Source organism: Vibrio sp. 397 (assembly GCF_033339395.1).
GTDB lineage: Bacteria > Pseudomonadota > Gammaproteobacteria > Enterobacterales > Vibrionaceae > Vibrio > Vibrio alginolyticus.
The window spans coordinates 1-175661 of record NZ_JAWOUN010000010.1 but is presented as its reverse complement, the minus strand read 5'-3'; the positions used below and the strand labels follow the sequence as shown (position 1 = coordinate 175661).

General features: G+C 45.0%; 171 protein-coding genes, 2 tRNA genes and 2 rRNA genes. 103 read left to right on the top strand and 72 right to left on the bottom strand.

Annotated features, from left to right (window positions below):
• The 5 genes from R7P36_RS17280 to R7P36_RS17260 form a co-directional block, all read left to right on the top strand.
• Positions 1 to 354, top strand: a 23S ribosomal RNA gene (locus R7P36_RS17280); the annotation flags it as partial.
• A 94-nt stretch (positions 355 to 448) separates the two neighbouring features.
• Positions 449 to 565, top strand: a 5S ribosomal RNA gene (gene rrf, locus R7P36_RS17275).
• A 101-nt stretch (positions 566 to 666) separates the two neighbouring features.
• A tRNA-Ser gene (locus R7P36_RS17270) sits at positions 667 to 757 on the top strand.
• Positions 758 to 1034: 277 nt separating this feature from the next.
• Complete coding sequence (locus R7P36_RS17265; protein ID WP_318122236.1) at positions 1035 to 1796, top strand: cytosolic protein; 762 nt, start codon at positions 1035 to 1037, stop codon at positions 1794 to 1796.
• 103 nt (positions 1797 to 1899) lie between these two features.
• Positions 1900 to 2931 (top strand): cytosolic protein, encoded by a 1032-nt coding sequence (locus R7P36_RS17260; protein ID WP_171342684.1) that lies wholly within the window; start codon positions 1900 to 1902, stop codon positions 2929 to 2931.
• Positions 2932 to 3094: 163 nt separating this feature from the next.
• Here R7P36_RS17260 and R7P36_RS17255 read toward each other — a convergent pair whose 3' ends face one another.
• Both R7P36_RS17255 and R7P36_RS17250 read right to left on the bottom strand, forming a co-directional pair.
• Positions 3095 to 3451, bottom strand: coding sequence for a YibL family ribosome-associated protein (locus R7P36_RS17255; RefSeq protein WP_005374274.1), 357 nt, complete (start codon positions 3449 to 3451; stop codon positions 3095 to 3097).
• Between the two features lie 85 nt (positions 3452 to 3536).
• Positions 3537 to 4532, bottom strand: coding sequence for a 2-hydroxyacid dehydrogenase (locus R7P36_RS17250; RefSeq protein ID WP_053350830.1), 996 nt, complete (start codon positions 4530 to 4532; stop codon positions 3537 to 3539).
• A gap of 241 nt (positions 4533 to 4773) precedes the next feature.
• On the opposite strand from R7P36_RS17250, the gene R7P36_RS17245 reads away from it, so the two are divergent.
• Positions 4774 to 5256 (top strand): L,D-transpeptidase family protein, encoded by a 483-nt coding sequence (locus tag R7P36_RS17245; protein WP_054574480.1) that lies wholly within the window; start codon positions 4774 to 4776, stop codon positions 5254 to 5256.
• A 35-nt stretch (positions 5257 to 5291) separates the two neighbouring features.
• On the opposite strand, the gene R7P36_RS17240 is transcribed toward R7P36_RS17245, so the two are convergent.
• Complete coding sequence (locus tag R7P36_RS17240) at positions 5292 to 6002, bottom strand: glycerophosphodiester phosphodiesterase family protein (protein ID WP_213899775.1); 711 nt, start codon at positions 6000 to 6002, stop codon at positions 5292 to 5294.
• Positions 6003 to 6233: 231 nt separating this feature from the next.
• On the opposite strand from R7P36_RS17240, the gene R7P36_RS17235 reads away from it, so the two are divergent.
• From R7P36_RS17235 to R7P36_RS17195, 9 genes are all read left to right on the top strand, one after another.
• The gene (locus R7P36_RS17235) at positions 6234 to 6899 is read left to right on the top strand and encodes a response regulator transcription factor (protein WP_318122235.1); all 666 of its coding nucleotides are present in this window, start codon (positions 6234 to 6236) and stop codon (positions 6897 to 6899) included.
• Positions 6899 to 8272 carry a sensor histidine kinase gene (locus tag R7P36_RS17230; RefSeq protein WP_213899774.1) on the top strand — a complete coding sequence of 458 codons (1374 nt, stop codon included), beginning with the start codon at positions 6899 to 6901 and terminating at the stop codon, positions 8270 to 8272. Before R7P36_RS17235 ends, R7P36_RS17230 begins: the two co-directional genes overlap by 1 nt.
• A 207-nt stretch (positions 8273 to 8479) precedes the next feature.
• Positions 8480 to 10573 (top strand): TonB-dependent siderophore receptor, encoded by a 2094-nt coding sequence (locus R7P36_RS17225; protein WP_213899773.1) that lies wholly within the window; start codon positions 8480 to 8482, stop codon positions 10571 to 10573.
• 74 nt (positions 10574 to 10647) lie between these two features.
• Positions 10648 to 11415, top strand: a complete 768-nt coding sequence (locus R7P36_RS17220) for a DUF3450 domain-containing protein (protein ID WP_005374260.1) — start codon at positions 10648 to 10650, stop codon at positions 11413 to 11415.
• On the top strand, positions 11416 to 12783 hold the full coding sequence (locus R7P36_RS17215; protein ID WP_213899772.1) for a MotA/TolQ/ExbB proton channel family protein: 1368 nt from the start codon (positions 11416 to 11418) through the stop codon (positions 12781 to 12783).
• Entirely contained in the window at positions 12783 to 13337 is a 555-nt protein-coding gene (locus R7P36_RS17210; protein ID WP_213899771.1) for a MotA/TolQ/ExbB proton channel family protein, read from the top strand. The genes R7P36_RS17215 and R7P36_RS17210 overlap by 1 nt, the downstream gene beginning before the upstream one ends.
• Entirely contained in the window at positions 13334 to 13738 is a 405-nt protein-coding gene (locus R7P36_RS17205) for an ExbD/TolR family protein (RefSeq protein WP_005374257.1), read from the top strand. The genes R7P36_RS17210 and R7P36_RS17205 overlap by 4 nt, the downstream gene beginning before the upstream one ends.
• Positions 13738 to 14358, top strand: coding sequence for an energy transducer TonB (locus R7P36_RS17200; RefSeq protein WP_005374256.1), 621 nt, complete (start codon positions 13738 to 13740; stop codon positions 14356 to 14358). The genes R7P36_RS17205 and R7P36_RS17200 overlap by 1 nt, the downstream gene beginning before the upstream one ends.
• Positions 14355 to 15527, top strand: a complete 1173-nt coding sequence (locus R7P36_RS17195) for a tetratricopeptide repeat protein (protein ID WP_213899770.1) — start codon at positions 14355 to 14357, stop codon at positions 15525 to 15527. Before R7P36_RS17200 ends, R7P36_RS17195 begins: the two co-directional genes overlap by 4 nt.
• Before the next feature lie 66 nt (positions 15528 to 15593).
• Here the strand turns inward: R7P36_RS17195 and R7P36_RS17190 are convergent, their stop codons facing one another.
• Positions 15594 to 16082, bottom strand: coding sequence for a hypothetical protein (locus tag R7P36_RS17190; protein WP_213899769.1), 489 nt, complete (start codon positions 16080 to 16082; stop codon positions 15594 to 15596).
• A gap of 379 nt (positions 16083 to 16461) precedes the next feature.
• Between R7P36_RS17190 and R7P36_RS17185 the strand changes: the two genes are divergently transcribed.
• The 10 genes from R7P36_RS17185 to R7P36_RS17140 all read left to right on the top strand — a co-directional run bounded on the left by R7P36_RS17185 (position 16462) and on the right by R7P36_RS17140 (position 24064).
• On the top strand, positions 16462 to 17091 hold the full coding sequence (locus R7P36_RS17185) for a PepSY-associated TM helix domain-containing protein (RefSeq protein ID WP_005374254.1): 630 nt from the start codon (positions 16462 to 16464) through the stop codon (positions 17089 to 17091).
• 21 nt (positions 17092 to 17112) lie between these two features.
• The gene (locus tag R7P36_RS17180) at positions 17113 to 17652 is read left to right on the top strand and encodes a DUF2271 domain-containing protein (RefSeq protein ID WP_213899768.1); all 540 of its coding nucleotides are present in this window, start codon (positions 17113 to 17115) and stop codon (positions 17650 to 17652) included.
• Between the two features lie 15 nt (positions 17653 to 17667).
• Complete coding sequence (locus tag R7P36_RS17175; RefSeq protein WP_025768070.1) at positions 17668 to 18498, top strand: DUF4198 domain-containing protein; 831 nt, start codon at positions 17668 to 17670, stop codon at positions 18496 to 18498.
• Positions 18499 to 18540: 42 nt separating this feature from the next.
• Positions 18541 to 18861: a hypothetical protein gene (locus R7P36_RS17170; RefSeq protein WP_005374251.1), complete on the top strand. Its 321-nt coding sequence runs from the start codon at positions 18541 to 18543 to the stop codon at positions 18859 to 18861.
• Positions 18858 to 19409: a DUF6162 family protein gene (locus R7P36_RS17165; protein WP_047102839.1), complete on the top strand. Its 552-nt coding sequence runs from the start codon at positions 18858 to 18860 to the stop codon at positions 19407 to 19409. Before R7P36_RS17170 ends, R7P36_RS17165 begins: the two co-directional genes overlap by 4 nt.
• 22 nt (positions 19410 to 19431) lie before the next feature.
• Entirely contained in the window at positions 19432 to 20358 is a 927-nt protein-coding gene (locus R7P36_RS17160) for a metal ABC transporter solute-binding protein, Zn/Mn family (RefSeq protein ID WP_171344285.1), read from the top strand.
• A complete protein-coding gene (locus R7P36_RS17155) occupies positions 20358 to 21086 on the top strand; it encodes a metal ABC transporter ATP-binding protein (RefSeq protein WP_017635536.1) in 729 nt (242 codons plus the stop codon). The genes R7P36_RS17160 and R7P36_RS17155 overlap by 1 nt, the downstream gene beginning before the upstream one ends.
• Positions 21086 to 21961, top strand: a complete 876-nt coding sequence (locus tag R7P36_RS17150; protein ID WP_005393560.1) for a metal ABC transporter permease — start codon at positions 21086 to 21088, stop codon at positions 21959 to 21961. Before R7P36_RS17155 ends, R7P36_RS17150 begins: the two co-directional genes overlap by 1 nt.
• 22 nt (positions 21962 to 21983) lie before the next feature.
• A complete protein-coding gene (locus R7P36_RS17145) occupies positions 21984 to 22853 on the top strand; it encodes a metal ABC transporter solute-binding protein, Zn/Mn family (RefSeq protein ID WP_213899767.1) in 870 nt (289 codons plus the stop codon).
• 215 nt (positions 22854 to 23068) lie between these two features.
• The gene (locus tag R7P36_RS17140) at positions 23069 to 24064 is read left to right on the top strand and encodes a porin (RefSeq protein ID WP_017635534.1); all 996 of its coding nucleotides are present in this window, start codon (positions 23069 to 23071) and stop codon (positions 24062 to 24064) included.
• A 215-nt stretch (positions 24065 to 24279) separates the two neighbouring features.
• Here R7P36_RS17140 and R7P36_RS17135 read toward each other — a convergent pair whose 3' ends face one another.
• From R7P36_RS17135 to speA, 4 genes are all read right to left on the bottom strand, one after another.
• The gene (locus R7P36_RS17135) at positions 24280 to 26445 is read right to left on the bottom strand and encodes a S9 family peptidase (protein ID WP_053349396.1); all 2166 of its coding nucleotides are present in this window, start codon (positions 26443 to 26445) and stop codon (positions 24280 to 24282) included.
• A 311-nt stretch (positions 26446 to 26756) separates the two neighbouring features.
• Positions 26757 to 27962: a multidrug efflux MFS transporter EmrD gene (emrD, locus tag R7P36_RS17130; RefSeq protein WP_005374234.1), complete on the bottom strand. Its 1206-nt coding sequence runs from the start codon at positions 27960 to 27962 to the stop codon at positions 26757 to 26759.
• Between the two features lie 409 nt (positions 27963 to 28371).
• The gene (speB, locus tag R7P36_RS17125; protein WP_005374233.1) at positions 28372 to 29292 is read right to left on the bottom strand and encodes an agmatinase; all 921 of its coding nucleotides are present in this window, start codon (positions 29290 to 29292) and stop codon (positions 28372 to 28374) included.
• Position 29293: 1 nt separating this feature from the next.
• The gene (gene speA, locus R7P36_RS17120) at positions 29294 to 31204 is read right to left on the bottom strand and encodes an arginine decarboxylase (protein ID WP_031778854.1); all 1911 of its coding nucleotides are present in this window, start codon (positions 31202 to 31204) and stop codon (positions 29294 to 29296) included.
• A 323-nt stretch (positions 31205 to 31527) separates the two neighbouring features.
• On the opposite strand from speA, the gene R7P36_RS17115 reads away from it, so the two are divergent.
• On the top strand, positions 31528 to 32253 hold the full coding sequence (locus R7P36_RS17115) for an MBL fold metallo-hydrolase (protein WP_005384195.1): 726 nt from the start codon (positions 31528 to 31530) through the stop codon (positions 32251 to 32253).
• Between the two features lie 66 nt (positions 32254 to 32319).
• Here R7P36_RS17115 and R7P36_RS17110 read toward each other — a convergent pair whose 3' ends face one another.
• The 3 genes from R7P36_RS17110 to R7P36_RS17100 form a co-directional block, all read right to left on the bottom strand.
• Complete coding sequence (locus R7P36_RS17110) at positions 32320 to 32748, bottom strand: ATP-dependent zinc protease (RefSeq protein ID WP_005384193.1); 429 nt, start codon at positions 32746 to 32748, stop codon at positions 32320 to 32322.
• Between the two features lie 65 nt (positions 32749 to 32813).
• Entirely contained in the window at positions 32814 to 33719 is a 906-nt protein-coding gene (gene rimK, locus R7P36_RS17105) for a 30S ribosomal protein S6--L-glutamate ligase (RefSeq protein ID WP_005374224.1), read from the bottom strand.
• A 329-nt stretch (positions 33720 to 34048) separates the two neighbouring features.
• Positions 34049 to 34663 carry a TetR/AcrR family transcriptional regulator gene (locus R7P36_RS17100; protein ID WP_025768062.1) on the bottom strand — a complete coding sequence of 205 codons (615 nt, stop codon included), beginning with the start codon at positions 34661 to 34663 and terminating at the stop codon, positions 34049 to 34051.
• Between the two features lie 155 nt (positions 34664 to 34818).
• Between R7P36_RS17100 and R7P36_RS17095 the strand changes: the two genes are divergently transcribed.
• Both R7P36_RS17095 and R7P36_RS17090 read left to right on the top strand, forming a co-directional pair.
• The gene (locus R7P36_RS17095) at positions 34819 to 35832 is read left to right on the top strand and encodes an MBL fold metallo-hydrolase (protein ID WP_031780877.1); all 1014 of its coding nucleotides are present in this window, start codon (positions 34819 to 34821) and stop codon (positions 35830 to 35832) included.
• A 95-nt stretch (positions 35833 to 35927) separates the two neighbouring features.
• The gene (locus R7P36_RS17090) at positions 35928 to 36272 is read left to right on the top strand and encodes a DUF5329 family protein (RefSeq protein ID WP_017635527.1); all 345 of its coding nucleotides are present in this window, start codon (positions 35928 to 35930) and stop codon (positions 36270 to 36272) included.
• Here R7P36_RS17090 and R7P36_RS17085 read toward each other — a convergent pair.
• Both R7P36_RS17085 and R7P36_RS17080 read right to left on the bottom strand, forming a co-directional pair.
• Positions 36240 to 37139 (bottom strand): LysR family transcriptional regulator, encoded by a 900-nt coding sequence (locus tag R7P36_RS17085; protein ID WP_065275099.1) that lies wholly within the window; start codon positions 37137 to 37139, stop codon positions 36240 to 36242. The two genes, R7P36_RS17090 and R7P36_RS17085, sit on opposite strands and share 33 nt — an antisense overlap.
• A 1336-nt stretch (positions 37140 to 38475) precedes the next feature.
• Positions 38476 to 38814, bottom strand: coding sequence for a YggL family protein (locus tag R7P36_RS17080; protein WP_005374208.1), 339 nt, complete (start codon positions 38812 to 38814; stop codon positions 38476 to 38478).
• A 266-nt stretch (positions 38815 to 39080) separates the two neighbouring features.
• Between R7P36_RS17080 and R7P36_RS17075 the strand changes: the two genes are divergently transcribed.
• Positions 39081 to 41117: a PhoX family protein gene (locus tag R7P36_RS17075; protein ID WP_213899766.1), complete on the top strand. Its 2037-nt coding sequence runs from the start codon at positions 39081 to 39083 to the stop codon at positions 41115 to 41117.
• A gap of 99 nt (positions 41118 to 41216) precedes the next feature.
• Here the strand turns inward: R7P36_RS17075 and R7P36_RS17070 are convergent, their stop codons facing one another.
• Both R7P36_RS17070 and R7P36_RS17065 read right to left on the bottom strand, forming a co-directional pair.
• Positions 41217 to 42608, bottom strand: a complete 1392-nt coding sequence (locus tag R7P36_RS17070; RefSeq protein WP_213899765.1) for a glycoside hydrolase family 1 protein — start codon at positions 42606 to 42608, stop codon at positions 41217 to 41219.
• A 147-nt stretch (positions 42609 to 42755) separates the two neighbouring features.
• Complete coding sequence (locus R7P36_RS17065; protein ID WP_213899764.1) at positions 42756 to 44816, bottom strand: sensor histidine kinase; 2061 nt, start codon at positions 44814 to 44816, stop codon at positions 42756 to 42758.
• 171 nt (positions 44817 to 44987) lie between these two features.
• Between R7P36_RS17065 and R7P36_RS17060 the strand changes: the two genes are divergently transcribed.
• Positions 44988 to 46337 (top strand): sigma-54-dependent transcriptional regulator, encoded by a 1350-nt coding sequence (locus R7P36_RS17060; protein ID WP_213899763.1) that lies wholly within the window; start codon positions 44988 to 44990, stop codon positions 46335 to 46337.
• A 43-nt stretch (positions 46338 to 46380) separates the two neighbouring features.
• Here the strand turns inward: R7P36_RS17060 and R7P36_RS17055 are convergent, their stop codons facing one another.
• Positions 46381 to 47589, bottom strand: a complete 1209-nt coding sequence (locus R7P36_RS17055) for a GGDEF domain-containing protein (RefSeq protein WP_154204156.1) — start codon at positions 47587 to 47589, stop codon at positions 46381 to 46383.
• A gap of 103 nt (positions 47590 to 47692) precedes the next feature.
• Positions 47693 to 49003, bottom strand: a complete 1311-nt coding sequence (gene brnQ, locus R7P36_RS17050; protein ID WP_213899762.1) for a branched-chain amino acid transport system II carrier protein — start codon at positions 49001 to 49003, stop codon at positions 47693 to 47695.
• An 836-nt stretch (positions 49004 to 49839) separates the two neighbouring features.
• On the opposite strand from brnQ, the gene R7P36_RS17045 reads away from it, so the two are divergent.
• From R7P36_RS17045 to lhgO, 3 genes are all read left to right on the top strand, one after another.
• Positions 49840 to 50850: a TAXI family TRAP transporter solute-binding subunit gene (locus R7P36_RS17045; protein WP_005374185.1), complete on the top strand. Its 1011-nt coding sequence runs from the start codon at positions 49840 to 49842 to the stop codon at positions 50848 to 50850.
• A gap of 88 nt (positions 50851 to 50938) precedes the next feature.
• A complete protein-coding gene (locus tag R7P36_RS17040; RefSeq protein ID WP_213899761.1) occupies positions 50939 to 53062 on the top strand; it encodes a TRAP transporter permease in 2124 nt (707 codons plus the stop codon).
• 8 nt (positions 53063 to 53070) lie between these two features.
• Positions 53071 to 54297, top strand: a complete 1227-nt coding sequence (lhgO, locus tag R7P36_RS17035; protein ID WP_104976314.1) for an L-2-hydroxyglutarate oxidase — start codon at positions 53071 to 53073, stop codon at positions 54295 to 54297.
• Positions 54298 to 54344: 47 nt separating this feature from the next.
• Here the strand turns inward: lhgO and R7P36_RS17030 are convergent, their stop codons facing one another.
• From R7P36_RS17030 to R7P36_RS17020, 3 genes are all read right to left on the bottom strand, one after another.
• Complete coding sequence (locus R7P36_RS17030; RefSeq protein ID WP_054574501.1) at positions 54345 to 54749, bottom strand: hypothetical protein; 405 nt, start codon at positions 54747 to 54749, stop codon at positions 54345 to 54347.
• Positions 54750 to 54923: 174 nt separating this feature from the next.
• The gene (cydB, locus tag R7P36_RS17025) at positions 54924 to 55922 is read right to left on the bottom strand and encodes a cytochrome d ubiquinol oxidase subunit II (protein WP_085569246.1); all 999 of its coding nucleotides are present in this window, start codon (positions 55920 to 55922) and stop codon (positions 54924 to 54926) included.
• A gap of 10 nt (positions 55923 to 55932) precedes the next feature.
• Positions 55933 to 57321 carry a cytochrome ubiquinol oxidase subunit I gene (locus tag R7P36_RS17020; RefSeq protein ID WP_017635517.1) on the bottom strand — a complete coding sequence of 463 codons (1389 nt, stop codon included), beginning with the start codon at positions 57319 to 57321 and terminating at the stop codon, positions 55933 to 55935.
• Positions 57322 to 57480: 159 nt separating this feature from the next.
• Here R7P36_RS17020 and R7P36_RS17015 point away from each other — a divergent pair, with 159 nt between their 5' ends.
• Together R7P36_RS17015 and R7P36_RS17010 are read left to right on the top strand one after the other, a co-directional pair.
• On the top strand, positions 57481 to 58725 hold the full coding sequence (locus tag R7P36_RS17015; protein WP_047102825.1) for an NADH:ubiquinone reductase (Na(+)-transporting) subunit B: 1245 nt from the start codon (positions 57481 to 57483) through the stop codon (positions 58723 to 58725).
• A 298-nt stretch (positions 58726 to 59023) separates the two neighbouring features.
• On the top strand, positions 59024 to 60424 hold the full coding sequence (locus R7P36_RS17010) for a tryptophanase (RefSeq protein WP_005384172.1): 1401 nt from the start codon (positions 59024 to 59026) through the stop codon (positions 60422 to 60424).
• A 78-nt stretch (positions 60425 to 60502) separates the two neighbouring features.
• Here R7P36_RS17010 and R7P36_RS17005 read toward each other — a convergent pair whose 3' ends face one another.
• The gene (locus R7P36_RS17005; protein WP_005384170.1) at positions 60503 to 61114 is read right to left on the bottom strand and encodes a DUF2913 family protein; all 612 of its coding nucleotides are present in this window, start codon (positions 61112 to 61114) and stop codon (positions 60503 to 60505) included.
• 32 nt (positions 61115 to 61146) lie between these two features.
• Positions 61147 to 61230, bottom strand: a tRNA-Leu gene (locus R7P36_RS17000).
• 559 nt (positions 61231 to 61789) lie between these two features.
• Here R7P36_RS17000 and R7P36_RS16995 point away from each other — a divergent pair.
• Positions 61790 to 62998, top strand: a complete 1209-nt coding sequence (locus tag R7P36_RS16995; RefSeq protein WP_017635515.1) for a NupC/NupG family nucleoside CNT transporter — start codon at positions 61790 to 61792, stop codon at positions 62996 to 62998.
• Positions 62999 to 63052: 54 nt separating this feature from the next.
• On the opposite strand, the gene R7P36_RS16990 is transcribed toward R7P36_RS16995, so the two are convergent.
• Both R7P36_RS16990 and R7P36_RS16985 read right to left on the bottom strand, forming a co-directional pair.
• A complete protein-coding gene (locus R7P36_RS16990) occupies positions 63053 to 64141 on the bottom strand; it encodes a DUF3541 domain-containing protein (protein ID WP_005384167.1) in 1089 nt (362 codons plus the stop codon).
• Between the two features lie 69 nt (positions 64142 to 64210).
• Positions 64211 to 64816 (bottom strand): alpha-ketoglutarate-dependent dioxygenase AlkB family protein, encoded by a 606-nt coding sequence (locus tag R7P36_RS16985; protein ID WP_182015931.1) that lies wholly within the window; start codon positions 64814 to 64816, stop codon positions 64211 to 64213.
• 132 nt (positions 64817 to 64948) lie between these two features.
• On the opposite strand from R7P36_RS16985, the gene R7P36_RS16980 reads away from it, so the two are divergent.
• The gene (locus tag R7P36_RS16980; RefSeq protein ID WP_021035911.1) at positions 64949 to 66304 is read left to right on the top strand and encodes a diguanylate cyclase; all 1356 of its coding nucleotides are present in this window, start codon (positions 64949 to 64951) and stop codon (positions 66302 to 66304) included.
• 387 nt (positions 66305 to 66691) lie between these two features.
• On the opposite strand, the gene R7P36_RS16975 is transcribed toward R7P36_RS16980, so the two are convergent.
• Entirely contained in the window at positions 66692 to 68248 is a 1557-nt protein-coding gene (locus R7P36_RS16975; protein WP_081048934.1) for a DUF3612 domain-containing protein, read from the bottom strand.
• Positions 68249 to 68421: 173 nt separating this feature from the next.
• Here R7P36_RS16975 and R7P36_RS16970 point away from each other — a divergent pair, with 173 nt between their 5' ends.
• The gene (locus R7P36_RS16970; protein ID WP_005374156.1) at positions 68422 to 69000 is read left to right on the top strand and encodes a malate synthase; all 579 of its coding nucleotides are present in this window, start codon (positions 68422 to 68424) and stop codon (positions 68998 to 69000) included.
• Positions 69001 to 69090: 90 nt separating this feature from the next.
• Here the strand turns inward: R7P36_RS16970 and R7P36_RS16965 are convergent, their stop codons facing one another.
• A complete protein-coding gene (locus tag R7P36_RS16965) occupies positions 69091 to 70104 on the bottom strand; it encodes a GGDEF domain-containing protein (protein WP_005374150.1) in 1014 nt (337 codons plus the stop codon).
• A gap of 349 nt (positions 70105 to 70453) precedes the next feature.
• On the opposite strand from R7P36_RS16965, the gene R7P36_RS16960 reads away from it, so the two are divergent.
• From R7P36_RS16960 to R7P36_RS16950, 3 genes are read left to right on the top strand one after another with little or no spacing between them, the layout of a single operon-like run.
• Positions 70454 to 71806, top strand: coding sequence for a DASH family cryptochrome (locus tag R7P36_RS16960; RefSeq protein ID WP_206958693.1), 1353 nt, complete (start codon positions 70454 to 70456; stop codon positions 71804 to 71806).
• Positions 71806 to 73350, top strand: coding sequence for a cryptochrome/photolyase family protein (locus tag R7P36_RS16955; protein ID WP_206958694.1), 1545 nt, complete (start codon positions 71806 to 71808; stop codon positions 73348 to 73350). The genes R7P36_RS16960 and R7P36_RS16955 overlap by 1 nt, the downstream gene beginning before the upstream one ends.
• Entirely contained in the window at positions 73350 to 74057 is a 708-nt protein-coding gene (locus R7P36_RS16950; RefSeq protein WP_064354492.1) for an SDR family oxidoreductase, read from the top strand. The genes R7P36_RS16955 and R7P36_RS16950 overlap by 1 nt, the downstream gene beginning before the upstream one ends.
• Positions 74058 to 74118: 61 nt before the next feature.
• On the opposite strand, the gene R7P36_RS16945 is transcribed toward R7P36_RS16950, so the two are convergent.
• On the bottom strand, positions 74119 to 74265 hold the full coding sequence (locus R7P36_RS16945; RefSeq protein ID WP_005374142.1) for a DUF2256 domain-containing protein: 147 nt from the start codon (positions 74263 to 74265) through the stop codon (positions 74119 to 74121).
• Positions 74266 to 74298: 33 nt separating this feature from the next.
• Positions 74299 to 75441, bottom strand: a complete 1143-nt coding sequence (gene msrB / locus R7P36_RS16940; protein ID WP_206958695.1) for a peptide-methionine (R)-S-oxide reductase MsrB — start codon at positions 75439 to 75441, stop codon at positions 74299 to 74301.
• A gap of 202 nt (positions 75442 to 75643) precedes the next feature.
• Here msrB and R7P36_RS16935 point away from each other — a divergent pair, with 202 nt between their 5' ends.
• Both R7P36_RS16935 and R7P36_RS16930 read left to right on the top strand, forming a co-directional pair.
• Positions 75644 to 76042 carry an OsmC family protein gene (locus tag R7P36_RS16935; protein WP_005374132.1) on the top strand — a complete coding sequence of 133 codons (399 nt, stop codon included), beginning with the start codon at positions 75644 to 75646 and terminating at the stop codon, positions 76040 to 76042.
• Between the two features lie 129 nt (positions 76043 to 76171).
• On the top strand, positions 76172 to 76726 hold the full coding sequence (locus R7P36_RS16930; protein WP_031780875.1) for a sugar O-acetyltransferase: 555 nt from the start codon (positions 76172 to 76174) through the stop codon (positions 76724 to 76726).
• An 87-nt stretch (positions 76727 to 76813) separates the two neighbouring features.
• On the opposite strand, the gene R7P36_RS16925 is transcribed toward R7P36_RS16930, so the two are convergent.
• The 6 genes from R7P36_RS16925 to R7P36_RS16900 all read right to left on the bottom strand — a co-directional run bounded on the left by R7P36_RS16925 (position 76814) and on the right by R7P36_RS16900 (position 80998).
• Positions 76814 to 77194 carry a hypothetical protein gene (locus R7P36_RS16925; protein ID WP_005374128.1) on the bottom strand — a complete coding sequence of 127 codons (381 nt, stop codon included), beginning with the start codon at positions 77192 to 77194 and terminating at the stop codon, positions 76814 to 76816.
• Positions 77182 to 77499 (bottom strand): hypothetical protein, encoded by a 318-nt coding sequence (locus R7P36_RS16920; RefSeq protein ID WP_235213034.1) that lies wholly within the window; start codon positions 77497 to 77499, stop codon positions 77182 to 77184. Before R7P36_RS16920 ends, R7P36_RS16925 begins: the two co-directional genes overlap by 13 nt.
• A 1064-nt stretch (positions 77500 to 78563) precedes the next feature.
• The gene (locus R7P36_RS16915) at positions 78564 to 78746 is read right to left on the bottom strand and encodes a hypothetical protein (RefSeq protein ID WP_021035913.1); all 183 of its coding nucleotides are present in this window, start codon (positions 78744 to 78746) and stop codon (positions 78564 to 78566) included.
• A gap of 164 nt (positions 78747 to 78910) precedes the next feature.
• A complete protein-coding gene (locus R7P36_RS16910; protein WP_005497912.1) occupies positions 78911 to 79597 on the bottom strand; it encodes a helix-turn-helix transcriptional regulator in 687 nt (228 codons plus the stop codon).
• A gap of 47 nt (positions 79598 to 79644) precedes the next feature.
• Positions 79645 to 79959 carry a hypothetical protein gene (locus tag R7P36_RS16905; RefSeq protein ID WP_213899758.1) on the bottom strand — a complete coding sequence of 105 codons (315 nt, stop codon included), beginning with the start codon at positions 79957 to 79959 and terminating at the stop codon, positions 79645 to 79647.
• A gap of 115 nt (positions 79960 to 80074) precedes the next feature.
• Positions 80075 to 80998 (bottom strand): LysR family transcriptional regulator, encoded by a 924-nt coding sequence (locus R7P36_RS16900; protein WP_005374110.1) that lies wholly within the window; start codon positions 80996 to 80998, stop codon positions 80075 to 80077.
• 138 nt (positions 80999 to 81136) lie between these two features.
• Here R7P36_RS16900 and yjjG point away from each other — a divergent pair, with 138 nt between their 5' ends.
• Both yjjG and R7P36_RS16890 read left to right on the top strand, forming a co-directional pair.
• Positions 81137 to 81811 carry a pyrimidine 5'-nucleotidase gene (gene yjjG / locus R7P36_RS16895; protein ID WP_182039681.1) on the top strand — a complete coding sequence of 225 codons (675 nt, stop codon included), beginning with the start codon at positions 81137 to 81139 and terminating at the stop codon, positions 81809 to 81811.
• 51 nt (positions 81812 to 81862) lie between these two features.
• A complete protein-coding gene (locus R7P36_RS16890; protein WP_203345276.1) occupies positions 81863 to 82402 on the top strand; it encodes an NUDIX domain-containing protein in 540 nt (179 codons plus the stop codon).
• 79 nt (positions 82403 to 82481) lie between these two features.
• Here the strand turns inward: R7P36_RS16890 and R7P36_RS16885 are convergent, their stop codons facing one another.
• The 4 genes from R7P36_RS16885 to R7P36_RS16870 form a co-directional block, all read right to left on the bottom strand.
• Positions 82482 to 82916: a hypothetical protein gene (locus tag R7P36_RS16885; protein WP_005374106.1), complete on the bottom strand. Its 435-nt coding sequence runs from the start codon at positions 82914 to 82916 to the stop codon at positions 82482 to 82484.
• 20 nt (positions 82917 to 82936) lie between these two features.
• The gene (locus R7P36_RS16880) at positions 82937 to 83488 is read right to left on the bottom strand and encodes a YtfJ family protein (RefSeq protein WP_213899757.1); all 552 of its coding nucleotides are present in this window, start codon (positions 83486 to 83488) and stop codon (positions 82937 to 82939) included.
• A gap of 79 nt (positions 83489 to 83567) precedes the next feature.
• Positions 83568 to 84287, bottom strand: a complete 720-nt coding sequence (locus R7P36_RS16875; RefSeq protein WP_193284590.1) for a carbonic anhydrase — start codon at positions 84285 to 84287, stop codon at positions 83568 to 83570.
• A 78-nt stretch (positions 84288 to 84365) separates the two neighbouring features.
• Complete coding sequence (locus R7P36_RS16870; RefSeq protein WP_213899756.1) at positions 84366 to 85709, bottom strand: OmpP1/FadL family transporter; 1344 nt, start codon at positions 85707 to 85709, stop codon at positions 84366 to 84368.
• A gap of 771 nt (positions 85710 to 86480) precedes the next feature.
• Between R7P36_RS16870 and R7P36_RS16865 the strand changes: the two genes are divergently transcribed.
• From R7P36_RS16865 to R7P36_RS16855, 3 genes are read left to right on the top strand one after another with little or no spacing between them, the layout of a single operon-like run.
• Positions 86481 to 87656, top strand: a complete 1176-nt coding sequence (locus R7P36_RS16865) for an efflux RND transporter periplasmic adaptor subunit (RefSeq protein ID WP_005384341.1) — start codon at positions 86481 to 86483, stop codon at positions 87654 to 87656.
• A gap of 1 nt (position 87657) precedes the next feature.
• Complete coding sequence (locus tag R7P36_RS16860; protein WP_318122233.1) at positions 87658 to 89622, top strand: MacB family efflux pump subunit; 1965 nt, start codon at positions 87658 to 87660, stop codon at positions 89620 to 89622.
• Between the two features lie 14 nt (positions 89623 to 89636).
• A complete protein-coding gene (locus tag R7P36_RS16855; protein WP_213899754.1) occupies positions 89637 to 91013 on the top strand; it encodes an efflux transporter outer membrane subunit in 1377 nt (458 codons plus the stop codon).
• 96 nt (positions 91014 to 91109) lie between these two features.
• Here R7P36_RS16855 and R7P36_RS16850 read toward each other — a convergent pair whose 3' ends face one another.
• Complete coding sequence (locus tag R7P36_RS16850; RefSeq protein ID WP_005374097.1) at positions 91110 to 91652, bottom strand: carboxymuconolactone decarboxylase family protein; 543 nt, start codon at positions 91650 to 91652, stop codon at positions 91110 to 91112.
• A 111-nt stretch (positions 91653 to 91763) separates the two neighbouring features.
• On the opposite strand from R7P36_RS16850, the gene R7P36_RS16845 reads away from it, so the two are divergent.
• Positions 91764 to 92366 carry a TetR/AcrR family transcriptional regulator gene (locus R7P36_RS16845; RefSeq protein WP_005384344.1) on the top strand — a complete coding sequence of 201 codons (603 nt, stop codon included), beginning with the start codon at positions 91764 to 91766 and terminating at the stop codon, positions 92364 to 92366.
• 151 nt (positions 92367 to 92517) lie between these two features.
• Here the strand turns inward: R7P36_RS16845 and R7P36_RS16840 are convergent, their stop codons facing one another.
• Entirely contained in the window at positions 92518 to 93774 is a 1257-nt protein-coding gene (locus tag R7P36_RS16840) for an SGNH/GDSL hydrolase family protein (protein ID WP_213899753.1), read from the bottom strand.
• 466 nt (positions 93775 to 94240) lie between these two features.
• Here R7P36_RS16840 and R7P36_RS16835 point away from each other — a divergent pair, with 466 nt between their 5' ends.
• Positions 94241 to 96271 (top strand): S8 family serine peptidase, encoded by a 2031-nt coding sequence (locus R7P36_RS16835; RefSeq protein ID WP_213899752.1) that lies wholly within the window; start codon positions 94241 to 94243, stop codon positions 96269 to 96271.
• A 9-nt stretch (positions 96272 to 96280) separates the two neighbouring features.
• Positions 96281 to 96643, top strand: coding sequence for an ATPase (locus R7P36_RS16830; protein WP_213899751.1), 363 nt, complete (start codon positions 96281 to 96283; stop codon positions 96641 to 96643).
• Positions 96644 to 96857: 214 nt separating this feature from the next.
• Here the strand turns inward: R7P36_RS16830 and R7P36_RS16825 are convergent, their stop codons facing one another.
• From R7P36_RS16825 to R7P36_RS16815, 3 genes are read right to left on the bottom strand one after another with little or no spacing between them, the layout of a single operon-like run.
• A complete protein-coding gene (locus R7P36_RS16825) occupies positions 96858 to 98114 on the bottom strand; it encodes a PTS ascorbate transporter subunit IIC (RefSeq protein ID WP_005384349.1) in 1257 nt (418 codons plus the stop codon).
• A gap of 9 nt (positions 98115 to 98123) precedes the next feature.
• Entirely contained in the window at positions 98124 to 98411 is a 288-nt protein-coding gene (locus R7P36_RS16820) for a PTS sugar transporter subunit IIB (protein ID WP_005374080.1), read from the bottom strand.
• A gap of 59 nt (positions 98412 to 98470) precedes the next feature.
• Positions 98471 to 98914, bottom strand: coding sequence for a PTS sugar transporter subunit IIA (locus R7P36_RS16815; RefSeq protein ID WP_213899750.1), 444 nt, complete (start codon positions 98912 to 98914; stop codon positions 98471 to 98473).
• 247 nt (positions 98915 to 99161) lie between these two features.
• Here R7P36_RS16815 and R7P36_RS16810 point away from each other — a divergent pair, with 247 nt between their 5' ends.
• Positions 99162 to 100190 (top strand): LacI family DNA-binding transcriptional regulator, encoded by a 1029-nt coding sequence (locus R7P36_RS16810; protein WP_213899749.1) that lies wholly within the window; start codon positions 99162 to 99164, stop codon positions 100188 to 100190.
• An 85-nt stretch (positions 100191 to 100275) separates the two neighbouring features.
• On the opposite strand, the gene phnX is transcribed toward R7P36_RS16810, so the two are convergent.
• The 3 genes from phnX to phnW all read right to left on the bottom strand — a co-directional run bounded on the left by phnX (position 100276) and on the right by phnW (position 103690).
• Complete coding sequence (phnX, locus tag R7P36_RS16805; RefSeq protein WP_213899748.1) at positions 100276 to 101091, bottom strand: phosphonoacetaldehyde hydrolase; 816 nt, start codon at positions 101089 to 101091, stop codon at positions 100276 to 100278.
• An 89-nt stretch (positions 101092 to 101180) separates the two neighbouring features.
• Positions 101181 to 102560, bottom strand: a complete 1380-nt coding sequence (locus tag R7P36_RS16800; RefSeq protein ID WP_213899747.1) for an aspartate aminotransferase family protein — start codon at positions 102558 to 102560, stop codon at positions 101181 to 101183.
• A gap of 26 nt (positions 102561 to 102586) precedes the next feature.
• Positions 102587 to 103690, bottom strand: a complete 1104-nt coding sequence (phnW, locus tag R7P36_RS16795) for a 2-aminoethylphosphonate--pyruvate transaminase (RefSeq protein ID WP_213899746.1) — start codon at positions 103688 to 103690, stop codon at positions 102587 to 102589.
• Between the two features lie 266 nt (positions 103691 to 103956).
• Between phnW and R7P36_RS16790 the strand changes: the two genes are divergently transcribed.
• The 5 genes from R7P36_RS16790 (at position 103957) to R7P36_RS16770 (ending at position 109999) form a co-directional block, all read left to right on the top strand.
• Entirely contained in the window at positions 103957 to 104967 is a 1011-nt protein-coding gene (locus tag R7P36_RS16790) for a putative 2-aminoethylphosphonate ABC transporter substrate-binding protein (protein WP_213899745.1), read from the top strand.
• 506 nt (positions 104968 to 105473) lie between these two features.
• Positions 105474 to 106580: a putative 2-aminoethylphosphonate ABC transporter ATP-binding protein gene (locus R7P36_RS16785; protein ID WP_005432488.1), complete on the top strand. Its 1107-nt coding sequence runs from the start codon at positions 105474 to 105476 to the stop codon at positions 106578 to 106580.
• An 8-nt stretch (positions 106581 to 106588) separates the two neighbouring features.
• Positions 106589 to 108313, top strand: a complete 1725-nt coding sequence (locus R7P36_RS16780) for a putative 2-aminoethylphosphonate ABC transporter permease subunit (RefSeq protein ID WP_171342662.1) — start codon at positions 106589 to 106591, stop codon at positions 108311 to 108313.
• 9 nt (positions 108314 to 108322) lie between these two features.
• Positions 108323 to 109027 (top strand): phosphonate utilization transcriptional regulator PhnR, encoded by a 705-nt coding sequence (gene phnR / locus R7P36_RS16775; RefSeq protein ID WP_005442366.1) that lies wholly within the window; start codon positions 108323 to 108325, stop codon positions 109025 to 109027.
• Between the two features lie 66 nt (positions 109028 to 109093).
• A complete protein-coding gene (locus R7P36_RS16770) occupies positions 109094 to 109999 on the top strand; it encodes an EamA family transporter (protein WP_149192178.1) in 906 nt (301 codons plus the stop codon).
• A 68-nt stretch (positions 110000 to 110067) separates the two neighbouring features.
• On the opposite strand, the gene R7P36_RS16765 is transcribed toward R7P36_RS16770, so the two are convergent.
• Positions 110068 to 110619: an outer membrane beta-barrel protein gene (locus R7P36_RS16765; RefSeq protein WP_005374044.1), complete on the bottom strand. Its 552-nt coding sequence runs from the start codon at positions 110617 to 110619 to the stop codon at positions 110068 to 110070.
• A gap of 12 nt (positions 110620 to 110631) precedes the next feature.
• Positions 110632 to 111558 carry a VirK/YbjX family protein gene (locus R7P36_RS16760; RefSeq protein WP_005384371.1) on the bottom strand — a complete coding sequence of 309 codons (927 nt, stop codon included), beginning with the start codon at positions 111556 to 111558 and terminating at the stop codon, positions 110632 to 110634.
• Between the two features lie 412 nt (positions 111559 to 111970).
• On the opposite strand from R7P36_RS16760, the gene R7P36_RS16755 reads away from it, so the two are divergent.
• From R7P36_RS16755 to R7P36_RS16735, 5 genes are all read left to right on the top strand, one after another.
• A complete protein-coding gene (locus R7P36_RS16755) occupies positions 111971 to 112330 on the top strand; it encodes a DUF3316 domain-containing protein (protein WP_017819758.1) in 360 nt (119 codons plus the stop codon).
• 219 nt (positions 112331 to 112549) lie between these two features.
• Positions 112550 to 113950: an FAD-dependent oxidoreductase gene (locus R7P36_RS16750; RefSeq protein ID WP_318122232.1), complete on the top strand. Its 1401-nt coding sequence runs from the start codon at positions 112550 to 112552 to the stop codon at positions 113948 to 113950.
• Positions 113951 to 114063: 113 nt separating this feature from the next.
• Positions 114064 to 115188: a carboxypeptidase family protein gene (locus R7P36_RS16745; protein WP_170893074.1), complete on the top strand. Its 1125-nt coding sequence runs from the start codon at positions 114064 to 114066 to the stop codon at positions 115186 to 115188.
• Between the two features lie 455 nt (positions 115189 to 115643).
• Positions 115644 to 116624, top strand: a complete 981-nt coding sequence (locus tag R7P36_RS16740; protein ID WP_171342660.1) for an OmpA family protein — start codon at positions 115644 to 115646, stop codon at positions 116622 to 116624.
• A 200-nt stretch (positions 116625 to 116824) separates the two neighbouring features.
• Positions 116825 to 117694, top strand: a complete 870-nt coding sequence (locus tag R7P36_RS16735; protein WP_318122230.1) for a LysR substrate-binding domain-containing protein — start codon at positions 116825 to 116827, stop codon at positions 117692 to 117694.
• Positions 117695 to 117762: 68 nt separating this feature from the next.
• Here R7P36_RS16735 and R7P36_RS16730 read toward each other — a convergent pair whose 3' ends face one another.
• The gene (locus tag R7P36_RS16730) at positions 117763 to 118638 is read right to left on the bottom strand and encodes a LysR family transcriptional regulator (protein WP_318122229.1); all 876 of its coding nucleotides are present in this window, start codon (positions 118636 to 118638) and stop codon (positions 117763 to 117765) included.
• Positions 118639 to 118886: 248 nt separating this feature from the next.
• Between R7P36_RS16730 and R7P36_RS16725 the strand changes: the two genes are divergently transcribed.
• A complete protein-coding gene (locus R7P36_RS16725) occupies positions 118887 to 119123 on the top strand; it encodes a hypothetical protein (RefSeq protein ID WP_171342659.1) in 237 nt (78 codons plus the stop codon).
• Between the two features lie 121 nt (positions 119124 to 119244).
• On the opposite strand, the gene R7P36_RS16720 is transcribed toward R7P36_RS16725, so the two are convergent.
• Positions 119245 to 120615, bottom strand: coding sequence for an L-serine ammonia-lyase (locus tag R7P36_RS16720; RefSeq protein WP_017819764.1), 1371 nt, complete (start codon positions 120613 to 120615; stop codon positions 119245 to 119247).
• Positions 120616 to 120746: 131 nt separating this feature from the next.
• Between R7P36_RS16720 and R7P36_RS16715 the strand changes: the two genes are divergently transcribed.
• Complete coding sequence (locus R7P36_RS16715; RefSeq protein ID WP_171342658.1) at positions 120747 to 121589, top strand: YdcF family protein; 843 nt, start codon at positions 120747 to 120749, stop codon at positions 121587 to 121589.
• Here the strand turns inward: R7P36_RS16715 and R7P36_RS16710 are convergent.
• Positions 121579 to 122235 (bottom strand): hypothetical protein, encoded by a 657-nt coding sequence (locus tag R7P36_RS16710; protein WP_005374025.1) that lies wholly within the window; start codon positions 122233 to 122235, stop codon positions 121579 to 121581. The genes R7P36_RS16715 and R7P36_RS16710 overlap by 11 nt on opposite strands.
• A 249-nt stretch (positions 122236 to 122484) precedes the next feature.
• Positions 122485 to 122751, bottom strand: coding sequence for a DUF333 domain-containing protein (locus R7P36_RS16705; RefSeq protein ID WP_005374023.1), 267 nt, complete (start codon positions 122749 to 122751; stop codon positions 122485 to 122487).
• Positions 122752 to 123028: 277 nt separating this feature from the next.
• On the opposite strand from R7P36_RS16705, the gene R7P36_RS16700 reads away from it, so the two are divergent.
• Complete coding sequence (locus R7P36_RS16700) at positions 123029 to 123547, top strand: NUDIX hydrolase (RefSeq protein WP_005374021.1); 519 nt, start codon at positions 123029 to 123031, stop codon at positions 123545 to 123547.
• 435 nt (positions 123548 to 123982) lie between these two features.
• Here R7P36_RS16700 and R7P36_RS16695 read toward each other — a convergent pair whose 3' ends face one another.
• From R7P36_RS16695 to flgA, 4 genes are all read right to left on the bottom strand, one after another.
• Positions 123983 to 124729, bottom strand: coding sequence for a lytic transglycosylase domain-containing protein (locus R7P36_RS16695; protein ID WP_042523341.1), 747 nt, complete (start codon positions 124727 to 124729; stop codon positions 123983 to 123985).
• On the bottom strand, positions 124710 to 125147 hold the full coding sequence (gene flgN, locus R7P36_RS16690) for a flagellar export chaperone FlgN (RefSeq protein ID WP_005374018.1): 438 nt from the start codon (positions 125145 to 125147) through the stop codon (positions 124710 to 124712). The genes R7P36_RS16695 and flgN overlap by 20 nt, the downstream gene beginning before the upstream one ends.
• A 20-nt stretch (positions 125148 to 125167) precedes the next feature.
• Entirely contained in the window at positions 125168 to 125449 is a 282-nt protein-coding gene (gene flgM / locus R7P36_RS16685) for a flagellar biosynthesis anti-sigma factor FlgM (RefSeq protein ID WP_005374016.1), read from the bottom strand.
• A 136-nt stretch (positions 125450 to 125585) separates the two neighbouring features.
• Positions 125586 to 126383 (bottom strand): flagellar basal body P-ring formation chaperone FlgA, encoded by a 798-nt coding sequence (gene flgA / locus R7P36_RS16680; RefSeq protein WP_031777223.1) that lies wholly within the window; start codon positions 126381 to 126383, stop codon positions 125586 to 125588.
• 77 nt (positions 126384 to 126460) lie between these two features.
• On the opposite strand from flgA, the gene flgB reads away from it, so the two are divergent.
• Genes flgB through R7P36_RS16620 form a run of 12 tightly spaced genes read left to right on the top strand, consistent with a single transcriptional unit; the run spans position 126461 to position 136451 of the window.
• Complete coding sequence (gene flgB / locus R7P36_RS16675; RefSeq protein WP_005374013.1) at positions 126461 to 126823, top strand: flagellar basal body rod protein FlgB; 363 nt, start codon at positions 126461 to 126463, stop codon at positions 126821 to 126823.
• 2 nt (positions 126824 to 126825) lie between these two features.
• A complete protein-coding gene (gene flgC, locus R7P36_RS16670; RefSeq protein WP_005374012.1) occupies positions 126826 to 127260 on the top strand; it encodes a flagellar basal body rod protein FlgC in 435 nt (144 codons plus the stop codon).
• A complete protein-coding gene (gene flgD, locus R7P36_RS16665; RefSeq protein WP_005384410.1) occupies positions 127260 to 127943 on the top strand; it encodes a flagellar hook assembly protein FlgD in 684 nt (227 codons plus the stop codon). Before flgC ends, flgD begins: the two co-directional genes overlap by 1 nt.
• A gap of 27 nt (positions 127944 to 127970) precedes the next feature.
• The gene (gene flgE / locus R7P36_RS16660; protein WP_017635110.1) at positions 127971 to 129167 is read left to right on the top strand and encodes a flagellar hook protein FlgE; all 1197 of its coding nucleotides are present in this window, start codon (positions 127971 to 127973) and stop codon (positions 129165 to 129167) included.
• Positions 129168 to 129179: 12 nt separating this feature from the next.
• Positions 129180 to 129911 carry a flagellar basal-body rod protein FlgF gene (gene flgF, locus R7P36_RS16655; protein WP_005374009.1) on the top strand — a complete coding sequence of 244 codons (732 nt, stop codon included), beginning with the start codon at positions 129180 to 129182 and terminating at the stop codon, positions 129909 to 129911.
• A gap of 24 nt (positions 129912 to 129935) precedes the next feature.
• Positions 129936 to 130721, top strand: coding sequence for a flagellar basal-body rod protein FlgG (gene flgG / locus R7P36_RS16650; protein ID WP_005374008.1), 786 nt, complete (start codon positions 129936 to 129938; stop codon positions 130719 to 130721).
• Positions 130722 to 130753: 32 nt separating this feature from the next.
• Entirely contained in the window at positions 130754 to 131425 is a 672-nt protein-coding gene (flgH, locus tag R7P36_RS16645; protein ID WP_017635111.1) for a flagellar basal body L-ring protein FlgH, read from the top strand.
• Positions 131410 to 132546 (top strand): flagellar basal body P-ring protein FlgI, encoded by a 1137-nt coding sequence (locus R7P36_RS16640; RefSeq protein WP_086026720.1) that lies wholly within the window; start codon positions 131410 to 131412, stop codon positions 132544 to 132546. The genes flgH and R7P36_RS16640 overlap by 16 nt, the downstream gene beginning before the upstream one ends.
• A 10-nt stretch (positions 132547 to 132556) precedes the next feature.
• Positions 132557 to 133105 (top strand): rod-binding protein, encoded by a 549-nt coding sequence (locus tag R7P36_RS16635; RefSeq protein ID WP_005384422.1) that lies wholly within the window; start codon positions 132557 to 132559, stop codon positions 133103 to 133105.
• Entirely contained in the window at positions 133106 to 134479 is a 1374-nt protein-coding gene (flgK, locus tag R7P36_RS16630) for a flagellar hook-associated protein FlgK (RefSeq protein WP_005374000.1), read from the top strand.
• 13 nt (positions 134480 to 134492) lie between these two features.
• The gene (gene flgL, locus R7P36_RS16625; RefSeq protein WP_005373998.1) at positions 134493 to 135392 is read left to right on the top strand and encodes a flagellar hook-associated protein FlgL; all 900 of its coding nucleotides are present in this window, start codon (positions 134493 to 134495) and stop codon (positions 135390 to 135392) included.
• An 18-nt stretch (positions 135393 to 135410) separates the two neighbouring features.
• Positions 135411 to 136451 carry a flagellin gene (locus R7P36_RS16620; protein ID WP_005373996.1) on the top strand — a complete coding sequence of 347 codons (1041 nt, stop codon included), beginning with the start codon at positions 135411 to 135413 and terminating at the stop codon, positions 136449 to 136451.
• A gap of 88 nt (positions 136452 to 136539) precedes the next feature.
• Here R7P36_RS16620 and R7P36_RS16615 read toward each other — a convergent pair whose 3' ends face one another.
• On the bottom strand, positions 136540 to 139203 hold the full coding sequence (locus R7P36_RS16615; protein ID WP_053307166.1) for a DUF2339 domain-containing protein: 2664 nt from the start codon (positions 139201 to 139203) through the stop codon (positions 136540 to 136542).
• Between the two features lie 440 nt (positions 139204 to 139643).
• On the opposite strand from R7P36_RS16615, the gene R7P36_RS16610 reads away from it, so the two are divergent.
• The 4 genes from R7P36_RS16610 (at position 139644) to R7P36_RS16595 (ending at position 143810) form a co-directional block, all read left to right on the top strand.
• Positions 139644 to 141443, top strand: a complete 1800-nt coding sequence (locus R7P36_RS16610; protein ID WP_005373994.1) for a cation:proton antiporter — start codon at positions 139644 to 139646, stop codon at positions 141441 to 141443.
• Positions 141444 to 141682: 239 nt separating this feature from the next.
• Positions 141683 to 142702: a type 2 isopentenyl-diphosphate Delta-isomerase gene (fni, locus tag R7P36_RS16605; RefSeq protein ID WP_005388695.1), complete on the top strand. Its 1020-nt coding sequence runs from the start codon at positions 141683 to 141685 to the stop codon at positions 142700 to 142702.
• 194 nt (positions 142703 to 142896) lie between these two features.
• Entirely contained in the window at positions 142897 to 143160 is a 264-nt protein-coding gene (locus R7P36_RS16600; protein WP_005373992.1) for a DUF3012 domain-containing protein, read from the top strand.
• A gap of 251 nt (positions 143161 to 143411) precedes the next feature.
• The gene (locus R7P36_RS16595) at positions 143412 to 143810 is read left to right on the top strand and encodes a GFA family protein (RefSeq protein WP_005373991.1); all 399 of its coding nucleotides are present in this window, start codon (positions 143412 to 143414) and stop codon (positions 143808 to 143810) included.
• 96 nt (positions 143811 to 143906) lie between these two features.
• On the opposite strand, the gene R7P36_RS16590 is transcribed toward R7P36_RS16595, so the two are convergent.
• Positions 143907 to 144257, bottom strand: a complete 351-nt coding sequence (locus tag R7P36_RS16590) for a rhodanese-like domain-containing protein (protein ID WP_025768015.1) — start codon at positions 144255 to 144257, stop codon at positions 143907 to 143909.
• A gap of 267 nt (positions 144258 to 144524) precedes the next feature.
• Between R7P36_RS16590 and R7P36_RS16585 the strand changes: the two genes are divergently transcribed.
• The 3 genes from R7P36_RS16585 (at position 144525) to R7P36_RS16575 (ending at position 146762) form a co-directional block, all read left to right on the top strand.
• Positions 144525 to 144815 (top strand): co-chaperone GroES, encoded by a 291-nt coding sequence (locus R7P36_RS16585; RefSeq protein WP_005373989.1) that lies wholly within the window; start codon positions 144525 to 144527, stop codon positions 144813 to 144815.
• A 33-nt stretch (positions 144816 to 144848) separates the two neighbouring features.
• A complete protein-coding gene (gene groL / locus R7P36_RS16580) occupies positions 144849 to 146447 on the top strand; it encodes a chaperonin GroEL (protein ID WP_047102791.1) in 1599 nt (532 codons plus the stop codon).
• Between the two features lie 105 nt (positions 146448 to 146552).
• Positions 146553 to 146762 (top strand): hypothetical protein, encoded by a 210-nt coding sequence (locus R7P36_RS16575; RefSeq protein ID WP_005373984.1) that lies wholly within the window; start codon positions 146553 to 146555, stop codon positions 146760 to 146762.
• Positions 146763 to 146892: 130 nt separating this feature from the next.
• Here R7P36_RS16575 and R7P36_RS16570 read toward each other — a convergent pair whose 3' ends face one another.
• Complete coding sequence (locus R7P36_RS16570) at positions 146893 to 147504, bottom strand: LysE family translocator (protein WP_213899743.1); 612 nt, start codon at positions 147502 to 147504, stop codon at positions 146893 to 146895.
• 109 nt (positions 147505 to 147613) lie between these two features.
• Here R7P36_RS16570 and R7P36_RS16565 point away from each other — a divergent pair, with 109 nt between their 5' ends.
• Both R7P36_RS16565 and R7P36_RS16560 read left to right on the top strand, forming a co-directional pair.
• The gene (locus R7P36_RS16565) at positions 147614 to 148504 is read left to right on the top strand and encodes a LysR family transcriptional regulator (protein ID WP_213899777.1); all 891 of its coding nucleotides are present in this window, start codon (positions 147614 to 147616) and stop codon (positions 148502 to 148504) included.
• Between the two features lie 59 nt (positions 148505 to 148563).
• Entirely contained in the window at positions 148564 to 148935 is a 372-nt protein-coding gene (locus R7P36_RS16560) for a VOC family protein (protein ID WP_053304622.1), read from the top strand.
• Positions 148936 to 149033: 98 nt separating this feature from the next.
• Here the strand turns inward: R7P36_RS16560 and R7P36_RS16555 are convergent, their stop codons facing one another.
• Complete coding sequence (locus R7P36_RS16555; protein WP_017635120.1) at positions 149034 to 149255, bottom strand: hypothetical protein; 222 nt, start codon at positions 149253 to 149255, stop codon at positions 149034 to 149036.
• A gap of 122 nt (positions 149256 to 149377) precedes the next feature.
• On the opposite strand from R7P36_RS16555, the gene R7P36_RS16550 reads away from it, so the two are divergent.
• Positions 149378 to 149905 (top strand): TetR/AcrR family transcriptional regulator, encoded by a 528-nt coding sequence (locus tag R7P36_RS16550; RefSeq protein ID WP_005373975.1) that lies wholly within the window; start codon positions 149378 to 149380, stop codon positions 149903 to 149905.
• Positions 149906 to 149949: 44 nt separating this feature from the next.
• Here the strand turns inward: R7P36_RS16550 and R7P36_RS16545 are convergent, their stop codons facing one another.
• Positions 149950 to 150900, bottom strand: coding sequence for a helix-turn-helix domain-containing protein (locus R7P36_RS16545; RefSeq protein WP_104976286.1), 951 nt, complete (start codon positions 150898 to 150900; stop codon positions 149950 to 149952).
• Between the two features lie 184 nt (positions 150901 to 151084).
• On the opposite strand from R7P36_RS16545, the gene R7P36_RS16540 reads away from it, so the two are divergent.
• The 4 genes from R7P36_RS16540 to R7P36_RS16525 all read left to right on the top strand — a co-directional run bounded on the left by R7P36_RS16540 (position 151085) and on the right by R7P36_RS16525 (position 156032).
• Positions 151085 to 152497: an ethanolamine ammonia-lyase subunit EutB gene (locus R7P36_RS16540; RefSeq protein ID WP_213889591.1), complete on the top strand. Its 1413-nt coding sequence runs from the start codon at positions 151085 to 151087 to the stop codon at positions 152495 to 152497.
• The gene (gene eutC, locus R7P36_RS16535) at positions 152490 to 153374 is read left to right on the top strand and encodes an ethanolamine ammonia-lyase subunit EutC (RefSeq protein WP_053307170.1); all 885 of its coding nucleotides are present in this window, start codon (positions 152490 to 152492) and stop codon (positions 153372 to 153374) included. The genes R7P36_RS16540 and eutC overlap by 8 nt, the downstream gene beginning before the upstream one ends.
• 11 nt (positions 153375 to 153385) lie before the next feature.
• Entirely contained in the window at positions 153386 to 154789 is a 1404-nt protein-coding gene (gene eat / locus R7P36_RS16530; protein WP_005373969.1) for an ethanolamine permease, read from the top strand.
• Positions 154790 to 154976: 187 nt separating this feature from the next.
• Positions 154977 to 156032 (top strand): NAD(P)H-dependent flavin oxidoreductase, encoded by a 1056-nt coding sequence (locus tag R7P36_RS16525; protein WP_213899742.1) that lies wholly within the window; start codon positions 154977 to 154979, stop codon positions 156030 to 156032.
• 38 nt (positions 156033 to 156070) lie between these two features.
• Here the strand turns inward: R7P36_RS16525 and R7P36_RS16520 are convergent, their stop codons facing one another.
• On the bottom strand, positions 156071 to 156550 hold the full coding sequence (locus tag R7P36_RS16520; protein ID WP_054701515.1) for a peptide-methionine (S)-S-oxide reductase: 480 nt from the start codon (positions 156548 to 156550) through the stop codon (positions 156071 to 156073).
• A gap of 217 nt (positions 156551 to 156767) precedes the next feature.
• Here R7P36_RS16520 and R7P36_RS16515 point away from each other — a divergent pair, with 217 nt between their 5' ends.
• The gene (locus tag R7P36_RS16515; protein WP_017635127.1) at positions 156768 to 157508 is read left to right on the top strand and encodes a DNA-binding transcriptional regulator YciT; all 741 of its coding nucleotides are present in this window, start codon (positions 156768 to 156770) and stop codon (positions 157506 to 157508) included.
• On the opposite strand, the gene R7P36_RS16510 is transcribed toward R7P36_RS16515, so the two are convergent.
• The 4 genes from R7P36_RS16510 to R7P36_RS16495 all read right to left on the bottom strand — a co-directional run bounded on the left by R7P36_RS16510 (position 157509) and on the right by R7P36_RS16495 (position 160354).
• Positions 157509 to 158402 (bottom strand): DMT family transporter, encoded by an 894-nt coding sequence (locus tag R7P36_RS16510; protein WP_005373960.1) that lies wholly within the window; start codon positions 158400 to 158402, stop codon positions 157509 to 157511.
• 154 nt (positions 158403 to 158556) lie between these two features.
• Positions 158557 to 158913 (bottom strand): VOC family protein, encoded by a 357-nt coding sequence (locus R7P36_RS16505; RefSeq protein ID WP_033906300.1) that lies wholly within the window; start codon positions 158911 to 158913, stop codon positions 158557 to 158559.
• Positions 158914 to 158942: 29 nt separating this feature from the next.
• On the bottom strand, positions 158943 to 159596 hold the full coding sequence (locus R7P36_RS16500) for an isochorismatase family protein (protein WP_213872736.1): 654 nt from the start codon (positions 159594 to 159596) through the stop codon (positions 158943 to 158945).
• A 32-nt stretch (positions 159597 to 159628) separates the two neighbouring features.
• Positions 159629 to 160354, bottom strand: a complete 726-nt coding sequence (locus R7P36_RS16495; protein ID WP_005373953.1) for an NUDIX domain-containing protein — start codon at positions 160352 to 160354, stop codon at positions 159629 to 159631.
• Positions 160355 to 160652: 298 nt separating this feature from the next.
• On the opposite strand from R7P36_RS16495, the gene pncB reads away from it, so the two are divergent.
• The 4 genes from pncB to R7P36_RS16475 all read left to right on the top strand — a co-directional run bounded on the left by pncB (position 160653) and on the right by R7P36_RS16475 (position 164326).
• Positions 160653 to 161963 carry a nicotinate phosphoribosyltransferase gene (gene pncB, locus R7P36_RS16490; protein ID WP_025998656.1) on the top strand — a complete coding sequence of 437 codons (1311 nt, stop codon included), beginning with the start codon at positions 160653 to 160655 and terminating at the stop codon, positions 161961 to 161963.
• Positions 161964 to 162283: 320 nt separating this feature from the next.
• The gene (locus R7P36_RS16485; protein WP_005373947.1) at positions 162284 to 162643 is read left to right on the top strand and encodes a hypothetical protein; all 360 of its coding nucleotides are present in this window, start codon (positions 162284 to 162286) and stop codon (positions 162641 to 162643) included.
• A 214-nt stretch (positions 162644 to 162857) separates the two neighbouring features.
• Positions 162858 to 163376 (top strand): glycine zipper 2TM domain-containing protein, encoded by a 519-nt coding sequence (locus R7P36_RS16480; RefSeq protein WP_005373945.1) that lies wholly within the window; start codon positions 162858 to 162860, stop codon positions 163374 to 163376.
• 170 nt (positions 163377 to 163546) lie between these two features.
• Positions 163547 to 164326: a methyltransferase domain-containing protein gene (locus R7P36_RS16475; RefSeq protein ID WP_213879730.1), complete on the top strand. Its 780-nt coding sequence runs from the start codon at positions 163547 to 163549 to the stop codon at positions 164324 to 164326.
• Between the two features lie 63 nt (positions 164327 to 164389).
• On the opposite strand, the gene R7P36_RS16470 is transcribed toward R7P36_RS16475, so the two are convergent.
• Positions 164390 to 165271, bottom strand: coding sequence for a DMT family transporter (locus R7P36_RS16470; protein WP_005373940.1), 882 nt, complete (start codon positions 165269 to 165271; stop codon positions 164390 to 164392).
• 93 nt (positions 165272 to 165364) lie between these two features.
• Here R7P36_RS16470 and R7P36_RS16465 point away from each other — a divergent pair, with 93 nt between their 5' ends.
• The 3 genes from R7P36_RS16465 to R7P36_RS16455 all read left to right on the top strand — a co-directional run bounded on the left by R7P36_RS16465 (position 165365) and on the right by R7P36_RS16455 (position 168872).
• Entirely contained in the window at positions 165365 to 166249 is an 885-nt protein-coding gene (locus R7P36_RS16465; RefSeq protein ID WP_005387224.1) for a LysR family transcriptional regulator, read from the top strand.
• A 180-nt stretch (positions 166250 to 166429) separates the two neighbouring features.
• On the top strand, positions 166430 to 167044 hold the full coding sequence (locus R7P36_RS16460) for an outer membrane beta-barrel protein (RefSeq protein WP_005373936.1): 615 nt from the start codon (positions 166430 to 166432) through the stop codon (positions 167042 to 167044).
• Between the two features lie 160 nt (positions 167045 to 167204).
• On the top strand, positions 167205 to 168872 hold the full coding sequence (locus R7P36_RS16455; protein ID WP_171342647.1) for an ABC transporter substrate-binding protein: 1668 nt from the start codon (positions 167205 to 167207) through the stop codon (positions 168870 to 168872).
• Between the two features lie 75 nt (positions 168873 to 168947).
• Here the strand turns inward: R7P36_RS16455 and ompV are convergent, their stop codons facing one another.
• The 4 genes from ompV to R7P36_RS16435 form a co-directional block, all read right to left on the bottom strand.
• The gene (gene ompV, locus R7P36_RS16450; RefSeq protein WP_017635134.1) at positions 168948 to 169724 is read right to left on the bottom strand and encodes an outer membrane protein OmpV; all 777 of its coding nucleotides are present in this window, start codon (positions 169722 to 169724) and stop codon (positions 168948 to 168950) included.
• A gap of 221 nt (positions 169725 to 169945) precedes the next feature.
• Positions 169946 to 170479, bottom strand: a complete 534-nt coding sequence (locus R7P36_RS16445; protein ID WP_005373930.1) for a copper resistance protein NlpE — start codon at positions 170477 to 170479, stop codon at positions 169946 to 169948.
• A 260-nt stretch (positions 170480 to 170739) separates the two neighbouring features.
• Positions 170740 to 171969: a quaternary amine ABC transporter ATP-binding protein gene (locus R7P36_RS16440; RefSeq protein ID WP_025768003.1), complete on the bottom strand. Its 1230-nt coding sequence runs from the start codon at positions 171967 to 171969 to the stop codon at positions 170740 to 170742.
• Complete coding sequence (locus R7P36_RS16435; protein WP_005373926.1) at positions 171962 to 172861, bottom strand: ABC transporter permease; 900 nt, start codon at positions 172859 to 172861, stop codon at positions 171962 to 171964. The genes R7P36_RS16440 and R7P36_RS16435 overlap by 8 nt, the downstream gene beginning before the upstream one ends.
• 500 nt (positions 172862 to 173361) lie before the next feature.
• Here R7P36_RS16435 and R7P36_RS16430 point away from each other — a divergent pair, with 500 nt between their 5' ends.
• The 3 genes from R7P36_RS16430 to nqrM are packed head-to-tail and all read left to right on the top strand — an operon-like array spanning position 173362 to position 174366.
• Entirely contained in the window at positions 173362 to 173652 is a 291-nt protein-coding gene (locus tag R7P36_RS16430; protein ID WP_005373924.1) for a DUF134 domain-containing protein, read from the top strand.
• Complete coding sequence (locus tag R7P36_RS16425; protein ID WP_005387209.1) at positions 173649 to 174155, top strand: NifB/NifX family molybdenum-iron cluster-binding protein; 507 nt, start codon at positions 173649 to 173651, stop codon at positions 174153 to 174155. Before R7P36_RS16430 ends, R7P36_RS16425 begins: the two co-directional genes overlap by 4 nt.
• Before the next feature lies 1 nt (position 174156).
• Positions 174157 to 174366, top strand: a complete 210-nt coding sequence (nqrM, locus tag R7P36_RS16420) for a (Na+)-NQR maturation NqrM (protein WP_017635136.1) — start codon at positions 174157 to 174159, stop codon at positions 174364 to 174366.
• On the opposite strand, the gene R7P36_RS16415 is transcribed toward nqrM, so the two are convergent.
• The gene (locus R7P36_RS16415) at positions 174344 to 175156 is read right to left on the bottom strand and encodes a phosphotransferase (RefSeq protein ID WP_213899741.1); all 813 of its coding nucleotides are present in this window, start codon (positions 175154 to 175156) and stop codon (positions 174344 to 174346) included. The two genes, nqrM and R7P36_RS16415, sit on opposite strands and share 23 nt — an antisense overlap.
• Before the next feature lie 187 nt (positions 175157 to 175343).
• On the opposite strand from R7P36_RS16415, the gene R7P36_RS16410 reads away from it, so the two are divergent.
• Positions 175344 to 175538 (top strand): hypothetical protein, encoded by a 195-nt coding sequence (locus R7P36_RS16410; protein WP_005373920.1) that lies wholly within the window; start codon positions 175344 to 175346, stop codon positions 175536 to 175538.
• Positions 175539 to 175661: the final 123 nt, after the last annotated feature.

Sequence of the window (175661 nt, the reverse complement as noted above, 5' to 3'; positions counted from 1 at the left end):
CTGTTCGCCATTTAAAGTGGTACGCGAGCTGGGTTTAGAACGTCGTGAGACAGTTCGGTCCCTATCTGCCGTGGGCGTTGGAGAATTGAAAGGGGCTGCTCCTAGTACGAGAGGACCGGAGTGGACGAACCTCTGGTGTTCGGGTTGTGTCGCCAGACGCATTGCCCGGTAGCTAAGTTCGGGATCGATAACCGCTGAAAGCATCTAAGCGGGAAGCGAGCCTTGAGATGAGTTCTCCCTGATACTTTAAGTATCCTAAAGGGTTGTCGTAGACTACGACGTTGATAGGCAGGGTGTGTAAGCGTTGTGAGGCGTTGAGCTAACCTGTACTAATTGCCCGTGAGGCTTAACCATACAACACCCAAGGGGTTTTGATGGACTCAATGAAAGAACATTGAATGTGTAAGAACGAGAATTAAAAAAACAGCTTTCCGAATTAAAGAATTTGCTTGGCGACCATAGCGTTTTGGACCCACCTGATTTCCATGCCGAACTCAGAAGTGAAACGAAATAGCGCCGATGGTAGTGTGGGGCTTCCCCATGTGAGAGTAGGACATCGCCAGGCTTTAAACATCGCTTTCAAGTTTCCTTTTCACTTGGTATAACTGAAGGCAAAACTAAAAATTAGCATCAATAGTATAAGACTAAGTTTTAGTAACAATTTGTGGAGAGATGGCTGAGTGGTTGAAAGCACCGGTCTTGAAAACCGGCATACGTTAATAGCGTATCTAGGGTTCAAATCCCTATCTCTCCGCCACTTTTAAAAAAACCGCTGTTCTTACAGCGGTTTTTTTGTATCTGCTGTTTTTTAACCGCTGTTATCGAAACTTCTAATTGGTTTTTCTCTAGCTCTTTCTCCAAGTTTTTGCGTACCTACATTGGGTTTAGTTTACGCAGTAATACCTTCAATCGAAGACATTTCCATACGTGTCATTTGGGCTTCAAATAGAGCTTTCTTAAGTCTCAACGTGGGATGCTTAAACGCATTTTGATATAGTTCCAGTCTAAATACTGCGGATGCACTTGGAGAAAAAATGAAGCTACTTTACTGGTTAGATGAATGGCAAGCTCTTACTCAACAAGAACAAGAGATGGCTTTACCTATCTCTGGCTACGATTTACTTGATGATGTGTTTGTGAAGTATGAACTCGTCGATCTTAACAAGCCATTGTTGTTTACATTTTCTCCTTCCGGTACTGATGTGCAGGTACAAGATTTAACTCCGGATTTTTCTCCTTGCGGCTACGAGCTCGGAATACAACAACAAGTAAACATTATTGCCTTTCAACATTTAGGACAAAGTAATTGGTTCCGTAGTCGGAATTTGATTTTCTTTCTAGAGCAGCTATCTGAGTTGCTTCATCCCTTCAAATGTCGTTTGGGTTATGGGCAAAGTCGAGGTGGCTTTGCAATTGGCGCGTTCGCTAACTTGCTGAAACTAGAACATCTTTTGTTGTTTTATCCTGTTAGCACTAAAAATAAAGCGTTAGTGCCTTGGGATGATCGGCCGAGTACTGAGCTTGCTCAGCAGTTTGCTTGGGAAAGCGGCTACCATGATCGAGATTTGGGCAATGCCAAAGGTTATATTATTTATGACCCATCCAATCGCATTGATCGTCTTCATGCTGAACGTTATCCAGAGCTTACCCATTTAAAAGTCGTCGGTATGGGACACGGCACTCAATCCACACAATTAGATAAATTAGAATTTTTTAATCTGGTGGCGCAGGAGTTTGTTCGCCATCAAACCTTAGATATTGACCAATTTAATAAGCAAATTCACGCTTTGTTTTAAAAGAGGACTGATATCAGAGTCCCCTGTAACCAGGGGGAGATGATCACACACTAAAAACTAGATTTTTAACACAATTGCTAGGCGCAATTTAGATGGAGGATTAATGAAGTTACTGTACTGGTTGGATGAATGGCTGGCTCTTTCTCGTGAAGAACAGCAAACCAGGCTACCGATGTCCGGGGAGGACTTACTTGATGATGTATTTGTTAAGTATGAGTTTGTCGACCGCAATAAACCGTTGTTGTTCACCTTTTCCCCTGCTGGTACGAATCTACAAGTACAGGACTTACACTCAGACTTTGCGCCTTGGGGTTATCGCTTAGCCCAGAAACAAAAAGTAAATATTATTTCATTTCAGCATCTTGGGAAAAGTAACTGGTTTCGCAGCCGTAATTTGATTTTCTTTCTAGAGCAACTGTCGACTTTACTTGAGCCCTTTGAATGTCGTTTAGGCTATGGACTTAGCCGCGGTGGTTTTGCTATTGGTGCCTTTTCTAATCTATTAAAGTTGGATCAAGTATTGATGTTTCACCCGGTCAGCACAAAAAACAAAGTTTTGGTGCCATGGGATGATAGGCCAAGTACTGAACTTGCCCAACAATTTGATTGGGAAGGAAAGTATCACGACCTCGACCTTGGCGATGCAAAAGGCTATATCATTTATGATCCAACTAATGAAATCGACCGCCTTCACGCCAAACGCTACCCAGAGCTCACTCACTTAAGAGTCTTCGGGATGGGACATGGTACCCACGCGACGTATTTGAATAAATTCGGTTTTTATAAGCAAGTGGCCGTAGACTTTATACGTTATCAGAAGATAGATATAGCGCAGTTTCGTCATCAGACCAAAACGCTGCGCTTAAAAGAAGATTACTATCAGTGCCTTAACAAGGCGAATGCGAGCTCACAGCATCGTTTAAACTTACTGAGTACCGCTCATAATGTACTAATTGAAGAAAAGAAAGAACATGTGAAGGAGCATCAAGCGCAAATCGATATTCAGCCACTTGTTGATATTGCACTTAAGCATGAGTATGACAACCCGCAAGATGCAGTACAGCTTTTGGAAGTCGCTCAGCAGCTGGTTCCGAATGATCCCGTTGTGGAGCGCAAGTTGCAGCAACTGTCGTAACGTGGAGATGTAATGCGGACGATATTGGTCGAAATAGGTCAGTGGCTTTTGTCGCTGGCCTTTTTAATAGCTTATGGATTGATATTTCGATGAAATCTAATGAAGCAGTACAAAATAAAAAGCCCAAGCAAATGCTTGGGCTCCATAAATGTTAATGCGAGTTTTAAAACTCTTTTGGCGCAAAGCCTGTCATCACATCAAGGCGAAGTTCTTTACCAACTTTTGTTAATGGGTGAACGATTACTAAGCCGCGTACGCGTTTTTTCAGTTTGCCGATGTCCGCTTGTTCTGCTTTGGTGATTTCACGAGAGAAAGGCATATCAAGTAAGCTTTTACGTTCTTTGTTCAGCTCATAGTTTTGCTTGTGCTTTAACTGGTTAAGCTTTTTGGTAAGCTGTTCTACTTCATCCGTGAACTTTGTAATCATTTCGTGATCACCACGAGAACGTGCCGCATCAAGTTTACGTTGGCATGTATCTAAACGGTTGTGCAGCTTTTGAATATCAGTTTTTATGCTCATGGTAATTTGACTCAAATTTTAAATAGTCGAGGAGTATAGCATAGCTGAGATCACACGCTCTACTATACTTCTCGATTGTCTGGCTTTAGTTAATCAGTTCATTGCCCGATACGTTACCAGAGAAAAAGGCTTCGACGTTATCAAGCGTCACAGAGGCAATATTATTAAGTGCTTCGTGAGTCAAGAATGCTTGGTGGCCAGTAAACAGCACGTTATGACAAGCCGATAAACGGCGGAAAACATCATCTACAATGACATCGTTAGATTTATCTTGGAAGAATAAGTCTTTTTCATTGTCATACACGTCTAGGCCAAGCGCACCAATCTTACCTTGTTTCAACGCTTCTATCGCCGCTAGTGAATCTAGCAACTCGCCTCGACTGGTGTTAATGATCATTACACCATCTTTCATTTGCGCGAAGGCTTTTTCGTTCAATAAGTGATAGTTTTCTTCACTCATTGGACAATGGAGAGAGATAACATCCGCATTAGCGTAGATTTCTTCAAGCGAACAGTAACGGGCTCCCATTTCTAGCGCTAATGGGTTTTCGTAGGGGTCGTAGCAAAGCAGCTCCATGCCAAGCCCTTTGAAGATACGCATCGTCGCGATACCAATCTTACCCGTACCAATAACACCAACAGTTTTTCCGTAAAAGTTAAAGCCAACAAGACCCTCTAGCGAGAAGTTGGCGTCACGTGTGCGTTGGTAGGCCTTGTGAAGACGGCGGTTTAGGCACATCATTAAACCAACCGTGTGCTCTGCCACTGCTTCTGGTGAGTAAGCAGGAACTCGAACCACTTGTAAACCTAGTTCTTTGGCTGCTTGTTGATCAACTTTATCAAATCCCGCGCAGCGCATAGCAATAAGTTTGGTCCCGCCCAGAGAAAGCTGTTTAAGGACAGGAGCTGAAAGATCATCATTAACGAACGCACATACAACATCACTGCCGTGCGCCATCTTGGCTGTTTTTTCGGTTAGTCGGAAGTCGTGATAGTGAAATTCAAAATCGCGGTTATTTTTAATTTTATTAAAAGAGGCTTCGTCGTAGGATTTTGCACTAAAAAAAGCAATGTTAATCATGGTTCCCTCTCAAAAAGTACGGACTTTATAAATAAATATGCTTATAAAGTAATGCAACTTAGCCGCAATGAATAGAGAAATCTTCTTTTTGACTTTGTTGTATCAAATAACGATAAGAAGTACGCCTTTCAGCGAGTGCTATCTTACGGTTCCGCATTAGATACTGTTTGCTTTACGAGCATTAACTGACTAGCATTATCGCTCTTTTCTTGTTCACTTTATTAGCTTAGGCGTTACGACAATGTCAGTAAAATGGTTCTCTATGTTCTTGTGTTGTGTGTTTGCTTCGGGCACTCACGCAGCTGTTGACCTCGTTAAAGTCGACAAGTCTAAGCGTCGAATGTATTTGATGGAACAAGGAGCAGTGCTAAAAGAATACCGAATTGCTTTAGGAGCGAACCCGCAAGGACATAAACAAGAAGAGGGAGACAATCGCACGCCGGAGGGCGAGTACACTCTAGATTATGTTATAGAGGACTCTGCTTTTTATCGTTCTGTGCATATCAGTTACCCTGATGCGATTGATACGTTGGAAGCGAGGCGCCGAGGTGTCTCCCCTGGAGGGAACATCAAAATTCATGGCTTAAAAAACGGTGAGAGTCAGTTGCCGATTTACATCCAAAGTTTTGATTGGACTAATGGGTGTATTGCGATTACCAACGAGGAAATGGACGAATTTATCCAGCTCGTCGAGATGGGGACACCAATTCAGATTGAGTGGTAATAAAAGGTCCCCTTTAATGTTCTGGCTCTTATAGGCTATGGCATAAAGCGCTGTGGATGATCACTAAAAATACCGTCTAACTGAGGCAGGTATTTCAGTTTATTTGGATTGTTCACCGTATAGCACATCACTTTGTAACCGGCTTGTTGGAGTTTGTTTATCTGGCGAGTGCGAACCCAGTTAATGTTTAGGTTGCAGCTATAGGCACTAACTTCTTCCAAAAGGCGTTTATCTTTTCTCGTAAAGAATTCACTTAACACACCCAATCGGCAGCCACTGCAGTATTTGTGCATCGCTCTAATGACGTCATGACTAAAGCTGGATAGGAGTACATTCTCTTGCGGCATTGGACTTTTTGCTAACGCATTGGCTAGAGTCTGCGCCACTTCTTCCGCTGGATGGTTGTCTACTTTAACTTCAATATTCAAGTTAAGCTTATTCTCAGTAGCTAAAGTGAGCAGTTCATCTAGTGTCAAGATCTTCTCGCCTGAAAAGTCTGTGCTAAACCAACTACCGAAATCTAATGCTTTTAACTCTTCCAGGGTGAGCTCATCAACACGCCCTTGTCCATTGCTGCATCGATTGACGGTATGATCATGGCAAACCACTAAAACATTATCTTTGGTAGGTTGTATATCCACTTCCACCCACTTTAATCCCAGGTCAATGGCTGCTTGAATGCTTATTTTTGTATTCTCAGGGTATGAACCTGCCACGCCACGGTGACCAATTAATAACGTTTCCATTCGCTTTATCTTTTGCTTTGCGGTTGCCAGATTGTACTCGTTTTTTCTATGAAGATATATCTAGGTGCATATTGTTAGGAACCTTTAGTACAAGTGAACATTAAACTCTAATTAGTACGTTGCTGCTTCTTGGACTGAGTCCTGTGGACTTAAAGCCTTAAAGTGTGTAGTTGTTTAATTGGTAAATGAGTAATAAAATGCGAACCATTTTTATTTGAATGGTGAGTGGTAATGTCACGAGTTTTGATAGTCGATGATGACGTTCCTTTGTGCGAGCTGTTAGAAGCGGTTTTGCAAGAGGAGGGCTACATCGTCTCTTCTGTACATTGCGGTGAAAGTGCGCTGCAATATATGGAAAAAACGCCTGTAGATCTTGTATTGCTTGATGTCATGTTACCAAACCTTAACGGTATGCAAGTTGCTCGTAGGATCTGTCAGCGCTTCGCGACACCTATCCTATTGCTTACCGCTCTCAACGATGAAAACTCGATGCTTGATGGTTACCAAGCGGGGGCCGATCAGTATATCGGAAAGCCCTTTAATGTCGCTGAGCTTCTAATGCGCATCAAAGCGATTCTTCGTCGTGTTGGCTTGGAACGTCAACGTCAGACGATGTGTAGTACCGTTCAAACGATCAGTGACCAGCTTAATAGCTTACCCCTCACAAGTACGGAAGCTGAACTATTGAGCTACTTGGTAAAAAACCAAGGAGTCGTGATTTCAAAAGCAGAGCTTCAAACTGAAGTGTTAAAGAAAGAGCTGAGTCCTTTTGATCGCAACCTTGATATGCACATCAGTAACATACGTCGCAAGTTAGTTGAAGCGGGGCTTTCCAAGCAACATATCAAAACCTTCCGTGGCAAAGGTTACAGTTATTTAGAGGCTGTAAACCGTTAATGAAGCTCCGGTGTCCACCTTTTATTGCAAAACGTAAAGATAGCTTAGCGTTCAAGTTATTTAGTTGCATGACCGCAATTGTCATTAGTATTTTGGTCGTGCAATCCTTAGCGGAACAAGCTCTGGTGAAAGCCATGTTGAAAGTGCCCGATAGTGTGCGAGAAGAAATGCTAGACCTTGCACATCAAGCCAATGTATTGATTGAGCACGGAGACATGGACGAACTTGCTGACTGGGCAAATGCGCAAAACTTTTATTTATTTGTGTTGAATGAACATCAGCAACCAGTTACGCACCGTCTGATGCATCCGCACTTCGAGTTCAAACTTCAATTTAAGAGGAGCATTGATGATCAACTTGAGGGGAAAGTGAATCGCCCCATCATCAATATTCCTTTAGTTCATGGCAATACTTTAGTGATTCAATTGCCACATCGACTGCACCCTGCAAATGACTTCATTCTGTATTTCTCTATTCTCAAAGTTGTGATTGCAGTGGTTATTTTGGCGCTCTTTTCGCTGCTAATGGCACGTAACTTACAGCAACCATTGGCTCGATTGAGAGAAGCAAGCAAAAAGCTATCTAATGGCGATTTTAATGTCAGTGTCGTGAAAGAGCTGAAGTCGAGCACGCGTGAGTTTAACGAGTTAGCGCAAGACTTCGATCACATGACGCAACAGATTCATTCTCTCGCTGAAAAGCAGCGACTGCTTATAAGAGATGTCTCTCACGAATTGAGAACGCCGTTAGCGAGGCAGAACTTGGTTCTACATCTTTTGCGAAAGCGTGTTGGAGAAAGTGAGCAAAGCCTAGTGACAAGGCTAGAAGATGAAGCAAAAGAGCTGAACCATTTGATCAGCGATATATTGGAGTTCAGTCGCTTGGAAAATGCGCGCTTCGACAAAGCCACGAAACGCTGTGATTTAGAAGTTTTGCTCTCCCCGCAAGTAGAACGTTGCAAAATAGATTTGAAGTCAGAACAGACGTTGTCTTTCCGCTCAGAAGCTGTATGTGCTAAAGCCATTTGTGAAGAAACGCTGGTCATTCGTTGTTTGAACAATCTTATTGGTAATGCCATTAAATATTCAGGACAAGCATCTCAGATAGAAGTTTCTCTGGAAAATTATGTCAAAGAAGGGCAGCAGTTCACCATCATGTCAGTATCTGATGATGGGCCTGGTATTCCAGATAACAAGCTGGTCGATATTTTTGATCCGTTTACACGCTTAGATGCTTCTAGAGATAAAAAGCTTGGTGGCTACGGTTTAGGTCTTGCGATTGTCAAAGAATCCATGCGTATTATGGGTGGAGCAGTTACGGCGAAAAACCGTGAGCAAGGTGGTCTGAGGGTTACTTTAGTGTTCAAGCAATAAGTATGATTAAGTCGTAATTTTTGTGATTAATATCACATTATCATGGCGCATCATCAGAGAGTACTTTACAAAAGTTTGCAAATGCAAAGAATGTAAATTTAATGCAAATGGTAATACTTATCACTTATATTCACCCGCGAAATAATTAAGAGGGAATCGCATTCAACAAGTATGTGACCCGAAAAATAATAATCGGAGTGAAAGGATATGTTTACTAAGAGCCATTTGGCGTTAGTGATCGGTGCAGTGTTAGCAACACCTGCAGTGGCGGAAGTTCAAACAGACGAACATGTAGTTGTAGAAGGTCGAGAGTTCGGCTACAAGGCAGATACAAACAGTACAGCAATGCGCATGGAAATGACGCAGCTGGAAACGCCGGGACAAGTAGCGGTTATCGATGAAACGGTAATTGATGAGCAGCGTGCAAGTACACTTGGTGAAGTGCTACGTAACGATGCAAGTGTTAGCGCGGGTGGTACAAGCCGTAACCGCGAACGTTTCTCTCTGCGTGGTTTTGAACTTAGCAGTTCAGACGGTTTTCTTCGTGATGGTCGTCAACATTGGTCACACTACCGTCAGCCAATTGAGCTTTTAGAGCGTGTTGAAGTGCTTAAAGGTCCATCAGGTCTGCTATACGGTAAATCTGAGCCGGGTGGTTTGGTAAACATGGTTTCGAAAAAACCAACAACTCAAACACAAGCAAGTTTGAGTCAAGATCTAGGTTCGAATGATCACTCACGCACTGTGCTTGATGTGAGTGGCGCGCTAAATGATGCAGAGACACTGCGAGCGCGCGCAATTTTTGCCAAAGAAAGCTACGGCTCTTGGCGCAGGTACGGTGATGGCACTGAGCCTAGAACAGATCGTACGGTAGCGGGCCTAGTGGTTGAGTACGACATCACCGACAACTTTATGGTGTCAGCGCATTACGATCGCACGAAAGACGATGGTAGCGTAGACTCTGGCGCATACATTGTTGATGGCAAAGCGGTTCGCGGTGATAAGTACATTTGGGATGCGCAGTGGTCTGAAATTGATAACGAAGTAGAAAACTACGGTGTCGATATTAATGCGCAAGTCACGGATAACGTGAACGTAAAAGCAGGTTACAACCGCCAAGACTTTAAGCGTTTTGATGTAGAGTCTTACCCTAAGTTTGATCAGTATGAAGAGTTAAATACGATTAAGCATCGAGGCAACGATCGCTCCGATAATTGGGTATTTGATACTGCATATATAGATGTGGCGACGGACTTTACTTTGTTCGGTACGGAAAACACGTTGTTAGTGGGCGCTAACTACTTAGACTACAGTTATGATCGCTTTATGGCATTTCATAATGAGGCGAGTATTGCGCCAGGAGAAACGGTGCCTAAGCCTAGCTATAGTAGTTCGAGGAAATCACCAACAGCTGAGTACGATACTTGGGGTATCTACGCGCAAAATATGATGACGATTAATGATTACTGGCAAGTGCTTGCAGGTGTTCGTTATGACGAAAAGCGTGATGATGAACTGACCGAAAACCAAGTTTCTCCAAAGTTAGGTGTGATATTCCACCCATCGACGAATGGCTCGGTTTACGTTCAGTATTCTGAAAGCTTCATGCCTCAAGGTGAAGTCAGCAACGGTAGTCGTACCTACATCAATGAAGGTGAGAAACTCGACGCTGAGCGTGGTATCTCTTATGAAATCGGTACGAAGTGGGAACTGTTTGATCAGCGTTTATTTGTATCTGGTGCTGTGTTTGATATCACGTTAGAGAACATCTCGCTGGATGTTGAAAGCGGCAAAGACGCGGGCGGCAATCTCCTACACAAGAAAACGCAAGGCGGTGAGCAAGTTCACAAAGGTGCTGAGCTAATGGCCCAAGGTTTTGTGACCCCAGAGTTGTCGCTAACCGCTTCTGCAATGTATTTGGATGCAGAGCTTAAGAAGGCAGAAAGATATGAAGGTAACCGCCCTGTAGACGTGCCAGAGTTCTCGGCAAGTCTATGGTCTAGCTACAAGGTTCAAGACAACACTAACTTAAACCTTGGTTTGATTTATGAAGGTGATCGCTACGGTGATGCAAAGAACACCTTCAAGAAAGATGGCTACGCTCGCGTTGATATGGGCGTGTCATACAAACATAAGTACGATGAAAACTTGGATATCATTGCTCGATTCAATGTCGAGAACTTATTCGATACCGACTACTTCGCAGGTGGTGGTAGCACGAATGGCGAGCAAAAAGGTGCGAGTGGGGTTGTGGTTGGAGAAAGCCGCAACTACATGGCAACAATCCAGTTCAAGTACTGATAACAATTTGATTATTAAAGGGGAAGGGTAGTCTTCCCCTTTGGTCGTTTTTGGAACACAGAAATATAACTCGTATGAATCTAATGAAATCAAGTATCGCTCTGTTGATATCATCGGTTTTGATTCCCGCTCACGCGGCGAACTTAAACGATGCACAAGCTGTGCAGAGTAAAACAAACCAGTCGTCGGCGGTAAGCCAAAAACGTATTGATGCAAGCGCAGAAAAATCACTTACTCTAGAAGCTGAAATTGAGCAGCTGCAAGAAGAAGTCGGTAACTTGAAGATTTATCGCGATCATCTTGCAAGCCTTGTTGAGAGCCAAAATCAAGAAGTTGATAGCTTGAACGAGCAAATTGAACAGATTGCTCAAACTCGTCAAGGTGTCGTGCCTTTAATGTATCACATGCTTGAGGGCTTAAAAGTGCTCGTCGCTAACGACAAGCCTATACGCAAAGCGCAACGTGAGGAGCGAATTGCAAAGCTGGATTCCATGATGACGCGTGCAGACGTTGCGGATGCAGAGAAGTTTCGTCGTATTTTAGAAGCGTACCAAATTGAAATGGATTACGGCACCAAGCTTGGCGTTTACCAAGGCAAGATTAACCTGGGTGACAATGAAGCTGTGGAGGCGGACATTCTCTATTTAGGCCGTTTGTCTTTGGTAGCGCGTAGCTTATCTGGTGACACATTTTGGAGCTGGTCACAGCAACAACAAGCATGGCAACAAGTGGGTTCTGAGCAAAAATCAGAGCTAGACAAAGCGTTCGCTATGGCGAATAAACAGATCGCGCCGAGTATGTTGACTCTGCCAGTGTCGTTAACCGCTGCGGAGGGCAAATAAATGATGAAAAAATGGTTATCGGTTGCATTAATCTCGACAGCCGCATTAATGCCTTATACAACTTTTGCTAGTGATGCGTTGTTACAAAAGGCGCAGCAAGAAAATCGTCAACAGCAATCGCACAATGTCGCGCGTGAATCAGGTTTTAAGCAAACAGAGCAAGACCTACAGGCTATAAAGAATAAATTGGTGGCAGAGCGTGCTGCTCTTCAAGCAGAGGCGGACTCATTAAGTGTTACCTTCGGTGAAAATGAAGCAGAACTGGCACAGCTAGAAGAAAAGTTGCGTCTAGAAACCGGGAGCCTAGGTGAGTTATTTGGCGTCGTTCGCCAGAACGCAAAAGAGCTAGAGTCTGAGCTAAAAAGCTCAGTAACCGGTGTAGATGCAAACTCATATCAGAAAGATATCGATGCTATTGTTGCGGCTAAATCACTGCCAACGTTGACCCAACTTCAGGCGATGTGGCGCAGCATGGAAGAACAAATCAAAGCAAGCGGTGAAATGGCAAACGTCTCTTTCACACTGCTAAATGGCGAGGGTCGTGAACAAACGGTTAGTGGTGTTCGTCTTGGTTCTATGGCGCTGCTGGATGACACTGGCTACGTTAAGTGGAATGGTCAACGCGGAGATGCGGTAAACTATCTTCGTCAGCCTGAAAGCGGTCCAACAGCGAATACTATTTCCTCTGGTGACATTGATGCGCTTGTCATAGATCCGTCACGTGGCATTCTTCTTGAGCAGCTCGCAAACTCACCGACTTTGGCTGATCGCCTAAATGCGGGTGGCGTTGTCGGCAAAATCATCCTTGGTTTATTGGCTATCGGCCTATTGATTGCGCTCGTACGTGGTGCATCTCTGATGATTTCGCGCCAGAAAATCATGAAGCAACTGAAAACCCCAGCGCAGCCAGGAAACAACCCTTTGGGTCGCGTGCTTGCGGTATACCAGAAAGACAAGCATCGCAGCGTAGAAGCGTTAGAACTACGTCTTTTGGAAGCCGTTGTTGATGAGCAAACCCACCTAGAAAAAGGGTTGTCGATGCTTAAGCTTCTTGCTGCTCTAGCTCCTATGCTTGGCCTACTAGGCACGGTAACGGGTATGATCGAAACCTTCCAAGTCATCACTCAATTTGGTAATGGTGATCCGAAAGTAATGGCGGGTGGCATTTCGATGGCACTTGTGACTACCGTACTTGGCCTTGTTTCAGCCATGCCTTTGCTATTAGCGCACAACGTATTGAGCTCTCAAGCAGAAAATATTCGCAGTATCTTAGAAAAACAAGGCATCGGTTTAGTTGCAGAACAAGCTGAGCGTGATATGCAGAATAACAAAAGTCACTCTAACACCTTAGCGGAGAACGCAGCGTAATGGAGCAGATCCTACTCAGCACATTGGGTTTGATCAGTGAGGATTGGGCCACAACCTTGATGAGCTTTATGCAGCAAGGTGGTCAAATCCTATGGTGGCTGGCCGCCGTCGTGGCGGTGTGCTGGCTGTTGGTTATGGAGCGAGTTATTTATCTCACAACGGTTTTCCCTGGGGTAAAAAAACAGCTTTGTGAGCAGTGGCACGCAAGAACAGAGCACCACTCTTGGTACGCGCATCAAATCCGTGAAGGATGGATTGCAAAAGCGCAAATCGAACTACGCCAAAACCTATCGACTATTAAGCTACTTGTGGCGGTTTGCCCAATGCTAGGGTTGTTAGGGACGGTGACAGGCATGATTACGGTGTTTGACGTAATGGCATCGCAAGGCAGCAGCAATCCGAAATTGATGGCTTCTGGTATCTCACTTGCTACGCTGCCAACCATGGCAGGTATGGTAGCAGCGCTTGCGGGCATGTTTATTCATGCTCGCCTTAGCAAAGTGTGTGAACGAAAAGCTATCCAGTTAGAACAATCTTTAAGGAGTCAAAAGTGAGACTCGGACGCAGACCTAACCAACAAGATGAAGCTCAAGTCGATTTAACCTCGATGCTTGATATCGTCTTCATCATGTTGATCTTCTTCATTGTGACCAGTTCGTTTGTACGTGAATCCGGTGTAGAAGTGAATCGCCCCCAGGCTTCTAATGTAGTAAGTCAAAAAGACGCGGGCATTTTTATCGCAGTAACGGCAGCGAATGATGTGTACATTGACAAACGAGTGGTTGATATTGAGCGTGTTGAGGCCTCTATTGAGCACCTGTTACTTGATCAACCTGATGCCTCGTTAGTTATCCAAGCTGACGAGCATGCTTACAATGGCACTGTCGTGAAAGTGATGGACGCTGCAAAGGCGGCGGGTGTGAAGAACATTGCATTGGCGGCGGAGAAACCTTAATGGGCAGGCTGTTACTTGCACTACCAGCATCACTGTTAATTTCTGTGAGCTTGTTTAGCTTTATGGCGTGGATGGTTGATAAAGGCAACCAGCGTGCACCAGAAGCTTCAGAAGCCGTTCGTTTTGATATGGTGATGGTAGAGAATGAAGCTGACGTGCAGCGTCGTCAACGTTCAGTGCCGGAGCAACCAGAACCACCTCAAGCGCCGGAGCCAATGGATCTGTCTCAAGCTGACACTCAAATGGAACCAATGAGTCAGATGACGCCAGTCAGTGCTTTAGGTTTAAACACAGCCCTTGAAGGCATCGCGATTAGCGCCCCAAACTTGAAGGGAACAATGGGCAACCAGCAAGCACTGCCGTTGTATCGTGTTGATCCTCGTTATCCAAGTAAGGCGCTGAAACGTAGAGTGGAAGGTTATGTCATTATGCGTTTCACGATCGATGCAACTGGACGACCAAAAGATATTGAAGTGATCGAGGCTGAGCCCGAGCGCATGTTTGAAAGGGAAGCAATCCGTGCGCTTAAAAAATGGAAGTATCAGCCAAAAGTTGAGGATGGTGTGTCAATTGAGCAGTTCGGACAAACCGCTAAAGTGGAGTTCAAGTTAGCCAAATGATGAAAAAATTCTTAATCGGTACGGTATTAAGCCTGAGTGCACTCTCAACCATTGCCAGTGAGTTAAGCCAATACACCGCAGCGAGAGTTCAACGAGCACACAACTTGGCTCAAGAGGAGAAACTAAAAGAAGCGATTTCATCTCTTGAAGCTATGGAGCTTTCTCGTGGATATGACCAAGCTTATGTCGCTCGAATGTTGGGTATTTTTTACTGGCAGAACGAGCAAACTCAAGCGGCGATTAAGCAACTTGAGTTTGCAGTCAATAGTGGTTTGCTACAAGATGAGCAAGCATGGCAAACCCGAAAAATGTTGGCTGATATACTGCTGAACGAGCAACGTTTTTCTAAGGCTTTACCTCATTACTATGCCTTGAGCAAAAACATTCCTAAAGGTCAAAAAGCGCATGAACTATGGCTGCGTATTTCCCAATCTCATTATCAACTGAGTCAGTGGCAAAAAGTGCTTTCAGCAATGGCTCGTTATGAGAAGTTTGGTCAGCCAGACAAGCTTGGCGCATTGTCGATAAAGCTTTCTGCTGAGCTAGAACTGAAAAAGTGGAAGCCGGCAATCTCGACCATCAAACGCTTAATAGTGATTGAACCTGAGCGAATTGAATGGTGGCGTCAGCTTGTTGCTCTATATCTACGGGTTGATGACAACAAACGTGCCCTAGACTCTTTGGCGTTGGCAAAACTGAAAGGGTTACAACTTAGCCAAGATGACTTAAAGCTGCTGGCACAATTGTACGCGAAACGAGGTATTCCTGAGAGAGCTGCATTGGTGATGAACGAGCTAGAGGATGTAAACTCGAATAGTAAGCTAAAAGCTCAGCAAGCAACGTATTGGCAAATGGCAAAAGAGTGGGAAGAGTCTATTGATAGCTGGCGTATTGCAGCTCAGCTAGATAGGCAGTATTACTGGAACTATTCTCAACTGCTGGTGCAAGAAGGCCATTATAAAGATGCCATTGCCGCGCTCGATAATGTCAGAGGTCGTAAAGCGGATGTTGCACTTATCAAAACTCGCGCTTACTACAAACTTAAGCGGTTTGACGATGCGCTCGCTAATGCCAAAAGAGCGAATGAGATTAAGCCATCGAATCAGGCAAAAAGTTGGGTTAAGTATCTATCTCAGCTACGCAAAGTAGAATCGACGCAGAACTCATAGCGAACATTTTTATTAAATACCCGAGCTCAGTCTCGGGTATTTTTTGTCTAAAGTCATAAAGGCTATTTACTGCATGAGTTTTTCATAAAAGGCTAACGCATCAAATGGTCGGGAGAAAAAGGGGCTTTTCTCTATATATTCTTGATGTACTTTGCTCAGTGTTTCAAACTTTTCTATAGATGTAGGTTCGATATGAAAAGTAAGGCTTTCAGTCGATTCTACAAGCTTTAATGTTGAGGTTCTTGAAGCGTTATTTTTTGCTATTAATAAGTAATATGCTAGTTCTTGTTTCTCTTTTAAGACACAAGCTTCAAAAGCTTTTTCGCTTAAAAAAGGTAGAACAGGAGTTAATGCTTCTATATGGTTCTTTGAATACTCTAGGGTTTGTTTGTCAGGTGTATTCTGGTCTGCCATAGATTCGCACAGCTTTATCTTAGCACCATAATTATCGATAGATTGGCTTACGTTGTTAAACAAACTGGCTTCAAACTTTTCACTTGCGAAAGTGACACTTGAGAAAAGTGATAAGAGAATTATTCCAACATTCTTGTTCATATTTTTCCTTCTGAACTACACCATAACGTTTGGCTAGCAGCAGAAAATCTTCTCTATCTAACCCTACACTAACTTCTTAGCTTACCTTTTTTATCTAGTTTATGGATAGCTTTTAAGCTTTTCATTAAATATACATAAAGGCGCATTTTGGTGGAGTCTATCCCACTTTTTAGTATTGGAAATATCATTAAATTTTGAGTCATTAAAATTGATAGGGTTATTATCTAGAGGGTAGGCAATCGGTAACTCGCATTGGCCCAAATAGCTAAAACATTTGCAAGCCAAGCTGAATTGAAAAAGTAAACAATGTAAATTAAATGCCAATACGAATGATTATCACCTAAATTATGCCCCACATTTATTGGTGATGATTGTTTCTATGTTGCTTAAAAGCAAAGGTGTTCAAACTTGGGCTCGCCGCCTACATATCTATATTTCGATGGCTCTTCTCTTAGTTACGCTGTTTTTTGCAGTAACTGGTATTACCCTCAATCGCCCCGAATTGTTTGAACGCAGTGAACCTATCATTCAACAACATACTCTGACGGTTCCGCACTCAGTTCTATTCTCACATTCAGATACCTTTCAACCTAATCGTGAAGGGCTGGTGGCTTTCTTGACTAAAGAAACCGAGCTTCGCGGCACTCCCTCCGCACTAGATGTGTATACCGAAGTTGAGCAAGGTGAGTTGTTACTCGGAGAGCTTTCTATGGATTTTAAAGGCCCGGGTTATAACGCTACGGTCTTTATTGATATGACTACTGGTGCAGCAGACGTCGAAACGACGCACTACGGTATTGTTGCGCTGCTGAACGATCTACATAAAGGACGCAACAGTGGTGGGATTTGGAAGTGGTTTATCGACGTCACTGCGCTTTTGATGGTGTTTTTTGTTCTTACAGGCGTGTGCTTATTACTGCCTAAGAAGAAGACGCTCAGAACGTCAATGCAATGGATGAGCTTTGGTACGTTACTGTCGCTCGTAATTTATTTTGTTGCTGTTCCATAACAGCTTTTTTAGAGAACACTTATGTTGAACACAGGAAGATTTTTCCGCCGTAATCACTTTTGTAAAGCCGCTTTGATCGCGGTTTTTGCTCCTTTCTCTCTTTCCGCGGCGCCTATACCAGATAACGCGAAGGTCGACTTCGAACTCGAACTTCCAAAGATAGATACCTCAATGTATGCACGCCCTTATGTGGCGGTTTGGGTTGAAAACGATCAGCGTAAACCGGTTAAAACCATTCAGTTATGGGTAGGGAAAGACGAATGGTTAAAAGATCTACGCAGCTGGTGGAGAAAAGCGGGTCGTTATGATCGTGAACTTGTTGATGCGGTGACTTCTGCAACACGTCCTGCAGGTCACTACCGCTTTGTCTGGGATGGAACCAATGACTCAGGGGAGCGTTTGGAACAAGGAAATTACACGTTGTACGTCGAAGTCGTTCGTGAACACGGTGGGCGAAACTACTTACGTCAAAAAATAACGCTAGCGGATAGTGACGTGCGCTATGAGCTTAAACCAACACAAGAGACGGGTGTCATCACCGTCAATTATCAAGTTAAGTGATTAAAGGACACAACAATGAAAACCAAAATGAAAGCAGTGGCATTGGCGAGTGTAATGGCAATGGGATTGGCTGTAACCACCACCGCACAAGCACATCCACGTTGGGTTCTGCCCTCTCACTTTACGGTTTCTAAAGAAGGCGGTGACTGGCTGACATTTGATGTTACTGCCTCTCACGGAACGTTTGTTTTTGATAAGCCTGCGGGTAGTGATCAGGCATTTGTGGTGATGCCGGATGGCCGCTCTGAGCGTCCTAACTTTGTTGTTCGTGGCAAGCGTCGCTCTATGTTTGATTTCTTTTTTACAGAAGAAGGCACGCACAAAGTTGCGATTAATAATCAGCCGAGCTACTACACACAATACAAAGCGGGCCGTCGTGATACGGTGAAATGGGCGCGAGCAAGCAAAGCTGAGCGTGGTGATGTGCTTCCCGAGCAAGCGCGTGATGTGGTTACTCAACTAAGTTACACCCGAGCAGAAAGCTACATTACGGTTGGTATGCCAACGGACAAAGCGTTGGAGATTGAAGGCAAAATGCTGGAGATGAAACCGATCACGCATCCATCGGACATCATTGAAGGTGAGCCTGTGACTTTCCAGTTTTTCTTTAACGGAGAGCCACAAGAGGGCGTTACTGCTGAGATTACACGTGAAGGTACCATGTACCGAAACCATCAAGAACAAATCGATGTGGTGAGCGATAAAGATGGCAAAGTGATCTTCACGCCAGAAGTCGCTGGGCGCTACTTAATGAAAGCGAACTACAAAGGTGAATTAAAAGATAATCCATTGGCGGATAAAGCGAGTGCCAATGTTCATCTTACGTTTGAAACTCAACTTAACTAATCGAATTAGGCTCAGCAATTGCTGGGCCATTTTGGAATTATCATGAATAACACTTCTCTTCTAAAAGCTGTTTTGCTTTTTTCTGGATTTGCGTCCTTTCACGCTGCTGCACATTTTCCTCTGATGAGCTGTCACTTGGCGCAAGATAAAGTGATTTGTGAAGCGGGCTACTCGGATGGATCGACAGCGGTCGACTACGATGTCGAAATGTACGATTACGACGACAATCTGATCGCCAAAGAAAAAACAGATAAGCGTTCCATCGCAGAATTTACTCACCCTGAAACAGATTTCTATTTGGTATTTGATGCCGGACATGAAAGCCCGGTGGAAGTGGATATCGTTGAGCTGAAAGAGAAATGAGTGTACAGAAAGTTCGCCCTGATGATGGTAACCGAGAAGGAAAGTGGGTCGCACTGACAATCGCAGCAATTCTCAGTTCAGCAGCCATACTTATGCCCTACCATCAGGTCGCGACTGAAAAGCCAGACATGCAGTCTCATCAAGTGTTAATCACGGATTTACATCAAAATGAGTTGGGGTTGATCGCTGAGCTTAAGCTCGCTCATGAAGAGATTCGTGATTTGCAGCTAGAAACTGGAACTTGGCCTGAGGTCTCTGACATGGAGGCGCTTTGGATTGCTCCATTCGTGAAAGACCAAAACTGGAAGCGTAAAGGTTCTCATCAGTGGCAACGAATTGATGACGGTGTCTACATTGGCGTGAAGACCAGTGCCCAAGGCTCTGCTTCCATGCTGTTGGATAGCCGCAGTTCTCAAGCTGATATTTGGTTTAATGATTCTAGCCGTTCGTTAAATGTGGAGGGACTAAGCGATCTAGCTAAACGCCACGATTTCGGCTGGAAACAAATCGTTCTGTCAGGCTCTTCTTCCCACTCTCACGCCCATTAAGACAACATAATTGATAAGTACTATGATCAAACGCTCTCTTTTACGTCGTATTCTTACAGCCACCGCGTTATTGGCGGTGTCTTCTACAGGCTTTGCTGCCGAAAAACTCAGTATTGGTATTACGCTACAACCTTATTACAGCTATGTTAAAGCCGTTGTGGGTGAGAAGGCGGACATCATTCCTTTGGTTGATGCTGGTTTTAATCCTCACAACTATTTACCACAACCTAATGATCTTAAACGCTTAAATGAAATGGACGTAATAGTGATCAATGGTATTGGTCATGACGATTTTGCACTGAAAGTGATCAAGGCTTCTCAGCGTGATGATCTCGTGGTTATCGAAGCGAACAAAGAAGTGCCTTTATTGCCCGCTATGGGGCAGTCTGTTGGTCAAGGAGCAGTGAACCCTCACACCTTTGTCGGTCTATCAACAACCATTCAAAAGGTTTACACCATCGCGAGTGAGCTAAGCCAATTGGACCCAGACAATGCTGCGTTCTATCGCCAAAATGCCCGTAAATACGCGAAAACATTTCGCCTGATGAAGCGTGATGCAATGTTGTCTCTTGGTGAGTTGGACACGGCTGGTATGAAGGTGGCGACAACCCACAATGCTTACGGATATATCCTTCAGGAGTTTGGTGTTGACGTTGCCGCTGTCATTGAGCCTGCTCATGGTGTAGAACCAAGTGCAAGTCAGCTACAGGAAACGATAGAGAAAATTCGTGAATCGGGCATTGATGTTCTGTTTTATGAGCTCAATATGCCGAATCGCTTTGTTGATACCATCGAAGAGGCGACTGGGGTGCAGCTTTATCGCTTTTCTCACATGACTCACGGTGAGTATGAGGCCGATAAAGTTGAGGTTGAGATGCGAGATAATGTGGAAACACTAATCGAAGCCATGAAATTTGTGGCGAGTAAGCGAGCAGGGGAAAAGGCGTAATGACTGGACCTTCCGTTTCCTTAAGTAACGTGGGCCTAAAATACGCCGACAATATCATTTTGCAGAATATCAGCGCCGAATTCGAGAACGCGAAATGTCACGTGATTATGGGACCGAATGGTGGTGGGAAAACTTCTTTGCTTCGTTCGGTACTTGGACTTACGCCGTTTTCGGGAAACATTGCACTCAATTGGCCAGAGCCATCAGCTGCATCGGGGAAGATAGGGTATGTGCCACAAAAAGCGATGTTTGAAGCAAGCCTCCCGTTAACCGTGATGGATTTTGTACTGCTTAACCAAACCCGTATCCCTCTATTTTGGCGACGTAAAACGAAACAAACTCAACATGCCCTGGCCCAGCTGGATCGCGTGGGTATGGCAACGCGTAGCGACCGTCGTATGGGGCAACTCTCTGGCGGTGAGCAACAGCGTGTTTTGTTTGCGCAAGCTTTACTGGATGAGCCCAATTTATTGGTTTTAGACGAACCTACAACTGGCATGGATGAGCAAGGTGTTCGATATCTTGAAGGCTTGATTCATGAAGTCGTTGGAGAAGGCAAAACGGTACTGGCAGTACACCATGACGTGACCGCAGTGCGCCGTTTAGATGCGCAGGTCCATGTTGTAAATCGTCAAATTGTGGCGTCAGGGCACCATTCAGATGTTCTAAGTCCTGATCGTATAGAAACATTATTCAAGCACTACACAGCAAAAGTGGAGGCTGCATAATGGATTGGTTGCGAGAGTTAGCGGTTAGCGGCGTTGAAGCTGGATGGTTAAGCGATAGCTTTTCTTATGCTTTCATGGTGAACGCAATTGTGGCAGCGCTGATATTAGGACCATTACTTGGTGGTCTTGGTACATTAGTCATCGCCAAGCGACTGGCTTTTTTCTCTGAAGCGGTTGGGCATGCTGCGCTTACCGGAATCGCGATTGGTGTGTTGCTCGGTGAGCCGCCAGAGAATCCGATCATCGGATTGTTTAGCTTTTGTATGATTTTTGCGCTGTTGCTTCACTTTGTTCGTAATCGTACGAATGTACCTTACGACACACTGGTTGGGGTTTTTCTTGCACTAGCGTTAGCGGTTGGTGCTGCGCTGTTAATGTACGTTGCTCGCAAGATCAACATTCACATGTTGGAGAACGTGTTGTTTGGCTCGATCTTGACTGTGACGGACAACGATATCCTTATTTTAGCGATCAGTTGTTTGATCATATTACTGCTTCTTATTCCAACGTTTAACCGCATTTTGCTGACTTGTATTAGCCCGGATATTGCACGTGTACGCGGCTTTAATACCAGCTTTTATGATTACTTATTTGTCATGATGATCACCTTGGTCACCATCGCCGCGGTAAAGATTATTGGCGCTGTATTGGTTGGTGCATTGCTACTGATTCCTGGTGCAACGGCTCGGTTATTGACTAAACGCATGGGCAGTTTTGTTCTCCTTTCTTCTTTATTGGCAACCATTGCGTGTTTAGTAGGAACCATACTGCCGATGGAGCTTGAGCTACCAGTGCCATCAGGCGCATCCATCATCATTGTTTCTGCGGCATTTTTCCTAACAGCAACGGTTTACCGAATTATCCAAAAAGCGTAACCCTTTTTATAAAGTAATGAACATGAAGATAAAAAAATTAGCGATAACTTTTGGTTTGGTTATAGCGACAACACTTCCATCGTTGGCAAGCGCCAAAGACATTTTAACCAGCACTCCCGTCACGTACATGTTGTCTGAGCAACTCATGAAAGGTACAGGGATAGAGACTCAGTATCTGCCTCCAAAGCGTTACGGCGTTGAGCGTCTTGAGAACTGGTTCGCAAATAAAGGTACAGAGCAAGTTAAGCAAGTGGGTCAAGCCGCGACGGTTGCTATTACTCTTGGTGCGATTTGGAAACAAGACCCGACTTATGTTTACGCTCGACAGGGCAACATTCACTTGATTGAAATCGATGCATCGCAGGCCATTTCTCCTAGAGCTCAAGGAGTTGCAGTACTGACATTGGAAAACGGGTCAACATCGAAGTACGCGTGGCTTAACCCTACAAACTTAATCCGAATGGCGGGTATTGTTGGAGAGGATCTACAACGTGTATATCCTGAACACCAAAAGACGATTCAAACGAATCAACAGGCTCTTATGCTCAATGTGCGTGAACTGATCAACCAACAACAGGCAGAGATCTTCGATAAAGGCATCGATTCAGTGGTACTGATGAGTGAGTCACTAGAGGACTTTGCCTCTGGCAACCAATTGTTTGTGGTTGGGCGCGAATTTAAGCCGGAATTTGAGTGGACAGAAGAAGACAAATTATCTTTAAAAGCTCAGTTTGAACAAGATAAAACGCTATGGTTAGTGACGGATAAACGACCGTCGAAAACCTTGACATCGCTTATTAAACCGAGCCGCATACTGCAAATTGATGTTATTGACCGCTGGGGCAGTAAGGGTATCAAAACTGAGAAGCCACTCGCACGTTGGGAGATGTGACACGTAAAAAGCCACAGATTTTATGATGGGGAATGAAAAGTTCCCTATTTTTTTGTGACTCAGCTCAAAATGTGAGCATTAATACCACTGGTTGCATAAGAAAGTGTTTGTTTCATTTCTATTTCATTACTACTTTGTTATTTGTTCGTTGCGATTGATTCGGATTTAATCTGTTTCTAAGCGAACCGGTACAAACAACTATACGGATGTTAACAATGAAAATGAAAACTCTAGCCGTTGCAGTGGCGGCACTAGCATGTGGTTCACAGGCCTTCGCAGCAGAAGTTTACAACAGCGATGGTACATCTTTATCGATCGGCGGTCACGTTTCAGTTGGCGTGGGTGAGTATTTCGAAGAAGATGTAAAAGTTCACCAAGTGTCTCCACGTATTAACGTTGCGGGTAAGAAAGACATTGGCAACGGTATTACTATCGACGCTAAAGGTGAATGGGCGCTTAACTACCTAAACGGTGGCGAGCAATCGTTCAAAACTCGTCTAGGTTACATCGGTGCTACTCATGAGCAGTTTGGCCGTTTAGTAGCAGGTACTCAATGGTCACCTTACTACGATGTCGCTGGCGTTGCGGATCTACCAATCGCGTTTGCGAACGACTTTTTGTACGACAACCACGGCAACCTAGGCTCAGCTCGTGCTGATAAAATGCTTAGCTACCGTAAAGGTTTTGAATTTGGTGAAGGTTTTGCTTTCAACCTAGGTCTAGGTTGGCAAGGTGAGCAAACTTCAGATGCAACAACATACGAGCAACGTGGTCAAGTTGCATTGAGCGGTTCTGTAGCTGGCTTTGGTCTAGGCTACGTATACAGCGGCGGTGATGTTAAAAACGCGACTCTAGGTACTAAGAACGCTGAATCACACCTATTCTCTGTAAACTACGGTCAATACGGTTCAGGCCTTTACGCAGCGGTAGTATACGGTATGAACGAGTACTTCTACCAAATGCGTAAAGACACTTCTCAACTTGAAGCTCTTTTGGCATACGGCGTAAACGATTGGACATTCAGCGTTAACTACGAAGGCGTAGAAGACGAAGAAGACAATAAGACAGTTTCAAGCGAAACTGCGCTACAAGCAGAGTACGCTGTAACTCCTGCTTTCGTAACGTTTGCAGCTTACCAGTTTGATCTAGGTAACGACTACAACAATGAAGAGAACGACTACTGGACTCTAGGTGCTCGTTACTACTTCTAATAAATAGGCCAGTTTCTACTGCCTAAACACATTTATTGTGTTAACGCCTACTCGTTGTGAGTAGGCGTTTTTCTTTCTGCTATCCTTTGGCTATAAGAGACGCTAGTCATTCTGTGCTTAGGTAACTCAACTCTTTGTTTAGAGAGTGCGTCTATAAAAATGCCCGCAACTTGCGGGCATTTTTTGTTGTTAGAGATACAGTTCTATTAATACGCTTATTTTTTATCGAGTAAATCGAGGAAGAAGGCATACTCTAGCGCATCTTCTTTTAAGCGCTTAAATCGACCAGATGCGCCGCCGTGTCCGGCTTCCATATCGGTTTTGAACAACAAGACGTTATCGTCTGTCTTCATTTCACGAAGTTTGGCGACCCACTTCATTGGTTCAAAGTACTGTACTTGAGAGTCGTGCAAGCCAGTCGTTACCAACATGTTCGGGTAGTTTTGCGCCTTGATGTTGTCGTAAGGCGAGTAACTCAACATATAGTCATAGTATGTTTTGTTATTTGGGTTACCCCATTCATCATACTCATTGGTGGTCAATGGAATTGATTCATCGAGCATAGTGGTTACCACGTCCACAAACGGAACATGTGCACCGATACCGCGGTACAGTTCTGGTGCTTGGTTGATGATAGCCCCCATTAAGAGACCTCCTGCAGAGCCACCAACAGCGAAGACTTTATCTTTAGCGCCATAGCCTTGTTCAACCAAACCTTTAGTGACATCAATAAAGTCGTTGAATGTGTTTTGCTTGGTTAGTTTTTTACCGTCTTCATACCAAGGGCGGCCAAGCATTTCAGAACCACGAATATGAGCAATGGCGTAAACAAAGCCGCGATCCAATAGACTCAAACGTGTCGAGCGGAAAGTTGGCTCAATGGTTGCGCCATAAGATCCATAACCATATTGGTAGAGTGGATTTGTACCATCTTTCTTAAATAAGTCTTTACGATACACCAAAGAAACGGGTACTTCTTTACCGTCACGGGCTGTGACCATGATGCGTTCTGATTGGTAATTGTCAGGATTAAAATCACCAAGTACAGGTGTTTGCTTCATGATTTCTGACCCGCCCGTTTTTAGATCGAAATCGTAGTAGGTTCCTGGAGTGGTTAAACTGCTGTAATAAATACGAACTTTCTCGTTATCCAGCTCTAGGTTACCTGTCAAATAGGCAGCAAACGCATCGTCATTAAATGTGAGGGGGAGTTCTTTTCCTGTTGAAAGCTGACGTACAGTGACGCTTGCTAGGCCGTTAGAGCGCTGCTCATAGACGATGTGATCATCGAATAACTCGAAGTCGACAAGTTGAGTGTTGTCGTCTGCGGCAATCACATCTTGCCATTTAGAGCGGTCATGCATGTCATTTTGATGAACTTTCATCAAACGGAAGTTGACGGCTTGATAGTTAGTATAAATGTAGTACCAATCGCCTAGCTTAGAAATACTGTATTCAATGCCATCTTCACGAGGATAGAACGGTTTCGCCTTTGCTTTAGGGTTGTTCGCATCGATGATGGAGACGCCGCTGGTTTCTGTACTGGAATGCCAGATATAAATATCTTCGCCATCTTTGCTTTTGCTTAGTGAGGTGTAATAGGCGCTGTCGGTTTCTTCAAAAATCAACTCATCACTGCTTTGTGGCGTGCTTAAAACATGACGATACACTTGGTAGCCCAGCAAGGTCTGTGGATCTTTTTTGATGTAGTAAAAGGCGTTGTTATCGTTCTGCCATGCAATCGCGCTTGAGGCCCCTTCGATTTCATCTTGTAGGTAATTGCCTGTTGTCAGGTCTTTGATCTTAAGGGTGTACACGCGGCGGCTTAATGTATCTTCGCCATACGCCAATAAGTTTTCATTCGGACTAACGTATAGGCCGCCGATACTGAAAAATTCATGTTCTTTTGCTAGTTCATTGACATCTAAAATGATTTGTTTGTCTTTGCCTGCAAAGTCTTTAGCTCGCAAATGGACTTCGTACTCGTTATCTCCGGTCACTTCACTGGAGTAGAAGTAGTTGCCTTTACGAACCGGTACTGAGTTGTCGTCTTTTGCGATGCGCCCTTTAATTTCTTCAAATAGCGTATCTTGAAGTGTTTCAGTGTGCTTTAGAACGGTTTCTGCGTACTGATTTTCTGTCTCTAGGTGCTGTAAAATTTCAGGGTCTTTACGTTCGTCGTCACGCATCCAGTAGTAGTTATCAACGCGGGTATCGCCATGAATAGTCATCGCGTGAGGGACTTTTTTCGCAACCGGAGCTTGAGTTTGTTGAGCAACGATCTGTGTTTGGGAGTATTGAGTCATGCTGGGGATTCCTTGATTGCTGCATCCGGCGACAAGCGCGACCGAGACGGCCAACGTAGTTAAAGTGAAACGCATCTGATTTTATCCTTATTGTACACCCAAGTGGCCTCATCCTGAGGGCTGGGCTTTCATTTTGTTAGTGGTTTTCAGTTGTCCATTCTTTGTTATGGGGTATACCGAAAAAGTGAGAATCCTCAATATTTCCGAGTTGGATACTCAATTTGAAGGGCGCTGAAAATACATTGTGTAAGCAGCTGTTATTTTTAACAAATATCAATTCGAAAGTTAAATCATTCTCATCGGGAAATCGATATAGTGTGATATGAAAAAAGGGACACACTTGTTGAGTGTGTCCCTTTTGGATTTTGAAAGTAAGCTGATAATGTTCAGATAACTTGCGGTACTTCGTTTGAGTGATTGTGTGCTCGATTCACCCACATTAACCCAAGCATTGCAATTACCGACATTGCCATCATCAAAATGCCCAAAGGCATCTGGTTATGCGCTGGAAATAGTGACGCGAGCAAAGTTGCGACACCTGCCCCCAAGTTTTGCATGCCACCTAATGTCGCGCCTGCTGTTCCTGCATGGTATGGGAATGGCGCAATCGCTCCAGTTGTTGCTGCTGGGAAGAGAATACCCGCACCCAAAAAGTACACGGTTGCGCCTCCAACCAGCGTTAACGCCGTGGTCAAACCAAACAAGCCTGGGATGAGCACAATAGCAGAGCCCACAAAAATAGAGACCAAGCCTACGTTTAAAGCACGACGCTCAGAGCGACGTCTTGCGATGTAGCTAGATAAGCCCGCACCCACCAAGTAACCTGGGATCGGCAATATAAACAGCAAACTTACCGTTGTTGCAGGTAATTCTAATACCCCACCTAACAACACCCCAGCCGCCGCTTCGAATACACCCACACCAGCGAATGTTGCAACCAGGCAAATCAAAAAGCCTTGAAAGCGACGGTCAGACAAAACGTGTTTGTAGCTTTTGGCTACTGGTTCGAATTTGCGTTTCTCTTTTGGTAGCGTCTCCATCATGCTTGTCATCATGGTGATCACAACCGCGATAGCAAATAGCGCTAAGAACAAGTAGCTCGACCGCCATCCGAAAGCTTCTGTTAGGTAGCCGCCTAATACTGGTGCCATTAATGGTGAGAAAATCACACACATGCTAATTAAGCTGTTTGCTCTGTGTAGATCAGAGCCTTCAAAGCAATCGCGAGTCAGAGTGCGTGACATCGCACCGCCGCAGCCAATACCTAAGCCTTGGATAAAGCTACCAATCAAGAACCATTCAAATTGATGTGCAAATAATGCTACCAGTGTACCCGCGATGTAGATAAGCAGCCCGACGATGATGATCGGTTTGCGTCCCAAGCGGTCCGATAGTGTGCCATACGCAAATTGCGACAAGCCATATGGGATTAGGTAACAAGCCATCACAGCTTGAAGTGATGACGCAGATACCAAAAACTCGCCCGCCATATGACCGATTGAAGGCACGTACATTGTCTGGGTCATTTGACCCACGGCAGTCAATATAGCGATTAAAAAGGTAAGTTTCGCTAATGGAAACGAAGCAGACATTTGCGTATCTCTCCAAAAAATTTAAGACGTAAAAACCCTTAGCGCTCTTTTACAGAGCGCCAACTGAATTCTTGTGTTGCGGGGGTATTTGCGCGAGATAATAGTGCTTGCTTGTATAATTAGCAATCGAAAAGTGTGAAGTTGAGCAAGATAAAAATCTATGATTTCAATTAGAAAAACTAATCCGATTTTGTTTTCAAAAAGCGGTGCATTTCTTTGTCTAATTACGTTAAATCTTTTACTTTTCGTGAATAGAATGAGCCTTATAGGTAACTGGTTTTAATGGTTAAAGTGCAAAAATAAAGCGTCTGCTCGGTTGAGCTGAGTTCAAGATGAAACGAGTGAATAAAAGGTAGAGGAAGGCATCAGAAAGAAAAGGGAGCCGAAGCTCCCTTAGAAATGATTATGTCTATTCGCGCTCAGATGCGTATGCGTAAAGCATTTCTAGTGCGATGGTTGCTCCCGCTAGTGCGGTAACATCACTGTGGTCGTATGGAGGCGATACTTCGACAACATCCATACCCACGATATTCATGCCGGCTAAACCACGAATAATTTTCAGCGCTTTGTCTGAGTTCAAGCCACCGCAAACTGGTGTACCAGTTCCCGGTGCGAAGGCCGGGTCTAAGCAGTCGATGTCAAAAGTGACATATACTGGCTTGTCTGCGACGGTGCGACGAATTTCTTCTAGGATCTCGTTCACCGACATGTCATTCGCTTGCATCGCATTAATCACATTGAAGCCGTGATCTTGCTGTTTGTACTCCGTACGAATGCCAATTTGTATTGAGTTCTTTGCTGAGATCAAACCTTCTTTCGGCGCATGGTAGAACATCGTACCGTGGTCGTATGAGCTGCCATTTGCATAGGTGTCCGTATGAGCATCAAAGTGAATCAAAGCCATTTGGCCATGATGCTTCGCATAGGCACGCAGGATAGGTAGCGTAATGAAGTGGTCACCGCCCAATCCCAACATGGTTTTACCACTTTTTAGAATTTCACTGGTTGCCGCTTCAAGGCGGTAAGTAAAATCTTCCGCATCACCGCAATCGAACACGAGATCACCTGCGTCGATCACTTTCAGTTTATCCAATACGTTGAAGCTCCAAGGGAACTTCTTACCTTCCCATGCCAAGTTGACTGAGGCACGGCGAATTGCATCTGGACCCATACGCGCACCTGGACGACCAGATGTTGCCATGTCCAGAGGGACTCCCAACACCACAACGTCTGCGTCTGCCGATACCGGGTTACGAATGTACGGCAGACGTAAAAACGACATAGAGTTGGAGTAAAGCGAATAATCAGTTTTAGTAAACAAATCATTCATATCAGAAGTCCTCTAAATAGGTGTATCCTGCTAGACCTTGTTCTAGTTCTGCTAGGATTTGTGCTTGTTCATTGGCTTCAACTCGCTGTGAAACCAATTGTTTATAATTGTCACGAATCGCATCCACGTCGATATGAACGTAGCGCATCATGTCTTCTACACTATCACCTTCGTTGATGTAACTGATCTCAAATTGACCGTGTTCATCAACATTGACTACAGCACTGTGGGTATCACCAAATAGGTTGTGCATGTCACCAAGGATTTCTTGGTATGCGCCTACTAGGAAAAAGCCCATTAAGTACGGTTTGTCTTTGCTCCAAGCTGGTACAGGTAGCGTGCTCTCGATGCCTTGACCATCAACGTAGTGATCGATCGCGCCATCAGAGTCACATGTGATGTCCAACATCACTGCACGACGCTCTTCCGCCTCGCCCAGACCAGAAAGTGGCAGAACAGGGAACACCTGATCAATACCCCAAGCATCTGGTAGAGATTGGAAGAGAGAGAAGTTCACGAAGAACTTATCCGCAAGACGTTCGCTCAACTCGTCCAGAATCGGACGGTGGAAGCGATTCTTAGTGCTCATCTTGCGGCTTAATTCGAAGTAAATGCGCAGTGACAATTGTTCTGCCCACGCACGTTGTTCCAAGTTAAGCACGCCTGTAGCAAATTGAGAGTGCACTTCTGCCAAATCACTTTGGGTATCATTGTAAATCTCAATTAACGCACGAGCGTCTGTACCATCTTGTAAGTTTTCCCAGTTTCGCCACATGTTTTGTAGCAACAGCGGAGCGTCCTCATCAAGCTCATGTACTTCTTCCGGTAGGTACGACTCGGTACCAATTACGTTAGAAATCAATACAGCGTGGTGCGCTGTTAGCGAGCGACCCGATTCCGAAATGATCACTGGCATTGGTTGTTCGTATTGCAGACACACATCGCCCACAGTGTTGACGATATTACGTGCGTATTCTGCAAGTCCGTAGTTCATCGAATTCGATGATTGGCTGCGTGTGCCGTCATAATCCACTGCCAAGCCGCCGCCCACATCGAAGTACTCGATGTTTGCACCGAGTGCGCGTAGTTCGCAGTAGAAACGTGCAGACTCGTTCACACCATTGCGTACATCACGGATGTTTGCCATCTGTGAACCAAGGTGGAAGTGAACCAGTTGCATCGCGTCTAGGTTGCCTTCGCGTTTAAGACGTTCAATAACGCTAAGCACTTGCGATGCTGATAAACCAAACTTCGATTTTTCACCGCCACTTGCTTGCCATTTCCCTGCGCCTTGAGAGGCGAGGCGAATGCGTAAACCAAGGCGCGGTTTTACGCCCAAACTTTTCGCTTCTTCTAGTACCAGATCCAGCTCAGAAAGCTTCTCTAATACGATGAATACCTTGTGACCCAGCTTTTCACCGATCAGTGCAAGACGCACATACTCACGGTCTTTGTAGCCATTACACACGATCACGGAGCTACCTTGTTGAGCCAATGCAAGTACCGCCAACAATTCTGGCTTGCTACCCGCTTCAAGACCAAGCTGCTTGGTTTCTAGTTGAGCTTGGCTCGCTAGAATTTCATCCACCACTTCACGTTGTTGGTTTACTTTAATTGGGTACACCAACAAGTATTTGTTTGGATATTGGTATTCTTCAATTGCTTGGTTGAATGCGTGGCAAATACCATGCACACGTTGGTGCACGATTTGCGGGAAGCGTACTAATACAGGCAGATTTAACTGCTTCGCTTCTAGCTCATTTACAATAGCGCTGAAAGGGATTTGATGTGCACGATCACTACGTGGTGATACATATACTTCGCCTTGGTCATCAATGCCGTAGAAACCTTGGCTCCAGTAGTGAACGTTGTAGTCCGCGCGGATGCGGTCTAATTTAGTTGCTTTTTCCAACTCGATTCTCACAAAAATGTACTTAACTCCTTAATTAATTAGAAGGAAAAGTACAAAAAAGCAAATCATGAGGTATTTACCTCATACCCTGACACGAACTCCGTGTGCGCGCATTAACGGATAAAAGGGCCCTTGAGTCTAATGATTAAAATCTATCATCTCGATTATGATTTGTTGTCGTCGCTACGTGTGAATATTTGTTTACCGAAGCGTCCATTCTGCTGTTATAGTTGGTCTGACCAGTAAGGATTCGGTCATGAAGCATCTCACTAAAATAAGGACATATTTTGCAGCTGCACAGAATTCAGGGGTACATTCAGACCATGTATCTCGCCGAATATCCCGATAAATTATTGTTGCTTGATGGTGCCAGTCGAGCAGACATTCCTCATCTTAAAGACTTTATTGAACATCAACTCCATCGTCCTTTTTCTGACCTAAAGTTGGTTGTTGTGACCCACATGCATCCAGACCATGCTGGTGGTGCGCACAAACTACGTGATTTAACAGGATGTAAGCTATTGGCCGCAAAGCGAGAGAGCCAGTGGTATAGCGGTGTAGACGGTTGGCTAATGCATTTGACCGATTTAATGTTAGCACGCTGGATGGCGAATCGGATGCGTAAACCAAAGCAAAACCTTTGGTATTCCCGCAAGTTAAATCCAGATATTGAGCTTATTGATGGAGAGTTTATTCCTGGATTTGATGATTGGCAGGTGCTAGAAACGCTTGGGCATACCGACCGAGATCTGTCGGTTTATCATTCTGAACAAGATGTGCTGTATGTGGCGGATTTAATGGTGCAGGTGAAAAAGCATCTGATTGCGCCGTTTCCCATATTTCATCCGAATCAATATCGGCAATCATTAAAGCGTGTGTTTGAGATGAATCCGCAATGTTTGCTTCTGGCACATGGGGGAGAGGTGACTTTGGATGAAAAAGCGTATCAGCACATTTTGAATACAGCGCCGACTAAGCCAATGACGCACTGGCGAGTGACAAAAGTTAAAGCGAAGGGATTGTTGTTTGCGTTATTTCGTAGGAAGTAGGCTAAGATAAAGCCAGACGAGTGATGCTCAACAAAAACGTTCGATCACTCATCTGAAGCTACGGGGTTAAGATGCCAATAAGTGAGATTGGCTAGGATCAACGAGCACTTTGTCTGCCATACCCTGACGACCTAACAACATCATGTAAGTCATTTTTTCACGGTTAGTCAACGTAATGTCGATTGGCCATTGTTGGTCGCCCATACGCAGCATCGTTGTGATCACGCAGCGGTGCTCAAAAGTACCGTTAGAAGATTTAACCTTACGGTTTGCTTTTAGTTTCGCTGTGCAGCGAACCACTTGTTCTAAATGGTATACATCTGGGTGCAAATCGAATGCAACATAAGACTGACCATCTTTTTCAAAGCAATCAATATTGTCTACATGTAATGAAGAGGTTTGAGCGCCTGTATCAATACGCGCTTCAAGGTGAGTAATCCCTAACTCTGGCAAGCAAATAGCTTCGGCATTCCCAATGATCATTTTCTGATTCATAGTGTCATCCTAGCGACGAGTAACAAGAGAGCCGGTTTTTGGCTCTCTTGTGCGTTAAACAAAAATCAACCTTTACCGCGAGTACGGTTTGAATTTGGCTTAGCGTTTTTCTCGATAAAATCGAAGATCATACCTGCAATGTTTTTACCAGTTGCTAGTTCGATGCCTTCTAGACCAGGGGAAGAGTTCACTTCCATTACCACTGGGCCATTTTTAGATTGAAGGATATCCACACCACAAAGGTTCAAGCCCATCACTTTCGCTGCATTTACAGCGGTCGCACGCTCTTCTTTGCTCAAACGCACGAGTTGTGCAGAGCCACCACGGTGAAGGTTAGAACGGAACTCGCCTTCTTTTGCTTGGCGCTTCATTGCGGCAATCACCTTATTACCGACAACAAAACAACGGATGTCCGCGCCTTTTGCTTCTTCGATAAATTCTTGCACCATGATGTTAGCTTTCAAACCCATGAAAGCTTCAATCACGCTTTCTGCCGCTTTATTTGTTTCAGCAAGTACAACACCAATGCCTTGAGTGCCTTCTAGCAATTTAATCACTAGAGGTGCGCCACCAACGTTTTTGATCACGTCCTGAATGTTGTCAGGATGGTGAGCAAAGCCAGTGCGTGGCAAACCGATGCCTTTACGTGATAGCAGTTGTAATGAGCGCAACTTGTCACGAGAGCGGCTGATCGCGACAGATTCGTTGACACAAAATGTACCCATCATTTCAAACTGACGTACAACAGCAGTGCCGTAAAACGTAATAGATGCCCCAATACGTGGAATAACAGCATCGTATTGCGGTAATTCTTCACCCTTGTAGCGGATCTTAGGGTTGTTGCTCGTAATGTCCATATAACAGTGAAGCGTGTCGATCACATCGATTTGATGCCCACGTTCTTCACCCGCCTGTTTTAGGCGCATGGTTGAATATAAATTCTCATTACGAGAGAGAATAGCAATACGCATGGCAATTCCTTAGTAAGTCAGTACCAAATTAAAATATAAGTATAGAGCATAGAATGCAGTAGGCAGGTGATCATGTTATGACATAACCTACTTACTTCAACGATTTAGAATTGTGGTTGAACAACCACGTCGTCAGAGGTGCGCACCTTAGGGCGTTTTTTTGTGAGATGAAAACGAAAAAGCATCGTCGACACGACAAAAATATTTTATCGAACGCTCACGCCTTGCGGTATGAGACTGTCAAGGGTGAGATAAATAAAATTGAGCAAAAATTTCATCGCTTTGTCACGAATTATCGCTTAAAAAAGCGGCCAATTTGACCGCTGTTTTTAGCTGTTTTGATAGTGACTTAAAAAAAGTTCCGCCGTTTGGGTAGCTAACAGCCTAGATTCTTCATTCGACAAAGAGGGGCGAATTCCCATTAACTGCGGCCAGAATGCACTGCCTTTAAGTAAGTTGTGCAATTGAGTGCTTGCTATATGCACATCATCAATTTGCAAAGCGCCACTGTTCGATTTCTCAGTAAGCCAGCGGTATAGGGCGGTTTCCTGTTTCGACATTTGTTCTGCTTGTTCTTTGAGATCTTCCGGCTTAAATAAGAAGTGCCCAAATGCCACTTTTGCCAGCTCAATATAGTTTGGTTCCGTTACCACAATGATCTCGCTGTAGAGTAATTCAATCAATTGATCTTTGAGTGGCAGAGTGGCCAAGCGTTTAATATCGCTTTCCATCATTGACGAACGCCAAAGCTCAGTCAGCAACTCCGTCACGATCGCTTCCTTAGAAGGGAAGTGATTATAGACCGTGCGCTTAGAGACTTGTGCGATTGCAGAGAGCTTATCCATGCTGGTGTTTTGCACCCCAAACTCTTGGAACGCTTGCCTTGCCGCGCACAAGATGGCTTCTCTTTTGGTTTCACTACGACTTTTTCTTTTTACATTCATAAGCTTGCTAAGTTAAGAAGATCGTTTCTTGATCTATTTTACACTAAGTAGTTTACTTTTGATAATTAGAATGTAAACTGCACCGTGTAGTTTACTTTTGTTCGGGTTAACTTTTTATGAAAAAAACTTTGCTAGCCACAGTAGGAGCGTTCGCGATGGGTACATCAATGATTTCTTGTTCTAATGTTGATACTGAAAAAGCGCCAACATACCCGGACAAATTTGCAAATACAGAGTTGGAATACAAAAGCGGTTTGGGCGACATGTTCGAAATCATGAAAGCGTATTTTACGACTGAGCGCCTTAACCCAACACCAACGATTGAAATTCCAGTGCATGCGATCACAGCGCGGCAACTGTTAGAAGAGCAAGATGACGTCATCTATCGTCTGGGTCACTCAAGCGTATTAATGAAGCTCGATGGAAAACTGGTGATGACCGACCCTGTATTCAGTGATCGCGCGTCTCCTGTACAATGGGCAGGGCCAAAACGCTTTCACCAAACCCCCATCACGATAGAAGATTTGCCAACTATCGATGTGGTGGTGATCAGTCATGACCATTACGATCACCTAGATAAAGCTTCTATTAAAGTGCTAGGCGACAAGGTGGGCACTTTCTTGGTGCCGTTAAAAGTTGGCCAATTACTGGTGAATTGGGGTGTACCCAAAGAGAAAGTGATCGAACTAGACTGGTGGGAGTCACACTCTGTTGACGGCATTGAATATACACTAACTCCGACTCAGCATTTCTCTGGTCGAGGTTTGACAGACCGCGATACGACGCTGTGGGGCAGTTGGGTTATCAATGCACAACAACACAAAGTGTTCTTCAGTGGTGACTCTGGTTACTTCAATGGCTTTAAAGAGATTGGCGAAAAGTACGGTCCGTTTGACTTCACCATGATTGAAACAGGTGCGTACAATGAACTCTGGTCAGACATTCACATGTTCCCAGAGCAAAGCGTTCAAGCACACATCGATGTGCAGGGCAAAGTGATGATGCCGATCCATAACAGCACGTTTGATTTATCAATGCACGATTGGAATGAGCCAATGCAACGCGCGTTAGACATCAGTGAAGAGCGCGGTGTAACGTTGGTGAGCCCTGAGATTGGTCAACGCTTGGCGATTGCGGAGCCTCAGCCTGCTAAGGCATGGTGGCAATAATTGCTGAGCTAAACAGCCAAACACCAGAATAGTTAAGTCACTTATCAGTAGTTACTATTAGTAGTTACGTGGTCAGGGATAAGGATAAAGGTGCGATGAAAGCAAAGTGGACGTTGTTACTTACATTAAGCATTCTGCCTACCTTTGCACTAGCAGGGGTAGAGCAAGATATCTCGACGTTGATAAAACGAGTTGAGCAATCCTCTTGCACCTTTATCCGCAACGGCAAGGCGTACACTAATCAAGAAGCGGCAGAACACATGCGCAATAAATGGGATTACGCCAAAGATGACGTTGATTCCGTGGATGTGTTTATAAAAGAAGTTGCGTCGAAAAGTTGGTTGTCTGGCAAACCATATTGGGTGGATTGCCAAGAGGAACGCATTACCAGCGAAGAGTGGCTAACATCATTGATGCGCACCACCGATCACATCCAATAACACTTCTTTGATGGTCTGATAGCGCAGAGGTAGAGCACGACTGCGCTTACGAACCAGAAATAGCTCTTCACATACAGTGTTTTTCAGTTGAGCAATGTATAACGTGTCTTTTAGTGGAAAATTGTCGACCGCACTTTGAGGCAGCACGGTGAAGCCAAGTCCTTTGCTGACAGGTAGCAAAATTTGGCTCAATTGATTTACGTAGCCGGATAATGGTAAATCGCTCATCTTAATTTCTTGGAGCTGTGGCTCTTCACATTGGTCAAAAAAAAGTGTCATGTAATGCTCGGCATCAGGGTGGCTAATGACACCACAGTCATGCAAGAGTTTTGGCGTTATCTGCTTATTTTGATATTGCTTTGGCAGAACCAAGCACAACCTCTCTTTACCAATTCGCTCACTGTGAAACAGACCTTTATTGGGAACATCAGTCACGATACCAATATCAATGTGCCCTTGCGTTATGGCGTTGAGAATAGATTGATTTGGCGCGGCTTCTAAATGTAACGATAAGCTCGGGTGCTGTTTTTGCTTCTCCAAAATGGGCCCATACAACATTAACGCCATTGCACCAGAACAAGCCAGTTTACAATGGCCTGAAAACGCATCATCAAAACTGAGCTCTTCGAGCAGCTTCTTTTCTCTATCTTCTAACTCGAGCGCATATGCGTAGACAATCCTGCCTTGCTCGGTTAATTCGAAGCTTTTGTTTTCGCGCTTGATCAAGGCATGCTGACAACTTTGCTCTAATTTTTTGATGTGTTGGCTGACGCCAGGCTGAGTCATAAAAAGTTTTTCTGCCGTTTGCGTAAAATGACCGACTTCAATCAATGTCTTAAATGTATGTAACCAAACAGGATTAAGCATAGTGTGTGATTTTCTGAGAGCTTTGTTGGGAGACGTAAAGAAAATGATAGCACGGTGTTTTATGAAAACAGAGAAGACTTAAACGATAAAGATGAATCGCTATCAATACATTACAGACAAAATAAAACCCCGCCTGGTTTCCCAGACGGGGCTTATTCTTTTTCGCAGCAATCCAGCTACTAATAGGTGCTCCCTGCATCTATCCTTGATTGTGGCTAAGTCCTTTAACCGAGTTCCTTGTTCATCGCCTTCCTAGCGGTGTCCATTCTTGCCTATCATCCTGACGGGCGAACTCTATCCTAGAGCTTAACTACATCCTTGCTGACAACTCATCCTAAGCTATCAAATCTTCATCCTGAAGATACCCAATCCTTTAGGCTTTTTTCCTGTTCCCGCCAACATCCTGTCGACAAATTGAGTATTGATGTTTTGCTGATTTGACTCAATTAACTTTTCTAAATTATTTTTACTTATTATTTTAAGTGAATTTAAATATTACTTTTAAATCATATGCTTAATGTTTTTTCTGGCATTGCTCTTAGAGGTGATTAATCTATTTGCTTACAACTCTTGTAAGAGATCTCGCACAGGTTTGGTGGTGAATGTATTAATGTGCGCTTTTTGTTCCGAGTTCTGTGGATTGAACTGGATCACAATGCGTTAAAAGGGAGGCGATAAAGATGAAAGTGAATTGATCTTGAGTAGAGATTTGTTTGAAAAGAAATAAAAAATCTTGCGGTTTTTATAAACAGTATGGTAAATCTGAAATGCCCACCTTGTTAATCCTTATTAAGATTCAATGACAGTATAAGTAGGGAACTTGATTGCCATTTTTCTGTCATATCTGGTGAGTAAGTTAACTGTGTCAGATAGATAATATGCTGTTTGCCAGTAAAAACAGGCTGCAAGAAATCGGTAATTATCATTATGTTGTGAAATTGGTCACGGTTAAATGATTGATTCCCTTATAGGTTGAAGGGGATACGACCTTAGACAATAAGCTCCATGAGGAGCGTTACTTATATAAGATGAGGGACTTTACTATGAAAAAGACTAGAAGAGCTCAGCTACATCGTGTGCGTATTCAATACTGGAAAGACACGAAAGACGCCCCAGCTAAAAAATCATAGTTAATTATACCTAAAGGCACGAGCTGGCTGTGGAACACAGTTTCCCGTTGATTGCCAGCTCAAAAACACCACAATCACATTCACTCCGCGCAACTTCCCAAACCCCTATTTTTACTATCGCATTCTTCAAAAAATAAAAAAGCCAGTCTTAAGACCAGCTTTCTCTACCATTTAGTGAGCTCTGCGTATTACAGGTTGCCCTTTAGTTACAGGTAGTTGGCGTCAACTAGTTCGCCCGCTTGCGCGCTTTTCACTTCTGGGCGTGCTTCTAACCATTTGATAACTTGCGCTTTCTGTTCTTCAGTCGCACTGCCGTAACGGTCAGTAGAACATAGGAAGCCTTCAAACAGTTCTAGACCACCGCCACCGAAGCAAAGACCAAGCTCGTCAATGTAGTCGATAAAGTCATCAACGAATGCATCGTAACGGTCGAAGTCGTTAATGTCTGTTTCACAGCTGATCTCGAAACCTAGGATTGCGAACTCACCTAAGAACAGCTTTTTACGGATACGACGGCTCTTGTTATCGATCTTGTCTAATTTCATGATTATCTCTCGTAGATGATTTGATTTCGTACACCTTATACCTTCTATCACACTTTAGCCCAAGTAAAATCAGAATGAAGCGATACAGTTGGTGATTATGTGACCAGAATTTAATTGCTTCGTTAGCTGTGTTGGTTGGTTTGCAGTATTGTTGAAACACAAGTTTCATATGTTTTAAGCACTTTTGTCATTTTTCTTATCCAAACTTCTTGCCGTTCAACTAATCACTTATTTATTAATTAAACTATAAGATCGGGAAAGTAAAAATGAGCAAGGAAACCTTTGACGCGACGCGTTATAACCAAAGTGAAAACAAACCATTTGAAGAAGTATTAGAAGCGAGCCTATCTCGACGCAGCATTCTGAAAGGTGGTTTAGGTATCAGTGCGATGACAGCGTTTGGTGCTTTCGGATTGGCTGGTTGTAACTCGTCTGACTCAGGGAGTACAGTAAGCAGTGGTTCGGGCGCATCTAAAGCCGTTCTTAACTTTGAATCTATCCCTGGCTCACTCACTGACGCAGTTTCAATTCCACAAGGCTACACCGCACAAGTACTAGTACCTTGGGGAACACCACTTAATGCACAAGGCAGCGCATGGCAAAATGATGGTACCAACACCAGTACCGATCAGTTAAATGCGCTAGGCATGCACCATGACGGCATGCATTTTTTCCCATTGAACGATAGCACTACAGATGGCTTGCTATGTATTAACCACGAGTACATCGACACATCAGCACTGCATCCAAACGGTCCGACGGTTGAAAATGGCGTACGTACCATTGTAGATGAAGTGCGCAAAGAGATTTACGCGCACGGTGTATCAGTGGTTCGCATTCAACTGGAAGACAACATGTGGAAGTTGGTTGATACCGACCCACTAAACCGTCGTTATACTGGTGCGACAGTCATGGATTTGTCTGGCCCGGTGGCCCACACATCTTTAACTGTCACTCGTTTCTCACCAGATGGCAGCCAAGCGCGTGGTACGTTAAACAACTGTGGCAACGGCTACACGCCGTGGGGCACGTACTTAACGTGTGAAGAGAACTGGCCTGGTTACTTTGTTAACGCCGGGACTCGTACAGAAGAGCAAGATCGCATTGGTGTTGATGACCAAAGCACACGTTACTTGTGGGAAACATTAGCAGGAAATGCAGAAGAGCGTCTTGATGAGTTCTCTCGCTTTAATGTGGCTCCAACAGGAGCAAGTGCGATGGATGATTACCGTAATGAAGCCAATGGTCACGGTTACATTGTCGAGATTGACCCTTACACGCAAAACTCACGTGCGAAGAAACGTACTGCGCTAGGTCGTTTCCGTCACGAGGGCTGTACTTTCGGTAAGCTTGAAGAAGGCAAACCAGTGGTATTTTATTCTGGCCACGATTCTCGCTTTGAATACCTATACAAATTTGAATCTGCGGCAGCGTGGGATCCAGCAGATGCTAACCCTGATAACCGCTTGGCGATGGGTGACAAGTACATGGACGAAGGCACACTGTATGTGGCGCGCTTCAATGAAGACAGCACAGGTACTTGGTTACCATTAACGCTTGATAGCGTAACAACCGCTGGTGGTACGTTAGCGGATCACTTTTATTCACTGGCTGAAATTATCATCAATACTGCGGGTGCGGCGGATTTAGTTGGGGCAACACCAATGGATCGACCAGAGTGGTGTACGGTTGATCCATTCACGGGTTCAGTATATTTAACATTGACGAACAATACGCGCCGTACAGATGAAACCAATCCTGCGAATCCACGTTTGAATAATAAGTTTGGTCATGTTATTCGTTGGGATGAAGGTGCTTCAGCAACTGACTTTACTTGGGATATCTTTGTGTTTGGTTCGCCAGCAAATGGTGATGCAGATACCAACCGTTCTGGCTTGAATGAGTTAAACCAGTTTGCGAGCCCAGACGGATTAGCGTTTGATGTCCGTGGTATTTTGTGGATTCAGACTGATAACGGCGCAGATGAAGTCACGTCTTACACCAATGATCAAATGTTGGCTGTTGTTCCATCTAAGCTAACAGATGAGAATGGTGATCAAGCTGTGATTGGTGCGGATAATCAAGCTGAATTGAAACGCTTCTTTGTCGGACCAAATGGTTGTGAAGTAACAGGCTTTACCATCAGCCCTGATTACAAATCATTGTTTGTGAATATTCAGCACCCAGGTAACTGGCCATACAGTGAAGATGCAGCCGAAGAAACGCCTGCTGGTGTTTCTGTGCGCCCACGAGCGGCGACAGTGGTTATTCGCCGTGAAGACGGTGGAGAGATTGCAGTTTAATCTCTAAATGAATAAACACCTTAAAATTCAAGCCCTGCAATTGCAGGGCTTGATGGTTTAGGCGAATGCCTAGTTGCACTTTATACCTAGACAACAGGCTTAGCTTTTCAATGAACCGCCTGAAGTACGAATCACGTCTTGATACCAGAAAAAGCTTTTCTTACGTTTACGTTCTAGCGTTCCTTGCCCATCATCATGACGATCGACATAGATAAAGCCGTAACGTTTGCTCATCTCAGCGGTTGAATTCGCGACCAAATCGATTGGCCCCCAGCTGGTAAAGCCCATCAACTCAACGCCATCCAGAATCGCTTCGTGTGCTTGCACAAGGTGGTCGTTCAAGTAAGCGATGCGGTAATCATCTTGAATCTCACCGTTTTCATCGATTTCATCACGTGCACCTAAGCCGTTTTCTACGACAAACAGTGGTTTTTGGTAGCGATCGTGAAGGAAGTTCAGCAGAATGCGCAGGCCTTTTGGATCGATCAACCAGCCCCATTGGCTCTTCTCAAGATATGGGTTTGGTACGCTATCGACAATGTTACCCACTTCTTTCTGTTTCGGATCCGCACTTGCACAGCCACTTGCGTAGTAGCTGAATGAGATGAAATCGACACTTGCCGATGCAATTTCTTCTAAGTCGCCTGCTTCCATCTGAATTTCGATACCGTTTTCACGGAAGTAACGCTTCATGTAGCCTGGGTACTGACCACGCGTTTGTACATCACCGAAGAACAACCACTTGTTGTTTTCATGCATTGCAGCAAGCACGTCATCAGGGTTACAGGTGTATGGGTAGTTGATTGCGCCAAGCAGCATGTTACCAATTTTGCCGTTTGATACGATTTGCTGACACAGTTTTACCGCTTTTGCGTTTGCGACTAGCTGGTGGTGAATCGCTTGGTAAATCTCTTGTTCATTGGCGTCTTCTTGCAAACCAACACCAGTAAATGGTGCGTGTAGAGACATGTTGATTTCGTTGAAGGTTAACCACAGCTTCACTTTGACTTTGTAGCGTTCCAGCACGGTGCGAGCATAACGTTCGAAGAATTCGATGACGCGACGATCGCCCCAACCGCCATAGTTTTCAACCAGTGCGTAAGGCATTTCGTAGTGAGATAAGGTCACGAAAGGTTGGATGTTGTGCTCGGCAAGTTCGTCAAAAATTTTATCGTAGAACGCCAAACCTTCTTCGTTAGGTTCTAGTTCGTCCCCGTTCGGGAAGATGCGGCTCCATGCCAAAGAGAGACGCAGACAGTTAAAGCCCATCTCTTTGAACAGCGCGATGTCTTCTGGGTAGCGATTGTAGAAGTCGATCGCCACGTCTTTGATACCCGGTGTACGCTCTTCACGGGTTTGATGCGGACTCAAAATACCGTTTGGCAGCATGTCTGATGTCGATAACCCTTTACCCCCAAGGTTGTACGCCCCTTCTACTTGGTTTGCAGCAATGGCACCGCCCCAAAGAAAATGTTCAGGAAACTTAATCATGTTTCTCACTCTTTATCGTTCGGAAGTTATTCGTCTTATTTGCTTGAGAATAGTGTAGGTCAAGGAGGGATTCTTGTATCGAGATCGTGTTTTTCTCAAACAGCGGGGATGCCTAGTTCTAATGATGATTTTGTAATCAATATCACCTTAGGCTGATTTGAACAATAAAGTGAAAGTCAGCCCATTTTGTTCATTCTTATGCACAGTAATTTGTCCGTTCATATCACGCATATTGTTGGCCGTAATCGCTAAACCCAGCCCCAATCCTTCACCAATTTTCTTTGAGGTTTGGAAGGGTTCGAACATGGATTCAAGCATCTCATCCGACACGCCGCAGCCATTATCACTGACGATCAGTTCGACCTGATTGCTGGTTGGGTTGACGATCAAGCTGAGCTGCGGGTTGGTGGTATTGTTCATTGCGTCTAGCGCATTCGAGACAAGATTACCGAGCACCTGAAGCAGTCGTTGTTCTTCACCCATGATATTAGGTAAATCATGAGGAACGCGCACACGCACATCCACCTTGTCTAATTGGGATTGATAAACGCGTAAGGTATCTTCGAGTGCGGAGGTAAGAGAAATTGCTTGTAGGCTTTCTGGTTTGTTATAGGCGAACGTCTTTAACTGGCTAGTCATGCTTGCCATGCGATCAATCAGCTTCTGGACCAATACATTGTTGGCTTTCATCATCTCGGTTTCGCCACGTTCTGCTAGCAGTTCGTTTGTTGTGAGCAGGGTACGCAAGCCCGTCAGTGGCTGATTGAGCTCATGAGTAATCGCGCTCGACATGCGACCCAAGGCGGCCATTTTGCTCGATTCAATCAACTGGCTTTGCGCTTCTTTTAGCGCTTGAGTACGCTCTTCTACTCGTTGTGCCAGTTCTTGGTTGACTTGTTGCAGCGATTGCTCGGCTTTTTTCCGCTTACTGATGTCGATGATTGTTGCAAGGAAATACTGCTCGCCATGCCAAGGGAAACTAGTCAGTGAGAACAAGACAGGGAAGACGCTTCCGTCACTGCGTCTGGCAATGGTTTCGACCGTGCTGATCTCTGCGAGCTCTTTATGTTTAGGTAAATCCTTAAGCAACTTGAGTGTGGTGGAGTTGGGATTGCCTGCGTCGAATAACTCCCAAGCAAAAGCATGTCGATTGACGCTTTCTGGTAAACAGAACAAACGCTTCGCCATTGGGTTGAGATCGAACAGTTGCCCTTGTTCATCAATCAATAGCAAACCAACGTGGGTTTTATTGATCATCTGTTTCAAGCGGCGTTGAGACTCTTCCAACAGGGCTTGAATTCGTTGTTGATTGATGTGCTTTTGTCGACGTTGTAGACCAATGATGACGAGTAATACAACCAACAAGAGCAGCGCCGCTACGCTCCAACCAATCACGTTGATGGTTTGTTGAATCGGCTTAGAAGGGGTGAGGTAGCTGACGTACCAATTCAAATCATCCAATTTAACGGTGTGCGCAAAATAGCGTTGCTGATTGAGCGTCCACACACTGATATTGGTGTTGTCGTATAAGCGCTGCGTTTCTAACTGAACGGTGTTGCTCGGTTCGTTAAACCAGTCTGCGTTATAAAGCGAGCTGCTTGATAGGAAAAAGCGTTGCTGGCGATTTTGCAACGTAATGATGTCTTGGCTAGTAATGGTCTGTTCGGTCAACAAGCTGAGGTTGATCTGCACCACCACAATGCCTGCGATATCCAGACCGTCGTAGATAGGAGCTGCAAGGTAATACAACGGGCTCGAACCTTTGGTTTTGTTCACCAAGGAAACACCGCCGCCTTGATTATGAATTTGTTCCACAATGGCTTTTCGGTCAGACAAGCTAAAGCGCTCTTCGATTAAACTCGAGACCAATACTTCGCCAGAGTTAGACAGGATTAGCCAACCTTCCGTATTGGCGGCTTTATCTAGTTGAGTCAGTTGGGTTTGCAACGGTTCGTAATAAGTCAGATTCCCTTTCACAAAAGCGATGGTTTCTGGGTTATTGGTGACGAGGTAAGGTAAGTGGTAGAAACGTTTGAGTGCACGGCGAACTTCACCGATATAGTCGAGCAGTTTTTGTTGAGCTTCGGTTTGAGTTTGTACGCTCAACCATTGACGAGCAACCTCTCTGCTGGCGCTATAACAAGACAACATCAGCACTGCTGCAATTACGACCACAAGCCACGTTTTGCCATTCCTTTTGCGCTGCATACTGACTCCGTTCAGCTAGTGCGTTCTCACCGAGAGTCATTAAAGAGTGCGCCTAACTGGTTGGATGTTAAAGACTTGTAAGCAAGAAGTGAGATCTAGCTCCTTTTCTCCTCAGTGGTTTTTGCTACCGTTAGCAAAGAGCGATTTCTATTCCACCTACGGTAGTAACTCATGGCTTTTGACGACACCCCTAAAATTGCACTTATCGAAGACGATGACATTGTTCGTCAGGCTACCAGTCAGTGGCTGCAACTGGCGGGGTTCGACGTGAGCGCATTCAGTTTAGGAGAAGAGGGGAAAGCGGCCATTCTTAGCCAAGAATTTGATGCGATTGTCAGTGATGTTCGCCTGCCGGACACCGATGGTTTGTCGATACTAGAAAGCCTGATTGCCAATCACATCCCAACGCCAGTTATCTTGATCACCGGACATGGTGACGTCGATATGGCAGTAGGGGCGTTACAAAACGGTGCGTTCGATTTTATTGAGAAACCTTTCCAACCTGAGCGTTTATCCCAACGAGTAACCGAAGCGGTCGAGAGCTATCGCGCACAAACGTCTACTCAAGATCGCCAAGAGTACCTATCTAGCGTTAGCGGCTTAGAAGAGGTGTTGATTGGGCGAAGCCGAGTGATGCAACAGCTTAGAGAACAAGTAGCCAAGTTAGCACGCATTGATACTAACGTGATCATTTACGGCGAAACAGGTTGTGGTAAAGAGCTGGTGGCGACCAGTTTGCATAATGAAAGCCAACGCAGATCCTATCATTTTGTGCCAATCAACTGTGGCGCTATTCCTGAGAACCTGTTTGAAAGTGAGCTGTTTGGGCATGAAGCAGGGGCATTTACCGGAGCGGGTAAAAAGCGCATTGGTAAGTTGGAATACGCGGATAAAGGCACTTTATTCTTTGATGAAATCGAGAGTATGCCGCTGTCCATGCAGGTGAAAGTGTTGCGTTCATTACAGGAACATACGGTAGAGCGCGTTGGGGGCAACCAACAGATCTCAGTTGATTTGAGAGTGATCGCCGCCGCGAAAGAAGATCTCAATGATCATGACGAGTTTCGTCAGGATTTGTACTATCGTCTTAATGTGGCGCAGATCTATTTGCCACCGCTACGTGAGCGAGAAGATGATGCGTTGATCTTGTTCGAACACTTTGCTCTGAAAAGTAACCCTGAGAGCCGCCCACTGAGTGAAGCCGATAGAAAGGCCATTCTTGCTTACTCTTGGCCTGGTAACGTACGTGAGCTTAGGAATGTAGCGATGCGTTTTGCATTGGATGAAACCGTCTCCGTAATGGAAATTCTCTCCAGTCGACCATCCTCAACAACCGAAGAGACGCATGCGGGCGTGCCGTTGGCGATTCAGCTACATAACTTTGAACGTAAGGTGCTACATGATTCTTTAGTCAGGCATCATGGACGCATCAATGAGGTGATGCAGGAGTTGGATTTACCACGTCGAACCCTTAACCAAAAGATGCAGAAGTTTGGTTTGAATCGCTCCGACTATACTTAGTACGATTTCTAGCTAATGTAAAATCATTGGCATAACAAACATGTTATGCGCTTTTGGCAGGAGCTGGGACAAACTTATAATTTAGGTCTTTACCTTCTCCAAACAAGGTAACGAGGTTCCTTCCAGTATGTTTAGAGCTATATAGCGCTTCGTCTGCTTCAGCAAGCGCCTCTTGAAGTGATTGCCCCTCAGATAACTGACTGATACCAAAGCTCATGGTTACTTCAGTTTTAAATGATTGCAAAGCGGTTTCAGTTTCGACCGCAAGGCGAATTTGCTCTGCGAAAATTTTGGCTTGCTGTGCTTTTTCGAGCAAAACAATCATGAACTCGTCACCACCAAATCGCACAATGCAGGCTGACTCAGGAAGATGCTTTTTAAAAATAGTGGAGATCGTTGCCATGACGGAGTCGCCAACCGTGTGACCATAGTGATCATTAATCGCTTTGAACTTGTCGACATCAGTCATAATAATGCTGATTGCTTGGCTTTTTTTATGTGCTTTACTAACCAAGTTTGGAACGATTTCTTCCATGGCTCGACGATTATATAGCCCTGTGAGTGCATCTAAATGAGAGAGATCATTTATGGATTGCACCAAGCGTCCGTTAATTAACCACAGCATACTAAAGCTCAAAGCAACGATCAGGCAGATGCTAAATAAGAAAGTCAGCTGATGGATAAGGCCTGCGACCATAAAACTTGGTAACTCACCTGAAAAAGTACTCCAAAGCGCCCTAAATCCCATAAAAAAACTAAATCCAAAGAAAGAGTAAGCCATTGCTTTAACAGGGAGCTTTAAGTCCTTTTGGGTACCTTTAAGCATGGCGACACCACTAAAGAAGGTGACGATACAAATATACATGCTCAGATAAATAATGCGGCTTTTGATAGAAGGGTCATGGAAGGTGAAATAGTAAAATGAACCACTGAAAACAGGTGTTAACAAGGTAAGACAGTGAGCCAATTTTAAAGGATATTGACGAAAAATGCTTACGCTATATAGCGTAAGCAAGAAGCCGACTAATATGAGAGTGTTGGCTATGACGATGGTCAGCCAGTCTGGCGCAGAGCCTCTAAAGCCAAGTAAAAAAGGGCCTAAACCAATAAACAGTAGTGATATCGAGAAGGTTTTTAAGCCTTTGACTCTACCCTGAGTGTATTGATAACAAAGCAGACTAATAGAGTAAATGCAAGAGAACAGAATAACGATAAAGTTCAGTGTTCTGATGTCTAGATACTGATTATCCATAGGCGACCCATATCAATCTTTCATTCAGGCAACTCCTTTGCCTGATATCAATAAGCGAGCTACATAGTAACGCACTTATTGAGCGATGTCTTATGTTAAACGGCTATTCATTCACCAGCTCGAATTGTTCGGTTTGGTTGGTTTTCGTCGTAAACAGCAGACCAACAATCATCATAAATACGCTAGGCACAATCCAGCTAGCAAAGTCATTGTACAGAGGCATGTAATTACCCATCCACTCATCAGTGGAACTTGGCATGTAACCTAGGATGTGCAGCGCATCAACACAACCAAACGTTAGAGCAGTGAATGCGGTTGCTACCACCATGATTTGCGACATCTTGTTGCGCACTGGTGCCATGATCATCAATGCAATCGCGACTGGATGAAGCGCCACAACCGCTGGCAATGTGATAGCCAATAGTTGCTCCAAACCTACGTTGGCGATCAAACCAGCCAATACCATGGTCGTGATCACACAGCCTTTGTAGTTCACTTTGCTGAAAGTGTTGTCGTAAAACTCACTGCCTGCTGTGGTTACGCCGATAGCAGTAGTCAGACACGCCAATACCATCACGGCACCTAGTAATAGTGAACCAAATGCGCCGAAGTGGCTGAAGGTGAATGCCGTTAAGATGTCGCCGCCATTACTGAACTCAGAACCCAAGTATGAGCTTGTCGAACCAATGTAAGCCAATGAGATGTAGACAAATGCCATGGCAACCGCGTACATCAAAGCTGCGATCAGCGTGTATTTTGCGGTGGCTTTCGGACAATCCACACCCATGCTGCGAATCGCGCGGAAGATAATCCAACCAAAACCGATAGAGCCTAGCGCATCCATGGTCATGTAGCCTTGGGTCAAGCCTTCAGCAAATGCGCCAGATACGTATGGTCCCGTTGCGGCAGTTAGCTCGCCTGCAGGAGAAACCAAAGCCGTCACAGACATGATGATCAAGATACCCATCAAGGCAGGCGTTAAGATCTTGCCTAGGTTGTCGACCAACTTACCCGGATATAGGGCAAATAGAATTGTGATAGCACAGAAGGCAATAGTGAAAGGCACCAAAGCGGCATCACCAAACATTGGCGCAAAGCTAAATTGGTAAGCCACGGTAATCGCACGTGGTATTACGAAAGCAGGGCCAATCACGATAAATACCATTACCCAAAAACTGGTCGCCAAAGGTTTAGGTAGGGCAGCGGTTAATTTGTCTGAACCGTTTACGATAGCCACCATCACCAGTGCCATCGCAGGCAGACCTACGCCCGTTAAGAGGAAGCCAGACATCCCGCTCAGAAAATTTTCACCTGCTTGGTAACCCAAAAATGGAGGGAAGATTAGGTTACCCGCGCCTAAGTACATGGCGAAAGTCATGAAGCCCAAAGCGGCGATATTGCGTGCGCTTAACATTGTTATTCCTCTTATGTTTCGCTTGGAAGAAACTGAAAGGAATGGGAGGAGTATGTGGTGTTCCCGTCAGCTTCTTCTCAAGCTGACAGAAAGTTTAGATATAGCCTGTCAGCTCTGAATCAGTTTCAGAGAGAGCAGGAGGATCGCAGCAGCAACGCCAGATGGGCGTTTTAAAGCGAATTGTAATTGCGCAGTTGCTGACATGGGTGATCCTTAATGACGAAAAAATACCAAGGAATACGTTTGCCTTGGCGTGTTGTTACCCTAACGAACATAGGGCTATTGGCACAACCCCGAAGTAGAAAATAAGTTGATACGGTCAATGTTTGTTTCTGAACTGGTGGATCGAACTGCTTTTTAAATTCAAAATTAGAATAAATGACTTTTCATTTCTGTAACATGGCTTGTTTTTCTGTATTTTTGTGCTATTTGTAGTCGTTTAGGCTATGAACCTCCGCTGATAAAGTGAGCAGTTTAGAATGATGCGCTTTTTCTTCTTATTGTTAAGATGCTCATTAGTTGCAGTTCAATCCAAAATTGCATCGGCAAAATATTGCTTATTAGTGAATCGTGCATTTATTTTGTCTTGATCACATTTTATTAACCTTTTGCGATCTAGGCGTGCAACCTTCTTCTCTTCAATGAGCAAGATCTTGCTCATTACTTTGCTATCAAATCAGCATGATTTTGCTCATTTTTAATGTATTTCAGCAGTTAGTTCAATAAATACAAAGGGTTAAAAGTTGGCATTTCAATTGCTCTAGGGAATGTGTTGTTAATAAAGATTTAACATGATGTAAATCCCCAATCGTGAAACGACTACACGGAGAGTAATAATGAAAATGAACAAGCTGGTAAAAGCTTTGGCTGTCGCTGTGACTTCTTTTGGTATTGCTGCTAACGCTGCGGCAGAAGATCGTAGCTACATTCTTGCAACGGCATCGACAGGTGGTACCTACTACCCTGTGGGCGTAGCGCTGGCGACGTTAAGCAAAGTGAAATTGGCACCAAAGCACCACTTCTCCCTTTCTGCAATCAGCTCTGCGGGCTCTGGTGAAAACGTCAAACTGCTTAACGAAAACGAAGCACAGTTCGCGATTCTACAAGGCCTTTATGGTGCTTGGGCTTGGTCTGGTGAAGGTCCTTATGAGAAGAGCGGTCGCCAAGAGCAGCTGCGTTCAGTCTCTATGTTGTGGCAAAACGTTGAGCACTTTATTGTTCGTTCTGACCTAGCAAAAACGGGCACAGTGACTGACCTGAACAACCTAGATGGCAAGAAGTTCTCCATCGGTAAGAAGAACTCAGGTACTGAGAACTCTGGTCGCCAAATCATGAAAGGTCTGAAGGTAGACCCTGATAAATTCAATCTTGCGTACATGGGCTATGGCGGCAGTGCGAGCGCACTTCAAAACGGCACCATTGACGGCATGAACACGCCTGCGGGTGTGCCTGTTGGTGCGGTCACTCAAGCTTTTGCTGCGCTGGGTAAAGACATTTCGATTCTTTCGTTTACTGACGAGCAAATCAAAGAGGCGAACGGCAACTACAACCTATGGACGAAGTACGAAATTCCTGCGAACACGTATCCAGGTCTAGATAAGCCGATCACTACCATTGCACAGCCAAACTTCTTGGCAGTTCGTGAAGATATCTCGGAAGAAGACGTTTACCAGCTAACCAAAGCCATCTACGAGAACCTGCCTTTCCTACAAGGCATCCACAAAGCAACAAAAGCAATGGCGATTGAGAAAGCGATTGCTGGCTTGCCAGTGCCTCTTCACCCAGGTGCGGCGCGTTACTACAAAGAAATGGGCATCGAAATCCCATCAGACTTAATGGCGAAATAACGCCAACTTCGCCCCGAGTTTTGGCTCGGGGCATTTTATCCCTACCGATTTCTAAGATGGAAAAAGCCGCCAGAGCTTGGAGTATGAGATGAGCGACTCAATAGAAAAGGAATTGCAGAAGTTTGAGCTGCCCACGCGCACTGATTTTCCGTGGGTAACCACCACAATTACAGTGTTTGGCGTGGTGTTGTCTGCTTTGCACATTTGGTTTAATACCTTATCGACGTTACCAGAGTTATGGATTTCCGCGACCCACTTTGCTGGCTTTGCGGTGATTTGTGCGCTTTGGTATCCGGCTCATATCTCTCTCAAGCAGAGTAAGCTTGCACTCGGCATCGATGTGTTAATTGCTATGGGCGCGGTCGCGTGTTTGCTCTACATTCCCTATGCCGAAGATGCGCTGTACGAACGTGGCGTGAAGTTCGTGACCAGCGATTGGGTCTTCGCCATCATGGCAATCCTGATTGTGATTGAGCTGATCCGACGCACCATGGGCTGGTTTATTCCTGTGCTGATTGTGGTGTGTCTGAGTTACGTTGTGCTTTGGGGTGAGTGGGCGACAGGTATTTTCCATTTCCCGGGTTTGAGCATGGAAACCTTGCTCTACCGTAGCTTCTATTCTTCTGAGGGCATGTTTGGTTCTATCTCGCGCATCAGTTGGACTTTCGTATTCATGTTCATTCTGTTTGGTGCGTTTCTTGTGCGCTCTGGTGTCGGTGATTACATCATCAATGTGGCACGTGCTGCGGCTGGTAAAATCATCGGTGGTCCCGGTTTTATCGCAGTGATTGGCTCGGGATTGATGGGCTCAGTATCTGGATCTAGTGTGGCAAATACGGTTTCAACTGGTGTTATCAGTATTCCTTTAATGCAAAAAGCAGGTTTCCCTTCGCGCTTTGCAGCGGGCGTTGAAGCTGCGGCGTCGACAGGTGGTCAGTTGATGCCACCAGTGATGGGCGCGGGTGCTTTCATCATGGCGTCTTACACGCAAATTCCTTATGTTGATATTATTGCCGTTTCTTTCATTCCTGCTCTTATCTATTTCTTGTCTGTGGCGTTCTTTGTGCGTATCGAAGCCAAACGCAGCGGCGTGCAAAAAATCACGACCAGTGATGAGTCTCTACTGAAAGTGTTGATCAGCGGTTGGCACAATCTTATCCCGCTGGCGGTGTTGGTTACTTTGTTGGTTCAAGGCTTTACGCCAACTTACGCTGCGGGCTTGTCGATCATTTCTGTGGTGGTGGCTTCTTGGTTCTCGAAAGATCATAAGATGGGACCAAAAGCGATCATCGAAGCGCTATCACAAGGTGCGAAAAATATGGCGACAACTGCGGTATTGCTGGTGGGTATTGGTTTGGTGATCAACGTGATCAGCACCACGGGCATCGGCAACACGTTCTCACTGATGATCGACGGTTGGGCGAATGGCGACCTGTTCATCATGATCATTCTGATTGCGCTCGCTTCTCTTGTTTTAGGTATGGGTTTACCCGTGACAGCGGCGTATATTGTATTGGGTACACTGTCTGCCCCTGCGCTTTACAAATTGATTGCGGAAAACCAATTGCTTGAATTGATGGTGTCGGGTCAATTGCCTGAACAAGCAAAAGCGATCTTCATGTTGGCGGCGCCAGAAAAGTTGGAACTGCTTAATGCACCAATGGCGTTGGAAACCGCGAAAGAAATGGTGGCGCTAGTACCTGCGGACTTTATGGAAACCCTACTAGAGCAAAGTTTGGGTATGGAAGCGGTAGGCTTGGCATTGCTGGCTGCTCACCTCATCATCTTCTGGTTATCGCAAGACAGTAACGTTACGCCTCCAGTGTGTTTGACCGCATTTGCTGCGGCAACCATCGCTAAAACACCGCCAATGCGTACCGGTTTGATGGCATGGAAAATCGCTAAAGGTTTGTATCTTGTACCGCTGCTGATTGCTTACACAGGCTTAGTAAGTTGGGATGTAACGTCGGTAATTACCGTGGGCTTCTTCGCCATCATCGGAACCTATGCATTGATTGGTGCGATTGAAGGCTACTTGGAAGGTCCTCTAAACATTCTGACTCGTCTCTTGTTGGTAGTGGTGGGTACATTGCTGGTTTGGCACGATATCCCAATGTTGGTTCGTGTGGCAAGCTGCGCGGTATTTGTCGCGGTGTTCATTTACAGTGGTCGCAAGTTCAAATTGCAACAATCTCAACTATCGGTTTTATAAGAGGTCGTATGAAATCAGTCTATGACTACATCATTGTTGGTGGCGGTATCGTTGGTGTGTCGACAGCATGGCAACTACAGCAACGTCATCCAGACAAATCCATTTTATTGGTTGAGAAAGAGTCCGGTTTTGCCCAGCACCAAACCGGACACAATAGCGGCGTGATTCATGCCGGGGTGTACTACGCACCGGGCAGCTTAAAAGCGGATTTTTGTAAGCGTGGGGTAGAGCGAACCATTTCGTTCTGCGCCGAGCACGATATTCCGGTGGAGAACTGTGGCAAGTTACTGGTTGCGACCAATGAGCAAGAAGTCGAACGCATGAATGCCCTCTATGAGCGCTGCCATGTCAACGGCATCGACGTAAAGCTACTCGATGAAGTTCAACTTAAACTGGCTGAACCAAACATCACGGGATTGGGCGCGATTTATGTCAAAACCACCAGTATTGTGGACTATCGTTTGGTCACTGAGCAGATGGCGGAAGAGTTCAAAAAGCTCGGCGGTCAAATCAGCTTGAGAACCAAAGTGGTGGCTGCCGAAGAGAAGGACGAAGAAGTTCAACTGACCTGTATTTCAGACGGTCAAACCATGCAGCTCAATGCTAAGTTCTTGGTTACCTGCAGCGGCTTGATGGCGGATCGCATGACGAAGATGATGTCTATTCCGACCGATTTCCAAATCATCCCTTATCGTGGTGAATACTACCGCTTAGATAGTAAACACGACCAAGTGGTGAATCATCTTATTTATCCAATTCCCGACCCTGATTTGCCATTCTTGGGCGTCCACCTGACTCGCATGATTGATGGCAGTGTGACCGTAGGTCCAAATGCGGTGCAAGGCTGGAAGCGAGAAGGGTACGACAAGGTTAACTTCAGCTTGCAAGATACCATGCAAATGCTGAGCTTCTCCGGTTTCTGGAAGGTGACACAAAAGCATCTAAAAACCGGATTGGATGAGTTTAAGAACTCGTGGTGGAAGCCGGGCTATCTTAAGTTGGTCAACAAATATTGCCCTAGTATCAAGGTAGACGATCTCAAACCATATCCTGCGGGTATTCGTGCGCAAGCGGTGTTATCCGATGGCTCTTTGGTTCATGACTTTTTGTTTGCCGAGAGCGCAAGAAGCCTACACGTTTGCAACGCGCCCTCTCCCGCAGCGACATCTGCAATGCCTATTGGAGAGTACATTTGCGATAAAGTGAATGAGAAGATAGAGGCGAAAACGGTATAAAACAAAGGCGACGTAACGGTCGCCTTTATTGTATTTGAATCTGGGATTTAGGAGTTGCCATCTTTAGGGCAGAGTTCGCCTTTCTTTGCGTGTCTTTCTATCATGTAATCGCCTCGGGCACTGTGCAATACAATTGCATTCCAGACTTGACCATCTTGCAACTCGAACTCAAAAGCATAATGGGTGCCGCCGACCATTTTCGTTCTCACCTCATGAATTGCTTTCAATTTATCATCGGCATTCATTTGATAAAGCACCATGTTAAGTGAACGTCTGGCGTCAGGAGTTGCCTCAGCAAGTTGCCAATGGCTCTGTTCGTTTGTTGCGGAGCAAATAGACCGCATTTTACTTTTCATGGCGGATGACATCTGCTTGTCTACGGCCAATGCATTTGGTGAAAACAGTGGAACCGTCAAAGGAATCAAAGTTACCAGAAACCGCTTTAAGGTCATAAAAACACTCCGTTGTTTTACTCTTGCTTGAGTATAGACCTCAATGGCTTCAGATGTGGTGCAGTAGACTCTGGGCCTACAATATCGCAGTTCGTATCAACGAACTGATGATAAACAAGGCGACCACGCTTGCCAGCCAAATGCCAATGAACCACAAAATGGGTTTTAGTTTCATCAGTGATATCCTTCTCCACGTTTCATCTTGCCGCGGAAAACCCAGTACGAATAAGCCGTGTAGGCTATGATCAGAGGAAGTAATACCACCGCACCGGTAAGTAAAAATGCCAAACTCTTATCTGGCGCGGCGACGTCTTGATAAGTGAGTGCGAATGGGACCAAGTAAGGGAATGTACTGACACCGAAACCCATCGCGGACACAAGAAACAGGCCGATCGCAAGAACGTAGGCTCGGACGGCTTTGTGGTCGAGTAAGGCTTTGAATAACTGCCAAATAAGTGCCGCTGCAATAATTGGTAAAATGAAAAACAGTAGCGAGTTTGGTAATGAGAACCAACGTTCAAATACGATATTTTGGCTCAATGGCAGCCACAAACTGGCGATGAATATACAGGTTACCATCGCTAGTCCCCATCGTCGCGCGACCACGTAATAGCGCCCCATCAGCTCTTCTGGAAGCTTGATTAATAACCAGCATGAACCGAGCAGAATATAAGCACAAACAAGCGCCAAGCCACAAAATACGCTAAATGGTGAAAGCCAATCAAACCATCCACCTGCGTATGCTCGTTCACTAACCTCTATACCTTGGAGCAGGGTTCCGAGCATAATGCCTTGCATCAATGCTGCGGTGAGTGAACCAATGAAAAAAGCGCTATCCCATAAAAACTTTCCGCGTTGTGTTCGGAAGCGATACTCAAAAGAAACCCCGCGCAGAATTAATCCGAGCAGCATTAAAATCAGAGGAGCATAGAGTGCTGGCATAATGACCGCGTAGGCGAGGGGGAACACGGCAAAAAGCCCACCACCGCCAAGAACTAGCCAAGTTTCATTCCCATCCCAAACAGGAGCGATGCTGTTCATCATCATGTCGCGCTCTTCATCGTCATTAGCGCTGAGGAATAGGATACCAATACCGAGATCAAAGCCATCTAACACGACATAAATCAGAACGGCGAGCCCAATCAAAGCGTACCAAATTAATGCGTAATCCATGAGTTAGCTCCTAGGTTAGATGGTTAGAATGTGTGATGGCATCAGTTTTCGTGCCATCAGGAAGTCGGCTATCTAGACCTTCTTCATATCGAGTTGGAGACTTGCGCATCAAACGTAGGAGATAGAAGAAGCCAGCTCCAAAAACCACAAAGTAAACCACGATGAACGCCGTCAGGGAGACGCTCACCGCGGCGGCATCAATAGGCGATGCCGAATTGGCTGTGGTTAAAAGACCGTATACGGTGTAAGGCTGTCGACCGACTTCGGTAGTTATCCAGCCTGCTAAAACTGCAATGAACCCCGCTGGGGCAAACAGCACACAAATACGTTGAAGTGCCCTCGAATCAAAAAGTTTGCGACGTTTTCTTAGCCAAAGGCTCCACAAACCAATAACAAGCATGCCAAAACCAAGCGCGACCATTACTCGGAAAGACCAGAAAACGATAGAGACAGGAGGGTGTTCCTCCTCTGGAAAAGCATCTAATCCCTTCACTTCACCGTTGAGGTCATGAGTTAAAATCAAACTACCGAGTTTGGGGATTTCCAGTGCGTATTCCATGCGTTTTTCTTCATCGTTAGGGATACCGAAGAGGATCAATGGCGCGCCTTGGTGAGACTCATAGTGCCCTTCCATCGCGGCAACTTTGGCGGGTTGATGTTCAAGGGTGTTTAATCCATGCATGTCTCCAGCAACGATTTGAATTGGTGTCACGATGGCAGCCATCCACATTGCCATCGAGAACATAATTCTGGCTAGAGGGTTATGGTTTGCTTTTAGTAAGTGATAAGCGGCAACGCCGGCTACAACAAAGGCAGTAGTAAGGTAAGCGGCGAGCAACATATGAACGAGCCGGTAAGGGAAGGAAGGGTTGAAGACAATCGCCCACCAGTCTTCTGGGATAAACTGTCCGGCTTCGTTGATACTATAGCCCGCTGGTGTTTGCATCCAACTATTAACCGAAAGTATCCAAAACGCAGACAAAAACGTCCCGAATGCAACAATACAAGTCGCGGCGAAGTGAAGCTTCTTACCTACCTTATCCATACCGAAAAGCATCACGCCTAAAAACCCAGCTTCGAGGAAAAACGCAGTAAAAACTTCATAACCCATTAGCGGGCCTAGGATTGGGCCTGTTTTGTCGGCAAACACGCTCCAGTTAGTACCGAATTGATAGCTCAACACGATGCCACTCACCACACCCATACCAAAACTGATGGCAAAGATTTTGAGCCAGTACTTATAGATTTGCATGTACTGTTTGTTGCCCGTTTTTAAGTACAAGCCCTCTAATACAGCGAGATAACTTGCCAAACCAATCGTAAACGCTGGAAAAATAATGTGGAAAGAGACAGTAAAGGCAAATTGGAATCTAGCTAGGTCAATGGCGAGTGTGTCCATGAGCGGTCCCTTTTTCGTTGGATAAACTGTTCGCCGGATTTAAAGAGGAGACAGAAGAGTGGCGAACAAGGTGAAATACGAAGAAGGAAGACGAAGAGATTAAAAAACGATCGCTTTTTACACATGTGCGTACCATCTTTTAGATAAAGGAGGAGCGTTATGAGCCTTAAACATTACTTTGAGAAAGCGACACCTAAGTTTGGTCCAGGTGGGAAGTATCACAAGTTCTACCCACTTTTCGAAGCTGTCGAAACCATTTTTTACACGCCTGGTAAGGTAAACCAGGGCATGACTCACGTTCGAGATAGCATCGATTTAAAACGTATTATGATCATGGTGTGGTTGGCGGTCTTCCCTGCCATGTTCTGGGGTATGTACAACATAGGCCAGCAAGCGAGTGATGCCTTGTTGTATGGAATGGATCAAGCCTCAGCTCAGCAAGCGCTTGTTTCTTCATGGCAACTGAGTTGGGTATGGGGCTCGTTAGATGCGGTTTCACAAGCGGGGTGGGGAAGTAAAATGTGGCTTGGTGCTACTTACTTTCTCCCGGTTTATGCGACGGTGTTTATCGTTGGTGGTTTCTGGGAAGTTCTGTTTGCTATTGTGCGAAAGCATGAGGTAAATGAAGGCTTTTTTGTCAGCTCTATACTCTTTGCGCTGATCCTTCCTCCGACAATTCCACTATGGCAAGCGGCTTTAGGTATCACTTTCGGTATTGTTGTGGCGAAGGAGATTTTCGGTGGTACTGGACGAAACTTCCTAAATCCAGCTTTAGCAGGGCGCGCGTTCTTATACTTTGCCTATCCTGCCAACATGTCCGGTGGTGCCGTGTGGGTCGCGGCTGATGGTTACTCTGGCGCTACTCCACTTAGCCAATGGTATGAAGGAGGGCAAAGTGCTTTGATAAATAATATGACGGGAGAGCCAATTTCATGGGGAGATGCTTTTGTTGGTAATTTACCAGGCTCGATGGGTGAAGTCTCCACGTTGTTGATCGCACTAACAGGCTTGGTTCTCATCTTTATGAAGATTGCATCGTGGAGAATTGTTGCGGGCGTGTTGGTCGGTTTAATCGGAGCTTCATTACTATTGAATGCGATCGGTTCAGACTCTAACCCCATGTTCTCCATGCCGTTCTACTGGCACTTCGTGATTGGTGGGGTTGCGTTTGGTACCTTCTTTATGGCGACAGACCCTGTCTCGGCAGCTTTTACCAATAACGGGAAATGGGCATACGGACTATTAATCGGCGTGATGACGATTTTTATCCGAGTGCTGAACCCGGCTTATCCAGAAGGCATCATGTTAGCGATTCTATTTGCTAACTTATTCGCGCCACTTTTCGATTACCTAGTCAAAGAAAGTAATATCAAACGCAGAATGAAAAGGGCGAGACCTTCTTAAAATGAGGGTGACCTCACTGAAAATTGATTGAAAACTGCACTATATTGAAAAGGTCAGAGACATGGGGTTTCTGACTTTTTATTTTTATCAGGAGGACGAAGACGATGAGAATAAAGGATATTCTCGATAGCCGTTTGGTGCTGTCGTTCTGGTATAACCTAGACTACTGCTTGTCTCTTCTTAGTAAAATCTCTTCTCGTTGATTTCCTCAATGCAATCGCATTGAAAAGCATTCTATCTATTTGTTTTTTAGTCTTACGTGAAACTGCGTAGGGCAATGCGTATAAGGAAATTAACAATGAAACGTATTCCAGAACCTTTCCGTATCAAAATGGTTGAGCCAATCAAAATGACGACTTTGGCAGACCGTGAAGTCGCGTTAAAAGAAGCGGGCTATAATCCATTTCTTCTTCGTAGTGATGATGTTTATATCGATTTGCTGACTGACTCAGGCACTGGTGCCATGAGTGATAATCAGTGGGCTGGTATCATGATGGGGGATGAATCCTATGCGGGGAGTCGAAATTACTACAACCTGTGTGATGCAGTGGAGCACTTCTTCGGTTATAAGCTCACCGTGCCTGCACACCAAGGGCGTGGTGCCGAGCAAATTTTGTTCCCAGCTTTGATTGAGCGTATGCGTCAGGTGCGTGGTGGCGAAACGCCAGTATTTATCTCGAACTACCATTTTGATACCACAGCGGGTCACATTGAACTCAATGGCGGTAAAGCGATTAACGTGGTAACGGAAGAAGCATTCGACACCACTACGCCTTATGATTGGAAGGGCAATTTTGATATCGATAAGCTGGTGGCAACAATTGAAGCGCACGGTTCGCATAACATTTGTGCAATTATCACCACGATTACTTGTAATAGCTCCGGTGGTCAGCCTGTGTCGATGGAAAACATGCGCAGTGTGTACGAGATTGCAACCAAGTACGATATTCCAGTGGTGATTGACTCGGCTCGTTACTGTGAGAACGCCTACTTTATCAAGCAGCGTGAAGCGGGTTACGAGAATAAATCGATTCTGGAAATCATCCGTGAGATGTACCAGTACGGTGATATGCTCACCATGTCAGCTAAGAAAGACCCGATGGTAAACATTGGTGGCATGTGTTGTATTCGTGATCATAAGGAGTTGTTCCAGGCGGTGCAGACGCGCTGCGTACCCATGGAAGGATTTGTGACATACGGCGGCATGGCTGGGCGTGATATGGAAGCGCTCGCTCGCGGTTTGTATGAAGCCGCGGATGAGGATTTTCTTCACTATAGAATTAGCCAAGTTCAATACTTAGGTGAGCGCTTACGTGAAGGCGGTATTCCGATTCAATACCCAACGGGTGGTCATGCGGTGTTTGTGGATGCCGCTAAGATTTTGCCACATATTCCAGCGGATCAGTTTCCTGCGCAGGTATTGTGTAATGCTTTGTACTTGGAAGCGGGTATTCGAGCAGTAGAGATAGGATCGTTGCTGCTTGGTCGAGATCCGGAAACGGGTAAACAAAAAGCGTCAGAGCTTGAGTTGATGCGTTTGACCATTCCACGTCGTGTCTACACAAACGATCATATGGATTACATTGCGGATGCGATTATCGAACTGAAAAATCGTGCACATGAGTTAAAAGGGCTCACTTTCGAGTACGAGCCACCAGTGCTGCGCCACTTTACTGCTCGATTTAAAGAGATCGATTAACTCAAGTTTAAATCTAGATAAGCAAAAGGCCGCGAGTTTCACGGCCTTTTTCGATTCGTTTATTTCTTAGCGTTACAGTTACGCTAACTCTAATGTGATGCGAACGAACTGGTCGTCTTGATACTGCACTTCATAATTGAAGGTACCACTGGCGTAAATGCTGCCAAGGAAAAGTGAGCGTTGACTCATTGGTCCGCGGAACAGCATCGAAATAGGAGCGATTAGGGCGTTATTATCATCGAAGTGCTGATTTAAGTTCTCAGAAAGCACACACAGCAAACAGCCGTGTTGGTCGTGAGATAAGTCGACGTCTTCCGGTCGCGATAATAACACGGTAGTCCCCAGTTTCTTCTCAATCTCGTTGATCAGCAGCAAGTAGCTATCTAGATCGGGTTGAGGATTTCTGGGTTTGTCTGCACCGACGCAGCGCTCGAGTAATTCTTCCAGATTTCCGTTCTCACCTTTTGCCTGCTGAGTCAAAGATTTTAACGGCTTTTTAATCAGCTTATAGCGATTACTCTTCAGTTTTGGTTTCAGCCATTTCTGAAGTAAGTCATTACGTTCTTTAAGGGAGAGGCCATGCGAGGACGCGTGAATTTTAAAGTGCAGGTGTAATAAAGCGTGAACCGCAAGCTCACTCAGAAGTTGGTTAGCATCTGTAGACTGTCTTGCCTGCTTAGAACTTTGCATTACACTCGAACAAAATTAGGGAAGAAGGATAATGGTGCCGAGAGAGGGACTCGAACCCTCACACCAAAGGCACTAGCACCTCATGCTAGCGTGTCTACCAATTTCACCATCTCGGCATCATGATGCTCTGAATACTCAGAGGCCTCGAAAGAAGCAACGCGAATTATAACCAAAATCCACCTGTTGGCGAGAGCAAAATGACGAATTTTGGCTCTTTCGAGTTTGATTGCATATTTATTGGTCACTTTTATGTTTTTTACCATCAACGCCTATCCTTATGCCCTTACTTTTATTAATGGTATGACGACAAAAGAGTACTTTTGCCTGAATTTTGAACGCTTGAACGTTTGCGTAAATAAATGTGATGAATATCTCTTTTTGTTGGCTATACTTGCGTCCCGTTTAAGCGGGAATTAGGGTTTAGTTGTTCAGGACCCTTACCCATACAAGCCGTCACATGGAGCAGGCCAAGCAACATGCTCGCCAGCAGTGAATGACCCCACGGACCGGACCAGCTACGTTCAATTGCTTGTATAAGGTAAAAATAAGATGTCGAACTATTCGTTCTGTCTACATTCTGGATCTAAAAGTGAGTTATCACTCGCTGCGTTGTCCCTTTCTTCTGCCAATTCCTTTGGCTCTTTTTTCTTTTTCAACGTTTAGTAGGTCCAGCTCATGAGTGTTCTATTTAGTCTATTTGGTATTGTTGCACTGCTAGGTTGTGCTTTCCTACTTTCTGAGGGTCGTTCTTCCATTAATTGGAAAACTGTATCTCGCGCCTTGATGCTACAAATGGGGTTTGCTGCTTTGGTGCTCTATTTCCCGTTGGGTCAAGCGGCGCTGGCGAGTTTAAGTAATGGTGTCGCGGGGCTACTCAGCTTTGCTGATGAAGGGATTAAATTCCTCTTTGGTGACCTCGCTTCTTCTGGCTTTATCTTCGCTATCCGTGTCCTTCCTATCATCATCTTCTTCAGTGCTCTTATCTCCGCCCTTTACTATTTGGGCATTATGCAAAAAGTGATTCAATTTATTGGCGGCGCTATCCAGAAGTTCTTGGGTACGAGTAAAGCAGAGTCTTTGGTTGCAACAGGGAACATTTTCTTATCTCAAGGCGAGTCACCACTTCTTATTCGTCCATTTCTTTCTAACATGACTCGCTCTGAACTGTTTGCCGTGATGGCTGGTGGTATGGCTTCAGTGGCGGGCAGTGTGCTTGGTGGTTATGCTGGTTTGGGTGTCGACCTCAAATACTTGATCGCGGCAAGCTTTATGGCAGCACCAGGTAGTTTGATGATGGCAAAAATCATCGTTCCTGAGCGTCAAACGCCAAGCGATTACAACAATATTGAGCTAGATAAATCAGAAGAAAGTAACGTTATTGATGCGCTAGCAAGCGGTGCCATGGGCGGTATGAAAGTTGCCGTTGCTGTTGGTACCATGCTTATCGCTTTCGTGAGTGTTATCGCGATGGTGAACACGGGGCTAGAAAACTTGGGCGAGATACTTGGTTTCTCTGGCGTAACGCTACAAGCGATTTTTGGTTATTTGTTTGCACCTCTCGCATGGTTGATTGGTGTGCCAAGCCACGAAATCCTAGCTGCGGGTTCATACATTGGTCAGAAAGTGGTGATGAATGAGTTTGTTGCGTTTATCGATTTTGTGCAGCACAAAGCGACACTGTCTGAGCATACTCAAATTATTATCACTTTTGCGTTGTGTGGTTTTGCGAACATTGGCTCAATTGCGATTCAGTTGGGCTCTATCGGCGTGATGGCACCTGAGCGCCGTAAAGATGTTGCAAGTCTAGGCCTAAAAGCGGTTGCTGCTGGTACACTCGCTAACCTGATGAGTGCGTGCTTAGCGGGCATTTTTATCTCTCTCTAATTTAGATTGAAGATACACACTAAAAACCCGCTTAAATGGCGGGTTTTGTTATTTCTAAGGCTTGGGCATTAAGCCGTAAGGTATCGATTTAAAAGCCTCTGGGTGCTCTTGATAAGTTGGCGCTTTATGTACCCCTTTCCAATCGAGCAGCATGATGGCTAGTACGTTACGGTGTTCGCCGTACTTGAGATCAAAGTTACCGTCGACCGACGGAATCATCCCTTTTTCTGCGTTGATTGCGTGACGAATGGCTTGGCGGGTTTTCTTTACGACCGGATCATGGTCCAAGCCTGCTAACAAAAACGAAATGCCGACTTCCGCAATCACGTCTTCTTTGGCGCGCAGTAGGATAGTGTCGATATTGTTGCGAAAGTAATCATAAATCCATTGGTGTTTCTTCTCGCTTACTCGCTCCTGATAATACTGTGAATCGGCAAAGATGATGTGCGTCATCCCGTAGAGTTTGTTCCAATACTGCTGAGCTGAAAGCATCTTATCTTTATCGTCGGGGTAGGTGTCACGGAAGGTTTGAGTGAATTCCTCGACCACATCTTGCTCTCCTAACTGACGAAGCCAGTAGACTTGGTTTGCAAGCTGAGCTGCCCATGCTTCTATCATCTCTTTGTCCGTAACGTAACGCGAGAAATCGTAGCGCCTAATAATTTTTCTCAGCGTTTTGTCTTGTTTATGCTTTAGGCCGTATTCGTTTGCTCTTGCCATTGCGCCAAGCAAATCCACACCAAGATAAAGGTACTCAGGATGGTGTTTAGTCACGGTATAGCGTCGCTGCCCTCGTTCGGTTTCTTTCTCTTGATACGTGGTCAGCCTTTGAGATGAATAGAGAATGATGTCTTCTGGTTCAACAACTTCATTAGCAAATTGGTTTAACCGGCTGGCTACTTGTGCCATGTCGGTCCAAATGGCAGCGTGATATTTCTCATCTAATGTTTGGCGGTACATGCGTAAGCCAAAATGGCCCTCTTTAAACGCCGGGAAAGTGAACAGTTCCTGTTCGTAGGTACTACGAATCAACTGCGCTGATTGAGTATTATCGAGAAGCGGTACCTCTTCCTGTGATGCCTGAGCTGCAAAGGTAAGTGAGCAAGAGAGTAAGACCGCTAAGCTAAGAGGTTTAATACGCATAAATCCATTCCCTATGAAGTCCTGAACCTAAACCTACCATCAATATTAATTGAGAATGTAAAAGCTGAGTCAATAGTTAAAAATTTGCCTAAAAGTCAGGTTGATACGTTCATCTTTGGTTTTCGCGGTTTTTGGTACGCAGTGCTTCCAGTGATGCTGTAGCTCGCCAGCCATAATCAGTAAGGAGCCGTGAGAAAGCTCGTATTCAATCTCAGTTTTACAATGTAAATTTCTAAGCAAAAATCGACGTGTTTCACCTAAGTTCAAAGATGCGATAACAGGGTTTCTACCTAACTCTGGTTCATTATCTTGGTGCCAGCCCATTGAGTCTTGGCCGTGTCGATATAAGTTAGCGAGAACAGAATTAAAAGTGACATCAGCAACTGATTCACAACGCACTTTGAGCTGAGTTAACTCAGGAGTCCAAGGGTGAGGCTGCATGGTTAAGCCTGAGTAAGTATATGCTGCATCACCGTGCCACGCTTGTAAGCGAGGTTGAAGTACTGACTTGCCGAACATAGTAATGTGTTCTTGGTGCCATGGCAGTGTCTTTCGAAGTTGGTCAAAGTAATTATCCGCCTCAAGATGGTTAAGAAAATGAGGATCATAATAAAGTTCTCCTCTTTCTACTTCTTGCCATAGATCGCCGCCAAATAAATCGCCTTGTTGATGCATCATCTCACACCTAAAACATAAAAGTTGTCAATCACTGTTACCTTTCTGATTATGATTGGTTATTCTTGTGATAATAAGAATTTTAACAATAAATAAAAAATCTCGTAGTTGTATACGAGTTGTGGGGAGAAAATGCGTTATTTACCCAGAAAGCGATGCTATTTTGCATTGTTCTTCCTCACCTTTTTCGCTTTGTGTATTGGGGTTATTGAGCTGTTAAATCGAAACCAGCAAGAGCTTCACAAAGAGCGAGTTCAAGTTGAGGCCAAAGAACAACTTTCCATTCTCCGTTCCAATTTGGAAGCGGTACTTATGGCGGATATCTACAAAGCCAGTACTTTAGCGACACTCATTACTTTACTTCCTAAAAACCAAGAAGAAGAATTGAGTATCGCCGCTCACCGAATCCTAAATAAAAGTAAACATATTACAATAATCGGTATCGCGAAAAATGATGTAATTAGTCACGTATTTCCACGCCAAGGTAATGAGCGCCTAATCGGCCTTGATTACCGCGCAGTGCCACAGCAGTGGGTACAGGTGCAAAAAGCCAAGGATGTACAAGAAATTTTCATCGCAGGGCCCGTTACATTGATCCAAGGTGGCCGAGGTTTGATCGTGCGTGTGCCTGTTTTTCTTGATCCTCCAATGAATCAGGACTACTGGGGAGTGATCAGTGCGGTGATTGATTTCGATGCTCTGATGAGAGAAACCGGCGTAATTGATTTCTCGTATCGTTACCCTTTAATGATCCGTGGTTACGATAGCGGTGGCTCATTTGGTGATGCTTTCTTTGGCGCGCAAAGTGTAAATAGCATGGTATATGCAAAAGAGATGGTTCATTTTCCTTATGGTGGGTGGAGTATGGTGGTTTTCTCTGGAGGCAAAGCTGATCGCCAAATCTCTTGGCATCAGTTGCATTTAGCTAGAGTAATCGGCTATCCCATTATATTCGCACTTAGCCTCGCGCTGTTCGCCATTTATCGACTGTATACCATTGCAGATGACAGAGCTTTACACGATGAACTCACGAATTTACCAAACCGTCGCTATTTTATGAAGTTTTACAAGCAGCAGTTCGAAATAGCGAAACGTTATAAAAAGCGTTATAGCTTCGCCTTAATTAATATTGACCTAGATAGGTTTAAACACATTAACGATACCTATGGTCACGACGCAGGTGACAAAGTTTTAATCGCTACGGCTGAAAGGGTAAAAAGCTCTCTGCGTAAATCAGACATCGTGGCCAGAATGGGCGGTGATGAGTTTTTAGTTGTAGTCCATCACCCTGGAACGGAAGAAAATGTTCAGTCCCTTCTACAAAAACTTCGATTAGCGCTATGCTCGACGCCCGTCATTTACGATGAAACGCTTATCTATTTGAAAGCCAGTATTGGGTACGCGATATTTGACCCGAAAATGTCATCTCCTGAGCAAATGATGAAAATAGCCGATGAGAGAATGTATCAACAAAAGCATGGCGGATGAGCCTGAACCCAGTTTCAATAAGGGGTTAGAAGAATGGTAAAGTTGGGAGCCCGAAATCTCATCATCATTGAGGTGCAAGAATATGTGACTTCATATGTTCACAGACACTTTGCTGAGAGAGTCGTTATTAGCAGTGCATTAAGTGGCATATTTGCATAATATTGCATTTTGCAAATGCAGTTTGCGAAATTAATGGTTAATAAAGCAACGATATGCATCTGGATCTACTAAAAAACGGCTTTTTAAAAGTTGGCACGCATCGTGCTTTACTTAGAGTGACCCTTATTAAGCCGAGGGTCACCTAGCCAACTGACGTTGTTAGTGAATACAAATTGTTCACAAGTATATACCGCCAATCACGTATATTGTGATTGGCGTTTTTTCTTTCTAAAGACCGATGATATTCACGTCGCTGCCCGTCTCATCAGCTTCTCCGCACTTGCTGTAACAACTAGGTTGTCTTGGACAAACCGCCCCTCTGGAGCAGATCAACCTTGCTTGGGTTTGAATCCCGCGCTCTATCCAGTTGATGTTTAATATCTTAGCGATAGTCGTTAAGTCTTTTTTGATGTGGGGAGGAATAACACTACTTCCGCCGGAAGCGACACAAAGGGACTTAAGTTCTTCCGCTATGGAAACGGCATCGCCACCTTGTGCAGAAATAGCAGGGTTAAGATCAATACCGGCACATAGCACGCGATTATTTCCCGCAGGGTCAAATACGTTGACCGATTCGCAGCAGTAGATACGTGGCTCGTCGCCAACATTTAAAATCGAAATTTGCGCTGAACTGGTATCCAAAGGCTGGGAAAGGCGTCGGAATACCGCCCAGTGCTGGCAAGGGTCGTTTACTTTGCGCATGTTGCCCCAAGGCAATGGAATACCATTTCCTCGATACACTGCTTTTAACTTGCCGGGGCCATAGGCATCAAAATAGTGCCAATGAGGGTAAGGCGAGACCACCGTCATGCGACGCATTGCAACGGAAGGAGAAACCCCCGCCTTTTTGTGAACATCAATTTCGTAACCGGAGCGGTCAAGCAACTGACGAAATGGTACTTTGGGGCAAAGCAAGGCACCAGCAAAAAAGCTGGACTCAAAATCACGCCAAGCTTGCAGGATATCTTGCGAATTGAGTTCAGAGTTCGACACAGGGCTGTCCATTTGCTCCCAATTGTTTTGATGCCCGATAGATAAAACGTTATTCATTGCATCGCTGCTATGGAGCACTCTATGACCAATATATACCGCCAAGTCATACTTCAATCGGGTTGGATAGTCACGCATTCGTTTATTGAGATAAATAGTCCCAGGTGGCTCCATAAAAGAAGTAATCAACTGTTTGGCGCTGACGCCCAGTTCATCAATCACATCTTGTGGCGCTCGATCAACCCAGCGGATATCCAATCCCATACTCTTTGCAATGTCTACGAGATCCTCTACAGATAGATTCAACCGCTTCAAGCCGACCTCTTCGGCGGCGCGCTCTAAATCAGGAAAATGGTTTTGATGGTTTTCTTGGTGTGCTCGAATCAAGAGATGAGCAAACTGACGCCCCGTGATACCTGTTTGGGAGAGCATTTCTGGTATCGCGATTTGAAGAATATCATTGGAGAACAGGAAGCTCGGCTCCAACGCCATGCCATTAATCCCGCCACGATTTCCTTTGTTGGGTGTGATGGCTTCTAATTCGGGTTCATCATCTAAAAACCACGCCGGATCTTTTTGAAAAACTTCCGCGATCACTTCGAGCATATCGATACTCGGTACGCGTTTTCCGCGCTCAATCATCGAAAGGTAAGAAACCGACGGAGCGTATTCAGGATTAATTCTTACACAACGGGCAGATAAATCTTCCATCGTTAAATGGTTGTTTTTTCTTAGGTTACGAATTTTCGTACCAAGAAAATGAGACTGACGAATAAGGCTTTTTGACACAGACATTTTGTAAAATTCACATTGTAAAATTTTTGTTGTGAAATTGTAGTCAATATTTCGCTAGTCTACATAATGAGCAGGCAAGGAAATTAACCATCCACTTCACAGAATTGCCTGAAACTTAAATAAAGGATTTAAGTTTTACTCTAGGACGAGTTTTTAAGTGCGAGGATATGACGATGAATATGCTGAACTTCGATAAAAAAGAGATGCAACAACAACAACGCCCATTTATCGCTGAAGCCGTATTTGCCGTCGAAGCGGTAAGTGCTGAGCAGCAGAGTGAGAAACAAGTAAAAGCGAAGCAACTACTAGACCGCATGTTTCCATTGGAGAACGGGTCGCACCAAGATGTATCAAGTTACGTGATTGATTACCGCCATGTTTTGGCTTATTTCAAAGACGGTACACACAGCGGCCTGAAAAGCCCAAAACACTTTGTGGCGTACACTGGTGAAAAGGAAGATCCAAAGTCTATTTTGTTCAAAGATGATTCGGGCAATCATGTAGAAGTGCTGTTTGGCTGTCATAAAGGCACTGGTTGCGTGGAATTAGTGGACATTGATGATATTCAATTGGAAACTCGCACGACGTTTCATCCTGAACTAACTGGCAATGCACCAACCGCGATGCGCCATTGGATAAGTCTAATCAAAGGCGACAAAAAAGGTAAGCCGATGGCATGCAGTGAAGATAAAGAATATACCGCAAAAAATGGTGACGACTACATTCTAAGTTACTGTTACAGCGTCGATTAAGATACTCATGATTGGATATAAAAACCCCGCACTTTACGTCGCGGGGTTTTCTTTTTCATCGTAAAAGTCGTTTTCGCTTAGTCAGTTTATTTAAATTGGCATCACGCGGTTACGACCGAGTTGTTTTGCTTCATAAAGCTGTTTATCGGCTTTATTGATTAAGGCTTCAGGCGTATCACCCGGCTCAAATTCTGCTACCCCAAAAGAAGCGGTAATGCTGTGAACTTGTGTGCCTGAGCGCTTATCTCTGATACGCAGTTTTTCTATCATCCGGCGTAGTGTGTCTGCATATTGGCGAGCAATTCGCAGAGATTTGTTAGGTACAATTAACGCGAATTCTTCACCACCAAAACGGTACGCACATATCCCATCTCGACAGCTTTGTTGTAGCCGGCGGGCAATGGCTTTTAACACTGTATCGCCAAAAAGGTGCCCGTAATTGTCGTTAAATGATTTGAAATGATCGATATCAAGCATGATCAAGGTCATTGCCTGATTTGATGCGATAAGTGAAGAGAGATCTTTGTCAAATGCTCGGCGGTTGTATAGGTTTGACAAACCATCGAACAACGCATCTTGCTGTACTTCAGCCAGTTGATTTTTGAGGCGAGAAATTTCTTCACTCGCGTTAGTCAATTGGCTATTCAAAAACTTTGTTGAGTGACGAATTTCGTGTGACTCTGCGACAAGTTGACGAATCACCACCATCACTTCTTCAATGCTTAGGCTATTGTCCTCAACTTTTTCCAGTTTATTAAAGCTTTTGTCTACCATCTCAGAAAAGGAGGAAGTATCTGAAATCGTATCGCTCATTGAACTGGATACTTCATGTAGCAGAACTTCTACATTGGTTCTAAGATCTTCAAGGCTGGTTTCTGCTTTGCTGGCCACATAGTTGTTGTAAAGCTGTTTATTGGTTGCTGGCGGGCAAATACCGTAGTTTTCTAACACCGTGTCTAACTCAAAGTTGAGTTCTGGAATGGTCTTGTCAACGTAGGTATACCAAAGCGCGTAGTTGGCTGGCGTGGCAGCAACATGGTTTTTGATCATCAGTGGGACCGCTTTTTTTAAATTAGCGGTTGATTTCTTAAACTCGTCGGTCATTTCTGCGATGGTACTAGCAAAATGGGATTGGGCTTAGATTAACGGATATTAACTAATGTCGCTTTAATTTTTATCACTTTTGCATGGTTTATATAGAAAATGAGTGATTAAGATCGTGATCAATACCGTTGGATTCAAATTTTATAAAATATCAGTATGAAACATGTACAGGCATTTGGTGGTATTGCGTGTTTTGAGATATCCAGCAAATGGATTCCGTGTGAACGTTAGTAACCTAATGATCGTCAAACTCTCGTTTTCGTATAAAAGCAAGTAAATCAAAAGGCTTAACGTCAGGGTCTCTGTGAAAAGAACTCGTAGACGAAGAATTAACATCTGAGGGTGCGAATTGAAAAAGAAAATAGGACTTTATTGGTTCACGAACGACTTGCGATTGCACGACAACCCACTGTTGAAAAGCGCCAGTGTAGAAATGGACGAGTTAATTTGCTTGTATTGCTACCCTTCAATGACGCCTTACTTGCATCACTTTGCGCAGGAAGCCTCTTTCGGGCGTGCGAAATTGCAGTTTCTCGACGCATCGCTTAGTGAACTCAATCAATCTTTGAATCATCTTGGTCAGCGATTATGGGCGGTTGAACTGACGCCCGATCAAGCAATCAAGTATGCTGTTAATCGCTTCGGCGTCACACATATATATGCTGACGCCTTTCCCGGTTCGGATGAGCAACAAGCGTTAGATCGCGCAGTTGAAGGCGCGTCTCATGTAAAAATAAAACAGCAAGCAATCCGGACCCTGTTAAGGGAAGAACAACTGCCATTTGACTTGAGCAATCTGCCTACGACTTTCACGCAGTTTAGAAAGCAAGTTGAAGGTTTAGACATCTCTCGGCCCCACGAGAGTATCCGTTCGTTACCTCCAATTCCTTTAGGTGTGAATCTTCCTTCCGTTACTGCATATTACTTTGACACAAAAGCTGCGTTTCATGGTGGAGAAAGCCGCGGGCTTGAACATTGTCGCCAGTATTTTGCTTCCACACTAGCCAGTGAATACAAACAAACACGCAACGGTTTAGATGGCATGGATTACTCTACCAAGTTCTCTCCTTGGTTAGCTAATGGGTGCCTTTCTCCGAGAACTGTTTATGCCATGTTGAAACGTTATGAAGCGGAGAATGGCGCAAATGATTCAACCTACTGGATTTACTTCGAACTGCTTTGGCGTGAATACTTTTATTGGTATGCCCGTCGATACAAGCGACAGCTCTTCCGATTCGGTGGCATCCAAAATCGAGCACCACTCACCAGCTTTTACGCGCACCGTTTCCAACAATGGAAGAAAGGTGAAACGCCATTTCCTATCGTCAATGCGTGTATGCACCAACTTAATGAAACCGGTTATATGTCGAATCGTGGCAGACAGTTAGTCGCCAGTTGTTTAGTGCATGAGCTTGGCCTCGATTGGCGTTATGGCGCGGCATACTTTGAGTCACAACTGGTTGATTACGATGTGGCATCGAACTGGGGAAACTGGCAATACTTAGCAGGCGTTGGTGCTGATCCGCGTGGTTCACGACAATTCAACCTCGAAAAGCAAACCGAAATGTACGATCCGCACATGGAGTTCATCGATAAGTGGCAAGGTCGTTGTGCTGGTGCACATTTGGATAGTGTAGACATGGTCGATTGGCCTATCGTAATGGGCAGCAGTGATAAAGCTTCGTCATCGGAGAAACCGTAATGCGATTTGAAACCGTACGATTGATCTTGGGCGATCAACTTAACAGTGAGCACTCTTGGTTTCAGCAACCGGATGAGCAAGTGCTTTACCTGATTGCAGAACTCAAGCAAGAGAATACTTACGTCACGCACCATATTCAGAAAGTGTGTGCGTTCTTTTCTGCAATGGAACAGTTTGCGAAAGAGCGTCAGAGCGAGGGTCACCAAGTTCTGCACCTCACGTTGGATGACACACAAACCTTCGACGATCTTGAGCAAGTCTTGCAACACTACGTGAGCGAAGTTGGTGCAAGTAAGTTTGAATATCAACGCCCGGATGAATACCGTTTACTAGAGCAGTTAGCCAAACTAAAGCTTGATAGGGTCGTGGCGCGTTGTGTCGATTCGGAACACTTTTTGTTGCCGTTTGAAGAGATAGAATCGCAGTTTCCTCAAGGCAAACACATCATGATGGAGCACTTTTACCGCCGTATGCGCAAGCGCTTCGACATCTTGATGCAAGACGGAAAACCCGTCGGCGGAAAATGGAATTACGATGCCAATAACCGTAACAAGCTCAAAGCCAAAGACATTGAACAACTGCCACAACCTTTGATGTTCAGTACCGACGTGCGCGATATTACTGAGCGGTTGGCACGACATGACATCAAAACTATCGGAAATCTCGAAGGAGACTTGTTGTGGCCGATCAATCGCGCGCAAAGCCTCTCTTTACTCGCGCATTTCTGCCAAGTCTGTCTGCCGTTATTTGGACGTTTTCAAGATGCCATGACAGGCCAGCACGATGCTAAGTGGAGCTTGTATCACAGCCGAATTTCATTCTCGCTTAACAGCAAATTGCTGCACCCGAGAGAAGTCATTGATGCTTCACTCAAGGCATTTAATTCCAACGCAGACATCGACATTTCTCAAGTCGAAGGGTTTATTCGCCAAATCTTAGGATGGCGAGAGTACATTCGAGGCGTCTATTGGGCGAACATGCCTAATTACCCGAAAAAGAGCGAGCTGGGCGCAGAAAGAAAGCTGCCAAACTTCTTTTGGAGTGGCGAAACCAAAATGGCCTGTATGCGCAATGCGATTGAGCAGTCCCTCGATTATGCCTACGCACACCACATCCAACGTTTGATGGTCACTGGTAACTTTTGCTTGCTAACCGAGATCGACCCAGATCAAGTGGATGAGTGGTATCTCGGTATCTATGTTGATGCGATTGAATGGGTCGAAATGCCGAACACACGTGGCATGGCATTGTTTGCGGATGGCGGCATTGTTGGCACCAAACCTTACGCGGCGAGTGGTTCTTACATCAACAAAATGAGCGACTACTGTAAGGGTTGCCATTACGACAATAAGGCGAGGAGTGGGGAAGGATCGTGTCCGTTTAACAGCCTTTATTGGCGCTTTATGAACAAGCACGACAAGCGCCTCGCAGCCAATCCACGAATCGGGATGATTTTCCGCTCTTGGGACAACATGGAAGAACAGCAACGCCAAGCGATTCTTGATACCGCAGAGCACTACATAGAAAACGTGGAGAACTTGTGATGGAAATACTCATCGTCGGTGGCAATGGTGGAATTGGTTTGGCAGTGGTGAGAGAAGCCGCAGCTCGGTTCCCTCAAGCGCGCGTGCATGCCACTTATCGTAAGCAGCAACCAGATTGGCAACACCCAAATGTCGTTTGGCATCAAGTGGATGTATCGCAAGACGAGCAGGTAAAAGCGTTCAGTGAGCAGATTGAACACGTCGATTGGTTGGTGAACTGTGTTGGTATGTTGCACACCCAAGAGAAAGGTCCTGAGAAGAATCTTAGCTCGCTCGACGCAGACTTCTTTCAGCAAACCATCACGGTCAATACTTTGCCAAGTTTACTGTTGGCAAAATACTTCACTCCCAAGCTAAAATGCAGTACTGCACCTAAGTTTGCGACCATTTCAGCCAAAGTTGGCAGCATTAGCGATAATCAGTTAGGTGGTTGGTACAGCTATCGAGCATCGAAAGCCGCATTAAACATGTTCCTCAAAACCATGTCGATCGAATGGCAAAGGATGGTCAAACATGGCACGGTGCTGTCACTTCACCCAGGTACTACAGACACCGCTTTGTCGGCACCTTTTCAAACCAATGTGCCAGAGGGAAAGCTGTTCACACCAGAGCGAGTCGCAAAGGATTTATTAGGCTTGTTAGAAAAAGCAACTCCGCAAGATAGCGGGGCGTTTTGGGCTTATGATGGGACGTTATTACCTTGGTAAGAGAACGCGTACAAACGTTAATACAAAGGGAATAACATACTCCAGAGAGGGTCGGAGTGACCTACGTTTTCGTTGATTTATTTCTTCGGCAACGCTCAGAACAATAAACGATTTCCTCCCAATTTCGCGCCCACTTCTTTCTCCAAGAAAATGGGCGCTGACAGACCGGACAGACTTTCATGGGAAGGTTGGATTTAAAACCTTTCATCGCGCTGAATGTTCACTCCTAATTTGGTTAAAACTACTTATCAAATAGGTACAGGTAATCGCCGTAGCCTAAACTCGCCATCTTGTTCACAGGTACAAATTTCATCGCAGCAGAGTTCATGCAATAGCGTAATCCCGTCGGCTTCGGACCATCTTTAAACACATGACCTAGGTGTGAATCACCAAACTTACTGCGGATCTCCGTTCTAGGGTAGAGTAGTTTATAATCGGTTTTCTCCACGATGTAACCCGGGTTAATTGGTCGAGTAAAGCTTGGCCAACCTGTCCCAGATTTGTATTTATCAGTAGAAGAAAATAGCGGTTCACCGGTCACAATATCCACATAAATTCCCGCTTCTTTGTTGTCCCAGTATTCATTATCAAACGGACGCTCCGTGCCTTCTTCTTGCGTCACGTAATACTGTAGCTCTGTTAAGTTTGATTTGATTTCAGACTGAGCAGGCTTACTGTACGCTTTCACTTTCGAAAGCAGCCTTTTTTCTTCAATCAACTGTCGAAGTGTTTTAGGGCTTTCTTTTCGATCTTCACCAAATACTTCGTCGAGATATTTATCGCGACCTGATGCGTAGCGGTAGTATTTGTACTTCAGGCTACTCTTCTTGTAGTAATCCTGATGATACGACTCCGCAGGGTAAAACTTTTCAAACTCGATCAGCTCTGTTTTCAACGGTTTTGGATAGATCATCGCCTTGTCGATTTCCATCATAAACTGCTTAGCAATCTGCTTTTGCTCCGCATTATGATAGAAGATCGCCGGACGGTATTGAGGACCACGGTCAACAAATGAACCTTTATCGTCGGTAGGGTCGATATGACGGAAGAAGTAATCCAGCACTTGTTCGTAGTTCACAACAGCAGGATCGTACTTCACCTCAATCACTTCAATATGACCAGATTTACCAGAAGAGACTTGGCGGTAAGTCGGGTTTTCAATATGACCACCTGAATAACCTGATACAACATCGATTACGCCGGGCAGTTGCTCTAAATCCGATTCTGTACACCAGAAACAACCGCCAGCTAGCGTTGCGATTCTTGTATTCTCTGAAGCCTTCAGCTTATCCATCGTATCGGCGGTACCTGTTTTACTCAATAGTAGAAACAAGACTGGAAGTGCGAAGGAGAAACCGGCCAATAACTTAGACATATTCTTCATAGCTACCTCATCGTTATTTTTGTAGAAAGTGTTACTTGAATAAAAAGTGTTACGTATAGAGAAAGGTAACCGAGCGAAAAAATTACAGTAATGTTGAAAATTCCGTTGCCCTTTTATGCGATAGAGCTAAAGTATCGACAAGAAACACACCGCTAGTAAGGGCAACGATGCCTTGAATGAGCGATGCTAAATGAGGTAAATCATGCAAGCTGAAGTTAAATGGATAGAAGATTTTAAATTTCTTGGGCAATCTCAGTCGGGCCACTCCGTAGTGATGGATGGCAATGGCGGTGCAACCGCACCAAGCCCAATGGAAATGGTACTAATGGCTGCTGGTGGCTGTAGCTCTGTCGATGTTGTTGATGGTTTGAAAACAGCAGGCCAAAAGGTTTCGTCAGTTAATGCCAAGCTAACCACAGAGCGTCGTGAAACCGCACCGCGTATCTTTACGCAAGTGAATATCCACTTTGAAGTGTCAGGTGACGAGCTTGACCCAGAAGTCGTAGCAAAAGTGGCGGCTGACTCGCTAGAAAAATACTGCTCGGTTTGCTTAATGCTAGGCGAAGGTGTTGAGATGACCCACAGTTGGGAAATTGTGTAAGTTGACAGACTCCACAAAATATAAAAACAGGAAAGAGAAAAGTCCGGGCTTTTCTCTTTTTTTATTTCGCAGTTCACGTACCTTGTGAAGAATCTGAAAGCAGTAATTGCAGGTTGTAGGAGTCTTCCAGTGACAGAACTAGAAAAAATGATGTCTGGCCAGGTCTTTGATGGCATGGACAAAGAAATTGACGCCATTAGAAGCCATGCTCTTCAAGCACTTAGAGCACTTAATAATAACACCGACGAAAGTCAGCGCGACGAATTGCAAAAGCAGCTATTTGGCAAGGTAGGCCGTTGTATTGTCCAGTCCCCTTTTCATTGTGAATTTGGTAAGACCATCGAAATAGGTGAAGAAACCTTTATCAACATGAACGTGGTCATGCTCGATGGTGCCAAAATTACCATCGGGAACCACGTGCTCATTGGACCGAGCGTGCAATTCTATACCGCTTCTCATTCTGTTGATTACCGAAGTCGTCGACGTTGGGAAACGTTTTGTAAACCTATCACGATTGAAGATGATGTGTGGATTGGCGGAAATTCCGTCATCAACCAAGGTGTAACAGTTGGCGCTCGCTCGGTGATTGCGGCGAACTCGGTCGTTAACCATGATGTGCCGCCAGATTGTCTATACGGAGGCACGCCAGCTAAGTTGATTCGTCGTCTCAACGAAGAAGAGTAGAGATCAGTATGCAATAACACTGGCGATTAGAGAGTTCTGACTGAGCTCTCTTCGTCGAGTACATCGTTATATTTTAATGTTAATTTCTCATTCAATTGCTAAAAGAACGGCACCAATTGATAAAGTCAGGGCAACGACAACAGAGTTAACAATGATAATACCCAGTAATAGAATCGACAAATAACGATACCATTTTGGTACTTCTCTAGAAATATTAGGTAATTTTCGCTTTTCACCTGAGCTAGGTTGAACGATTAAACGAACAAACATCAATGTTCGGAAAAATGCGTAAGGCCACCCTGTGAATAAAGAAAGCTCAAATTCATTAAAATATGGTTTTTTAAAATAGTTCCCAACAATCTCCTTCGGCATCAGAAAGTGCATGACACCGATAAAAATGGTTTGTAAGAAAATAATAATCACACCAGTCATTAAAGTGTAAAAAAGAAATGTGATTACTTGCTGCATATAGACTCTATTCCAGTACTAGCGACTAAGTTTGGCTTGCTTTCAATTGAATTATAAAAGCTTTTTGCCACTTTACCGGATGCATAACCTACAGCCGTTGAACCGGCAGCGAGTACAATGGCAGTCACCCAGCCAATAGGGTTTGATACTAAAAATAGACCGACTAACGCGCTGGTACCCATTCCTACAGCTGTGCTAGTTATTGACTCAACAAAAATTTCATTCTTCTCATGTTGGTCTTGTGTATTCGCAATCTGAATGCAGGAAGCCGTCAGACCAACACCGACTAAAACATGTCCGCCCACTTTAGATGCTTGAGCTATTTTATTCAGTTTTTCGGCTTGTTTAACTATATGAGCATTCGCAGGTAACCCTCAACTTCGAGCGATGCGGATAGACTCGTAAGCTTTTTATTATCAAGTGATAAATTTAGCCTTTCATATGGAGTACCATACATGTTTAATATAATTGATGATAAGTTATCATGAGTTTTTATTTTATACTCAAATAATCCCGACACAGAGCACCTCTAGCTAATAATTTGTTTGTGCAGATACTAACAAAAAACTATATTTAAAAAGGTTTATTTTTTGCCTTCTAGACTTTCATTTTAAAAAGTTACAAATTAGCTGATGTATTTATTATTTGTATGAAATTGTTAATGTGATTTTTTACATTTAAAGTGTGATATTAAACTTGGTTGGATAAGTGAAGGTCATACATGATTTGCTAGTGATAAAAAACCTGCGATAAAAAATACAAGTGCTAACATTGTAGAGTTTATGATAATTACCCATATTATTATGAAGGATAATAGACGGTACCACCTAGGCACCTCTTGGGATACATCGGGTAACTTTCGTTTTTTACCTGAGTTAGGTTGAACGATTAAACGAACAAACATCAATGTTCGGAAAAATGCGTAAGGCCAACCTGTAAATAGAGCTAGTTCGAAAGTGTTAAAATAAGGTTCTTTAAAGTAGCTATTGACAATGTCTTTTGGCATTAAAAGGTGCATGATACCTATAAAGAATGTTTGAAAAAAAATAACTAATACACCAGAGAACATTAAGTATCCAATAATGTTCCAGATCAATTGCATATTGCACCTATCCTTATAATAAACCGATGCTTTTTCAAAGGTTTTATCCTAATTTTTATCATGAAGAAATAAAGAGACTAACAGATAACCTATATCTTAGCTATGAATGTAAGGCCGTTTTGAAGGAGTGTCGAGAACGAAAATAAGAACTATTTTATTGATTTTTATGTAAATATAGTTGGTCGTGTATAAAATTGATAACGTGAAATGGCGAGATGTAAGCCTTGCACAACTAACAAAGGTTGGTTAAACAAGGCTAATAATCGGTTATGGATGAATAACGATTTGTTGCTCCTCTGTCATCACAAGTGTCGCTTTGCTTTGTTCGATAAGTTGGGCAGCATAAGAAGGGGTAACTGCCTGCATATCACCTTTAGATCGAAGAGTTAAAGACTCCCACGCTTGATCTCGATATTTCCCTGCTTGGGTGTATTGAATCAGTACTTTCATAGCTTCACGCTCCGGTGTGGTTGACGTGCTACTTAAGTTAACGATCTTAGGTTGGTTGCGCATCTGTTAAAAATGAAACATTAGTTTAACTAAATGTGCCTTTCCAAATATCTCGCATTGAGCAGAGCAATGTAGAATCCTTGTGATGGAAGGATGAAGAACACTCAATCTTTCGATTCATACTGCGCAATATAATGTTTGAGAGATTTGGTTTCCGCACTCTGAAACTCTTCATCGTGCATACGCAGTGCTTGGATACGGTCGAGGCGGAACTGGCGATAGTCATCGCGCAATTCGCACCAGGCGACCAGCGTCCAGACTTTGCCCCAAAAGAACTGGCCTAACGGTTGGATTTTTCTCTCGGTCACCTGTCCGCTTTCATCTTGGTAATCCAAACTGACCTTAAACTGATGATCAATCGCGTGGCGCAGAAGCTGCCCTCGTTTGGCAGTCTCGGATTGGGTGTGATAATCGGGCACAATCAGCGGACAATCTTCCACTTGTTGTTTGAGCTTATCTGGCAATACCGAAAGTATTTTGGTGGACGCAGAGTGAGACGCTTCGGCGAGTTCGGCGTCCGACCAGGCTCGAACCATCCGCATACCCAGTTCAAGCGCCATCATCTCCTTTTCTGAGAACATCAAAGGTGGCAGATGAGAGCCAGCTTGCAACAGGTAGCCGACACCTGCTTCACCTTGAATCGGAACACCAGAACTGAGCAACGACTGAATATCGCGATAAATCGTACGTTCGCTGACTTCCATTCTTTCTGCGAGCTCTTTCGCTGTCACTGCGTAACGCTTTGCGCGCAAAAGCGTCAGTAGCTCAAACAGTCGTTCTGATTTGCTCATGATGTTCCTTATCTAGACCTACTGGTTGTTAGTAGTAGTGTGGCTGATTACTTCTCTAGCTCACTGCACATTTTTAAGTTGTGATGTATAAGCTCGAAGCTTTCGCAGTCAATCATTGATAACAGAGGCTGAAATTCAACGGCTTGCTTAATCTGTTTTCCCGCCTGTTTTGCATCGTCCATTGAACGCCAGTAAATGATGTCTGTCCACAGATCGTCCGTCGCTTCGTGACTGAGTGAGCGATACAAAAAGCCCGGCAGATTCTTCACAAACGTTTGTGACTGTTTGGCAGCAGCGATCACGTCTTGCTCTGTTGTGCCTGCGGTTAGACGAAATTGCACAGTTTCGATAACGGTTTCCATATTGTGATTCCTTATTGGTTTTGGCGGATTGCCTGTTGAGTTCCAAATAAGGTTACGCGGATGGAATGTCAGAACATGTCAGTAGTGAAATCTCACTCACTTATCATCAATATGGTTATTTTTCTGGGCTATTGTAACGATCCCAGTAAGGTAAATCTGTGCCGAGCTTTTCGCTGATAAAATCGATAAAGGCTCTTACTTTCAACGGCATGTGCTTGCGCTCAGGGAACACCGCATAAATGGCGTGTTCTGGTAGAGAGTACTCTTCCATCACCGGTTTTAGATTTCCTGCGGCAAAGTCTCTTCCTGCAATAAATGTTGGCAGTTGCGCAATGCCCGAACCTCTTAACAGCAACTGGCGAATGGCTTCGCTGTTATTGACGATAAAGTTTCCTTTTGGAAGTACCTTGTATTCGCTGCCGTTGTTGATGAACATCCATTCGACGCCGCCACGGAAATAGGAGTAGCGCAGGCAGTTGTGACCGACTAAATCACTTGGTTTTTGTGGTGTTCCAAACTCCTCTAAGTAATCTGGTGAGGCACAAAGCACACTTTTACAAGGAGCGAGACGTTTTGCGATTAGATTGGAAGAGGTGAGTTCACCAATACGGATCCCCAAATCAAAACCATCTTTAACCAAATCGACCATTTTGTCTTCGAGGTTTAAATCCACTTCAATTTTCGGGTAACGAGCGAGAAACTCGCTGATCAAAGGCGCGATATGCAGCACACCGAAAGACATCGGCACGGTAATTTTGAGCCGACCTTGTGGAGAGCCTTGCAGCTCCGATACCGCGTCCACGCCTTGTTGGGCTAGGTTGAGCGCTTGAGAGGCGTACTCAAAATAGCGTTCTCCCGCTTCGGTCAGGCTCAGCTTACGCGTGGTTCGGTTAAGGAGACGAATGCCCAAATCGTCTTCTAGTTGGTTGATGCGTTTGCTGATCGCCGATTTCGTCAGATTCAGCTGTTTGGCCGCAAGGGAAAAGCTGCCGCATTCGACAACAGCAACAAAAACGGGCAGGGAGGCAATCGCGTTCACATCAATCTCCTACTATCGTGAAGCATTTATTGTTGAGCACAAGGATACAATTAATTTCCAATTATAGAGATTATCTTCAAGAAGAAAACAATCTAGACTATGCACCAGTATTACGACCTTGATTTTGGGAAGAAGAAAATGAAGTACGATTGGATCCTGTTTGACGCTGACGAAACCTTATTCCACTTTGATGCTTTCAAAGGTTTGCAGCTTATGTTTTCTCGCAAAGGCGTAGATTTTACTGAACAAGACTTTACTCATTACCAAACCGTAAACAAACCGCTTTGGGTGGATTACCAAGACGGCAAAGTAACGGCAGATGAGCTAAAACATAAGCGTTTTACCGAGTGGGCTGAGAAGTTGAATACCACAACAGCAGATCTCAATAGCGCATTTTTAGAAGCAATGGCCGATATTTGCAGCTTGTTGCCAGGTGCAAAAGAGCTGATGGAAGCGCTGCAAGGCAAAGCTAAAATGGGCATCATCACCAACGGTTTTACAGAGTTGCAAGCGATTCGCCTTGAGCGCACAGGGATGACTGAGTACTTCGATAAAGTAGTGATCTCTGAACAAGTGGGCGTAGCAAAACCGGACTTAGGTATTTTTGAATACGCGATGCAGCAAATGGGCAACCCATGCAAAACGCGCGTACTGATGGTGGGTGACAACCTGCATTCCGATATTCTGGGTGGTAATAATTTTGGTATTGAAACTTGCTGGTTAAATACCACAGGCGCAAGCGTTGATGAGCGTATCGCACCAAATTACACCGTTGAGTCTTTGAGTGAACTAAAGAACATTTTGGTGGCGTAACTGAATCGGGTATTATTCCGCAGTAACCCTCAGAAAAATCAAGGAATAACCATGTCAGACATCAAACAGCTAGACAGCAAAGTCGTTTACCAGAATAAGTGGATGACGGTGCGTGAGGACAAAATTTTACGTCCGAGCGGCGCAGAGGGCATCTATGGTGTGGTCGACAAACCTGATTGTGCTGCGATTCTGGCTATCGATAACGGGATGATTCACTTGGTTCAGCAGTACCGTTACACCGTAGGTCAACGTTGTTGGGAGATCCCACAAGGGGCGTGGGAATCAAACCCAAATGCGGATCATCTTGAGCTTGCCAAAGGCGAGCTGCGTGAAGAAACGGGCATGCAGGCGAGCGCCATGGCGTATGTCGGCGCGCAGTTTATCGCATACGGCTTTTTGAATCAGACATGTCACGTCTACTTCGCCACTGATTTAACGGACGTGGGCAATCAACTCGACAGTGAAGAAGAGGATTTGATCACTCGCGCTTTTTCTGTTGAGGAGTTCGAACAGATGATGATCGACGGCACGATCAAAGATTGTGTCACCATCGCCGCTTATGGTTTGGCGAAGCTGAAGAAATTCATTTAGTTATCCATGACGATTTTTTAATGAAAACAGCGGCCTAGTGCCGCTGTTTTTAGTTTGGGTGAGCTCGTTGAGCCATCGCTTACTCGTCGATTTTCTTACCTAAGATTTCCACTTGCGCTTTTTTAGTCACCCCCGCGACTTGCAGCGCAGTGCTGCCAACCGATTCATAGTTCAACTCGATTTTGTCTAACTTCGCGTTATCTTTTGTTGGTAGGCTTAAGCTTCTTGATGACATGCCTTTAGTCAGAACACCTAAACTGTCGAACGTCTTTTCCTGACCATCTTTCATGATTACTTTAACGCTTTTCAGATCGACCGTACCTTGCGTACATTTGATTTTGATGTGGCTGAAACGAGCGTTAGCAAATGGTGACAGTGGATTGACTGTGTCGGTTTCCGATTTAAAACTGACGGTTTTATCTGCAATCTTGTCCCAATCGTTGTCTCCAGCAATCGATTGGAAAGAGGCTACAGCCGCTAAAAGACAGAGCGCGATGGTGTTGAACAGTTTCATAACTTTTCCTTACCTTAGGTTTAGATATTCTGTTTAATCAGTTCGATGACGTGTGTGACTTCGTCTTGAGTTAAAGCCCCTTCTTTCACGAATAAAATTTCACCTTGTTTATTTTGTACGATAATCGCAGAACTTTCTTGCTGCAGATCCCAAGTTGTTGCTAATACGCCATTTTTGTCTAACACCATGGAAGACCAAGAGAATGTCTTTTTGCTGTCCTCTGCCGACGATTTTACAAATGTACCGGTTCCCCAGATGGCGTCTTCTTGGTTGATCACGGTTGTGGTCTGATACTGATCTTCAGGAAAGTGAGCGGCAGTGATTGCTGACATCAGCGGCGCGTTCATCTCTTTGGCTTTACTACGACCTGCAATGGCTTGTATCACACAGACTTTGCCTAACATCTGCTGAGTTGTCCAAGGTTGATAAGCCACATCGTCTCCTTGCAGCGTCATTTCGCCATAGGTATCAATGCTGACGGAAGGGGTGGTTTGACCGACAGAAAGGTTATGAGAGAAGGCGAGTGTCGGGGCGAGTGAGAGTAAGAGTGACAGAACAGATGGAGTTTTCATTGGGGGGGCCTGTAACGAAGTGAGGTTAGAGCGAATCAAAATAAGGGGCAAATACGATGCCCCTTATCGGATTTGGCGATTAGTTAGAAAGTACAACGCGCGCATTTAACGGTTGTAGCGGACGATTGTTTTGTCCCATGACTTCCATCAGTTTCGCGGCTTGATCTTTGGATAAGGTTTGAGTGTCTTTAAGCACAAACCAGCGCACACCTTCTGAACATGGTGGTGTGGTTAAAGAGCCGTTAAATCGATAGTAGTTTGCAGTTTTTGGCAGTAAGTCGTTAATCTCAAACGTATCTTTAAAGAACGTGGTTTGATTCTCTTGTGGGATTGCGTTGATCAGTTTAGACAGCGCTGCGTTTTGATCGCCAGCATTAAACATCACCGAAATTACCGCCAACTCGCCGTCTGCGTTGGCGTGTACAAAGTGCGCTTCAAGTGGATATTGGCGGCCTTTGATTTGGTTTTCTGAAGGTGTGTGGAAATGGAACTGTTGCAGCTCGAACGTCTCGCCATCGATGGTGAAGCTATTACGTCCGTTCACTTGCGCTTGCAGCGTATGACCATTGTTGGTTAAACCAATGACCTGACCAGTGTACGAAAGGTTCAGTGCTTCCAGTTTTGCATCGGCTGGGTTGTCGATGTTGATTGGGCTTTGGTTTTTCGTGGTTGCGCAGTCTTTGGCGATTTCTCCCCAGTGCTCTGGCCCGTGTTTGTCATTGCCATAGCCCCATTCTGAAGCCTGAGCCGCGCCTAGAGTGAGAAGTGAGAGTGAAAAAGCAAGTAGTGTTTTGTTCATAATAATGTCTCTGTTCGGTCGCTTCGATAAGCGTTGTTACAAGGCAATGACCTAGAGGTTTGATCACTGCCTGACAAATTAGAAACGGTGGCTGAGTTGGGCACCAATTAGGAACGCATTTGAATGGGTCACGCCCGTCACCATCGGTGCAGGAACACCTTCATACGCGTATTCTTCTACGTTGACATCTTCACCAATCAAGTACGTCATACCGATGTCAACCGTGGTATCTGATGACCATTGGTAAGAGGCACCCGCAGATAACCAGTGACGGTTCGAATCTGGGATAGAAAGCGAAGTCAGCTCATCGACAGGTGTTTTGTCGAACATGTAACCCGTGCGAAGTGTCCAACGTTCATTGGCGTACCAAGTCGCACCGATGGAGTAGTGCGCGGAGTCTTGCCACTGAAAATCTTTTAGCAACTGATCATCAGCTTTCAAGCTGTCAAATGCTGACCAACCAATCCACTGCACAGAATAGTGCAGGGCAAATTTAGGTAAGACGCGGTGATAACCGGAAAACTCCGCAATATCCGGTAGCGGCATAGCAAGTGAGTCGTACGATTCGCCGGCAAAGTGGATGTCACCCTTGGCATCGATGTTAGGGCTGTGCTTGTAGCTCAAACCCAAGCGATGACGTTCGTTAAACTCGTACATCATGCCAATGTTCGCGCCAAGCCCAATGCCGCCAGCTTCCACATCAAGTGCGTTGCCTTTTAAGGCTCCGCAACGTTGTTCTAGTTCGTTTCCAAGTATGTTCCCACCAACGCAAACACCCACGTCCATATCGCGGTACAGTTCACCAGAGCCGTAAATCACATCAATACCACCACCGATACTAAAACGGTCGTTCACCTTGTATGCCAAGCTTGCGCCAAGGTTGACACTCGCTACGCTGGTGACACCGCCAAAAACAGGTGCGCCATAGTTTGGTTTAAACTCCATGTCGGTTCCGAAGTTGGAGTATGCCGATAAGCCTAGATACCAGTTGTCGTTGATAGGGTGAATAAAGTAAAAATTGGGTACAACGGCTGGTTGACCAACGCCATCGACGTCATCAATGTCGGTCACGGTTTGAGAGAAGGACGGGGTAATGTCAACTTGAGGGGACGGAGGAAAACCGCCCATACCAACATTGACATCCGCATTAATATTAGCTCGATGATATTGCGCATTTTTAACGGTAACGTCAGGTTTGACGTAAGTGACACCGAACGATAAGGCATTTTGTTTAAACAGCGTCATCGCTGCGGCGTTGCGGCTGACTACAGACGCATTATCACCAATGACGGCATCACCAGCAAAAGCACGACCAAGACCCGTCGCCGAATGTTCGTTAATTTGAAAACCACCGGCATACGCCGTCGATGAGGCTAAACCGATTAATAAATAAATCGGTGAAAGAGTTAATTGTCGCTGCATGTTTTTTCTCATGAATTAATTAGAGGTTGTATTGCAACGAAAATCAGTGAAATAAACAAATCTGACCAGTATATTTAGGAGTAAAACTAACAGTATGTTGACAACAAATAAATTTAACTTAATAAATATTTATTGATGAATTTATTAATGGTTCATGTCGTGAATGTGGTGATTATTTTATGTGTAAATTAAACTCATAGCCTCTATTTTTATTTTTGCGGTATTACTTCTCTATTTTTATTGTGCTGACTGTTCCCTAACAAACAGAGGCAAATCCAGCGATAAAGTGTTCGTGATGGAAACTCTGAGTCATTTGTATTTCCATTGCATCCCAACGTTGGTAGTTCGAATCAGCAAGAGAACTATCGTTTTAAACCCACATGACACACTCCTCTCGGTCTTACCTGTGTTATGTGGGTATTTTTTATTTAACTTGCCACTTAACTCCTCTTTAAATTCAATCATCAAAATGACCATAATAAAATTTAAATGGATGGCATATTGAATAAGCTTAGATTTTACTGGTTTGTTGGTATTTAAAAGTTTTGTTTATAATACTTATAACTTGAATTTCTATATTAAAAATAATCTTTGTTATATTTATTGAATGATAAAGTTTTGAAGTGACTATAATATTTCGGATTTTTCACGTTAGTGAAGTTATTCCTTCAGTATCTTGACGTTAATTTACCTATCTTTACGTCTCGTACCCTGTACGGCTAAGACAAATAGCAGTATAAAATCAAAACGATTATTTACTTCACTCCTGCTATGAAACTCAACAAAAAATGGCTCGTTTTGTGTGGCCTACTTGCTATTGGTGCTGGTGGTTATCATTATCTGCAACGTCCAGAACCCATTTCTCCTTACGCGACAGAAGTCGTTCGCAAAGGCAATATCGAAAAGGCGGTATTAGCCAACGGCATGTTGCAAGCGTCCAAATTGGTGAATGTAGGTGCGCAAGTATCTGGGCAAATTCAACGCCTCGCTGTGAACTTAGGGGATGAGATCAAACAGGGAGATTTGATTGCACAGATTGACAGCCTGACTCAGCAAAACAGCCTCAAAGAAGCTCAAGCGTCTCTTAATAGTCTCAACGCTCAGTACCAGGCTAAGCAAGCACAGATTAAACAAGCAAACTATGAATACGTGCGCCAAAAAGGCATGTTGGCAGCGAAAGCGAGCTCACGAGCTGATTACGAGAATGCCGAAGCGACGCTCGCCATCTACAAAGCCGAGTTAGCGCAACTGGATGCCGAAATCGAGAAAGCCAAAATCAACGTCGACAATGCGCAGTTAGATCTCGGTTACACCACCATCAACGCACCGATGGATGGCACGGTTGTCTACACCGCGGTGGAAGAAGGACAAACCGTAAACGCCAATCAAACCACGCCAACTATTATCGAGTTAGCCAAGTTAGATACGATGACGGTGAAAGCCGAAATTTCGGAAGCCGATGTGATTTTTGTTCACCCAGGCCAAACGGCGCTGTTCACCATTTTAGGCAAACCGAATCAGCAGTTTAAAGGTACATTGCGCGCCATTGAGCCGGGGCCAACCATCATGGATGGCGATGACAGCGATTTGAGCATTTCAGATAGCGACGCCATTTACTACAACGCTGTATTTGATGTGAAGAACCCGCAAGGTATTTTGCGCATCGGCATGACTGCGCAAGTTTCGATTGTCCTTGAGCAATCGGAAAATACCTTGATTGTCCCTTCACAAGTCCTGCAAAAATCTGGCGGCAAAGGCAACTATACCGTGCCAGTGCTTGAACAGGGCCAAGTGGTGCAAAAGCCCGTGACAGTGGGTATCAACAACAAAGTGAACGCAGAAATTCTCTCAGGTTTGAAGGAAGGCGACCAAGTTGTTCTTGGCAATGCTATGGATGGAGAATCATCAAGCCGAGGTGATCGTCGTCGACCTCCAATGAGGTTCTAAGATGAGTGACGTGCTTTTAAAAGTTGAGGATTTAACTCGACGTTTCGTCTCTGGAGACGAGTCGCTTACCGTGTTGAACCACATTAATTTAGAGATAAAACGCGGTGAAATGGTCGCGATCGTGGGTGCATCGGGCTCAGGTAAATCGACGCTGATGAATGTGCTCGGCTGCTTGGATAAACCGTCCAGCGGTCGATACTTCATTAATGGGCAAGATGTATCGACGTTGGAATCCGACCAACTGGCGGAACTGCGCCGCGAGTATTTTGGCTTTATATTCCAGCGTTACCATCTGCTGGGGGATTTAACCGCGGTGGCAAACGTGGAAGTACCTGCGGTTTACGCGGGAGTTCCTCATCGTCAAAGAACGGAGCGAGCGCAGTCGTTATTGGCTCGCTTAGGGCTGGAAGATCGTTTGACTCACAAGCCCAGCCAACTGAGTGGTGGCCAGCAACAGCGCGTGAGTGTTGCTCGTGCACTGATGAACGGTGGTGAGGTGATTCTCGCTGATGAGCCCACTGGCGCATTAGACAGTCACAGTGGGCAAGAGATGATGGCACTGCTTAAAGAGTTGCATCAACTTGGGCATACGATCATCTTAGTGACTCATGATATGAACGTGGCGAACTTTGCGGATCGCATCATTGAAATCAAAGATGGTGAAATCATTGCAGATACGCCAAATGCACAAGTTGTAATCAATGAGCAAGCAGTACAGACACCGAGCGCGTCTTTTCATCGCCCAGCGCAAGCCGCCAGTAAGTGGTGGAAGTGGGACAGTTTTATTGACGCGCTAAAAATGGCGCTGCTGGCGATGTCTAGCCACAGAATGCGCACGTTTTTGACCATGCTCGGCATCATTATTGGTATAGCCTCGGTGGTTTCCGTGGTGGCACTAGGTAATGGTTCACAACAGCAAATTTTGTCGAATATTTCATCCATGGGAACAAACACCATTGATGTCAGACCGGGCAAAGGGTTTGGTGACCGCCGCTCCGGGCGAGTGAAAACGCTAACCGCCGACGATGCTAAATCGTTGGAGAGTCTACCTTTTGTCGACAGTGTCACGTCGTCTTTATCCAACAGCTTAACCGTGCGTTACGCCAATCAGGATGCAACCGCGTCTGTGGAAGGGGTTGGGGAAGATTATTTCCGTGTGCGCGGTTATGAGATCGCCAAAGGTCAGTTTTGGGATGAAGAGAGCGTGAATTCGCTCGCCCAAGAAGCAGTGATTGATGACAACACCAGAAAGGAAATGTTTGCGGATAGAAATCCGATTGGTGAAGTGATTTTTCTTGGTTCATTGCCAGTGCGTATTGTGGGTGTCACGCAGAAAAAAGAAGACGCGTTTGGCAACAGCGACGCGCTGAAAATTTTGGTGCCATACACCACTATGTCGGGACGCATGATGGGACAACGCTACCTCAACGGCATTACTGTACGGATTGATGAGAACGCCCCAAGTGCGGCGGTAGAGCAGAGCATCATCAACTTGTTAAAAATGCGCCACGGTACAGAAGATTTCTTCACGATTAACACTGACACCATTCGTCAGAGCATCGAGAAAACCACCGCAACCATGACGTTACTGATCTCAGCGATTGCGGTGATCTCCCTAATTGTCGGGGGAATTGGCGTAATGAACATCATGTTGGTGTCGGTGACAGAGCGCACGAAAGAGATCGGTGTGCGAATGGCTGTGGGTGCGAGGCAAGCGGATATTTTGCGTCAGTTTTTGATTGAAGCGGTACTAGTGTGTTTGTGTGGTGGCATTGCTGGTATTGGCTTGGCATTTTTGATTGGTTTTGCATTCAGTACCTCTGGCAGCAGCTTCCAAATGATTTACTCAATGAACTCGATCATCTGGGCGTTTATTTGCTCAACGTTGATTGGCATCGCTTTCGGCTTTTTACCCGCTCGCAATGCCGCCAAACTCGATCCGATAGAAGCGCTAGCGAGAGACTAAAAATGAGTAACACAATGAAATTCAAAACTCGATTGGTCGCGGCTGCCTTAAGCGCAGTGTGGTTGTCAGGTTGTGGTTCGCTTATGCGTAGCGACTATCAAGCTCCTGAGGTGCAAGTGCCTGCAAATTGGCAACAGATGCATGTTGCGGGTGATGTCAGTATGGATCCTTGGTGGTTGGCGTTTAACGACCCAACGCTTAATCAATACATTACTCAGGTGTTGGCTCAAAACAACGATTTGACGCTGGCAACGCTAACGCTAAAGAAAGCGCGTTTACAGCTGGGTTTAGCGCAAGATGACCTTTTCCCTACGTTGAGTTCTTCCACATCAGGACAAGTTCAAAAATCTCTTGATAGCGGGGAATCGGCAGATAGCTACAGCACTAACTTGTCCGTCAATTACGAGTTGGATTTGTGGGGAAAAATCTCGGCAGACGTTGACCAAGCCAAGTGGACGGCGATGGCAAGTCAACAAGATCGCGAGGCGACCGCACAAAGTTTGGTGGCAACGACGGCATCGTTATATTGGCAAATCGGCTATCTAAAACAGCGCTTAAACCTCAGTCAACGTAATGTGGCAGACGCAGCTCAAACGCTACAATTGATTGAAAAACAGTACCAAATTGGCGCTGTGGATCAGTTAGATGTGCTTGAAGCCAAACGTACGTTGGCAAGCTTACAAGCGCAGCAAAGTGAGTTTGAACAGAGTTTACTTGAGGCAAACAACGCCTTTGCGATTTTGTTCAATCAACCGCCGAAGAGCATCAGTGCAAACATCCAAATGCTGCCTGAAGGCGATATGCCATCGTTGAGTGTTGGTGCTCCGTCTGATTTATTGATCCGCAGACCCGACATTAAAGCAGCGATTTATGACGTCAAAGCCGCGCTAGCAAATAAAGACGCAGCAGATTTGGACTACTTGCCTAAGCTGACGCTCACTGGGGCTTTGGGGGGATCGTCACAAGCGCTCAAAGACCTGCTTTCCAACCCGATCGGCAGTTTAAGTGCGGATATGACGCTACCGTTTTTGCAGTGGAATGAGATGAAAAACAGCCAAGCCATTGCCGATTTAGACTATCAATCGGCTATTGTGAGCTATCGCCAAGTGTTGTACGCCGCATTCCAAGATGTCGAAAATGCCTTGTCAGCACGAGAAAAATTGAAGTATCAAGCGGCGCGTTTACAAGAGCAGTATGATGCCGCAAGTGCTGCTGAGTCCATTTATGCTGCGCGGTATCAGTATGGCTCGACATCGATCATGGACTATTTGAATGCACAAGAAGACACCAGAAACGCGCAAGCTTCTTTGTTGGAAAACCGCTACAACCAGTTTCTTACTCAGGTTACGCTTTACCAGTCTTTAGGAGGAACCGACGTTGCGCCGTTGTAATTAGGGATCAGCGCACACTAGCGAAGCGTCATGCAACAAAGCCTTTTTTGAAGGTATTACTGGTCCCATCAATGGGACCAGTAATAAAAGCTTAAGTTACTTGGCGAACTTCTTGAAAGGTGCATCAACCGGGGTGTCAGCTAGGTGATTGGTGTAGTTACTCATCACTTTTTGCGCTAGACCAAGTACAATTTCAAGCAGTTGCTGCTGTCCGTAACCCGCCGCAAAGAACTTCTCTATCTGAGACTCTTCCACTACACCACGTTGGCGCACCATTTGAAGCGTTGTTTCTCGTAGTGTTTCAAGTTTTTCGTCTGCCAATGGTGTTTGGTTGACGAGAGCATCAACAATCTCCTGATCCACTTTCATTGACGCCGCGATCGCACTATGAGCAGGAACGCAGTAGTGACAACCATGTTCAACGTTGATGGTTTGCCATACGACGGTCAATTCTTCTGCGTTAAATGATGTTTGTTGAAATAGCTCATGCACAACTTGATAACCCTCAAGCAAGGTTGGCGCTTCAGCCATAACAGCATGAAGATTTGGTAGCATGCCAAACGCTTTGACTGAATTTTCAATCAGGTGCTTTGATCCTTCGGGTGCGTTTTCTGCGGTATACAGTTTAAATTCTGCCATGTTTAAATCTCCTGTAATTGGATATGAGCGGATTAGGCAAGAACAGGATAGTTGATTTTGAGCGGTCGCTCAATATAAAATTGAGCATATGTTCAAAATTGATAATTGCTCATGGCGAATACAAAGAAATTCCAACGTGATGAAGTGGTGAAAGCCGCCTCGGATCTATTCTGGAAGAAAGGTTTTCATGCAACATCTACACGTGATTTACAAGATAGCGTGAATCTGCGTCCTGGAAGTATTTATGCGACGTTTGGGTCAAAAGAGGGGCTATATTGTGAAGCGCTAAAAATGTACGTTGCGAACTTGCAAGCCCTGTTTGAGTTGCATTTAGCTCAGAACACAACGGTTCTAGATGCAATAGAAGCTTTCGCGATTGATGTGGTTATCAATCAGCGAGACTCCAATCCCAGTGAAGTGTGCATGTTAGTCAAATCAGCAAGTGAATTTGCTGAGGATTTTAATGCGCTGCGCAATCAAACAAACAGCTTAGCAAACCAATTTGAATCTTTTCTTGCAAAGCTGTTTGAGCGAGCAATCGAGAATGGCGAAATTGAAGCCCAGGATACATTGCTTCTTGCTCAGTTGTTCCAGGTTCAGTTTACGGGTATACGAGCCTACTCATACCGCAGTGATGATGAAACCTTAAAGACGTTGATCTCTATTATGGTGAACAGCTTCCGCGGTAACGTACCAAAACAGAACGCTGAATGAGACTGCTCAAAGTCAACGTCTCTAAATCAACGGCTTGAAGTAAGCGAGCTCAAATAAACCCGTTATCGGGGGTCGATATCGATAAAAAATGACCACGAAGCATCGTGGTCATTTTTATGCAGATTAACTTGCAATGAACAACAACGGCTTATTAAAAGCGAAACTCTTCTAAGTTATTGCTGCTTTCTAACATTTTTTCAGCCACATAACGATGCGTTGCTGTGGTTGGGTGAGTCACATCCCAGAACACGAACTTATCTGCGCCAGATGCTGCACATTCAGAACGTAATGAGTGAGTGTACATGTAGTCAACAGAGGATGAACGGTTGATGTCTAAGCAAGGGTCGCTTGCATTTACGAAACCGTGTTCTTCTGGTGCCGAGGTTAACTTCTCAAACAGTGCGTGTGTATCAAACAATGCGATGTTGTAGCCTTGGGCTTTGTAGTACATCGCTTGTGCTTTGATGAACTCGTTCATCTTCAATACTTTCGCACGAATCGTTTCAATTTCTTCCTGTGTTGAGTATTTGAACTGTGGTGCTTTGGTTGCATCTGGCAGTGTCATCAACATGAAGTTCTTCGCGCCAGCGTCTGTTAAACGAATCAGAGCTTCAGCGTAATCCGCTTTTACTTCCGGCACGCTACGGTTGTAGTTCATGAAATCATTTAAACCAAACTCTAACGTAAACAATGTGTTAGCAGGGTTGTAGTTCTTCGCCAGCTTTGTGTAGGTTAAGTAAGAAGAAACTTGTTCGCCGACACCAGTTAGCGCGATGTATTGGTTTTCACCTGCTGCGCCACCAACTGCCCAGTTGTATAGCGGTAAGTTTTTGGCTTTAGCAACGTATTCCGTCCAAACAAAACCGTTTGAGAAGTGACCCAAGAACCAGCTATTAGGGTTAGGGAAGCGCCATTGGGACGCGTTAAAGATGTTGCCTGTATCAGACAAGCTATCGCCCAAAGCCACTACCTTGTTGATTTGATCTGGTTGCATTGCAGCATCATTGCTCCAGATCGTGTGGTTATAAGAATAACGATTGTCGGCAGCAAAAAATGTAATGTCTGCGTTCTCGTTCGCTAGATCTAGTGTTTCCTCACAACGCTGGCGAATTACGTTTTGTGAGGTATTGGTGTAGAACATGTTTTTAAATGAAACAGAGCTCCACCAATAACCATCGATAGTGAAGTCACTACCATCTTGGTTTTTTGCCCATTTCCAATCGGTAGCCGCATCGTCCCTAGAGTGGCTCGTACGATACCAGCATCGAACGTACGTATAAGTTTGATTTTCTTGCGCGCTAACCACTTCAGCCGCAGAAACCATTGCTGGTGATAAAGTTGGCTCCTCTGCAATGGCGGAGGCAAGCGGAAGTAATGCAGTTAATAGTGTGATTGTTTTTTTCATCATTCACTCTTCTTGTAATGGTTATTGTTCCGAATGCGTGAATACGCTCGGCTATAACAGTATTTAGATGAGAATTTTTCTCACTAAACCTTCTAATTCTGAGTAAATGCTCAAGACAGTCAACAACTAAATATTCAATATTTCAGTTTTGGCACCACGGTCAAAAAATCCATTCAGCATAGCAATCGATTAAATGGGTTATATTTAGAATAATTAATCACTAACATTAATTTAACATTCACTTTCTGTTAATTAAGTAATTGCTTTATAAGGTTTTGTTGATGATTTTTAATGTTAACTTAAAGTGTTTATTGAATGATCTTTTGTACAAATTTGTATATTCATGAAACAAATTGTTTGGCATTTTTGCTCTGTAAACTATAGCTGAAGCTCTCATGCAAACATCATGATGATGACTTTTCATGAGAATATAGTGAATAAAAATTAGCTCAAATAAGGAATGGGGCAAATGCACTACACAACAAGTAAAAAACAAGGCTTATTTTCGTTGTCTGCCGTAGCAATAGCACTGACCACTTCGATGTCAGCGTTTGCGGCTCCACCAATGGGATTTGATGAATCTAAGTTACCGACGAAGTACATCGTCAAATTCAAAGAAGATGCAGTCAGCCGTTCTTCAATGGGTGGTAACTCATTCTGGGGGCCACGAATCGCGCAGGAGTCTGTTCTAGAACAGGTGAAGGCACGTAAGGTGGAAAAACTGGGCAATCGCGCCATTTACAGCGTTGAATTGGATGGCGATGACTTAGAGCCGCTTCGCAACCGTAGTGATGTGGAATACGTGGAAGTCGATCCACCTCGCTATTTGCTCAGCGAAACGACCCCATGGGGATATGAAGCGGTTAATGCTCAACTGCTAGCTGACTTCAATGCGGGTAATCGCACTGTATGTATTATCGATTCAGGGTACGACATTTCGCACAACGACCTAAGCGGTAACCGCGTTGCTGGTACTAACGATAGTGGTACGGGATCATGGAGTGATCCGGGTAACAACAATGCCCACGGTACTCACGTCGCGGGTACGATTGCTGCGATTGCCAACACCGAAGGTGTAAAGGGTGTGATGCCAAACCAGAATGTTAATTTGCACATCGTGAAAGTATTTAATGAATCGGGTTGGGGTTACTCATCTGGGCTTGTTAAAGCAATCCAGACCTGTGCCGATAATGGTGCTAACGTTGTGAACATGAGCCTTGGTGGTAGTCAATCAAGCCGAACTGAGCAAAATGCACTGCAAAATATTTACGATCAAGGCGTTCTATTGATCGCCGCTGCGGGTAATGATGGCAATACAGCGCACAGCTATCCAGCTTCTTATGACTCAGTGATGTCTGTTGCGGCTGTTGATAATCAAAATGATCATGCGGCGTTCTCACAATCTACTAATCAAGTTGAGATCTCAGGCCCGGGTGTGGCGATCTTATCAACGGTTACGGTAGGTGAAGGTAAACTTTCTGATATTACCTTGAATGGTGTAAGCCAGTTTGATCGTGGGATTGTTCCTCACAATCGTTTGATCAATAACGGTTCTTCGTATGTTCCGGATCCAATCGCGGGTTCAGTAACGGCAACGCTAGATAGCTGTGATGTATCTGGCGGTAACGTTAACTGTGGTGATATGTCGGGCAAAATTTGTTTGACTGAGCGTATTGGCAACCAGTCTTCAGGTAACTACCCAGAGGTGGATGCGGTTCAGGCTTGTTACAATGCGGGTGCGCGAGCTGCAATCGTATACAGCAACTCTGAACTACCTGGTTTACAAAACCCATTCTTGGTAGACACAAACAACGCTTATCGTATGGTTTCGGTAACGGTTGATCGTGCATTTGGTCAAGAGCTATTGGGGTATGTTGGTCAGGAAATTACTGTTGCAACAACCTCTGGTGAAGATTACGAGTACTACAATGGTACATCAATGGCGACACCGCACGTAACGGGCGTAGCTGGCTTGGTGTGGAGTTACCACCCAACCTGTACAGCAGCGCAAGTACGTAATGCACTAGTGAAAACTGCAACAGATATTGATGTTGCTGGTCGAGACAACCGTACTGGCCACGGCCTAGTTAATGCTGAAGCGGCGAAGCTGTTCTTGGACGCTGGCTGTAATGGACCTGATGGTGGTAGCTCTTCGGACTCTAGCTTCTCAAATACCAGCCCTGTTGCGATTCCAGATAATAAATCCTCTGGCGCAATCAGTGCAGTAGAAGTCGCTCGCTCTGGTGATTCAGGCACAGTAAGTATTGACGTTGATATTAGCCACACTTACATCGGTGATCTACGAGTGACTTTAACGTCACCGACTGGTGGAGAAGTTGTACTTCACAATAATACTGGCGGCAGCGCTAACGATATAAAAAATACGTTCCAAGCGGATTTTTCTGGTTTTGAATCGCAAGGTACATGGGAACTAAAAGCGGTGGACAGTGCCAGAAGAGACACAGGCACCATCAACAGTTGGACTCTGACCTTTCAATAAGGAGTGACTATGAAGAAGTTGACCTTACTTTCTTTGTCTGCGGTAGGCGCTACCGCACTATTGGCAATCGGACTGAGCTCAAGCAGCTTGGCAAACAATCAAGGATTTCCTCTCGTGGATGAACGCCAAGATCAAGCCGAGCAGCAACCTGAACGTTACTTTATTAAGTATCATGAAGGAAAAGAGAGCGAAGTGAGAGCGCTTCTTCGTCAGCACAACATTGAAGTAGTCGACGCTCTGGTGAAACAACACGTGTTGATTGTGGTGGGTGAACAGGCGAAAGTTGAGAAGCTCGCCGCTCACGATGCGGTCGAATACACCGAGCAAGAGCCGACAAGAAAGCTGCTATCTAACGGAAATACGCTTCAATAAGCCAAACCTCCTTAAGATAGTGCCAAAAAGAAAAACGCCCCTCACGTTAGGGGCGTTTGTTTTCTTTCTACGATTGTTTTCTATGATTATTTTTTATGACTGGTTTCTTCTAAAGTTCGTCGTTTGCTATGACTAGAGATTCTTGAAGATTGATGCCGATGAGCCTATTCCCGCATCAATCAAGTCAGTTATCAGCTAGTCATATTCAGGCTACTTAGCGAACAATCAGACCCAGTAAGATACCAACAGCGCCGAAGTCTGCGTCACTAAAGGTTGTGTTAGCAAAGCCTAGGTCACCAAGCACTGGCATTAGGAATACTGGTAGGAAGGTAATCAGTAGACCTTGTGCAAAAGCACCCAAGATTGCACCGCGACGACCACCTGTAGCGTTACCAAATACACCTGCCGCTGCACCTACAAAGAAGTGTGGAACGACACCAGGGATAATCACAGTAAGCCCCATCACGTAAAGTAGGAACATGCCCAGAAGACCCGCCGCAAAGCTCGATAGGAAGCCAACCAATACTGCGTTTGGTGCGTATGGGAATACAACCGGACAATCAAGCGCAGGTTTCGCGTTTGGTACTAGTTTGTCTGAGATGCCTTTAAACGCCGGAACGATTTCTGCGATAACCATACGTACACCTTGAAGGATAACGTACACACCACCGGCGAATGTGATGGATTGCATCAGCGCGAACATGAACCAGTGCTTACCACCGCTAACTTCGCGTACAAAGTCACCGCCAGCAAAGATACACGTCACCATAAAGATGATGCCCATAGTGAACGAGATTGCTACAGGCGTATCACGTAGGAACAACAAGCTCTTAGGTACGTTCATCTCTTCAGTAGAGTGTTCTTTGTTACCGAACTTGCTGCCAATAAAGCCCGCTAGTACGTAAGAAAGGGTAGAGAAGTGACCAATCGCAACGTCGTCAGAACCTGTTACTTGCTTCATGTACTTGTGAGCAATCGCAGGGAAGAACACCATCACAGAGCCCACAACCAGAGAGCCAAGTGCGATCAGTGGAACACCTTTCATGCCGCTAGAAGCAAGGATCGCCGCTACCATCATCGACATAAATAGCGTGTGGTGACCTGTTAGGAAGATGAATTTCCATGGCGTGAAGCGAGCGATCAAGATGTTCACTAACATACCGAAGAACATGATCATCGCCATCTCTTTACCAAACGCTTCTTGCGCGATAGAGACGATAGCTTCGTTGTTTGGAACCACGCCAGTGATGCCGAACGCGTGTTGGAAAATCGTCGCAAAGTCACCCAGAGAAGTTACAACCAGACCCGCACCCGCACCAAGCACGATGAAACCAAGAATGGTTTTTACCGTGCCTTTAATGCACTCGGTGACCGGTTTTTTCTGGGCAATTAAGCCGATTAGGGCGATGAGACCTACCAGAACCGCCGGCTCTGATAGGACATCGTTCATTAAGAAACTGAAGAATTCCATAACGCCACCTTATAGAGCGCCAAGCTCTTGAAGTGCCACAGATAGACGCTCTTTCATTGCCACTTTGTCGACCATGTTATCAAGCGCAACGATGCGAGGTTCAACGCCAAGCGCGTTCAACTGTTCAACGATGTCGTTAGTACCGATGAAGATGTCACAATCCGTACCTTTTGCAGAACCTAGATCGATATGATCCACTTCTGCGTTTACATTCAATTCTTTCACGATGCCTTTGATGCTCATTTCCATCATTAGGCTAGTACCAAGACCGTGACCGCAAACAACCATAATTTTCATAATTCAGACCTTTTCTTTTTATAGGGGTGTATGCCCATTTTTTAAGGGCACATCAGGAGTTAGTATTTTTCGATGACCGCGAGAACATCTTGTGTGTTTTGAGCGGTGCAGATGGCTTCTACATGCTCTTCATTCATAAACAACTCAGCCAGTTTAGAAATCGCATCCACGTGCGAGTTACTGTCTGTCGCGGCTAGCGTAACCAGCATTTTCACTGGGTCGTTCCCTTCAGAATCGAAGTTCACGCCGCTTTGAATCACTGTGATTGCAAGAGACAAACGGTTAACGCCATCTTCAGGGCGAGCGTGTGGCATTGCCATACCAGGACCTACCACGTAGTAAGGACCGAGCTCTTCGTGTGAGCGGTAAATAGCGTCCACGTAGCTTGGCTCAATCGCGCCATTTTCAATCAGTGCTTCACAAGATTTGCTCACCGCATCTTTCCAGTCAGTAGCATCAGAATGGATGCGAATCACATCAGAGGTAATCAGTTCACGTAGCATTGGATCTTTCCGGTTTGTTGTTTTGTTGATGGGTACTTTATCGATCAATTTGTCAGAAAAACCTGAGAATGATCACAAATGGTAGCGCTATCTGATAGCGCTATCATAAATTGTGATAGCGCTACCATTTTATCAGTCATCCGAGTTTCATATGCTTGTGATCGACTTCTAATGCGCTAATATCAAAACCACTAAAACGCTGTGGTAAGATGTCGCGGCAGAAAATAGAGAACACTAAATAAGAACAATGAGCGAACCTCGCAAACGAAGAAGTACTGGCAATGTCACCTTGGCGGACGTCGCTAAAAAAGCCGGCGTAGGCACCATGACGGTGTCGAGAGCATTACGAACGCCTGAGCTAGTATCTGACAAGCTGAGAGAAAAGATTCAACAAGTGGTTGATGAGCTCGGCTATATCCCGAATAAAGCGGCAGGGGCTTTGGCGTCTGCTGAAAGCTACTCCATCGCTCTTATCATTCCTTCCCTATTTGAAAAAGCGTGCGCGCTTTTCTTACCGAGCTTTCAACAAGCGTTGAACAAGGCGGGTTATCAGTTACTGCTTGGCTACAGCGACTACTCGGTAGAACAAGAAGAGAAACTGCTTTCGACATTTCTTGAGAGCCGTCCAGCCGGAGTGGTGTTGTTTGGTAATGAACACAGCCAGCGAACCAATCAGCTTTTGGAAGCCTCGAATACGCCAGTATTGGAAATTGCTGAGTTAAGTTCGAAAGCGAGCTATCTCAATATCGGTGTTGACCATTTTGAGGTGGGTAAAGCCTGTACCAAGCATGTGATTGAACAAGGCTTCAAGAACGTTGGCTTCATTGGTGCGCGTGGGGATCACTCCACTTTGCAACGTAAGCTACACGGCTGGCAAAGCGCGATGATTGAGAACTACCTTGCACCGGACCATTTCTTAACCACCCACGAAGCGCCATCTTCACAATTAGGTGCGGAAGGGTTGGCAAAGTTATTGCTGCGCGATTCAAGTTTGAATGCTCTGGTATGTAGCCATGAAGAGATTGCGATTGGCGCGTTGTTTGAGTGTCACCGCCGAGTGCTGAAAGTCCCGACCGACATTGCGATTATCTGTTTGGAAGGCTCTTCCATGGGTGAGCACGCCTACCCAAGTTTGACCTGTGCGGAATTCGATTACGAACGTATGGGGACGAAAGCCGCAGACAAGTTACTGCAAGCCATTAAAGGTGAGCCTGTAGAATATGCAACGGACATGGGCTTTAAGCTAAAACGCCGAGCAAGTACTGCGATCAACTAATTTGATTTGGTTAGCGACAAAACGCGATACAAAAAACCTCTCGATGCTGAGAGGTTTTTTTATGCGTGAGAATAGTGATTGTCGACTAAGGACGCTCACCTGCCGCTAGGCGACGTTCGATATCTGCAACCACTTCTGGGAAGTCAGCGATCGTATCGATAAGGTAATGCGGCGAGCTCTTGAGCAGTTTTGCACGCGCTTTTTCACGAGCGGCATCAAGCGTTGCTTCGTCCGCGGCTTGGTATTCTTCAAAAGTTAGACCTGCTTCGTTACCAGAAAGCAGCAAACCAACGGTCCACATACCTGCGTTGTGACCTTCATCGATGCCCGGTGCGGCGTCATCCACTTTGATACACGCATTAACGTCGGTAACATTCAGCTCAATCACGTTTTTCAGTGCCATAAATGGTGCTGGGCGACCACCTTGCGACAGGTCATCCGTTGCTACTACGTAATCCGGTTTGTAGCCGTAATCCGCAGCCACAGGAATCAGCACATCCATCACTTCGCGGGGGTAACCAGAACAAGAACCGATCTTGATGCCTTTGTCTTTCAGACCGTTCACAACTTCAATCGCATTAAGGATTGGGTCTGCATGGTCCGCCACTTTTGCTTTTTGCAGAGGCATAAATGCTGCGTAGATAGCATCGATGTCTTCACTGGTCATTGAGCGACCAAACTTCTCATTCCAACGCTTATCAACCGCAGGGATGCGACCCACTGCTTGGATGTGGTCCCACTTACCAAGTCCCATTGGTTCGCGCGCTTCTTCAAGGTCGATATCGAAATCAAAGCCTTGTTTGAACGCTTCCACAAAGATACTGGTCGGTGCAAAAGAGCCGAAATCGACGATAGTGCCAGCCCAGTCAAAGATCACTGCTTGAATTGGTGAGTTGCTCATGTTCAATCCTTTTTCTTGCTTGCCAGAGCGCTGCCTACACATTGGAACCGCGCTCTGGATAAATTGGTTTTTGTTGAGGTCAGTCGACCCTAAAAGTAGTTAAAGTCTTTGCACACTTTGGCGATGGCTTCTTCGAAAATTGCCAACGCTTCTGTCAGTTGTTCGCGAGTGATGATCAGCGGTGGGCTGAGTTGAATCACGTTACCTTGCGATACCTTGAAGCTCACGCCATTGTTGAGGCATTGGTACAACACAGCTTCCGCTTCGTCATACGCGCGTGCTTTGCTCTCGTGGTCGGTGACCAGTTCAATGCCCCACAACATGCCGATGCCACGAACATCGCCAATCACAGGGTACTTGGCTTTCATCTCTAGCAGCTTTTCACGCATGAACTGGCTGTCGGCTTTGGCTTTATCTAGTAAGCCGTCTTGTTCAATGGCTTCCATGGTTGCTAGTGCTGCAGCACAACCGATAGGGCTTTTCTCATGAGTGTAATGACCCATGGAGATTTGCTCGGCAGTGTTGTATTTGTCTTTGGTTACCATGGCTGCGATAGGCACTAAGCCTCCGCCCAAGCCTTTACCGATACAGAGCATATCTGGCTCGATGTCGTAGGCTTGGTAGGTAAACCATTCACCGCTGCGACCCATGCCGTTAGGGATGTCGTCGATGATCAGCATGACATTGTGTTTGTCACAGATTTCGCGGATGCGTTTCCAGTAGGCTTTACTTGGCACTTGAACATCGGTGTTGCGAACCGCTTCTGCGATAAACGCACCCACGCTGCCTTCTTTCTCAATCACGTATTCAAGGTAGTCGGCGTAATGCACGTCGCTGCCGTCCACGACCGGGAAAGCGCCACGGTAAGACACCGCTGGTGGAATGCGCTCAACGCCTGCCATTAATGGTCCCATGCCTTGGCTGAAACACGCTTCGCCACCTACTGAGATGGCATCCAATGATGCGCCGTGGAAGGAGTCCCACAACGACACCACCTTGTAGTTACCCGTGATGTGGCGCGCTAGTTTAAGTGCCATGCCAACCGCAGATGTGCCTCCCGGCGCAAACAGCACGCGGTTCAATTCACCGCCACAGATTTGGGTGAGTTTTTCAGCACATTCAATCGCGGTCTCGTTGGTAAAACGACGTGGTGAAAACGGCAGTTTGGCAATTTGTTCTTGCACGCGTTTAATCACATGCGGATGACCATAGCCCAGCTGATGGACGTTATTGCCATGGAAGTCCATGTACTTTTTGCCGGTAGCATCTTGGATGTAGATGCCTTCTGCCGCTTCCAAGGTATCTAAGCAAGGCGTTGACATGGCTTGATGAAGAAAGACCTCCGAATCACGCTTCAGTAATGCTTGCGTGCGCTCGTCGTCCATCGATGCGTTCCAAGCTTGGCGCGCTGGTGTCGTGTTGACATCGCCTTCGCTACGGAAATGGGTCGGTTTGATATTCTGAGTCATAACGCTCTCTCAATCAGAAGGCTGCTTTACGCAACTTGCCAGTACATTGCTTTTTCAATTGCACCGATTAAGCGCTCGATATCAGCTGGGTAAACTTCGCCAATGTTGCCGATACGGAAGCAATCTGCGTTCGATACCTTACCCGGATAGATCACGAAGCCCTGTTCTTTCAAACGTATGTAGAACGCTTTGAACTGGTAATCACTGTGCGTCGGAGAGTAGAAAGAAGTGATGATTGGCGAGTGAAGGTCATCACTCAGTAGTGGTTCGAAACCCAGAGAACGCATACCTGCAACCAGCGTTTTCTGGTTAGTTTGGTAACGGTTATGACGCGCTTCAATGCCGCCCTCTTGTTCCAGCTCTAACAAGGCTTGATAGAAAGCGCGAACCGTGTGCGTTGGAGACGTGAAACGCCATTTGCCGTGGTTCACTTCCATGCAGTGCCACTGGTCGTAAAGATCAAGGCTCAAAGAACGTGCCTGACCTTGGCACTTTTCGAGCTCTGTTTGTTTTGCAATCACAAAGCCAAAACCCGGTACACCTTGGATACATTTGTTCGCTGAGCTGATCATAAAATCGATGCCTAGCTCTGCGATATCGATAGGAATGCCACCAAAGCTCGACATGGCATCGAGAATCACGACTTTACCGTGTGCTTTTGCCGCAGAAGCAAATGCCTCAATTGGGTTGAGCATGCCAGTGGTTGTCTCGCAATGAACAATCGCCACGTGTGTGATTGTAGGATCCGATGCCAATGCAGTTTCCACCTCGTTCAAGTGTGGCTGTGATGTTTCGCCTGGGGAAACTACATGGCATGGAATATTTAGGTAATCAGCGATCTGAGCGATACGTGCACCGTAAGCACCGTTGTCGACAACTAGCAGCTTTCCATCTTTGCCAATGGCGCTGCCAATCGTCGCTTCTACTGATGCGGTGCCACTACCTTGCATTAGTACGCTGGTGTAGCCGTCTTGCTCCGTCGCCAGTTTTACAAGCTTAGTGCGGATCACTTCTACAATGTCTTTGTTGTATTCATCATCCCAAGTACACCAGTCTTTCAGCATGGCTTCGCGTACTGTTTCAGAAGTAGATAGAGGACCTGGAGTCAGTAGTAGGTATTCGTTTTTCATCTCGATTTCCATCAGAATAAGCCAGTTGGTCTACACCAAATTTCGAGTTCACTCTAGCGAGGAAGAAAAGGGCAGTAAATAGGCGAATCTCCAATTTCATAAAACTTTAATATCCAGAAAATGGCGGATCAATTGAACGATTATTCATCGCAAATTTTCGTAAAACTGCCATTTAATGGTCATGAATTCGTCACAAAGGCTCAGTAGGGTGTATATCGTCAACTGGTACAGACCAAATGAAAACTTAGCTAAATTAACTGGAGAAAATGATGAAAAACCGTTTGATGAAAGGATCGCTGGCTGCACTTGTCTCTCTGCTAGCTACGAATGCAATGGCAGCACAGGAAGTCACGGTTTACACCGCTTTCGAAACTGACATTCTTGCGAAATACAAGTCTGCGTTTGAGAAAGATAACCCAGATATAAAGATTAAGTGGGTTCGCGATTCGACCGGTATCATGACGGCGAAATTGCTGGCAGAAAAGAACAACCCTCAAGCGGAAGTGGTTTGGGGTCTTGCTGGCTCGTCAATGGCACTGCTTAAAGATGAAGGTCTTATTAAGCCTTACACACCAAAAGGTTTGGAAGAGCTGCACGCGAACCTAAACGACCCTCAATCAAACCAAGCTTGGTTCGGTAACGATGCATTCTTTAACGCAGTTTGTTTCAACGAAGCGGTAGCGAAACAACTTAACCTACCGAAACCAACGTCTTGGGAAGACCTAACGAAACCGGTTTACAAAGGTCACATTGCAATGCCGAACCCAGCTTCTTCAGGCACTGGCTACATGCAGGTTTCTGCTTGGCTACAAAACATGGGTGAAGATCAAGCATGGAACTACATGCGTGACCTAGATAAGAACATTGCACACTACACGCACTCGGGTTCTAAGCCATGTGTTCAAGCGGGCATGGGTGAAGTGGCTATCGGTATCTCGATGGCTAGCCGCGGTGCGAAGCTGAAAACACAAGGTGCACCACTAGCGGTGATCACACCAAAAGGCATCGGCTGGGAATCAGAAGCCGTTGGTCTAGTAAAAGAGTCTGATGCAGCGAAACGTGTTGTCGACTGGTCAATCTCTAAAGCGGCAAACGAGCTTTACGTAGAAATGTACCCAGTGGTTGCACATAAAGAAGTGAAAGCGACAGTATCTAACTTCCCGAATGTTCAAGAGAACATGGCGAAGATGGACTTCGCGCAAATGGGCAGTAAGCGTGCAGAGATCCTAGCGGCATGGTCTGAGAAGTTTGACGCGAAATCAGAGCCAAAGTCTTAATTGAATTTGCTTTGAGTTGAATGCTGAAATCCACCTCGGTTGAGGTGGATTTTTTGTTTTCTCTGTTATTTCAAAGTTTGCTGAAAGTAGATTCCTAGTCTCACCTAGGTTCGCTGGAATGACGGACTTAAGAAAGTTGGGATTTTCTATCCGCACTCACCACGTCATTCTCGAGAACGACGAAGGAGCGAGTCGGAAATCTCAGAATATAGTGCTTGTAAGAGATTCCGGATGGCTCGCTTAAGCTCGTCCGGAATGACGATCTTAAGCTTATGGCGCGAAAGTCAAAGTTCGTAATTCTAGGCAATGAGTGTGATTCAGAATTTTTGATCCACACTTACCACGTCATTCTCGAGAGTGACGAAGGAGCGAGTCGGGAATCTCTAATTACCACTTGAACAAACCTCATCGCCCTTCATCTATTTGTCATCTTCTGGCTATAAATTTGTCATTGGAACGTAACACTCCAAAACTAAAGTTGGTATATACCATTTGGAGCGTGTGTTATGTCAACTAACCAACATTACCTAAATATCGAAAATGTAGTGAAGCAATTCGGACAGTTCACTGCATTAAAGAAAATCTCGCTAGCGATTGAAAAGGGCGAGTTCGTTTGTTTTCTTGGTCCTTCTGGCTGCGGTAAAACCACTCTGCTACGTGCCATTGCAGGTTTAGACTTGCCAACGTCTGGTGCGATTTTTCAAAACGGTCAAGAGACCACATTCCTACCACCAGAGAAGCGCGATTTCGGCATCGTATTCCAATCTTATGCTTTGTTTCCGAACCTAACTGTGCAAGAGAATATTGCAGTGGGTTTGAAGAACCAAGGTATGTCGACCAAAGAAGCGCTAGAGAAAGTAGATTACTGGTTAGAAACCATTGGTCTTCCAACCTCTGGCGAGAAATTCCCTAACCAACTTTCTGGTGGTCAACAGCAGCGTGTAGCACTCGCTCGCGCATTAGCGTTGTCTCCGGGTCTACTGCTACTTGATGAGCCGCTGTCAGCGCTGGATGCAAAAGTACGTGTTCACTTACGTGACGAGATTTGTAAGCTGCAACGCAAGCTGGGCATCACCACCATCATGGTTACGCACGATCAGGACGAAGCGCTGTCGATGGCGGATCGCATCGTGGTAATGAACCATGGCGTGATTGAGCAAGTCGGCACACCTCAAGAGATCTACCAACAACCAGCAACGCGCTTTGTCGCTGAGTTTGTCGGCAGCATGAACTTTATTGAAACCTCAGTAGCTACGGACTCCCAAGTGCGCATTGCGGAAACCCTAATGCCAGCGCCAAGCTTGACCAATCGTAAGATCCAACGTGGTGACCGCTTCGACCTTGCGGTGCGTCCTGAAAGCATCAAGTTCGTTGAAAACTACACCAACTCTTTACCAGTGCGAGTTACGGCAACTGAGTTTTTGGGGGCGTTTTTCCGCATTGATTGCGTATTGCAAAACGACAGCTCAACGAAAACCATCGTCGTGGATGTGCCTGTGGAAACGGTTCAAAAACTCAATATCAAGGCGGGCGATGTACGTTACATCCAGTTTGCTGAAGAAGGGCTGCATGGTTACGCCGTGCCCTCGGTTGATAAAGCGCTAGCGGCGTAGGTGTAAACATGAATGCGAAGACAATGACGATGAATAGCCTGACCACACAAGACAAAGCAAAATCCTTACTCGGACGTGTTAGCCGCGACAACCTTGTGTTGTTCGGTTTGCTCGCTGGTTTGTCGACCATGATGGTGCTGTTCATCTTAATGCCGCTTTGGGCAATGTTGACCAAGAGTGTGCAAAATGCCAATGGCGAATTTGTCGGTCTGGCAAACTTTGCGACGTACTTTTCTTCTTCAAGCTTGTGGGTGTCGGTGGGTAATACCTTCACTTTGGGCGTGATTGTGACCTCGGTAGTCGGTGTGCTTGCGTTTGGTTATGCCTACGCGCTGACTCGTTCATGCATGCCGTTTAAAGGTTTGTTTCAAATTCTAGGTACTGCGCCGATCCTTGCGCCTTCGTTGTTGCCGGCGATCAGTTTGATCTTCCTTTTCGGCAATCAAGGCATTGCTAAAGAGATGCTGTTAGGAAACTCGATTTATGGCGTGATTGGTATCTCGATGGGTTTGATCTTCTGGACCTTTCCTCATGCATTGATGATTTTGACCACTTCGCTGCGTACTTCAGATGCCCGTTTGTATGAAGCAGCTCGTGCACTTAAAACCTCTCCCATCAAAACTTTCTTTATGGTGACGTTACCTGCGGCGAAATACGGTTTGATCAGCACGCTCATTGTCGTCTTTACGCTAGTTATCACGGACTTTGGTGTGCCGAAAGTGATTGGTGGTAGCTACAACGTTCTGGCGACTGATATCTTCAAGCAAGTCGTGGGACAGCAAAACTTTGCCATGGGTGCGGTGACTAGCATTATGTTGTTATTCCCTGCGGTAATGGCGTTTGGCGCAGACCGCTGGGTACAGAAAAAACAAAAGAGCTTATTCGACACTCGCTCGGTGCCTTATCAGCCAGAACCTAATAAAGCGCGCGACAGCATCTGTTTGGTTTACTGCAGCATCATTTCTATCGCAGTGCTGGCTGTGCTTGGCATGGCGGTGTATGGCTCGTTAGTTACGTTCTGGCCTTGGAACAAAGCGCTGACGCTAAACAACTACAATTTTGCTGAAATGAGCACCTACGGTTGGAGCCCATTCTTCAACTCGCTAACACTTGCAGGTTGGACGGCGGTTATTGGTACAGCCATTATCTTTGTCGGTGCTTACTGCATTGAGAAAGGGCGTGCGTTTGGTCCAATTCGTCAGGTGATGCAAATGCTTAGCGTGGTGCCAATGGCGGTTCCGGGTATGGTGCTTGGCTTGGGTTACATCTTTTACTTCAATGATGCGAATAATCCTCTGAATGTGCTTTATGGCACCATGGCGTTCTTGGTGATTAACACGGTAGTGCATTACTACACAGTGGGTCACATGACCGCCCTGACAGCGCTAAAGCAGTTGCCATCGGAGATTGAAGCCACAGCAGCATCGGTGAAGCTTCCTCAATACAAGTTGTTCTTTAAAGTGACATTACCTGTATGTTTACCTGCGATTTTGGACATTGCGACTTACTTGTTTGTTAATGCATTGACCACCACTTCTGCGGTAGTATTCCTTTACTCAACTGATACGATTCCGGCTTCGGTCTCGATTCTGAATATGGACGATGCAGGTCAAACTGGCGCTGCAGCAGCGATGGCTGTGATGATCATGATGGCTGCCGCGATTGCGAAGATTGTTCAGATGACTTTGGGTAAATTGTTAGAAAATCGCACACAAGCTTGGCGCAAAAGATAAGGACACTTCGTGCAATACGTAAAAATTAAAGATTCGATTGTTGAACAGATTGAAGCGGGCATGCTATCGCCGCGTCAAAAACTGCCAGCAGAGCGTAAGTTGGCGGAGTCGTTCGATACTACACGCGTCACTCTGCGTGAAGCTTTATCACTGCTAGAAGCGGAAGGTCGAATCTATCGCGAAGATCGTCGAGGCTGGTTTATCTCACCTGAGCCATTGCGTTACGACCCAACCCAAACGCTAAACTTCCCGAACATGGCGAAAGCGCAAAATCGTGTGCCCAAAACGGAGTTGGTTGCAGCAAAAGGAACGTTGGCAAACAAACAAGCCGCGCGCTTGCTGGACTTGCAGCCTTTCTCGGATGTGTATCGAGTCGACCGTGTGCGATACCTTGAAGACAGACCTGTGGTATTCGTAACAAACTACATTCGTCCAGAGCTGTTTCCGAACCTGCTGGATTACGATTTATCAAATTCACTGACGGACATTTACCGCGATCATTATGGCGTGACGTATCAAAAGATTCGCTACCGCATTTCAACCAGCACTTTGTTGGGTGAAATGGCTCAGGCACTGCGCGCGACAGCTGGCACTCCCGCGATGGTGGTGGAGCGCATCAACTATAACCAGCACGGTGAGTTGATTGATTGCGATATCGAGTATTGGCGACACGATGCCATCAGCATTGAATCTCTGGCGGAACTCAATCGTTAAGTGGATTTTCTCATCATCTAAGGCTCCATCTCGGGGCCTTTATTTTATTCAGACAGGAACATTGAAATGGATTTGTTGGCGATTGGTCTCGTCGTTTTTTCTGCTGTTCTCCATGCGGGCTGGAATATCCTTGGTAAAAGCAATTCAGGCTCTGGACTCGCGTTTACTATAGCAGCCAGCTTCTCTGCATGTTTCATTCTTACCCCTTATTTGATTTGGTATGTGGCGACCATTGGCTGGACATCATTACCGAGCGAGTTTTGGGGATTGCTGTTCATTAGCGGCATTTCACAAATGGTCTATCTAGTCGGTTTGATTGTCGCTTATAAGCACGCAGACGTGGGGGTGGTTTATCCAATTGCTCGGGCGTTGCCTGTGATGATGGTCGGCGCAATCAGTGTGGCATTAGGGCATGAATTATCCAGTCAGCAGTGGCTTGGATTCTTGCTGATAACCCTTGGTTGTATGCTGGTACCACTGACGAACTTTCGTCAGATGACGCTGAGCTCTTATTTGAATGTCGGTGTGTTCTGGGCATTAATTGCCGCAATAGGCACAACGGGTTACTCCGTGGTTGATAAAGAAGCGCTGAGTTTACTCACAGGACAAGCATCAGAGATCTTGAATGATCAGTACAGTGCAATCTTCTATTTGGGCGTGCAGTTTTGGGCAATTGGTATTCCTGCCCTTGTGTGGTGCTTAGTTACGGACAAGCCAGATGAGATTAAGACAGCGTGGCAGATCCGCAAAACAGCCAGCATGGCAGGGGTAATGATGGCATCCACCTACGGCTTGGTGCTGTTTGCGATGACCATGACCGACAACGTGAGTTTGGTCGTAGCACTAAGGCAAATCAGCATTGTGTTTGGATTGTTTATGGGGATTTGGTTTCTGTCTGAGAAATGGTATCTCACCCGAGGGCTTGGCGTTACTTCTATCGTGGCGGGGATCATTCTCGCGCTTGCGTATTGACCTATATTCACGAAAAAAGGCAGCGAATGAGCCTCTCGCTGCCTTTTGTATTAACTTGTAAGCCTTGTTTAAAAACGCAGTTGCGCACCAAACATCACGCCGCTAGAGTCAAAATCGCTGTTTTTTGAGTACACATATTCTGCATTCAAACCAAAGTGTTTATAGCTCCAGCCGATACCGCCAGCCGCTTCACCTCCGACACTTGAGTGTTCGATGTTCTTGCTCTGACCGTTCACTTTATAAGTGTATTCGAGAGTGTAGAGAGTGACACCTGCCTTGCCGTACAGTTCGAAACCTGAACCCAGAGGATAGCTAGCATAGCCACTCAAGCGAGGTCCGGAGAAGCTCGTATCGGTGACTTCTGAAATCGGACTCACGAGTATCGAGCCGATACCGTCAAACGCGCCTTTATAACCTGCTTCGATACCAAAGTTATGTGTTGGCATGTAGCGGTAATATATTTCACCTAAGAACATGTCGCCTGATTCTTTGCTTGTCGGAGCATCGTAGTTCACATCGCCATAGCCAATGTTTGTACCTATGATGTGCTCACTGGTTTCTGCATTGGCTGACAAAGAAAAAGCCGACAACACTAAAGCAGTAATGAATGAATAACGCATGAACGCTTCTCCTTAGCTTTTAGCTTGCTCGCCTTTTAATATTTGTTCGAAAGTGATCTTGGTGTTGTCTAGCCATTCATAACGGCGACGATACATCGAACGCTTAGAGCGCGACATGCCTTCGATATCTCGACGGGGTGCATTTACATCAATTGAGTAAAAATGACGATTGTATTCGGTGCCGCCTAATTCTTGCCAGAGTGCATCGTAATCTGTTTTGATTCGCCCTTTGCTGTAGCGCTTAGCTGCGTAAGTATGGGACTGCGTTTTCACTGCTAGAATCGTGTTCACTTCCCAAATTTGTGCGAGCAAAGTGAGCAAGCTCACCATCAAGCTTTTTGGTCTCTGTCCGTAAAGCTTACGAGTTAGCTTTTTAATTTTCGCGTTGTTTTCTTCACTGCTTCGCGGTCCTTGTAAGCCGCCAATCATAATGCTGCGTCCAGATTCGATGTGACCGAGCGTAAAAGAGAGCGTGTAGAAGTTGCCATCTTCAGCGCTGTGCAGCACTAGGCTCATATCGCCTTCTTTTTGATAACGTGCTTCGTATACTAATCTCACCGAGTACAGGATTTCGTCAATTTCAAAAGAGGCTAATGTTAGGCCTTTCGAGTCTGTGTAGATTTCTTCGATTGTTTGTTTAGAAAACAGTTCTGAAATCGTTTTATAGTGATCAACCACCAAGTTAGAACGATCGAACGCTGAGTTGTTTTTGATGATATACGGACGAAACGGCTTCTCTAAAAATCGATGCGTACGTGTACAAAGCAACTCTAACAATGACGATTCAATATTGTCTGAAAGGTGCTTAAACGCACGTTTGTAATAAAGCGCACGTAAGATGAACTTAGCTCTGTAGGTCCAAATTGGCTTGTAGACATCAGCATAATCATCTGAGTAAATCGATTTGCTATGGTAAAAAATGGATTTGTTCGCGGTCATTTTCACTCCAGATTAACTTGTGCTCAATAGCGACAATTAAGAACCGACGGACGAGCAGCGAAGAACCCGAAAAGGAGGGATGCAAAGCACGACTGAAAAGAGGTGGTTTTTGCTGTGTCCGACGTTTGTGTAAGGTTTTGAACACTGTTCTTTTGCTGGAATTCTAAGAGAAAATTGACCTTAGGTATTGTATGGTTTGGTAAGGAAGTGTCAGGTTGAAACCCATTGTTCAAAAGAAAGAAAATGCGAATGTCGGCTGAATATGACGTTGAGTTGCTAAGTTAATGTGAAATAAGTTGAACGAAAATTGAACATTATTTGAAATTGTTTTGACGTGTTTTAGGTCTTTATACGTACCTTATAAGTATCGAGCCAATTTTGGCCCGATGTAAAGGTAAGTAAGGAGAGGTTTATGAAACGCTTAACAACTTTAGCAAGTACGATTGCTCTGATTGCTGCACCTTCTATGGCTCTTGCTGGTGGTTATCAGTGGACAAACGATACCGAAACTATCCATGGCGACGTAATGGATAGCAAACAAGCGGCTTATGAAATGGGCCGAGACATGATCCAAAGCTACCAAAATAAATCATCTGGACAACTCCGTGATGAGTTTACGAGCCTTACAACGTATGTTGATCGCCAATCGTTTTCTATCACTGACTCAAAAGTCATGGTAAATGAGTTCTTGCAAAGTGACGGGCAAGTTGTTTACCAGCCTATTCTCAATGTTCAATACGAGTACCGCATGCGTGATACCGGTAAATACTAACCAGTAAGACGGACTTGAATTGTTTACCACTAATATTTTTTGCTGTTTGTTTTGGGGAGCCACGAGCTCCCCATTTTGTTTTTGTCGAAAGCGAAAATTTTCACACTCTCAGTGCAACATTTTCTATCGCTCAGCGTTAGATTTTCTTGCTCGTTGATTGTCATCATCGTTTGTAAAGTGTTTGCGGAAATGGATGTAACGCACTAACGAGGATACCCGATGACACATCATTCATATTGGTTCAAGCAGGCAATTGAAGCTGAGCAACCAGAAACGCCACAACCGTTACAGCAGAACATTAATAGTGACGTTGCGATTGTTGGTGGCGGATACACCGGACTTTGGACCGCGATTATGATTAAGCAGCAATCTCCGGAAAAAAAGGTAGTCGTGATTGAAAAAGGCCTTTGTGGCAGTGGTGCATCGGGCGCAAACGGCGGTTGTATGTTGACTTGGTCTACCAAGTTCCCGACATTGAAACGGTTATTCGGTGAAGAACATGCTGCTTGGTTAGTAAAAGAGTCGGAACAAGCAGTGCTCGAGATTGACGACTTTTGTCAGCAGCACAACATCGATGCGCAATTATCGTTAAAAGGGGTTTATTACACTGCAACCAATCAGGCTCAAACTGGGGGAATGCAGCCAGTTGTGGACGAGTTAAAGCGATTAGAAGTGAACAGTTGGCGTCGTTGCTCGGTGGAGGAACTGCGTGCCAATGCGGGTTCACCTCGACATATAGAAGGCTTTCACTCTCCAGTTGCAGCCAGCGTTCAACCTGCATTATTAGTGAGGGGGTTACGCCGTGTTGCTATTGATCTGGGTGTAGAAGTTTATGAGAAAACGCCGATGACGCGTCTAGATTATGGAAAACCTGCCATTGTCTGTACACCTAAAGGAAACATTCAAGCGCAGCAGGTGGTATTGGCATTAAATGCATGGATGGTGGAGCAGTTTAAACAGTTCAAAAACAGTATCGTGGTGGTATCTTCCGACATGGTGATCACCAAGCCGCTTGGTGACGCACTACCTCTATCTGGTTGGCAGGCAGGTTCTAGCGTGTTGGATTCACGTATCTTCGTCCACTATTACCGAGATACGCCAGATGGCCGTTTGATGTTGGGGAAAGGCGGCAATCAGTTTTCTTTCAATAACCAAGTCGACGCAATGTTTAACAAGCCAACACGCTACCAAGGTCTACTGCGCAAGTCGTTCGATAAGTTGTTTCCTCATTTGAGAGGAGAGGAGTTTGCTTATTCATGGACGGGGGGCTCTGATCGTTCTGCTACTGGTTTCCCTTTTTTCGGCGAGCTAGATAAACAGAGCAATATCTTTTACGGATTTGGTTATTCAGGCAATGGTGTAGCGCAGACTCGAATGGGCGGAAAGATCTTATCTTCATTGATATTGGGAATCGATAACGAGTGGACGAACAGTGGTTTAGCCAAAGGACCGTTGGGGCATTTCCCGCCAGAGCCATTCCGTTGGACGGGAGCAATGATGGTACGCAACGCGGTACGTCGAAAAGAGGAAGCAGAAGATAACGAGAAAACGCCGTTTATCTGGGATAAGTGGCTAGCAAAACTCGCGGGACCAGCAGGCAAAGCGGATAAGCTTGACTAAACTGAAGACTTTAGCCACAAACGAGACAGTTTGCAGTGAAAGTCATTGGGGCGCGATGAGGCCTTGTGTTAGCCTCTGTCTTTCAAGCTCAGATTTAAAAGGTGAGTCATAAAATGAAAGTATTCAGCAACTTCGATAGCGGCAGCATTCACGTAGTGAAAGCGGACGACAAAAACGACATCCAACTCAAAATTCCTAACGACAATATGTCGGAATTCTACCAGTGGTTCCACTTCCGTCTTGAGACAGAAGTCGAGCAATCACACACCATCAAATTGCTTGATTTGGCTAAATCGGCTTATCCAGAAGGATGGCAAGGTTACGATGTGGTTGCGTCTTACGATCGTGAAGAATGGTTCCGACTACCGGCAGAGTTCGATGGCGACACGCTGACTTTCACTGTAATCCCTGAGCGCAGCTCAATTTACTTCGCGTACTTTGCGCCATACACGTACGATCGTCATTTAGACTTGTTACACATGGCACAAAGCGCGCACCACTGCCAACTAGAGACGCTTGGTCATACGCTAGATGGCAATGACATGAGCTTGCTTACTTTCGGTGAGCCAGAAGAAGGCAAAAAGAAAATCTGGATGATTGCACGTCAGCACCCAGGTGAGACAATGGCGGAATGGTTCATGGAAGGTATGATCCAACGTCTGTTAGATGAAAACGACACGGTTGCGCGTGCATTGCTTGAAAAAGCGGTGCTTTACGTCGTACCAAATATGAACCCAGACGGTGGTATTCGCGGTCACTTGCGTACCAACGCAGTAGGTGTAAACCTAAATCGTGAATGGCAAACGCCATCAATGGAAAAGAGCCCAGAAGTCTACCTTGTGCGTCAGCGCATGCTGGAAACGGGTGTTGACATGTTTTTAGATATCCATGGCGATGAAGCGATTCCGTATAACTTCGTCGCTGGCTCAGAAGGTATTCCTTCTTACGATGAAAATCTTGCCGCTTTAGAGGCATCATTTAAGCAAGCGTTATTGACTATTACGCCAGAGTTCCAAGATGAGATTGGTTACGATAAAGATGAGCCTGGTAAAGCGAATTTGACTGTGGGTTCAAATTGGGTTGCAGAGCAGTTCAAATGCTTGTCTTACACAATCGAAATGCCATTTAAAGATAACAACAATCACCCAGATCCACTTTACGGTTGGTCTCCTGAGCGTAGTGTCTTGTTTGGACAAGATGTATTAGCTGCAACGTTAACCGTAGCGGATAAAATTTAGCGCGACGAGTTAACGCTTTTTCATTATTTCGAAAACAGCTCATTTTAAATGAGCTGTTTTTTTGTGCTCTCCATATCCACGCTCCCCTGTAAAAATTTGTTGCCATTCACAAGCTTAAATGATGATTCTTAAATTTGAGAAAGTGGCTTTTTATGGTGATTTGCGTCACAGAAAGTTGGCTTCTTTGTGATATTCTCCGCAACGAATTGACTATGGCTAAACCAACGCAACGAACTTTATTTTTCGGTTGGGTATGCGGATGAAGCTCATGAATAGATGGTCTTGAGGTTACCTTTTTCCGTTTTACGTCATTGGCGTTTGAATATCATTTTTGATTCTTTCCTACGCTATTTAGCTATTTCTATTCGAAGAAAAGAGAAAGTTACGGCTTCATATTTTACGGCAGTATGCTGCCGCGGTGTGTTGCTTTGTGTACAAGAAAAAGGAAAAGAATAATGAAAAAAATCGCTATAGCAGTGGCTACTGTACTTGCTGGTGGTGTGATCTCAAACGTTGCACTTGCTGACACTTACATGGGCGGTAAAGTAGGTTACAACTCTCTAAACGATGCGTGTTACCTAAACGAACCTTGTGACGACGACAGTTTTGCAGCATCTATGCACTTAGGCTACAGCTTCAACAAGTACGTTGCAGCAGAGTATGGTGTTGATTACCTTGGTGACTTCACTGCAAACTTCAAAAAGCCTGGCCTAAACACCGTTGATGGTGATCTTTGGGCGTTGACGCTTGCTCCTAAATTTAACCTACCGCTAACGGATTCTTGGAATCTATTCGCGAAAGTTGGTGCTGCATACATGATGGCTGGTGACGAGAAAGATTTCGTACCAACTGGCTCTCTGGGTGCTGAATACCAAATCAACTACAACTGGAGCCTACGTGCTGAATACCAACGCTACCAAGATATGTCTGATGATGTAATTGAAGACATGGATTCAGATTTCTTCGGTATCGGTTTCAACTACAAGTTTGGTTCTGAGCCAGTCGTTCAAGAAAAAGCCGTTGAAGAGGTGGTAGAAGCACGTCCTGCAACACGCATTGTAGATCACGTTTACCCTGCTCAAACAACAGCGACAGTACAATTCGACTTAGAAAGTGCAGAAGTGAAAGACGCGTCGAACCTTTCTGGTACCGTTGATTTGATGAATACTTACCCACAAGCTCAAGTTGAGATCACGGGTTACAGCGATACGACAGGTTCTGCTGCTTACAACAAGCAACTCACAGAAAAACGTGCGAAAGCCGTTGCTGACGAGTTCCAAGCAAAAGGTATTGCGGCTGAGCGTATGACAGTGAAAGGCATGGGTGAAGCTAACCCAGTGGCAAGCAACGAGACACGTCAAGGTCGTCAAATGAACCGTCGTGTTGAAGTGGTTGTTCCTACGTTTGAATACCAAACCACTGAGAAAGCAGAATAATTCCTGCTTAAGATAAAGTTCCAAAAGCCAGCGTGTATCACGCTGGCTTTTTTGATCCCGCTTAACTAACTCAGTAGTTGTGTAGAAACATAGTTATATCGGGACGCTTTGACATGTGCTCAACATACGTAAACTCAGCTCCTTCATCAATTTGTCATCACCAGTTCATAGCATGACAGCCAAGTGCTTGGGAGAATGATATGCAAAGTTTACCGCCGCTCAATTTGCTCCGAGCTTTTGAAGCCACGGCGCGACTACAGAGTTTTACAAAAGCCGCAGAGGAGCTAAATGTGACTCGTGCGGCCGTAAGCCAACAGGTGAAATCGCTAGAGTCACAGCTCAATGCGACGTTATTCGAGCGCAAGGGCACGTACCTTACGCTGACCTGCTCAGCACAAGAATACTGGCCTGTGGTTAATCATGTGCTTCAAACATTATCGACCACGACGCAGCATTTATTTACTCGTCCCAAGAATACGCAAGTTAACTTACATGTCGCTCACAGCTTTTGCTCTCAGTGGTTAATGCCAAGATTGGCTGATTTTCAGCGACAATTCCCAGACATCTCCTTTAAAATCTCGACTACTGCTAATACAGTTCCAAGCGCCAGTGCGATTGCGGATATCGAAATTATTAACGGAGATGGAGATTGGCAAGAGCAAGAAGCCATACGATTAACCCAAGAAAACTGGATCGTTGTCGCAAGCCCTGGCTTTATGCATTTAAACCCGATAAATGACCTCTTGCAATTAGCTAAAGCGCCTAAAATTTGTACTGGCGGTTATCATGAATCTTGGCAAGAGTGGCTTACGCACCAAGGTTATCAAGGGAAGGTGAGCAAAGTCGTCGCCGAGTTTGAACACTCATTGCTTGCTATTCATGCTGCGATGAATCAACTTGGCGTGTTGCTGGTAAGAGACTTTCTTGTTGAGGATGAGCTGCAACAGGGCGTATTAGTCCAGGCTGGAAATTGGAATATGCCAAGTTCTGGTGCACATTATATGATGGTTCGAGCATCCGAAAAATCACACGTAAACACCTTTGCTCAATGGTTAATACAGAGTCTTTAATGTTCGTTCAGCGAGTGAGTAGAGCGCATGTGTGGTTTGGCTATTATTAGCAGTAGCAAGTCATCAGTCTAGGACTGAGCGACATGCTTAATGACATCTAATAACCACTGATTTACCGGAGCTTGCTGTTGAGAGCGACGACAGCTCATCACGTAGCGAACATCAAGCTCTAGCCCAGCAGGAAGCGCGATACTTCGGCAACCCTTAGGAACATGTCCACTCATCGTTATGCCAAAATGATTCGTTTGCAGAAGCACTTTTTGAATCATCGCTGGGTGCTCAATTTCCACTTTAGGTGTGGTTCTAAAACCCATATGTTTGAGCCTTTCCAACACAGGGTATCGGTAGTCGTTCCATCCCGGCGTTTTAAAAAGTATAAAAGGGTATTCTTCTAGCTCTTGGGAGTTTTGAGCGGGATGATCTTGTCGAACAAAAAATACCGCTTTTCCTCGCCCCAGTTCGGTCTGAACAATTGACTGTGGCAGATCTTCATCAAAGTAATGAATCGCAATGGCGTTTTCACCGTCAATTAATCGTTTTTTTGCTTCGCTACCCCAGCGCAAACATGAGAATTTTGCTTCTGGAGCGTGCTTTAGTAACTCCAAGTAAAACTTGTCACCGAAGTACTCCCAAAACAATGTGTTGGCATAAATAGTGATTGAGCCGTCAAAATGAGCTGGTGAAAAATGCTGTGGTTTGATGGAATCAATACTGTTGATTATTTGCTCAAAATGCGCAATGTTCGCTTCCACAAAAGCTGTTGGTTCAAAGCCATTTTTGGTCTGAACGAATAGCGGATCATTGAGCTGAGTTTTCATCTTTGTCAGATTTTTGCTGATTGCTCCTGACGTTTTACCGAGTGATTCTGTGACTAACCGGACGTTACGTAACTCATACATCCGTTTTAATACCAAAATATTTTGAATATCCAGATTAACGCTCATACATTGTCTCGCTTGGCTTTTGTCGACAAATCATATCGCTGAATTTCTTAAGAAAAGACAACGCTCGGTCAATTTAAGTTGCTGCCTTATCCCTGATTTATTGAAGGTAACGATAAGTTATTCTTGGTTACATCAGTTTATTAGCATGGATTTCCATTTGGTAAATAATGGCTTTCCTCGTATGAGCGCGTTTCTGTTGTTACAGTTTTTCCACCGAAAGAAAGTAAGAACGATAATAGAGGTGATGTATGAAAAAACTAATCGCACTTGTTTTGATGGTTTGCTCAACAAACGTAGCATTTGCTGGCGATGGGTCATACACGGGCACGATTGATATGGCGATGGCAACGAAAAATCAGGTTGACGTAGAGCGTGCAGATTCTCAATTGACGCTGAAGGGTCGCAATGAAATGGCCTATGGCGGTGTAACAATCCATTCGGATGCTGCAACTCAAAAAATTGAACTTCGTGGTCGACGTGATTAATCGAATAGTTTCTTGTTAAGAAAATGCCGCGAAGAACGCGGCATTTCTATATGTAATATCATCAGATCATAGTTACCAGATAAGCGTATGGTGAGAAGCTAAGCGCAATGACCACTTGCCATTATTCGCATGGCGGTGCCATATGAATGACAGCTAAGCCCCCCAAAGAGGTTTCACGGTATTTTTTATTCATATCTTTACCAGTCTGATACATGGTTTCGATTACTTTATCTAACGAAATTAAGCATTTACTTGTGCGCTTTAATGCCATACGCGATGCATTAATCGCTTTCATTGCTCCCATGGCATTTCTTTCAATACAAGGTACTTGAACCAAGCCGCCAATCGGGTCACAAGTCATACCCAATGAATGCTCCATCGCAATTTCCGCAGCAATACAAATCTGCTCGTTACTGCCCCCTCTTAGCGCTGTTAAGCCAGCGGCAGCCATGGATGAAGAAACCCCAACTTCTCCCTGACACCCCACTTCTGCACCAGAAATTGACGCGTTAGTTTTATATAAGATGCCGATAGCGCCGGCGACTGCGAGAAAGTCTTTTAGCTGTTTAACATCGAGCTCTTTGATGAAGCGATGGTAGTACATCAATACCGCCGGAATCACCCCTGCTGCACCATTCGTTGGAGAAGTGACGACTTGCCCTCCTGCTGCATTTTCTTCACTAACCGCAAAGGCGAAGAGATTGATCCAGTCCATGATCTCCATAGGATCGTTTTCAACTGCAGCGTTGGCTTCGAGCTTTTTCAAAAGGTTTGGTGCTCGACGAGTGACATTTAGACCACCTTCCAAAATCCCTTCCGTATCGAAGCCACGTTGCATGCAGAGCGACATCACTTTCCAAATTTGCTCTGCTCTTTGGTTAATTTCTTCGTCTGAGCGAAATGCGAGTTCGTTTTGGAGGATCATGCCTCCCAAGCTGAAACCGTTCGTCTCGGCTTTTTCCAGCATCTCATCTGCGGATGTAAACGGAAATGGTACTGCGACCTCATCTTGTTGCGTGCCGTTCTCTAGTTCGTCGGCGGTGGCGATGAATCCGCCCCCAATGGAGTAATAAATTTCAAACGCTACTTGATCTCCAGCAGCGTCTAATGCCGTAATCGTCATGCCATTTTCATGCAGGGGAAGGTTGTCGCTATGAAAGACGATGTCATGGTCGTAGCTAAACTCAATCTGGTGTGTACCGGCGAGCATGAGCGTATTATTGTCTATGGTATTTTGTAGCGCACTTTTGGCACTGCTCATTTTGATGGTATCAGGTTTATTTCCCATCAAACCAAGGACCGTGGCTCGGTCTGTATGGTGCCCTCTACCTGTCAGTGACAATGAGCCATAAAGGTCCACTTGCACCCGATGCACTTTCGCCATAGAGTCGCTAACTAGCTGAGTGAAATGGAATCCGGCAAGCATAGGACCATTAGTGTGGGAGCTGGATGGCCCGACACCAATTTTAAATATATCGAAAATCGACAGCATAATTGACTTCCTTTAGCAGTGAACCTTTATAAAGGTCTCTAGAACAGTGTTGTTAACTAGATGTTAAAGCTTGTGGGTCGGGAGTGAAAGAAGATTTTTGTAACACTGTCAACTAAGCGCGAGATTTTAAAATGAAGTTAGACAACATCGTCATCGTTTTAGGTAAACGCCTCGTCAATAACAGGTTGACCTCTGAGGGCATAACAAGAGTCGAAGCTTTGTCTTGTAGGACTGCATCACTACCGACAGAGCGAACGGCGATTATTTTTTGTGGCGGAGTAACGCAAGGACAAAGTGTTTCTGAAGCAGAGGCGATGTACGCGTATTTTAGAACCCTAAACGCAGACTCTGTGAATCCGTTCCCTGAACGTCATATACTCTTAGAAACGGAGTCGTTGAACACGTTTCAAAACATGCGTTATGTTTCCCAAGTTTTGTGCAAAAGTGGGTTGTTCGAGTTATGGTCGGGGCATCCGGTTGAGGTTATCTTGCTATCTAATGACTACCACCTCGAACGAATCATTGATATCCAGAATTTGATGGATGAGCAAGGCTTATTACGAGTACTTAAATCCGATTGCGAATCCATGGGGGTGACTCTCAATATTCCACTGGATATCAGCAAACATATTAGCGTGCCATACCCACATAAGGGGCTTATGGCGGAGACATTCTTGCTACTCGATGAACTCACAACCTACCGAGTTTATTTAGAAGGGGTAAAGCATGGCGTATTTTTCCGAGATTTATCAATTGTCCGAAAAAAGCCACTTATGATCGCAAGAGATGCTATTCACAAATTGCTCTCTTTCCCGCTTGATAAAGAGGCTTTGCAAGATATTGAAGAAATGAAAAAGGCCGTCGAAATGACGGCCTTGGATGAATCTGTAGGTGCTGCGGAAAAGGCATTAAGTATCTTCCATCCGATACTGACTGCATTGAACCGTCGCTTTGATCCTGAGTCTATTCATTAAGCTCGCGTTTTGTACGGACGGCGCTTAATGCGATCAAACAGTAGCAAAGCAGTTCTATACCTTCTTCTGAGATATTTTTAACATCACGGATGTAATTTTCATCCATCACTTGTTGCCAAAAACTGCCCATACCATACAAACGAGAGAAGACTAATAATAGCATTACAGCACCAACTAATAGCTTCATATGTGGCACCGTTAAAATGGTCGCCATTTCGTTCATGGTACCTTTACCACCTTGGTAAGCTTTGGCGCAAGCCAGTGCGGTGACAGCAAGTGCTGGGAAAACCCAAGAGCCATGATGAATCATGTCTGTCCAATAGTCCGTTTCGCGAATAATCAGTACTGCAAAAAATCCTGCAATCAAAATAGCCGCATGCTTTAGCTGAGGCTGTTGTTTCGATAAGCTGAAAAACGACCATGATGCAATAGCAAGCATCACAAGCTGGAGCGTTTCTGTAACGGAAAGCTCGCCAAGGCTTGATCCCAACACGACATAATCAAGACGAAGACTAAGGTTAACGAGAATACTTATAGCGACAATCATCAAGGCGTTTAAACTCGATTTATAAATAATGCGCTTTGATTTTTCAGTAACAACGTTGCTTGGGGCTGACTCGGCTTCTTTTACTATTTGTGTTTTCATCTTGCTCACCTGTCCCAGAAAATGTGGAAGAAATGTGAATTAGTGTGATCTGTGTTTGGAATTTTATTGTCCAAGTGGAAAGTTATGTCAGGGGAATGTCAAGAATAGAACACTGTTCGATATAGGGTCGATGTGCGGTAAAGTCAGAGATATGTAAAAACAACGTAAGAACACTTTGATAAATCAAATAAAAAAGGAGCCCAAAGGCTCCTAAGTGATAGAGGGAAGGTGACGTATCGATAAAAATAATTAGTAGTTGTCACCCTCATTTTCTTTGTGATTCTCGCGATAGTATTCCCATTGCTCGACGCGTTCATTGTCCGACAGCACACAGTAAGTGACACGTTCGCCGTTTTCCGACACGGTATCCAGCTCACCACCTTGCTGAACACAGTATACGGCTGCGGGATTTGCAACGGAGGTATACTCAGTTGATCGGGTCGCTCCCTCGTAAGTTGAACAACCAGCCAGTACCAATGTTGCAGCCATAGCCATCATTAAATTTGTCTTTTTCATTCTTTATCTCCGCATGGGGTGGGCGAGTATTGTATTGATTATAGGCAACTTTAAGAGATTATTGTCTTATCGATGTTAAAAGTAAGAGGGACGTATAAGAATTTAGATATTCTCATTTATTGCTGATTAGCACGTCACACTTCTGTTCTTGGCGTATTGTTGTGAAGGTCATATCAATCACTTCCTGACAAGCGCTCGAACGTACCTGGCCTACAACAATGATTTAAAGTGTGAAATTCGGTAATATGCGCACAAAACATTGACCGTGGTATTTTCGATGAGACATTTAAAATCGACCGTTCATCCAGACATAGAGCATTTGGATGACAAAATTGTTTTTCAGCGCAATGCAGCGCGAGCCATTGTACTTGATGGTGAAGATGTGCTGTTGCTCTATACAGAACGTTACCATGACTACACGCTACCAGGCGGTGGTATTGATGATGGTGAAGATGTCATTGCTGGATTAGTCCGTGAATTAGAGGAAGAAACGGGCGCCCAAAATATACATGGTATTAAGCCTTTCGGAATCTTTGAGGAGTTTCGTCCGTGGTACAAGGATGACGCTGACGTGATGCACATGGTGTCGTATTGTTATACATGTAAAATCGAACGTGAGCTAGGCGAAACGGCGTATGAAGATTACGAAGTTAAAAATGGAATGCGCCCGGTATGGATGAACATACACGAAGCAATTGCACACAATGAAAAAACGATGGCAGAAAGCCCGAAAAAAGGCATGAGCATTGAGCGCGAAACGTTTTTACTTCAGTTGATTTCTAAAGAATTACTATAAACAGCTAGTTTGCATCATTACGACTTAGCTTCTGTTGGCTCTATTGTGGGCAAAGATTTTAGAGCAATAAAAAAGTCCGGACTCCCCCCCGGAACCCGGACTTATTCCAGACGCGCAAGCGAAGCGTCATCTTGATATGTTAGATTTGTTTCGAACTATGAAAACAATAGCTGTTTTACATTTAGTGTGTAAATAATTATTAGGTCTGACCATTGGTTTTCATGTTTTTTTGCAAACGCAATGTGACGCATATCTACCCAATTGCCAAGCGCAATTGGGGCGCTTTTTAGTAAACCACTACTCTTTCTTATCTTTGAGATACCCTACCTCAACTTTTTTGCACACGTTTGCATAGAGATCACGAGTTTTCAAATTCGCCGAACAGGATCTTGTGATTTTACGTTTCTCTGACATTGAGCTCTGTCGTAGCTTTTATCACAAATTAACTAGCGGAGGCAGTCGGCTAAAGTCGACCAGCGGTTGTGAAATCATAGGAGCGTCTGGAGCAAATAAGAGTAAAGGTTGAAATGATGAGGATTGTAACTGACCGATATCTATCAACTTTTCCAATGCATAGAAGCGGCTGACATATTGGCGAGTCTCGTTAGGCAGCGTGAGTTGTTGGAAATCTCGACTTCCTGCTCGCTGAATAGCACGTGCAACACGTCCTTCTCCGGCATTGTATGCAGCTAAAGTGAGAGCCATATTTTGATCGAATTTGTTGTATAAAAACGCCAGGTACTTGAGCGCGGCCGTTGTGCTAGCTTCTGTGTCAAAGCGATCGTCTTGTTTTGTATTTATCGTTAATCCGAAACGTTTCGCTGTGGCTGGTATCAGTTGCCAAAGTCCGGCGGCGTTAGCGTGAGAAACGGCTTTGGGGTTGTAAGAAGATTCTAACATTGGCACTAAGGCTAGGCTATTTGGTAATGAGTGGTTTTGAAGCTGTTTGAAAATGTGGTTAATTACCGGTTTGGATGAATCGAGACGCTTGGCAATTTGTGGTTTGTATGGGGCTAATACTTGATACTGCGTTTGAATATCGACAGCATTTGGTTTTGCCTGGCATGTGAATGGAAGGTAGGACAGAAAGGCAATAAAAATAAAAAGGCCTACAGTACTCAGCCGAGATGGCGACTGAATCTGTAGGCAAGACGAACATCGTTTAGAACGATTTATCTTCATAAGTGTGTTGCACAGGTTGTTTGAGTTGACTGACCAACTCATGGAACGCCGCAGAGCTGTGGCCATTGCTCTGATTGTATTGTTGGCACTGACTTACCAACGTTTCCAATAGCGCCCATTGTTTTCTAGCTTGCATACCTATTTGGGCAGGCAAAGCATTGAAAATTCGTTTTACGCTGGCGTCATTACACGCTAACCCCAGCGCTCGCATACACTGGCTTCTGTCATTGGCGGAGCGGCTGAGTTTATTGAGTATCGGCATTTGTTTCTGAACATTGTCGTTCAGTGCCTCTCCATCAAACTTTAAGTACAATACCTTTTGCTGCTGAAGCAAAGGAAGCAGTTGTTGATAAAGCTTAATATCCTCAGATATAGAGCGAACAAATTGTTGAATTCGCTGCGATACTGCGCTTGCCATGATGTCTTCCTAGCGTTTTATTACTCGTGACCTGTATGGAACTGCATGATTGCCTTGGATAGCACTTTTGTATCTAGGCTAAGTTCACCACGCGCTAATGCGTTGCGTACTTGTTCTACTTTTTCCATATCAACATCAGGTAGTGATGCCATTTCAGCTTGAGCGCGATCTATCGCTACGGTATTCGCTTGAAATGCAGGCTCGTGTACTTTGCTCTGTTCGACGACGTCGACAGGCTGTTTGCTTGCTTGCTGTAATTTTGTTTGTGGGACATGACCGCCCGCGACTTTGTCGATTTTCATGCTGTGGTCCTCATCATCATGTTCTAAATTAAGTAGGCGGTTAGAATGTGATAAACATTAAATATTTTTTTTGTACTCGAAGTTCAGTGTTACTGACGAGAGCCAAAATTAAAAAATGTTACCCCGAGTCAAAAAATCAAAATTGAGTATGAACCTGGTTTAATCCAGTTACGACTGCTCTTATGACCTTGCCCGAACTTGGGTTTTCCACGTCAATTTGTTGCCCTTTCGCTCCATCTTCTAAGGCGACTCCTTTTGTGCTGGCACTAAATCCATTTTTGCTCGCAATGACTATGACTTCATTGCCTTTCTCGATTAGAGGTGGGGCCGACAAATTGGATGGATTAACCACTTGTCCAGCCCTCAAACGACGAGAGGTTTCTAAGCCTACTGCTTGCTCGGGGCGAGTATAAAAATCGTCTTGGCGAGAGATGGTTCGGGTTTCAAGCTTTATGTGTTTAGCCGTTACGACTTCATTTCGGCCAACCGTGGTTGTCGCGACTAAAACAGGCAGAGTCAGCGAAGACTTTATCGTAACGTTAATTCGCCATGGTGATGCGATATTGTCGCAGCTGACTGAGCGCTTGAGGTTACCGACTGGCAACGTGTTGTTGTCACGACCTGTGATAACTAAAGGCGATTGACATTCTGGCAAGTGATTGGCAGAACCGGGCACCCACATGTCGAAGTCCAGTTTGTACTCCCCCCACTGATTGGAGAGCGCTACGCGATCCACCTCTTGTTCGAAATCCGTTGCTACAACGGATTTTATCTCTTCAACGCTGAGGGTTTTGTCATTGGTGTTGGCGAATGCTTGTTCTGATGTCAAAGCGAGTAACGTCAGCATTATTGTTGAGGAAGTGGACACTTTCCTCTTGTTTTTAATGCTTTCCGAGAACCGGAAGTTTGGCTTCCATCCTTGTTTATAAGTCATTGATATATATAGCTATTTTTTATGGCACGTATCTTGTTTGTATGTTGGCGTATTCGAGCCAACTGTAAGGAAGATGCATGGCGATCACATTTGAAAATGCTTTAGGAGTACATCCAGAGGCACTTAATTTTCGCGTTCAGCGTACCAAAGTCCTCGCCAGTAACCTAGCAAATGTTGACACCCCTGGGTATTTGGCGAAAGACCTAAGTTTCACCACCGTAATGAACCAAGTAACGGCAGGTGGTGTGAACAAACCGGTGCCAAAGTTCCAGGTTCAGGCCCAATACTCGGTGCCTTACCAGAATAGCAAAAATGGCAACACCGTAGAGCTTGGTGTTGAACAAGCAAAATTCACGCAAAACAACATGGACTTTCAAACTAGCCTGACGTTTCTCAACATGAAATTTAATGGCTTAGCGAAAGCGATTGAGGGACGTTAATTATGTCATTCACTGATATTTACTCGATCACTGGTTCCGCGATGACAGCACAAACTGTGCGTCTGAATACGGTAGCCAGTAACTTAGCAAACGCAGATGCAGTATCTGCAAATCCAGAAGATGCTTATAAAGCGCTTAAGCCAGTATTTGCGACTGTGTACCAAAAAACGCAAATGACAACAGAAAATGGAGCTTATCCCAATGCAGAAGTTCGCATTGTTGACGTTGTTAAAAATGCTGGAGATGCAGAGAAGCGTTTTGAGCCGAACAACCCACTGGCTAATGATGAAGGCTATGTGTTTTACCCAGATATTGATGTAGTTGCTGAAATGGCAGACATGATGTCCGCAACACGCAGCTTCGAAACGAATGTTGAAGTATTAGCCAATGTAAAAAGTATGCAGCAAGGTCTGCTTAGATTAGGGCAGGGCAGCTAATGAGTATTGCGCAATACACCCCTTTATCGTCTGACGCTCCAGTAAATACAAAAGCAAAAGACAGCAACGGTATCTCACCAAACCCTAAAGACATGAACAGCGCTTCTTCATTGGAGAATGAGTTTATTTCTTTGATGGTGGCTCAAATTCAAAACCAAGACCCACTTAATCCCCTTGATGGTACGGAATACGTTGGTCAATTGGCTCAGTTCTCGCAGGTACAAAGTACCGAGAATATGTCTAAGACAATGCAACAGAGCATGGTGTTACTGGACAACATGCAAGTGCTGTCAACAGCGGGCCTTGTTGGGCAAACGGTTTACGTCAATGCGGATGAATTTCAGCTTGGTGAAGACGTACAAAACGGAAAAATCGAACTCGCTCATAGCTCAAACCAAGTCACGTTAGTTGTTAAAGATGAATTTGGTCAATCAACTAAAGTGCCACTAGGTGCTCACGGCAAAGGTGACGTCGACTTTTCAATTAATCCTGAAGAACTTGGTCTTAAACCAGGCAAATACTCAGTGGCCGTAGAAGTGCAAGAAGGGCAAGCAAGTCCAAATGTGCTGATGGCAGGCACTGTTGAGCAAGTGCGCATTCCTAATACCGGTGGCGCAGCATTAGTCAATGTCCATGGCGTTGGCAACGTTCCTTTCTATCAAATCACTCAGTTTGGTGCTTAACCAAATACGGAAATCAGAGGTCTATTTATGAGTTTTAACATCGCACTAAGTGGTCTGGACGCGACCAACACAGAGCTAAACACAATCAGCCACAACATTGCCAACGCATCAACGTATGGTTTTAAAGGTGGCCGCACAGAATTCTCCGCTGTATACAATGGCATGCAACCTGGTGGTGTGGAAGTCGCGTCAATTTCACAGAACTTCGACAAAGACGGCAGTATCACAGGAACTGGCCGTGCGATGGACCTAGCTATTAATGGCGGTGGCTTTTTTGTTACTAAAGATAATATGGGCCAAATGTTGTACACACGTTCAGGTGTGTTCTCAACGGATAAGAACAACTTTGTTACGGCTAACAGCGGTGCAAAGCTTCAAGGTTACAGTGTCGATAGCAACAACAACCTAATGACAGGTTCTGTGGGTAATATTCAGGTATCGACTTCCTCACTGAATGCTAAAGCAACAGACAGCTTAGATTTTGTTGCGAACTTCGACGCAAGCGCGTCTGTTATTGATAAAGCCGTAACGCCATTCAATCCAAAAGATCCAAGCTCATTTAACTCGTCTTACACAACAAAAGTCTACGACTCATTGGGTAACTCGCACACGGTAACTCAGTACTTTACTAAGACTGCTTCTAACTCGTGGGAAGTGAACGTTCAAGTAGATGGCGGTACGACGCCAGTAGCAACTGTGCCTGTAACGTTTGGTAAAGACGGATCGCTTTCAACACCGACTGCGCCGTTTAATGTTTCATTCCCTGCAGCAGGCGCGAACGCGATGAGTGTAGACATTAACCTGAAAGGCAGCACGCAATTTGGTGCAGCTTTTGGCGTAAGTACTAATAGTCCTAACGGTTACACATCAGGTGAACTTGCAGGTGTACGCGTTGAAGGTAACGGCATGGTTTACGCGACTTACACTAACGGCCAATCACAGCTACAAGGTCAGGTTGTTCTTGCTGATTTTGCAAACACACAAGGCTTAGCGAAAGTGAGTGGAACATCATGGACTCAAAGCTTTAGCTCAGGTGCTCCAATTATGGGTGTTCCGGGTTCAGGTACGATGGGTGACCTAACTCCGGGTGCATTAGAAGGTTCTAACGTTGACTTAACCAGCGAGCTTGTTGCTCTAATGACTGCACAACGCAACTACCAAGCAAACGCAAAGACAATTTCTACCAGCGACAAGCTTACTCAAGCTTTGTTTAACGCGGTGTAATGGGAGTTTTGCATGGATAGTTTGTTATTTACGGCAACGTCGGGTGCCAGCCGAGTTCTTAAAGCGCAGCACGTTCGTTCAAACAACTTATCAAATGCTGATACTGCGGGTTTTCGAGCGGATATGGAGCGTGTGCGTAGTGTAGAGATGCAAGGCCCAGGTTTTGATGGTCGCACTATGGTTGTGACCAACTCTGCCTCAACACGTTTCGACGCTGGCGATATTGTGAAAACAGGACGTCCGTTGGACGTTGCGGTTATGGGGGAGGGATATCTCTCTGTAGAAACCCCAGCGGGTAACGAAGCTTACACCCGTGCAGGCAATATTCAGGTCGATACTTTTGGCGCTCTAACAATCAATGGGTTCCCTGTCCTCGGTGACAATGGTCCTTTGGTTGTGCCGGATTATCAAAAGATTGAAATCAGCGAGCGTGGTCAAGTCTCAGTGATCCCACCAGGTGGCGGCGCAGAAATTGTGGCAGGCACTTTGAAGTTGGTTAAACCGGAAATTAATCAACTGCAAAAAGAGAGCGATAGCTTGCTGCACAGCGTAGATGGCGTGCCATTCGCGGCAGATGAAACCGTGCAACTCTCTCCTGAGCACATTGAGGGCAGTAACGTATCTGCTATTGATGAATTGGTTAGTGTGATGTCGCTGACGCGCAACTTTGAAATGCAAGTTCGCATGATGAAAACGGCGGAAACTCTAGCAAAAGCTGGTAACAAATTAATGGCGGCGAGCTAAGTCTCGCCCCGCAAGGAGTAAAAAATGCATTCAGCATTATGGGTAAGTAAGACAGGCATGGCAGCGCAAGACACGAAGATGACTGCCATTTCTAACAACCTAGCAAACGTAAACACGGTTGGCTTTAAGCGTGACCGAGTCGTATTTGAAGATCTTTTCTACAGCATTCAGCGTCAACCAGGCGCTCAAGTAGACCAAGTTAACGAACTACCAAGTGGTATTCAGCTAGGTAGCGGTGTTCGCGTTGTTGGCACACAAAAAGTGTTCACGCAAGGTAATACCCAAAACACAACGCAAGAGTTGGATCTTGCTGTAATGGGTCAGGGTTTCTTCCAAATAGAAAACTCGGACGGACAGATCATGTATACACGTAATGGTCAGTTCCATCGAAACTCAGAAGGCTTAATGGTGAACAGTCAGGGCCTGCCTTTAGAGCCTCAAATCCAGATCCCTGACAATGCGGTCTCTTTCTCTGTGGGTGTTGATGGCACCGTGACTACAACAACAGCAGACGATCCAACACCTCAGCAGCTTGGTCAAATTACACTTGCAAAATTCATCAATCCAGCCGGCTTAGAGGCCATGGGTGGCAACTTATTCCGTGAAACGGAAGCCAGCGGTCCAGCTGATGAGCTGATTGCAGGAGCTGATGGTGCCGGCATTATCAAGCAAGGTGCACTGGAAGGGTCAAACGTACAAGTAGTAGAAGAGATGGTCGACATGATCACCACTCAACGTGCGTATGAGATGAATGCGAAAGTGGTCTCTGCTGCAGATGACATGCTGAAGTTTGTTTCGCAATCAATGTAAGTATGAAATTGGTGATGATGAAGGAAAAAGCAATGAAATGGCTTTCTAAGAGTTGGGCAGTAGCCGCCGTGTTGCTGGTGGGATGTGCTGGCCGTCAGGAATTTATTCCGCCTGAGCCGAATGCTGAGGAATATGCACCACCAACGCTCGATTACACGCTGCCGGAAACCCAATCTGGTAGCCTTTATCGTCACCAATACACGATGACCCTGTTTCAGGATCGTCGTGCTTACCGAGTTGGCGATGTATTAACGGTTCAACTATCAGAAGAAACCTCATCGAGTAAAAATGCGGGTACTAAGTTCGGTAAAAGTTCAGCAATTAACTTTGTGGCGCCGACCATAGGCACGAAAACTATCGATGAGTTAGGGGTTAGCGTGGATGGCAAACGTAACTTCGATGGCAGTGCATCAAGTTCACAAGGCAACAAGCTTCAAGGTGCCATTACGGTAACGGTACACGAAGTATTACCTAATGGCGTATTGCGTATCAGCGGTGAAAAATGGCTTCGTCTTAATCAAGGCGACGAGTTTATTCGCCTAACCGGTATCGTCCGTGTGGATGATATTAACCGCAGTAACCAAGTTTCTTCTCAACGAATTGCTGATGCAAGAATTACCTACGCAGGTCGCGGAGCCCTAGCTGACAGCAACGCAGCCGGGTGGCTAACTCAGTTCTTCAACAGCCCATGGGTACCTTTCTAATGAAGACAATGCAATCTTTCTTTATGTCTCTCCTATTGGTGTTGACCTTGGGACTACCAGGCACTTCACGTGCTGAAGCGGAAATTCCGATCATGGACTTGGTCGATGTTCGCGGCATTCGAGAAAACCAACTGGTTGGTTATGGTTTGGTGGTTGGCTTAGCCGGCCAAGGTGACCGAAACCAAGTGAAATTTACCTCTCAATCTATTACCAACATGCTACGTCAGTTTGGGGTTCAAATTGATGACAGTATGAACCCTAAGCTACGAAATGTGGCTTCTGTGAGTGTGACAGCGTCCGTTGATCCAATGGCAGGCCCAGGACAAACGTTGGATGTGGTTGTGTCTTCAATCGGTGATGCAAAGAGCCTTCGCGGTGGTACGTTATTGCTAACGCCTTTACGTGGTATTGATGGCGAAGTGTACGCGATTGCGCAAGGTAACGTGGTTGTGGGCGGCTTATCTGCAGAGGGGCGAAGTGGCTCCAAAGTAGAAGTAAACACACCAACGGCGGGTCGCGTTCCGAATGGTGCGACTTTAGAGAGAGAAATCAAAACCGATTTCAACCAACGTGATGAAATCACCCTAAACCTGCGCAAGCCTAGCTTCACTACAGCAAAAAATATTGCGCGTGAAATTAACAACACTTTTGGGCCTAACGTTGCAGTTGCGATCAATAAAGCGCGCATTGATATGCGTGCACCAAAAGATACACAGCAGCGTGTCGTCATGATGTCGATGCTTGAAGAAATGAGCGTCGTTGAAGGCCGTAAACCTGCTCGTATTGTCTTTAACTCTCGCACTGGCACCGTAGTGATCGGTAAGAGTGTCAAAGTGAGTGAAGCAGCAGTAAGTCACGGTAACTTGACCGTGCGAATTTCTGAATCACAACAAGTTAGTCAGCCTAATGCGTTTGCAAATGGCGATACGAAAGTCGTTAACCAAACGGATCTTGATGTGAATGAAGATCTCGCTCAGATGGTGATTTGGCCTCCAGGCACGGAACTTAACACCATAGTTAATGCGGTAAATAGTTTAGGTGCCACGCCTACAGACTTGATGTCTATCCTGCAAGCTTTGAGTGAAGCGGGTGCATTGAACGCTGAATTGGTCGTGATATAAGGAGTTAAGGATGAAGCTAGACAGTACCAATGAACAAACTCAGTTAAATTCGATGCTTTATCACGACAACAGTGCATTGGCTAACATCAAGCATAGTCGTGATCAAGAAGGCGCACTTGAAGTCGTCGCAGGTCAATTTGAGGCAATGTTCCTACAAATGGTGTTACGCCAAATGCGTAGCAGTAGTGACGCTCTTGCTGATAAAGACAGCCCGTTTGCCAGTCAGCAACAAGGGGTATTCCGTGATATGTATGACGGTCAGCTGGCGATGGAACTAGCAAAGAAACAGAGCTCAGGCATTGCCAATATGCTCATCCAGCAGCTGAGCCCGTCTATGCGTGAGGTTGCTTTCGATGCTGCGCGCAACATCTCATCCGCTAACGATGGTAAAGGTTCGAATTCTGAATCTATCTCACAAGTAGATTCTAAAGAGGTGGAGAAGAATTCAAGCCTATTTAATACCGCTTCTCAAGCCGTCGCCTCTGTTAAACAGGTATTCGGTGAGGCCGGTATGACTACCGCGTTTTCTCAGCCGTTGATCAGAAAAATGGAGCTGTAAATGAACCTAGTTAATATTGCCCTTTCAGGTTTAGGCGCGAACCGTGTGGCCCTAGACGTAACCGCGCAAAACGTGGCAAACGTGAATACCGTGGGTTACAGTCGTCAACAAGCGTTGATGGCGTCTGTCGATGATGGTAAAGCCAATCGCTTAAGTCCAGGTTTAGGGGTAGAAGTCACTAGCATTCGCCGCGTTACTGATCAATTTCTGATTAAGCAAACGTGGTCGACTAACAGTATGGCGGCATACGCATCTGGATACACCAGTAACATGAGTCAGCTGGAGAATACGCTTGGTGCCGATGGTTTCAGTATATCGGCTGGCTTGGACTCGCTAAACGCTGCGCTTAACGATGCGACCGTTAAGCCGGAATCCATACCTTACCGCCAGCAGATCATTAACGAATCTGAAGCTTTGGCCCGCCGTTTTAATACGCTTACCGAATCTTTATACAATCAACATAAAGACATGAGCGATCAACGTAATGCAGCGCTTAACCACGCGAATAGCCTTATGGAAAATATCGCGAAGGTGAACAAGCAACTGGTAGAGATGCAAGGTACAGGTGGTAACCCATCACAGTTAATGGATGAACGAGATAGGTTAATCGGTGAGTTATCTCAAACCATTGAAATCAAAACAACACAGCAGCATGACGGCAGTGTTCAGGTCACACTAACCTCCGGTCAACCGCTTGTGATGGGTACGGACCATGGCAAACTGGAAGCCATTCCTGACCCGAGTGATCCTTACTTGGCGGACTTACACGTCACGTTCTCGAATCAAAGTTTTGCGATTGGTGACTCGCTTGGTGGCAAATTAGGTGCGATTAATGACTATCAAACCGAAGTGTTGAAACCAAACCAATTGGCTCTGAATGACATGGCGAAAGCTCTCGCGGATGAATACAACGCCGTGCTTGCGACTGGCAAAGACTTAAATGGCAACCCAGGTAAACCTTTGTTCAGCTATGACCCAGCAAACCCTGCAGCCAGTTTGGATATTACCAAGCTAACTCCAGATGAGCTTGCGTTCTCAAGTGATGGAACACCTGGTAACGCAGATGCGTTGCAATCATTGATCGAGTTAAGCAACAAGCCAGTGGCGGTATCAGGTTACGGCTCAGTAAGCTTGAACGATGCCTTTAGTTCAATGGTGGGTCAAACCGCAATTAAAGCACGCCAAGCTAATGCTGATTATCAAGCGAAGTTAGCCATGAACAAGCAAGCGCACGCAGCTCGCGATAATGTTAGTTCCGTAAACAGCGATGAAGAAGCGGCTAACCTAATGATGTTTGCTAATGCGCACAATGCCAACATGAAAGTGATCAGCACAGCAAATCAACTGCTCGATTCTATTCTGCAGTTATTCTAAGAGGAAAGTTTAGATGCGAATTAGTGACAATCAATTTAGTCAAATGATGTTGCACAGCTTGCAGAGCAATAGCGCGGGATTAGGCGAAGCTCTGCAACAGATGTCTACTGGCAAGCGCTTAACCAAGCTGTCTGATGATCCAATGGCTTCGATCAAGTTGCTTAACTTAGACCGAGAAACCAGTGCGATTGCTCAGTACAAAAACAACATTGAAAACGTAAAAACGACGCTATCGAGTCAAGAAACCCATTTAGATTCGATCAAAGAAAGCTTAAAAAGCATGCGAGACATCGCGCTTTGGGGTGCGAACGGCTCTCTTACTGACGAAAGTCGTGGCGGTATGATTACAGAGCTTAAGAGTTACCGTGACTCTATTGAGTCGTCTTTTAACGCGCAGGATGAAGAAGGGCACTACCTTTTCTCTGGTACTAAAACGGATACTGCGGCTGTAAGTAAAGCGAGCGGCAGCTACGTAATTGAAGGTAATAGTGACAAGCGCGTAGTAACAATTGCTAAAGGTGTCACGATGGATTCCAATATGACTGCAAAAGAAATATTGGACCTTGGGGGAGGCCATAACGTGCTTAACCAAATTGATGCGCTGATCAAAGAGTTTGAGAGCCCTACCGCCAACTTCAGAGCTGAAGTTGAGGCGAGTATCAGCGCTATCGACGATACTTTTTCAAACGTACTAGGGACCATGACTGAGATTGGTGGTCGACACAACAACTTAGATCTTGTTGGTGGCGCGCACAGTGAAAACAAGCTGTTCGTTGACAAAGTATCTGGAGACCTCTCTGCTCTGGACTATGGTGAAGCGTCGGTACGATTGAGTAATTACATGGCCGCTTTGCAAGCAACGCAAGCAAGCTATGTGAAGATCGATGGTTTGTCGCTGTTTGACCGTTTATAAGGTTAGGAAGTTCTTTTTATGGTAATGAGTACAGTAGAGGTTAGACCCCATAGCATACGCTTAGGTGGACAAGAACAAGCCTCTATCATGCCGACCCGTTCTGCAGACTCAAGTACGGCAATTAAACCGCGCCCGGCGCAAATTCAGGCTGACACTGCGTCAGCCTACTCTGTATCTGGTATTCAGCTTACGCAGGGTCAGCAGCAAGCCACGGCGGTTCAGATCGCATCCAAATCGCTGCAGGTGATTGGCAAAGAGCTCACGCAAATTAAACGTGGTTTGACGCAAGCTATTAATCAAGGCGTACAAAATGTTCCTGGTTTGCAGGATACATTGGTTCGTTCTAAAGCCACCATCCAAAAAGTCGTTGAGCAAGCACGTTTCGATGGCCAGAAAGTCCTAAATAACGAACTGCACTTAAAACTGGATAAAGCGGATATTCGTCGCTTTTCTATTCCAGGTTTGAATGTTCATCGCTTAAGCGACAAGGCCGAGCAAATCCGTTTGGATTTTCCTCAAGGTCAAGCGGTGATGATTCAGTTTGATGGACAATCAGACGGTGAGCGAACGGTCAAAATGCTGGATCGCAGCTTGATTGCGTTAGGAATGCGAGCCTCATTAGCCGATGATGGCAGCATTTTATTTGAAGCCAGAGACAACGCTTATCAACAAATGCAGCAAAAGGTGATGGTAACGGGGGAAGGGCACCGATTCCCTGCGGGACAGCCTAACGTTTTGAACTTAAAGTCTGAGCCAGATGGTATTGCGGAGCTCGGGTTTGATCTAGGCTCACGCGACGGCATCAAGCAGACGATTGCCAAAGTAAATCAGCATCTGAAACAAGTTCAAACGAGCTTGCAGGAAGCGAAAGCTTTTCATGGTGAACTGAATACTCAAATGCGTTCTATCCAAACCAAAACCGCACAGCTTTCAGTCAATGAGGTGAATGCAAAACTGGATGGATTCATGCAAAAGTCTGGCGAGTTTACTTCGACTTTTCAGGCATTGAATGCGCAAGCAAACGTGCGTCGTCATACCGTGGTCGCTTTACTGAAGTAACGAACACTCCAATGATTCCCGGCTTTACACTGTTATCGTCCCCCAATAACGAAAACAGCGCACTGTCGGGAATCTCTCTTTGACTCGTCTAGGGCTCGAGTGCTTTTGCCACCGAACGATTCAATTTCTGGAATAGCCATCCAAGTGCTATCAAAGATGCACCTAAGCCTAAGAAGCTTATTGCTCGCCAGAACCCATCCAGAGAGCTCACATCCCATAAGAATACTTTCAGTGCGACACCGGCAAGGACCACTAGACCGACACGCTGCATCATCAGCCCCTGTTGGGTCACGCCGCGCCAAGTCAGCAATCCACCTACGAGCAAGCCAGCCACTGAATAACTGAACAACTCTGCCATGCTGGTTGGCTGATACAGCATCATCGATGTGGTTTGCCAGAATTGACGGATAGACATCCCCAACCAAATGGCTGCAAGTAAAAAGCCTAGACTAGCAATCGCAAATCGATGAACTTGCAACGTATTCCAGCGTTTAAAGGTTGCGATAAGCAGGATGCAAGCTGGTAACAGCCAGCCGATACTCAGCATGTTAAAGATGGGAAGTGCTTGTGCCGAGACGTTATCAGTCACCAACGGCGATTCTGCCGTATTAAGCAAAATAATCAATATAGCGAACGCGCACCAAAGCAAGTAACTATAGATTTCGTAGATACGGCTTAAGCGTTGCGCAAATTGGCTGCGGTAGCTGTATACCAAACCCATAACTAGTGCTTGATTGGCAAAGACTGCCGCACTTGTGAAGTCGATGTGCCCCAAGTAACCATATTGCCCCGTTAACCAGTAGTTAGTTTGGGTGAACAATGCCATTAAGAATACATGTAAAAACGCCCCTTCAAACCAGTTGGTCAGTTCTCGGTCCACTTGTTTTAGTGTTGAACGAGCGTAAGACAAGATGAAGAGAGAAGGCATATAACTCACAAGAACCCAAGCCCAATGCCCAGCTTCTACCGGTTGCCATTCGGGTATGAAAGGTAGCAGCGTGAGTCGGATAACCAGTATTCCCATTGCCACTTTAATCGCCCAACTCGCAGGTCGAAATAACCCGACTTGAGCCTGTAAGGCCATTATCGCAACTTGTATTGAGATTGCTGTTGTTAACCAAGTATCGCTCAACCAAACAAAAGCGATACCTACGATTAAAGCATGCATAACGGCAGAGCATTCTAATGCCAACGAACGTGCACGCTGACCAAGCACAACATAGTAAGTGGCCATCAATGCGCAGAAGGTAGTCCAATACCACAGGTAGCCTTGCATAAATTCGTCAACATAAAGCAACGTAATTAAGCTCATCGCGGGAGCCAGTACCAGCAGAAGCAGCCCACTGAGTTGCGAACGGTCACTAAGTGATTGGCAATATGTTCGATAGCCGATCAGTGCAATACTCACCGCCAATGCGAATAGAATGCTAGCTTCTCGCTCTAACATATACAGCGCATTAAAAGCGATGGTAAGAACAATCAGCGCGGTTGCTGAGACGAGAATGGATGGCAAAAATACACGTAATGACCAGCCTGTACGAAGTGCTGGTAGCCAGATGATCGCAACAAGCAGCGTATAACAGTACGCCATTTGTAGAGTGTTCAGATCCGGCATTCTGGTGACGGCAGAAAAGGTCAATAAAGCAGTTGCGAGAGCGGTAGCGGTCGGCGAGTTTGTCCACTTGCTTTGATAGTGACGAAAGCGAGGATTGAGCATCCAACCCATTCTCGGAACCGCGAAAATGAGATACAAAGTGATGGAGAGATAAATCGCGAGCCACGAGAACAACAGTTCTGTTGGTGTACTCTCAATCAACAGCAACATCCAAATGACATGTGGAATCGCGATACTTGGCGTAATCCATGACCTACGCACTTTTTGCATCAATAAGGTCGCCGCGAACGAAATTGCGCAGATGTATCCGGCTAACAAAAAGTAGTTGGGTTCATTACCCCCAATCCACAGTGGTGCTGTGTAGCCACCAATTAAGCCAAGCACGGCCATTAACGGCCCTTGTCGCAATGATAATGCTAAACTGAAAAATGCCGCTGAAGCCAAGATGATCAACGAGATACTCGGCGTTAGCATTTGATAAACCACAAAGGCAAAAATGACGGTGCAGTAAATGCCCGTTAATCCCGTACCGGTAACAGCAGCAGGAACATACGTAAAGCCTTGGGCTCGTGCTGCCCGTTGCGGATTCTGTTGTTCTTTACGGTGAAACCACTCGCCAACAAGCACCATAAGTAATGAGATCACAAAGGCAAAGGACACTCGCATAAATGGCGAAAACTGGATGTGACTACCAATCACCTGTACGAGATAACCTCCACCGATCAGCATGGCCAATGCGCCTACCCAAACCAACCAATTTTCTTGAATGTTGCTAAGCAGGCTCTGAACTTTACTCTGAAGGAATGACTCATTTTCTTGACTAAAAACATCCAGTTGCACTTCTCTTGTCTGGGCGTACCCTTGATTCGCAGCGCTCTGGTCCAAGTCTAGGTTGGCAGCTGGATCATGTTCCCCAGAGGATGAGACATTTTTCTGTTGTGATTCTATGTGAGGTGGCGTCGCTACAGATGGTGTGTCTTTTTCGATGCTGGATTGTTGGTGCACTTGTGGGTTTGAGCCCCCATGGACACTGGCTCGTAGTGATGTGACTTCCTCACGAAGTTTGGCTAGTTCTTTTTCTAAAAGTGCAGCTCGGTTGGCGGCTTTCACTCCGATGAGGATGGCGAGACACGCCATGAACAGTGCTAGTATTACGTACAATCCATTTCTCCTTGCGTACGTCGCGTGACCCACGATTCTTAACTTTGAGCACTTACGCTAAAGCTTAGTTCATGCTCTATGCCTTAGCCTCATATAGTGCTAGGTTCCGCGCTTTCTTTAGAAATCATTCTACATAATGAAACTCAATGCGTAATGATGAATTCGACAAAGTCGCACACTTGTGTGCCACTTTAAGACCTGATGAACAAAAATGAGTCGTTAAGTCATTGGGGGTCAACTATATTCATAGTTCTGATGCGATCGCCAAATGACTTCAAACATGTGCGTTTCGTAGCGATGTCATCGAAGGTCAGTCGTTTGATTTGCACGTTCGGTAGTTTCTATCTGACCGTAAGGCTGAATGTATTCGGGTATAGCGCATTCACGCGAAAAAAGACAAAAACAGGTAATTATTGATGCAAGTGGGTAATGAAGCGCTGGTGCTGTCAGCGGTTGGGGTTATTGGTTTAGGTTGCCAATGGTTAGCTTGGCGATTGCGTTTGCCAGCGATTTTATTTTTGTTGTTGGCAGGGCTGATCGTCGGGCCATTTATGCAGTGGTTAAATCCTGATGAGATATTAGGTAATTTGCTCTTTCCGTTGGTCTCTTTGGCGGTGGCAGTGATTTTATTTGAAGGCAGTTTGACCTTAAATTTTAAAGAAATTCGTGGCGTGAGTGGTTCGGTATGGAGCATTGTTTCCATCGGGGCGATCATTTCGTGGGCGGCGACCAGTATCGCAACACACTATTTCCTCGGCTTTACTTGGGAGCTTGCCATGTTGTTCGGCAGCTTAACCGTAGTAACAGGGCCGACGGTCATCGTGCCACTTCTACGAACCGTAAGACCTAACAGTACGCTTGCTAACATTTTGCGATGGGAAGGGATTTTGATTGACCCGCTCGGTGCGCTTTTTGTTGTGATGGTTTACGAGTTTATCGTATCTCACAGCGCGATAAATAGCGTCGAAGTGTTTGGGACGATCATTGCTGTCGGTGTCATGCTAGGTGCGGCCTCAGGCTATGCAGTTGCGACGATCATGCGTCGCTCTTGGCTACCGGAATATTTGCAGCCATTTGCGGTTTTGATGGTGGTTCTAGGTGTATTTTCGGTCTCTAACCACATTGAGTCTGAAGCTGGGTTACTAACCGTCACCGTAATGGGTATGTGGCTCGCAAACGCTAAAGACATCAATATTCAGCAAATTCTGCACTTTAAAGAGCATTTAACCATTTTACTGATCACCGGATTGTTCATCTTCCTTGCGGCTCGAATCAGTCTGGATGATTTTGCTGCGCTAGGTAGCGGTGCGTTATTGTTGTTTGTATTTATGCAGTTAGTGTCGCGTCCGTTATCGATTTTTCTTTCAACCTTCCGCAGCAACTTGCGTCTTAAAGATAAGCTGTTTTTGTCTTGGGTTGCACCGCGCGGCATTGTTGCTGCTTCGATTTCGTCTCTTTTCGCGATCAAATTGACCGAATACGGCATTGATGAAGCGATTTTACTGGTCCCTATGACCTTCATGGTGATTATAGGAACGGTCGTGTTACAAAGTGCGACGGCACGTCCTGTAGCGCTGACGTTGGGCGTTGCAGAGCCAGCACCACGCGGCTTCTTGTTGATTGGTGCTAACCGAGTAGCAAGAGAAATAGGGCAGGCGCTGGCGCGTTATGACCGCCGCGTATTAATGACTGACTCAAACTGGGAGTACATCAGTCAGGTTCGTATGTTGGGGTTGGATTACTATTACGGCAACCCTATTTCTAGTCACGCGGACGACAACTTGAACTTGATAGGAGTTGGACAAGTGGTTGCATTAACGCCCGATCAGCATTTCAACATTATGGCTTGCATGCAATTCGTCGACGAGTTTGGGGAAGATAAAGTTCACTGCTTACAAAAAGTGAAAACCAACGGCAATGGCAGCGAGAAGCACTCCGTGGCTCAGGAGTACCATGGTAAATTGCTGATGGGCGGCAATGTAAGCTATACCCAGCTAGCCAGTATGTTAAGTCGTGGTGCAGAGGTTAAACACACGAAATTGAGCGATAACTTCACGTATCAAGATTATTTAGCGCATCACAAAGGTAGTTCAGTTGTACCGCTGTTCCATGTAGAAGAAAAAGGAAAAATTCAATTCTGTGATGATCCCGAACAGTTTGAACCAACGACGACAAGTACTGTTGTGTCGCTAATTCTGTCGGACAGCGTAAAGTAAACTACAGAGCAATGTGATCCATTTTCATCATGGGTCTCGTACGCTGATTATCTCAATTTGAAGAGAAACTTGCCGGCTTGTTGAAAACGGAAAGCGAGTTTCTTTTCTTATAATGTCAGGGGGCAGTCGAGATTCATTACTCGTTTCGGAAAAGTAATCCGGCAAATTCACAAAATTCGCATTGACGTTACTGATAAGGATCGCAATACTGCGCGACTGTTTTACTTTAGGGTGACATTATGGCTCCGCAAACTAACCGAAAAGATTTACACCTAGATGCTGTTTTACATCATGATATGAGCATGAAGCATAAAACGGCGGGTTTTGAGTCTGTCGAGTTTGAACACTGTGCGCTGCCAGAATGTGACTTTCACGCGATCGATTTATCGACAGAGTTTCTTGGTCATCAATTAGCGCTACCGTTTTTGATTAGCTCGATGACTGGCGGAGCAAAAGACGCAGAAACGATCAATTGTCGTCTAGCTGAAGCAGCAAGTGAATTAGGTATTGCCATGGGTGTGGGCTCGCAACGGATTAGCTTAGAAGAAAGTCAGCATTCGGGCTTGGGTAAAACCATTCGTGAGTTGGCGAAAGAAGTACCGTTGTATTCCAATCTTGGAGCCGCTCAATTGCTCGATAAAGGTAAACTCGATAATGCGCAACGTGCGGTTGAGGCGATTCAAGCAGATGCCTTGTTTGTGCACGTTAATCCAATGCAGGAAGCGTTTCAGAAAAATGGCGACCACAATTGGGTTGGTGTTTTCCAGGCAATTGAGATGCTTAAATCTCGCGTGAAGGTTCCTATCATTATCAAAGAAGTCGGTTTTGGTATTAGCGGACACGTTGCGCAGCGATTAATTGATGCTGGTGTGGATGCAATTGACGTTGCGGGCGCGGGTGGCACAAGCTGGAGTGCGGTTGAAGGGTATTGCCAAGATAATCCGAAAATGCAGCGTGCAGCCGAGCTTTTCCGCGATTGGGGTGTCCCTACAGCAACATGTTTGGCTCAAATCCGCGCACTGCATCCTACATTACCGTTGATCGCCTCGGGAGGTGTTCATAACGGACTTGAAGCGGCGAAAGCCATTCATTTGGGTGCTAATCTCATTGGGCAAGCTGGTGCGGTATTAAAAGCTGCGACGATCAGCACGCAGTCTGTCGTCGATCACTTTGAACAAATGGCATTAGAGCTGCGTTTAGCGTGCTTTGGTACTGGCTCTTTTAAGGTTGGTGAGCTAACAAAAGCGCGCTGCCTATAGCTTTTAGAATGGCGCGCTTTACACAGAGTCGCTCAATAATTTTTCGGTGTCTTAACACGTAGACTGATAATTTCGTTATAGTTGATACAAAAGTCACTTCAGCTAGTGACGCCTTTATTCAGACACTTGAATGGGCACGTGTTGAAGAGATTGAGTTTAATTTTACTATTGTTTGCAACTGGAACCTTAAATTTATGAAAAAACTAGTCATGCTGATGTTGGCGGCTTCTGCTTTGACCGCTTGTAGTGATGAAGTGGGCACTGAAGGCTGGTGTAACGACATGCGCGATAAGCCAAAAACAGAATGGACAGCAGACAACGCGGTAGACTTTGCAAAGCATTGTGTTCTGCAAGATGGTGTCGGCAGCGAGCAATGGTGTGAAAACCTGAAAGATAAGCCGAAAGGTGACTGGACTGCAAACGAAGCGACCAGCTTTACTAAACACTGCATTTTTTAAGCACAGCGGAAAGCGCCTTTTCTGAGGCGACATTCTGTGAGGTAAACACCAAGCGTTATTGCTTGGTGTTTTTGTATCTAAAATAGCTCTATTTTTCACGTGTCAGCGCACTTCCCTCTGAATGGAAAGTTTTACATTTTCGTTTCATTTTTGAAAACCTGTATTGCCTGTCTTTAATTTTTCGTATTGCAATGGCATGGTGTCGAGATAGCCATCTAATTCAATTAGATTGATAACAAAAAGGAATTCAAATGGAAGTACTAAAAGGCTCATGTCTGTGCGGCAAGGTAAAGTTGGAAGTGGCAGATGAATTTAAGTACATGGGAAATTGCCATTGCTCTGAATGCCGCAAGTTCACAGGTTCTGACTATTCATCTGCCGGTGGTATTGCGTTGGATAAACTGCTTATTATCCAAGGGAAAGAAGATATTCAAACTTATCAGAAAAGCGAAAATACCATGCTATGCTTTTGTCGCCACTGCGGATCGAGCCTGTATTCGAAAAAGAACAATGGGATCGTCAATATTCGCCTTGGTATCTTGGATGACACACCTTCTCACAAGCCTGATTTCCATATTTTTGTCGCATCGAAAGCGCCATGGATCGAGATATCGGATAACCTGACTCAATTTGATGCAGGGCCCAGATAGTAGAGTTGTTGTAGATAAGTATTTAGAAACAGAGCGCGTTACAATACGCTTGCGACGCGCTCTGTGCTTTTACTTTGTATATTAGAACGGAGACGACTATTTGGCGTCTTGTAGTTCTTCAAAGCCACCTGCATTGTGCAGATTCGTAAAGCCTTGCGATTGTAAGTATTGATACGCTTTGCCAGAGCGGTTACCACTGCGACAGTACAACACGATAGCTTGATCTTTATCGACGTCTTGAAAATGTTTATCAAGTTCAGATAAAGGGAAGTTGACGGCATTATCCAAATGCCCTTCAGAAAACTCTTGCGGCGTGCGCACATCGACAATCATCGCGCCCTCGTCAATCAATTGCCAACCTTGTTCAGCGCGTTCAGAAGCTGACACGTTGGGTGAGAGGAAGCCAACGCATAACGTTGCAAGAAATAGAGATACGGCCTTTTTCATTGTTTGATTATCCTTTTTAAGAGTACGTAACCACTCTAGATTTGATTGAGCACATTTTCCTTCATAAAGAGATGCTAAGTGGTTGTGAATGCGATAATTCGATAGAAAATTTTATTTAATTTAATAAAAAATTTTTATCAAATTCACCTCTTGAACTCTCATTTTTCGACCTTATTATTTTCATCGAAAGCGAGCTGTCGACTCGCAAATCCATCTTGATGTTTATTTTGTCTTTTATTTTTGGTTCCAAGTAGGAGGCACTTAAAAATGAAAATTCGTCCTTTAAATGACAAGCTAATTGTTGAAAGACAAGAGGTGGAAAATAAATCTGAAGGGGGAATCGTTTTAACTTCTCAGTCGGTGAAAAAATCAAACCGCGGGAAAGTCATTGCTGTTGGTTTAGGTAAACGTCTTGAAAATGGCGAACGCGCTGCGATGGAAGTCAAAGTGGGCGACCAAATCATTTTCAATGACGGTTACGGCGTGAAAACCGAGAAAATTGACGGCGCAGAATACTTAATTCTGTCCGAATCTGATGTGTTAGCAATCGTTGAGTAATTATTTTTGTAGTAGTTTTTTGAGGAGATAACCATGGCTGCAAAAGACGTATTATTTGCTAATGACGCACGTCAAAAAATGCTGAAAGGTGTGAACTTACTGGCGGACGCAGTAAAAGTGACACTAGGCCCGAAAGGCCGCAACGTTGTGCTTGATAAATCTTACGGCGCGCCAACCATCACCAAAGATGGCGTGTCTGTAGCGAAAGAAATCGAACTGAAAGATAAGTTCGAAAACATGGGCGCACAAATGGTGAAACAAGTGGCGTCCAAAGCGAATGATGAAGCGGGGGACGGTACAACGACGGCTACCGTACTGGCGCAATCTTTCATCAATGAAGGTCTTAAAGCGGTAGCCTCTGGCATGAACCCAATGGACCTAAAACGTGGTATCGACAAAGCCACTGAAGCGGCGGTTGAGAAACTACGTGAAATGTCTAAGCCATGCAGCGACAAAGAATCCATCATCCAAGTGGGTAGCATTTCTGCAAACAGCGATCGCGCGATCGGTGAAATCATTGCAGAAGCGATGGAAAAAGTGGGTCGCAATGGCGTGATTACGGTGGAAGAAGGCCAAGGTCTAGACAACGAATTGTCTGTGGTTGAAGGTATGCAATTTGACCGCGGTTACTTGTCGCCATACTTCATCACTAACCAAGAAAATGGCAGCGTCGAGCTAGACAACCCATACATCTTATTGGTGGACAAAAAAGTCAGCAGCATCCGCGAGCTATTGCCTGTACTAGAAGAAGTAGCGAAATCTTCTCGCTCGCTATTGATCATTGCTGAAGACATCGAAGGTGAAGCGTTAGCGACATTGGTTGTGAACAACATGCGCGGCATCGTGCGTGCGACCGCGGTGAAAGCGCCTGGCTTTGGTGACAACCGTAAAGCGATGATGGAAGACATTGCGGTACTAACTGCTGGTACGGTCATCTCTGAAGAAATCGGCCTAGAGCTCGAAAAAGCAACGTTAGAGCAACTAGGTAGTGCGAAGAAAGTGACCATTACCAAAGACACAACAACCATTGTGGGTGGCGCAGCAGAAGCAAGCGCGATTGCTGATCGTGTGGCTTCGATTGAAAAACAAATCGAAACAACCACTTCTCAATACGACAAAGATAAGCTTCAACAACGTGTTGCGAAGCTATCTGGCGGCGTAGCGGTGATCAAGATCGGCGCTGCAACCGAAGTTGAGATGAAAGAGAAGAAAGACCGCGTGGACGATGCGCTACACGCTACTCGCGCAGCGGTTGAAGAAGGTATTGTTGCTGGTGGTGGTGTTGCCCTAACTAAGATCGCGAAAGAATTGGCGGATCTAAAAGGCGACAATGATGACCAAAACGTGGGTATCCGAGTTGCGCTACGTGCAATGGAAGAGCCTCTTCGTCAAATCGCAACTAACGCAGGTGACGAAGCTTCTGTTGTGGCGAACGCTGTCAAAGCTGGTGATTCCGATTACGGTTACAACGCTGCAACAGGTGAATACGGCAACATGATCGAAATGGGCATCTTGGACCCTGCGAAAGTAACACGTTCAGCGCTTCAATTCGCAGCGTCTGTTGCTGGCTTGATGATCACCACTGAAGCGATGATCACCAACCACGTTGAAGACAAAGAACTTGATATCTAACGTCATCAATCGTTAGTGATTAAGTAAGCGTTAAAATAACAATAACATTGCAAAACCTAAGCGGGCTCGCTTGAGCCCGCTAATCAGTCATTTGAGGTAAGTGTTATGACCCGTTTACCTGCGTTTTCTTTCTCAATATCTGAGCCGGGCGGTAATGAAGCTTCGTCAACGTGGCCGACTGCTATTCACTTCCCCCTCGTTCCAGCTGGGCCAGAGTTTTCGATCGAAAATGCTTTGCCTAAACGTCCGACAGTGACGATATTCACTATCGATCTGTCTCAGTTATTTAAAGGGGACGCTCGGGTCATCCATTAACTGTATCGAAACAGCCAGCGCACGTTGGCTGTTTTTTCTAATTTAAGGTATTGATAATGCAGATTTTTATTTGATTACAGCCACTTGTTCAATGATCAATTTGAATTGGGGTAATCGGACCGCAAGCGTACTACACTTTTAAGCCCAGCATCGCGCCGAAAATGATTAATCCCGCCCCACATGCTTGATTGAGTCGATGCTTAATCTTCAACAAGAAAGCTTGTAGCTGGGGTGACGTGAATAAAACAGCAACGATAGAAAACCAAATACCATGCAGCGCAATCATATAAATCCCGTAGAACAAGGCGATGTGTTGCTGACTAGAGTCGGGAGAAATCACTTGGCTAAAAATACTCAGAAAAAACAGCATCGTCTTGGGATTGAGTAAATTATACAGAAACCCCTGCATGAAAAATCGCCACATTGAATACTCGCTCTGTTGAACGGTTTCTGAGTTTGATGCAGGTTGCGAGGAGAATATTCCTTTAATCCCAAGGTAGACAAGATAAGCGGCTCCAAGATAGCGCACGAGATTAAACAACCATTCATTTTGTGAAATTAAGTAACTGATCCCCAGCATGGAGTAAGCGGTGTGGATGCTTATCGCCATGCTGATACCAATCGCACTGTATACGCCTGCTTTTCGTCCTTGATTTAAGCTATTTCTTAATACCAAAACAAAGTCTGCGCCAGGGCTAATGACAATAAGCACACCTAATAACGCAAGAGTTACAAATTCCATATCGATTTCCTGTTTGAATGATGAAGTCTGGGATGTAGCGGAATTGTAGGTGTCTTTATTACTGACTATAATCGAAAAATATTCCCATATTGGTGAGAAAAACTCACAGATGCGTCACCTGAAATCTTTTTATGTCTTCCACGTTGCGGCGAGTTCTTCAAGCTACACTGAAGCGGCTGACAAACTGAACATTACTCACGGAGCCGTGAGTAAGCAGATCAAGCAACTTGAGCAATATCTGTCTCAACCTTTGTTCTTCAAAGAGGGCAGGAAAGTCGTGTTGACGGCGGAAGGCGAATTACTCAAGACATACACAGAAACGGCATTCCAAACGCTAGAAACAGGCGTGAATACGCTTATTCAAGAGAAGCATCAGCATCTTGAAGTGTCTTGTGAACCGACATTAACCATGCGCTGGTTGATGCCAAGGTTGGCCGCGTTTAATGATGAACACCGTGCTGATGTTCGTTTGTCGACGGCTGGTGGTCCGGTAACATTAGGATCAACTGGGCTTTCGATGGCGATTCGTCGAGACGATTTTGCGCAGTATCACGATTACGACAAAACCATTCTTGTGGAAGAGTGGGTGGGGCCGGTATTTTCTCCTGAGTGTTGGCAATCCATTAAAGACAATTTGAAAGCAGCTCGATTGTTGAATAGCCAAACCAGACCGAATGCTTGGGCGGATTGGCAGCAATCAACACGTTGTGAAACTTTCAACGGCAACACTCAGCAATCATTCGCGCATTTTTATTTTTGCATACAAGCCGCAGTGGATGGCTTAGGCGTCGCAATGGGATCGTATCCTTTTGTCATGGACGATATTAAGCGTGGTAATTTGGTCGCACCATTTGGGTTTTCTCCATCAAGTTGCAATTACGTTTTATTGAGTCAAGATAAAAAGCGTACAGAACTCGAACATAAATTTATCACGTGGTTACAAACGCAAATGGCAGAGTGTGTGCCACTGTCATCACAGCAGATTACGCAAGGCGAATAGAAGGCATAGAGCGAGATTACGTCAGTCAGTTTTATGGAAAAAGGCTTAGGAAATTGGAAATGGAAAACCTCAATATTGTTGAAATCAAATCATTTGTTCCGGCGAAAGATTACGCGCTATCAAAACGCTTTTATGAGGCGATTGGCTTTGAAATGGCGTCGGACTTCGGTGATGTAGCATACTTCTCTCAAGGTAGCTGCGCGTTTCTTTTACAGAATTTTTATGAGCCAGAACACGGCAATAACTTCATGATGCACTTGCTCGTAGAAGACGCAGAAAGTTGGCATCAGCACTTATCCAAAGTGGGTCATGAGGAATTTGGTTCGCGTTTGACAGAGCTAGTCGAGCAACCTTGGGGCATACGCGAATGTTGTTTGTTTGACCCTAGTGGCGTTTTATGGCGAATTGGCCAGAACATGAATACTGACTAAAGCCAGTCTTATTTTCACCGCATCTACGCGCAGGTATTGAGATCTCGATATCTGCGCGTTTTCTTTTTTACTTAGCCTTGCCAACGTTTGTAGCGCACTCACGCCTTTTTCGAGGTGGTGTGCGATGGGCTAACGCCAAAAAACTCCTCAAGCAGCATGGCTTTGAGTTCCGCTCTGACTTCTGCGCCACCGATTAACGCCAAAAGTGCGAGTCCTCCTGGAATAAGGATGACCATTAATATCGGTCTTAAAATATACGAAAAGCAGAAGATGGTCGGGAAGAAAATCAATCCTTGGCCTAGTTTGTTTAATACGTACATGAGCGATTCCTTTTGTTTTTATATAAAATGAGCATGCTCAATTTTATAAATGAGCGCGCTCAATTTGTCAATCTCAACCACGCAAGGTATGATCCTTTCAGGCTCATTAAGCAGACACATCAATGACGAAGCGACAACAAACCAGAGATAAAATTCTAAAAGCCGCATGGGCATCTTTTGCTCAAAATGGCTATGACATGACGACCACAAGGCAGATAGCGAGAGAAGCAGGAGTAGCCGATGGCACAGTGTTTAGCCATTTCCCGACTAAACTGTCGATTTTGCGCGAAGGGATGCTGGCGCAACTGCAACAGATCAGCCAAGAAACGCTAGTCAGTGTGGAAGGTAAAACCGATATCGACATTGGTTTGGCGCTGACGGAGAAATACTATCGCTACTATTTTGCGAACGTTGAGCTGAGCCGAGCTTTGTTGAAAGAAGTGATTTGGGATTTGGATTATTATCAGTCGTTTAACCAAGCTTTGTTTCAATCTGTAAACGGAAGCTCCGTCCTTGAGGGAAAAATACCGCTGATTTTTGACTGCTATTTTATGACGTTAATCTCGCACTTGAGCCGTGCAGAACCGGATGTTGAAGCGGCACTTGAAGAGCTTCATGCTAAGTTTCAGCAAATCATTGCGACTGCATAACATGGCCCCAACGCAGGATCTGAAAGAATATACTGCCTGTCATCTTATTTGCTGGACTCCCATTTTCTCGTTTCAGTTGGTGTCTCACCAAATAGCCGCTTGTAGCTTTGACTGAACTGCCCGAGATGGAAAAAACCAAAGTCAAAAGCGATTTCTGCAATTGTTCGATTATCTTCAGGGCTTTGTAGCACTCTACGTACTTGATTCAGGCGCATTCGATGTATGAACTGCTTTGGGGAAGTATTACAGCAATGTTCAAAGGTGTACTGTAGTGTGCGACGACTGACGTGTACTGCATCACACAGTTCACTGACGGTTATCGGTGTACGGTAGTCTAGATCCTGTAGCTGTTGTTTTATACGGTGCATCACGTGTTGACGATGAGAGATTGATATCGGATGGCTCGTGTGCAGTGAACTGAGTGAGAACAGCTCCAGCACAATATCTTTTAAGATTGCTTGATGTGTGGTTTCAGACCATCTTGGTTCGGCGGAACCAAGTAACATGCCTAAGTAGTATTTAAGTTGTTGAATGTGTTTTTCCGTCAAACCCGTTAAGTGTAATGTGTTGTTTTGGATACTCCCAAGCTCAAGTTGATTTTCTATGATGTGAACGAAGTTTTTGTCGAGCACTATTCCATAGATAGAAAACTGCTCCGGTGTCATTAACTCAAAATCAGCGCCACCTTGCCTAAGCAAAAGTTGGCTTGAATTAAACTGACTGTGATTTAGGTGTAGCGGCTTATTTTCCGCACTCAAACCCAACCAAATACCTCCCTCTTCAACCCTGCATTGCTGTCTTAGCGAGCGGTTACTGTCTTCACGAAATACATGGAAATTGGGAAATCGTCGTTCTCGAATTTGACCTAAAAATCGACCATCGCTGAGTTGGTCATATTCCTGTTGCCAGTTTATCAGACTCGCAGCTTGTTGGTTTGCATCCTTAGTGTGATGGATGCACAGCATTGGTGCAGTTTGGGGCATTTGGTTACTCATCCTTGTGATGCTCATTCCTTTTTTGTGAGTCATGTTGGAGCAGTATTTACATAACTCATTGTTTATTATTGGTTTATAAATGTTGCCAGTTTTTGATAACGCTACGGAACACATTTGGCAATACTTTCTTAAAGCTTATTGATAGTTCAGCAAAAAGCGAACCAAATAGTGAAGAGGAAGAGCAATGACGGCAACTTATCGTCGGCAACAAGGAAGTAAAGTCTATACCTTTAAGTCATTAGCTGACTTGATGGCGAAAGCGACACCGGAACGCTCAGGCGATGCGTTAGCCGGGGTTTGTGCTCAGTCAGCGGCAGAACGTGTAGTCGCACAAATGGCGCTGTCTGAGTTACCACTTAAAACGTTTCTTAACGAGGCGGTTATTCCATACGAAAGCGACGATATCACTCGCCTAATTATCGATACGCATGACCTTGCAGCCTTTAAGCCGATTGAGCACTTGACGGTCGGAGATTTTCGAAATTGGCTGCTGAGTGAAGAAGCCGATGGTGAAACGTTGGCTAAAATTCGTCAAGGTTTAACACCAGAAATGGTGGCCGCAGTCAGTAAGATTATGCGCAACCAGGATTTGATTCTCGTTGCTAAAAAATGCCAAGTTGTCACGGCTTTTCGGAATACGATAGGTTTGCCGAGTCGCCTGTCTACTCGCTTACAGCCGAATCATCCCACTGATTCTCTCAACGGTATCGCAGCGACCATTTTTGATGGTCTGATGTACGGAAATGGCGATGCGGTTATCGGTATCAATCCGGCAACAGATAATGTACCTCAAGCTATTAAGTTAATGAACTTAATGGATGAGGTGATTCAACACTATCAAATACCGACTCAGTCTTGTGTGTTAACTCATGTCACGAACACGATCGAAGCCATTGAAATGGGTGCACCAGTCGATCTCGTTTTTCAGTCGATAGGTGGCACGCAAGGGACGAATGATACCTTCGGAATCGACTTGTCGATTTTGAAAGAGGCCCATGAAGCCGCGTTGTCTTTGAATCGAGGTAGTGTAGGAAACAATGTGATGTATTTTGAAACCGGACAAGGTACAGCGCTGTCTGCTAATGCATTTCATGGGGTCGATCAGCAGACTTGTGAAGCCCGCGCTTATGCTGTCGCGAAACAGTTCGATCCTTTGTTGGTTAATACTGTCGTTGGGTTTATTGGCCCTGAGTATCTGTTTGATGGCAAACAGATCATTCGTGCTGGGCTTGAAGATCATTTCTGTGGGAAGTTGCTTGGTTTACCTATGGGTTGCGATATCTGTTACACCAATCATGCTTATGCCGATCAGAATGACATGGATAACTTGCTGACACTATTAGGTGTGGCCGAGTGCTCGTTCATCATGGGTATTCCAGGGTCTGATGACATCATGCTCAACTATCAAACTACCTCATTTCACGATGCCCTTTACGCAAGAAAAGTACTCGGTTTGAAGCCAGCACCAGAGTTTGAACAATGGTTAATGGAGATGCAGATTTTCGAGAGCGTGCAAGACGTTCGGTTAAGTGAGCAAATCTCTCGCTCGTTTTCGGGAGCAATTAACCAATTGAATAAGGGGTATTCTCATGGGTAAAGTAATCACCATTGCTCAGTCCCCACAAGATGAGTCTGAAGTTGTCACACACAACCCGTGGGGCAAGTTACGTGACTTCACTTCTGCTCGGATCGCTCTGGGTCGTAGCGGGAACAGTGTACCAACCAACGAGTTACTCTCATTTCAGCTGGATCATGCCCAAGCTATGGATGCAGTGCATTGCAGTTTGAATGTTGACTCTCTCGTTGCTGGTTTGTCGGACTCTTACTCGATTCTTGAAAATACCTTAGAACCTCCAGTGGTAGTGAGCAGTCAAGTGAGTGACCGGCTTATGTACCTGCAAAGGCCCGATTTAGGAAGGCTGCTTGATGAATCTTCTTGGCAAACGCTCAACTTGATAGCAAATGAGCATAACACTGACATTGATCTTGCGATTGTTATTGCTGATGGACTTTCTTCCGTCGCAATTCAAAACCATGCCGTGCCTGTTGTTACTCGATTGATTTCTCTTTTAAGCGCTGATGATGAACATCAATGGAAATTCGCACCTATCACAATCGTAAAGCAAGGAAGAGTAGCGGTAGGGGATGATGTTGGTGAATGTTTTAACGCCAAGGCCGTGCTGGTTTTAATTGGAGAGAGACCCGGTCTAACTTCTCCGGATAGCATGGGTATGTATCTCACTTGGGGGGCTAAACGAGGCTCTAAAGATTCCCAAAGAAACTGCATTTCCAATGTGCGCCCTCAGGGGCTCAACTATGACGATGCCTGTGAACGCGCATTTTACTTGCTCAAGGAGGCTCGAAAATTACAACTGTCAGGAGTGAATCTGAAAGATCGCTCCGATATCAATGAGCCAAGTGGCGCAAGCGTTGAAGATAAACACAGCGACAACTTTTTAATTTCATCAAAGTAGAAGGATTTACTATGTCTAAACATCAGGAGTACTTGGCCAAAAGGCAGCTAAAAAGAGGCACCGCAGGTTGGATTTTACTTGCTGGCTTAGGTGTCTCGTATGTTATATCTGGTGACTTTGCCGGTTGGAACTTTGGCATCGCTCAAGCAGGATGGGGAGGCTTTCTTATTGCTGCTATCGCGATGGCAGTAATGTATTTCACGCTAGTATTGTCTTTAGCTGAAATGTCTGCGGCTATTCCTGCTGCGGGTGGTGGTTACAGCTTCGCAAGACAGGCGATGGGGCCGACAGGTGGCTTTTTCACTGGCTTATCAGTTTTGATTGAATATGCGCTCGCGCCTGCTGCGATAGTGATTTTTATTGGCTCAGCAGTGAATGAATTGGTTGGTATCGATGGCCCTGTTGTTTACGCACTTTTCTACGCCGTCTTTATCGCTATTCATATGGCAGGTGTTGGCGAAGCTCTCAAAGTGATGATGGTCATCAGCGGCTTGGCTGTGCTAGCTATTCTCATTACTGCTGCTGTGCTTATTGGTCACTTTGATGTTAATAACTTATTCGATATTGCTCCGGCGACGGCTCAGGCAACAGAAATCTTGCCGTTTGGGTGGTATGGCGTATGGGCTGCGTTGCCATTTGCAATGTGGTTGTTTCTTGCGGTTGAAGGTGTGCCTTTAGCGGCAGAGGAGGCAAAAAATCCGGCAAAAGATGTTCCCAAAGGCATCATTGGTGCGATGCTGTTTTTATTGCTAACCGCAACTCTCGTAGTCGTCCTTTTGGCTGGTGCGGTTGGCTCAAAGGTCATAGGCGATAGCGCGGTGCCATTAGTTGACGCCCTAAAGCTTACGGGCAATTCAACGGTAGCAATGGCCGTGAACTTACTCGGGTTAGCTGGCCTTATCGCTTCTTTCTTTTCTATCATTTATGGTTACAGCCGCTTGGTGTTTGCGCTTTCCCGCGCGGGTTATTTACCGCAAACTTTGTCATTAACCAGTGACAAAAAAGTGCCTTCTCGTGCGCTTTTGGTTCCGGGCGTTTTTGGGTTCTTGGTTTCACTTACGGGGGAGGGGGACTTAATCTTGGCGATGGCTGTTGTCGGTGCGACTGTATCGTACGCATTAATGTCCTTGAGCCATATTTTATTGCGAATTAAACAGCCGGAATTAACTCGTCCATATAAAACGCCTGGTGGGATAATTACTTCGAGTATTTCTCTGGTGCTTTCTTTGATCGCAATGACAGGTGTTTATGCTTTTGATCCCTCAGCCTTTTTCATGACAATGGGATTGTTTCTTATCGGTGGTGTTTATTATGGGTTATACAGCCGCAACAAACTGGTGGCAGCAACCGCCGAGGAAGAGTTTGCCATGCTGTCTGTAGCAGAGCTAGAGCTTGAATCAGATGTCGTACGATAGTCACTTTGATTCTTGTTATTCAGCATATTAAGGGAGCCATAGGCTCCCTTTGTCATTTCTATCAAAAGTGCATAGCGCACAAATGCATCACTTTAACTTTATAAGCGGTTAATCATGTGAAAGTCTAGTCTGGATAACGATGGCGCAGATCCATCACAGGTAAAGGTTAAGTTTTCAAGGAAAGAGCATGATAAACAAGGTATTTAATACACTTTTGGGAACAGAGTTACCGATTATTCAAGCACCAATGGCCGGTGTGCAAGACAGCCAAATGACCATAGCCGTCAGTAATGTTGGCGGGCTTGGCTCGTTACCTTGTGGAATGCTGAACAAAGACGCCATCGTAAAAGAACTTCAACTTATCAAGCAGGCAACTAACCGACCGTTTAACCTCAATTTCTTTTGCCATGAAATGCCGGAGTATGACGGCAACAAGCACGAAAAGTGGCAAAAAACGCTGCAACCGTATTTTTCCGAGGTTGATGCAACCGTTCAGGCTCAGCCAAACGCTCCGACAAGGATGCCTTTCAATCATGATATTGCTGACGCGATTGAACCATTTGCACCGCCAGTGATCAGTTTCCACTTTGGTTTGCCAGACGATGATCTGTTAGCTCGAATTAGAGGGTGGGGAGGGAAGATCCTTTCGTCAGCGACCACGGTGGACGAAGCACTTTGGCTAGAAGCAAAAGGCGTTGACGGTATTATCGCCCAAGGCTTGGAGGCTGGTGGACACCGAGGTATGTTTTTATCGGATGATTTAACTACTCAATTAAGTTTGATGGCGTTATTACCACAAATCGCCAAACGGGTGAATTTGCCCGTTATTGCTGCAGGCGGAATCGCTGATAGAAGTGGGGTGGAAGCCGCGTTGAGATTAGGAGCGAGTGCCGTTCAAGTTGGCAGCGTCTATTTGTTGTGTGATGAGGCGAAAACATCGTCTTTACATCGATATGCCATTGCCAGTGAACGCGCGCAACATACCGCAGTGACCAATGTTTTCTCGGGCCGACCAGCGAGAGGCATTGTGAATCGCGCGATGTCGGAGCTAGGCTACATCAGTGAGTTTGCGCCGAAATTCCCATACGCCTCCATTGAAATGGCTCAACTAAGAGCGCTTATGGAAAAGCAAAACCGAGATGAATTCACACCGTTGTGGTGCGGACAAAACTCGTCGGGTTGTAAGGAAATATCGGCGGCAGAAATGACATTGTCATTAGTGGAAGGCATCGATTTAAACTGATATGCATCTTGCCTTTTAAAGCGATGCTGACTGAATGGTTACGAGTTATCCCTGTATTTATGTAGTAAATCTAATGGGATGTGACAGTAATCATTCGGAAAGTTTGTGAGTCTGTCTTGGTGCTCATCATCACTTGGTACATAATTCGTGAGTGGCAGTACTTCTACGGCGATCTTGTCGGCGTCCGGTCGTGCTGCGATAAACGCTTTCGCGATGGTGAGATGCTGTTCGTTTTGGCTATAAACACCAGTACGGTACTTCTCACCTACGTCTTCACCTTGCTTGTTAACGCTGTAAGGGTCGATTATCTCAAACAAATACCCCATTAAAGTTTCAACCGAAACTTGCTCAGGGTCGAACTGGGTTTTCACGCACTCTGCGTAGCCATCGTACTCGGATTGAGTGTTATCCGTTGTGCCATTTGCTCGCCCGGCTTCTGTGTTGATTACGCCCGGAAGGTGGCGCATAAATTCTTGCACGCCCCAAAGGCAACCGCCTGCGAAGTAAATTTCTTCCATTACTTTTATCCTAGTCTTTACCGTTGTTGGGATGTAGGGAGCTAACCCCTCTTCTTCCATCCCATTTTCGTTGCCCTATTATCTGTTGATGGGAGCGATATTCGCAAGGTGCAGCTTGGCTAATCAGACCACGCGTTTTTTCCTTTTTACTTTCAAGTTCTTTTCATATGAAACATCAGGTGAGTATACTGTAAGCTCATCAATAAGGAGCGAACCTGTGAACCCAAGACAAAATGAAATCCTGCAATTAGTGAACGACCGTAAACGCGTTCAAGTCACGGAGCTTTCTGACATCATTGGCGTGTCGGGCGTGACCATCAGACAGGATTTGAACTTTCTGGAGCAACAGGGCTACCTAAAGCGCGTTCACGGCGCAGCTACCGCGTTGCAAAGTGATGACATTGATGCCCGCCTAGAAGTACGTTTCGATATTAAACAATCGCTCGCAAACCAAGCTGCGGATTTGGTCGCACCGAATGAGACAGTGCTGATTGAAGGAGGCAGTGCCAATGCGTTGTTGGCTCGGACATTGGCTGAGCGCGGCGATGTGACCATTATTACGCCATCGGCGTATATCGCCCATCTCATCCGTAACACTTCTGCCAACATTATCTTGCTTGGTGGCGTGTATCAGCACCAAGGCGAGAGCTTGGTCGGACCGCTGACTAAGTTGTGTATTGAGAACATTCATTTCAGCACGGCCTTCTTGGGTATTGACGGCTTCCATCAAGACACTGGCTTTACTAGCCGCGACATGATGCGCGCTGAGATTGCAGAAACCATCATTGCGAAAAAAAGGCGCAATATTGTTCTAACGGATTCTAGTAAATTTGGGCAAATTTATCCCTCATCAATTGGTAAGACTGACGAAATATCAGTGCTGCTGACTGACAAAGCCGCTCCGAAAAGCGACCTTGAACAAATCAAAAAGCGAGGTGTGGAAGTTATATTAGGCTGATTAAGCCACGCTTCGTTTTCTCTTCGCGAGCATTGCTGTTGGGGAGAAACCGGTGACTAGCATAGTGCCGCTAAGCACTAGAATTGTTCCTATGATGGTGTTAGAGCCGACGGGCTCATCTAGCACCAAGTAGCCCCATAAGATACCAAAAACAGGAACAAGAAAAGTGACAGTCAGTGCTGACGCTGGGCCGATATCAGAAACTAAGCGGAAATAGAGCAAATAAGCGAACCCTGTGCATACAACGCCGAGCGTGACAACAGAGCTCCATTCGAAATGACTTGGTTCTGCACGCATTGGTAAGAATGGTAGCAGCGGCAGTACCCAAATAACCGCCGCCCACATGCTGCCGTGAGCATTATCAAAAGCAGGTACTTGTGGCGCATTTTTAGTGTAGTTGGTAGCAATGCCATAGCTGAAAGAAGCCATCAAACTGGCGGCAATAGGGAGCATGGCTTCTTCACCTATGGTTGAAGTATCTAAGCCGACCAAGACTGCAACGCCTCCAATGCCTATTAGCATACCGAGAACAGATTTCGCTGTGAGTGGGCTGCGGTACCAAACAAAGCCAACTAGTGCTCCCCATATTGGGGCGGTTGAGTTCAATATTGCTAAAGTTGATGCATTCAGTGTCTGGGCTGCGTACGCAAAGAGTAAAAATGGAACTGCGCTATTGAATAAGCCAATAATAAAGAAGTGTTTAGTATGCGCAGTTAACGTGAGTTTCTTCTTCAAATATACGGCGATCAATAACAAAGCGACGGCGGCAAATGTAACTCGAAATTCGATTAAGTAAGCCGGCCCGAATGTGTTGGCGGCGACTCGCATAAACAGAAACGAGCCACCCCAAATAGCAGCGAGGCAGAGTAAGCGAAAAAAACTGACGGCAGTCATTTGACATCCTTGGTCGAGGTCTAGCGCCTCATCGATTAATTGTTGCGCTAACAGTGAATTAAACCAAGGATGAGGTCAACCAGAAATGTAATGCCAGTTCCGGATCTGGCTAGCTTGGGCTCACGTTGATGGTGTGTTGTTGATTTGTGATCACTTAATGGCTCTCTGACCATACTGCGAATTCATTTCCACTCGGTTCAGTGAAGTGGAATCGACAGCCGCCGGGGAATTCGAAAATAGGGCGGATAATTTTTCCACCATGCTGCTCTACTTTTGTCTGAGTGGCCTGAATGTCTGAGCTATAAAATACTAAAAGTGCGCCACCATTTGCGATTTGGTTTATAAACTCAGATTTGAAGAATCCGCCATCCAATCCTTGTCCTGAAAATGCAGAATATTCTGGACCATAATCGGTAAAGCTCCAGTCAAAAGCACGCTCAAAAAATTGTTTAGTCGCACTGACATTAGTGGAACCAAATTCAACGTAATTCAATTTTTCATGTTGATGCATGGTGAAATCCTTCTCGGTTACTATCGTTTCTAGGCGAACTTTTCTACGATGATGTCGTCCGCTTTTTCGACAAATAATGCGCCATTATCTCTGAGCTCTGTCAGCACATTCTCTACATTATCAGGCAGCACCGCACGAGTTGAAGCAAGATTAACTACCACATTGTAGCCAAGTTCCAGCGCTTGCATGACGGATTTTTTCACGCAAAAGTCTAAGGCAAGGCCACCGATAACTAAGGTATCAATCCCGTTGAACTTTAGAAATTCATGCGCACCTGTCGTTTTGGTGTCGGCAATATCATGGAAAAAAATACCGTAAGGGTGTGCGTCAGGATCCATACCTTTATTAACTTGAAAATCGTAGTCCAACACGGGTGGTAAGCCATCTAGCAGCTCAGAACCTGTTGTGCCAAGCACACAGTGACGGTTCCACTTTATATCCACATTCGGTAAACCAACGGGCTCAAGCATATTGGCTGGCGATTCTGCATCCCATTTTGCTTTCGGTGGGTGCAAGTCACGACTGACCAGTTTTAATCGGCCTTTGGCATGATTGTTCAAAAGTTCCGGTACGATTTCCAACGCACCTGCAACGGGCAGTTCATCTGGACATAACTCACTAAAGCCTCTCTCTGGATCAACGTCGATCACTGCTGTAGTTTGATAGTTTACTCGAACAGTCATGGCAGACTCCTTGTCTGTCTGATTGTCTGCGTTTATCCACGCAAACAGTTTTGAAAAAAGGTTACTTCGTCGCTAGTCAGCGTATATACCATTGCGGGTTTTCCACCTTTGCCTTTGTTGGTTGAAGCGACTTTATTAGTGGGTTTTAGTACGCCTGAATCTATCAAGCGGCGCTTAATCGTCATTCGGCTGATATCAATACCAAACTCTTGATAAGCAGAAATGATGTCCGCAACCAAAAACTCTTTGTCTAATGCAAACAAAAGAACCGATGTGTATTCAATGGATGCACGAAGCTTTTGCCACGCTTTTTCAATGGTTTTTTGATGATCAAATGCGAGGGTTTCTTCTCCATTGAGAATAGCCTGTAGCGAAAACCATTTAAGTTGGCATTCCGGTACACCTGCATTATTTATTTGCTCTACATTGTTACGATCAACTAAGGCGTAGTGCGTAATGTTTAAGCTCCAGTCTTCTGGATCGCGTTTTGGATCACCGTCGATAAACGCTTCGCTAAAATGGCGAGGGTAGGTATGGATTTTCTCACGGCAAATTCGGCGACGCGCCGCTTCAAAGTTTTCATCGGCCGGGCGTCCGCCTTCACTGGTTAAGTCTTTATCAAAGACAAATCCGCCCGGTAGTGCCCAGACTCCATGGTATGGCCGATTTGGATTTGAACGTTTAATCAACAACACTTCCAATCCCTTATCGGCACAGCCAGATAGCCTGAATGGAATAATGTCGACAGATACGATCATGGTTGGGTCCTAATATTGATTTGTAAATAATCTAGCGCATAACAAGTGGTCAATCAATGGGTAAGTAACGAGTTGTTAGAAACGTTTTTGGTAGTGTTCGTAATACGGTTTGAGCATAAATTTACGGATGACTCTGACTTATTCACAATGCTTGCTCGAATTCTAGACAAAAAAACCTTATAAAAATGAGTGGTTAGTAACAAAAGTTGACAAACTATAGATGGGTGTTTATTGTTTACGCAAATTAGTTAGTAACAAAAAGTTATATACCCAGGAAGGGCATGTAGAAGGGCACCTAATGACCACCAAACTATTTTCTTCCCGCATCATTCAAAGCGCTTTGGATTTCGATGTCTACAAAGTCAATATGATGAGCGCTGTAACAGCGCTTTACCCTGATGCGATGGTGTCATATAAGTTTATCGTGCGCAGTGAGGAAGACCTCTCTGAGCTTTTGCCTGAGGTAAAAGCCGAAGTCCTTAAACTGCAAGATATTCAATTTACGCAAGAAGAAATTGAATATATTAAGCGTGTCGCACCTTACCTGAATCCTGACTTTGTTGATGCACTGCGCCATTTCCGTTTCAACCCACAAAGTGATGTCTCTTTCCATAATAAAGCCATGGCTGATGGCTCAAGCCAGTTAAGAATTACCATTAACGGTTTGTGGCGAGATACCATCTTGTACGAAACGATCATCATGAGCATCGTGTCTGAAGTTCGTAGCCGTCAGCGTTGGTCAGATATCCCTGTTGCGCAATTTACCACTGTTTTAGAAGAGAAAGTTCGACACCTAAAGTCGGAACTAAAACGTCGTAACATTACTAACTTTAAATTTTCTGACATGTCGACGCGTCGACGTTTTTCCTTCCAAGCTCAGCGCACTATGCTGGAATATTTGTGCCAGGAAGTGCCGGAATGTTTGACAGGAACAAGCAACTATCACTTAGCAAAAGAGCTAAACTTGACGCCTATCGGCACCGTTGCTCATGAATGGTTTATGGGACACCAAGCTCTGGTGAATGTGCGAGATTCGCAAAAAGTGGCGTTGCAACGTTGGCAAAAAATGTTTAATGGTGCACTAGGTATTGCGTTAACCGATACGATTGGTATCGATGCTTTCCTTAAAGACTTTGATGAAGAACTAAGTAACGCGTACTTCGGTGTACGTCACGATAGTGGTTGCCCTTATAGCTGGGGTGAAAAAATGATTGCACACTACCAGTCGCTGAATATAGACCCATTAACAAAAACACTGGTGTTTACCGACGGACTTAACTTCGAACAAGCGTTAGATATTTGCGAGTATTTCCAAGGACGTATTCAGGTGAGTTTTGGTATCGGTACTTTTCTTGCCAATGATATGGGTGATTATGTCAATAAAGATGGTGACGCCTACCAGCCACTTTCTATCGTGATAAAAATGGTCACGTGCAATGGTTCACCGGTCGCCAAAATCAGTGACGAACCTGAGAAAGCCATGTGTGAAGATATCTTCTTTTTGATGAATCTCAAGCGCCGCTTTGAACAACCTCTTGATTTAAATGAGTGTCGTAAAATGATTGATCGTTTAGAAACTGAAGGTCAAAATTATCTCATCGACGTGTAGGCGTTATCCTCTCTCCTTGATAAGCACCCTCTATCGTTACGACAAATTTATATAGGTAAACGTGGAGGGTGATTTCGTTATAGTAATATACAGAAGTAACCAGATACAGCGCAGGAAAGCACTCAAAAGTTGATGTGTTATCTGCCTTTGATTGGTGTAAATCGATACGTTACAGCATTGTGGACGGTGTATCTCATCCGACACTAAACTCAGTCTAATCACGTAGTTTATTCCCACGTACCATGAGCTCACTCGGGTATAGACGTCTATCTGCTTTTATGGCTTTGGGCTTCACGTAGTTGCTTGAATCAGGAGTCAAAATGAACCTAGTAGTACATTTGCAAAAGAAAGCGATCCGAAAATATGGCTATGAGATGGCTACTCGCCAAGCATGGAAGTGTGGTATCAAGGCAAATCTTGTAAAGCGCGTGATTGGCCTTTTTAAAGGACAAATTGTTTGTGTGGTTGAAGGTTGCCGAGCAGAGTTTTCTTCTCCTCTTAATAACCCCCTTCACGAAGATGACAAGCAGGGGCGATATGTGTTTGTTGGCGGTGTATGCTGGGAACCAAATAACATTATAGCGCCTGGTTTCCCTGATTTTATGTTTATGCACGTGCGTAATCTAAGCCACCGTCATAAGTATTTAACGGATGACGAACTATTTTTGAGCTTGGCTTAAAAATAAATCTCATAGACTAGTTCAGCCCAATCATAATCAGTAGTGATACAGTTTTAGCTCTGTTGACACGTTGCTGAGTGTTTCTTGACGTATCTTTTATAAAACAGTGTTTCTTTACTTGTTAATGACAGAGGGTTTGTTTTCGTCTGATGTGATTTCCCTTTTGCGATTTACCATAACGCTCATCAAAGCAAACCATACTGGGATGTAAATCATGAATATGAAATCTATCGCAATTGCAACGGCAGTTGTTGCTGTACTAGCAGGCTGTAAAGACAAAACGCCACCAGCTCCAACTCAAGCAAACATTACTTTGGTTGAAGCGGTGACTGAAACGGTGAAAAAGCCGCACCAAGTATGTAAAGACGTGGTAGTAACCGAGCAAGTTGCCCCTGCGGATGACAATAAAATTATTGGTACGGTTGGTGGCGCAGCAGCTGGAGCAGCGCTGGGCAACCAAATCGGTGGTGGCTCAGGTAAAGTGATTGCAACTGCAGCTGGTACGATTGCTGGTGCACTGACAGGTCGTAAGATCCAGGAAAATGTGCAAAAAGGTGATGTAGTAACAACGACGAAAAAACAGTGTCATACAGAATATACGACATCTGATAAAGTAGTGGGTTACGACGTCACTTACGAAGTTTCAGGTGCACCAACGACGGTTCGTTTGGCGAGCAAGCCAGCGACAAAAACGTTCCCAATTCAAGATGGTAACGTTGTTCTACCACAATAGTTAGCGACTTAACCGAAGCGATTAACAAGCCCTTTTATCTTTGAGATGAAAGGGCTTTTTCACATAAGCGGCGTTTTCATCTGTTTTCCCATTGGAATGTGCGGCCAGAAATACCCGTTAATTTCCGCGTTCGATACAATCACTTTTCTTAAAGTACGAACGGAAAAAACATGGAAGATTTTTACCTGACCGAGCACGGTTTGGCTGGTTATTTCGAGGCGCAATGGTTCGACAAGTTCATTGAGGAGCAACAGATTGAGATGATAACCAGTCGCTCAAAACAAGTCCCACTTTCTTTTTTGTCATCACCTCACTGCTCCCAAGTTGCTGATTTTATTGCGCAAGTGGTAATCGGAAGCAGCGTTCAGCCGTATTCCCTACTTGAGGTTGGGGCGGCGCTGGGAAGAAATTATTATGAGCTAGTGCAACGCTTACCTAACCTTAAAGAAGCGACGCTTGTGGAGCCTTCAAATAGGTTAATGGATGGCTTGAAGCAACTGTTAATAGAAGAACAACGCGTCGAGCTTACTTACCTTCACGATGTGAACACCTTAAACACTTTAGAGGTTGAGAATAGAGATATCGTACAGAAATGTGCTCATGTTGATTTGACGCTAATTAACCAGCCTTTTGAGCTCGATACTCTCCAATCTCGCTTTGATTTAGTCGTATGTTTAAATGTGATTGATCAATGTGAGTCGCCACTTAGCGTGATCAATGCTCTAAAAAAAACCACCAAGGTGGGTGGGCTGATCGTTGTCTCTTGCACTTATCAGTGGAACGCGAAACACATCAAAAATAAAGAAGAGGCGGTTGATGATATCAAAGAATACTTTGCTGAAGGCTGGCGTCTAGTGTCGGAAGCCGAGCATGAATATCGCATCCGGTTTAATGATCGCTTTGCAAGGCAGTTTTTATCTCACGTAGTCGCTTACGTAAAAACCGATTAGAGCCACATAAAAAAACCGAGCACTTACGGCTCGGTTTTTTAGTCTTTGGGTTAGAGCACAACTTTAAGTAACGTGCGCTTCTTGTTGCTCTTGCAACTTTTTCTTGCGACGCTCTCGTTTAGAAAGCCAAACCAGAGGCACAACAATCATAATGGTTCCTATTGCCATAAATATGTCTGGCACTTCTCCAAACCAAATCAATCCCACAAACACGGCACCAATTAAGCCACTGTATTCAGCGCTGGCAATTTTGTTGCTATCGATCGAGCGGTAAGCGATGACACATGTTGCTGCATAAATCATGATGAACAAACTTGAGCCAGCAGCAACAGGGAAAGCACTCCAGTCCCAAGGTTCTGCTTCGATCAGAACAAGCAAGAAGGCTACTGGAATACCTGCCAAGTTTGTCATCAATAACGTTTGCATCACAGACTGATTTTTTGGCAGTTTTCGAATGAGCAAGTTATTGATTGCTAAAGTAATTGCAACAACTAAAGCTGAAATGGCTGCCCAATCGATTTGGTCTGGACGAATGATGACCAATACACCGGCAAAGCCCATTATCGCTGCGGCGACCGATTGCTTAGACAACTGTTCTCCAAAAAAGATTGCTGCAAGCGGCAACATGATCAATGGCGCGGCGTAAAAGATCGCGTTCGCAGTTGCGAGCGGTAAAGATGAGATCGCCAAAACCATGAATATTGCACCAAGTAACCATACGTGAGCGCGAACAGCATGCCACTTAAACCCTTCAAGAAAAGGCGCATTTTTTGTTAGCAGGTAGACTGGCAGCAGGAAAAGCACCGCTGATATTTGTCGGAAAAAGACAAATTGAAAAATAGGCACTTCATTTCCGACACTTTTAATTAAAGAGTCCGAAAGCACCGCAATGAGATTTCCAACAATTAATAGCAGCATCGCTGCTCCGACCGATGTAACTTTCACTTTTTCCTCTCCTCTTTCTTTGCCAAAGAGTAGGTGATGTCATAGGATGAAGTGAAGTGATATTTATTAGTTTAAGTATGAGATTTTTAGATAATGAAATTGCCACCACTCAGAGCTGTTCACTGTTTTGAATCTGTTGCCAGAAACTCTAGCTTTTCGCTTGCTGCTGAAGAACTCAATGTGACGCAAAGTGCCGTTAGCCACCAGATACGATTATTAGAAGATTATTTGGGTGAATCATTATTTATCCGTCAAGGCAGAAAGCTCTCTTTGTCCGATACGGGCACCCGCTATTTAGAGGATATTAGCCCAGCAATTAGCTCAATTGCGATGGCCAGCCAAAAGGTGCGAGAAGGGGACAAAGGCAGCATACGGTTGGCGATTTATAGCTCGCTTGCCGTAAAGTGGCTTATTCCGCGTTTGTCTGATTTCAAGCGCTTACATCCAGAAATCGATCTGACACTCAATATGGTCGTTGGTGATCCTGAACAGACAGACAGCGTTGGCGATTGTTTTATCACGGTAGAAAAGCCAAAGCGAAACTACATGTCGGTAAAGTTATACGCGGAGACGCTGTATCCGGTCTGCAGCCATAAAATTTGGAAAGAGTTGCAAGATCAACCGATTCCAGAAGCGCTTTGGCGATACCCTATTTTGTCGACAGACTCAATTTATCGTGAGAGAGGAAAAGACTGGGCTGAGTGGTGCAGAGCGGGCGGTTACACCTTGCCGAAAGATGTCGATGTTCAACATTTTAGTCATATGTTGTTGGCAATAGAGGCGGCGCGTTATGACCAAGGCATCGCATTTGCGAATGATTTTATGCTTAATGAAAGAGATAAAGCGCACGATTTGGTGTATATCCCTTCTCATGGATTGGAAACCGGCGACAGCTTTTATTTTATTCATAAAAAGAGTCGAGCCAAGCAAGCGGAAATCATCAAACTCACTAACTGGTTGAAGCAGCAATGCTTGTGAAATGACTAAATTGTCAAAATTAAGAAAGAAAGTGGCAAAGTTGTGTCTAAATATTTCATGTTTTATTGAGTTTTTATTCATTAACATCCACTTGGTTTTGAAACCAAGTGAAATGGATAGCATGGCATGCTTAAGGATGGGCAAAACACAACCTCAATAATTAACAGGCAGTGAAATACAATGTTTAAAAAAACATGGCTAATGACAGCCCTTCTAGCAACATGTTCTGTTGCAAACGCAGCTCCTTACGTTGGTGCATCTGTAGGTCAAGCATCGTTTGGTGATGTTAATGGCTCTATCAATGGTGGTGGTACTAACGCTAGCACTAAACTTAAACTTGAAGATGACTCAAGCCTTTCAGGTAAAGTATTCGGTGGTTACAAATTCAACGAATACATTTCTCTAGAAGCAGCCATTGGTGGCTACGATGCTTTAGACGGCAAAGTTGTTACTGTTGGTGATATGAAGTATCTATCGATTCAGCCAAAAGCGACTCTACCGATTGGCGATCGTTTCAACCTTTTTGCTAAAGCTGGTCTTTCTTACTTCAATGCTGAATTCAAAATTAGCAACTCTGTGATTGACGGTAGCGCAGGCCATACCACCATTTCTGACAGCACTGTAACAGGCATGTACGGTTTAGGTGCAGAGTTCGCTATTACTGAAAACTTTGCTCTACAAGTTGAATGGGAATACATGATGCCTGAGCTAGACATTGCGAAATTTGGCAATGAAAAAGTAACGGTTGATGCAGACATCAATGTATTCTCTGTAGGTATGAGCTACCGTTTCTAAGAATACTTATTCAAGTTACCTCTTGGCTTAGTAAACGTTTTTGACTTCTGTTGGTCGAGCTGAGTCCAAGCTTTGAATTTGTTTAGATATAGCACAGGAAGTTTAGTTGCTAAGCGTCCTGTGCTATTTTTTTGCTTTGGAATAACTCTTAGGAATCTTTGTGAACGATGTCAATCTTAGGTATCTGGATCTACTGTTAAAGCACTTTGAACCTCACCAGTATCACCTTGTTACGCTTTCTGAGCTAGAAGCGGTGATTTGCACGTCGAGGCGCAATGTTTCTATTGTGATGAAAAAGCTTGCCACTTACGATTGGGTCGATTGGCAACCTGCGATTGGCCGAAGTAACGCTAGCCGTCTCAGTATTAATATTTCCCTCCAACAAGCGATGACCGAGTTTTTGGTTGAGGAGCTTGGCAGAGGAAGAATGAACTCAATAACGAAACTTATTGATTGGTTCGGTCAAACCGCGGTTAGAGCACTAACCATCGCTTCTGAAAAAGTGAATCGATTGAATGAATCAAATAACGCTATTTTGATTTCTTCTTACCCTTGGGTATCCAAAATCGACCCTGCGAATACTTACCGTCACACTGAATTACACGTCGCGAAAAGCGTTTATGACGTATTGCTGACCCAAAATTCCAATGGTGGTATCGAGCCATCGTTAGCACACGAATGGAAAATGGAAGGCAAGGTAATGACGTTATGGTTGCGGCCAGGCATATATCGCCATGATGGCGAGCCCCTTAACATACAGGATGTGGTTTGGAGTATAGAAAGACTCAGGGAGATAAAAGGACCAGTTCACGAGCTCTGGCAATGCATTGATAGTGTGGTTGCAGAAACATCTAACTGCTTAAAAATTATATTGAAGCATCCGAACAAGTTGTTTCCATACATGCTAGCAACTCCTCATGCGTCTATTCTGTGTCGAGATGTCGTCTCTTTCGGTTCTAGTTATTCCTACCACATCGGGACTGGGCCATTTAAAATTAGCGGCTGGAACCAGGAGAGTATGACTCTTGAAGCGCACAAAGAGTATTTTTCAGCACGCGCATTGTTAGATCAAATAACGCTGTCTCATGGTGATGTTAAAACCTTAAATATGTTGAGCTTTAACCAAAGCTCCGATCACGTTGAAGTGGAAAAAATTAGCGCATTTTCATATCTGACCTACCGCGAACGCGCGGAATCCCAACTCACAAAAGAGACTTGGTATCAACTCGCTGATTACATCCATGTGCAAAAGCGAATTTATGATGCGCCAAGTGCCGTTGACAGCATTCAGTTAGAGACTCATGAGCAAGATTTATCAATAATAGATGGTGGTGTGATACCTAAACTGAAAGGTAAAGTGGTATTAGCTGAACCTGTCTGGACGATACCGAGTTTAATTCGTCATTCCGAATGGTTGCACAGTGTGATTCGTGCAACGGGATTGGAGTTGGAGATCGTCGTTATTGATGACATTAGTTTTCCTGAGGTAGTGTCTCACCAAGCAGATTTGCTCTTCATTGAGGAAGTCATGGAAGCACCATTTGAATATGGCATCTTCGAATGGCTGTCGATAGCAACTGGACTGCGTTTTAGTTTTGATCAAAGCCAGATGTTAAGCCATAGAGAAAAGGTCCGCAGGGCGATGGCTGATGATCACTCGCTGCAGTCTTTATTAAACCTAGAGAAAGCGCTGCGCGATCAGTACCTATATTTGCCTTTGTTTGTTGGCTACGAAGAAGTGACAAAAACACAGCAAGTGCGAGGTGTGCAGGTGAAGAATACAGGCTATAGCGATTTACATAGGTTATGGATTGCTCATTCACACTAACGTCTGTGTGCAATATGATGCAAATGTCCAACGCATAAAGCCATCGAAATGATGGCTTTATAAGGGCGTGTCGGATTAGAAGTTGTACGACACACTTGCGCCAACAACCCATTGGTTTGCACTATCAACGATAGAAGAGTCGCTGATACCGCTGCCTAGGCGCGTGTATTGTGTCATTTGGCTTACTTGCCAGTTGTCGTTGATTGGCATAACAAGTTTGTAGCCCACACCATAGCTTACCGTTGAATCACCTTTGTATGCTTTGCGGTTTGCGTTTGCTTCGCGTTGTTTTACACCAAAGTAGTAATCTACGTAGTCTTCACTTTGATAAGTTAGGTTAGCAAAAGGAACAAAATCAACACTACCGAATTTCATGATGTGGAAGTAAGTCGCACCCGCTAAGTAACCTTTGTAAGCACCACTGATATCGTGCTGAAGGTACGTAGAAATGACGTTGTTTTGATCCAGTGTAAAGTCTGCGTTTAAACCTAGATCGACGGCGAAGCGGCGTTTATCTGTGCCTTTCAGGCTTTTCGCTGTATCACCGTCGCGCATTACACCGCTACCTACAAGGTAGGCACTCATGTTGATTAACTCATTGGTGTTACCGAAGAAGCGGTAGTTAATGCCACTTAGGTCGGCATTAAAGTCGTCACCATGGTAACCACCGTTGAGAATTGGTGCTGTATTATGCTTTTGATCTTTGAAAAGATCGCTGCCTTGAGCCACACCAGCTTCTACGTTCCAACCGCCTTCGTTGTTGTAGATGTTACCGTTACGAATGTAAGTATCGCCAGCGAAAGCTGAGCCAGCAGCTGTCAGAGTAAGTAGTGCAATTAATGTTTTTTTCATCATTTTTCCGAGTTGTTCTGTTTTGTTTTGAACACTGTACAAAATGACGTTGTAAGCATCTATCGGCAAAGCGTATGGAAATGTAATGAACAATCAGGGTAAGAAGCAGAATGTTGCTTCAGAATAGAAAGGTTGCTGGAATAGTTTTCGTTAAAATAACGAAAAATCCGAGCTGGGGTGGCTCGGATTTGAGGTATTTATCAGGTATTGATACTAACTTCTTACTGTTTCGTTAAGTTGTATAGTGGTGCTAGGTCACCCGTTACTTTTTCGCCATTCATGTCTAGCTTCATAAGTACGTTTTCACCAACAAAGTATTGGTTTGGTGCATCTTCATTTGTCAACGTTACGATGCTGCCATTTGCGTCCCAAGTGAATTGACCTTCAGATTTTGATTGACCGTCTTCTTTGTCTTGGTAGCTTTCTTCAAGTACGTAAGTGCCATCTTGATTTAGTGTGATGGTCATATCGATACCAGCACAATCCGCGCAAGGTAGTGTTCCTTTGTAGGTGCCGTTCCAGTCCAGAGCACTTTGTGCGTTGTGTTCAGAGTCTACAAATGTCTCTTCAGTAATTACCTGTTCTTCTTCTACTGGTAACGTGTCAATTGTCTCAGTCGTAACGTCTGCACTGGTGGTGACTTCAGTTTCCGTTGCCTGAGGTACTTCAACTGCGCTTGTTTCGGCTGGTTTCTCATCTTGACAGCCTGCAAGAATGATTACCGCGCCTGTTAGTGCCAACATTGTCTTTTTCATTTTATCCCTCTTTAAATCAAGATTTTGTATGAGAGTAATAGTAGACATTTATCGAGGATTTGCGTCATCAAAAAGCAATAGAATGATCTGACTATGTCAATAAAACCGGATATGAGCATGAAATTGTCAGGAAAATCAGAATAATGTAAATGTTGCTTTGGGTATCAAGCTTGAGCCCACAGACAAATATCTAAAAGGGGATTGGGAGCGAGTTAATTGATAACAGCCCACATTATTGTGAGTTGTATTATCAACATCATCTAAGAAACGTTATTGAAGCTTGAGCGTGAAGTGCCTCGTTTTGTGCTTCGTTGATCAGAAAACAGCTCCGCAATAACCTGACGATTTAATTCGCCTTTCAAATTGCCGTGCTTATCGATGACGGGCAGTGAATATTCACACGACATGACTTCAGTCAGCACTTGCTCAATGGCTAAATGTGGAGAGATGATAGGCACCTCTTCATAGATATCATCACGCCAATCTGATAGGTGAGTTAACTTCGCTGCGTTTAGCAATCCTTGCTGTGTTATCACGCCTTGATAGCCTGCATTGGTCTCATGGTAGGCATAATCACGTTTAACACGTTTCATTTCACTCAGCGCATCTTCAATGGTTTCAGCGCGAACACAGTACGAAGGTGGCTGCATCAGCGTTTCGACCGTCAGTGCTCGCGCTCTATTGACGTCTTTTACAAAGGCTTCAACGTACTCATCGGCAGGATGCAGTAAGATTTCGTCCGGTGAACCTTGTTGGACAAGTTCACCGTCTTTAAGTATCGCGATGCGATCGCCAAGTCGAAGCGCTTCATCTAAATCATGAGTAATGAAAATAATGGTTTTGTGCAGCTTCTGTTGCAGCTCTACCAACTGATCTTGCATTTCGCTCCGAATCAGAGGGTCCAATGCTGAGAAAGCCTCGTCCATCAACAGTATTTCGGCGTCGGTAGCCAGTGCCCGTGCAAGGCCCACACGCTGTTGCTGTCCACCCGATAGTTGAGCAGGATACTGGTGCTCATAACCCGTCAGTCCAACGGTTTCTAACCATTCATTTGCTTTTTCTAAGCGCGCCTCTTTATTTATTCCCTGAACTTCTAAACCATATGCGATGTTGTCGATAACAGTGCGATGAGGCAGCAAGCCAAAGCGTTGGAACACCATAGACATCTTGTGACGGCGAAACTGTTCAAGCTCTTTGTTAGAAAGTTGCATGACATCCACCCCTTCTACCAAAATCTGCCCCATGGTTGGATCGATTAATCGGTTGAAGTGGCGAATCATGGTGGATTTTCCAGAACCGGATAATCCCATAATGACAAAAATTTCACCCTTTTGAATTTGCAGGTTGATGTCTTTTAGTCCGACCGTATGGCCCGTTTCCGCTAAAACCTGCTCTTTACTATGTCCCAACTTAACGCGCTCAATCACGCTATTGGGCTTGGGGCCGAAGATTTTATACAGACCGCTGATTTCGATAAGTGGACTAGTCATGTTTTGAGTCTCCTAAATGAGCTTGAGTGCGTTTCGCATACGCTTGTGAAGCACGATCAAAAAGGATTGCTAGGGCGACAATTGCTAAACCATTGAGAAGACCAAGAGTGAAATATTGATTGGTAATAGACTTTAGAACAGGCTGACCTAAACCTTTTACCCCAATCATTGATGCGATGACCACCATTGACAGTGCCATCATGATCGTTTGGTTAATTCCCGCCATGATGGTTGGCATTGCAAGCGGAAGCTGAACCCCAAAAAGCCGTTGCCGAGTGCTGGCACCAAATGCGGTTGCGGCTTCCAATACTTCTTTATCAACTAGACGAATGCCCAAATTGGTTAAACGAATAACCGGTGGAATCGCGTAGATCACTACTGCGATAAGGCCAGGAATTTTCCCGATGCCCAATAACATCACAACTGGAATGAGATACACAAATGCCGGCATGGTTTGCATGACGTCGAGTAATGGTGTTACCACCGACTGAATGCGATTAGAGCGCGCCATAGCGATGCCGATAGGGATACCAAGTGCGATGGCAAGCATAGTACATACAGTGATGATGCTGAGCGTGCGCATAGTGTCTTCCCACATTCCAAAATAGCCAATCAGAATCAGCGAACCAAAACATGCAGCGGCCAGTTTCCAAGAGCGGCTGGCGGCATAAACGAGAGTGGTGCAGACACCTAAAATAATGAACCAAGGTGTAGAAATCAGAAGTTTTTCAAACCAGACAAGAAACGCAAGGAGCGGATCAAACAGAGACTCAATGAGTTCACCATACTCGCGAGAGAAATCTCTGTAGGCGCCGTCGAGTGTTTTGCGAATCGCCCTGAGATCAGAGGCATCCATTTCCGGGAATTCGCTGAGCCAATTTGAGTCAGACATATGTACTTCCTTTTTCTGATATACCTAAGCGCTTTCAAGAAACTTAATTTGGCAAGAAGAGTAGGGCGCCTAGGCCAAGTAATGGTCGTTCGACAGGTTCTGTATCGAAAGTATTACCCTTTAAGCTCAGGCCGATGTCGTCAAACTTCTCTTTTTCGTTCCTTAGGTATACATCCTTTTAAATAAAACAATCATTAGTGTTCAAACTAATGATTTGCTTGGATTATAGTTTTTCTTCTTCAATAAAATGAACACATTAGCGTGTATTTGTATGAAAAATCTGCGCAAACTAACGTTTTTATTATCCGGTTAATTAGAATTGATCTTTTTGTTCGTTTGTCATCAAAATTCCTAAATTATTAGATGTCTAATTAATGCTGATGTATTACGTATTTGTCGTGTTGATTTTTGCAAACTTAGTTTATTGGCATATGCTAAAAATGTTATTGGCATATGCCAGTTTAAGGCGTAATTTGACTCTGTGTTTTTGAGGGACAATGATGGCAAGACCAAAGATAGAAAGACGAATATGCGGACGTGCGGCTCACCATTGCTTTAAGCCCAATGGCATTCCATTTAATCAGTTGGAGCAAGTCGCCATATTACCAGAAGAGTTAGAAGCGCTACGTTTAGCCGACTTAGAGGGGCTTAGCCAGCAGCAAGCTGCGGAGCAGATGGGCGTTTCTAGACAAACTTTTGGTAACACAGTAAAAAGTGCAAGATTGAAAGTCGCAAAAAGTTTAGTTGAAGGTCATGCATTAGTTTTTCCGAATGAGGAGTCAAACTTATGATTTATGCTATTCCTAATGATGGTGAGCGGGTGGCAAACCACTTTGTAAAAGCACCATACATTGCTATTTATTCTGATACTGACGGTATGCTAAAAAACTTAGCGAACATTGCTTCTATGCCACAAGCGGGTTGTAATGCGAAGTCTCAGTTGATTCAGTCTCTACAAGGGTACAACGTGGATGCTGTTCTTGTGCGAAATATCGGTGAACGTGTATTGGCAAAGCTACTTAGCAGTGGCACGCCAGTATTTAGGCTGTCTACTCGTAGTTCCTTGGAAGATGTGCTTGCGGTTCCAAGAGAGCCTTTGATTGAGCCCTCTCAAGGACGCCCATCAAACAATCATAAGAAAAGTGTTCACAAACAAAAAGGCGGCTGCGGCTCCTGTGGTTGTGGTGGCCAAAAATCAAAACCCTCCTTGTTGGCAAGACCTAAAGCGCTACTCAAAGCAACATCTAGCCCTGCTATACTTAAGCTAGAGTCGATGGCTAATAAGGCAGGTTAATATGGTTTGGTTATTTACCTTTCTTGGTTTTCTCGCAATCATTTTGTTGATGTCACTTGGCGTCATTTTTCACAACAAGCGCATTCAAGGGAGTTGTGGTGGTTTGAATAATGTCGGCGTTGACAAGGTGTGCAATTGTGAAACCTCATGCGCAGAACCTGAAAGGCGTTTATATCAAATCTCAGAGCCTAACTCATCACCTGAGCGCTAAGGCTTTTGGCCCATTGCGGCAAGGTTTGCCGAAACCAGTCCAAATATTTGCTGGTCTGCGGATTCTCTCTGGAGACCAGTATGTTGACTACCTCGACAACGATCCACGCTTTTGCTAGTCCGATATCGCGCGCCAATTCTGTTGTTTCACCTTTCTCTGCGCACTCTATATACTTGCCTGCTACGTTCAAGTAATCATCAAATGTGCCCATGCCCTCGATGAGCGGCGCTAAATCTATCGCGACATGCCCTGTAGAAAAGCGTTCCCAGTCGAACAGCACTAGCTCGCTATTTTCGCGCTGTCCCCAGTTTCTAGCATTCGAGTCTCCGGAGATCAAGTTCTGCCTATCAAAAAGGTGCGCCGATCGTTGTTGGAGGTTGTGGAAGAACTGCTCTGTCTCTGAGCCCAGTTCAAGTGTAGCGAGTGCTTGTTGAGTCGCTTGTGGTGTCCACTGGTGGCGGTGATAAACACCATCTGATGTTGGTGGAAGTTGGTGCAGTTTGACGAGTTGTTCAATGACTCGATCATCTTCAAGTAAGAATGCTTGCTCGACTGCGTGGGGAACGTATTCAATGTGCAGAACGTTTTTCTGGTCGTCGAATTGAATCAAGCGCGGTACGTGTATTCCAAGCGCGTTAAACTGTTCGGCATAGCGTTGATAAAACGCGACTTCTATTTGAGTAGGGTTACGTTTTTCTATTACTTGGACGCCATCTTTTTCGATGAGAAAAACTTTGGCACTGCCCATTTGGTTGAGTTCTTGCTGCGACACCGGACTTCCTGTCTTCATGTAGAGAGAGCTCACCTTAATCGCTGCACTCACGTTTGCCAATAGCCACGACAAAGTGCCTCAAAAATATTAAATGCAACTGTTTAAATATGATTTTGTCGTTGGTGTCTAAATTTTACACAGTTACGCCTGTACTCCGATAAATTCGTTCTACGCTTACTATTCGTCTTAATAAAGGAGAACCAAAATGGCTGTAATGAAGCAGGATATTCCAAATCGTGTAACGGTTTACCATGACAATATCGATCAAGAACAAGAGCTGAAAAATGCGATGCTGCCAGAGAAACCGCGCTACTTTAACGGTGCTCCGACTTACAAAGCGAACAGCATCGAAGAGTTTGAAAGCAAAATCAGTCAGATAGGTTTGTCTCTCGATAAATAATTTTTCTTTTACCTAAAAGCGCCCTCAAAATGAGGGCGCTTTTTTGTTTTCAGCCCTAAACCACCTACTTCAGTAGGTGGTTATCATCCGTTTCGGCTTTGCCTGTAAAACTACTCATGCTAA

Bases quoted from the DNA above. Each gene is read 5' to 3' on its own strand.
- yjjG (WP_182039681.1), top strand. From the start codon at position 81,137: ATGAAGTACGATTGGATCCTGTTTGACGCTGACGAAACCTTATTCCAC.
- R7P36_RS16595 (WP_005373991.1), top strand. From the start codon at position 143,412: ATGGAAGTACTAAAAGGCTCATGTCTGTGCGGCAAGGTAAAGTTGGAA.
- pncB (WP_025998656.1), top strand. From the start codon at position 160,653: ATGACCACCAAACTATTTTCTTCCCGCATCATTCAAAGCGCTTTGGAT.
- R7P36_RS16510 (WP_005373960.1), bottom strand. From the start codon at position 158,402: ATGACTGCCGTCAGTTTTTTTCGCTTACTCTGCCTCGCTGCTATTTGG.
- R7P36_RS16485 (WP_005373947.1), top strand. From the start codon at position 162,284: ATGAACCTAGTAGTACATTTGCAAAAGAAAGCGATCCGAAAATATGGC.
- R7P36_RS16990 (WP_005384167.1), bottom strand. From the start codon at position 64,141: ATGCGTATTAAACCTCTTAGCTTAGCGGTCTTACTCTCTTGCTCACTT.
- R7P36_RS16525 (WP_213899742.1), top strand. From the start codon at position 154,977: ATGATAAACAAGGTATTTAATACACTTTTGGGAACAGAGTTACCGATT.
- R7P36_RS17060 (WP_213899763.1), top strand. From the start codon at position 44,988: ATGGCTTTTGACGACACCCCTAAAATTGCACTTATCGAAGACGATGAC.
- fni (WP_005388695.1), top strand. From the start codon at position 141,683: ATGGCTCCGCAAACTAACCGAAAAGATTTACACCTAGATGCTGTTTTA.
- R7P36_RS17065 (WP_213899764.1), bottom strand. From the start codon at position 44,816: ATGCAGCGCAAAAGGAATGGCAAAACGTGGCTTGTGGTCGTAATTGCA.
- R7P36_RS16875 (WP_193284590.1), bottom strand. From the start codon at position 84,287: ATGAACAAAACACTACTTGCTTTTTCACTCTCACTTCTCACTCTAGGC.
- R7P36_RS17020 (WP_017635517.1), bottom strand. From the start codon at position 57,321: ATGGACACACTCGCCATTGACCTAGCTAGATTCCAATTTGCCTTTACT.
- msrB (WP_206958695.1), bottom strand. From the start codon at position 75,441: ATGAAGAATATGTCTAAGTTATTGGCCGGTTTCTCCTTCGCACTTCCA.
- R7P36_RS17080 (WP_005374208.1), bottom strand. From the start codon at position 38,814: ATGAAATTAGACAAGATCGATAACAAGAGCCGTCGTATCCGTAAAAAG.
- R7P36_RS17070 (WP_213899765.1), bottom strand. From the start codon at position 42,608: ATGATTAAGTTTCCTGAACATTTTCTTTGGGGCGGTGCCATTGCTGCA.
- R7P36_RS16765 (WP_005374044.1), bottom strand. From the start codon at position 110,619: ATGCGTTATTCATTCATTACTGCTTTAGTGTTGTCGGCTTTTTCTTTG.
- R7P36_RS17195 (WP_213899770.1), top strand. From the start codon at position 14,355: ATGATGAAAAAATTCTTAATCGGTACGGTATTAAGCCTGAGTGCACTC.
- phnX (WP_213899748.1), bottom strand. From the start codon at position 101,091: ATGAGCAACTCACCAATTCAAGCAGTGATCTTTGACTGGGCTGGCACT.
- eat (WP_005373969.1), top strand. From the start codon at position 153,386: ATGTCTAAACATCAGGAGTACTTGGCCAAAAGGCAGCTAAAAAGAGGC.
- R7P36_RS16715 (WP_171342658.1), top strand. From the start codon at position 120,747: ATGAAGTTAGACAACATCGTCATCGTTTTAGGTAAACGCCTCGTCAAT.
- R7P36_RS17145 (WP_213899767.1), top strand. From the start codon at position 21,984: ATGAAGATAAAAAAATTAGCGATAACTTTTGGTTTGGTTATAGCGACA.
- R7P36_RS17255 (WP_005374274.1), bottom strand. From the start codon at position 3,451: ATGAGCATAAAAACTGATATTCAAAAGCTGCACAACCGTTTAGATACA.
- R7P36_RS17220 (WP_005374260.1), top strand. From the start codon at position 10,648: ATGAATCTAATGAAATCAAGTATCGCTCTGTTGATATCATCGGTTTTG.
- R7P36_RS17180 (WP_213899768.1), top strand. From the start codon at position 17,113: ATGTTGAACACAGGAAGATTTTTCCGCCGTAATCACTTTTGTAAAGCC.
- R7P36_RS16865 (WP_005384341.1), top strand. From the start codon at position 86,481: ATGAAACTCAACAAAAAATGGCTCGTTTTGTGTGGCCTACTTGCTATT.
- R7P36_RS17260 (WP_171342684.1), top strand. From the start codon at position 1,900: ATGAAGTTACTGTACTGGTTGGATGAATGGCTGGCTCTTTCTCGTGAA.
- R7P36_RS16640 (WP_086026720.1), top strand. From the start codon at position 131,410: ATGGGTACCTTTCTAATGAAGACAATGCAATCTTTCTTTATGTCTCTC.
- R7P36_RS16755 (WP_017819758.1), top strand. From the start codon at position 111,971: ATGAAACGCTTAACAACTTTAGCAAGTACGATTGCTCTGATTGCTGCA.
- R7P36_RS16705 (WP_005374023.1), bottom strand. From the start codon at position 122,751: ATGAAAAAGACAAATTTAATGATGGCTATGGCTGCAACATTGGTACTG.
- flgE (WP_017635110.1), top strand. From the start codon at position 127,971: ATGAGTTTTAACATCGCACTAAGTGGTCTGGACGCGACCAACACAGAG.
- flgC (WP_005374012.1), top strand. From the start codon at position 126,826: ATGTCATTCACTGATATTTACTCGATCACTGGTTCCGCGATGACAGCA.
- R7P36_RS16710 (WP_005374025.1), bottom strand. From the start codon at position 122,235: ATGAAAACACAAATAGTAAAAGAAGCCGAGTCAGCCCCAAGCAACGTT.
- R7P36_RS16880 (WP_213899757.1), bottom strand. From the start codon at position 83,488: ATGAAAACTCCATCTGTTCTGTCACTCTTACTCTCACTCGCCCCGACA.
- R7P36_RS16800 (WP_213899747.1), bottom strand. From the start codon at position 102,560: ATGACTCAGAATATCAAACCGACCCATTTCCGTAGCGAAGGCGATGTC.
- R7P36_RS17175 (WP_025768070.1), top strand. From the start codon at position 17,668: ATGAAAACCAAAATGAAAGCAGTGGCATTGGCGAGTGTAATGGCAATG.
- R7P36_RS17170 (WP_005374251.1), top strand. From the start codon at position 18,541: ATGAATAACACTTCTCTTCTAAAAGCTGTTTTGCTTTTTTCTGGATTT.
- R7P36_RS17200 (WP_005374256.1), top strand. From the start codon at position 13,738: ATGGGCAGGCTGTTACTTGCACTACCAGCATCACTGTTAATTTCTGTG.
- R7P36_RS16915 (WP_021035913.1), bottom strand. From the start codon at position 78,746: ATGAAAGTACTGATTCAATACACCCAAGCAGGGAAATATCGAGATCAA.
- R7P36_RS17190 (WP_213899769.1), bottom strand. From the start codon at position 16,082: ATGAACAAGAATGTTGGAATAATTCTCTTATCACTTTTCTCAAGTGTC.
- R7P36_RS17225 (WP_213899773.1), top strand. From the start codon at position 8,480: ATGTTTACTAAGAGCCATTTGGCGTTAGTGATCGGTGCAGTGTTAGCA.
- flgK (WP_005374000.1), top strand. From the start codon at position 133,106: ATGAACCTAGTTAATATTGCCCTTTCAGGTTTAGGCGCGAACCGTGTG.
- cydB (WP_085569246.1), bottom strand. From the start codon at position 55,922: ATGGATTACGCATTAATTTGGTACGCTTTGATTGGGCTCGCCGTTCTG.
- R7P36_RS16840 (WP_213899753.1), bottom strand. From the start codon at position 93,774: ATGATGAAAAAAACAATCACACTATTAACTGCATTACTTCCGCTTGCC.
- R7P36_RS16635 (WP_005384422.1), top strand. From the start codon at position 132,557: ATGAAGCTAGACAGTACCAATGAACAAACTCAGTTAAATTCGATGCTT.
- R7P36_RS16995 (WP_017635515.1), top strand. From the start codon at position 61,790: ATGAGTGTTCTATTTAGTCTATTTGGTATTGTTGCACTGCTAGGTTGT.
- R7P36_RS16735 (WP_318122230.1), top strand. From the start codon at position 116,825: ATGCAAAGTTTACCGCCGCTCAATTTGCTCCGAGCTTTTGAAGCCACG.
- R7P36_RS17140 (WP_017635534.1), top strand. From the start codon at position 23,069: ATGAAAATGAAAACTCTAGCCGTTGCAGTGGCGGCACTAGCATGTGGT.
- R7P36_RS17010 (WP_005384172.1), top strand. From the start codon at position 59,024: ATGAAACGTATTCCAGAACCTTTCCGTATCAAAATGGTTGAGCCAATC.
- R7P36_RS17250 (WP_053350830.1), bottom strand. From the start codon at position 4,532: ATGATTAACATTGCTTTTTTTAGTGCAAAATCCTACGACGAAGCCTCT.
- R7P36_RS17030 (WP_054574501.1), bottom strand. From the start codon at position 54,749: ATGACCTTAAAGCGGTTTCTGGTAACTTTGATTCCTTTGACGGTTCCA.
- R7P36_RS16565 (WP_213899777.1), top strand. From the start codon at position 147,614: ATGCGTCACCTGAAATCTTTTTATGTCTTCCACGTTGCGGCGAGTTCT.
- R7P36_RS16850 (WP_005374097.1), bottom strand. From the start codon at position 91,652: ATGGCAGAATTTAAACTGTATACCGCAGAAAACGCACCCGAAGGATCA.
- R7P36_RS16695 (WP_042523341.1), bottom strand. From the start codon at position 124,729: ATGAAGATAAATCGTTCTAAACGATGTTCGTCTTGCCTACAGATTCAG.
- phnW (WP_213899746.1), bottom strand. From the start codon at position 103,690: ATGAAAAACGAATACCTACTACTGACTCCAGGTCCTCTATCTACTTCT.
- flgB (WP_005374013.1), top strand. From the start codon at position 126,461: ATGGCGATCACATTTGAAAATGCTTTAGGAGTACATCCAGAGGCACTT.
- R7P36_RS17045 (WP_005374185.1), top strand. From the start codon at position 49,840: ATGAAAATGAACAAGCTGGTAAAAGCTTTGGCTGTCGCTGTGACTTCT.
- R7P36_RS17215 (WP_213899772.1), top strand. From the start codon at position 11,416: ATGATGAAAAAATGGTTATCGGTTGCATTAATCTCGACAGCCGCATTA.
- R7P36_RS16945 (WP_005374142.1), bottom strand. From the start codon at position 74,265: ATGAAAGGTTTTAAATCCAACCTTCCCATGAAAGTCTGTCCGGTCTGT.
- R7P36_RS17110 (WP_005384193.1), bottom strand. From the start codon at position 32,748: ATGAATCAGAAAATGATCATTGGGAATGCCGAAGCTATTTGCTTGCCA.
- R7P36_RS16860 (WP_318122233.1), top strand. From the start codon at position 87,658: ATGAGTGACGTGCTTTTAAAAGTTGAGGATTTAACTCGACGTTTCGTC.
- R7P36_RS17015 (WP_047102825.1), top strand. From the start codon at position 57,481: ATGAGCCTTAAACATTACTTTGAGAAAGCGACACCTAAGTTTGGTCCA.
- R7P36_RS17100 (WP_025768062.1), bottom strand. From the start codon at position 34,663: ATGAATGTAAAAAGAAAAAGTCGTAGTGAAACCAAAAGAGAAGCCATC.
- R7P36_RS16585 (WP_005373989.1), top strand. From the start codon at position 144,525: ATGAAAATTCGTCCTTTAAATGACAAGCTAATTGTTGAAAGACAAGAG.
- R7P36_RS17075 (WP_213899766.1), top strand. From the start codon at position 39,081: ATGAGCAAGGAAACCTTTGACGCGACGCGTTATAACCAAAGTGAAAAC.
- R7P36_RS16435 (WP_005373926.1), bottom strand. From the start codon at position 172,861: ATGTCTGACTCAAATTGGCTCAGCGAATTCCCGGAAATGGATGCCTCT.
- rimK (WP_005374224.1), bottom strand. From the start codon at position 33,719: ATGCGTATTGCTATTCTCTCTCGTAATGAGAATTTATATTCAACCATG.
- R7P36_RS16750 (WP_318122232.1), top strand. From the start codon at position 112,550: ATGACACATCATTCATATTGGTTCAAGCAGGCAATTGAAGCTGAGCAA.
- R7P36_RS16505 (WP_033906300.1), bottom strand. From the start codon at position 158,913: ATGCATCAACATGAAAAATTGAATTACGTTGAATTTGGTTCCACTAAT.
- flgL (WP_005373998.1), top strand. From the start codon at position 134,493: ATGCGAATTAGTGACAATCAATTTAGTCAAATGATGTTGCACAGCTTG.
- R7P36_RS17095 (WP_031780877.1), top strand. From the start codon at position 34,819: ATGGGTACATCAATGATTTCTTGTTCTAATGTTGATACTGAAAAAGCG.
- lhgO (WP_104976314.1), top strand. From the start codon at position 53,071: ATGAAATCAGTCTATGACTACATCATTGTTGGTGGCGGTATCGTTGGT.
- R7P36_RS16955 (WP_206958694.1), top strand. From the start codon at position 71,806: ATGCGATTTGAAACCGTACGATTGATCTTGGGCGATCAACTTAACAGT.
- R7P36_RS16785 (WP_005432488.1), top strand. From the start codon at position 105,474: ATGTCAACTAACCAACATTACCTAAATATCGAAAATGTAGTGAAGCAA.
- R7P36_RS16825 (WP_005384349.1), bottom strand. From the start codon at position 98,114: ATGGAATTCTTCAGTTTCTTAATGAACGATGTCCTATCAGAGCCGGCG.
- flgH (WP_017635111.1), top strand. From the start codon at position 130,754: ATGAAATGGCTTTCTAAGAGTTGGGCAGTAGCCGCCGTGTTGCTGGTG.
- flgF (WP_005374009.1), top strand. From the start codon at position 129,180: ATGGATAGTTTGTTATTTACGGCAACGTCGGGTGCCAGCCGAGTTCTT.
- R7P36_RS16905 (WP_213899758.1), bottom strand. From the start codon at position 79,959: ATGGAAACCGTTATCGAAACTGTGCAATTTCGTCTAACCGCAGGCACA.
- R7P36_RS17055 (WP_154204156.1), bottom strand. From the start codon at position 47,589: ATGGATAATCAGTATCTAGACATCAGAACACTGAACTTTATCGTTATT.
- eutC (WP_053307170.1), top strand. From the start codon at position 152,490: ATGGGTAAAGTAATCACCATTGCTCAGTCCCCACAAGATGAGTCTGAA.
- R7P36_RS16925 (WP_005374128.1), bottom strand. From the start codon at position 77,194: ATGCAGCAAGTAATCACATTTCTTTTTTACACTTTAATGACTGGTGTG.
- R7P36_RS17235 (WP_318122235.1), top strand. From the start codon at position 6,234: ATGTCACGAGTTTTGATAGTCGATGATGACGTTCCTTTGTGCGAGCTG.
- flgD (WP_005384410.1), top strand. From the start codon at position 127,260: ATGAGTATTGCGCAATACACCCCTTTATCGTCTGACGCTCCAGTAAAT.
- R7P36_RS16820 (WP_005374080.1), bottom strand. From the start codon at position 98,411: ATGAAAATTATGGTTGTTTGCGGTCACGGTCTTGGTACTAGCCTAATG.
- R7P36_RS17210 (WP_213899771.1), top strand. From the start codon at position 12,783: ATGGAGCAGATCCTACTCAGCACATTGGGTTTGATCAGTGAGGATTGG.
- ompV (WP_017635134.1), bottom strand. From the start codon at position 169,724: ATGAAAAAAACATTAATTGCACTACTTACTCTGACAGCTGCTGGCTCA.
- R7P36_RS16810 (WP_213899749.1), top strand. From the start codon at position 99,162: ATGAGCGAACCTCGCAAACGAAGAAGTACTGGCAATGTCACCTTGGCG.
- R7P36_RS16430 (WP_005373924.1), top strand. From the start codon at position 173,362: ATGGCAAGACCAAAGATAGAAAGACGAATATGCGGACGTGCGGCTCAC.
- R7P36_RS16520 (WP_054701515.1), bottom strand. From the start codon at position 156,550: ATGGAAGAAATTTACTTCGCAGGCGGTTGCCTTTGGGGCGTGCAAGAA.
- R7P36_RS16475 (WP_213879730.1), top strand. From the start codon at position 163,547: ATGGAAGATTTTTACCTGACCGAGCACGGTTTGGCTGGTTATTTCGAG.
- R7P36_RS16570 (WP_213899743.1), bottom strand. From the start codon at position 147,504: ATGGAATTTGTAACTCTTGCGTTATTAGGTGTGCTTATTGTCATTAGC.
- R7P36_RS17135 (WP_053349396.1), bottom strand. From the start codon at position 26,445: ATGCGTTTCACTTTAACTACGTTGGCCGTCTCGGTCGCGCTTGTCGCC.
- R7P36_RS17085 (WP_065275099.1), bottom strand. From the start codon at position 37,139: ATGCTTAATCCTGTTTGGTTACATACATTTAAGACATTGATTGAAGTC.
- R7P36_RS16870 (WP_213899756.1), bottom strand. From the start codon at position 85,709: ATGCAGCGACAATTAACTCTTTCACCGATTTATTTATTAATCGGTTTA.
- R7P36_RS17160 (WP_171344285.1), top strand. From the start codon at position 19,432: ATGATCAAACGCTCTCTTTTACGTCGTATTCTTACAGCCACCGCGTTA.
- R7P36_RS17115 (WP_005384195.1), top strand. From the start codon at position 31,528: ATGTATCTCGCCGAATATCCCGATAAATTATTGTTGCTTGATGGTGCC.
- R7P36_RS17185 (WP_005374254.1), top strand. From the start codon at position 16,462: ATGTTGCTTAAAAGCAAAGGTGTTCAAACTTGGGCTCGCCGCCTACAT.
- R7P36_RS17155 (WP_017635536.1), top strand. From the start codon at position 20,358: ATGACTGGACCTTCCGTTTCCTTAAGTAACGTGGGCCTAAAATACGCC.
- R7P36_RS16415 (WP_213899741.1), bottom strand. From the start codon at position 175,156: ATGAAGACAGGAAGTCCGGTGTCGCAGCAAGAACTCAACCAAATGGGC.
- flgM (WP_005374016.1), bottom strand. From the start codon at position 125,449: ATGAAAATCGACAAAGTCGCGGGCGGTCATGTCCCACAAACAAAATTA.
- flgG (WP_005374008.1), top strand. From the start codon at position 129,936: ATGCATTCAGCATTATGGGTAAGTAAGACAGGCATGGCAGCGCAAGAC.
- flgN (WP_005374018.1), bottom strand. From the start codon at position 125,147: ATGGCAAGCGCAGTATCGCAGCGAATTCAACAATTTGTTCGCTCTATA.
- R7P36_RS16440 (WP_025768003.1), bottom strand. From the start codon at position 171,969: ATGACTAGTCCACTTATCGAAATCAGCGGTCTGTATAAAATCTTCGGC.
- R7P36_RS16480 (WP_005373945.1), top strand. From the start codon at position 162,858: ATGAATATGAAATCTATCGCAATTGCAACGGCAGTTGTTGCTGTACTA.
- R7P36_RS16500 (WP_213872736.1), bottom strand. From the start codon at position 159,596: ATGACTGTTCGAGTAAACTATCAAACTACAGCAGTGATCGACGTTGAT.
- R7P36_RS17230 (WP_213899774.1), top strand. From the start codon at position 6,899: ATGAAGCTCCGGTGTCCACCTTTTATTGCAAAACGTAAAGATAGCTTA.
- R7P36_RS16855 (WP_213899754.1), top strand. From the start codon at position 89,637: ATGAAATTCAAAACTCGATTGGTCGCGGCTGCCTTAAGCGCAGTGTGG.
- R7P36_RS17240 (WP_213899775.1), bottom strand. From the start codon at position 6,002: ATGGAAACGTTATTAATTGGTCACCGTGGCGTGGCAGGTTCATACCCT.
- R7P36_RS16550 (WP_005373975.1), top strand. From the start codon at position 149,378: ATGACGAAGCGACAACAAACCAGAGATAAAATTCTAAAAGCCGCATGG.
- R7P36_RS16730 (WP_318122229.1), bottom strand. From the start codon at position 118,638: ATGAGCGTTAATCTGGATATTCAAAATATTTTGGTATTAAAACGGATG.
- R7P36_RS16910 (WP_005497912.1), bottom strand. From the start codon at position 79,597: ATGAGCAAATCAGAACGACTGTTTGAGCTACTGACGCTTTTGCGCGCA.
- R7P36_RS16760 (WP_005384371.1), bottom strand. From the start codon at position 111,558: ATGACCGCGAACAAATCCATTTTTTACCATAGCAAATCGATTTACTCA.
- R7P36_RS16620 (WP_005373996.1), top strand. From the start codon at position 135,411: ATGGTAATGAGTACAGTAGAGGTTAGACCCCATAGCATACGCTTAGGT.
- R7P36_RS16495 (WP_005373953.1), bottom strand. From the start codon at position 160,354: ATGATCGTATCTGTCGACATTATTCCATTCAGGCTATCTGGCTGTGCC.
- R7P36_RS16410 (WP_005373920.1), top strand. From the start codon at position 175,344: ATGGCTGTAATGAAGCAGGATATTCCAAATCGTGTAACGGTTTACCAT.
- R7P36_RS17090 (WP_017635527.1), top strand. From the start codon at position 35,928: ATGAAAGCAAAGTGGACGTTGTTACTTACATTAAGCATTCTGCCTACC.
- R7P36_RS16935 (WP_005374132.1), top strand. From the start codon at position 75,644: ATGCAAGCTGAAGTTAAATGGATAGAAGATTTTAAATTTCTTGGGCAA.
- R7P36_RS16980 (WP_021035911.1), top strand. From the start codon at position 64,949: ATGCGTTATTTACCCAGAAAGCGATGCTATTTTGCATTGTTCTTCCTC.
- R7P36_RS16985 (WP_182015931.1), bottom strand. From the start codon at position 64,816: ATGCATCAACAAGGCGATTTATTTGGCGGCGATCTATGGCAAGAAGTA.
- speB (WP_005374233.1), bottom strand. From the start codon at position 29,292: ATGAATGATTTGTTTACTAAAACTGATTATTCGCTTTACTCCAACTCT.
- R7P36_RS16740 (WP_171342660.1), top strand. From the start codon at position 115,644: ATGAAAAAAATCGCTATAGCAGTGGCTACTGTACTTGCTGGTGGTGTG.
- R7P36_RS16725 (WP_171342659.1), top strand. From the start codon at position 118,887: ATGAAAAAACTAATCGCACTTGTTTTGATGGTTTGCTCAACAAACGTA.
- R7P36_RS16460 (WP_005373936.1), top strand. From the start codon at position 166,430: ATGTTTAAAAAAACATGGCTAATGACAGCCCTTCTAGCAACATGTTCT.
- R7P36_RS16560 (WP_053304622.1), top strand. From the start codon at position 148,564: ATGGAAAACCTCAATATTGTTGAAATCAAATCATTTGTTCCGGCGAAA.
- R7P36_RS16965 (WP_005374150.1), bottom strand. From the start codon at position 70,104: ATGACCGACGAGTTTAAGAAATCAACCGCTAATTTAAAAAAAGCGGTC.
- R7P36_RS16950 (WP_064354492.1), top strand. From the start codon at position 73,350: ATGGAAATACTCATCGTCGGTGGCAATGGTGGAATTGGTTTGGCAGTG.
- R7P36_RS16890 (WP_203345276.1), top strand. From the start codon at position 81,863: ATGTCAGACATCAAACAGCTAGACAGCAAAGTCGTTTACCAGAATAAG.
- R7P36_RS16770 (WP_149192178.1), top strand. From the start codon at position 109,094: ATGGATTTGTTGGCGATTGGTCTCGTCGTTTTTTCTGCTGTTCTCCAT.
- R7P36_RS16445 (WP_005373930.1), bottom strand. From the start codon at position 170,479: ATGAAAAAGACAATGTTGGCACTAACAGGCGCGGTAATCATTCTTGCA.
- R7P36_RS16610 (WP_005373994.1), top strand. From the start codon at position 139,644: ATGCAAGTGGGTAATGAAGCGCTGGTGCTGTCAGCGGTTGGGGTTATT.
- R7P36_RS16885 (WP_005374106.1), bottom strand. From the start codon at position 82,916: ATGAAACTGTTCAACACCATCGCGCTCTGTCTTTTAGCGGCTGTAGCC.
- R7P36_RS16575 (WP_005373984.1), top strand. From the start codon at position 146,553: ATGACCCGTTTACCTGCGTTTTCTTTCTCAATATCTGAGCCGGGCGGT.
- brnQ (WP_213899762.1), bottom strand. From the start codon at position 49,003: ATGTTAAGCGCACGCAATATCGCCGCTTTGGGCTTCATGACTTTCGCC.
- R7P36_RS16615 (WP_053307166.1), bottom strand. From the start codon at position 139,203: ATGGCGTGTCTCGCCATCCTCATCGGAGTGAAAGCCGCCAACCGAGCT.
- R7P36_RS16720 (WP_017819764.1), bottom strand. From the start codon at position 120,615: ATGCTGTCGATTTTCGATATATTTAAAATTGGTGTCGGGCCATCCAGC.
- R7P36_RS16745 (WP_170893074.1), top strand. From the start codon at position 114,064: ATGAAAGTATTCAGCAACTTCGATAGCGGCAGCATTCACGTAGTGAAA.
- emrD (WP_005374234.1), bottom strand. From the start codon at position 27,962: ATGTCTGCTTCGTTTCCATTAGCGAAACTTACCTTTTTAATCGCTATA.
- R7P36_RS17005 (WP_005384170.1), bottom strand. From the start codon at position 61,114: ATGCAAAGTTCTAAGCAGGCAAGACAGTCTACAGATGCTAACCAACTT.
- R7P36_RS16970 (WP_005374156.1), top strand. From the start codon at position 68,422: ATGAATATGCTGAACTTCGATAAAAAAGAGATGCAACAACAACAACGC.
- R7P36_RS16790 (WP_213899745.1), top strand. From the start codon at position 103,957: ATGATGAAAAACCGTTTGATGAAAGGATCGCTGGCTGCACTTGTCTCT.
- flgA (WP_031777223.1), bottom strand. From the start codon at position 126,383: ATGACTTATAAACAAGGATGGAAGCCAAACTTCCGGTTCTCGGAAAGC.
- R7P36_RS16835 (WP_213899752.1), top strand. From the start codon at position 94,241: ATGCACTACACAACAAGTAAAAAACAAGGCTTATTTTCGTTGTCTGCC.
- R7P36_RS16590 (WP_025768015.1), bottom strand. From the start codon at position 144,257: ATGAAAAAGGCCGTATCTCTATTTCTTGCAACGTTATGCGTTGGCTTC.
- R7P36_RS17040 (WP_213899761.1), top strand. From the start codon at position 50,939: ATGAGCGACTCAATAGAAAAGGAATTGCAGAAGTTTGAGCTGCCCACG.
- nqrM (WP_017635136.1), top strand. From the start codon at position 174,157: ATGGTTTGGTTATTTACCTTTCTTGGTTTTCTCGCAATCATTTTGTTG.
- R7P36_RS16545 (WP_104976286.1), bottom strand. From the start codon at position 150,900: ATGAGTAACCAAATGCCCCAAACTGCACCAATGCTGTGCATCCATCAC.
- R7P36_RS16975 (WP_081048934.1), bottom strand. From the start codon at position 68,248: ATGTCTGTGTCAAAAAGCCTTATTCGTCAGTCTCATTTTCTTGGTACG.
- R7P36_RS16700 (WP_005374021.1), top strand. From the start codon at position 123,029: ATGAGACATTTAAAATCGACCGTTCATCCAGACATAGAGCATTTGGAT.
- R7P36_RS16425 (WP_005387209.1), top strand. From the start codon at position 173,649: ATGATTTATGCTATTCCTAATGATGGTGAGCGGGTGGCAAACCACTTT.
- R7P36_RS16780 (WP_171342662.1), top strand. From the start codon at position 106,589: ATGAATGCGAAGACAATGACGATGAATAGCCTGACCACACAAGACAAA.
- R7P36_RS16555 (WP_017635120.1), bottom strand. From the start codon at position 149,255: ATGTACGTATTAAACAAACTAGGCCAAGGATTGATTTTCTTCCCGACC.
- R7P36_RS16830 (WP_213899751.1), top strand. From the start codon at position 96,281: ATGAAGAAGTTGACCTTACTTTCTTTGTCTGCGGTAGGCGCTACCGCA.
- R7P36_RS16845 (WP_005384344.1), top strand. From the start codon at position 91,764: ATGGCGAATACAAAGAAATTCCAACGTGATGAAGTGGTGAAAGCCGCC.
- R7P36_RS16465 (WP_005387224.1), top strand. From the start codon at position 165,365: ATGAAATTGCCACCACTCAGAGCTGTTCACTGTTTTGAATCTGTTGCC.
- R7P36_RS16600 (WP_005373992.1), top strand. From the start codon at position 142,897: ATGAAAAAACTAGTCATGCTGATGTTGGCGGCTTCTGCTTTGACCGCT.
- groL (WP_047102791.1), top strand. From the start codon at position 144,849: ATGGCTGCAAAAGACGTATTATTTGCTAATGACGCACGTCAAAAAATG.
- R7P36_RS17165 (WP_047102839.1), top strand. From the start codon at position 18,858: ATGAGTGTACAGAAAGTTCGCCCTGATGATGGTAACCGAGAAGGAAAG.
- R7P36_RS17150 (WP_005393560.1), top strand. From the start codon at position 21,086: ATGGATTGGTTGCGAGAGTTAGCGGTTAGCGGCGTTGAAGCTGGATGG.
- R7P36_RS17245 (WP_054574480.1), top strand. From the start codon at position 4,774: ATGTCAGTAAAATGGTTCTCTATGTTCTTGTGTTGTGTGTTTGCTTCG.
- R7P36_RS17265 (WP_318122236.1), top strand. From the start codon at position 1,035: ATGAAGCTACTTTACTGGTTAGATGAATGGCAAGCTCTTACTCAACAA.
- R7P36_RS16540 (WP_213889591.1), top strand. From the start codon at position 151,085: ATGACGGCAACTTATCGTCGGCAACAAGGAAGTAAAGTCTATACCTTT.
- R7P36_RS16815 (WP_213899750.1), bottom strand. From the start codon at position 98,914: ATGCTACGTGAACTGATTACCTCTGATGTGATTCGCATCCATTCTGAT.